Raw genomic sequence first — 165843 nt, 5'->3', positions numbered from 1 at the left:
GCCTTGCCGAATTCGCGGACCGCGTCGGCATCGGCGCCGGGGATAATCGTCGGCAGGAACTCGATGATCCTGACCTTGGACCCCAGGTTGTTGTACACGTGCGCGAACTCGAAGGAGATCACGCCCCCGCCGACACACAGCATCCGGGCGGGAACGGGGTCGGGGACGACCAGGGCGCCCGTGGAGTCCACGATCCCCTGCTGGTCCACCTCCAGGCCGGGCAGGCGGGCGGGCTCCGAGCCGGTGGCGATGATGATGTTCGCCGCCGTGTAGGTCTTGTCGCCCACCTTGACCGTATGGGGGTCCACGAAGCTCGCCTGGCCGATCAGGTGGGTGACCTTGTTCGCCTTGAAGAGGCTCGCCACGCCGCCCGTGAGCTTCTTGACGATGCCGTCCTTCCAGGCGTTGAGCTTGGGGATGTTCAGCGCCTGCTCGCCGAAGGTCAGGCCGAAGTCCGAGGCGTGGCGGGCGGCGGCCAGGGTCTCGCCCGCGTGCAGCAGCGCCTTGGTGGGAATGCAGCCCACGTTGAGGCACACGCCGCCCACCGCTTCCCGCTCGGCGCAGGCCACCTTGAGCCCGAGCTGCGCCGCCCGGATCGCCGCGTGATAGCCGCCCGGACCAGCCCCGATCACGAGGAGGTCGAAATCGAAAGAGTTCGTCATGGGGGCAGTCTACCGGGTGCCCAGCGGCGCGCCAGTAACATCCGTCCATAGTCATAGGCGGCCTACTCACGCCTGAAAGTGGTCAATCCGTCGGGGGTCCTCCGCCTCCAGGAAGTCCGCCACCACCTGATTGAGCCGCCACCAGCCCTGCGGCGTGGCGCACAGTTGGTCGCCTGTCAGCGTCAGCAGGCCCCGGCGGATGTTCGCGGCCATGGGCTCGGCGTAGCGCTCCCGCACCTCCAGCCCGCTGCGGCGCGTCAGGTCGGCGAGGTCCACGCCCTCCCGCAGCCGCAGCCCCATGAACAGCGCGTCGGTCACGTACTCCTCGGCGTCCACCGGCTGCACCTCGCCGGGCTCGCCCGCCAGCCACTCGTGGAGGTGGGGATTGGTGCGGCGGGTGGTCAGGACGGGGCCGCTTCCTCCCGGATAGTGTCCCGCCGCCCCCGGCCCCAGCCCCAGGTACGTGCGGTTATTCCAGTAGGCGAGGTTGTGCCGGGACTCCTGCCCGGGCCGGGCGTAGTTGCTGACCTCATAGCGGGTGAAGCCCAGAGAGGTCAGCATGTCCTCCGTCCGCTCGAAGCCCGCGCGCTCGTCGTCCTCCTCGACAGTCACGCCCCGGCGGGCGAACTCGGTGCCCGGCTCTATGGTGAGGGTGTAGGCGCTGACATGCCCCACGCCGAGGTCCACCAGGCCGCGGATGTCGCTTTCCAAGGGCTGTCGCGGGACGGCAGTGATGAGGTCACCACTGACCCGGAAGCCCTGGCCGACGAGTGTGGTCACCGCCTCGCGGGCCTGCCGCGCGTCGTGCTGGCGGCCCAGGAAGCGCAGCGTGGCGTCGTCGAGGCTCTGCACGCCCACCGAGGCGCGGTCAAAGCCCAGGTCACGCCACAGCCCGGCACGGTCCGGGCTCACCGTGCCGGGGTTGATCTCCAGCGTGTTCTCCAGGCGCCCCCACCCCAGGTGACGGCGGATGCTGCCCGCCAGCGCCGTGACTTCCGCGCCCCGCAGGAAGCTGGGCGTGCCGCCGCCGATATACACCGTGTCGAGGTCCACCGGGTACTCGCCCGCCAGCCGCGCGGCCTCCTCCTCCACCCGCTCCAGATACCGCTCGACCAGCCCGGCCCGGCGCGTCAGCACATGGAAGTCGCAGTACGGGCAGATCGTGGGGCAGAACGGCACGTGGACGTAGAGGTGGCGGACAGCGGTGGGGTCGAGCGCGGGCACGGGGGCAGGGTAGCCGGGAAGCGGGAGGCGGGCGGGGGGACAGGTTGCGATTGCCCCGGAGCCTCAGCGCCCGTGCGGGGTGGCGTCCATCCAGGCTTCCAGGGTGGCGCGCACCCGGTCTGGGGCCGTGACGACCACCGGCACCCCCAGCGACGCGGCGGCACTCGCGGAGGCATTCTCGCCCGGCCCGTCCTCCGTGCCGAGCGCGCCGGTCCACTCCGGGAACGCTCCCCCCTCGCGGTACTCGGCGCCCCCGCCGTCCACCTGACGTTCGGGCACCGTCACGGCGGGACCGCACCCCAGCGCCCGCTCGGCCACGACCACCAAGCCGCGCGGTTCCTGTTCGCGCAGGGCGGCGAGCAGCGGCGTCAGCCCGTCGTGGACGAGCAGCAGGGCGTGGCCCTTGCCGTCCAGCGCGGCGAGTTGGGCGGGGAGCCCCGGCGCGAGTTCGGGGGGCGCGGCGACGAGCCAGCGGTGCCCGCCGGGGCGGCCCTCGAAGCCCGCGCAGGCCGAGCCGTAGATGTCGGTCCAGGTCCGTTTGTGATCCACCCGGGCAGGATAAGGGGCAGGGCGCGAGGTGTCGCCGTGCCGCGGGCCATAAAAAAGCCGCCTCTTCGGGCGGTGATGAAAGGAAGATAGCGTGAAATGCAGGGGAAGTCAAATTATGCAGCCCGGACATTCGGCGGGAATCTAGACATAAAGGGCGCCGGGAAACGGGAAGGGCACCGGGAAACGGGCCAACCCCGCGAGACTGGCCCGTTCCCTTCCCAGGTGAACCGCTCAGTCGGCGGAGCTGGGCGAGGGTTCCTCCTCGGACCTGGGGCCGACCGGTCGTGCCTGGCGCAGGGGGAGCGCCGGGATGAACAGGGTGATGATGAAGCCGATCAGGATGATGAAGATGGAGGTGCCGAACATGCTGGTGACGGCGGCGGTAAAGCCCTGCTTCATGCCACTCGTGACCTGGGCGGCGAGCTTGGTGGCCTGCTGGTCCAGAGTGGCGCGAATCTGCGCGAGGGCCTGGGTTGTCGCCTGCTGGACGGCGGCGGGCTCCTGGGCCAGGATGGCCTGCTGAACGCGCTGGGCCGTGGCGATGGTGGCCTGCTCCGTGGCGAACGCCTGGGCGGGCAGGGCGCGGAGTTGCGTCTTGAGGGCAGCGGGGGTTTCGGCACTCCGAATCAACGCCTGCCTTCCCGACTCCCCCTGGATCAGGATGTCGCCGATGCTTGCGGCTTCCGCCACCACCTTCTGATGCACCTGCGCCCTGAGGCCGCCGTTCGCCACCAGCGCCTTCAGCTCACTCGGCACCTGCGGGCTTTGCGTCAGGGCCTGCGCGGCGGCCTGATCCCCCCGCAGCGCCTTCTCGATCTGCGCGTACTGCTGATCGAGGGCGGCCCGAATCTGCCTGCCCGTGTCGCTGTTGCCGCCGCCCGCCCGCATCTCGCCGAGGTTGATGTTGGCCGCCTGAGCCTGCATGCCGGGCACGTTCGGCAGGTACTTCGGCAGCTCGCTGTGCAGGTTGTTGATGAGCAGCGTGCCGAAGATCGCCGTGCCGATGGTCGAGCCGATCTGGCGGAAGAACTGGCTGCTGCTCACCGCGATGCCCATCTGCCGCATGGGGACGGCGTTCTGCACGGCGATGTTGTAGAGGCTCTGGGAGGGACCCAGGCCCAGGCCCACGATGAACATGCGCCAGCCCAGGTCGAGGCGGGTGGTGTCCACGCCGATCTTCGTGAGCAGGTACACGCCCAGCATCAGCACGGCGGCGCCCCCGATCATGAAGGGCTTGTACTGCCCGGTTTTCGAGACGAGCTGGCCGGACACGATGCTGGCGAGGATCAGCCCCGCCATCAGCGGCAGCATGGAGAGGCCGGAGTTCGTGGCCGACACGCCCTGCACGGACTGCATGTACAGCGGCAGGAACATCACCACGCCCAGGAAGGCCATGCCGATCACGAAGCCCGCCAGGTTCGAGAAGGTGAACACGGGAATTTTGAACAGGCCGAGTGGCAGGATGGCGTCCGGGTTGCGAGCCTCGGCGAGGATGAAGGCGATCAGGCTGACGAGGCTCACGCCGAAGAGGCCCAGGATGCGGGCGCTGTCCCAGGGGTAGGTCACGCCGCCCCAGGTCAGGGCGAGCAGCAGCGGGATGGTCGTCGTGACGATCAGCAGGGCGCCGAGCACGTCCACCCGTCCGGCGGCCCGGTGCGTCAGGCGCGGCATCTTGGCGATGATCATGAAGAGGGAGAGCAGGCCCAGGGGCAGGTTCACGTAGAACACCCAGCGCCAGCCCTCGATGAAGTACCCGAACAGATTCACGCTGCCGTGGTCGGTGAGGAAACCGCCGACGAGCGGCCCCAGGACACTGGCGAGGCCGAAGACGGCGCCGAAGAGCCCGCCGAACTTCGCCCGCTCGGCCGGGGGGAACATATCGCCCAGGATGGCGAAGGCACTCGTGAAGAGCGCGGCGCCGCCCAGCCCCTGAAGGGCGCGGAACACGATGAGCTGCATCATCCCGCCGCCGAAGAGGCCCCCGAACCACGGCTCGCCCGCCATGCCGCACAGCGCCGACCCCAGCAGGAACAGCACGATGCCGGTCACCAGGATGGGCTTGCGCCCGTACAGGTCGCTGAGCTTGCCGTAGATGGGCACCATCACGGTCGAGGCGAGCAGGTACGCCGTGGTGACCCAGGCGTAGAGGTTCAGGCCGTGGAGCTGCTCGATGATGCGCGGCATGGCCGTCGAAACGATGGTCTGGTCGAGCGCCGAGAGCAGGAACACGACCATCAGGCCGGTCAGTGTGATCCGCTTCTCCTGCTCGGTGAAGTGGAAGGCGGGGGCGTCGTGCGCGGTCATTCCGGGCCTCTTTCGTCGGTCAGGGCGTCCAGGGCGGCGAGGAGACCCCCCAGGACCTGAGGATCGAGCCGGGCGAGTTGCCCGCTGACGAGTTCGTGCAGCGTCTCGTCGGTCTCGCGCACGACCTGCTCGCCCCGCTCGGTCAGGGAGAGGCGGGTGCGGCGCGAGTCCTGCCCGTCGATCTGGCGCTCGATCAGGCCCGCCTTGCTCAGCCCGTCGAGGTGGCGGCTCATCAGGGTGGTAGGAATCTTGAGGTGGTCGGCCAGCACCTTGGGGTAGTGGTCGCCGTTCTGAATACTCCGCAGGACGTGGTACATCCGGGGATTGATGCCGTGCCGCTCTTCCAGCAGCGGGGCGAGTTGCCGCCCGAGCATCCGGTTGAAGCGCCACATGCCGCGCAGGAAGCGGTCGACCTCCTGGCGCAACTCGGTGGGGGGTGGGACAGTGTGCGTCACCGCCCCACCCTAGGCGCTTAGTTCACTTTGGTCAAGTATTTACGCGGGGTAGGCAATTAGTCTGAGTTGTTCGGGCCTCAGGAGGCGCCTGCCAGGGAGACGGGGGGCGAGTGGATGGGCAGCGTCGGCGCCAGCCACACCCGGCCCGTGCCCCGGTACACCTGCACGAAGCCCTCGCCGGTGCGCCCGCTGCCCAGCAGGCCCCGGCTGCTCTTCTCGACGCTGAAGGCGAGCCCGCCCGAGTAGGCCACCACCAGATTGCCGTCCACCTTCAGCGTCTCGTTCCTGAGGTCGAGAATCTGGAACTCGTCGGGGTGAACCGGGCTTTGCAGGGCGAAGACGCCCGAACCGCTCAGCTTGGGCTGCACCCGGCCCTCGCCGCTGCCCAGCATCGCCGCGAGGCCCTGGTTGACGTGCCGCCCCACCGTGACCTGGCCCGCGCAGGCGACGAAGGCGCCGTCGTCCACGATCAGGTCCTCGCCGTGCAGCTCGCCAAGCAGGAGGTGCAATCGGGTGGGCTCGGTGTAGATCACGCCCGCGCCGCGGTACACGGTCTTGAAGAGGCTCTCGCCGCTCGCCGCCGCCGAGACCGCGCCGCGCAGGAAGCCGCCCAGGCCGCCCCCACCCGTCCCGCCGCTACTTGAAGCCTGCATCTCGATCTCGCCGCGCAGGTACTGGAGGGCGCCGGGTTCGAGGACCGCCAGCCCGCCCTCCAGGTGCAGCGCGAGTTGACGCCAGCGGGCCGGGCGGGTCAGGGGCTGGTGAAAGCCCTCCAGCGGGCGCTCGGTGGGCCGGGGATCGTACTCGACGACCTCCAGGCGGGCGCCCTGACTGGCGGCGGAGTGGATGACCTCGGGGTGGAGTCGGAATTCCATGCCGGGGGTACGGGCTCAGGACTCCCCCGGTTCCCGCCGGTCGGGCCGACCGTACACGAGCCGGCGGGTGAGGCGTTCCAGCGGTCCGCTCCCGAAGCGGCGCAGGAGCCACGCGCTCACGGGGAGCTGGGCCAGCCCCACGAGCAGCGCGAGCGCCACGGCGGGCGCCGCCCCCCAACGGCCGAACTGCCCGCCCCCGTAGGGATAGAAGAAGGTCGTCATGACCAGGCTCTGGGCGATGTAGTTGCTCATGGCGACCCTCCCGCTGGCGGCGAAGGCCCTCAGCGGCCCCAGGCGGCCCCGGGAAGCGAGCAGCCCCAGCACGCCCACGTACCCCAGCGCCGTCGCCAGGCCACCCCCCATCCGCACGGGGATGGAGAACAGGAAGGCGGGGCGTGTCCCCTGGGTGTTCAGCCACGCGAGCAGCACGCCCAGCGGGAGGCCGACGGCGAGCCCCCACACCGCGAGGCGGCGCAGCAGCGGGCGGTGTTCCCCGGGCCGGGTCAGCAGGCCGGTGCGCTGCGCGGCGGCCCCCAGGCAGAAGAGGGCGATCAGCCAGGGGCCGTTGTAGACCGCGCTGCCGAGCTGATCCTCCACAAAGTTGGCGGCCCGCCACGCCACGAACTCCAGGTACCCCATGCCGGGCACGAGGTTGGGAAAGAACACGGGACGGCCCGCCGGGCTGCCCACCGCCGCGAGCCCCGCCAGCAACCCGCTCAGGAGCCACCACCCGCCCAGCAGCCCGGACAGCAGGACGAGCGTGCGGGCCGTCAGCCGGGCGGTGAAGAGAAGCGCGACGGCGAGCAGCGCGTACATCGAGATGATGTCCCCGTGCCACACGAACACGAAGTGGGCGGTGCCGAGGACGAACAGCACCACCAGCCGCCGCGCCAGAGTCCCCGGCCCGTGCCGCGCGAGCAGCCCGGCGGCCCCCCACCCAAACAGCATGGCGAACAGGCTGATCGAGCGCCCATTCAGAAAGATGTCGGTGAGCACCTGCACCACCCGGTCGATCCCCACCTGCGTCCACTCGCGGAACCCCGCGAAGTCCTGCACGTTGACCACCAGGATGCCCAGCAGCGCCAAACCCCGCAGCACATCGGGCAGGAGGGAACGCTCGCCCGCCCCCACCGGGCGCGGCGGGCCGGTCTCCGGGGCGGGCGCGGGAGGGGGCTCGGCGGGCAACGTCATGCCGCAGGCTAGCGCGTTGGGGAAAGGGGCAATAAAAAAGCCGCCTCTTGGGCGGTGATGGAAGAAGAATAGCGTGGAATGCAGGGGAAGTCAAGGTATGCAGCCGGAAAAAAGTGTTCTCCCCCTCTTACGCACCGCGCCGCACCACCAGCGGCCCCACCGGACCCAGCGTGATCCCGGGCTGGGGGCGGGGATCGCCGGAGACGGCCCCCAGCGGGGGCAGCGCGGCCAGAACCTCCAGGATGAGGAACCGGGCGAGGTGCATCCCCAGGCAGACCCGCTCGCCAGCGCCGAAGGGAAGGTAGGCCCAGGCGGGAGGCGGGGTTTGCCAGCGTTCGGGCCGCAACTCCTGGGGGGCCGCCCACAGCTCCGGGTCCCGTCCGCTGAGGTAGGGGCTGTACAGGGCGAGGGTGCCGCGCGGCAGGCGCACGCCATTCCACGTCACGTCATGGGCGAGGCGGCGGCTGCCCATCCAGCCGGGGGGATAGAGGCGCAGCGTTTCTTTCAGGACGGCGGGGTGGTGTTCGGGCGCGTGCCAGGCGGGATTGGCGGCGACGTGCCAGATCGACCAGGCCAGCGCGTGCGTGGTCGTGTCGTGGGCGGCGGCGAGACTCACCCGCGTCTCCTCCAGCCCGCCGGGGAGGGGCGCGAGGTGGGCGAGGAGGTCGTCGCCGCCCCCCCTCAACCGCCGCTCGGCGAGGCAGCGCAATTCGGCATTCACCCGGCGAAACAGCCGGGGGCGGGGCAGCACCGCGAGGGGAAAGGGCTGGCGCAGCGGCGCGAGGAAGGCGTGCAGCAGCCGGGAGTCGAACTCGCCGCTGAAATACGCCACGTTCAGCAGGCGCAAAACTACCCCATCCGCCCAGGCCAGCGCGTCGAAGTCGCCCGCCGGAATGGGGGGAAGGGCGGCGCGGATACGGACCCGCAGCTCCTCCAGATGGGCCTTGCCGAAGCCGGGGTTCACCGCCCGGCGTCTCGGGGCATGCCCCGGCGCGTCCGTCAGGATCACGCCGCCCGCCAGATGCGGGACCACCCGGGAAAAGCTTCCGGCGCTGCGAAAGGTCCCCAGGTCGCCCAGCAATCGGCGGTTCCAGGCGGGGCTGAAGCCCACCACGGCGGGCAGGCCCAGCCGCAGGTGGAAGAGGTCGCGCCCCGCCAGCCGTGCGCGCCGCGCCCCCTCCTCGACCAGCGGCAGGGGGGCCAGCGCCCAGTCCTGGAGGTGGCCGACGGGGGGCCGGACGGGGGGCCCGGGCAGGCTCTCCAGCCCCCTCACTCCAGGTCCGCCCACGTCTCCCCCTCGCCCGGGACCCGGAAGCCGTCCAGGTCGTCGTAGGGCAGGCCGATCAGCTTTCCCGCGCCGTTCCAGCCGCTGAGCATGGAGAGCGGGACGCCGCCGCCGGGGTGGACCGTGCCGCCGACCTGCACCAGATTCCGCGCGGCGGGGAGGGTCCAGTCCGGGCGCAGGCTGCCCGTCAGGCCGTGGGGGGCGCGGCCATACAGGGCCCCCGCGACCGCCGTGCGCGCGTAGTCGGCGGGCGAGAGGGGCCGCCACTCGGCCACATTGAGCGGAAAGCGGGCTTGGAGCGAGCGCAGCAGGAAGGCGCCGTACTCGTGCCCGTCACCCGCCACCCCGGGCTCGGGCGGCGCGTTCACGAGCAGGAAGGCGCGGTCGCCGTCGAGGTGCAGGTAGAGGGTGGGGTCGGTCGGCAGCCGCCCCGCGCGGATGTCCCGCCACTCGCGGGCGTAGTCGGCGGGCCACAGGACGTGGTGGGCGCGGCCCCGGTCCTCCGCGAGCCGCAGTTGCAGCGCGAACCCGCTGAGGCCGCGCGGGGCGGGGTCGGGGGGCAGCCCCAGCCAGCCGCGCGTCAGGGCGCGGTCGGCGGCGCTCACCCAGGCGTCGGCGGCGAAGGCGCCCCGGTCGGTGTGGGCGCCGAGCACCCGGCTGCCATGGACGCTGAGGTGCTGCACCCGCGTCCCGAACTCGAAGCGCACGCCGAGGTCCTGCGCCCGCTCGTGCAGGAGCGAAGCGAGCGCTCCCAGCCCCCCCGGCAGGTGCCACACCCCGTACCCCAGTTCCACCCACGCGACGTTGTGCAGCACGGCGGGCGCCCGGTAGGGGTCGGCCCCCAGGTAGGTGGCGAAGCGCAGCCAGAAGGGCGTCAGGAAGGGGCCGCTCCGCACGAGGCGCGCCAGGCTCGACCAGGGCGCGGCCCGCACGCCCCGGGTCAGGGCGTAGCGGGCGAGCTGCACCCGGCCCGGCGGTGGCCGGAACAGGAAGGTGGGCGCCGCGTCCAGGTACATCCGGCGCGAGGCGGCGAGTAGCCGGGCGTAGTCGCGGCCCTCCCGGCGGGAGAGTTGCGCGAGGGTGGGCTCCAGGCTCCCGGCGACGTGCAGCGCCTCGGGGGCGAAGGTCCGCCCGTCCTGGCCGTGATACGTCGTCGTGGGCCGCGCGGCCTCCAGCTCGGGCAGGGGCACCTCGACCCGCCGGTGCAGCGCGCGGAAGACCTGGGGCATGGTCACGACGGTCGGCCCGCTGGAGAAATCCTCGTAGCCCAGCGCCGCCTTGCCGCCGGGGCGCTCCAGGTTGTCGAGGACCGTAACCTGCACCCCGGCCCCCGCCAGCCGCAGGGCCGCCGCCAGCCCCGCGAAGCCCGCGCCGATCACGGCGACGTGGCGGGGGGCCCGGTGGGGGGAGAGCGACGGTCGCTGGCGGCGCCCCGTGTCACGCTTCTTCCTCATACGGCTTCCGGTTGAACCGTCGTGAAACGGTTCAACCCGAGCGGAGCGGGTGGGAAAAAACCGGTGGCCGGGAAAGGAGTGGTCGAACCGGTGCTTTCCCGCTTCGAGAACGGCTTGGACGGCAACCGTATCACTGGTCGTACTCCCGACCCTTCCAGCTCACCCGGCGGCGCATGGCGCGAAGATACACGGGCAGCGCGAGCAGCGGCGTGACCGGCCCCAGCAACCCCTCGGCGAGGTCGGCGGGGGCGCGGCGCCCGGTGAGGAGGTTGACGAGCGTGCGCTCCAGCAGCCCCGCCGCGCGCAGGGCGGCCAGCCCCGGCAGGCGGCGGGCGGGGAGCAGCCAGGGCAGGGTATAGGCGGCGAGGTGCCAGCCCAGCGAGGCGGCCATCAGCGCCCGCGAGCCCCGGTGCACCGACCCCGCGCTCTTCCCGAAGCCCTCCACCGACTCGGCGTAACCCCGGTACATCCGCACGCCCAGGCACTCCCCCCCCAGCGCGAGGGCCAGCCGCCCGCCCCACGCCTTCACGCGGCTCCCCAGCGCCACGTCCTCCAGCAACTCGGCCCGGACGAGGGCATGCCCGCCGACGCGCTCGTAACTCCTCCTGGGGAAGGCCATGAGTTGCCCGTTCGCGGCGGCGGCGCTGGGGTGCGGAAAGCGCAGCAGCGGCTCGGGCAGGAAGGTGAGCAGCACGGCGTCCACCAGCGGCGTGAGCAGCCGCTCGCCCGGCGTGACGTTGCGCTGGCGGGGATACACGCTGAGGAGGTCGGCTCCCGAACGTTCCAGCGCGTGCAACACGGCGCCCAGGGCCCCCGGGTGCCACAGCACGTCCGCGTCGGTGAAGATCAGCACGTCGCCCGTGGCCGCCGCCGCGAGCTGCTGGCAGGCCCACGGTTTGCCGTGCCACCCGGGGGGCAGGGACTGGCCCGGGATCACCCGCGCGTCCAGGTCATGCGCGATCCGCGCCGTGTCGTCCTCCGAGTGGTCGTCGAGCACCAGAACCTCATGCGCCCCCTGCGCGACCAGCCCGGGCAGCGTGTGCGGGAGATTGTGCGCCTCGTTGCGAGCCGGCACGAGCAGCGAGACGCGCGGGCCGCCGGGCGGCGTGGGCCGGGGCCGCAGCCGCGGAAAGGTCAGCGCGTTGACGAGGAGGGTCGCCCCCTTGACCGCGAAAAAGGCCCCGACCGCCAGACGGTACGCGCGGAAGGGGCGGCTCACCGGTCCCCCGTGAGCCAGATCAGGGCGCGGCTGGGCAGGTCCACGCGGTCGGAGGCACTTGCACGGCCCGCCGTGACGCGCAGGTAGCCCGCCAGGGGCGCCTCCGGGTCGCTGTCCGCGAGGTCGGTGTCCAGGGCGGCGAGTTCCTGAGCCAGCGCGGCGGGGAGCGCGGCCTCCCCCACCGCCCGCCCGAAGCGCAGGTAGGCCTCCGGGTACTGCCCGCCCCGCAGCACCACGCGCAGCGCCACGGGCACGAGGGGCACTCCCGCCGACCGGGCGATCCAGGCCGCGCCGGGGCGCACCTCACGCAGGGGTCCCGCCGGGTGGAGGGCTCCCTCCGGGAACACGACGACCCACGCCCCCGCCCGCGCCGCGCGCACGGCGGGGCGCACCTCCCCCACCCCCAGCGCCCCCACGCGCCGCAGGAAGGGGAAGCGGGCGAGCTGTTCGCCCAGCATCAGCACCCGGTAGTCCAGGCCCAGCGTCCAGGTGATCTCGCGCAGCACGTAGCCGTCCCACCACGAGTGGTGATTGGGGGCGAGGACGGCGCCCGCACCCGGCAGCGGCCCGCGCACCCAGATGCCCCCCAGCCCCGTTCTCACGCTGCGGCGGATGCTCGCCCGCAGCAGGGCCGCAGCCCAGTCGAAGGGGATCACCGCCGCCCCCGCACGGCCCACACCAGGGCGAGGGCCGCGAGCATCGCCGCGAGGGTGACCGCCGCCTCGACGTACCGGCCCACGAGCACCAGGCCGCCCGGCAGGAAAAAGGTCTCGACTGGGTACGCGGCGGCAAAGGAGAGGCGGGAGAGGTTGGGCTGGGGCGCCCTCTCCACCCGGAGCAGGCGGGAAGTCACCGGAACTTCAACCCTGGTCTCGTGTACTCCCCAGCCCCGACCTGGCCGCCCGAACAACCCCGGCGCCAACCCCACCAACGCCCAGCTCAACCCCGTTCCAACCGCCCACCAGCCCAGGAAGTTCTGAACCGGTGCGCCCGCCCACAGGGGTACGGGATCGCTCCAGCGCCAGTAGCCCTGGGCGGTCATCAGGGGTTCCAGGCCCACGTCCCACCCGACGAGGAGCAGGCCCGCCAGCCAGGCTCGCCCCCCACTCAAGAGCGCGGCGGCCAGCGGCAGGGCGAACCAGCCCAGCGGCACGAGAAGCGGCACGCCGAGCAGCGTCGGCCCGGGTGCCCCGGCGTAGGAATACTGGCCGAAGGGAAAGCCCGTCCGGCTCCCCAGCACCTCCACCCCCAGCCCCACCGCGAAGCCCAGGACGGCCATCACCAGGGCCCGCCGCGCCCCCACCCGTTCCCAGGCGAAGGCGAGGGCCGCCGCGAAGAGGGCGCCTGTACTGAGCAGGGCCAGGGACGGAAAAGCGTCCGGCCAGAGGGGCACGGGGATTTTTAGCGCGGCGTACAAGGCGGTCAGCCACATCCAGGGGCGCATCTGGGCCGACAGAACGGCTGCCCGCGCCCGCAACGTCCCGCTGAAATCGTTCCTCAGCGCATCCCCCGCGAGCGCCAGCAGGAAGGATAACGGCAGGCCCAGCGCAATCAGGAGCCAGCCCGCCGTGAGGTCCCGCAGCACGAGCAGGGCGCCCAGGAAGGAGACGCCCAGCGCGGCGAGGGCGAGGCCGGAGCGCAGGAGGGTGGGGGTCATGGAGTATCCGGGGTGGAAGGCGGGATCATTCCCCCGGTTTCCCGGAGGCCATGCCCGTTCACCCCCTCTCCTGCGGAGCTGTGCCAGTCCTGGCCTCCCCCCTCTGCTTGGCAGCTTTGCAAGTCAAGGGGGAGGGGAAAAGACACAAGCTCGCTCCCCATTCCCCTCACCTCCACCCCCGCCGGGTCAGGTCGCGCAGCAGCACGCGGGCCGCGTTTCGCCCCGACGCCCCCATGATGCCGCCGCCGGGGTGGGTGCTTGCCCCGGTCAGGTACAGGCCCTTCACGCCCGGCCAGCGGTACTGGCTGGCGGAGAGCCACGGGCGGAAGGCGAACATCTGGTCCAGGCTCATCTCCAGGTGCATCACGTTGCCCCGGTGCAGGCCCAGATTCGTCTCTAACCATTTCGGCGTCTGCACGAGTTCCCCGACGATGGTATCGCGCGTGCCCGGCGCGTAGTGCTCGAAGGCGCGCAGGATGTTCTCCCGCGCCTCGGCCCCCCGCGTCTCCCACGTGCCCGAGGCGAGTTCATAGGGGTAATACTGCGCCCAGAGCCACAGCACTTCCCCCCCCGGCGGCGCGAGGCTGTCGTCCACGGCGGAAAAGCTCATGGCGATCAGCGGCGGGTCGGTCGTCGGCTCACCCGCGAGGTATTCACCGTAGCCCTTCAACAGTTGCCGCTCGTTCTTGATGAGGAGGCCCAGGCCCACCCGGCTGTCGGGCTCGGTGTGGTGGCGGTAGCGCACTCGCTCGCTGAGTGCCAGCCGCAGCACCATCCCGAAACCGTTGCCCATCCGCACCTCCCGGGCGGCGGGCGGGACGTGCTCGGGCGGCAGTGCTCCCGCCGTCGTGAGGACGTGGGCGCCGGAGACGACCGCGCGGGCCGTGTAGGTGTCGCCGTTTTCCAGTTCGATGCCCTGCGCCTTGCCCCCCTTGACCAGGATGCGCTTCACGGGGGCATTCAAGTGAACCTCGCCCCCGTCCGCCTCCACCGCGCGGCGCAGGGCGCGGGTCAGGCCACCGCTTCCCCCTTTTGGCCGCGCCACCCCACCCTCGTGGTACAGCGGGTGCCACAGCAGGAAGGGCGCGCTCAGCGGGTCCGAGGGCGGCGGGCCGCTCTGGGCCGCCATCCAGACGAGGGGGGCGCGCACCCGCTCCTCGGAGAAATACTCGCGGGCCACGTCGCCGTAGGGCCGCAGGATGCGGGGGAGTTGACGCTGCCAGTCGCGCCCCCCGCCGCTTCCCATCACCATCTTCCCCATCTCCAGCGGCCCGGGGGCCGAGTTGAAGAGGTCCGCCACCGAGCGGGCGAACGGCGTCCAGTCATCCAGAAACCGCCCATAGGCCTCTCCCTGACCGGGGAAGAGGGCTTCCAGCTCCCGCACGGTGCGGGCCGCGTCCCGGTGGACGAACCAGGGCGTCTCCCCGTCCGAGGCGTGGAACATGGGGTCCACTTCCAGGTAGTGCAGGCCGTGGCGAGTCAGCTCCAGCTCGCGCACCACGGGCGTCATGCGGATCAGGATATGGGCGCTGCCGCCGTAGTCGAAGCGGTAGCCGGGCACGAGTTCTTCGGTGCTCACGGCCCCGCCGACGAGGTGGCGGCGCTCGAAGACGCCCACCTTCAGGCCCGCCTTGGCCGCGTAGGCCGCCGTCACCAGCGCGTTGTGCCCCGCGCCCATCACCAACACGTCGAAATCCGGCATCCAGCGTGAATCCTGGCACAACGGGCGGGGGCAGAACGGTCAGGAATCTGGCAGACGGGGCGGAATAGGCTGCCCCCATGTTCGGTCGCCGCGTGCCCCCCCGCATCGTCTTCCTGCTCAGCCTGGTGCTCGCCGTGCTGTGCGCGGTTCCCGCCGTGCGCTACGGGCTGAGTGGGCGCTGGCTCCCCACCCTGCTGTGGGGGGCCGTCGCCGTGTGGTTCGCGGTCGACGCAGCGCGCGCCTACGGCTGGACGCAGCGGAAGTGAGAGGCAGGGCTCACCCCCTGACCCAGAAGCGCATCCTCTTCGCCGTCTCCCCCACCTCGCCCACGTCCTGCCAGCTCATTGTCGTCTCCAGGTCGGGCCGTTCCACATACCCGCGCGACTGCCAGAAGGCGTCCAGCGGGCGGTAGCTCGCCGGGCGGGCCGGGTGCTCCCCGGGGCGCTGCACCGCGCAGAAGGCGGTGACGGTCAGCCCCAGCCGCGCGGCGTGGGCCTCCCGCTCGTCGAAGAAGCGGTGGCCCAAGCCCAGGCCTCGGTATTCGGGGAGCAGCACGCTCTCCCCCAGGTACAGCACGTCCGCCGGGTCGAACTCGGAGGCGCGGAAGGGGGCCTGGAGCTCCCCGGTCTCCTGGGCCAGCGGGAGTGCGGTGCTCGCCCCGACCACCCGCTCCCCGTCGCGGGCCAGGAGGGCGAGGGCGCCGGGCGCTTCCAGATAGGTCCCGAGGTAGCGCTCCTCGTACTCCGGGCTGCCCTCGTACAGGTAGGGGAAGTCGCGGAACACGGTCATCCGCAGCCGGGCGAGGTCGGGGATGGCGGCGCGCAGGTCGTCGCCGATCGCGGGCGTGACGCGCAGGCTCAACCCTGCACCTGCCGGGACCACTCGGCGAGGTTGTAGTAGTTCGTCACCCGGGCAATCCGGCCCTCCCGCACCTCGAAAAAGGCGCCGACCGGAATGACGTACCGCTGCCCCCGCGCCTCGGGCAGGCCGGGATCGGTCTTCAGGTACTCGCCGTGGATCACGAACTCGGCGGCGGCGCGCGTGCCGTCCCCACTCGCCATCAGGGCGAGGTCCTCGGCCCGCTCGCGGTAGTGGGCGTCCATCCTCTGCAAAAAGGCGCGGAAGGCCTCCACGCCGCGCTGCGTCTCGCCCTCGTTGATGTCGTGGCGCACGTCTTCGGTCAACAGGACGAGCATGCCCCCCGCGTCGCCCTCATTGAAGGCCGCGTAGTACCGCCGCACGAGGTCGAGGGTCCGGGAGGCTGGGGACTGGGTCATGCCCGGGAGTGTAGCGGGCGGCCCACCCGGGCCAGATGTGCGAAGACTCACATGAGTCTGGGGATTTTAAACGTCCAGGTCGCCTCTTGCGGACTTGACGGGCCGGGAAGTCTGGTATGGTTGAGGTGACAATTCACCGTGCCCTGCCGCGTCCCCGAATTCTGACGGGGCCGCTCCCAATGGAGGACCCCCCGCATGAAAGCGATGCGTTACATCATCACCCGGCCCTGCCTGCAAGAGGGCAGCCTGCGCCTGCTGAAGTACCTCGACGCCACCTTCCCCGAAAGCGGCCCCGCGCAGTTCGTGGACGACCGGGGCCGCGAACACGCGGTGCAGGTGGACCGCGCGGCGGGGCGGGTGTGGGGCCTGCGGGACCTGTACCACGGCGGCAACCTCGGGGTGAACGACGTGCTGCTGATCACGCCCCTCGCGCCCGCCCGCTACCAGATCGAGGCCATCGTCAAACCCCACGCGGCGCCCCCCGTGCCCCCCCGCGCGGGCGACAAGACCCCCGAGGCCCGGCGCGTGGTCGTGACCGCCACCCCCCACGTGCGCGAGGTGCGGCTGGAACAGCCCCGCCCCACCCCCGCCCGCGAGACGCCCCAACCCGAGGCGACTCCGGCCGTCCGTGCCCCCCTCACCCCGGCGGCCCCCACCACCGAAAGCCGCGCGCCGCTGACCCCCGCCCCGTCCACCCCCCCTGCGGCGGAGGCCCCAGCGCCCGCCCGGCCTGAGCCCCGCGCTCCTTCCCGCAGCGCGCCCCTGCCCGCCACGCTCGACGGCCAACTGACCGAACTCGCGCGCCTGACCGGCTACCGGCTGAGCTTCCCGAACCCCGGCGTGGCGCGGCTGGTGGCCGAGCTGGGCGAACACGGGTACACGGTGAAGCTCGCGCTGACGGGCGACGGCCTGCGCTCCCCGGCGTGGCGCGAGGAGGCCGACTACGCGCTGCAAGTCACGGGTGAGGCCGAGCGCCCGCAGGGCACCCCCCGCCTGACGCGCGAGGCGCTCGCGGCGCTCCTCGAACACGCCCGGCTCGCGCCGCTCTCGCCCATCGACCTGCGCGGGTACTGGCAGGCGGGGAACCTCGACCTGGAGTCGGCGGCCAGCATTTCGGAACTCGTGGGGGCGCACCTCGCCCAGCGGGGTGCTTTCTCCTTCGTGCTGCTCACGCTGGCGGCCCAGCCCGCCCACAGCATCGTGAACACGCGGCGCCTGGCCGAGCGGCTGGGCAGCGGCGTGAACATCGCCGAACTCCGCAGCATCCTGGAGACGCTGACCCGCGCCCCCTTCCTGGCCCTGACGCCGCTCCCGGGCGGCCAGTACCTGCTGCGCGCCGACGTGCGCGACCTGCTCGCCGACCTCGCCGAGTACGCCGACGGGGTGCGCCGCCGGGTGCGGACCCCCGAGAACGCGGACAAGCCGGGCGTCCTGGCCTGAGCGCCGGGCAACAGGGACAGCCCACCGGACCCTTTGGGGAACGCGGTGGGCCACCGGGAACTTGGGAACTCGGCCCTCAGGCCAGCCGGACCTGCCATTCGGTGAAACTCGCCCAGGGCTGGAAGCCCAGCGCGACGTTGATGCCCAGCATGGCGGCGTTCTCCTCGGCGTTGTTGGTGCGGACCCAGCGGGCTCCGGGGCAGTGCGCCCGGACGTGGCGCAGCATCGCCGCCTTGAGCCACTTGCCCAGGCCCTGACCGCGCGCCGAGGGGCGAACGGCGGTCGCGCCCTGGAACACCAGCGCGGCACGTTCGGGGCTCCAGAAGACCTCGGTATATCCGGCGAGGTCCCCGGTGCGGGTGTCCTCGGCGGCCATCAGGTACCGGACCTCGCCGGAGTCGGCGATCATGCCCTCCCAGGCGCGGATCATCTCGGGCGTGACCGTCCAGTCCTCCACATCGAGGTCGCCGCGCGGGGCGGTATTCATCACCATCATCATGTCGGCGGTGCGGGCCAGGAACTCGTCGGGCACGCGCTCCCAGAGGTGGAGGCGGTAGGGCTCGCCCTGTGGCCGGGCCGTCCAGGCGTCGAGCAGGCTGTCCTGAACTTCCGTCAGGTCGAGCTGGCTCTGGCGCATGGGCAGGGCGGGCTGCGCGTTCAGGGTGCGGGCGAAGGCCTCCCCGGCGGGTGCCCGGCTGCTCGTCCCGAAGGTCACGACCGAGCGGCCCTCCTCGCGGGCCACCCCTTCCACGGCGCGGGCCAGCTCTCGCCCCAGGCCCCGGCGGCGGTGGTCGGGATGCACGACCACCCGGGCGTGGGCGGCGTGCAGGTTCTCGGTGACGCTGTACTCCAGGCTCGCCCACCCGAGCGCCCGCTCGCCGTCCCACACGACGAAATGCCGCAGCACCTCGCCGGGCGTGACGTGGGTGAGGCCGGTCGCCTCCCGCGCGGGGAGGAGGGGCGGGTCCTCGGGGTAGGCGAAGTGGTGGGCAGCGGTGAGCAGGTGGCCGACCGCGAGGCGCGCTTCTGGCGGCGCGGCCACCGGGTCGAAGGGGGTCACGGCGCGGGAAAGAGTGGTCATGGGACCAGTGTGCGCGGGAGTTGTCAGGGGCACATGGGCCAAGTGGCGGAGGGGGAGGGCCGCCTCCCGGCCTAGGGTCCGCCCCGGCGGCGCCAGTACCGCGACCACCGCCGCACGGGGGCCAGCTCGGCCCCCGCGAAGTGAGGCCCCCGGTCCCGCAGCATGAACTCCCCCGCCCAGGCGAGAAAGGGGGGCAATTCGTTCATGAGGCTTGCGGCATATCCGGCCAGGTAGCCCCGCCGGAACGTCCGCAACCTTTGCCGCACCTCCCGCCCCGCGCCCCACACCCCGGGATCGACGCTCAGGATGCTCAGCGTCCGCGCCACATCCGCCCGGGCGTCGCCCAGCCGCACGTTCTCCCAGTCGAGGACGGCACTCACCCGGCCACCCTCGGCCAGCACGTTGAGCGGGTGATAGTCGAGATGCAGCCAGGCGGGCCGTGCCGGGGCGGGCAGCCCGGTCTCCAGCCGCGGGACCTCGCCTTCGACCTCGGGCGGGATGGGGAGGGCGTGGAGCCGCGCGTGGACTTGGCCGAACTGAACACCCCAGTCCCAGGCCCGCTCCGGCCCGCGCCGCAGAGCTTCACCACACGTCACGCCCGGCAGCCATTCCTGAATCAGGGCCACATGGCCCGGCAGGTCATTGACAACAGCGACGACGCCGGGCACAGGAAAGTCCGCCTCCCGCAGAACTGCGGAGAGCCGGGCCATGCCGCGCGCCACCCACTCCAGGGACGCGGGGTAGAGCCTCACGGCGAACGGGCCGTCCCGGGTATCCACCCGCCAGGTGGGCAGGGTCGAGCCACCGGGCATTCGGCGGCAAGCGGTGACCCCAAGCCCCAACGCTTCGACAGCCGCGCGGACGGTCGCCTCCATCGGCCTTACGCCAGTTGCTCCTTCAGGAACGCCATCAGCCCCCGGATATGCTCGCGGTCGAAGCGGAACTCGACCCCCGCCGCGCGGTACAGCTCGGGCACGGACACGGTGCTGCCCAGGCGCAGGCTGGCCTTGTAATTCGCCAGTGCCCCCGCCGGGTCCCGCCGCGCCTCCCGCCAGATGCCGACGGCGGCGAGGTAGCACATCGCGTACTCGATGTAATAGAACGGCGCGCGGAAGATGTGATAGTACTGCCAACTCTTGGCACGAATGGTCTCGTCCAGCCCCTCCCAGTTCACGAAGGGGTGGAAGGTGCGGTCGAGTTCCAGCCACTTCGCGTCGAGGTCGGCGATCGACGGGTTCTCGCCCGCCTCGGTGTACAGCCAGTGCTGGAAGGCGTCCATCTGGGCGGCCCACGGCAGGAAGACGACCACCCCCTGAAGCTGCTTCTCGCGGTAGCGGGCCAGCTCGTCCCCATTCAACACGTGCCCCAGGTGGTCGAGGGTCAGGAACTCCATCGCCATGGAGGGAATCTCGATGAACTCGATGGGGCTCCAGCGGTTCCAGACCAGGGGCTGCGCGGCCCCGCTCAGGAAGCCGTGGAAGGCGTGCCCGACCTCGTGGAACAGCACCCGCACGTCCTCGGCGGTGCCCACCACATTCATCAGGACGAAGGGCTCGTTCTGGACGGGGAAATACTGGCAGTAGGCGTGCGTCATCTTGCCGGGCCGGGATTCGAGGTCGAGCAGGCCGCCGCGCATGGAGCGGAAGCGCCCGGCGAGTTCCGCGTCCAGCCCCTCGAAGGCCGCCTGCGCGAGGTCTTCGAGCTGCGCCCCCGTGCTGAACGGCTTCAGCGACTCGCGCCCCCCCGCGTCCAGGAGGTTGTTGCGGTTGTAGTCCCAGGGGCGGACCGTGTCCAGTCCCAGCCGCGCGGCGATGTCCCCGACGATCTCGCCCGCCAGGGGCACCACCTCATCGCGCACGGCCTCGTGGAAGGCGCGGCAGTCCTCCGGCGTGTAGTCCACCCGGTCGAGGCGCTTCCACATGAAGTCGCGGAAGTTCGGGAGGTCGGCGTTCCGGGCGAGCTGGCGCCGGGTCCCCAGCAACTCCACCATCAACGCGTCGAGGTCGGGGGCAATGCCCAGGTTGCTCTCGGAGAGTGCCCGCCACGCCTGCTCGCGGGCCTGGCGGTCGGGGCTGTCGCCACGCTGCTTGGCCTGCGGGACAGTCAGGTCCTCCCCGCCCAGCCGGACCTTCTGGTTCCCGGTGATGACGCCGTGGCGGTTCATCTGCGCCTCGTGGGTCACGCCCAACTCGACGTTCGCCTCGCGGAAGAGGGCGGCGGCGTCCCGGAAGCGGCGGTAGTTCAGCGCGAAGTCGGGGGCGGGGGTGTAGTCCGGCACCGCGAGCAGCTTCTCGGTGAGGGCCTGCTCGGCCCGCTGGACCTGCGGTGAGACCTCCCCCAGGAAGTGAGCGAACCGGGCCTGAACCGCCTCGTCGCCCGTGTGCAGGTCGGCGTGGGTGGCGAGCTTGGCCCCCGCCTGCATAACCTCGGCGGCCAGGGCACTCCACTGCGCGAGCCAGGCGGGCACGGCGTCCGCCGTCAGGTCGGCCTCCTGCAACGCCCGGTAGCGCGGCGCGAACGTCTCCCAGCGGGTCTGGTCCTCGGGCACGGCGAGTACGCGCTCGGCGGCGTTCAGAGCTGTGGTCATGCGGGGAGTTTACCGCCCGGAGACCCGGTAGCCGAGCCTGACCCGCCGATTTCCGGGATACTTGGACCCTGACATCCTCCCCGGACTTTCGGCCGGGGGTTCCCCTACGCGGGGCTTGAAAGGTTAGGGTCTGAATGCAGCAAGCCACATCCCTTTACCCCATCCAGAGCAGCCAACGAGGACTGCTCCTGACCCTCCGAAGAGGGTCGGGCCGTGTCAGTCGGCCCCTGCTGCAAGGCACACAGGGGCAGCAGCGATGTTGGTGGCCGCGTTCCAGTCGGCATTCGTCCTGAACCCGCAGTTCACACATCGGAACTCAGCCTGAGACGCCCGGTTGCTCCGTGTGGCGTGTCCGCAGCGGTGGCAGGTCTGGGAAGTCTTGCGGGGGTCAACAAAGACCACCTCCACACCAGCCGCTTCCGCCTTGTAACGCACCTTGTCCACGAGGTCGCGGAACGTCCAGCTACTCATCATCCGGTTGAACTTCTTGCTGCCGCGCACCCGGTCACGAATCCCGTCCAGTTGCTCAAAGGCGATGACCGCGTTCGGGTAGAAGCGGGCAAGGTCAACGAGTTCCCGGCTGAGCTTGTGGTTCAGGTCGTGCATCCAGCGGCGCTCACGCCCACCCTGCCTCAACACGCGGTCGGTGCGGCGGTGCTTCTGGAGGCGGCGACGAACAGCGGCGAATCTCTCCCGGCGATGGCGCACAGGCAGGCCATTCCAAATCCTCACGCCGTCCGGTGTCAGCACCGTCATCAGCTTCACGACGCCCAAGTCCACGCCCAGAACCGTAGGTCCACCGTCACGGACGGCTGGCGTGTGGGGGAGGCGAAGCGGAAGCATGACGTACCAATCTGCCCCGCGCTGGAACAGTTTGGCATCGCCATGAACGAACTGGAGTTTGGAGGCCAGATGCACAGGAACCGACAGCGGCAGCCATTTGTACTGCCCGCGCTTCCCCGTGGACGCCCGCAGGAAGAACCGCTCGCCGCGCTTCAGGATGGCGTAGGCGTTGACGCCCAGCCCGATGCCCTGAGACTTCCCCACCTTCGGGAAGCCGGCGCGGCGCTTGCCTTTTCGCAGGCCCCAGTAGGAGCGGGCCAGCGCAACTCCCGCGTTGACCACCATGCGGGCGTAGTCGCTGGGCAGGCCAGTTTTCTCCCGGATGGCGGCGTAACAGGCGTTGTGGAGTTTGGCCCGGCTGCTGGTGTTTTCGGATTCAGCCACGCCCAAGACCATGCCCACCCCGTCTCGGAACGCCTGAGCGGTCTCAACCAGCCACGCCCGTTTGTTCGCAGTGGGGGCGGTCAGTTTGAGAATGACCGTTTCCGCCCTGTGCATGAACAATTGGTAGCACACAGCTTCAGCGAGACAAAGAGCGTCGCCACCTTCGGCGGCGCTCCGGTTCCTCCCCGGTTTGAAAACCGGGGCATCCTCGGAGCAATTCTGTGAGTACGCCTGCCCCTCCCCTCCCCGCCGCCCCCACCGTCCTCGTCATCGTGGGGGGCAGCATGGCCGCCGTGAAGGCCCCCTCGGTGCTGCGGCGACTGCGCGAGCGGGGCGCGCGGGTCGCGGTGATCGCCACGCGGGCCGCGCTCGCCTTCGTCACCGAACTCAGCCTGGCGACGGCGGCCGACGGGGACGTGGCGACTGACGAGACATGGTTCGAGGCCCGCCCCGACGCCCAGCACCTCACCCTGGCGCGGGCGGACGCCGTGGTGATCGTGGGCGCCTCGGCCGACCTCCTCGCACGGGCGGCGGGCGGGCACGCCCCCGACCTCGCCTCGGCGACGCTGCTCAGCGTTCAGGGGCCGGTGCTGTGGGTCCCCGCCATGAACGAGCGGATGTGGCTCCACCCGGCGGTGCAGGCGAACGCCGGGACGCTGCGCGGCTGGGGCCACACCTTCCTGGGGCCGGAGGTCGGCGCCTTCGGCTCACGGGGTGAGGGCCGGGGGCTGGGCCGTATGGCCGAGCCGGAGGACATCGCGGCGGCGGCCCTGGCCCTCCTCACCCCGTCACCGCGCGACCTGGAGGGCGTGAAGGTCGTCGTCTCCGCCGGGCCGACCCGCGAGTACCTCGACCCGGTGCGCTTCATCAGCAACCCCAGCAGCGGCAAGATGGGCTTCGCGGTCGCCGGGGAGGCGCGGGACCGGGGCGCGGACGTGACGCTGGTGACCGGCCCGGTGAACCTCCCCGACCCGCCCGGCGTGGAGGTCGTCCGCATCGAGACGGCGCTCGATCTGCGGGACGCGGTCGTAGGGGCAGCCCGGGACGCGGACGTGGTCGTGATGACGGCGGCAGTCGCCGACTACCGGGCGGCCCAGCGTTCGGACGAGAAGCAGGCGAAGGTGGCGGGCGACGTGACGATCCACCTCACGCCCAACCCGGACATCCTGGCCGAACTGGGGGCGCAGAAGGGCGAGCGGGTCCTCGTCGGCTTCGCCATGGAGACGCACGCGGGCGTGGAACGCGCGGCCCTCAAGGCGCGGCGCAAGAACGCCGACTTCATCCTGCTCAATTACCCCACCCGCGAGGGCACCGCGTTCGGCGGCGACGACAACGAGGTAACGCTGGTACGCCCCGACGGATCGAGCGAGGACTGGCCCCGCCTCAGCAAACGAGAGGTAGCCCGGAGACTGCTGGACGAGGCCGCGCGCCTCTATGCAGAACGCCGGGGAATGCGAACGGGGGGCTGAAGCCCTGGCACGGCCATCAACCGTGCCCCACTCATTGAATTATTCAACGTATATACATAGTATGGCGGCGATGCTCAGCAAGGAACAACGTCAGAAGCGCATTCAGGACATCATCGCCCGCGACTCTATCTCCACCCAGTCCGAACTTGTTGAGCGTTTGCGCGCCGAGGGCGTGCAGGTCACGCAGGCGACCGTCAGCCGCGACATCAACGAACTGCGGCTGGTGCGCCTGCCCATCGGCAAGGGCCGTCACCGCTACGCCCTCGCGCAGGTCGCGGGGCACAGCGACGTGGAGGAGGAGCTGGGCCGCCTCTTCCAGAACTTCGTGCGCGACGTGGACCGCGGCGAGAACATCCTGGTGATCCGCACCGCCGACGGCCACGCGACCGGGGTGGCGCTGCTCCTCGACCGGTTGCGCCGCGACGACATCGTGGGCACCATCGCCGGGGAGGACACCATCTTCCTGGTCGCCCGCACCACCGGGGAAGGCGAGGCGTTGATGGAGGAGCTGAACGCGCTGATGCTGGGGTAGGGCGTCAGGGCGAAAAAGCCTCCTCGGACTCCAGCCCACGGATGAACGCCTCGAAGGTGTCCGCTACAGGGGTGATCACGTAGCCGCCCTCCTGATCCACGTGGACCACGCTGGGCTCGCCCTCAGGCCCGCACGCCCGGTAGTCGAGGCAGAGCATGTCGTGGCCAGCCGAGGGACAGTCGGCGAAGTAGATGCCGATGGGCGGATAGCCCCACTCCTCGATCATGAAGCGGCTTCCCACCTCACCGCACAACGAGGAGGGCTTGGCCTTCCCGATGGACAGAAAGCCCGTCATCGCCACGTGGTCTTCTGCCCAGGAGGTTGCCGAAGCCGTGCGGTGGCAGTTCTTGACGGGCGCGCCGCCGTTGCGATAGCTCATCAACTCCAGGTACGACGGCGGCAGCCTGTACCCCAGCGTCCGCTCTACCCACTCGATTTTTTCCGGGGTGAGCGGATCGTCCGTGTATTCCCGGGCGTAATAGTCGTGGTCGTCCCAGAACGTACTGAGGTCAAGGTCTTCGACAAACCGGCCCATATCTCCTCCACCCTCACCCTTTCAGGGGAGGTGCCGTCAGGCTACGGCACGTCGTCCTCGTCCAGCTCCGGCGGGTTGCCCACCGGCAGTTGCACGTGCGCCGTCGTTCCCTTCCCGACCTCGCTCTCCAGCCAGATGCGCCCGCCGTGCGCGTCCACGATTCCCTTGGCGATGCTCAGGCCCAGGCCCGCGCCGCCCTGGTCGCGGCTGCGGCTGTCCTCAACCCGGTAGAAGCGGTCGAAGAGCCGCCCCAGGTGCTCGGGGGGAATGCCGGGGCCGTCGTCCTGCACGCTCAGGCGGACCTCCTTGCCCCCCTCCTCGGCGCGACTGGTCAGGTGGACGTTCTTCGCCCCGGCCTTGAGGGCATTGCCCACGAGGTTGATGACGACCTGCTTGAGGCGGTCGGGGTCACCCTCAAAGGTCACGTCCTCGCCGTCCGCGCTGAGGTGGGTGCCCTGGGCCTGGGCCAGCGGGGCGAGTTCGCGGGCCACCTCGCCCAGGAAGAGCCGTGACAGGATGGGCTGGCGCGTCAGGGGCAGGGCGCCGCTGTCCGAGCGGGCGAGTTCGAGCAGGCTGGCGATCAGGTTGGTCAGCCGCTCGGACTCGCTGCGGATGATGTTGAGGCTCTCGCGCTGCTGCCCGGACGGGTCGGTGCGGCGCAGCAGGTAGCTCGCGTGCCCGCTGATCGCCGTGACCGGGGTGCGGAGTTCGTGGCTGGCATCACTCGTAAATCTGCGCTGGGCCTCGAAGCTCGCCTCCAGGCGGCCCAGCATCGCGTTGAGCGCGTGCGCGAGGGCCTGCACCTCGTCCCCCGTCTGCGGCTCCGGCACGCGCTCGCCCAGGTTCTGCCCCCCGATGCGCTCCGCCGCCTTGCGGACCTGCCGCAGGGGCCGCAGCGCCTGCCCGGCGAGCAGGTAGGCCCCCACCCCCGCCGTGCCCAGCCCCGCCAGGAACAGCAGCAGGATCACCCGCTGAAGCTGCGCCAGGGTGTAGGAGGGGCCTTCCAGGCTGCGGCCCACGAAGGTGAGGGCGAAGGAGGGGCGGGCCAGGCCGAACACCGGCGGGTCGAGCTGCACCGGACCCAGCTTCACCAGGAAGCGGTAGGGGTTTTTCTCCCCGCTGTACGGGTCCTTCACGTCACGCTGCACGAAGATCTGCCCGCCGGGCGAGGTGATCAGGTTCGTCAGTTCCTCCTCACTCAGCCGCAGGGGAACGTCACTGCTCAGCCCGATGGGCGGGAGGCGGGTGCTGTCCCCCAGGGTGCGGAGGATGGCGAACAGTTGATTTCGGCTCGCCGGGTCCCGCGCCTCCTCCAGCGCGGCGGCGAGGGCCGCGGCGTTCTCGTACACCGAGAGCTTCTCGATCTGGATGGCGTAGTCGGGAAACAGGTAGCGGGCACGCGGCAGCAGGCCCTGCTCGTCGCGCTCCTTGGCGGTGCCCGGGTCGCCCAGCGCGAGCGTCCGGCTCAGGTTGGTGAAGGTGCGGTAGGTGTCCTGAAGGTCGCGGTTGAGGCTGTTGATGAGGCTCGTCCGCATCATCGCCAGCGCGGCGAGCCCCACCACCGTGAGCAGCACCGCCAGCAGCGCCGTGTAAAACAGCGTGAGCCGCCAGCGCAGGGTCACGGGCGGCCCCCGAACGGCGTGGCGGGAGGGCGGGTCACGCCCGGCAGTCTAGCGCCCTGGGCCCGGCTTTATTCCTCGCGCAGGACGTAGCCGACGCCGCGCACGGTGTGGATCAGCCGCCGCTCGCCGCCCTCCTCCAGCTTGCGCCGCAGGTAGCCGATATACACGTCCACGACGTTGCTGCCCCCGGTGTACTCCGGCCAGACCTTCTCCTCGATCTCGAAGCGGGAAAAAACCTTGCCGGGGTTGCGCGCGAGCAGTTCCAGCAGCTCGAACTCCTTGGCGCTGAGTTCGACCCGGCGCCCGCCCCGGAAAATCTCGCGCCCGTCGAGGTTCATCACCAGGTCGGCCACCCGCACCTCGCCCGTCACGGCCGGATTCACCCGGCGCAGGTGGGCCCGGACCCGCGCGAGAAGTTCCTCGATAGAAAAGGGCTTGATCAGGTAGTCGTCGGCCCCCGAGTCCAGCCCCTCCACCTTGTCCTGGATGCCGTCCTTGGCGGTCAGGATGATGATGGGTGTGTTGCTCGTCTTGCGGATGCGCCGGGCGACCTCCAGGCCGTCGAGCACGGGCAGCATCAGGTCGAGGATGACCAGGTCGGGGTTCACCTCGCGGAACTTGCTCAGGCCGGTCACGCCGTCAAAGGCGACCTCGGTGGCGTACCCCTCGGCGGCGAGTTCCAGTTCAATAAAGCGGGCAATGTCTTTTTCATCCTCAATGACGAGAACCAGGGGTTTGCGTTCCATAGGGCCAGTCTATGGACCGTTCTCATGAGAAGGCCGCCCGCCCCCTTAACCGGCTTTTATGCGCTCCGTCACACGGGCGGCCACGGGGGCGACCTGGTAGGCCCGGCAGTGCGCACCGAAACCCCGCAGGGGAGGGAGGGGACGGTCCACCGGGACGCCCGGCGCGCTCCCCTGCGCCACCACCGCGGCGCACACAAGCGTCTCACCGGGCTCGGCGGCGTCGCACAGGCGCCGGGCGTAATTGACCGGCAGGCCGTAGGCGCTGGGCTGGCCCCCCACCGGGCCGGTCACCACGGGTCCGAGCGCCACCCCGGCCCGGACCTGGAGCTGCACCCCCAGCACCTCGGCGAGCCCCAGCCGCGCGGCGCGCTCGTGCGCCTCCAGGGCCGCCGCCACCCCCGCCGGCGTGCGCTCGGCGGGCCAGAGGGCCACCACGGCGTCCCCCTGGTGTTGCAGCACCTGGCCGCCCCGTGCCTCGAAGCTCAGGATGAGGACCTGCACGAACTCGCCCATCAGGGCGGCGTAGTGTTCCAGCGCCAGCTCATGGGCGAGCCGCGTGCTGCCCACCAGGTCCACCATCACCAGGCAGGCCGCCTGATGGCCACTTCGTGGGCTGGGCAGGGGCAGGAGCAGGTCAGGCATGGGGGGAACACCCCCACTATGCCTCAACCTTTTGCTCAGGTAAAGTCCATGACTCTCACATCCTGGGGGTGTAGGGGTGGGGCTGTCTAACACCGGCGGCCCTCCCTCCGCCGGGACGGCGCCCCCGGGCAGCGGGCGTTCGCAGCCCCTCAGACCAGGAAGCCGTGGAGCGGCGGCAGGGTGCGAAAGGCCACCCAGTCGCCGGGCCGGACCGGGGGGAGCGGCTCGAAGGCGGCCAGGACCAGGGGCACGCGCGCCCGGACCACCCATACGCGCCGGGTCACGTCCAGCACCTCGCCGGCGCCCTCCACCCCGGAGACACCGACCACCGTGAGGTTCTCGCGGGTCGTGGCGGTCTCCTCAGGGGAAAGCACGCGGGTTCCCGGCAGGTCGAGCAGCCCGTGGACCACCACCCGGGCGGGTCCCGGGCGGCCCGCGTAGGGACCGCTGCGGTCGAAGAGGTAGAGCACTCGCCCCCCCGTGGAGAACTCCAGCAGGGGGCTGCCCTCGCGCTGCGGGTACAGCAGGCCCTGGGCCGCGAACGCCTCATACCGCGAGGCAAACTCGGTCTCGGAACTCTCCAGCGTCATGAACTCCCCCGTCGCACGGCCCGCATCGGGGAGATTCTAGCGGCCCCCGCCGCCCGGGGGCTCCTCCAGCCAGGTCAGCGTGGGCCGGGGAACACCCGCCGCGTCGAGCACGGGGTCGGCGCGTTCCAGCGCGAAGGTGCCCTCCACCTCGCGCAGCAGGTGGATCAGGACCAGGCCGATCAGCCGTTCCAGCACCGCCCAGCCCACCGAGCCCGGGGCCTCCCCGTCCCGCGCCCGGCGCAGCAGCGTGAGGGCCAGCCACTCGTCCCCCTCGGCGAAAGACTCCGCCGCCGCGCGGGGGACGAGCGCCCTCAGGTCAGCGTCCGCCACGTGACATCCACCACGACCCCGGCGAGCATGGTGAGGGCCAGCCACATGTTCGCGTCGAAAAAGGCCACGTTCACCCGCGCCAGGTCCCGCGGATTCACGATGCGGTGTTCGTAGAGGAGGATGCCGCCCATCGCCAGGGCCGCCAGGTAGTACCACGGGCTCGCCCCGGTCGCCACCCCGACCGCGAGCAGCAACACGAAGGTGAGGGCGTGACTCGCCGCCGCAATCCGCAGCGCGCGGGCGATCCCGAACCGCGCCGGGATGCTCTGGATGCCGTTGGCCCGGTCGAAATCATGGTCGAGGGTCGCGTAGATCACGTCCAGGCCGATCATCCAGAAGATCACCACGGCCCACAGCAGCCAGGCCCCGGGAGCGAAGTGACCCGACACCGCGATCCACCCGCCCGCGGCGGCGGCCCCGTCGGTCACGCCCAGCCAGGCGTGGCACAGCCAGGTGAAGCGTTTGGTGTAGGGGTAGCCGATCAGAAAGGCCACGGCGAGCGGCATCAGCGCCAGGCAAAGGGGATTGAGTTGCGCCGCGGCGACCGCCAGAACCGCCAGGCTGACGATCACCAGCCCCCAGGCCTGCGCGGGACTGACCTTGCCGCTGGGCACCTCGCGCCCCGCCGTGCGCGGGTTGCGGGCGTCAATGAAGCGGTCGATGACCCGGTTGGCCCCCATCGCCGCCGTCCTGGCCGCTGCCATCGCCACCGTGACCCACACCAGGGTCGGCCAGCCGGGCCAGCCGGTGCCGTTCACCTGCAGGCTCGCCAGCAGCATCCCGGCGTAGGCGAAGGGAAGCGCGAACACCGTGTGCTCGAACTTCACCAGGTCCAGATACGTCTTCAGCCGCGCCGCCGCACTCACCCTGGCAGGATACGCCCGCAGGGGAACACACACCGCTCAAGTCTTTGCTATCATTCTCCCTGCGCGGGCCGTGGACGAGGCGTAGCGCAGGCCGGTAGCGCACTTGGTTTGGGACCAAGGGGTCGCTGGTTCGAATCCAGTCGCCTCGACCAAACACAGCTTCGCGCGGAGCATCGCGGGATTGGTGTAGTGGTAGCACAGCAGCCTTCCAAGCTTCTGGCCTCGGTTCGAATCCGTGATCCCGCTCCACACGGCCTCCACCCGGGGGCCCTTTCGTTTTGCACCCTTAGCTCAGTTGGATAGAGCAACCGCCTTCTAAGCGGTCGGTCGTAGGTTCGAGTCCTACAGGGTGCGCCAGAGATTCCCCGTCTGTGACGGGGGTTTTCCTTTGAGGAAGAGAGGCCGAGGGGTTGAAAGCGGGAGTTCTGTAGCCGGGCTGTAGCCAGCCGGTCGGCCCGCGCCCTAGCCCAGGTCGAGTTCCTTCAGGATGTCGTTCATACGGGCGCGTTCCTGCCCGGCGCTCTCGGCGTCGCCCTGCCCGAGGTGCCAGTCCACCAGTTGCGCCCGGGCCTCAATGTTCAGGGGGTCGGCGGTGATGAGGGTCCGCAGGGCGTCGCGCCGCTCCAGGCTGCCCTCGGGCTGGGCGTCAGCGTAAACCTGGAGGGCGTCGTGCAGCAGTCTCTCGGCGAGTTCGCGCTCCTCGTGCAGCTCGCTGGCGAGGTCGGGCAGCGCGTCCGGGGGTCCGGCCTCCTGGCGGATCAGGGTCGCCAGGCGCCCCACGTCCCGGCTCATCAGGGCGTCTTGCAGGTCGGCCAGGTCGCTCTGGACCGGAAAGGCGAGGGTCAGGCGCCCCCGCGCCGAGCTGATCAGGTTCACCCCGAAGGTGCTCCGCAGGTGGTACACCGCCGTCTGCAGGCTGGCGAGAGGGTTCTTGGCGTCCGGCCAGAAGCGTTCGGCGAGCGCCTCGCGCGGTTGCGAGCGGCCCGAGAGGGCGAGCGCCACCAGCAGCGCCGCGCTCTTGCGGGTCGGGAAATCCCCCGCGCGCCAGGTGCGCCCCGCGTGGGTGAGCCGCAGCGGCCCCAGCACCCGCAGCACCAGGGGAAACAGCGCCCGCGAGGCGTCGTCCTGCACGTGGGCGACGAGGCGATGCGCGGCGGAACTGCCCAGCAGCGCGCGGTAGCCGTGGGTGCGGATCAGGTCCAGCGCCTCCCCCAGGTCTTCCGGCTCCCCCCGGTGCAGCAGGGCGGTGGCGAGTTCCAGCCGGGCGTCCTCCCGCCGGGCCTCCTCCACGACCGCGCCCAGGTCGCCGTCCCCCTGGAGGGCCGCCTCCAGGTTGGCGCGCAGGCCCAGGGTGCGGGCCTCCTCCAGGGCGCCCCGGGCCGGGTCGGGCTCGCCGAGTTCGCGGTAGGCGCGGGCGAGGAGCAGCCGGGTCTCCGCGTGCAGGCTGCGGTCGGCGGAGTCCACGGCCTCCAGCAGGTCGCGTGCCCGCCCCGGCACGCCCGAGTGCAGGGCGAGCAGGGCCTGCACCCGCGTCACCCAGCCCGCGACCTCCGGCAGCGAGGACCGCTCGGCGAGGAGCCGCGCCTGCTCCAGGTGGGTCCGGGCCTGCGCCCCGTCGCCCAGCAGCGCGTGGACCTCGGCGAGGTTGACGTGGGTGAGGGCCGTCTCCTCGGGGTGTTCGTCCTCCAGCAGGCGCAGCACCTGGCCGTAGGGGGCCAGCGCCTGCTGGAGGAGGCCGCGCCCGAACTGGAGGCCGCCCAACGTCTCCAGGCTGCGGGCCTCGCGGCGCAGGTCGCCCGCCTCGCGGAAGGCGGCGACGGCCTCGTCCAGGCTGCGCTCGGCCTCGGCGTGGCGGCCAAGCTGCACGAGCAGGGTCGCGCGGTTGTGCGCCGCCTCACCCCCCGTCAGGCCCCCGGCCCGGGCGGCCGCCCCGAAATCCTCCAGGGCGCCCGGCGGGTTGCCGCTCACCGCCCGAACGACCCCCCGCGCGTTGTGCGCCAGGGGCTGGAGGGCGGGGGCCAGGCCCGGCAGCGCCCGGGAGTACAGCTCCTCGGCGCGCGCGAGGTCCCCGGACGCCCGCGCGAGCAGCCCGGCGAGGTAGAGCGCGGTGGGCTGTTCCCGCCAGTACGGCGGCAGCGCCCGCAGGCTGGCGCGCAGCGTCCCCGTTCCCGCCCCCGCCCGCAGGTGCCCCGCGAGCAGGGTGAGGTGCTCCTCCCAGGCGGCGGCCTCGCGCAGCAGGCTCAGGGCGCCCTCCGTGTGACCCGATCGGTGGAGCAGGCCCGCGACCGCCCGCGCCGCCTCCCCCCCCGGCAGCGGGCAGAGGTGACGGCGCAGCGGCCCGGGAATCCTCCAGCCCCCCGGCGCGGCCCACAGCCAGCCACCGTCCGCCAGCGCCTCGACCGTCTCCGGCGCGACGCTCAGAGCCGCCGAGACCTCCGGGGTCACGAGCGGCGTGAGGGCCAGGGTGCGGTAGGCGGGGAGCAGGTCGTCCGGGGGCAGCAGGGGGGCCAGCCCCGCCGCGACCAAGGGGTGCCGGTACCACTCCTCCTCCTCGGGAGCGCCCCCCTCGGCCAGGGCCCGGGCGAGCGGCAGGGCGGCGGGCCAGCCCCCGCTCAGGGCGTAGGTGGCGGCGGCCCAGCGCTCGTGCGGGGCCAGGGTCCGGTGCCACTCCCCCTCGCTGTAGAGCATGTCCGCCCCCGTCAGGATTAGGGGAAAGGCCCCCTCGGGCCGCGACTGGCCCCAGCGCGCCACCTCCCCCCGGGTGCGGGGCCACCACAGCCAGGTCTCCAGGCCCTCGGGTGGGGGCTCGCGCAAGGCGGGCAAGTCCCGCTCCCGCGCCCAAGCCAGCAGCGCCTCCTGGCCCGCCCCCACGTCCACGGGGGCGATCACCCGGCCCGGCGCCGCCTCCAGCCGCGGGCGCAGACGCCCAGGCAGGTTGTTCATGAGCCGAGTATAGAAAAAACCTTCACCCTCCCCGTGAGGGCTCAGAAATTGAGAGGGCTTTGTGTTTTTTTTGAGGACCCTTTGGTGGAATGAACTCACTCAAAGCCCCAACACCGGAGGAGCCCCCGATGAAGAACACGACCCCCGCCATCCTGAGCCTGTCCGTCCTTCTCGCCGCCTGCGGGCAGAGCACGCCCCAGCCCTCCGCCTCGAACAACACCGCCGCCTCCGGCTCCGCGCTCAGCGCCCAGGCCACCACCCTGACCGAGTGCCAGGCGCTCTACGCGACGGCGCCCAGCGGCGTGCAGGTGGACAGCACCATGCGCTACGGCCAGGTCGGCACGCTGATCCTCTCCTTCGCGGACGACACCAGCAAGGGCCGCGCGATCACCTGGATGGACTCCAACCTGCCGGTCGACCCCGGCAAGGGGCTGGGCGCGCTCCAGAACCTGCCGGTGGCCGCCGTGAAGACGCTGGTGACCCAGGACCTGATCGCCAAGCTCAAGGCGAACCTCCCCGGCCTGGTCTCGATCTACCAGGACGCGCCCCTCCAGTACAAGCTCGCCGAGAGCGTGAAGTTCATCGGGGCGGACGTGGCGCGCAGCACCTACGGGGTGACGGGCAAGGGCGTGGGCGTGGCGGTGCTGGACTCGGGCATCGACGGCACGCACCCCGACCTCAAGAACGTCGCCAAGAACGTGAAGCTGGTCGGCCCGGTCACCGACGTGGGCGTGGGCGGCTACCTGTACGTGGACACGCCCAACAGCGACACCTCCTCCGGCCACGGCACCCACGTCGCCAGCACCATCGGCGGCAGCGGGGCGGCCTCCGAGGGCTCGGCACGGGTCCGGCGCGGCGTGGCGCCCGGCGTCACCCTGGTCGGCGTGGGCTCGGGCGAGGCCCTGAGCATCCTGTACGCGCTGGAAGGCTTCGACTACATCCTGAAGCCCGAGGTCCGCGAGACCTACAACATCCGCGTGATCTCCAACTCCTGGGGCTCCAGCGGCGAGTTCGCCCCCTACAACCCCATCAGCCTGGCCGCCAAGCGCGCCTACGACGCGGGGATCATCGTGACCTTCGCGGCGGGCAACGAGGGTCCCGGCGCGAACACCCTCAACCCCTACTCGGCCAGCCCCTGCGTGATCAGCGTGGCGGCGGGCGACAAGAAGGGCTACCTGGCCGACTTCTCCAGCCGTGGCCGCAGCGGGGACAAGCTGGTCCACCCCGACGTAACGGCTCCCGGCGTGGACATCAGCGCCGCCCGCGCCCTGACCGGCCTGGCCGCGACCACCGTGCCCGACGTGGACAACCCCCAGTACTCGACCATCAGCGGCACCAGCATGGCGACCCCCCACATCAGCGGCGTGATCGCCCTGATGCTGGAGGCCAACCCCAAACTGACGCTTGACGGCGTGATGGCGATCTTCCAGAAGACCAGCCGCCCGATGTACTACTCGGTCGCCACCGACAACGGCCTCAACCCCACCCAAACCGTCGTCAAGCGCCGCGAGCTGTGGGAGGTCGGCTACGGCTACGTGGACGCCAACGCCGCCGTGCGCGAGGCCGTGCGCCAGAACCCCACCCGCTACACCGTCACCACGACCAACCTGCCCGGCTGGAACGGCACCGTCGCCACCAGCGTCTGCGGTCCGCAGGTGAACTGCGTGACCACGGCGCAGGACACCCACACCCTCAGCGTGCCCGCGGGCTCCAGCGCCCTGCGCGTCGCCACCGAGTGGGGCAACCCCGCCTACGACCTCGACCTGGACGTGTACGACCCCTCGGGCCGCCTGGTGGGCTCCAGCGCCCAGGGCACCAGCACGGGCGAGGCCGTCAGCATCCCCAACCCCGCCCCCGGCAACTGGAAGGTCGTGCTCAAGGGTTACCTCAACCCCCAGACGACCTACACCGGCACCGCCCAGGTCGACAAGATCGTCCGCAAGTAAGGTTCAGGCCAAGGAAGGGTCCCTCCAGATCGGGGGGACTCTTCGCTGTGGGGGTGGGGCCGCGGGGAAGATCGCCCTCAGCGGGGAGGGGTCTTCCCCCCCAGCCTTTCGCTGGGCTTACGCCTCCGCCTCGGGGCGCTTGCCCTTCCCGCCCGTCTCCGGGGCGCGGGTCAGCTCGGCGGCGGGCACGCCCACCAGCAGCCCCTGCTCGGTGTGAACGTCCACCGTCCCGGCGAGCGGGTGCAGCTTCACGACCTTGCCGCAGGCGCCGCTCCCCTCGTGGCAGACGCGGGCGTTCTTGCGGGGCAGGTCCCTCAGGAGGTCGAGGTACTGGGTGTGTTCGAATTGCAGGCAGCACAGCAGGCGGCCACACGGCCCGGAGAGTTTCTCGGGGTTCAAGGGGAGCTGCTGGTCGCGCGCCATGCGGATGCTGACGGGCGCGAACTCCTGGAGGTGGGTGCTGGAGCAGTTCTCGCGCCCGCAGGCGCCCAGGGTGCCGATCATCTGCGCCTGCTCGCGGGGGCCGACCGCCGCGAAATTCACCCGGGCGCGCGTGTGGGCGCGCAGCTCGCCGATCAGGCTGTTCAGCTCGATCCGGTCCTCGGCGCTGTAACTCACGGTCACCAGGCTCTCGTCGAGGGTGAACTCGACGGCCACGATCTTGACGGGCAGGCCGCGCTCGCGGGCCCGGGCGCGCAGCAGCCACTTCAGGTCCTCGCCCTGGCGGTGCAGCTCCTCCCAGCGCTCCAGGTCCCCGGGTTCCGCGGCGCGCAGCACGGCGCCGTAGCGGCCCTGCGGGTCGGGCGCAGTCGCCTCGCCGCGCACGGTGGCGACCTCCGGCCCGCGTTTGCCCTGCACGACGACGCGGGTGCCCACCGCATGCGGCTCGGGGCTGAGCATCGCGTGCAGGCGGGGGCTGCGTTCGAACCGGACAGGCAGGACAACCACGGGGAGCAGGATGTCACGCCGGATGTGAGCGCGTCGAGAGCCGGGTTACGAACCCGTGAGGGGAGAGCGGAACACTCCCCTGCGGGCGGGCGGGGGGATGTCCTCCCGGCGTGACCCGGGGACGAGGACTGGAGGCCCCGACTGATCCTCCGGCGCGGGGATCGCTCACCCCCTCCAGACACCGGCTGCGCAATAGACGGGACGCCCCGTGGGCTGACTTCTGTTGCTCCCCCGCGGGAGGGGTGACGCGCGCAACTCGTCCTCGCGCCCAGGGACAGCAAGGCCACCTTGCCCACCTTCTCGGTTCACGTCAAGCGTTCGAGGGGGTTCTGCGGCCCCAGACACCAGCTTCTTTGCTCTGGACGGGGAACCCCGCCCAGGAGGGAGACAGGCTCCTCCCCGACCGCGCTCTCCGCCCTCAGTCCCGCTCCGCGATGACCTCGATCTCGACGCGCACGTCGCGCGGCAAGCGGGCGACCTGCACGGTGCTGCGGGCGGGGTAGGGGGCCTGGAAATACTCGGCGTACACGGCGTTCATCACCGAAAACTCGTTCATGTCGGCCAGAAACACCGTGGTCTTGACGACCCGCCCGAGGTCAGTTCCGGCGGCGGTGAGGACCGCGACCAGGTTGTCGAGCACCTGGCGCGTCTGGGCCTCGATGCCCTCCCCGGCGAGGGTGCCGTCGGGGCGCAGGGGGATCTGGCCGCTGGTGATAACCAGATTGCCAAAGGTCACCGCCTGGCTGTAGGGGCCGATGGCGGCGGGCGCGCCTTGGGTCTCCACGATGTCTTTCATGCCCCCACTGTACCCGGGTGGGCGCGGGGGTGGCTCAGCCGGAGGTCTTGCGCGCCTCGCGCTCGGGGGGCACGGCGGCGCGCAGGGGGGCGGGTCGCGGCGGGGGACGCCCCAGGCGGGCGCGCGTCACCCGCTGCGCCACGAGGACCCCACCCAGCAGCACCACGCCGAGCAGCCCGATGACGGTGCGCTGCTCGGGAACCAGGATCATCCCCAGCAGCGTGAAGTAGGCGAGGATCAGCAGGACGTAGGTGAGCGGGCTGCTGCCGCGCTGGGCGCTGAGGAGCATGTCCACGTACAGGGGGCCGTCAACCTGTCGCGGCGGCAGCGCGTAGTGCGGGAGGCGCTGGTCGCGCAGCACATCTACGACGATGGCCGTGATGTTGTCCGGGCCGCCCGCGTCGTTCGCCGCGTTCACCAGGCTGCGGACCACCACCTCGGGGGGCTGGGGGCGTAGCAGCAACTCCAGCAGCGCCGCGTCGGTGACGGCGCCGCTCAGGCCGTCGCTGCACAGCAGCAACCGGTCCCCGGCCCGCAGCGGCAGGCCGAACAGCTCCAGCCGCACCCGCTCCTCGCCGCCCAGCGCGTTGCTCACCACGCTGCGCCACTGGTGGTGCCGGGCCTCCTCCTCGCTGAGGTTGCCCAGCCGCACCTGCTCGGCCACCCAGGAATGGTCGTCGGTGAGGCGGTGCAGCTCGCCCTCCCGCAGCAGGTAGGCGCGCGAGTCGCCCACGTGCGCGATGATCGCCGCGCCCCGGTCCACGAGCAGGGCGAGCAGGGTGGTGCCCATCCCCGCGTACTCGCCCACTGCGTGCCGCAGCACGGCGAGGTTGGCAGCCTGTACCGCCTCGGCCAGCCGCACCGGGGGGGTGCCGCGCCCGCTCAGGTAATGCTGGCTGAGGGTGTCGAGCGCCAGGTTCGCCGCGAGTTCCCCGGCGGCGTGGCCCCCCATCCCGTCGGCCACGGCGTACAGCCCCCCCTGCGGCAGTTCCAGGGCGAGCGCAGCATCCTGATTCACCCCGAGACGACGCTGCCGCCCCACATCCGTCAAAATCCCGGAAGACAGGGGAGGCGTCGCGGGGGCGCGCATGTGAACAATATAAGGGAAGTCTCTGGCCCCGCCGTGTCGCCAAAGGCACATCTGGAGTTCGCGGCGCGGGGCGAGCCCCGGCCTCTATGAGAGACGAATTGGGGAGGGCTGAGGAACGGCCAACGCGCCTGCCCGCGCGCCTGGGGTCCCGCTTACGGCAGTTCGCCCTCAAAGTCCTCCACGTCGGTGAGGTAATCGGTCATCCAGGCGTTCAGGGCCGCGCGGGTGTAGCCGCCCCGCAGGGGCATGGTGCTGTCGAGGTAGTAACGGCCCTCGTACACGTAGGCCTGGGTGTAGTAGTTGCCGTTCCACTCGTTCACGAAGTCGAGGTTCAGGTCGGCCTCGTCCTCCGGGTCCCAGCCGTAACTCGCCGTCACCCGCGCGCAGCTTCCCTCGCGGCAGCCGCTGAACCACACGTCAAGCTCGCGCCCGCCCGCCCGCACGGTCACGCTGGGGTCCTCGTCCTCCCGGATGGGGTTTGCCGTCACCGTGTAGCCGGCCGCCCGCAGCGCCGCCGTGACCGCCTCGGGGGTCGCCGCCTGCACCTGTCCGCCCCCGACCAAGGGCGCGCCCGCCCCGCCCGCGAGTGCGCCACTCAGGCTGACAGACAGGAGGAGGGCCGCGGCAGACGCAGAGGCTTTATTCATGGGCTCACCTTACGCCTTTTCCCCGAAGCCGCGCTCGCCCACCCCCCTTGACTCATCCTTCACATCTTCTGCGGCGCTCAACGTGAAGGCATGACGGCACCGCGCGACCCGGCCCTGTCCTCTCCCCCGCCCGCCCGCGCCCGCAAGCGCACGTTCGGCGTGTATATCGGACGCTTCGAGCCGCCGCACGCCGCGCACCTCCTGGTGATGCTGGAGGCGCTCCAGAGCGTGCAGAAGCTGATCGTGGTGATCGGCAGCGCGCGGGCGGCCCGCAATACGAAAAATCCCTTCACCGCCGAGGAGCGCCAGGAGGTCATCACGGCGATGCTGCGGGAGGCGGGCGTGGCGAGGAGCCGCCTCCTGTTCGTCCACGTGCGCGACTACTTCTACAATGAGGGGTTGTGGCTTTCCGAAGTGCAGGGCGGCGTGGCCGAACACACCCGGGGCAGCAGCGACGTGGCGCTGATCGGGCACATCAAGGACGAGAGCAGCTACTACCTGCGCTCCTTTCCCGCCTGGGAGTTCATCCCCACCCACGTGGTCAGCCCCCTGAGCGCGACCGACGTGCGCAAGGCGTACTTCGAGGACCGGTTGGAGGACGCCCGGGGCATGGTCCCGCCCGCCGTCCACGCCTTCCTGACCCGCTTTCGGGAGACGCCCGAGTACGCCGAGCTGCGCGCCGAGTACGACTACCTGCGCGAGTACCGCGCCGCTTGGGCCGCCGCCCCCTTTCCCCCCGTCTTCGTCACGGCGGACGCGGTGATCACACGCAGCGGGCACGTCCTCGTGGTGCGGCGGGCGGGGTTGCCGGGCCGCGGACGGCTCGCCATGCCCGGCGGCTTCCTCGCCCCGGACGAAACCCTGCTCGCCTGCGCTGCCCGCCGCGCGTACCAGGAAACGGGGCTGGGTGAGGCCGTGAACCTCACCGGGCATCTGCGCGCCCAGGCCGTTTTCGACTACCCCGACCGCAGCCAGCGGGGCCGGACAGTCACCCACGCCTTTCACTTCGACCTCGGGATCGGCCAGCTTCCCGTCCTGAAGGCCGCCGCCGGAGCCGCCGACGCCTCCTGGATGCCCCTCTCCCAGGCCATGAGCCAGCCCGAACTCTTCTTCGAGGACCACCACGCGATCATTGAGCACTTCCTGATGCGGGGGTAACGACGGGGGCACCCCCACCAGGCCCCATTCTGCTCACTGTTCTAATAATCTATAGGAGCAATAGTGAGAGCAGAAGGACGGTCTTTCCCGCCCGCAGGAGGCTCCCCATGACGTTGCCCCACCTCGACGACCTGAACCTCATCCTCGACACCGACAGTTACAAGAGCAGCCACTTCCTCCAGTACCCGGCAGGGACCACGCGGCTGTTCTCCTACCTGGAGTCCCGCGGGGGGCGCTACCCGGCCACGCGCTTTTTCGGGCTCCAGTACCTGCTGGACCGCTACCTGACGCGGCGGGTGACGCGGGGGAACGTGGAGGAGGCCCGCGCGCTGATCGAGGCGCACGGCGAGCCCTTCCCGTACGAGGGCTGGCTGCGGGTGGTGGAACATCACGGGGGCCGCATTCCGCTGGAAATCCGCGCTGTGCCCGAGGGGACCGTGGTGCCCATCCACAACGTCCTGATGAGCGTGACGAATACCGACCCCGAGTTGCCGTGGCTGGTGGGCTGGTTCGAGACGATGCTGATGCGGGTCTGGTATCCCACGACCGTCTGCACCCAGAGCTACCACCTGCGCGAGATCATCCGCGCCGAGCTGGAGCGGACGAGCGACCGCACCACCGAGGAGTTGCCCTTCAAGCTGCACGACTTCGGCTCGCGCGGGGTAAGCAGCCGCGAGAGCGCGGGGATCGGCGGGCTGGCGCACCTCGTCAACTTCCTCGGCTCGGACACGCTCGAAGCCTTACGGGTGGGCCGCAACCACTATGGCGCCGACATCGCGGGCTTCTCCATCCCCGCCGCCGAGCACTCCACGATCACGAGCTGGGGCCAGGAGTGCGAGGCCGAGGCGTACCGCAACATGGTTCGGCAGTTCGGCAAGCCCGGCGGTATCTTCGCCGTCGTCAGCGACAGTTACGACCTCAAGCACGCGATCAACGTCCACTGGGGCGAGACGCTGCGGCGGGAGGTCGAGGAGAGCGGCGCCACCCTCGTCGTCCGGCCCGACTCGGGCGATCCCCCCGCGATGGTGCGCCTCGCCGTCAACGCGCTGGCCGCCAAGTTCGGCACAACCACGAACAGCAAGGGCTTCCGGGTCCTCAACCACGTCCGGGTGATTCAGGGCGACGGCATAGACGAGACGACCATCCGCCAGATTCTCCAGAACCTGAGCGTGGACGGCTTTTCCGCCGAGAACGTCGCCTTCGGCATGGGCGGCGCGCTGCTGCAAAAGGTGGACCGCGACACGCAGAGGTTCGCCTACAAGGCCAGCGCGGGCGTGATTGACGGCGAGTACCGCGGCATTTATAAGGACCCCGTGACCGACCCCGGCAAGCGCAGCAAGGACGGCGTCCTCGATCTGGTGATGGAGAATGGCCGCATGGTGACGCGCCAGTACCGGACCTTCGACACCGACTTCCCGGGCAGCTTGATGCGAACAGTGTTCAGAGATGGGGAAGTGCTGGTGCGGGATACGCTGGAGGATGTGAGGGGGCGGGCGTAGGGATGAACGCGCTGGAGCCGCTTCTGCCCGTTCTGCAAACCTTGGAGCCGCTTGGGCTGCCCGCTGCCGCTCTACAGGGGTGGTACGCCTACGCCAATCAGAAGCAGGCCGCGCGGCTCGCCAAGCACCTTGAATACGAGTTGCGGCTTGTCCATCAAATGCTTTCTACACGGGTAGACCATACTTATTTGCGTTCCGACGCCTTTCAGGCAAACGTCGTTCAGGCTGTCCGTGCCGCCGAAATAGCCGAATCGGAAGACAAGCTCCGCTTTATCGCTTGCGCTCTCGCCGGATGCATTCTGAGTTTCCCACCACCCCAACTCGACAAGTTCCAAACGATGCGGATCATCGAATCCCTCTCCGAGCGGGAGCTTCGGGTGTTCGTCGAGTATTTTCGGATTCTTGATCCGATTGACCCCTATCAGGACTTCATCCCCGTTGACAGCCAGGTGTCGATTGCAGGGCTGTCAAGGCAGGAGTTTGTCGCTGCCCTCTTGGGACTTGAACAACTTGGCCTCCTCACTAAGGAAAATGTCTCTGATCGGGATGGGGAATGGACGGACACTCCTGCTCATTCCGGCCAGGGCTTTGCCTGGAAACTCACGGCCCTGGCACGTCAGGTCGCCACCTTGAGCCGCTTGCGAGGCGACGTTCTCTGAACCCCTTCAGCTTGACTCAGGCCCTCCTCCCCCTTCCGGCGGACGCAACCCCTCCCCTCCTGACCGCGTAATGGGCGGCAGGAGGCGCAAGGCATGACGAAGCCCGAAGACCCGACCCCCGGTCAAGAACCCGACCCCAAACCCAGCGTGCCGTCCTGGGTAGACGAGGTGCTGCGCGCCGAGCCGTCGCCCACGCCTGCCAGTCCGGCCAGCGAGGGAACGGGGGACCTCCGCATTCCCGAGGAGCCCCGTCCCCAGCCCGCCCCCTCGGTCGTGACGGCCACTACCCGCTCCCACGCGGGCGAGGCCGACTGGGTTTCCCGGGCCACAGGTGGCACGGCGAAAAGCCCTTCCATGCCGGTCGGGGAGCCCCAGGCCGCGCCGCCCCTGCCCAGCCGCCCGCCTGCCTGGCCCGAGCCGCCGCGCAGCATGGCCTCTGCGAACGTGCCCGCCGACATTCCCCAGAAGAAGCTGATCGCGGGTCTGCTGGCGATTGTGCTGGGCAGCTTGGGCGTCCACAAGTTCTACCTGGGGATGAACACACCGGGCGTGATCATGCTCGGGGTGAACGTGGGCGTGTGGATTCTGGCGCTGCTGCTGGGGCTGATCACGCTGGGCCTCGGCCTGATCATCACCGTGCCGCTGGCGGCCCTTCTCAGCGGCGCCATCGGCCTTCTGGGGCTGATCGAGGGCGTCCTCTACCTCACCAAATCGGACGAGGACTTCTACACCCAGTACGTGCTGGGCAAGAAGCCCTGGCTCTGACGAGCGAAAGGTTTTGCTCCCTCTCCCCCCGTGGGAGACTTGCAAAGCTGCGAAGCAGAGGGCCGGGGTGAGGGGGCGTGTGACCCGCTCGGGCGACTGCAAGGTGGACTGCCTCGTCTGCCCGCCGCGCCGCGGGGCGTGCCTGCTTACCCCCACCCGGCCTCCCCCCTCAAGGGGGAGGAGCTTTTGAACCCACTTCCGAGAAGGCAGCTTCATCCCCCCGAAACTTTGTAGGCCAAGTCATACACTACCCACGTCTATCGGATAACGATATCGGTAAACAAGACTTCTTTCAAAGGACGTGGGTATGGAACCAAACCTGCTCAAGGGGCACCTCGACCTGATTCTGCTGTCGATTCTGGAGGGCGGCCCGATGTACGGCCTGGAGATCAGCAAACAGGCCCAGGTGGAGACGGACGGCTATTTCGACCTGCGGGTGGGCAGCCTGTACCCGGCGCTGCACCGGCTGGAGCAGTCGGGCGCGGTGGAGGGCGAGTTCCGGCCCGCGCCCCGTGGCGGCGCACCGGTCAAGTACTACTGGCTGACCGAGGACGGCCAGCGGCTCCTGGCCCGCAAACGCGAGGACTTCCGGACGTTCAGCACCCATCTTCAGGCTCTGGGGAGGCGTTATGAGGGACGAGGATGAACGGCGGTACTTGAGACGCGCGACGCAGGGGTTGTGGGGCCGCAAACGGCGCGAGGTGCAGGCCGAGTTGCGCGGGCATCTGGACGCCCGGCGCCGGGAACTGGCCCTGATCGGCCTGAGCCCGGAGGCCGCGACCCGTCAGGCGCTGCACGAACTGGGCGAGCCGGAGCGGGTGAGCGTGGGCCTGGCCCGCGTCTACCTCCTGCCGACTGTGGCGCGAACGACGATGCTGAGCGCCCTGCTGGGCTGCGGGGCTTTCCTCGCCGCGACCGACCTGTCGCGCGGACTGGCGCAGGTGCGGGGCTACCAGCCGAGGTATGCCGCGCCCGGCGGGCCCTTCACGTATCTGGACATCGGGAGCCTCCAGGCCGAGTTGCGGGGGGCGGGGGTGGGGGTGGCGGGCACACCGACCCGGCCCGTCCTGACCTTCCCCAATGCGCCCGGCCCGGTCGTGGTGGAGACGGGCGGGGGGAACCTCGGCCCGTACCTCAGCCGCTCGCTCGTGCGCGACTACGGCAGCGGACAGGTGTACCTCGACGCGAATACGCTGGCGCAGTCGCTGCTGGACGCCGGGCTGGACGTGCGGGTGCGGGGCTGGGTGAATCCCCAGCTTCAGGTGGGGGACGTGACCCTCCGGCTGGGCACGCCCGCGCAGCCCGTCGAGGCCTACAACCTCTACAGCCTGGCACTGACGGGGCTGGCGCGGGAGTTGGGGCTGCGGGCGCCGTACAGTGCGCGCTGGAGCGGCGTGGACCTGGCGAGCCACCACACGTTGCGGGTGCCGGGCGGAGCGGAGGACGTGTACGCCCTCGTCACGGTGCAGTACGTGCCGCCCCGCGACCTGGACCCGCGGGCCAACCCCCTCGTGCTGGCCTTCGACCTCGCCCGGCCTGGCGCGAGCGGGCGCCTGGCCTTCGCCCTCCCGTACGACACGTTCCACCTGCGGCTGACGGGGAACGTGGAGGACCTGAGGCAGGACGCCCGGCGACTCGCGGACCCGGCGCAACGGCTGCGGTATGCGAGCGCCCAACTGCCCGCCCACGCGCTGCTGCTGCGGCTCAGCGGTGAACTGGCGCCCCGGGCCACCCCCTACACGCTGATTCCCCGGAGCGAATCCAGCGTGGGGAACTGAGCCTCACCCCAGCGCCGCCGCCAGGTCGGCCCGCAGGTCCTCCGGGCTTTCCAGCCCGACGCTCATGCGGATGGTCCGGTCGGTGACCCCGGCGGCGCGGCGGGCGGCCTCGGGCAGGCGGCCGTGCGTGGTGGTCCAGGGGTGGACGACGAGGGTGCGGGTGTCGCCCAGGTTGGGCGCGATGCGGATGACCCGCAGGCGGGACAGGAACGCGGCGGGGTCGGGGACCTCGAAGGTGAGGACCGCCCCGAAGCCGCCGCGCAGGTACTGGCGGGCGAGGTCGTGGTGGGCGCTGCCGGGCAAGCCGGGGTAGGAGACGCGCCCCACCCGCGGCTGCTCCCCCAGCCAGGTGGCGAGCGCGAGGGCCGTCTCACTCTCGCGGCCCAGGCGCAGGGCGAGGGTTTCCAATCCCTGCGCGATCAGGAAGGCGTTGTGCGGGGCGAGCGTCATGCCGAGCTGGTGGGCGCCGAACCAGCGCTGCCGCCAGGCCAGGGCCGCCTCCCCCCGCACGTTCAGGAGGCTGTTCTTGCCCCCATCGGTGTAGATGGGGTTGCGGGTGAGGTCGTGCCCGGTGCCCACGGTGACGCTCCCGCCCATCACGCTGCCGTGGCCGCCCGCCCACTTCGTCAGTGAGTGGGTCACGAGGTCGGCGCCGTGCTCCAGCGGGCGGCAGAGGTAGCCCACGCCGCCCCAGGTGTTGTCGATGCCCAGCAGGGCGCCGCGCGCGTGGGCGATCTCTGCCAACGCCGACAGGTCGGGCACGTCCCCCGCCGGGTTGCCGATGGTCTCGGCCCAGACGAGGCGGGTGTTCGGGCGCATGGCCGCCCCGATGGCCTGCGGCGTGTTCTCGACCAGGGTGGCCGAGATGCCCATCAGGGGCAGGATGTTGTTCAACAGGCCCGCGCTGCCCCCGAAGAGGCTGGCGGTGGACACCACATGGTCCCCCGCCCGGCACACGCCCAGGATCGCCGTGAGGGTTGCCGCCTGCCCGCTGGCGAGGGCGACCGTCGCCGCGCCGCCCTCCAGCGCCGTGAGCCGTTCCTCCAGGGCGCGGACGGTGGGATTTTGCAACCGGGCGTAGCTGAGCCCCTGGTTGAGCTGAAACTCGCCCTGCGCCTCCTCCAGCGTGGTGAACTGAAAGGCGGCGGCCTGGTGGATGGGGATGCCGACCGTCTGGCCCAGGCCACGGGGGATGCCGGTCTGGACGGCGGCGGTCTCGTAGCTCCACTCGGTATCGGTGGGCTGGGTTTCGTCGAGCGGGGGGCGGGTGCCAGTCATGCGCCCACGCTACGCGCCGGGAGGGGGTAGGGTGCGGGGCATGTCCGAACTGATGCGGCTGCGTGAGGTGTGGGGCCACCGCCCCCTCCTTGGCGCCGGCGTGAGTGTTCTCCTGCAGGACGAATCTGGTCGGGTTCTCCTCCAACGGCGGGGGGACGACGGGCTGTGGGGCACGCCGGGGGGAGCCCTGGAGCCGGGCGAGGATGTGTTGACGGCGGCCCGGCGTGAACTGCTGGAGGAAACGGGGTTGAGGTGCCCTAACCTCAGGCTGCTGCCGCCCCAGGAAGGGCTGGTCAGCGGTCCAGAGATGTATCACCGCTACCCGAACGGGCACGAGATTTATTACGCGGGAATGCAGTCGCACGGCACGCTCCCCGCCTCGGCCCTCGCGGACGCGCAGCCGGATGACAGCGGCGAAACGCTGGCCCTGGACTGGTTCGCGCTGGATGACCTCCCCACCCTCAGCGGCAACATCAACCGCGCGAATCTGAACGTCCTGCGTACACGCGCGGGTCTGCCGCCCTTGCCGCTGGAACCCACGCCCCCACCACCTCCCCCCGGAAATTACCTGTCCGAGTTGCGGAGGGTGGCGGGACAGCGGCGCCTCCCCCTTTGTGTGCCGGTTGTCGCCATCCTGGTCACGGACAAGCTGGGGCGCCTGCTTCTCCTGCGGCGTGGGGATACTGGCCTCTGGACCCTGCCCGGCGGCGTTCTGGAACCGGGTGAAAGCTTTGAAGCGTGCGCCCGGCGGGAACTCTTCGGGGAAACGGGCCTCTCTGCCGCCCGGCTGGAGCCGCTGCACCTGTACGCCGGGGCCGAGTACCGCTTCACCTATCCCCACGGGGACGTGATCGACAACGTGAGTGTGCTGTACCGGGCGCAGGAAACAGGCGGCGACCTCCACCTCCAGGCAGGGGAGAGTCCAGGGGCCGCCTGGTTTGCCCTGGACTCCCTGCCGGGCGAAACCGAGTTGGGCGGCCCGCTCATCCGGGCGATGGTGGCCCACGTCGCCTCCCCTCGTGCTCAAGTTCGCGCGACAGCTCTCCCACAACGTGATGTACTGCTGAGGTGAATCTAAAGAATGTTAGAAGTGGCGCGCTTCTCGGCCTCTCCGCCCTGCTGCTCGCGGCCTGTGGTCCCCAGAATGGGATCGTCACCCCCAACCCCGACGCGCTGACGCAGCCGCCCGCGCTCACGGTGGGCAAGGCGACCGAGCTTCAGAACGTGCCCGCCGTCCTCGAGCGGGCCTCCGGGACGCTGGCGAGCATGCTGAATCCGGCCAGCCCGGACTTCGACCCGGACCTGAAAGTCCTCTTCCAGTTGATGGGGGTGAGGGGCAGCTCCGTCCCGAACGCCTCCACCAACCCGCTCGGCCTGGGGCACGACCTGACGCGGATGCTGACCCGGCAGGGCACGATCCGGCCCCTGGACTCCTCCGCGACGCCCGTGACCCAGCAAAACCCCCTGCCCACCGGGACCTACACCCTCGACGCGGCGGGGAATGTCAGCTCCAGCAAGGAGCCGACCACCGGGTACGTGATGAGGAATCTGGCCGAGGGCACGACCTTCGCGGTGAACTGGCGGGAGGGCGGCGCGGCGACCGTGTGGGTGGAGTACACCCAGGCTGGCCCGTATATGGTCCGCATCCGGCAGGAACTCCCCACCCGCGCGAGCGCGACCTTTACCAAGGAGGGCAGGAAGCTCGCCGCCGCGGGATTCAGCCTGACGCCGGGCGCGTGCCTGGGGACCGCCGGACCCGAGGCCCTCTCCCTGAACGCCTGGGCGGGCCGCGAGCAGAACCCCCCGGCCTCGCTCGGCCTCCAATATGGCTGGACCGACACCGGCATCAGCCTCAAGGCGAACGCCAGCTACCGCACGCGCACCTACAGCGCCGGGGCGGCGCTCGACCTGGACATTCGCGGCACCACGGCCAACCGCTGCACCCCCGCCAGCCTGAGCTTCACGCCCACCCGCGCCGACTTCGGGGCGAGCGCCAGCGTGCCGGGCGACGCGGTGGAGGCCAGCCTGGGCCTGCGGAAGCTGAACAATCTGGTGATCAGCGGGGCCGAGCTGAAGACCCCCTCGCCCTTCGCGCGGGTCACGGGGGACCTGAGCGCCAGCGTGACGCACAACGCGCAGCCCATGCTGACCGCCTTCGGCCCGCTGGCGGACGGCGCCGACATGGACCTGCTCCCCGGCGACGCGGTGGTCGTACGCTACGTCCAGAACGGCAAGCTGGTCGAGACGAACCTCGCTGGCGCGCTGAAGAAGTTCTTCCGCTAAGGGGGGCGGGCAAGGGGGGAGGCCCGGTGGTGCGGCCTCCCCCTTCTTATTACTTCTCCCGGATGCTCCAGCCCTGCGCCCGCACCGCCCCGATCAGGCGCTCCATGATGGGGTCCACCTCCGCGTCTGTCAGCGTCCGCTGCCCCCGGAACACCAGGCGCACGGCCACGCTGCGTTGCCCCTCCGGGATGGGGGCGCCCACGTACACGTCGAAGGGCTCGACGCTTTCGAGGAGGTCACCCGCCCCCCGCCGCAGCAGGGCGGCGATCTCGCCGTAGCTGACCTCCAGTGGGGCAATCACCGCGAGGTCGCGCCAGGCGGCGGGGGCGCGGCTGGGGTCGCGGAAGGCCCAGGTCCGGCCCGGCAGGGGCAGCGCGGTCTCCAGCAGGAAGGTGTCGCCCCTGAGGCCGAACTCCCCCGCGATCTCGGGGTGGAGGGCGCCCAGCCAGCCCACAGATTGCCCGTTCCACATGGCCTCGCCCGCGATGCCGGGGTGGAGGGCGGGGGGCACGGCGTCCCCGCGCAGTTGCCGCAGCTCGAAGTCGGCACCCAGGCTGGCAGCGAGGGCTTCCACCAGGCCCTTGAAGGCGCCGAAGGACCCGGCGACCCCCGCCACGTACGTCTGCGGCGCGAGCGGCCCACGCATCAGCAGGCCGAGGCGCTCGCGCTCCCCCTCTGCCGGAAAAATCCGCCCGATCTCGAACAGCAACACCCGCTCGCCCTTGGGATGAACCTGCGCGGCTTTGAGGAGGCTGGGGTAGAGGGCCGTCCTCATTCCCGTCCGGTCAGCGGTGAGGGGATTGCGCAGGCGCACGCCGGGGCGCTCGCTGCGGGCCTTCACCGCCTCCTCGTCGTTCGTGAAGGTGTAGGTCACGACCTCCTGAAAGCCCAGGCCGCTCAGGGTGCGGCGCAGGGTGTCGCGCTCCCGGCTCGCTTGCTCGGCGCCCAGGTTGCTCTCGTGAACGCGCAGGGTGGGCAGCGTCTCGGGGAGGTGGGCATAGCCGTGCAGCCGGGCCACCTCCTCGGCCAGGTCCTGCCAGATGTTCATGTCCACGCGCCAGGAGGGGGGCGTGACGGTCAGGCGGTCGCCCTCCCGCTCCACCCGGCACCCCAGGCGAGTGAGGATGCCTTCCATCTCGTCCGTGCCCACCTCCATGCCGAGGAGCGCGCGAATCTGGTCCCCAGTCACTTCAATGGGGCCGGGTACCTCCGGCTGGCCGACGAGGGTGGCCCCGGGGTGGGCCTGCCCTCCGCCGAACTGTGCCAGCAGCCCCGCCACCCGGTTCGCGCCGCGTGGGGCGAGGAGGGGATCGACGCCGCGCTCGTAGCGGTACACGGCGTCGGTCTTCAGGCCGAGTCGCGTACTCGTGCGGCGCAGCAGGACGGGGTCGAAGTGCGCCGACTCGATCACCACGTCCGTCGTATCCGCCCTCACATGCCCGTGGTCGCCGCCCACGATGCCCGCGATGCCGAGGACACCCTGGCCCGGCTTCGGTTCCTTCGCCGTGGCGAACGCCTCCATCACCGTCGGGATGTGGACCTCGCGCCCATCGCGGATGAGGAGGTCCTCGGGGCCGACGGTGTGCTCGCCCCCCAGCAGGTCGCGCACGATCTCGCCCTGCCGCAGCCCGAAGGAGACGATGATCTGGTCATCCGCGACCTCCCGGCGGTCGTACAGCGCGGTGGGCTGGCCGAGTTCCAGCATCACGTAGTTGCTCGTATCCACGATCAGGTCGATGGGGCGCATTCCGGCGAGGGTCAGGCGGCGCTGCATCCACAGGGGCGCGGGGCCGTTCCGCACACCATTCACCGTGCGGGCGGCGAAGTGGTCGCAGCCGAAGCGAATCTTGCGCGAGGGGTCACGTTCGAGGGTGATGCCGCGCGGGGGCAGGGTGACGCGAATCTCGCCCTCGCCGCTGGACGGGAGCCCCGCTTCCGGCTCCACGAGGTCGAGCCCCAGGAACGCCGCGAGGTCGCGGGCCAGCCCCAGGGCGCTCAGCACGTCGGCGCGGTTGGGCGTGACCTCCACGTCCAGGACGGAGTCGGCGGGCCACAGTTCACGCATCGGGGTTCCAGGCGCCGCCGTCCCCGCCGGGAACAGCATCACTCCCGCGCTGGTCTCGCCGATGCCGAGTTCCTTCGCGCTCGCCGCCATGCCCCAGGACTCGACGCCCTGCATCTGGCGGACGCCGTACTCCATGTCGCCGAGCGTCGTGCCCGGCGTGACGAGGGCGACCATCGTTCCGGCGGGGAGGCCGACCGCGTTGGGCGCCCCGGAGGCAATCGTGCGGGTCCCGTGCGGCCCCACGTCGAGCGAAAGTTTGGTGAGCGCCGTTCCCTCGATGGGTTCGGCAGCCGTCACGGCGGCGAGGAAGACGCCCTCGGGGGGAGCAGGTACTTCCTCGATGCCCTCCAGCGGCAGGCCCATGCTGGCGAGGATGGGTTCGAGGTCAGGGGCGGGGGGAAGTTGGGGAATCAGTTCTTGGAGCCAGGAGTAGGGGAGTTTCATGAAAAACCTCAGAGAAGAGAGGAGGCTAGAGGGCGTCGTTTTCAGGGTTGCCAGGCCCGTTCACCCCCTCCCCGGCCCTCCCCCCTCAAGGGGGAGGGAGAAAGGAAGGCACTAGGCTGGGGCGTGGTGAAGTGGGAAGCGAGGACGAGCCCGTCTACCGAAGTCGCCCGTGCGCTGCGGGGCCGGATGACGCCGGAAGAAGCACTGCTGTGGCGGCATTTGCGGGGTAAGAAGCTGGGAGTCAGCTTCCGCCGACAGGAGCCGATGGGCCGGTACGTCGCCGACTTCGTGTGTTACGAGCAAAGCCTCGTCATCGAACTGGACGGCAGCCAACATCTGAACAGCGAGGCGGACAGACAACGGGACGCGGACATGGCCGAACACGGCTTCGAGACGCTGCGCTTCTGGAACCATGAGATCAGAAACAACCTGAGCGGCGTCCTGGAACGAATACAGCAGACCCTGGAAGCTCGCGGGGAGCTTTAACCCCTCCCCCTTGAGGGGGGAGGTTGGGAGGGGGTGAACGGGCCTGGCAACCCCTCCAGCGTTCACTTCAACTCCTTCCCGGACTGCCTAAGCACAGACGCTCCGTTCACGCATAGGTAAGGAGACCTTATACATCAACCGAAGTTCCGATCCACGATGTTCTGAAGAATCGGCAACAACTTAGAGAGCAAGTGAACGTCCAAAGGATTTCCGTCAACGTCCGCTAGCGCATTCCTCAGAAAGTACAAGTCTTCAGACAACTGCCCGACCCCGAGCGTCTTCGGCTCTGCACTCATGTCATAGCGCTCTTGCTCCTCAAGAAGCAGCCAGTAATAGTCGTCAGGGACAGGGAGAGAGCTACCACGTCGCCGTAATCCATCCAGAATCAGGGTGAACGCTTTCTCCAGCTCATCGACCCTAATCGCCTGTTCCACGTTCACCCCAACTCCCCCCTGAACTGCCCCAGCACCCGCGGGTCGTTCGCGTAGAAGTAGCGGATATCGGGAATCCCGTACTTGAGCATGGCGATCCGCTCCGGCCCCAGCCCGAAGGCAAAGCCCGTCTTGCCCTCGTACACGCGGGGCTTGCCTTGAGCTTCCCTTAGATCGTCCACCGCTTTAAACACGTTGGGGTGGATCATGCCGCAGCCGCCGAGTTCCAGCCACTTGCTCTCGCCGCGCGGGTTCTCCCACCACACCGCGAAGTCGGCGCCCGGCTCGACGAAGGGGTAATAGCTCGGCTGGAAGCGGACCTTGGCCGTGGGGCCGTACAGCCCGCGCGCCATCTCGGCAATCGTGCCCTTGAGGTCGGCCATGCTGATGCCGTCGCCGACCACGAGGCCCTCAAGCTGGTGGAACATCGCCTCGTGGGTGGCGTCGGTCGCCTCGTAGCGGTAGACCTTGCCGCGCACGACGACCTTGAGGGGCGGCTCGTGGTCCACCATGTAGCGCACCTGCATGGGGCTGGTGTGGGTGCGGAGCAACCGGCCGTCCTCCAGCCAGAAGGTGTCCTGGAGGTCGCGGGCGGGGTGATACCACGGCACGTTCAGCGCCTCGAAGTTGTGGTGCTCGTCCTCGACCTCCGGCCCCTCGATCACCGCGTAGCCCATGCGCTCGTAGATGCGGATCAGGTCGTCATACACGCGGTTGATCGGGTGCAGGCCACCCGCCGGGAGGGGCAGGCCGGGGAGAGTCACGTCGATGGCCTCGGAGGCGAGCTTGGCGTCGAGGGCGGCGCGTTTGAGGGTGGTCTCGCGCTCGGTGAGGGCAGCGTCGATGGCCTGGCGAAGGGCGTTGATCTCGGCGCCGCGGCGCTTACGCTCCTCGGGGGGGAGTTTGCCGAGCGACCCGAGTTCCTTGGTGACGAGGCCGCTCTTGCCCACATACCGGGTCTTGACGGTTTGAAGGACATCAAGGTCGGGGGCTTGTTGGATGGCTTGCAGGGCTTCTTCTCTCATGGGGACTCCTCGGGCAAAAGAAAAACCCCGCCACGCGAAAGTGGCGGGGACGGACGCTCGACCGTTCTCAGGTCAGCGCAGCCCCGCGGCCCGTAAAGGGCGAACGTGGACCGGGGCGGGGCGTCATGGCTTCAGGGTAACGGCCACGGCAGGGAGGGTCAAGGTGGGGGCCTGACCGCCCGATCACACTTGGCCCGGCAGAGTGGGGCGCGTGAATCCGCGCCTGACCCTGCCCGCCCTGCTCGCCCTCTCGCTCACGCTCGCGGCCTGCGGTGACCGGTCCAGCGCCGAGACTCCGGCCCTCGGGTCGCTCGCCGCGACCGGGGAACCCGTCATCAACGAGCTGTACTACGACTCGGCGGGCACGGACGCGGGCACCTTCATCGAGTTGCGCGGACCGGCGGGCAAGAGCCTGAGCGGGTACACCCTGACCGCCCACGACACGGCGGGGACGGCGTACCGGACGCTGACCCTCTCGGGCACAATCCCGGCGAGCGGGTACTACGTGGTGGCGCAGGACACGACCGTGCCGGGCCGCACGCTGGTGAACTCGGGCGCCGACCTGAACAACGGTAGCGCCAGCCTGCGCCTGCTGAGGTCCGGCACCGTGATCGACGCGGTCGCCTACGGCACGCCGACGACCGGACGCGGCGAGGGCTTACCCGCCCCGACCACGGGCGCCGGGTCCGCCCTCGCCCGCGTGCCCGACGGGCAGGATACGGACGCGAACAGCGCGGACTTCCGGGTGCAGGCGGCCACACCTGGCGCGGCGAACGGCGGCACCTCCACCCCGACCGGGAACACTGTGCTGTTCGACCTGACGAAGAAGGAGGACGCCGGAAACGCCGACTGGCGCATCGACGGCGCCTACAGCGACTACGCGGCGGCGCTGCGCGGGCTGGGGTACACGGTGAAGGCGCTGACGGGGACGGCGATCACCTCCACCGCGCTGAGCGGGGCCAAGGTCCTCGTCATCGCCGAGCCGCAGAACCCGCTCTCGGACAGCGAGCGCTCGGCCATTCAGACCTTCGTGCAGAGCGGCGGGGGGCTCTTCATGGTCAGCGATCACCGCGATTCCGACCGCGACAACGACGGGTGGGACAGCCCGGAGGTCTTTGGCGGCTGGGACGGCAGCACGCCCGCGAGCGTCACGACTTCGCTCCAGCGCAGCCTGGACAGCGACACGCTCTTCGCCCTGCGGCACTCCTTCAACTCCAGCTTCAGTGATCCGGTGTATACGGCGACTCCCACGGCGAGCAGTCACCCCATCGTGGTGGGCGGGGCGGGCAGCGGGGACGACGTGGCGAGCGCGGGAGTGTACGTGGGCACCAGCATCGACGTGCTGGCGGGCACGGGCGTTCTGGGGGCCAATGGGAAGACGTACCTGGGCGTGAACAGCGTTGGGGCGGGCCGGGTGGCCGCCTGGGGCGACACCAGCACCTTCAGTGACGGGACCTTCAGCGACGGCACGACCAGCCAGTACCAGAACTGGGGGAACCTGAGCAACGCGAACCTGGGCAAGAACGTGGTGCGCTGGCTCGCGGGCGACCTGTAGACCGAACCTTCAGGACGCGGGCGGGCCTGTGCGGCTCCCCACGTCCTTATTGTTGGCCTTGGGCTCGGTGGGGCCGTGTGCGAGCATGCCCCTATGATTGAGTGGCGGAGCGCGGAGTCGGGCGGTGGGTGAGGTTCACGCGGAGGCCTTTCTGCTGGCGGCGGGTGTGCTGCTCCTCGCCAGCCTGGTCGTGAGCCGGTTGGGCGGGCGGCTGGGTATCCCGGGGCTGCTGCTGTTCCTGGGCGTGGGAATGTTCGCGGGGTCGGACGGGCTGGGCATCCAGTTCTACGACTACCGGCTGGCACAGGCGCTGGGCACGCTCGCCCTGTGCTTCATCCTCTTTCAGGGCGGGCTGGATACCAACTGGCGGCTCGTGCAGCCGGTGGTGAAACGTGGCCTGAGCCTGGCGACCCTGGGCGTGCTCCTCACGGCGGGGGTGATGGCCACCTTCGCCCACTTCGCCTTCGGCTTTCCGTGGCTGGCCGCGTGGCTCCTGGGGGCCATCGTGAGCAGCACGGACGCCAGCGCCGTCTTCTCCGTCCTCAAGGAGCGCAATCTGGGCCTGAAGGGCGACATCGACCCGCTGCTGGAGTTCGAGTCGGGGGTGAACGACCCGATGGCGGTCTTCCTCACGGTCGGGCTGATCGAGCTCATTGCCTCGCCGGGTGCGGGCGTCCTGGACATCGTGCCCCTCTTCCTGCGGCAGATGGTGCTCGGCGCGGTGCTGGGGGTCGTGCTGGGGCGGGTGGCGCTGTGGGTCCTCAACCGGGTGCAGCTCCAGTTCGAGGGGCTGTATTCGGTCCTCACCCTCGCGCTGGCGCTGACGATCTTCAGCGGGACGGCGGTGCTGGGCGGGAGCGGCTTTCTCGCGGTCTATATCGCGGGCGTGATTCTGGGCAACGCCGACTTCATCCACAAGCGCAGCCTGATCTCCTTCCACGACGGGCTGGCCTGGCTGATGCAGGTGGGGATGTTCCTCACCCTGGGGCTGCTCGTCAACCCGCGCGAGTTGTTGCCGACCGCTGGCCTGGCGCTGGCGTGCGCCCTGGTCCTCGTCTTCGTGGCGCGGCCCGTCAGCGTGTATCTCAGCCTGGCGCGGGCGCGGATGCCGCTGAACGAGAAAACGATGGTCGCGTGGGTGGGGCTGCGGGGCGCCGTGCCCATCGTCCTCGCCACCTTCCCGCCCCTCGCCGGGGTGCCGCAGGCGCAGACGCTCTTCAACGTGGTCTTCTTCATCGTGCTGACGAGCGTGCTGCTCCAGGGCACGACCCTCACCCTGGTCGCCCGCTGGCTGAGGGTGCGCGAGACACTGCCGCCGCGGGCCGCCTACCCGATCACCTACACGCCGACCGGTCACAACAAGAACGAGATGGTGGAGGTCGAGGTGCGGCCCGGCAGCGACGCCGACGGCGCCCGCATCGTGGACCTGCACCTGCCGCCCGAGGCGCTGGTGATCCTGATTCACCGCGCCGGGGAGTTCCTGATCCCCAAGGGGGCGACCGAGCTCGCGGCGGGGGACAGCGTGCTTGTGCTCGCGGGCGGCGAGGAGCTGACCGAGGTGCGGCGCCGCCTGGGCACGGCGGGCTGAACAGGGGGTGGGAGGCGGGCGCCGGGTCCGGTAGGCTGGGCGGCGATTCTGTCCCGATCCGAACGAAGGTCCCCCGGAGGTTCCCTGTGGCTCATGTCCGCGCCCCCTTGAAGATTCTCGTCGCCGCCCTGCTCGCCCTCCCGCTGACGACCGCCGCGGCCCAGGGCTCCGGGCAGTTCGGCGGGCTGAAGTACCAGGTCCCCGCCGGGTGGACCTCCCGCACAGAGGCGGGCGCGCTCGTCCTGAGCCCCTCGGGCCTGGCGGCGGGCGACGTGGTGACGGTGCGGTTCCTGCCGCCCGCGAAGGCCCCCGCCGACTTCGCCGCCTGGTTCGCCACGCACGTGACAAACAACTCACGCGACCTCGCCGGGCAGCGCACGAGCCCCGTGCAGCCGGAGAAGACGGACGAGGGCGACCGGGCACTCACCCAGGTCGTCATCGGCACCGTGAACGGACAGCCGCGCTTCCGGTATTTCCTGGCCGTGCTCCACGGGAATCAGGTGTTCGCGGCGCACTACACCACATCCAGCCTGGCGCTGCTGGAGAAGTACCAGCCGGGGCTGGAAGCGTTTCTGAACTCGGTGGACCCGGCAAGCCCTTCCGGGACCCAGGCCAAGGCGCCGACGCCCCCAGCGCAGGGGACGACCCGGCCCGCGACCCCCACCCCACCCACGGGTGGCACCTGGCCGAGCGTCACCGCGATCAGCACTCCCAAGTTCGTCGCCTCCGGGCGTGACCCCGAAGTGGAGCCCATTCCCGACGAGTTCCGCTGCTACGCCGAGCTGCGGGGCAGCGATTACGCCAAACCCCCGCTGCGCCTGCAAATCCTGGAGGGGCGGCAGTACCGGGTCGGCGACGGCACGAAGGTCTTCGGCTCGGGGGCCTACACGACCGTGAAGGGGACGCTGAACAAGGTGCGCTGGACCTCCGGGCCACTCGCCGGGACGGACGACGCCTACCTGGGCTTCGACGACTACGGCCAGAGCATCAACCTCCAGAACGTCGGCCCGGAGGACAAGCAGATCGACTTCGAGTGCTACCAGCGCGGGCCGCGCGAGGACTACGCCCGGCTGACCTTCGGCCTGCGGACGCCCAAACCCGGTCGCTACGCCTGCGTGCAGATCAACGCGAACGGGAAGGCCGCGCCGCCGCTGGAACTCCTGCCCGGCAACCGCTACCGGGTGAACGGCGCGGAGGGGCAGTACCGCCTGGACCTCCTGAGCGACCAGGACGACGACAACGGCGACGTGGACTTCGTCAGCGGTCCCTGGGCGGAGAAGTCCGGCTATTACGGGGAGGAGAACGGCAGGCGCACCCTGTACGTGTCCCGCACCGCCGAGTGCAGCGTGACCGTGAAACCCACGCCGATTCCCCGCTACGGAAAGACGAAGGCCCCGGCCCCACCCAAGGGCTCCGGCGGGCTCTCGGGGGCCTACGCGAGCTGGCAGGCGGACGTGGGCGGGTACTGCGGCGGGCTGTGCTGGAGCTTCTACATCTTCGACAAGAACGGCTACGTCTACACCGACGAACCCGACGAGGGGCTGGAGGACGCCGACTGCTCCCGCACCCACCCCAACGGCCTGCCGGTGTGCGAGGTGTATTCCTTCCGCAATGGGCAGCTCAGGATCGGAAACGGCAAGCCCGAGCCGCTGAGAAAGAAGCCGGACGGCAGTTACGACTTAGGCGGCACGACCCTGCTCGCCATCCGGCCCGTCTCGGGGCTGAAGCTGAACGGCACGTACCGCAGCTTCTCCGCCTCGGTCGCGGTGGGTGGGCTGAGCAGCAGCTACTCGGAAGCCTTCCTGCGCTTCACCCCGGATGGCCGCTTCTCCCGCGAAGCCTCGGGCGGCGCCAGTTCGACCTTCACCGACACGGGCACCTCGTCCGGCAGCGTGACGGGCGGCGTGACCGCCACGAGCAGCCGCAGCAGCAGCGGCACCTACCGCTTCGTGGGCAACACGCTGGAACTCCAGTACGCCGACGGCCATGTGGTGCGCTCCTTCGCCTTCCTGCCCGACTCCGAGGGCGGCAAGCCGAGCACCGGCCTCGTCCGTATCGGAGGCCGGTCGTACACCTTGCAGGACGGGAAGTAGCCCCGCAGACGGCCTAGACGACCCGGGACCGCCCGTCCAGATTCGCGGACGGCGGCCCTGTTTCCCGCCGGGTGGGGGTGTTACCGTGGGGGCATGACGAGCACCGCGGAGAAGCCCGCCACCTCTGACGTGGCTGCCCAGGACCCGGCGATCTTCGACCTGATCGCGCGCGAGGCCGAGCGCCAGCGCACCGGCCTGGAACTCATCGCCTCCGAGAACTTCACCTCCGCCGCCGTGCGGGCCGCGCAGGGCAGTGTCCTGACGAACAAGTACGCGGAGGGCTACCCCGGCAAGCGCTGGTACGGCGGCTGCGAGGTCGTGGACGAGGTCGAGCGCCTCGCCATCGAGCGGGTCAAGCAGCTCTTCGGCGCCGAGTGGGCGAACGTGCAGCCGCACTCGGGGAGCAGCGCCAACCTCGCCGTGTACAACGCCCTGATCGAGCCGGGGGACACGGTGCTGGGCATGGACCTCTCGCACGGGGGGCACCTGACGCACGGCAACCCGGTCAACTTCTCCGGCCTGCGGTACAGGATCGTGGGCTACAAGGTGAACCCGGAGACGGAACTCATCGACATGCAGGAGGTGCGCCGCCTCGCCCACGAGCACCAGCCCAAGATGATCATCGCCGGGGCGAGCGCCTACAGCCGCATCATCGACTTCGCGGCCTTCCGGCAGGTGGCGGACGAGGTGGGGGCGATCCTCTTCGCGGACATCGCGCACATCGCGGGGCTGATCGCGGCGGGGCTGCACCCGAACGCGCTGCCGCACGCGCACGTGGTCGCCTCGACGACGCACAAGACGCTGCGCGGGCCACGCGGCGGGATTATCCTTTCCAACGACCCCGAACTGGGCGCGAAGATCGACCGGGCCGTCTTCCCCGGCTACCAGGGCGGGCCGCTGGAGCACGTGATCGCCGCCAAGGCCGTGGCGTTCGGCGAGGCGCTGCGGCCCGAGTTCCGGGAGTACGCCGCGCGGGTCATCCGCAACGCGCAGGCGCTGGCGGGGGCCTTCCAGGACCGCGGCTACCGGGTCGTGTCGGGCGGCACCGACAACCACCTCCTCGTGCTCGACCTGCGGCCCCAGGGCCTCAACGGCACCAAGGCGACGAAGCGGCTGGACGCCAACGACATCACCATCTCCAAGTCCACCCTGCCCTACGACACCGAGAAAATTCTGCACGGCGGCGGTATCCGCATCGGCACCCCGGCGGTGACCACGCGCGGCATGGTCGAAAGCGACATGCCCACCATCGCCGACCTGATCGACCGCGCGTTGAAGGGCGAGGACGTGAAGGCCGAGGTGCACGCCTTCGCGGGCGGCTTCCCGCTGCCCTGAGTGCCCCTCGTGCCTAGCCCTCCCCCGCCGGAGGGCCTTTGTCACGCCAGTTTCCTGTGAGATTTCCCCCTCTAGACTGCGGGGCATGTCTGCCCTCCGCGTCCAAGAGGCGTCCCCGACCGCCCATGACCTGTCGCTGCACCTCACCCGGCTGGGCCTGACGGCGAGCGACCTGGGCGGCGCCATGCAGCCGGTGCTGGACGCGCTGGTGAGCCGGACGGCAGCGGTGGGGGCGGGATACTTCCAGCTCCGGGACACCACGCTGACCTACCACGCGCGGGCGGCGAGCGGGGACATGCCGCAGGGGCCGATGATGGAGGCGCTGCTCGCCCACGGCCTGCCCCCCGAGTTGCCGCTGATGGGCGCGCTGCGGTCAGCCGACCACGTGCTGTACTTCGAGGACACGCGCGCGGCGCCCGACGCGGCGGGGTTTCCCGACCTGGGCGTGATGGCGCTGACCGCCGCGCCCGTCCGGGACGCGGGGGGACGGCTGGTGGGGGCGCTGCTCTCGCACGTGTTCGCGCCCCACCCCTGGTCGCCGGAGGAGCGGCGGCTGATCAGCACGGTCACCGGCCTGCTGACGCTGCTCGCCGCGCGGCTGGACGCCGAGGAGCGCGAGCGGGCCGCCCACGAGAGCGCCCTGCGCGCCCTGGGCCTGATGCTGGAGGCCCGGGACGCGGAGACCCAGGGCCACACCGACCGGGTGACGGCGCTCGCGCTGCGCCTCGGGCAGGCCCTGGGGCTGAGTGACGCCGAACTGCGCGACCTGCGCTGGGGCGCGTACCTGCACGACATCGGCAAGGTCGGCATTCCCGACGCGATCCTGCACCACCCCGGCGCCCTGGACGCCCCCGCCCGCGCCCGGATGCAGGAACACGTCGCCGAGGGCGGGCGGCTGGCGGGGCAGCTCTCCTTCCTGCCGCGCGCCGCGCTGGACGTGGTGATGGGGCACCACGAACACTGGAACGGCGGGGGCTACCCCCACGGCCTGGCAGGCGAGGCGATTCCCCTGCACGCCCGCATCTTCGCCGCCTGCGACGTGTACGACGCCCTGACGAGTGAGCGGCCCTACAAGCGCGCCTGGACCCACGCCGAGGCCGCCGCCGAGCTCACGCGGGGCAGCGGCACCCACTTCGACCCGGCGGTGGTATCGGCGCTGCTGCGCCTGCTGGAGGAGGACGGGGCGGCCTGACCGGGGCGGATGGCCCGCCGGTAGAGAGCCCGACTCTGCGGATGGCGTTCGCCCCGTCCCCGAGTGCCGGGCGTTCAGTCCTCGGCCCGCTCCAGCAGCGAGGCCGGGAAGAGCGGCTGCTGTTCTGACGCCGGGCTGTGGGCACGGGAGTGGTTGCTGTAGGTATCCCAGGTGGGCGAGTAAGTCTCGTCGGCCTGGTTGCCCCAGACGGTCCAGCCGGGCCGGGTGCCCCGGGCGAACAGCTCGAGGTAAGGGCCTGGGCTGCACGCCTCGATGAGCCGGTACTGCTCATCGGGCTTGCGGGAATGTTCGCGCTTCTGCGTCTTCAGGATGTTGACCTGGCGGCGGCCCGGGGCCAGCGTGCGGGCATCCTTGCCCCGTACCCCGAAGAGAATGATCTCGGTGGTGTTGCGGAAATAGAAGCCGACGCCGCGCCCATCCGGTTCGCCATCCTTGCGGACCTTGTGCCAGATCAGGTTGGTCTTGTAAGTGAAGCCCCAGGCACTCATCACCTCCAGCCCCTCGGGCAGCAGGGCGTTCGGCACCCAGAGGTAGAGGTGGGCGGTGGGGGCGGCGGCCCCAGCGACCGGGATAGCTTTGATGGCCTCCAGGTCGAGGGTGGGATAACGGCTCAATCGTCGGTGTTCGGGCGCAACCTTTCCGGTGCGGTTGATGAACTGCCAGGGGGGATCGGCCAGGATGGTCGCGTACTTCCCCTGAATGTCCCGGCGGAAATCGTCGGCGGCCGACATCAGCAGTCCTCCGCGTAGGCGCGCTCGCTGATCCCGACCACGAGGATGGGGCAGCCTGCCCCACTGCCGCCCTCGATGCGGGGAAGCAGTTTGCTCATGTGGGTGGTGCTCATGCCGTAGCTGCTCCCCCGCCCCAGACGGTTGAAGATGTCCTGCAGGTGGTCGCAGCGGGTGATGATCACCCCGACGCTGACCGCGCGCAGATCGAACAGGAGCCGAAAGTTGTTCAAGTCGCGGTCGAAGAAGGGGTCTTTGTTGTTCCACTCGACTTCCAGGGCCACGCGGTTCTTGAAGCAGTCCACCTTGTGGGTGGGGCTGTCCTTGCGCACCCCGTCCACCGTCACCGCCGTATCGAACTTCTTCTCCCGCCAGCCGCGCCCCGCGAGAAAGCGGTCGATGGCGTCCGCGACCCGACTTTTGTTCCCCCCACCCGAGGCAATCCAGGACTCGCACAGCCGGAAGTCGTCCAGTAGGACCAGCAGGTCGCTCCACTCCTCGGGGAAGTCAGCCGCCAGGATGGCGCAGGCGTGCCGCCACTCATGCACCTCGTACTTCCGGCGGAGATGGTCGGGGATCAACTCAAGGGCCAAGGCGAATCACGCCTACAGGGTAACCTCCCTCACCCCTCCAGCGTGAGCAGCGTCAGTTCCGGCTCGCAGAGGTTGCGGAAGGGGACGCCGCTCGTGCCCAGGCCCCGGCTGACGTAGGCGGGCGTGCCGTAGGCCCCGCGCACCCAGCCCATCGCGTACCGCTGGCCGTAGCGGCTGGGGACGACTGGGGCGCCGACAAAGGGGAAGCGGACCTGACCACCGTGCGTGTGGCCGCACAGGACCAGCCCCACCGGACCCGGCAGGTCGGGGAGAAGGTCGGGGTTATGGCTCAGGAGCAGGGTGGCCCGCTCCCCCGCCCCGGCGAGGGCCGCCGCCGGGTCGGTCTCGTCCTGCCAGAGGTCGTCCACGCCGCCCACCCACAGGTCGTCCCGGACAGCCCGCCCGGCGTTGAGCAGGATGGGTACGCCCGCACGGGCAAAGGCGTCCGTCAGGCCCGCGCGACGCCGCGCCCAGTCGGGGCGGGCGCGGCCTCCCCGCCGGGTGTCGCCCCGCCCGAAGGAGTCGTAGTCGTGGTTGCCCCAGACCCCGAACACGCCCAGCGGCGCCCGCAGCCGGGCGAGTTCGGCGAGCAGCGGCGCGGGGTCGGCGTCCGAGCGGATGTCGAGCATGTCGCCGCCGAGCAGGATCAGGTCGGGGCGCTCGGCGTTCGCCGCGTCCACCCAGGCGCGCACCTGGGGCGCGAAGACGTACAGGCCATAGTGCAGGTCGGTCAGGAAGGCGACCCGCAGCGGGGCGCGCAGCCCCGGCAAGGTCACCCGCTCCCGCACCACGCCGAAACGGGCCGCCTGCGCCAGCCCCGCGCCGCCCAGCGCACCCACGGCCAAACCGCCGCCCAGCAGGCCGCGCAGCACCCGGCGACGGAGGGGATTCGGGGGGGAGGGGGGCGAGGCGTCCATGCCCGCACGGTACCCGCCGCGCGTGAGAGGGGCCGTCCCCCAAAAGGTGCAGCCCCCCCGGGCAGCGTAGACTGCCCCCATGACGTGGGCGGGAGACCTGCTGGTGGTGGACGTGCTCGACGAGGACGCGGGCCTCGCGGACGTGGAGGACGCGCGCGGGCGCACGTATCAGCTTCCCGCCGAGTGGCTGCCGGACGTGCGGGACGGCGCGGCGTACCGGGTGACGGTCTCGAGCGGGGGCGTGACCTTTACTCCTGACCCCGACGGTGCCCGGTTGCTGCGCGAGCGGAGCAAGCAGACGCTGCTCGACTTCGCGGACGAGCCGGGGGACGCGCGCCCGTGACGCGGCCCGTCGTCATCCTTCCCGACCTGCACGGGCGTTCGGACCTGCTGGCGGAGGCGGTCGCCTATATCAGTGAAACGTACGGCCCGGACGCCCACCTCCTGAGCCTGGGGGACGCCCTCGACCGGGGGCCGCGGAGCCTGGACTGCGCCGAGTTGCTGCTCGACCTGCACCGCCAGGGCCGGGCGACCCTGCTCATGGGCAACCACGAACGCATGGCGCAGGAGGGGCTGCAGTGGTTCCGGCAGTACAGCACCTCGCGCGACCTGGCCGACTACCGCCGCGCGATGGAGGGCTTCGGGTGGTGGATGGGCAACGGCGGCGAGAGCGTGCGCCGCGAGCTGGCCGCGCAGGGCGGCCTGACGCTGGAGCGCTTTCCGCAGGGGCTGGCCGAGTACCTCGACGCGCTCGTGCGGGTGGTGTACGTGACGGCGGACGGGGAGATCCACCGCACCCCGCCGGGGGAACCCAGCGTCCTCGTCGCCCACGCCAGCCCGCCCGTGAAGCATCCCCAGTACCCGAGTCCCGAGTCGGCGGCGCTGTGGCTGCGGCCCTTCGACGGCCCCTTCCCGCTGCCCGAGGGGGTCACGTACAGCGTCCACGGGCACACCCCCGTCCGCGTCCCGGTGCGGCTGGGGCGGCAGGTGTACCTCGACCTGGGGGCGTACGAGACGGGCCGCCTCGCGCTGCTGAGCGTGAACGTGACCGGGCGGCCCGAGGTCACCGTGCTGGAGGGCCGGGGCGATCCGGGCGCGGCGCGGCGCTACGCGGCGTTCGGCGAACCGCTCCCCACCAGCACCGTGGCCCTGACCGGGAGGTCCATGCGATGAGCAAACGCAAACAAAGCCAGGCCGCCAGCCGACTGGAAGGGCTCTGGGACGACCTGCGCGCGGGCGACCCGGGGGCCGTCCACGCCGCGCGCAAACTCACCCGGCGGGCACAGGCCGAACTGCGCGTGGCCGACGCGGGAAAGAAGACCGAGCGGGCCTGGCGCGACCTGCGCCGCGCCGCCGCCCCCCTGCGAGACCACGACGTGGCGGGGGGCCATATCCGCGACGCCCTGGTGGAACTCGGCGTGCCGGAGGGCACCCTCGCGTACTTCGACCGGACCTGGGCCGAGCGGCGGGCGGCCCTCCTGGACGCGACCGTCTGGCCGGATCGCCCCCCGGCCTTCGACCTGCGCAGGGGCTGGAAGGGCCGCGCCCGGCGCCTGATCGGGAAGGACGGGGACCGGCTCCTGCGGGACGGCGAGGCGGCGCTGGCCTCGGAGGACTCGGAGGAGTGGCACGCCTGGCGCAAGCGCCTCAAGCGCTACCGCTACACGCTCGACCTGATCGGGGGGGTGCCGCCCATCGTCACCGTCACGCTGGAGGCCCTGGGCCGCCTCCAGGACGCGGAGGTCGTCCTCGGCATCCTGCACGGCGACCCCGACCTGCTGCGCTACGAGCGCGCCCGCCTGATCGCCCGCGAGGAGGTCGCGCGGCAGGCGGCCCGGGAGCGCGTGCGCGCGCTGTTCCCCACGCTGGCCGAGCATCTGGAGGACCCCCTGGGCACCCCACCCACCGGGGAGGGGGAGCCGGAGGAGGACCACGTCGGAGCGTGAGCCCTCAAGACCCACACATCCCCTCCTCCAGCCGCCTCAACTCCTCCGGCGTGTCCACATCGGCGAGGAGGTCGGCGGGAAAACGCAGGGTGAGGGCCTGACCCGCGTACGCCCGCAGCAGGGCACGCGGGCCGTGGTCGGCGTCGGGCAGCCCGCGCAGGGCCGGGAGCAGGTCGGCGCGGAAGAGGTGGGGCGGGGCGCGAACCGCCTCCCCCGGGTCGCCGTACTCCGCGAGGACGAGAGGTGCCCCCGTCTCCCGAAATGAGGTAAGGAGCCGGGCGTGGACTTCCCCGGTCAGAAGCGGCATGTCCGCGAGGGCGAAGTGGGCGGCGGCCAGTCCTCCGGGCAAGGCGGCGACGGCGGCCCGGAACGACCCCGCCAGCCCGCGCGCCGGATCGGGGTTCACAGTGAACGTGAAGGGAAGGTCTGACAGGGCCGCCCGCACCTCCTCCCCCACCTCGCCGGGGGGAATGACGGCGAGCAGAAGGTCGAAGCCTCCCCGGCTCAGGGCGGTTGCCGCGTGGCGCACGAGGGGCTGGCCCCGCAAGGAAACGAGCTGTTTAGGCCGCCCCATGCGCGTACTCCGCCCGGCGGCGAGGAGCACGCCCGCGACGGCACCGGCGGGAGGGGGGCCGGGGGAGGACATGCCCGGAGTGTACGGCCCACCGCCTCCCGACTGCGGCAGAATGGGGGGCACCGACAACCGCGCTTCTTCCCCGGAGGTTTCCCCATGAAACTGAGTTACAGCGGTCAGGAACAGGTCAAGGCGTCCCCGGCGGTGGTGTGGGCCTTCGTGCAGGACCCCGAGCGGGTGGCCCGCTGCCTCCCCGACGTGCAGGAGGTCGTGGTCCACGACCAGACGCATATGGACGCGACCGTGCAGGTCGGCGTGGGCATGGTGCGCGGCAAGTTCAAGTTCAAGATCGAGGTGCGGCCCGACGAGGCCGCCCAGCGGATCAACGTGAAGGTGCAGGGCGGCGGCCTGGGCAGCGTGGTGGACCTCACGGCGGGCGCGAACGTCGTGGACAACGGCGACGGCACGACCACCCTCGACTGGCAGGGCGACGCGACCATGCGCGGCCCGGTGGCGACAGTGGGCGGGCGGGTCCTCGATGCCCAGGCGCAGAAGCTGATCCAGAAGACCTTCCAGAACATGAGCGCGCAGGTGGGTGCGAGCGCCGGAACCCTGGCGTGAGGCGGGGGTGACCGAGCCCTCCGCTCCCCCGGACCTGGCTGCCGCCTTCCGCGAGCGGGGCTACGTGGCGGGGCCCGCGCTCGTCACCGCCCTGCGGCTCGTGGTCGCGCTGGGCAAGCCGCTGCTGCTGGAGGGCCCGGCGGGTGTGGGCAAGACCGAGGCGGCCAAGACGCTCGCCGCCGCGCTCGGCACCCGCCTGATCCGCCTCCAGTGTTACGAGGGGCTGGACGCGCAGTCGGCCCTGTACGAGTGGAACTACGCCCGGCAACTCCTGCACCTGCGCGCGGCGGAGGTGGGGGGGCGGCCCGTCACGGACGCCGACCTGTACGGCCCCGAGTTCCTGATGCCGCGCCCGCTGCTGGAAGCGATCCGCCAGCCCGCGCCCCCGGTCCTCCTCATCGACGAGGTGGACCGGGCGGACGACGCCTTCGAGGCCTTCCTCCTCGAACTCCTCGCGGAGTGGCAGGTCACGGTGCCGGAGTTGGGGACGCTGACCGCGACCGCCCGCCCCCACGTGCTGCTCACGAGCAACCGCGCCCGCGAACTCAGCGACGCCCTGCGCCGCCGCTGCCTGTACCTGTGGGTGGATTACCCCACCCGGGGGCAGGAACTGGAGATCGTGCGCGCCCGGCTGCCCGGCATTCACGAGACGCTGGCCGCGCAGGTCACGCGGGCCGTCCACGCCCTGCGCGAGTTGCCCCTGGGCAAGCCGCCCGGCGTGGCCGAGACGCTCGACTGGGCCGCCGCTCTCGTGGCGCTGCACCGCGACCACCTCGACGCCGAGGCCCTCGACCTCACGCTGGGGGCAGTCCTCAAGCTGCGGGAGGATCAACTGCTCGCGCGGGCGACCCTGGGCAAGCTCGCCGCGCCGTGACCCCCACCGCCGACCTGCGGGAACGGGTGGTCGCCTTTGTCGCCCACCTGCGCCTGACCCACGGCTTCCGGGTGGGGCCGGGCGAGGCGGCGGCGGCGCTGGAAGCCCTCGGGGCCGTCAATCTGGGCCAGCGGCGCGAGGTCCTCGACGCCCTGCGGGCCGTGCTCACCGCCAGCCGGGAGGAGGGCCGACTGTTCGACCTCGCCTTCGACGCTTTTTTCCGGCTGAGGGAGGGTCCGCCCCCGCCCCAACTCCCCCCCCTGCTGCCGGAGACGAAAGCACCGTTGTCCCCTCCCCCGCCGTCACGGCAGCCGGGAGGGAGGCCGGGCGAGGAGCGGCCCGTTCCCGGCAGCGCGCAGGCGGAGAACCCCGAGGAAGGCACCGGTTCCCCCTCTTCCCGCCCCAACCCCGACCGCGAGGCCGAGGGCGAGCCCGGCACCCCCGCCCGAATCCTCACCGCCCGGCTGAGTCCCCACGCCGGGGCCGGGGGCGAGGTGGACGCGCCCGGTGACGACCTGCCGGACCTTCTCCGGGCGGCGGGGGCGCTCGTGCGGGCGGTGGAGCTGGGGCGGGGGCGGCGGCTCGTCCCCCGGCCCCGGGGCACGCGGCTGGACGCGCGGCGGACCCTGCGGGCGGCGGCACGGACGGCGGGCGATCCGGCCCGGCTACGCTGGCTGGGCCGCCCCCGCCGGGCTCCACGTTTTCTGCTCGTGCTGGACGGGAGCCGCAGCATGGGGAAGAGCGCGACGCTGCTGCTGCGCTTTGCCCAGGCGCTTCACCTGCGCTCCCGGCGGGTGGAGGTCTACGCCTTCAGCACCGGCCTGACGCGCCTGACCCCCTATCTGCGCCGCGCGCCCCCCGGCGGCCCCCTCACCCTGCCCGACCTCGGCGAGGCGTGGGGCGGGGGCACCCGCATCGGCGAGAACCTGCTGCGGCTGGCGCGGGGCGAGCGGGGCCGGGTGAGCCGCGACACGGCCGTCCTGATCCTGAGTGACGGCCTGGACACCGGCGAGCCGGAGGCGCTGAGCCGCGCCCTGCGGGACCTGCGCGCCCGCGCGGGCCTGGTCGTCTGGCTCTCGCCGCTGGCCGCCCTGCCGGGGTATCAGCCGGTCCAGCGGGCGGTACAGGCGGCCCTGCCGCACCTGGACGCCTTTCTCCCCGCCGGGGGGCTGGAGGACCTGCGGGCCCTGGGGCGGCGGCTGCGGCGGTGATGGGGCCAGACGCGGGAGAACGTCCCGAAGCCCTCAAGCCTGGGTGAAGGTTCGCCCCATCTTGCCGGACCCGGGAAGGGCAACGGTAGAGGGTGGAGGCCAACCATGACCCAACCGGTGACGAATGCCCAGATGATGCAGGAGTGCCTGGAAGCCTGCCTCGCCTGTCTGCGGGCCTGCGAGGTCTGCGCCGAGGCCTGCCTGGACGAGCCGGACATCGACATGCTGCGCGAGTGCATCCGCCTGGACCGCGACTGCGCCGACGCCTGCGCCCTGACCGCCCGGCTGCTGATGCGGGCCAGCGCCCTGCACCCCGAGGCCTGCCGGATGTGCGCCGAGGCGTGCGCCGCCTGCGCCGCCGAGTGCGAGCGCCACGCCGGGCACCACGACCACTGCCGCCTGTGCGCCGAGGCCTGCCGCCGCTGCGAGGAGAGCTGCCGACGGATGGCCGCCTGAGCCCCGCCTTGTCTACCCCTCCCGCCGCTCCTCCCCGGTCCCGCGCCTATGCTGCCCCCATGCAGGCGGCGCGAATTCTTCCAGGGTCCGGGGACTGACGGTTCCAGCCCGCGCGCTGCACCTCCACCCCCCGCACGAGAGGCGGGGGCTTTTCTTTCCAGGGAGACCGATGACGCGAACACAGGACTACACGCCGGGGACGCTGGACGCGCAGGACGTGCTGCGGCTGGCGCTGACGAGCAAGGTGTACGGCGCGGCGGTCGAGACGCCCCTGAGCCCCGCGCCCGGCCTGAGTGCCCGCACCGGCAACGCGGTGTGGCTCAAGCGCGAGGACCAGCAGCCCATCTTCTCCTTCAAGCTGCGCGGGGCGTACAACAAGATGAGCCAGCTCACCCCCGCCGAGGCCGCCCGCGGCGTGATCTGCGCCTCGGCGGGGAACCACGCGCAGGGGGTGGCGTTCGCGGCGCAGCAGCTCGGCATACGGGCCGTCATCGTGATGCCCGTGACCACGCCCGACATCAAGGTGCAGGCGTGCCGCAGGCGGGGCGCCGAGGTCGTCCTCCACGGCGACTCCTTCAGCGACGCGGAGACGCACGCCTCCGCCCTGGGGCACGAGCGAAACCTCACCTTTGTCCACCCGTACGACGACCCGCTGGTGCTCGCCGGGCAGGGGACGGTGGCGCTGGAGTTGCTGCGGCAGGTCGAGGACGGCGCGTACACCGTGTTCGTGCCGGTGGGCGGCGGCGGGCTGATCGCGGGCGTGGCGGGTGTCCTCAAGGCCCTGCGTCCCGACGTGCGGATCGTGGGCGTCGAGCCGGACGACTCCGACGCGATGTACCGGAGCCTCCAGGCGGGGGAGCGGGTGCGGCTGGACACCGTGGGCATCTTCGTGGACGGGGTGGCGGTCAAGCAGGTCGGGGCCTACACCTTCGACCTGACCCGGCGCTACGTGGACGACTGGGTGCGGGTGAACACCGACGAGGTGTGCGCCGCGATCAAGGACGTGTTCGACGACACGCGGGCGGTGATGGAACCGGCGGGGGCGCTCGCGGTGGCGGGCCTCAAGCGGTACGCGGCGGAACGCGGCCTGAGGGGCGAAACCCTCGTCGCCCTGACCTGCGGCGCGAACGTGAACTTCGACCGTCTGCGCCACGTCGCCGAGCGCGCGGAGATCGGCGAGCGGCGGGAGGCGATCCTGGCCGTGACGATCCCCGAGCGGCCCGGGGCCTTCCGCGCCTTTATCGAGGTGGTGGGCCCGCGCGCCATCACCGAGTTCAACTACCGCTACGCGCCCCGCGCCGACGCCCGCATCTTCGTGGGGGTGCAGCTCCGGCACCCGGCCGAGCGGGCCGAACTCGTGGACACCCTCACCGCGCAGGGGTACGCGGTGACCGACCTCACCGACGACGAACTCGCCAAGGTCCACGTGCGGCATATGGTGGGCGGGCGGGCACCCGAAGCGACCGACGAGCGGGTGTACTCCTTCACCTTTCCCGAGCGGCCCGGCGCCCTGCTGGAGTTCCTGACGCACCTGCACGCCCGCTGGAACATCAGCCTCTTCCACTACCGCAACCATGGAAGCGCGCACGGCCGGGTGCTGGCGGGCATCCAGGTCCCCGAGGGGCAGGAGGCCGACTTCGCCGCCTTCCTCGACGGATTGGGGTATCCGGCGACGGACATGACGGGGAACGCGGCGTACCGGCTGTTTTTGACGTGAGGGCAGTAGGGTGAAGGCGTGCTCCTCTCACCCGACGTGCCCCCGGGCAAGTTGATCCTCCTCAACGGCGCGTCGAGTGCCGGGAAATCGACGCTGTGCCGGGCCATTCAGGCGCAGATCGACGAACCCTTCCTCCAGTTCTCGCTCGACTTCCTGATGTTCGGGACGGAGGTGCTGCCCCGGCGCCGTGACCCCAGCGGTCCCTTCACCTGGGCGGTGATGCGCCCCCGGCTGTTCGAGGGCTACCACCGCTGTCTGCCCGCCTTCCTGGAAGCCGGGAACAACCTCGTGGTGGACTACATCATCGAGACACCGGAAGGGTGGCGGCGTCTGGTGGAGCTAATCCGGCCCTTCGACGTGTTCCTGGTGGGCGTTCACTGCCCCCTGGACGAACTGGAGCGTCGGGAGGGGGAGCGCGGGGACCGCTGCCCCGGAGACGCGCGGCGCGACCTGCTGACCGTGCATACCTTCACCCGCTACGACTTTGAGGTGGACTCCCGGCGACCACCGGAGGACAACGCGGAGGCCATCATCGCCGCGTGGAAGGCGAGGAAGACGCCCGGCGCCCTCTCCCGCTCCTAATCCCCGTTCTCCGGCAGCTCCACCACCCGCACGTTTCCGTCCCGCGCGCTGAGGTACGCGACCTTCCTGCCGTCCGGGCTGACGGACCAGTCGCCCTGCCGCACCTGATCGCCCAGGTCGCCGAGGGTGCGCCAGGTGTTCGTCCGCACGTCGTACTCGCGCAGGACGTGGGGGCCGCCCCCCGGCGTCAGGGGGATGAGCAGCAGGCGGTTCGCGTCGCGCCAGCGGTACGAGCCGAAGGCGTCCAGCCTGCGCGCCGCGCCCCCCGCCGTGGGCCGCAGCCACAGGCCGTTGCGGGCGGCGGAGTCGAAGGCGACGTAGTACACGACCCGCGCCCCGTCCGGGCTGACGCTGAGCCCCCGGAAGGACAGGGCGGTGGCGAGGGTTCGCCGCGCCCCCGTGCGGGTATTGAGTGTGTAGAGGTCGCGGTCCCGGTCGCCCGGGTTGCGCTTGCCCGTCAGCAGGAGGGTGGAGTCGTTCAGCCACCCCCCCACCCCACCGCCGTACAGGGTGGCGACCTGCCGGGGAGACCCGAACACGTCGGCGACGAAGACGCGCGTGCTGCGGCGGTCGAAGTTCCCCGTCGTGGCGCTGCGGGTGTAGGCCAGCCGCGTCTCGGCAGCGTTCCAGGTCACGTCGCTGCCATAGGTGGGGAGGGTGAATTTGCGCCCGTCGGCCAGCCGCTCCAGAGTCGTGGTCTCGCCTGTCCCGGGCCGCACCGCCCACCGCAACAGGGGCGAGAAGAAGGCCACGCTGGAAAACCGCCGGGTGACCGGGCCGCCGTTCGCCGGGATCTGATAGATGCCCGTGCTCGCCCGCGCGGGGGGACCGTCCAGGAACAGCAGGGCGCGGGAATCCGGCGTCCACACCGCCCCGGGGCAGCACGTCCCACTCAGCACGGCCCTGGAAGGCAGGGTGGCCGCGAGGGCAGAAGCTCCCAGGGCGAGAGCGAGCGCCGCCCCCCTTTTCATCCCGGGCCGCCTCACCGCGCACCCCCGGGAGCAGGAGGCCAGGGCCGGGCGAAGTCGTTGAGGATGCGCCCACCCCGGCGCACCTCGGGCTGGGACTCCGGCGTCTGCCACCGCCGGGGCGCGGCCAGGTCGTACTCGTACCCGCGCCCGAAGCTGCCCGCCAGCGCCAGCGTCTCCCAGTCGGCGGCGATGTACGGCACGGGGTTGAAGAGGCGCTGGTGCGAGCGGTCGCGGATCTCCAGGTGCAGGTGCGGCGCGCTGACACAGGTGAACTGTGAGTCGCCGCTCTCCCCGATGACCTGCCCGCGCGTGACCCTTTGCCCCACCCGCAGGGGCGAGCGCACCCGCAGGTGACCGTACAGGCTGCTGAGGTTGCCCGCGTGATCGATCACCACGTTGTGTGGTGGGCTTCCGTGCGACCCGTCCACCTCGGCCACCACGCCGTCGCCGATGGCCCGAACGGGGGTGCCGCACGGGGCGCTGAAATCCAGCCCCGCGTGCAGGCCCTGGAGGTTCACGTAGGTGCTGCGCCGCTGCCGGTACGCCCCCGTCGTGTTCCCATACCCCTGCCCCAGCAGCCAGGTGTTCGGTCCCGGCTCCCCCGCGAACGGCAGTCCGAACTGCCGCGCCGGTTTCGCTATCGCACTATCCGGCAACGCGGGCGCGTAATGCGCCAACGCCACCGCAGATACGGCGAGCAGGGCGCCCGCCGCCACCTTTCTTCGCAACATGCACGATGGTGACCCACCGGCGCACGGGTGACGGTGCGAGGGGTTACAAGAGGTGACGCGAGTGCTGGGTAATAAAAAATCCGCCTTGTCGGGCGGTGATGAAAGAAGAATAGCGTGGGATGCAGGGGAAGTCAAATTATGCAGGCGGATTTTCGCGGCAGGGGCTGGGAGACGGCCTTAAGGAAGGGCAGGCGCTGCCTGCCACCCCCCTCCCAACCTCCCCCGCAAGGGGGGAGGGGTAACACAGCTAAAGCTTTAGCTCTTTAAAAACCGTCAACTGTGGACGGCCCATTCCTGCCCTCAGCTTGCACTCGCACCGCCTTCACCACGTCGGCTCGCGCAGCGAGACGGTGGGCCCGCGGCTCAGCAAGCAACAAGATCAAACATTCCGCGTGAAGGAGGACGGCCACAGGCCAGATGGGCGAGCCCCTTGCCCAGCGCAGCGCCGCTCCCCCTGCCCCCTCTGGGGGTAGGGGGCTGGGGGGTGGGGGTAACTCGCAGCAAGATCCCCTGCCCCCTCACCCCTCCCGCACAAACTCCGGCGCCCGCCGAGCCTTAAACGCCGCCACCCCCTCCGCATGCTCCCAGTGATCCCCGGCGAGCTGCTGAAGCTCCGCCTCCTTCTCCAACGCCTGATCCAGCGTGCTCGTCAGCGCGGCGTTCAGCGCCTGCTTCGTCAGCCTCAGCGCATTCGCGGGCCGAGCCGCCAGCCGCTCCGCATAGGCCTGCACGTCCTGCCGGAAGGACTCGTCCGGGTAGACGCGCTCGCACAGCCCCAGCCGCAGCCCCTCCTCCGCCCCGACCCGCTCGGCCAGGGCCATCAGCTCGAAGGCGCGGTGATAGCCCACCAGTCGCGGCAGAAACCACGTGCTGCCCGAGTCCGGCACGAGCGCGATATTGGAAAAGACCTCGATCAGGCTGGCCGACCGCGCCCACAGCCGGATGTCACCCGAGAGCGCCAGACTCGCCCCCGCCCCCGCCGCGACCCCATTCACGGCGGTGATGACCGGCTTACTCAGCCCCCGAATCGTGCGGATCAGCGGGTTGTAGGTGTGGTTCAGGTGCTCGGTGAAGGTCATGTCCCGCCCCGACACGTCGCCCAGGTCCTGCCCGGCGCAGAACCCCCGCCCCGATCCGGTGATGACGACCACCCGCACGGCGGGGTCGGCGTCGGCAGCCTTCAATTCCTCCGTCAGCGTGAGGAGCAGGGCGTCGTTGGCGGCGTTGAGCTTGTCCGGGCGGTTGAGGCTGAGGGTGCGGACGCCCGCGCGGGTCTCCACGAGGATCACAGGTTCGGCGGTCATGGGGGCAGCGTAGCGCGTCCGGGCAGGTGGCCCTGGGGGAAGTTCCTCCGCTACACTCGCCCCGATGCCTGGCCCCTCCCCCCTCCCCGTCGTCCTCGCACTCGACGTGAGCAAGTCGCGGATCGGCTTCGCGGTGAACACGGGGCGCCTGGCCTTCGGGCGGGGGAGCGTGGACCGCAAGCGGCTGCCCCTGGACCTTAAAGCCGTGCGCCTCAAGGTCGAGGAGACGGGCGCGGAACTCCTCCTCCTCGGCCTGCCCCTGCGGACGGACGGGGCGCACAGCCCCTCGGCCGACCGGGTGCGCGCCTTTGGCAAAATCCTCCAGGAGAAGGGCTACACCGTCGCCTACCAGGACGAACGGTTCACCACCCGCCGGGCCCGCGAGTTGGGCGCGCAGGACGAGGACGAGGCGGCGGCGGTGCAGATTCTGGAGCTGTACCTGATGGGGCGAGGGGAGCGGACGGAAGGGGAGTGACCCCGCCGGGGCAGGCGAACCCACTCCGCGAGTGGGCCCCGCCAGCTCCGCCTCCCTGGACTCCGTTCAACTTGCCGGTACAATGCCCCCACGCGCAGGTCCAGACTTCTGCGGCACGCCCACGCGGCAGGCCGCGTCCTCTCCCGGCCCTGCTGGAGGTCATATGCAAGGCAACATGATGGACGTTCCCCTCACCATCCCCTTCATCCTGGAGCGGGCGCGGACGATCTTCGCCGGGCGCGAGGTCGTCAGCCTGCTCCCCGCCGGGCGCGACGAGTCGGGAAACCCCATTCCCAAGAAGTCCCGCACGACGTACGGCGAGGTGGCCGACCGCGCGCTGCGGTTGGGGGCGGGGCTGCTCGCCCTCGGCCTCAATCCCGGTGACCGGGTGGCGACGCTCGCGGTGAACTCCTTCCGGCACCTGGAGGCGTACCTGGGTGTCCCGAGTGCCGGGCTGGTGCTGCACACGGTCAACATCCGGCTGCACGCCGACCAGATCGCGTGGATTCTCAATCACGCGGAAGACCGCGTGCTGATCGTGGAGAACCTCTTCGCGGCGATGATCCCGGCCCTGCGCGCGGCCTGCCCGGGGCTGGAGCGAGTCTTCGTCCTCGGCCCCACGCCACAGCCGGTCGAGGGCGCCGAGGACTACGACACATGGGTGATGAGCCACGAGCCCATGCCCTCCTACCCGACCATCGGCGAGAACGACGCGGCGGCGATGTGCTACACGAGCGGCACGACGGGCAATCCCAAGGGCGTGCTGTACTCCCACCGCTCCACGGTGCTGCACTCGCTCGCCAGTGCCCCCAAGGATGCGTTGGGCGTCGGTGAGCATGACGTGGTGCTGCCCGTCGTGCCCATGTTCCACGTGAACGCCTGGGGTCTGCCCTACACCTGCGCGATGTTCGGGGCGAGCCAGGTCTACGCCGGACCCTTCAGCGACGGGAAGACCCTCGCCACACTCATGCAGGACGAGCGGGTGACGATCACGGCGGGCGTGCCGACGATCTGGATGGGCCTGCTCGCCGAACTCGACCGGGCGAAGGCGGAGGGGCAGCCCTACGACCTCTCGCGCCTGGAACGCCTCGTCATCGGCGGCAGCGCGGCGCCCGAGAGCCTGATCCGCGCCTTCGACGAGCGCCATAACCTCCGCCTCGCGCACGCCTGGGGCATGACGGAGACGCACCCGCTGGGCACCGCGAGCACCGTGCCCCCCGGGGTGGACGAGCGCAGCGACGAGGGCTACGCGCTGCGGGCCAAGCAGGGCCGCCCGGTGCCGCTGGTGTTCCTCGACCTCCTCTCGGAGGACGGCGAGCGGCTGCCGCACGACGGCAAGACGATGGGCCGCCTGATCGCGCGGGGTCCCTGGATCGCCAACGCCTACTTCAAGGGTGAGGGACAGGGCAACTTCTTCGAGCTGGACGGCGAGCTGTGGTTCGACACGGGCGACATCGCCACGCTGGACGAACGGGGCTACATGCACATCCAGGACCGGGCCAAGGACCTCATCAAGTCGGGGGGCGAGTGGATCTCCTCGGTGGACCTGGAAAACGCGCTCATGGCCCACCCCGCCGTCGCGCAGGCTGCCGTGATCGCCATGGACGACCCCAAGTGGGACGAGCGGCCCCTGGCGGTCGTGACCCTGAGGCCGGGCGGGCAGGTCACCCACGAGGAGCTGACGGCCTTCCTCGCCCCGAAGTTCGCCAAGTGGTGGCTCCCCGACGCCACGGTGGTCGTCGAGAGCATTCCCATCGGCGCGACCGGCAAATTCCTGAAGCGCGAGTTGCGCGAGCAGTACCGCGGGTACGGCAACGCGGCGCGGGCGGCGGCGAAGGGCGGGGAATAAGGTCGGGAGTTGTCCAGGGGCGTCTCTCCGCGCGGGGCGGCGCCCCCTGCGTCATTCGGCGGAGGCGAGCCGGGTGGGCGGCGGGCGAGACTGCCCCATGCACTACCCAGGAGTTCTGGAGGAGGTCTTGCCCGACCTGAAGGCCGAGGCGGGCGTCCTCGCGGTCTTTCTGACGGGCAGCCACGCGCGAGGTGAGGCGGACGAGTACAGCGACCTGGACCTCTCGGTGCTCGTCGCCTCGGACGAGTTCGTGCGGAATGACGTGACGTACCGGGGGGGCGTGCTCGTCAGCGTGGAGCGGTCCACCGTGCCCCACCGGGAGCGGGCCTTCACCGAGCCGGAGACGACCCTCTGGAACCTGACCTCCCTGCGCTCGGGGGTGCCGCTGCACGACCCGGAAGGGGTGTTCGCGGACCTCCAGCGGCGGGCCAGGGCGTTCACCTGGGCCGAGGTGGAGGAGCAGGCCCACGCGCGGGCGGCCGGGCTCGTCGCGGACGTGGCCGAGGAACTCCACAAGGTGATGGGTGGGCTCCAGACGGGCGAAAGTGGCAAGGTCGCATATGCCATCCTGGGCCTCACCTTCGCGCTGGGAAACGCGGCCCTGCTGAGCACCGGCACCCTGATTCCCACCGAGAACCGGTACCTGACGCTGGCGCGGGACGCCTGGGACGATCCGGTATGGCGGACAACCTACGGGGGCATGGTCGGCCTGACGGCCGAAGACGTGCCCACACGTGGCCGGGCCGCCCTGACCGCCTACGAACGCGCCGTTGCCCTGACCCGCTGGCCGGATGGCCCGGACGGGGCGTTGGCGCACGAGGCCGCCCGCCGAGCCCGCGCCTTCCTTCCCGGCTGACCCCGCCCCGTACAATCCCCCTCATGGCCGTTTCGGTGCAGGGGCAGCAGGTCACTTTCTTTCCGCCAGAGGGCGCGGCGGCGCTCGTGGGCGACATGACCGACTGGAAGAAAAAGCCCGCGATTCCCATTCAGGATGGGGAGCCCCTCACGCTGACCCTGCCGCGTGGCGCGTGGGTGGAGTACGCCTGGCTGGACGCGGCGGGAGAGCCCTTCGCCGATCCCGACAACCCCCAGAGGAGCCTTAACCCCTGGTGGCCCTATCCCCGCGCGGTGGAGGTGGGAAAGTACGCCCGCCATCCCCTCTGGCAGGGAGCCGACGCGACGCGGAAGGGCACGGCGCACCGCCTGACCTGGGAGGGCACGGTCTTTCCCGGCACCCGCCGCGCCATCGTCTACACGCCGCATGAGCATGACCGCGCGCGCCCCACGCCCGTCTATTACGTGCAGGACGGTGTGGCCTTCTACCGCACCGGCAAGCTCGGCGAGGTGATGGACCGGGCGGTGGAGCGGGAGTTGGCGTCGGGCGCGGTCCTCGTCTTCGTCGAGCCGGGGGACCGCAGCGCGGAGTATTACCTCAATGGCCGCTACCTGGACTTCCTGAGGGAAGAGGTCTTTCCCAGAGTCGAGGGTGAACACGTGACCGTCTCCGAGCGGGGGCTGTGGGGCGCCTCGCTGGGGGGGCTGATCTCGCTGTATCTGGGGAGCGCGCACCCCGATCTTTTCAGCCGGGTGGTGAGCCACTCGGGGGCCTTCATCGCCTGGCCGGGCGCGACGGATGCGAGCGGCACCATCGACACGACCACGGCGGGCGAGTGGCTGCGCGAGCGGCTGGAGACCACTCCTCCCCGGCATCTGCGCGTCAGCCTGGACACGGGCACGCTGGAATGGCTCACCGGCCCGAATCGCCGCATGGCTGCCGCGCTCGCCGATGCCCAGGTCCCGCACCAGTACCGCGAGTACCCCAGCGGCCACAACTGGGTGACGTGGCGCGAGGCGCTGCCCGAGGCGTTCCTGTACATGCAGGGCACCTGAACCCGGGAAACCCCACCCAGGCCCTTCTAGAAATGGGAAGCGGACGCCTCACCCCCACCTGCCCCCTTCACCCTCCAGGCAGCCGAGCCGTTCGGGCCGCAGGCCCGAGGCCTTCCAACCGGGCGAAGCTGCCGTCGAGGCCGGACACGTCACCGCCCAACTCACGCCCGCCGCCTCACGGAACCTCTCTTGCCGAGCGCAGCGACCCACTCCCCCTACCCCCTCGGGGGGTAGGGGGTTGGGGGGTGGGGGCCACCGGAGCAAGTTGCCCTGCCCCTCCATCACCACAACGAGCAGCGCGAGAAGTCTCCATCTCACCCGCCCCGCCCCCTCATCACGGCACAATCTCCCCCATGCGTGCCGCTCTGCTCACGGCGCTGCTCCTCGTAAGCGGCGCGGAGGCCCTGACCATGACGTATTCCAACTCCACGACAGTCATTCACGAGCGCGCGGGCGATTGGGCGAGTGCCGAGTTGCGGGGCGTGGAGGTGCGCGGGGACACGCTGGCCCTTGCGCCGGGGGCCACCTCGGGCACGCTGACGGGCAAGGCGCTGAAGGTTCCCGCCTTCGACGAACTCGTGCCGTCGTGGAACGCGGTGACGCCCGGGGCGGGGAGCGTGACGGTGGAGGTCCGCGCACAAACGCCCTCGGGCTGGAGCCGCTGGTTCTCCTTCGGGACGTGGCAGAGCGGCGAGGGGCGCAGCAGCCTGAACGGGCAGCGGGACGGGGCGGGGCAGGTGCTGACCGACACGCTGCGCCTGACCGCGAAGGCGGCGGCTTACCAGTACCGGGTGACGTTGCGGGGCGCGGGGACGAGCATTCGCCTACTTGCCTTCAACACCTCCGACCGCTCGCGGCGCACAGGGGGCCTGGGGCAGCCGGGCGACCGTCAGGCCTGGGGCCGGGTCGTGGATGTGCCGAAACGCTCGCAGATGCTCTACCCGGACGGCGGCGAGGTCTGGTGCAGCCCCACGAGCGTGTCGATGATTCTGGCGCAGTACGGGGTGAACGTGGCCGTGCCGCAGGCCGCCCGTGGCACCTTCGACCGCGCCTACAACGGCACGGGCAACTGGCCCTTCAACGCCGCCTACGCGGGCTCGCTGGGGATGCGGGCCTTCGTCACCCGGCTCCCCAGCCTGGCCGAGGCCGAGCGGTACACGGCGGCGGGGTTGCCCCTCGCCGTCAGCCTGGGGTGGAAGAAGGGCGAGTTGCCGAGTGCCCCCATCAGCTCCAGTGACGGGCACCTGATGGTCCTGGTGGGCTTCGACGCGGCGGGCAATCCGGTGCTGAACGACCCCGCCGCCCCCACGGACGAGGGCGTGCGCCGCACCTACCCCCGCGCGGCCTTCGAGCGGCTGTGGCTCACGCATAGCGGCGGGCTGAGCTACGTGATCGCGCCGCAGGGGGCGAAGTTGCCCGGAGCCTGACCTAGACTCCCCCCATGCCCTTTCCCACCACCTGCCCCACCTGTGGCCGCGAGGTGCCCGTGGAGTTCGCCGACAGCGCGATCCACGAGGTGACCTGTCCGCAGTGCGGCGCGCGGTACGTGGTGTACGTCCGCAAGCACAAGTTCGAGGTGCTGTTCGACCTGGGCACCCGGGCGCTGATGGACGGCTACGCGCGGGAGGCGGTGGCGAGTTTCGCGGCGGCGCTGGAACGCTTTTTCGAGTTCTACGTCCGCTCGTTCGCCCTGGAGCGGGCGGCGGGAATGGACGGGGACTTCGGGGGGGCGCTCGCCGCGCTGGAGGGCACCTGGCGCCACGTGGCGAGCCAGTCCGAGCGGCAGGTCGGCATGTTCGCCCTCGCCTACCTGCTGCGCGAGGGCCGCGAGCCCGAGTTCCTGACCGCTAAAGCGCTGGGAACCGACTTTCGCAACCGGGTGATCCACCGGGGCTACCTGCCGCGCCGGGAGGAGGTGGACGCCTACGCGGCGCGGGTCTTCGCCCTGATCGACCGGCTGCTGGGGGAACTGGGGCCGGGGGCCGCCCACGCCGAACTCGCCCAGGAGCAGGCCTTCGCCGCGCACCTGGCGACCCTGCCGGAGGGGGTGACGGCGGTGTTCGAGGAGCATCCCGGCATGTTCCGTGCGCGGCGGTTCGGGACGATGCCCCCACAGAAAAGCGCCGTCCAGGTCAACCCCACCCCTCCCCTGAACGACGCGCAGGCCTTCGCGCAGGCGCTGGCCGAACGGGGGCCGGGGCTGGACGTGTTCAAGCGGCGGTAGCCCTGGCCGGACGGCCCAGCTAGACTGCGACATGGAAGCGGCAGACGCGGCGGGAGGGCGGCGGGAACGGCAGCGGCTGGTGCGTGTAGCGCGCGGCCTGGAGGACGGGGACCTGCTCGTGCGGGGCGCCCGGGTGGTGCAGCCCGCCACGGGTGAAGTTTTTGAGGCCGACGTGCTCGTGGCGGAGGGCCGGGTGGCCGCGCTGGTCGGAACCGGGACAGGTGCCCGGGCAGCGCGAACGGTGGAGGCGCGGGGGGCCTTCCTCGCGCCCGGCTTCATGGACGCGCACGTGCATATCGAGTCGAGCCTGCTGACGCCCGCGCGGTTTGCAGCGGCGGTGCTGCCAAGGGGCACCACGGCGGTCGTCGCCGAGCCGCACGAGGTCGTGAATGTCCTCGGCGTTCGCGGCCTGACCTGGATGCTGGAGGCGGGGCGGGGATCGGGCCTGCGCGTCTTCGCCTCGGTGCCCTCGTGCGTGCCCGCGAGTGAGTGGGAGCGGGGCGGGGCGGAGATGAATGGGGCGGAGGTCGCGGAAACCCTGCGCCTGCCCGGTGTGCTGGGGCTGGCGGAGATGATGAATTACCCGGGGGTGCTGGGCGGCGATGCCCACGTGTGGAACGTGCTGGAGGCCGGGCGGCATGGCCGAATGGACGGCCACGCCCCTTGCGTCTCGGGCCGCGACCTGCAAGCCTACGCGGCGGCGGGCCTGCACTCCGACCACGAGGCGACCACCCCGGAGGAGGCCCGCGAGCGGCTGCGCGCCGGGCTGTGGCTGATGGTGCGCGAGGGGTCGGCGGCCCGCAACCTGGAGGCCCTGCTCCCCGTGCTGCGGGGGCGCCCCCGCCGCGCCATGCTCGTCAGCGACGACGTGAGCGTGGACGAGTTGCTGGAGTTGGGGCACCTTGACCGGCTGCTGCGCGCGTGTGTGGCGGGCGGCCTGCATCCCGCCGACGCCATCTCACTCGTGACCTGCAACCCCGCCGAATACTGGGGCCTGCACGCCCTGGGGCTGGTCGCGCCAGGCTACCACGCGGACTTCGTCCTTCTGAGCGACCTGAAAGATTTCGAGGTGCTGGAAACCTTTGTGGGCGGCGTGGAGGCGCGGCCCGGCCAGACGACCCCCCCGCTTTCAGGGGGAGGCGTCGATCTGGGTCCGGGGTGGGACACCGCCACCTTCGATGTCCCCCCTCACTGGCCCGTGATGGTCGTCCGGCCCGACCAGATCACGACCGGGGTGGGGGCGCCGGGGACGGGCGACGCGCGGCTGGTCGTGGCGGACCGCTACGGGCGGGGCGAGGTCGCCGCCTGCTGGACCTCGGGTACCGGACTCACGGGAGGCGCGCTGGCGGTCAGCGTCCTGCACGACGCCCACAACGTCGCCGTGCTGGGGGGCAGCGACGCCGACGTGCGGGCGGCGGGGCGGGCGCTGGAGAACCTGGGGGGCGGCGTGGTCGTCGTGGCGGGGGGGAAGGTCCGCGCCAGCCTCCCCCTCCCCTACGCGGGCCTGATGAGCGACCTGCCGCCCCACGAGGCCGCCGCCCGCCTCGCCGAGGTTACAGCGGCGGCGCGGGCGCTGGGCTGCACCCTCCCCTACCCGGTCACCACCCTGAGTTTCCTGGGCCTGAGCGTGATTCCGGCGCTCAAGCTCACGCCTCGCGGCCTGCTCGACGTGAACGCCTGGCGCCTCCTCCCCCGCGAGCCGGAGAACCAGCCCGTGGTCGCCGGGACCGGGCCATGAGGGAGGTCAAGGCCGCTTCGGCCTCTTCCCACCGAAATATCTGACCCACCCGGAAAACTGCCCCCATGCTGACCCACCATCAGGCGGTCGTGAACGGGGTGCGGCTCCACTACGTCGCGGCGGGACCGGAAGACGGGCCACCCGTGGTGCTTCTCCACGGCTTTCCCGAGTTCTGGCGGGCGTGGGAGCGGCAGCTTGGGCCCCTGGCCCGCGCGGGCTTCCGGGTGATCGCCCCTGACCTGCGCGGCTACAACCTCAGCGAGAAGCCGATGGGGGTGGACGCCTACCGGGTGGGCGTGTTGCAGGAGGACGTGGCCGCGCTCATCCGCACACTCGGCTACAAGCGCGCCCGGGTGGTGGGGCATGACTGGGGCGGCGTCATCGCCTGGGCGCTGGCAATCCGGCAGCCGGAGGTGGTGGAGCGGCTGGTGATCCTGAACGCCCCGCATCCGGCCCGGGCCCGGCAGGTCGCGCGCAAGCCCGCCCAGTGGCGGCGCTCGTGGTACATCTTCTTCTTCCAGCTTCCCTGGCTGCCCGAACGGTTCCTCCACCGCTTCGGCCAGTGGGCGCTGCACGGCACGAACCCGCGGGCGTACACCGACGAGGACCAGCGGCTCTACCGCCAGGCCTGGGACCAGCCGGGGGCCGCGACGGGGATGATCAACTACTACCGGGCGCTGCGGCGTTCGGGCGGGGGGCAAGGTGGGGTCCGGGAGGCCACGGTCCGTGCCCCCACCCTGGTCCTCTGGGGCGAGCGTGATGTGGCGCTGCTCCCCGAACTCGCCGACGGGCTGGACCGGTGGGTGCCGGACCTGCGGGTGGTGCGTTTTCCCCGGGCGAGCCACTGGGTCATGCGCGACGAGCCGGTGCGGGTGAACAACCTGCTGATCGACTTCCTTTCGGATTCGCCCGCCTGAGGGCCGCCCCATGTCATCCTCGGCCCATGACGCAGAACACGGTCGGGATCACGGTCGAGGGGTACGGGGTCGTCACGGCGCGGGAGGGCGAGCGGCTGGTGCTGGCGCTGGAACGGGGCGGGGTGGATATCCTCCACCGCTGCGGCGGCCAGGCCCGCTGCACGACCTGCCGGGTGAGCTTTCAGGAAGGCGAGCCCGACCGCATGACGGTCGCCGAATACACCAAGCTGGAGGAAAAGGGCCTGCTGGGCCAGGCGCGGCTCTCCTGCCAGATCGAGTGCGAGGATGGCATGGCCCTGACCCCCCTCCAGACGACGAAACTCACCGGCCTAGAGCCGGGCAAGGCCCCCGCCGACCACATCGAGCCCGAGCCAGAATGGACCACCCGCCCCGGCGCCTCCACGGAGGGGTGAGGAGGGGAGGAGGGGGAATTGAGGTTTTGCTCCTCCCCCTTGAACGCTTGATGCGAAGTGGGGCGGTACAAAGTTTTGCCGTTGTACACGAGGACGAGCTGCGCTCGTCACCCCCCACCCAGCCTCCCCCGCAAGGGGGGAGGGGCGAAAAGACCAGGGCTGACACGGTGTTCTTCCTAATTGCACACCAAGTGTCTGGAGGGGCTCAGTGATGCACGAACGTCCTCGGTGGAAAAGAAAAGCCGCGTGGATCGCCAAAAAAGCCCCTCCCCCTTGAGGGGGGAGGCCGGGTGGGGGTGAACGGGCATGGCACCGGAGCCAAATGGGCTGCCCAGTCACCCACCCCCTCCCCCCGCCCGGCGAACTTCGGTCCGCGCTCCTGGCCTCCCTGGGCCGGGTCTGGCGAACTGCTCCCGCTTCCCAGCGGGTCCGTCGTCGCCGGGGTCCAGGTGTCGCAGGCGCAGATCGGGCAGGGGGGCAAAGGGCCTGCGGCATGCAGCGTATGGGCGCAGTTCAGGCAGGCGACCGCGCCCACATGAGGAGTGCCCGCCGGAATCTTCCGGGGCGGCTCCAGGTCCCAGGGCGGCACGATGGGCAGGCCCACCGGGGCGTCCTCCGTGTGGCGAAAGACGCTCAGGTTGCCGTCCTGCTCGAAGTACGCGCGCTGCACCTCGCCGAGTTGCCGAACACCCCCGGCGCGCAGGCGCTCGAAGAGGTCCTCGCGGCTGAGGCTGGCGCCGCCCAGCGCCCGCAGGGAGATCACGCCGTCCCGGACGAGTTCGACGGGCGCGCCCTCGATAAAGGTCTCGACCCGCTCGCTGCGGATCACCAGCACCGCCATCAGCCGCTGAAAGCCCACGACGAGCGCGAGGGCCAGCATGGCGTGCAGCAGCGGGACCTCCGGGTAGAACAGGGGGTCCCCCGCCGCCGACCCCAGCCCGATCACGATGGCGAGTTCCAGCGGGCTGAGCTGCGCCAGGCCGCGCTTGCCGGTAAAGCGAAGCAGCAGGAGCAGCCACAGGAAGATCACGGCGGTGCGAAAGACGATCTCCAGCAGGAAGAGGGGCGGCACGTCGCCCAGCCACATTCGCGCCCAATCGAAGGGCACGGTGTCCGCGCCGCTCAAGGCTTTTCCCCGGGAGGGGGCGCCTCGGCCCCGGTCAGGCCCAGCCCGGCGAGCACCTGCGCCCGATCCCAGCGGGTCAGCGTGCAGAGTTCGGCCAGCGTCTCCTCGAACTCGGGCGTGCCCGGCGCGAGGGACCGCAGCCGCCGCCACAGGGCGTTGCGGCGTTCCAGGAAGTCACGGGAGGGCATACGGGAAGTCTAGAGGTCGGGGCGCCGGAAGGTCCTGCGAAGTTGCGGTGAGGCGAGGACGAACCCGAGAGGACTGGCAAAGCCGCGGAGCAGAGCGGGCAGCAAAAACACCGGCTGGCCCGCCTCGACGCCCCGACTTCCGGCTCCCTCAGCGGTAGCGGGCCACGTCGCGCAGGTGGGCCGCGTAGTCGTGATTCACGTAGATCTTGCCGTTCAGCCCGTGCAGGAAGTACAGGGCGTCGCGGCCATCGGGCAGCTCACGCTTGGGGCTCAGGACGCTCAGCAGCGCCGCCTGGCCGGGGTTGTTGATGGGACCGGCGGGAAGACCCATGCGCGTGTAGGTGTTATACGGCGTGTCCCGGGTGAAGTCCCCGGCGGGGCGGTCGAGGTCGGGCAGGTCCTTGCCCAACCCGTAGGCCACGGTGGGGTCGCTGCCCAGCGAGATGCCGTCGCGCAGGCGGTTGAGGAACACCCCGGCGATAACGGGCATCTCCGCGTCGTTCGCCGCCTCGGCCTGCACCATGCTGGCGAGGATCACCCAGTCGCGCACGCCGAGCCCCAGGGCCTTCGCCTTCGCCACGTTCTCCGGCGTGAACTCCCGCTCCATGCGCTCCACCATCTCCCGCACGGCGTCTTCCGGCTTCTCCTTCACCCGGAACTCGTAGGTGGCGGGAAACACGAAGCCCTCCAGGTTCTTCTGCTTGCCCCGCGCGTACGGGCTCAGGCTGGCGTCGTTCAGCGCGGCCCGGACCCCCGCCGGGTCAAAGCCCGCCTTCCCGAAGATGGGGGGGATGTCCTTGATCCGCCACCCCTCGGGGACGGTCAGGCTCACGGTGGGGATGCGCGCCGGTCCCGCCAGCTTGTCGGCCACCTGATACAGGTTCATGGTGCCGGTCAGGTCGTACAGCCCCTCCTTGAGGCTGCCCGCCGTGCCGTTGCGGTCCATGACGAAACGCAGGGCGCGGGCGTTTTTGACGATGCCGCGCTGCTCCAGCTCGCGGGCCACGCCCGCCAGCGTGTCGCCCGGCTTGACCTCCAGCGTGTAGGGCTTTCCCCCCGCGGGCAGCGTGAGGCTGCGCAGGTACAGGAAGGCACCCCCGGCGGCCAGCAAGAGCAGCACCAGGAGCGCGAGGAGGAGCCACACCCACCACGGCGGACCCCGCCGCCCCAGCCGGGTCACGCCCCCACCCCGCTGAGGCTGAAGCGGTCCAGCCGGGCGCGCAGTTCCGCGTCGGCGGGGGGCCGCGCCCCGAAGCGCGAGACGACCCAGCCGCCCACCTGCACGGCGAGCCGCGCCGAGCGCACCGCGTCGCCGTGGGTCAGCCACCCGGCGAGGAACGCGCCGCCGAAAGCGTCCCCCGCCCCGGTCGCGTCGGTCAGGGTGTCGGGGGTGGCGGGAACGTGGACGCGGGGCTGCCCGGGACCCTCCAGCAGGGCGCCCTCCTCGTCCATCTTGAGCACGACGAGCGCCTGCGGGTAGCGGTCCCGCAGCCAACTCAGCGCCCGCCCGTGGTCCGTCTCGCCGCTCATGGCGCGGGCCTCGTCGTCGTTGGGAAAGATCACGTCGAAGGGGATGTCGTCCACGACGTGCAGGAAGTTCTCGCGGCCCATCTGCTGGATCATCTGAAAGCTCCCGGGGTCGAGGCTGAGGGTGGCCCCGGCCTCCTTGGCGATCCGCGCCGCCGCCAGCGCCGCCCCCCGCGGCGGGTCGCGGAAGAGGCTCCAGGCCGTCAGGTGCAGGTGCCGCCCGCCCCGCAGCACCTCGCCGGGCAGTTCTCCCGGCAGCAGCTCCCAGTCGGCCCCCTGCCCGGTCAGCATGGCGCGCTGGCCGCGGCGGTCGATCAGGGCGAGGATCACGCCGGTGGGATGCTCGTCACTCAGGGTGAGTTCCGCGCGCACGCCCTCGGCCCGCAGCTCGGCGGTCGCCAGCTCCCCGAAGCGGTCGCGGCCAATTTTGCCGACGAAGGTGGCGGGATACCCGGCGCGGCGCGCCCACACGGCCAGGTTCGCCGCCGAGCCGCCCCCGGAGAGTTCCAGCCGCCCGGTCGTGTCGCCCCCCGGCAGCAGCATGGTGTCGGGTTTGGCGAGCACGTCCCAGGCCAGGTCACCCAGCGACACGAGAGGGTTGCGGTCAGTCATGCGTGCCCAGCAGCATACCCTTCCGGCCGGGGCAGGAGGGTGGGGTTACCCCCCCGGGAAGCGGGCGTGGGTGTCCGCGTCGTGGATACGGCCAGGGTGACCGCTGAGAAAGCCGCCGTCGTACCCCCGCCGCCAGGCCATGAGTTCCGCGAGGATGGACAGGGCGACCTCCTCCGGGGCCTCGGCGCCCAGACGGAGGCCAATGGGGGAGCGCAGCCGGGCGAGCTGCTCCGGGGTGAAGGCGGTCCCCTCGGCCTCCAGCGCGCGCAGCAGGTCCTCGGCACGGGAGCGGGGACCCAGGACGCCCACATACTCGGCCCCCGAGCGCAGGGCGTGGGCCAGACACACCCGGTCGCGGTCGAGGTGGTGGTTCATCACGATCAGGTGGGCGCGTTCGCCCGGCGTGAAGCGGCCCAACTCCTCGGGGGAAAGGGAATGCAGCGTGGCCCCGGGAAAGCGCCCGGGCGTCAGGTAGGCGGGGCGCGGGTCGATCACGTGGAGGTCGTACCCCAGGGCGTGCGCCTGCGCGGCGAGCGGCACGGCATCGTGGCCCGCCCCGTAGATGACGAGCCCCGGCGGGGGCACGTTCACGTCGATGAAGATGGGGGTGCCGTCCGGGGCGGCCAGGGTGACGGCGCGCGGCTCCCGCATACTCAGACGGGTGCGCGCCGCCTCCACCGCGAACGTGTGCAGAGGCTCCTCCGGCAGACCGCCGACGACCTCCCCACCCGGCAGGACGAGGACCCGCCCCTCCCCGGTCAGCGGCACGGCGAGCGCCGCCGCCCGTCCTTCCCCCAGCGCGGCGAGCCACCCCGCCGTCACCGGGTCCCCCGGGTCCACCCGCTCCACCCGCACGTCCACACTGCCCCCGCAGCCGATCCCCAGGCCCCAGGTCGCGTCCTCCGACAGGTCGTAGTGGGCGAGCGCGGGAACGCCGCTGCGGATGACCTCCAGCGCGACCTCCACCACCTCGGCCTCCAGGCAGCCGCCGGAGAGCATGCAGACCTGGGCGCCGTCGTCGAGGACGAGCATCCGGGTCCCCTCGCGGCGGTAGGCGCTGCCCCGCACGCCCACGACGGTGGCGAGGGCCGCCCCCTGCCCCCTCGACAGGGCGGCGGTCAGCGCCGTCAGCAGGGCGCGCGTCTCAGCAGCGTTCACGTTGCCCCGAGTCTGCCGTCTGGGGGGGGAGGAGGACAAGCCCCGGCGCGGCGGGAGGGACTTGACAGCCGAGCTAAAAAGCTCACAATACGGGTGTAACCGGTTACAAAAGGCAGAGGGGTGGTGTGGTCTGGAGACCGCTTCCCGCCGTGGTTCCTGGAACCGGTTACAGAGACAGGTGGGGGCCCGGAGGATGAACACTGAAGCCATGACTCGACCCACCATCGACGACATCGCCCGGGCCTCGGGCGTGAGCAAGGGGACGGTCAGCCGCGTGATCAACGGGCACGCCAACGTCGCCGCGCTCACCCGCGAGCGGGTCCAGGAGGTGATGAGCCGCCTGGGCTACGCGCCCGACCCCGCCGCCCAGCACCTGAGCTGGCGCAAGGGCCACACGCTGGGCCTGTCGCTGGCGTCGGACGACCCCCTGCTCAGCCCGTACCACGTGCTGTTCCGGGAGGCGCTGGAGCGCCACACCGCGCCCATGGGCGTGCAGCCCGTCTTCCTGCGGGGCGACCTGCGCGAGGTCAGGCGGCTGCCCAGCGCCGTCCTCGTGCTGCACGCGGTGGAGGACGACCCCCGGTTGAGCTTCCTGCGCGAGCGGGGCGTCCCCGCCGTCCTGATCGGCCACCAGCCCGGCTTCTGCTGGGTGGCCCCCGACGACGAGGGCGGGGCGCACCTCGCCACGAGCGAGCTGCTGCGCGCGGGACACCGCCGCCTGGCCTACCTGGGGCGCGGTCCCAGCCAGGTGGCGCGCGACCGCGAGCGGGGGTTCCTGCGGGCCGCGCGGGCCGCCGGGGCAGAGGTCACCGTATTGGAGGCCGACTTCACGGTGCTGTCCGGCTACCGGGCGGTGCGGCGGGCCTGGGAGGGGGGCGCGCGCTTCACCGGCCTCTTCGCCCAGAGTGACGAAAGTGCGGCTGGCGCCATCGCCGCCCTGGAGGACCTGCGGCTGCGGGTGCCGGGGGACGTGTCGGTCGTGGGCTTCGACGGCCTGCCCGAGCTGCCCCTGCCGCTGCGCCTCACCACCGTCGCGCAGGACATCCCCCGCATCGTTCGCACCGCGCTCGACCTGATGCAGGAGGCCATGTCGGGGCAGCCGCCCCGTGGCGAATTCGTTCCCGTCCACCTCGTTCCCGGCGCGACCGTCTCCAGCGTGAGCGGCGCGTCCTCCCCCGGAGGGATGCCATGAAGAAAGTTCTGACGCTCAGCCTCGGCCTCGCCCTGCTCGCCGCCAGCGCGTCTGCCCAGACCGCGACCAAGACGGTCAAGATCAACGGGTACGGCGGCACCGACCAGACGCTGGTGAACGACCTGATCAACCGCTTCGTTAAGCCGCAGATGGCCAAAGACGGGGTGACGGTCGTGTACCAACCGCTGCAAGGGGACTACAACAAGGCGCTGACCACCCTGCTCGCCGCGAACACCGCGGGCGACGTGATGTACCTCCCCGGCGAGACGGTCGATGGCTTCGTCGCCACCGGGAAGATCCTGCCGCTGAACGGCCTGGTGAGCACCACCCCCTTCATCAAGAGCCTGAACACCGCCTTTACCCGTAACGGCAAGCTCTACGCCATCGCCAAGGACTTCAACACGCTGACCCTGGTGTACAACAAGGACCTCTTCGACGAGGCGGGCGTGGCGTACCCCAACAACAACGACACGTGGACCAGCCTGGCGACGAAGCTGCGGACCCTGAAGCAGAAGCTGGGCAACGACTACTACGGCACGTGCCTCCAGCCCAACTTCGACCGCTTCGGGGCCTTTGCCTACGCCACCGGCTGGCAGCAGTTCGGCGCGAACGGCAAGACCAACCTGGCCGACCCGCGTTTCGCGGAAGCCTTCAACTGGTACACCGGGCTGGCGAAGGACAAGGTGGGCGTGCAGCCCAGCGAGCTCTCGGCGGGCTGGAACGGCGACTGCCTGAAGAGCGGCAAGGTCGCGGTCGCCATCGAGGGCGGCTGGATCGTGAACTTCCTGCGCGACAACGCCCCCAACCTGAAGTACGGCACCGCCCTGCTGCCGAAGAACGACAAGACCGGCAAGCGCGGCAACTTCCTGTACACGGTGGGCTGGGCGATCAACTCCGGCACCAAGAACCGGGCGGCGGCCGTCAAGGTGCTGAACATCCTGACCAGCCCGCAGGTGCAGGAGTACGTGCTCCAGCAGGGCCTGGCCATCCCCAGCCGCTCCTCGCTGACGAACAGCGCCTACTTCAAGAAGGCAGACCCCGGCGCTCAGAACGCCAAGCTGGTCTTCGATGGGGCGGACGACGGCTACGTGCGCGCCTTTACCTTCGGGCCCAAGGGGCCCGACTGGGCCAAGCCCATCAACGAGGCGCTGGCCGCCGTGCTGAGCGGGCAGAAGAGCGCCGCCGACGCCCTGAAAAAGGCGCAGGCGGACATGACCACCTTCCAGAGCCGTTAAGGGCGCTGCGGGGGCCTGGGCGTGCGGCCCGGGCCCCCGTCTTCACCGGGAGGGCTCCATGTTCCGAAGAGGCCAGTCCACCACGACCGCCTACCTGTTCCTCGCGCCGTTCCTGATCTCCACGGCGATCTTTTTCTTCTACGCCTTCGCGCGGGCGATCTACTACTCGTTCACCGACTTCAACCTGTTCAACAGCCCGCAACTGATCGGGGTGCAACCCTACACCCAGGTGGTCGCCGACCCGTCGTTCCAGCGGGCGCTGACGAACAGCCTGATCTTCGCCGTCGTCACCACCACCCTCCAGACCATCTTCGCCCTGCTGATGGCCGTCGCGCTGAACAACAAGCTGCGCGGGATGGCCTTTTTCCGCTCCGCGTGGTACATGCCCTCGATCACGAGTTCCGTGGTGATCACCCTGATCTTCCTGTGGCTCTTCCAGCGGCGGGGGATCGCCAACTACCTGATCACCCAGTGGCAGACGTACCAGCCCTTGATCCTGACCTTCCTGATAGGGCTGGTGGTCGCGCAGGTCATCCAGGTGCTGCTGGAACGCCGCAGTGGGCTGCCCGCCCGCTGGACGGACCCGGCGCTCGCGGCGGTGAGCGCCCTGGCCTCCCTCGTGGTCACGGCGGGGCTGGTCTGGGCCGGGGTGACCGGACCGCGAGAGGTGGCGCCCTTCGACTACCAGTACTTCGCGGACAAGTGGATCACCGTGGGCGGGGTGCAGATCCTCAGCATCCCCCTCCTCGTCGTCATCATCCAGAACACCTTCACGACCGTGCCCACGCTGATGCTGTTCTTCCTGGCGGGGCTCCAGAACATCCCCGGCGCCCTGTACGAGGCCGCCGACATCGACGGGGCCACGCCCTTTCAGAAGCTGATGAACGTCACGGTGCCGAACCTGCGCCCCGTGACCTTTTACGTCATCACCGTGGGCCTGATCGGCACCATGCAGATGTTCGACCAGGTGGCGGTGATCGGCTCGGCGGCGCCGCAAGACACCCTGATTACCCTGGCGTTCTACGTCTACACCAACACCTTCAAGGCCGGGGCCGCGCCGGTGAACCTCGCGGCGGCGGCGGCGATCATCCTGGCGCTCCTCATCCTGGCGATGGTCTTTGTCCAGCGCCGCTTCTTCCCCTCGGAGGCGCGCTGATGCGCCCGGGACTACCCGAAGACAGGAGGGCCCTATGACCGTCTTGCAGGCCCCCAACGCGCCAACCCCGGTCGTCCGCGCCGACGACCGCTGGCTGGCCCGCCGCCGCTGGGCCCGGGCGGGCTGGCTCTACGCCTTCATGCTCGTGATGAGCCTCTTCTTCCTGGGGCCTTTTTTGATGGGCCTGCTCAGTTCCATGAAGGACGACCCCAACGAGTACCCGCCCCGGCTGGCGATTCCCCAGCTCACCCCCCAGTACCTGGGCCGCGCCTACAACCTGGGCGTGCAAGGGGGCGGCGGCGGCTGGAACGGGGGGCTGTACCCCGGCCACACCGTCACCTTCGACGTGTCGGTGCGCTCGCCGCAGGGAGCCCCGCAGGACCCGCCGTCGGCAGCCCTCTTCCCGTACCAGCCCGTCAGCCTGGTGAGCATCGCCCGCTACGCGCAGGCGAAGGACTTCGCGCAGGTGACGCTGACCCCGACGGGCGGCGTGGGTGACGTGCGCTCCTACCGGGTCACCGTGCGCTACCCGGCGCTCACCCGGCAGACGGGCCGCGTCGTGACCGGGCAGCTCACCGCCCCGACCGACACGCTGAGCGCCAAGCTCGATAACGGCCAGGTTGTGCCGGTGACCCTGGACACGCCCGAGGCGCAGGCGGTGCAGTACACCCTGGTGCAGTACCAGCCCGTCGAACTCGTCGAGAACGGGGGCCGCTACTACCTGCGCGGGCCGATCTTCCAGCGCACGCCCCTTCAGGTCGACGTGCGGCGCGGGCAGAGCCTGGAGTCGAGCACCCTGCCGCCCTCCGACCGCCAGAACTTCGGGCGCTCGCTGGCCTACCGCAACGTCACGCCGGGCATCCTGGGCTACACCTTCAACAACTACCGCCGCGCCTTCAACGAGACGACCAACCCCGCGACCGGGCGCAGCCTCTTTTTCACCTGGGTGCTGAACTCGTTCCTGTACGCCTTCCTGCGCGTGGTGGCCGCCGTGGTGTTCTGCTCGCTCGCGGGGTACGCCCTGGCCCGGCTGGATTTTCCCGGCAAGAACCTGATCTTTTTCGGCGCCGTGCTGTTCGCCCAGATGGTGCCCAGCCAGGTCAACCTCATCAGCAACTACGTGCTGCTCAAGGACCTGAACCTGCTCAACATCTGGGGCCTGTGGTTCAACGGCCTGGTGGCGGCGGGCGGCGTGTTCCTGATGAAGCAGTTCTTCGAGGGGATGCCGCGCGAGCTGGAGGAGTCGGCGTCCATCGACGGCGCGGGGCCCTTCACGACCTTCTGGCGGGTGATGCTGCCGCAGGCGGGACCGGCCCTGATCGCGCTGGCGATCACCCAGTTCCAGGGGGCGTGGAACGACTTCTTCTGGCCGCTGGTGATCCTGCGCGACAACACCAACTTCACCCTGACGGTGGGCCTGTCGAACTTCCGCGAGCTGTACGGCGGGCAGGGCGACTACGGCCTGATCCTGGCGGGCGCGATCCTGAGCGCCATCCCCGTCATCATCGTGTTCGTGATCTTCCAGCGTTACTTCGTGGACACCGGGGCCGACAGTGCCGTCAAGGGGTAAGACCGGCTTGCTCTGATTCCAGAACATCCGGGAAAGCACCGGATGTTCTTCCATCGCCGCAAGCCGGTCTTCTTTGCCACTCGCTTCGCTCGGGTTCGTCTGCGACTCACCGCAACTTCGCATAAGCTCTTTCCTTCCGTCCCCCTCTCCCCCACCCCAGAAAGACCCCCATGCTGAGTACCCGCACTGTCCTCAAGGAAAACGACCTGTACCTCGTCGGCAACCGCCACTACCAGGCGGTGGGCGAGGAGGGCGGCCTGTATCGCCGCGACACCCGCTTTCTCTCCCGCTACGCCTGGCGGGTGGACGGGAAGCCCCCGCAGCACCTGGTCCTGCACGAGCGCTGGCCCTTCTGGCTGCACGAGGAGGCCGCCAACCCCAACGTGGGGTACACCATGCGCCTGGGGGTCAGCCGCGACCTCACGGTGACCGGGACGGAGGTGCGTGACCGCCTGCGGGTCACCCTCTATCAGCCCGGCACCCACCGCCTGACCCTGGAGCTGGGCGCCGACTTCCTCGACATGTTCGAGGTGCGGGGCTGGCCCGGCGGCCTCGGCCCGCGCGAGGTGGAGACGCGCGCCCTGCCCGGCGGGGTGGAGTTCAGCTACGTCGCCCGGGACGGCCTGCGCTGCCGAACGCTCGTGCGGGCGAGCCCCGCGCCCACCTGGGACGGCTCGGCGCTGGCCTGGGAGATCACGGGGAACACCGATATTCAGGTCAGCGTCTTCCCGCTTCAGGGGGACGAGGCACCGACGCCCGGCGACCCGGACGCCCTCGCGCGGGCGTACGCGGGGCTGCACGCGGGGATCACGCTGCCGGACCCCCTCGACCAGCGGGTGCTGGAGCGGGCCGTGCAGGACCTCCGCAGCCTGAGCTTCCACACCGAGTTCGGCCCCTTCCCGGCGGCGGGCCTGCCGTGGTTCGTGGCCCCCTTCGGGCGTGACAGCCTGATCATCGCCCTGCTGGTGCGGGAGCAGCGCCCCGACCTCGCCGTGACGGTCGCCCGCTACCTCGCCGCGCACCAGGGCAAGAAGTACGACCCCGTCACGCTGGAGCAGCCCGGCAAAATCCTGCACGAGGAGCGGGTCGGGGAGCTCACCCGGCTGGGCCAAACCCCCCACCGCCCGTACTACGCGACCGCCGACGCCACCCCCCTCTTCGTGTGGCTGGTGGGCGAGATCAGCCGCGAGAACCCGGACCTGGCCCGCGAGTTGCGCCCGCACTGGGAGGCGGCGCTGGGCTGGCTCCTGACCGACGGTGACCCCGACGGCGACGGCCTGATCGAGTACACGCCCGACCCCGGCGGCATCACGAACGCCGTGTGGAAGGACAGCGGCGACTCCACCTTCACGGAGGATGGGGTGGATGTGAGCGGCCACGTCGCCGTGATCGAGGTGCAGGGCTACGCCTACGCGGCCTACCTCGCCGCCGCGCGGATGTACCGCCAGCTCGGCGAGCCGGGGCGTGCCCCCGAGTGGGAGGAGCGCGCCACGAGGTTGCGGGAGACCTTTCAGCGGGCCTTCTGGTGGCCCGAGCGCGGCTACTACGTCCACGGCCTGAACGGGGACAAGCGGCCCCTGCGCGTCCTGGTGAGCAACCCGGCCCACACGCTGTGGACCGGCATCATCCCGCCCGAGTTCGCGCCCCAGGTCGCGGCGACCGCGCTGGGGAACGAGCTGTGGAGCGGCTGGGGCATCCGCACCCTGGGGGTGAACGAGCCGCGCTACAACCCGGTCTCGTACCACAACGGCAGCGTGTGGCCGCACGACACGGCGGTCGCCGCGCTGGGCATGGCCCGCTACGGCCTGCACGAGGGGGCGGGGCAGGTCGCCCGGGCCCTCTTTGACGTGGCGCGCTGGGCCTCCGACTACCGCCTGAGCGAGCTGCTGGCGGGTTTCCCGCGCGAGGACGGCCCCCCCGTCCCCTACCCCGCCGCCTGCCATCCCCAGGGCTGGGACGCGGCGATCCCGCTGGCCCTCGCACACCTGCTGCCGGGAGGAAGCCCGCCCCTCCCTACAGCAGAAGTCCCCGTCTCTCCCCGGGAGGAGACGCCCGCCTAAGCCCCGCCCAGACCTTAAAGCTTCGCTTCCCGAGCACCCGGCGCCGTGGCCGGGTGTTCTTCCATACCCGGACCCTTTTCGCCCCCTTGTCCTGGCCGGGCGCCCAACCCCATTGACCCCGGCCTCACCCGTCCCACCGATCCGAGCCCGAGAATGGTTCCATGCTCGACAACATCCTGAACAGTGTTCGGCGGGGGGCCGAGCGGGTCCAGCGCCGGGGCGAGGAGGTCGCGCAGGGGGCGCGGCTGCGCCTGGAAGTCTTTGGGCTCACGCGGGAACTCGACAGCCTGTATGCCCGGCTGGGCCGCTCCTACCACGCGGGGGCGGCCCCCGAGGTGCTGTCCGGCATTCAGGACGACATCCGCCGGGTGGACGAGGAGATCAGCGCCCGCGAGCGGCTGCTGCGCGAACTCGACCACGCGGAGGCCGGGCAAGCCGAGGCTGATCCGCCGGGGGCCGAGGGTTTTCCGGTCACCCAGCGGACGCTGACCTTCCGGGCGGCCCCCGAGGTGGCTCCCGAAACCGAGCCCACGGTGCCCGACGCCGTGCCCCGCCCCCATGAGCCGCACGAGCCTGTCCCGGACCCGGGGCGCGGGGACGAGCGGCCCGGCCGCTGACGGGACCCCCGCCCTGTCTAGCCTCCGTTGCTGTTGAGCTTGGGGCAGCGCACATTCGGCTCACCTCACGTCTGGTCTGATGGGCGGACCATGACGAAGCGTGCGAACGGCGGCGAAACCGTGGTCGAGGTGCGGGGGGCGTGGCACGGCGAGGTGGGCGACCCGGGGCGGGTCTTCGAGGGCGGGGTGGTCTCGTCGGACCTGCCGGGAGTGCCGCCGGGCAGCCCGGTGACGGTGTTCTACCGCACGGCGGCGGCCCGGGTCGCCCACCCCCGCGAGCACGGCTCGTACGTCATGCAGGTGGGCGGGCGCGAGCTGGGGCTGATGCGCTTTACCTGCCACGACACCGGCCTGACGGGGCACGAGGGCAACGATGACCGGGCGGAGGCGACCTGGCAGGCCGTCACCCTTCCGGGCTGACCCCGGCTACAGGTCGCGGCGGCTGAAGCGCCACATCGCCAGGACCACCGCGAGCAGGCCCAGGGCGGCGGCCCAGAGCACCAGGCCGGGCGTGATGGGCGCGCTGCCGAAAAAGGGATTGGCCCCGCGGGTCACCTCGCCGAGCTCGCGCAGCACCTGGGGTTGCAGGTGATAGCTCGCGCCCAGCCACAGCGAGTTCGTCGGCATGACCACGTTGGCGAGCCGTCCCAGGGTGGTGAGGGTGGGGCTGTCGGCAAAGGTGCCGATGGAGTTCAGGACTCCGCCCGCGAACCCCACGCTGTACAGCACGAACACGCCGATGCCGTTCGCCAGCGTGGTGAATAAGGTGCTGCCCAGCACCGTCAGGCCGGTGACCAGCGCGATGGCGAGCAGCACCAGCCCCACGGCGGGGAGGGGATTGGGCGGCACGAAGCCGGTGATCAGCCGGATGCCGCCCAGCAGGGCCGCGCTGATCAGCGCCACGTACCCCACGTTCACGGCGGTGAAGCCCAGCCAGCGCCCCAGCACGAGCGCCGGGCGGCTGATGGGCCGCGCGATCACCGACTGCATCACGCCGCTCTCCACGTCGCCGCTGATCGCCCCCACGGTCGAGAGCACGGCCATCAGTGCCCCCAGGAAGTACACCAGGTACATCCCGAAGATCGCCGTGTACATCACGGGGATGTTGGCCGCCCCGTTCACGCTGCGCCCGTCCAGTCCTGCGTCGAGCGCCCGCTGGTCGAGGGTCTGTTCCAGCCGGAACACGCCGTAGAGGTAAAAGCCCAGGAAGGCGGCGGTGAGCAGCAGCAGCACGACCACCAGCCGCTTGCGCACCGCCTCGCGCAGCGAGAGTTCGGCGATGAGGAGGGCGTTATGCACGGGTGGCCTCCGGGGCGCGGGGGGAGCGGGCCGCCTCCGGCGTGTCCTCGATGAGCTCCAGGAACATCGTCTCCAGGTCGGGGCGGCGGGGGGTCAGGGCGTACAGCCGGGCGCCGTGCGTGTGAACCGCGTCGGCCAGGGCGGGCAGCGTCTCCTCGCGTTCCAGCCACAGCTCCACAGTGGCGCGGCCCGGCGTGTTCGTGTCGGTGTGGCGCACCTCCCCCAGCCGCGCGAGGGCGGCGAGGAGGTCGGGCGTGAGGCGGTCGAGGCGCAGGTCCACCGGCAGCACCCCGCCCATCAGCTCGCGCAGAGTCCCCTGCCTGAGCACCCGGCCCGCCTTCACGAACGCCACCCGGTCGCACACCTGCTCGACCTCCGAGAGCAGGTGCGAGTTCAGGAAGACCGTCACCCCCTCGGCCCGCAGCCGCTCGATGATCTCGCGCACCTCGACCCGCCCGATGGGGTCGAGCGCCGAGGTCGGCTCGTCGAGAAAGACCAGCCGGGGCCGGGCCAGGATCGCGCCCGCCAGCCCCGCCCGCTGGAGCATCCCCTTGGAGTACCCGCCCAGCGTCTCGCGGCCACGTCCGCCCAGGCCCACCGTCTCCAGCACCTCGGGGACGCGGGTGCGGAGTTCGTCCGCCCGCATTCCGGCCAGCCTCCCGTGGAAGCGCAGGAACTCCTCGCCCGTCATCCAGGTCTGGAAGCGGAACTGCTCGGGCAGGAAGCCCAGTCCCGAGCGCACCGCCGGGTCGGAGGGGGACCCGCCCAGCACGTGCAGTTCGCCGCCGCTGGGGTGAACGAGGCCCAGCAGCATCTTCACGGTGGTGCTCTTGCCCGCCCCGTTGGGTCCCAGGAAGCCGAAGACCTCGCCCTCCCCCACCGTCAGGCTCAGACCGTCCACGACCGCCCGCCCCCGGTACACCTTGCACAGTTCCCGCGTCTCGATGGCCGCCACGCGCCCCAGCATAGGGGGACGGCGTGAGGCAGGAGTGCGGCAAAAGATGCAGGCGCTCCCCGCGTCCACCCGGATCACGCCGGCCCCAGTCACCCGTCCCGCCGTTTTCCTTTATCCTGAGGGCCAATTTCCCCTCATCACTCTGTCCCTTACAGAACAGCGTCCGGCCCCCACCTGCCCCATTTGGGGGCATTATCCCCCCCAGTACCCGGTCCTGGGGTGATAGTCTGGAAAGAACACCTCCGTGAGAATGCTTCACATGAAAGCTGTTCGCCGCTCGGAGCCGGTGTCCCCACCCTCCGACGCTCCTCCCCACCTCGTGGGCGCGCTCACCGCCGCGCGCACCGAGACGGCGCGGGCGTACCTCGCCCTGGCGCGGCACTACCGCGACCACTCGCTGGCGGTCGCCTTTCCGCTCGCCCTGGAGGCGCTGGAGGCCGCGCTGAGCGCCGAGGCGCCCGACATGACGGTGGAGGTTCTCGCCGGGCTGTCCTTTATCGAGGTGGCGCAGGGGCGGCAGGAACAGGCCTTCGAACACCTCGCGCTCGCGCTGGACCTCGCCCATGAACACGGCCTGCGTCACCTGGAGTCGCAGGTCCGCAACAGCCGCGCCTTCGCCCGCCTGACCGCCGGGGACGCGGTGGGCGCGCGGCGCGACCTGCTGGACGCGCGGACCCTGGCGCTGGCGGCGGGCGACCGGGTGGACGTGGCGCACACCTACGTGAACCTCGCGTACCTGGAGAACGTGACCGGGCAGTACGAGGAGGCCCTGCACCAGCTCAACCTGCTGGAGGAGCAGCTTCCCAGCCTGCCCGAGGACGAGCAGCCCTCCATGCGGCTGTACCTGCTGGAAAACCGGGCGCACATCCACCTGAACCTGGCCCGCCAGGCCCGCGAGCGGGGCCGCCCCGAGGCCGAGGCCGAGGCGCGCGCCCGCGCCCACGCCGCCCTCGAAGCCATTCGCGGGGAACTGCGGGAACACCCCGCCGGGCTGATCGCCCTGCTCACCGAGACGCACGCCGCGCGGCTCGCCCTGCTGGAGGGGAACCTGGACCGGGCGCAGCGGCACGCCGAGGCCGCGCTGGAACACCACGCCCGGCTGGGCCAGCAGGCCTACCTGGACGCCCACCTGGCGATGGCCGAGGTCAGTGTGGCGCGGGGCGAGCTGAGCCGTGCCCACGAGCACTACCGGGCCGCCCTGGACTCTGCCCTGGGCCAGAGCCGCCACCGGGAGACGCAGGAGGTGCTCCAGGCCATCGCCCGGCTGCACGAGCAGCAGGGAAACCTCCCGGCGGCGCTGGAGACCTACCGCGACGCGCTGGAACGTGCCCAGCACGCGCTGGCCCGGCTGGCCCACATCGAGCAGCGCCACGAGGACCTGATCCGCGAGCTGAGGCAGGCCCGCGCCGAGGCCACCGGCTGGCAGGACAGCGTCCGCCGGGCCGAGGCGCAGGCCCGCCAGGACCCGCTGACGGGCCTGCTCAACCGCCGGGGCCTGCAAGACGGCCTGGCGGGGCTGGAGGACACCCCGGGGCCGCTGCTGCTCGCGCTGTTTGACATCGACGACTTCAAGAGCGTGAACGACTCGCACTCGCACCTGACCGGGGACGCGGCCCTTCAGGCGGTGGCGGCGCGCCTGAGGGCCCTGAGCCCGGCGGGCAGCCTGCTCGCCCGCTACGGCGGGGAGGAATTCGTGCTCGCCCTCCCGCTCAAGGACCCGGCCGAGGCCCCGCCCCTCGTGGAAGCCCTGCGCAAGGGCATCGAGACCCACGACTGGACGGGCCTGCTCCCCGGCATGGCCCTGACCGTCAGCGCGGGCTACACCGTGACCGGGGGCCGCGACGAGGAGGCCCTGCGCGCCGCCTTCGAGCAGGCCGACGACCACCTCTACCGCGCCAAGCGGGCCGGGCGCAACCGCATTTATCCCCCGGTCCAGGTGCCGGGCTGAGCCTCCGGGAAAGTCCGAACGGGGCGCGGTGAAGGGAGTGCCCCCCCACCGCGCCCCGTTCAGGTCCAACCCTCAGCGCGTCAGAATCTCCTCGATGCGCCGCTGCACGTCCTCCTCCAGCCGCACGCCCGCCGCCTTCACGGTGTCCTCGATCTGGCCCACCTTCGTCGCCCCGGTGATCACCGAGCTGACGCCCTTCTGGCGCAGAATCCAGGCCAGGGCGAGCTGCGCGCGGGTGATGCCGAGTTCGTCGGCGATGGGCTTCAGGTCGCGGACCTTCTGAATGTTCGCCTCGGTCAGGAAGTTGTTCCCCCAGTTCTCGTTCTCGGTGAGCCGGGCGCCCTCCGGGCGGCCCTCGTCGTACTTGCCGGTGAGCAGGCCCATCGCCAGCGGGCTCCAGACGACCAGGCCCACGCCCGCCTTCTCGGTGTAGGGCAGGATCTCGTTCTCCACCCGCTCGCGGCGCAGCATGGAGTATTCGGGCTGTTCGGTGACGGGCGCGTGCAGGCCGTGGGCCTTGGCGAACTCCACCGCTTCGGCGATGCGGGCGGCGGGCCACATGCTCGTGCCCCAGTACATGGCCTTGCCATCGCGGATGACCTGGTCAAAGGCCATCACGATCTCGTCCATGGGCACGTTCTCGTCGTAGCGGTGGGCGAAGTAGATGTCGAGGTAGTCGGTGCCCAGCCGCTTCAGGCTCCCGTCGATGCTCTCCAGCACGTGCTTGCGCGAGAGCCCGCGGTCGTTCACGTCGTCACTCATCGGCCAGTAGACCTTGGAGGAGATCACGAGCGTGTGGCGGGGCAGCTCGCGCAGCACCTGGCCCATCATCTCCTCGGACTTGCCCCGGGCGTACACGTCGGCCTGGTCGAAGAAGTTCACGCCCTCCTCGTACGCCTTCACCACGATGTCGCGCACCATCTGCTGGTCGTTGACGTTGTGCCCGAAGGTGACCCAGCCGCCCAGGCTGACTTCGGAAACCTTGAGGCCGCTTCTGCCTAGGTTGCGGTATTCCATGCCCGGTACTTTACCCAGTAAAGCATGGGCAAGCCGTCAGATTCAGGCGGGATGAAGGCCGGGCCATCCGGTTTCCGTCCCATCCGTGATCGAATCGGGAGAGCTCCGCGTCGATCACTCCTGTCCCGGGCACCGTTTTGGTCCTGCTCGCTTCGCTCGGGTTGAACCGTTTTTGGAACTGTTCAACCGGACTTTGTATCAGACGGGCGGAGCCCAGCCGGGCGGGGCGAGTTCGAAGCCGCTGAACTGGAAGCCCGGGGCCACCACGCAGCCCACCAGGCTCCACTCGCCCAGGGAGCGGGCGCTCTGCCACGCCCCGGCGGGCACGATGCCCTGGGGCCGCTCGCCGCCCGTCAGGTCCGGCCCCAGGCGCAGACGGCGGGGCTCCCCCTCCTCCCAGACCTCCAACTGCACCGCCGCCCCGGCGTGGTGGCACCAGACTTCGGTGGCGTCCACCCGGTGCCAGTGCGAGACCTCCCCCGCCCGCAGCAGAAAATAGATGGAGGTGCAGACGGGCCGCCCGCCGACCTCCCGCGCGTCGGAGTGAATCTGAACGTAGTGCCCACCCTCCGGATGCGGCGCCAGGCCCAGCAGGCGGATGATGTCCTCGGCGGTCATCCCGCCCCCCGGCGCCACTGGTTCGCCCGCTCCCCCCGCGCGGCGAGGGTGGCCGTCTCGCGCACCCGTTTTTCGCGGGTGGCGGCGGTTTTCGCCTGCGCGATCCACTCCAGGATGCCCCGTTTCGCGCTGCGGGGAAAGGCGTCCCAGTGGGCTTTCGCCCCGGGCTCGGCGGTCAGGGCGGCCTCGAGGTCGGGCGGGACTTCCAGCGCGTCCACCCCGTCGAGGAGGCTCCACGAGCCGTCCCGCATCGCCGCGTCGATCTTCGCCTGCCCGGCTGGCGTCATCAGGCCCGCCGCCCGCATTCGCTCGATCCTGGCCTTATTCACTGCGCTCCACCCGCTGCCCGGCTTACGCGGGGCGATGTACAGCATGGAGCGCGCCTCGTCGAGCCCCCGCGGCCTGGAGTCGATCCAGCCGAAGCACAGGGCTTCTTCCACCGCCTCATCCCCGCTGAGGTTCACGGGACCCGCCGACTTCTTGCGGAGGACGAGCCAGACACCTTTCCCGGTGTCGTGATGGGTCTCCAGCCAGGCCCGCCACTCGGCGCGGGAATCCGGCTCGAAGGCGTCCGGGGGCAGGGTCACCGGGGCACCTCCCGAAGCCGCGAAATGTCCCAGCGTTCGGGCAGGGTCGGAGTGAAGATGTACCCGCCCTCCAGGGTGCCCAGCACCTCGTTTCGCTCCAGCCCCCAGCGGTGGGCGTACAGGGCGATGTAGGCGCAGACGACGGCGTCGGTGCGGTCCTCGTGGTCCTTGAGGGCGCGGCCCCGCAGGGCGAAGGGGTCCACGGCGAGGTGAGTTTCCAGACCCGTCAGAAACGGCTCGGCCCCTCCCAACGCGGCGAGGTGACGGTGCAGCGCCGCCCAAGCCGAGAGCAGCATCTCGCGGTCCTGCCCCTTGTTCTTGTATTTCAGGGTGCGGGTCAGGCCGAAGAGGGCGACCATCGCCGGGTGCGGATAGACCTCGATCACGCGGCGGACGGGCTTCCCGGCGGGAACGCGCGGGTCGTGGATAAAGCCCGGGGCTTCAAGCGCCTGGGTCAGCGCCTCCCCACGAACGACCCCCGCAGCGTCTGCCAGCCGGGTCCGGTTCGTGGGGTGGGCCGCCGCCTGAAAGCGCCCGAACACGGCCCCGACCTCCGCCTCGGCGGGGCGGCGCCCGGTCGTGTTCGGGACGGTCAGCGGCGCGTCGATGGCGACGATGGCGGGACCGTCCCCGGCGTGCTGCTCCACGTACGCGAGCACGCTCGCGTCGTCTGAGAGGAGGGCCGTATCCAGGAGCTGCCCACCCTTCACGTCCCCCTTGATCACCGCGCCACCCGTGGGGTTGCGGACGGACCAGGCGGGGTCGATGCCGATGAAGTGCATAGGCCACGTTACCGGAGCGGCCAGCGCGGGAGGGTCAGACTTGATCCGGTGTGACCATCTCCCCCTTCATCACGTCCCGGAACCAATGGCCCCAGTGGGGTTTGCGCCCGTCCACGTCGCTGAAGCCGTACTCGTCCATCAGCGTCCAGGAGGCGAAGGCACGGCCGTTAAACCGGTGCTTCCCCGGGTCGGCGGCGAGGGCGGCGATGCCCCGGCCCACGAAGCGGGGCGTCTCCGACTCGGCGAAGTTGGGGTCGCGGGCGGTACCGTCCCGCCAGTTGCTCTCCCCTACCCCGAAGTAGGCCAGCATCTCCTCGGAGCGGAGGTAGCCGGGCGTCACCGAGACGCTGGTGATGCCGCGGGGGTCACCCTCCAGCTCGTGCGCCCAGGCCTGCGCCAGCCGCATCACCCCGGTCTTGGCGAGGTCGTAGGCGAGGTTGCCGCGATACGTCCAACTGTCCCCGTCCGTCACCTCGACAATCAGCCCGCCGGGCCGCAGGAGGGGCAGCAGATACCGCCCTGTCACCACATGCGTCCACAACCCGCCCTCGATCAGCGCGCGGGCCTTGCCCAGGTCGAGTTCCCACGCCTTCTTCCCCCACTCGCTGTGCCGCTCGCCGCCCCAGACATCGTTGACGAGAATGTCCAGCCCGCCGAAGTCCGCCCGCATCCGCTCCGCCAGGGCCTTCACATCCTCCTCGTTCAGGTGGTCGCAGCGCACGGGCACCCCTTGCCCGCCCGCCGCCGTCACGAGGTCGGCCGTCTCCTCAATGGTCTCCGGTCGGCCCCGCTCGCGGCCCAGGTCGCTCAGGCCCGCGCGGGTGGAACGCCCGGTGCACACCACGGTGGCGCCGAGTGCCCCGAGTTCGGTGGCGATCCCGCGGCCAGCCCCGCGCGTGGCCCCGGCGACGACGGCCACCCTTCCGGCGAGGGCGTGAGGAAGAGCTTGCGTCATGACAGACCTCCGGGCCTGCTCTGCCGCACGGGGCCAGAGCCGAGACCTGCCCCATCAAACCCCACCGGGGCGGCAAACGGAAGGGCCGGGAAGCCTACACCTCCCGACCCTCCTCCCCACCCCAACGCCTACCGCTCCCGGCGCCCGGTGTTCTCGACCGGCTCGTCCAGGGCAATGGAGGCGGTCAGCACGACCTGGTCGCCGCGCTGCTCGACCTCCACGTTGCTGTTGCCCGCCGGGAAGTAGCGCCTCACGACCTCCAGCAGGTCGTTTCGCAGCGCGTCCACCTTGCCGGGCGGGATCTGCGCGCGGTCGTAGGCGAGGACGAGTTCCAGGCGGTCCTTGAGCGTCTCCTTGGAGCGCCGCTTGTTCAGCCACGAGAACATGTCAGGCCCCCCCGAACAGGCGCCGCAGCGCCGCGAGGAAACCGCGGTTCTCCTCCAGGTTGGGGTACGGCACGTCCTCGCCCTTGAGGCGGCGTGCGGTGTCCATAAAGGCCTGCCCCGCCTTCGTCCGGCCCAGCACGGCGGGCTCGCCCACGTTCGTGCTCACCAGGATGCCGTCGTCCTCGGGGATGATCCCGATGGGCTTGACCCCCAGGATTTCGAGGATGTCCCCCTCCGAGAGCATGTTGCCGCTGGCGACCATCTTGGGCCGCAGCCGGTTGATGACGAGGCGGATCTCCCGAATCTGCTGGGCTTCGAGCAGCCCGATGATGCGGTCGGCGTCGCGCACGCTGGAGACTTCCGGGTTCACCACGACCAGGGCACCCTGGGCCGGGGCCGCCGCCGTCTTGAAGCCCGACTCGATCCCGGCGGGCGAGTCGATCAGCACCCGGTCGAAGCCCTCGTCCTCCAGCAGTTGGCGCACCACGTCCCTGAAGACCTCGGGGTCGAGGGCGTCCTTGTCGCGGGTCTGCGAGGCGGGAAGCAGGTACAGGGTCTCGACGCGCTTGTCGCGGATCACGGCCTGGGAGAGGCGGCACTTGCCCTCCAGCACGTCCACGAGGTCGAAGACGACCCGGCTTTCTAAGCCCATCACCACGTCGAGGTTCCTCAGGCCCACGTCCACGTCGATGACGACGACCTTCTCGCCCAGCTTGGCAAGCGCGGCGCCGATGTTCGCGGTGGTCGTGGTCTTGCCCACGCCCCCCTTGCCCGATGTGACGACGATGACCTTGGCATTCATGCTGCCCAGCAGTGTACCGCGCTCGGGGGCGGCGGGCGGATGAGCCTTACCCTGCTACAATCTGGTTAGCTGACCAGAAAGGGAGCCCTTATGCCCCCAGAACCGAAGGTTTGGAAGCTCGAAGACGCTAAAGCCCAGTTCTCAAACCTCGTTCGCCGGGCTCAGGGGGGCCAGCCTCAACTCGTCACTCGGCGTGGGCAACCTGCCGTAGTCGTGTTGGACGCCTCCAGTTATCAACCCGACGGGGGGGCGGAACGGAGCGGCTGGTCCACCTTCGAGTCGGCACCGCACATCGACGAGTTCGAGCCCGTGCGAATCCCGGGAACTGCGCGCGAAGTGGACCTTTGACCCGGAACGTGGCCGCCTCTTTCCTGCTCGACACCAACGTGGTCAGTCAGGCCACGAAGTCACAGCCCGCGCCCGGAGTTGTTGCCCTGCTGCAAGCCACACCGCTCTCGCGCCTGTACCTCAGCAGCATCACCCTCGGCGAACTGGAACTGGGCACGGAGGCGCTGGACGACCCCGTTAAACGTGCCCGCTTGCGGCGCTGGCTGGATGACAAACTGAGGCCCGACTACCGGGGCCGCGTTCTCGTGCCGAACGACGGGGTGATGACCACCTGGGCACGCATGATCCTCGCCTCGGGTCGCCGTCCCGGTCAGGTGCCCTGCATGGACGCCCTGCTTGCCGCCACCGCCCTGCACCACGATCTCACTCTGGTTACGCGGAACGTGGGCGACTTTCAGGGCTTCGGCGTACGGGTGTTCAATCCTTGGGATCAGTCCGGCGCGATGTGACGCCTATCCTAACCTCCACCCGCCCCCACCCTGTACACTGCTCGGTCGAGTCTCGCACCCGGCGTGTTCCCACGCGGCGGTGCGCCCGCGTGGAGGAATACAGATGACGAGTGTGAACGAACCGCTGCCCACCGTGGCAGCTCCCAAAGTCGGATTCATCAGCCTGGGTTGCCCGAAAGCCCTGGTGGACAGCGAACGCATCCTGACCCAACTCCGCGCCGAGGGCTACGAGGTCGCCCCCAGCTACGAGGACGCGCAGGCCGTGATCGTGAACACCTGCGGCTTCATCACGCCCGCCGTGGAGGAAAGCCTCAGCGCCATCGGCGAGGCGCTGGACGCGACCGGCAAAGTCATCGTGACGGGCTGCCTGGGCGAGCGCCCCGAGAAGATTCTGGAGCGGCACCCCAAGGTCGCGGCGATCACGGGGTCGGAGGCGGTGGACGACGTGATGGGGCACGTGCGCGAGTTGCTGCCCACCCGGACGGACACGTTCACGGGCCTTCTTCCGGTTGCCGCCCCGGGGATGCGCTCGGGGAGCCTGGACGACCTGCTGGCCCCCTCCGTCAAGCTCACGCCCCGGCACTACGCCTACGTGAAGATCGCGGAAGGGTGCAACCACACCTGCGCCTTCTGCATCATCCCCAAGCTGCGTGGGCGGCAGGTCAGCCGGGACGCGGGCTCCGTGCTGTACGAGGCCTACCGCCTGATCGCGGGCGGCACGAAGGAGATCATGATCATCTCGCAGGACACCTCGGCCTACGGGGTGGACGTGCGTTACCGCGAGAGCGAGTTCCAGGGCGGGCAGGTCCGCGCGCACCTCACCGACCTCGCCGAGAAGCTGGGCGAGATGGGCGCCTGGGTGCGGATGCACTACGTCTACCCGTACCCGCACGTGGAGAGGATCGTGGAGCTGATGGCGCAGGGCAGGATTCTCCCCTACCTCGACGTGCCCCTCCAGCACGCCTCGCCCAGAATCCTGAAGCTGATGCGGCGGCCCGGCGGGGGCAGGCAGCTCGACACCATCCGCCGCTGGCGCGACATCTGCCCGGAGCTGGTCATCCGCTCGACCTTCATCGTGGGCTTCCCCGGCGAGACGGAGGAGGACTTCCAGATGCTCCTCGACTTCCTGGAGGAGGCGCGGCTCGACCGGGTGGGCGCCTTCCCCTACTCGGACGTGGAGGAGGCGGACGCGAACGCGCTGCCGAACCCCGTGCCCGAGGAGGTCAAGCAGGAGCGGCTGGCCCGCTTCATGGAGGTCGCCCAGCGCATCAGCACCGAGAAGCTCGCCGAGAAGGTGGGTCGCGTGATGGACGTGATCATCGACGAGTTCAACGACGACGAGGGGGACGAGCCGGGGACGCGGCTCATCGGACGCACCAAGGGCGACGCGCCGGGCATTGACGGGCAGGTGTACCTGTACGCGGGTGACTTCGCCGGACAGGTCAAAATCGGCGACATCGTGCAGGCCCGCATCGAGGACAGTGACGAGTACGACCTGTATGGGGAGGTCGTGGCGCGGCCCGAATGGCGGCCGAATGTGCCGCAGCTCGGGCATTTCGGGCGCCATTAGGCGAATCAAGGTCTGAAAGGGGAGGTCATCCGGGCCTCCCTTTTACGTTTTGGTAGCGCCGGATACCTACCCTGAGCCCATGCCCAGACAGCCTCTCGCGGCCATGCTCGTCATGGCGACGCTCTCCACGTCTGCCGCACAACAGGAGGGGCTGTACGACCCGGCACCCCCCAGCAACAGTGCCTTCGTGCGTGTCGCGGGTGCTCCGGCGGCCACGCTCGGGACCCGCAGCGTGGTGGCGGACAAGGGGGCGGTCAGCACCTATGTGGTGATTCCCCAGGGCGACGTGAGCGTCCGGGCCGGTGCCGCCAGCCAGAAGTTCAGGGTCGAGGCGGGCAAGTTCTACACGGTGGTCCTGCACGGCGGCAAGCTGAGCCTGCTGCCCGACGCCCCCGCCGACAACCGCGCCAAGGCCCTGCTGGTGGTATACAACCTCAGCAGCCTTCCCAGCGTGGACCTGAAAACGGCGGATGGCAAGACCACCGTGATTCAGGGCGTGAAGCCGGGCGAGAGCGGCAACCGGGCCGTGAACGGCATCACCGTGGACCTGGCGACCTTCGCCGGGCCCAGGAGCCTGAACGTGATGAAGGCGGTCCGGCTGGAGCGCGGCAAGGCGTACGCCATCGTGGTGACAGACGGGGGAACCACCCTGACGGCGAGCACGACCACCCGCTAGGGGGCAGACGTGGTTTTCAGCAGCAACGTCTTTCTCTTTCTGTTCCTGCCCGCCTTCCTGGTGGTGTATTACCTGCTGCCCTTCCGCTGGCGCTCGGGGTGGATTCTGGTGGGCAGCTACGCCCTGTACGGGTGGTGGCGGCTGGACTTCCTGTGGCTGCTGGTCGGCGTGACCCTGGCCGCGTACGTCTTCGCGCTCGCCCTGGGGCGGGCCGAGGGAAGGCGGCGCTTCCAGATTCTGGCCGTCGCGGTCGCATTGAACCTGGGGGCGCTCGGGTACTTCAAGTACGCGAACTTCGGCGTCGAGAGCTTCAATGCGGTGGTGACCAGCCTGGGTTTCGCCCCCTTCGCCTGGGCGCCCATCCTGCTCCCCATCGGCTTGTCGTTCTTCATCTTCCACGCCATCAGCTACCTGGTGGACGTGTACCGCCGGGAGGAACCGCCCACTCACAACCTGCTGGACTTCGCCGCCTTTATAGCCCTGTTCCCGCACCTGATCGCCGGGCCGGTGCTGAAGTACAACCTGCTCGCCGACCAGTTCCGGCACCGCACCCACACCCTGGAGGGGTTCAGCTACGGGGCCACCCGCTTCATGACCGGCTTTGCCAAGAAGGTCCTGATCGCCGACTCCATCGCCCCGCTCGTCACCGCCGCCTTCAACCAGCCCAACCCCACGCTGGCCGACAGTTGGCTGGGCGCTCTCGCCTACACCCTCCAGCTCTACTTCGACTTCAGCGGGTACTCGGACATGGCAATTGGCTTGGCGGCCATGATGGGCTTCAAGTTCCCCGAGAACTTCAACCACCCCTACATCTCGCGCTCGATCACCGAGTTCTGGCGGCGCTGGCACATGAGCCTGAGTTCCTGGCTGCGCGAGTACCTGTACATCGGCCTGGGCGGCAACCGCAAGGGACGGGCGCGGACCTACCTCAACCTCTTCCTGACGATGGTGCTGGGGGGGCTGTGGCACGGGGCCAACTGGACCTTCCTGCTGTGGGGCATGTGGCACGGCGGCCTGCTCGCCACCGAGCGCCGGATGAAGGAGGCGGGGCTCTGGCGGCCCTCCCCCGCGTGGCTCACCATTCCCGGGACGATGCTCCTGGTGATCCTGGGATGGGTGATGTTCCGGGCGGACAACGTGGCGGACGCCTTCGGGATGTACCGGGGAATGGTGGGGCTCAACGGCGCGGGGCTCTCCGACACGCTGGCCTGGCAGGTGCGGCCCAGCGAACTCGTCACGATGCTCGTCGCCGCCGTGCTGGTCTACGTGGCCCCGGTCTGGGGTGAGCGGGTGGGCGATGTGGGCAGCCGCCTGCTGCGCCCCCGTCTCGCGGTGGCGGCCACCACCGCCCTGCTGCCCCTCTTCGTGCTGGCGATCCTCAAGCTCAGCGCCCAGTCCTACACGCCCTTTCTCTACTTCCAGTTCTGAGGTCGGCTCGTGACCGAATTCGCGCGGGATCACGTCAAAAACGACGGTCAGAGACACGCCGTTCCCGCGGTGCTCCACTGGCTCCCCGGCCTGTTCCTCCTGGCCGTGCTGGGGGCGGGCGCCCTGCTGGCCCTGACCTCGCCGGGGGCGCGCACCCTGCCCCGGGACCAGAACGTCAGGGCCGGCGAGTGGACCGCCGCCTACGAGAAGGGCCTGGACGCCGGTGTCCCCTGGCGCCGCCCCGCCCTGGACCTGTGGGGCGGCGTGGGATACCGCCTCTTCGGGGAGGCCCAGCCGGGGGCCGTGGTGGGCCGGGACGGCTGGCTGTACACGAGTGAGGAATTCGAGACCGCACCGACCGACGCCCGCGAGGTGCGGGACAAGCTGAGGTACGTGGATCAGGTGCGGCGCGAGTTGGCGCGGGACGGCGCGCGGCTCGTGGTAGCGCTGATTCCGGCCAAGGCCCGGCTGTATTCGTCGCACCTGGGGGGCGCCCGCGTCCCGGCGAGCAAGACCCCGGAGTACGAGACCTTCCGGCGGGGGCTGGAGGCCGAGGGAATCGTCGCCCCCGACCTCTACGCGGCGCTGCGGCGGGCGGCGGCGGGGGGCAGTCCCAACCTGTTCTTCCGCACGGATACCCACTGGACTCCCGATGGGGCGGGCGTGGCGGCCCGGACGGTCGCCTCGCGGGTGCGCTCACTTGGGCTGGAGTTGCCCGCGGGGGAATTCAGGGGGGCGCGGGCGGCCCCGGCACTCTACCCGGGGGACCTGCTGCGCTACCTGCCGGGTGTCGAGCGGGCGCCGTCCACCTCCGACTGGGTCCGGGCACGGTCGACCGAGCGGCTGGACGGCGGCGGCGGCCTACTGGGCGACGAGGGCATCGCCGTCACGCTGGTGGGGACAAGCTACAGCGCGCCGAGTTCGGCCAATGTCTGGGACTTCGCCGGGCAGCTCCAGCAGGCGCTGGGCACCGAGGTCCTCAACGTCGCCGATCAGGGGCGCGGGCCTTTCCTGCCCATGCGCGACTACCTGCGGAGCCCGGAACGCACCTCCACGCCCCCCCGGGTCGTCATCTGGGAGATTCCCGAACGGTACCTGAGGGTCAACTACCCGGAGCTGGACAGTGCCGGAGCCGCCCCACACGCCCGGGAGACTCCCGGCACACCCCCCGCCCAAGGAGCAACATGACTATTCCAGGATTCCTTCTGTCTTCCGGCCTGCTGCTCGCCGGGCTCGGCGCCGCCCAGGAGATGCCCGCCCGGGCCAGCGAGACCCCTCCCCTTCAGGGCTGCGCCAAGTCCAGCGACTACGACGGCAAGGGGAGTTTCGAGCTGTTCGGCAAGAATGGCTTTATCTTCGAGAGCCCCGAGTTTCAGGACACCTATGAGTTCAAGGGCGCGGGCCAGCTCACCCTCCTCGTCAACGCTTTCCGGGCACGGGGTTCTGAACTCATCCTCGTCCCCGTCCCCTCCCGGGCCATCAAGTACGCGGGGGGCCTGGACCTGACCGCTTACCCGCGGCTCGACTTCTCCAGCCAGAAGTTCGTGCAGAGCTGGGAACAGATGATCGCGTCCGCCCGGGGAACGGGCGCCCACGTCGTCGACCTGCTGCCCGACATCCTGGCATTCAAGCCCGGCGCCCGCGGCGAGGATTTCTTCTACCCGCGCGACCACCACTGGACCACCTCGGGCGCGGAGAAGGCGGCCGAGGAGACGGCGGAGCTGATAGCCGGGATCATCAAGGCCCGGCAGTGGACGCTGCCCACCAAGAAGGGAACACTCACCTTTACGGGGGGCAGCTCCTTTACCGGCTCCTACGGCAACCGTTTCGAGAGTGTCTGCGGGCAGAAGCTGCCCAAGATGACGAGCTACCAGGCCCGCTACGAGCAGGAGGACGAGTCCCTGCTGGGCGATGAGGATGCCGTCGTCGGCATCTTCGGGGACAGCTTCGGCCAGGGGTTCCCCGACAGCAACTTCGGTCCCTTGCTGGAATACAAAACCGGGCTGAACACGGTCAACTACTCCTCGGCGGGGGCCGGGCCCTTGCTGTCCCTCTACGGCTACCTGGCCGATCCCGGGGTGAGGGAAAAACTGCCCAAATTCATCGTCGTCCCCTTTATGGGCTGGCTCTCCAACAACGCCTTCGATTACAACCAGGCCACGGCGGCGCTGCTCTCCTGCACCGACAGGACGCGGCTCGCGCGGGTAGACTTTCCCGCCGGGCAGGAGAAGATCAGCTTCGGCACGCTTCCCCAGACGGACGCCAGAAAACTGGTCCACATCCACACGAACGAGACCACCAACTACCTGGAGGTGCGGGGGAAGTACACGGACGGCTCGCCCATGCGCTGGGAGAACTGGCGCGTGTCGGCCGACTACTTCCGGGGCAGCCGCAACGACTTCTACAGCCTGGCCTCGGTCGGGCGGACGCCCCTGGAGGCCTCCATCGCCATCGACGGCCGCAAACCCACGGCGGGCTACGCCGAAGTATGCCTGGTCGATCTGGGGAATCCCCAGGGCGATCTCCCTTCGCCCTAAGAGAACACGCCCGGCCAGGACCGGCACGGCTCTCCCGAGGACGACGGGCCGCCCCTGCCCCCCGGGGAGTTTGCGAGGTCCCTGTCAGGTCAGGCACCCTAGACTCTGCCCGTGAGCCCTGACGTTCTTCTCGTGGTGTTCGCTGGCGTGTTCGGCCTGCTGGTCGGGTCGTTCTCGAACGTGCTGATCTGGCGTCTGCCGCGCGGGGAGAGCGTCGCCTTCCCGCCCAGCCACTGCCCGAAGTGCGACCACCGCCTTTCTCCCCTGGACCTCGTGCCCGTCGTCTCGTGGTTGGGGCTGGGGGGGCGGTGCCGCTACTGCCGGGCGCCCATCAAGGCGCGGTATCCGGTGGTCGAGCTGCTGACGGGCGCGGGCTACGCAGCCATCGCGGCGCTGTTTCCCCTCACGACCTTCGGGGCGGGCACCCTGGGGCTGATGCTGCTGTTCACACTGCTCCTCGTGGCGAGCGCCATCGACCTCGACACGTACACCATCCCCGACGAGTTGACGCTGCCCGGCGTGGCGCTGGGCCTCGCGCTCGCGTGGCTCAACACCCGCTCGGGGGCGGCGGAGGCGGGCGGCCTGCCCACCCTCGCGGGCGCCGTGCAGGGGGCGCTGCTGGGGGCGGGCCTGCTCGTGACCATCGACCTGATCGGGTCGTGGGTGTTGCGGCGCTTCCGGGAGCGCCAGTACCCCGAGCAGCCCACCGGCTACCAGCAGATTGCCCTGGCCCTGCTCGCGGGCGCCTGGCTGGGGCCATGGTGGGGGCTGGCGGCGGCGCTCGCCTCGGCGGCCCTGAACCTCGCCTCTCGGCGGGTGGTCCGCATTCCCGAGCTCGTCACCCTAGGCGGCTTTCTCGTCAGCGTGGCGCTGGGGGGCACGGGCTTCGGTCCCGGCCTGATCCTGATGGTGCAGGGCGCCCTGGCCGCCGCGGGCGCCGCGGCCCTCGTGGCGGGCGTGTACTGGTGGCTGCGCCGCGAGCCGGAGTCGGAAGCGGACGCCCCCTTCGACCCCTCGGCGATGGGCTTCGGGGACGTGAAACTGGCCGCCGTGATCGGCGTGTTCCTGGGGTGGGAGCGGCTGCTCGTCGCGCTCGTCGTGGCGGTGGTGGCCGGCGCGGTGCTGGGCCTGGTGCAACTCGCCCTGAGGAGCGAGAACCGGGTGAAGTTCGGCCCGTACCTCGCCCTGGGCGCGGTCGTCGCGCTGATCTGGGGCGGGGGCCTGGTGGCGGCCTACTGGGGGATGCTCGGGCTTTGACAGGGCAAGAGGGCGGGGCAGCCACACCTTGAAGGCTGCCCCGCTCTCCTCATTTCTGGACCGGCTCCTGCGGCGGCCTGGCCTTCGCCCCACCCCGCCGTGGACGCGGCCCGGTGGGCACCGGAACGCCCACGCCGTCGTCCTCGTCGTTCGGGCGGCGGGGTGATGGGGCCGCGCCCCGCCTCTTCTCCACCCACTTCACCACACGGTTCAGGAAAGAGTCCGCCATGCACCAGCGTACTCGACCGGACCGCCCCTCACGGCAACTCGGGCGCCGCCACGACCGTCACGCGCTGTCCCTGCCGCACCCGGTGCAGGCGAACGTCGGCGGTGGCGGTCACCTCGACTCCGGCGGCGTTCGCGGCGTCCTGGGCGACCGTCTGCACGAACAGCTCCATATCCCGCACGACGGGGTGCGCGACAAAGGCGTCGATGTAGGTGTCCAGGCTGAAGAGTTCCAGCAGCCGCTCGCCCGCCGCATACCTCAGCGTCAGGGTGCTGCCGGGCACCGGGTTATGGCTGGCAGGGCACAGCTCGGGCAGGTGCAGGATGTGCTCGACGACCGTGGGCAGGCCCGGCCTCGCGTTGGCAATCGTCTTCAGCAGCGGGGCGGCGTCACTCACGAGGCGGCAGCCCGCGCGGCGTGGCGCACCCGGAAGGCGAACAGGGCGGCGATGGTGTACTTGGCGAGGATGTCCGCGAAGATGATCTGCGCGATGTCGCGCCCGCTCATGGAGCCGTAAAAGGCCAGCAGCGTGAACAGGACCGAGTCGAGCGGCACGCTCACGGCGTTGCTCGTCAGCACGCGGGTCCACCAGCTCTTCTCGATCAGGCGCTGGTAGACGGCGGTATCGGCCAGCTCGCCCACCAGGATCGCCAGGAACGACGCGCCGATGAAGCGCCACGGCGTGCCCACGAGCAGCGCGGCCAGCGTGTTGACGATGAGGGCGGTGGCGATGGCGATATAGACGGCCTTGAGCCCGCCCGCCCGGTGGATGCGGTCGCGCAGGGTAAAGACCGCCGCGAAGAAGATCGTGCCCACGCTCAGCAGCCCGAACACGGGAAGCTGAATGAACTGGTTGAGCGTCAGGTTGGCGAGCAGGATGCTGCCCGCGTAAAGCGCAATCAGGAGCAGGGGCATACGGCCAGCAACAGGAATGGTCATGGCGTCCTCCGGCCGCAGCGACAGGACAGGTCACGGGCCAGCGCCGAGGGTAGCAGGTCCAGTGGACGGGGAAATGGGGTCAGGCCGATCCTGAGCGGGAAAGCGGCGGGGTGAGGGGCACGGCGCGCAGGGTACGGGCCAGCCCGAAAAAGACGGGATCGTGCGCCGGACTCGTCCACGCGGGCGACTGCACGAGCAGGACGGCGGTGACCCGGGCCGGGTCGGGGAGGCCCGCGCCGGGGTCGTCCATACGCCGGAGGGTCACCCGTTCCAGCACCTCGGGGGGCAACAGGGACGCGACCTCATCCCAGGTTCGCGCCAGGTCAAACCCCTCCGCCACGGGCAACCCCGCGTGCCAGTCGGGATAAAGACACGTGTAGCGCCGGATGAGCCCCGCCCGCAGCCCCAGCCCCGCCCAGTTCCCGGGCCTGACCCTCCCCGCGTCCCCGCTGAGGCTGGCGAGGTCGTAGTGGCTGTCCACGTTGAGCACGTCCTGACCCGGAAAGGCTTCGAGCCAGGTCCAGGCGTCCGCGTGGGTGAGGGTCACGGTGGCCGGAATCCCGGCGTAGCGTTCCAGCCCTTCCCAGCCGGGGTAGAGGGGGAAGTCAGCGTCCAGGGCCGTCCAGCCGGGCGCCCCCGGGTCACGTTTACGCGCCCGTTCCCGCCACGCCTCCAGCCGGTCGGGCTCGCGGTCGCGGGTGCCCCAGATCGGCGCGTCGAACACGAGTTCGCGCGTGCCGCTGAAGGCGTCCCAGTCGAGGCTCAGCAGCATGGGCCGGAAGGGAGGGGGAGAGAGATCACGCCCCGAGTATCGCCCCGGAACTTCAGAACTCCAGCCGGTAGCTCACGCTCGCCGGGTCCCGCACGAAGCCCAGGCGGTCATTGATGGCGAGCATGGGCGCATTGTCGCTCGCGTTGTCGGTGCGGACGGCGGGGACGCCGAGGGTTCGGGCCACGCGCAGGGCGTGGACTTTGAGCAGCGTGGCGACCCCCTGCCCGCGCGCCTCCCGCGTCACGCCCGTCAGGCCGGTGAGCAGGTCGGGGCTCGCCTCGGTGCGGAAGAGGGTGGTCTGGCCGACCCACGCGCCGCCCGCGTCCTCGGCGATCAGGTAGGCCTCCGGGAGCAGGCCGGGGTCGCCGAGAACCGCTTCCTCGAACACCTCACGGCTCAGCGGCGTGGCGGGCTCGGAGCGGGGCACGTCCCGGCGCACGTCGCTCATCAGGGCATGGAGACGGGCGGGGAGGTCGGGCTCTCCGGCCTCCCGCAACTCGCGCAGGCTGCGGACGCGCACGCCCTGCCGGGCCAGCCGCTCTTCCAGAACCCGGTAAGTCCCGTCGTCGAAGGTGGAGAGGTCGAGGGCACTCGTGAAATACCGATTCCCCGCCACAAACCCGCGCCGGGCGAGGAAGCCGGGGGCGAGGGGGTGATCCTCCCGGGCGCTCGTGCGGACGGCCTGCGCCCCGTGCCGGACGAGTTCCGCCCGCGTCGCCTCCCACAGCACTCCGCCCACTCCCCTCCCCTGCCGCCCCGGGTGAACGGCGAGTTCCAGCACGAAGCGGTGCGGGTGGTACATGCCGGGGTTCTGGTACACCGAGGCGAGGCCCACGACCTCCTCCCCCTCCAGCGCCGCGAGGGTGAAGGCCGTGTAGCCCCACCCCTCCTGCTCGGCGGCACGTTTGCAAAAGTCCCCCGCGCTGAAGGGGTCGTGCGGCACGGCGAGGGTCCACAGCCGGGCGGCGGCCTCCCACTCGGGATCGCGGATGGGCCGAATCGTGAGCGTCATACTCCCTCCACACTCCCGCGCCGCATCTCGATGAAGGCGGGCCGGGGGCGAAAGCCCAGCCGCTCGTTCAGCGCGAGCATGGGGAGGTTCGTGGTCGCGTTGTTCGTCCAGACGGTCCGAATTCCGCGCTCCCGGGCCTGGCCCAGGGCGGCGAGCTTGAGCGCGAGGCCCAGCCCTTGGCGTCGCCACGCCCGGCGGGTGCCGGTCAGGCCGGTGTTGATGCGAGTGGCGTCGGTGGGGTCGGCGTACATTTCAGAGAGGGCGACGACCTCACCCGCGTCGGTCACGGCGAGCAGCACGCCCCACGGCAGGAAGGTGGGTCCCGCCCCCCGCTCCCGGAAGGTTTCGAAGGAAAGAGGCGTCGCCGCACCTGTGCGCGGCACGTCCTCGCGCGCCTCTGCAAAGGCCGAGTGGTAGGCCCGCCAGGCGGCATCCTCCCCCTGTTCGGCGATCAGCCCCGCGAGGCTGACCGCGCGCAGGCCCTCCGGCAACCGCGCCTCCTGCACCCAGGCCGCCGGGTCGAAGGCCGTCAGGTCAAGCACATTGTCGAAATAGCGCATCGTCTCGGTAAAACCGCGCCGGGTCAGGAACGCGAGGCCGCGCGGCTCGTCCTCGTAGGCGCCCGCCTGCACCTCCCTCGCGCCCCGCCCCGCCAAACAATTCTCCAGTATGTCCGCGAGGGCGCGGCCCACCCCCCGGCCCGTCGCCTCCGGCAGCACCATCACCTCGGCCCAGTAGCGGCCAGGGTGGAACATGCCGGGGGGCTGCATGAGGAAGCCCGTGCCCACCGCCCGCCCGCCCTCCTCGGCGAGCCAGACCCCCACGTAGGGGTTCAGCGGGTGTTCGCGCAGGCTTCGCAACTCGTGCCCCAGCAGCTCGGCGGTCACGGGATGCCGGGGGTTGACCGCGTTCATGATCCCGGCCAGCACGGGCAGGTCGGCGTCGGTCGTCTCGCGGATATTCATGCCTCCTCCCCCAGCCGCAGCTCGTAGCGCAGGTGGGTGGGGCCGCGCACGAAGCCCAGCGCCTCGTTCATGCCGAGCATCGCCTTGTTGGGCGGGTCGTTCAGGGTGCGGATTTCACCGCCGCCCGCCTCCCTCAAGGCCCGCATCGCTGCCACCTTGAGCGCCCTGGCGACGCCCCGGCCCCGGTCCTCGCGCCGCACGCCCGTCATGCCGATCACGTGGAAGCCCGCCGGGTTCCGCATCAACGTCGTGTAGCCGACGTAGGGGCCGGTGAGGGGGTCGTCCAGTTCAGGCCGGACGGCCACGAAGGACAGTTCCGGCGCGAAGGTGGGGTCCTCCAGTTCCTGTTTCACCCACGCCTCAAAGGGCCGCTTGGTGAGCGTGTTTCCCATCGGCACGTCCTGGAAGAGGAGCCAGTCGAGTTCCCACAGCCGCCGGTCACGCTGGGGGTCGGCGGTGAGGTCAGCGATGCTGTGCAGCTCGACGCCCTGCGCCGCGACGCTCGCCAGCAGCTCCCCGAACCGGCCCAGGTCCGCCGCGCCCGTGTCCAGCCGCGACTCGTACCGCTCCCAGGCGACGCGGAACCCCCGGCGCTCCAGAAAGGCGCGGCCCGGGGCGTGGTGCGGCCCGTCGGTGAGCATGGTGCGGACCTCCCGCGCCCCACGCGCTCGCACCCGCGAGAGCAGTTCCTCGTACAGCGCCCCGCCGATGCCCCGCCCCCGCGCCTCCGGGTCCACACTCAGGCTGCCCCAGTAGCGCCACTCCTCGAAGGCGAAGTCGTCGTGCCCGATCCGGCCCACGCCCACCACGCGGCCATCCTGCTCGGCGACGACCTCGGTGCGGAAGAGGTCAGGGTCGTGCGCCTCGTCCCAGACACGCAGCAGCTCGGGCGTTACGGGCCATTCGGGGTCGGAGGCCGTCAGCACCGCCGCCACGTCCGGGTAGTCGTCCGGCTTGCGGGGCGCGCGCAGGAGAAAGGGGGCATCGTTCACGGGACCATCCTGTACCGGGCCGTTGGGAACGCACATCGGCCACAGCGCCTACCCGCCCTATTCTGGGCCGCATGACCGACCGCCTGAAACTCCTGCTCATCGTGCCCCACCCCGACGACGAGGTGTACGGGGCGTCAGGCACCCTGATGGACCTGCTGGAGGAGGGGCACCGCTGCGGCCTCGTCACCCTCACCCGCGGCGAGGCGGGGCGCACCCTGGGACTGGCCGAGGGCCCCGAGGAACTCGCCCGGATGCGCCAGGCCGAGTTGAAAGCCTGCCTGGACGTGATCGGGCTGACGGTCCACGAGCAGCACACCTTCCCCGACAAGTACCTCAAAGACCAGCCGCTTGAGCCGCTCGTCGAGGTGGCGCGGGAGGCGATGGCCCGGCACCGCCCGGAGGTCGTGCTGACCTTCCCCCCCAACGGCAGCAACGGCCACCCCGACCACGTGACCACCCACCGCGCGGTCAAGGCCGCGTGGGACACCCTGCCAGCGGAAGAGCGGCCCCGCCTGTGGTACTACGCCAGCGCCACGCCCCCCGAGCGCGAGGACCTGCGCTCCGCCTGGATTCTACCCAACCGGCGCCGCGACGTGACCCGCCACATCCGCCGCAAGCTCCAGGCCATCGCCTGCCACCGCACCCAGGCGCTGAGCACGGTGGACTTCATCCGCAAGTTCCCCGAGCGCATCACGGAGGAGACGTTCTACGAGGTCGGGGGGTAGGCCTTGTCGCTGGAGATTGTGCGCCACACAGTTTTTAAAGCCCCTCCCCCTTGAGGGGGGAGGCCGGGTGGGGGTGAACGGGCACGACCCCCAGCGCGGCCAGTAGACCAGGCAGGCCCTCTTGCAGACGCTCAGGCGGGTCACACGCCCCCTCTCCCCAGCCCGCTGCAAGCAGCCCTGCGAGTCTCCTTTAAGGGGAGAGAGGAAAACACAGCCGCTCTCAGCCGAGTTCCAAAACAAAAAGAGCCCGGGACGCGCCCAGGCTCCTCGCTTACGCGCCTCAGCCCCCCGGCAGCGCCTTGGCCTCTTCGAGGTGGCGGGCCACGACGGGCTGCATCTTGGCAGCGAGGGCGAGGCCCTGCGGGTCATTGCCAACGGAGCGGTAGGTCTGGATCAGCGCGAGGGTCATCGCGTGGCCGTTGACCTGCACGTTCTTGTAGGCGGCGTCGAAGGCGGCCCCCGAGAGCGTGGTCAGCCGGTTGTAGAGCAGGCGCTGGTCGGCGCCCGGCTTGTCGGTGATGCGGATGCCCTTCTGGGCGGCGAGGCTACTCAGCTCGGCCTGCGCCTTGGTGTGCTCGGTAATCATCTGCTGGGCGAAGGCCCGGATCGCCGGGTTGCTGCTCTTTTGCAGCGCGAGCTGCGAGGTCGTGATCTCGGTGAGGTTGCTCATGGACATGACTTCCATGGCGAGCACGTCCGAGTCGTTGGACACCTGGGCGGTGGTGACGGGACCGAGGGGGGCCTGGGCCGAACCCCCGGCAAAGGCCGTCGAGAGGGCAAACGAGAGGGTCAGCGCGGAAACGGCAAGACGTTTATTCATGGTGAAACCTCCGGGGCGAGCAATGAACGCCCGTAGCTTGGCAGGTCCCACGATGAGGTGAAATCAGGCCACCTTCATTCCACCGTAAGTCCATATGGAGGAAGCGTTAGGCATTTTGTGACGTGGAAATTGAACGGTAGCAGGTTCTACTGTTCCTCTCCCGAGCTTTGCTAGGAGAAGCACGAAATGGATCAATCGGAGCAATTCAAACAACCGAAAGCTCAACAGTAACTCTTCAATCCTCCCACTCGCGGACTGGAATAAACTCCACGCCCTCGCCCTCCGTCGCGGTCACGTTGTAACGTGAGTCGAAGCGCACGAGCAGTTCGCCCCGGTCAAAGTGCGCCGGGCTGACGACAGCCTTGCGGAACAGGTAGCCGCCCTCGTCGTCCGCGCCGATGTGGGCGGCCTTGGTGAAGCGGAACTCGACGACCTCGCCGTGGAGTCGGGTGCGGACGCGCACGCGGAAGGTCTGCGGGTCGTCCTGCTTGACGTAGGGGTTGGCGGACGATTTTTTCCTGCCGAAGAGGTTGAACATGGCGTCTCCCAGAATGGACGAGGGCGGCCTACACTTCCCGCAGCAGGCGCGTGAGCAGCCGCACGTGGTCGGGCCAGCGGTCGAGACGGACGTGTTCGTGCGCGGCGTGCGCCCCGTCGCCGGGCGCGCCCAATCCATCGAGGGTGGGGGCGAGCGGTGCCGTGAAGTTGCCGTCGCTGCCGCCCCCCACGACCTCACCCCCCACCTCGAAGCCGAGGTCCCGGGCGATGGCCTGGGCCTGCTTGAAGAGCGCCTCCGTCCCCGGGCCGCGCTCGAAGGGCGGACGGTTCAGGCCGCCCGTGACCTCCAGGCGCACGCGCGGATCGGCGGGCCGCAGGGCGGCGACCCCGGCCTCAACGCGGTCTGCCTCCGCCAGGGTGGAGACCCGCACGTCCACATCGAACACGCACTCGGCGGGAATGACGTTCGCCGCGCTGCCGCCCCGGATCAGGCCGACGCTGACGGTGGTGCCGACTTCCGGCCGGGCGAGGGCCTGCACCTCCAGCACCGCGCGGGCCGCCTCGGTGATCGCGCTCGCCCCCTCCTCCGGCTTGTTGCCCGCGTGCGAGGCGACGCCGTGAAAGGTGAGCCGGAAATACCCCGTCCCCTTGCGGCCCACCTTCAGCGCGTGCGTGTCCGCGACGGGTGGCTCGACGACGAGCACGGCGCGGGCGCCCCGGGCGGCGGCCTCGATGGCCTCCCGGCTGCTGTGGCTGCCGACTTCCTCGTCGGGGGTCAGCAGGACCTGCACGCCGCCGCGCGGCCACTCGCCCCCCAGGGCGCGCAGGGCGTGCAGCAGGCCCACGATGCCCGCCTTCATGTCGTAGGTGCCGGGGCCATACACCCGGTCCCCCTCCACCCGGAAGGGCATGGTGCCCAGCGTGCCAGTGGGCCACACCGTATCGGCATGGGTCAGGACGAGGATGGGCTGCCCCGCGCCGTCCACCCCGAAGTCGAAGCGCCGGGTGCCGCCCGGGAGCGCGTGGGTGACGGCGCCGAGGCCCTTCGCCCGGCCCTCCACCGCGTCCATGACACGGCTCACGGCGACCGGATCGGTCGAGGGCGACTCGATCTCCACCAGGGCGCGCAGGTCGGCGAGCATGGCCTGAAGGTCAGGTTGCATGAGGCCATGCTATCCGGCCCCGGGGCGTTTCTGGGCGTGACGGAACGCCGCCCCGCGGGTCAGGTGCGGGGCGGCGACAGGAACCGCCTCAGGCGAGCAGGGCGACCTGTTGCGGGTTGGCCTTCAGGACCGTGCGGCCCTTGAGATACAGCTCGTCCAGCGCCCGCGACCCGAAGATGCGGGCCAGCCGGGTGCTCGTCAGCTCGATGGTGCGGCCCGAGACTTTCAGCCGAACGATGTCGATGGTTCCAGGCACCCAGGTGCAGAGAAGTTCATCCATGCAGGTCCTCCGGGCGAAGTGGGGATGTTGGAGCGCCACGCACGTGCTCTTTGGCAAGGGGTCCGAAAGCTTCCGGTACGTCCAGCGTAGGTTTTCTCCCTCTGGAAAGGGCAAGAGCCGGTGCCTTTTCCCTTGAGCGAAGGCTCATGAGGGGCGCAAATCGGGCTGTACGGGAAGGAGCCGTATGCTTGACTGCGGTATGTCCCAGCCCAGCTCGGCCCAGCCCGGCCCGGAGAGCCTGCTCGCCCTCGCCTTTCCCTCCGACCCGCAGGTGAGCCCGGACGGCAAGCGTGCGGTCTTCGTCCTGTCCCGGGTAGCGGAGGAGGACCCGCAGAAGCCCGACCCGGACTTCCCCCGGCCCCGTTACCGCTCGCACCTCCACCTCTCGGACGGGGGGGCGGCCCGGCCACTCACTCAGGGGGAGGGCCGCGACACCTCGCCGCGCTGGTCGCCGGACGGGGAGACGCTGGCCTTCGTGCGCGAGGCGGGCGGGGAGAAGGGGCAACTCTTCCTGCTGCCCTTGACTGGCGGCGAGGCGAGGCGGGTCACCCGGTTCAAGGGCGGCGTGCAGGACGTGCAGTGGAGCCCGGACGGGCGTTTCCTCTCCTTCCTGAGCACCGGCGACGACGAGGACAAGCGCGACGAGCGCGGTGAGGCGCGGGTCATCACCCGACCGCGCTACCGCTTCAACGGGCGCGACTGGCTGCCCGAACGCCCCGCCCGGCTGTGGCGCTACGAGGTAGCGACCGAGGAGTTACACGAATGGCTCGCTCCCGAGGTGGAGGTCGCCGCCTACGCCTGGTGGCCGGACAGCCGCGGCGTCCTCCTCGTCTCCAGCCCGACCGAGGAAGATGCGGCCCAGTGGCGGCAGGAGGCCGAGACGCTGCTCCTGAGCGGCGAGCGCACCCGCGTCTCCCGCTGGAACTCGGCCATCAATGCCGTCATCCCCCACCCGGACGGCGAGCGGTTCGCCCTCGTCGGTCGCCCCGAGGGCAAGGGCAGCCCCGAGGACTCGCACCTCTTCCTGGTCGAGGCGGACGGCTCGTGGCGGCGGCTCGACGAGGCCTGGGACCGCCCCATCGGCAACCTCGTCGGCGGGGACTGCCATGTGGGCGCCTTTCCCGAGCGCCCCGTCTGGCTGGACGGGGAGACGCTGCTGGTGTCCAGCACGGTCGGCGGCGCCTGCGGCCTCTTCCGAGTGGGGCTGGACGGCACCATGACCCCCCAGGACCATGACCCGGAGGCAGTCATCCCGGCCTTCACCGCCCGGGGAGGGGGCGTCGCCCTGATCCGCGAGCGGGCCGACCGCTTCCCCGAGGTGGAGTTGAACGGCGCCCAGGTGACCGACCTGCACGGCCGCCTCCCCTTCCCCGCGCGGAGGCCGGAGCGCGTGACCTTCGGGAACGAACTCGGCGAGGGGGAGGGCTGGGTCCTGCTGCCGGACGGCGGGGAGCGCGCCCCCGCCCTGCTGACCATCCACGGGGGGCCGCACACCGCCTACGGGCACGCCTTCGTCCACGAGTTCCAACTTTTTGCAGCGCGGGGCTACGGCGTGTGCTACGGCAACCCGCGTGGCAGCGTGGGCTACGGGCAGGCTTGGTCCTCGGACATATTTGGTCGCTGGGGCACGGTGGACATGGCGGACCTTCTCGCCTTCTTCGACGCCTGCCTGGCCGCGTACCCGCAGCTCGACGGCGCCCGCTCGGGCGTGATGGGCGGTTCCTACGGCGGCTACATGACGAACTGGATCACCGGACACACGGACCGTTTTCAGGCCGCGATCACCGACCGCTCGATCTGCAACCTGCTCTCGTTCGGCGGCACCTCCGACATCGGGATGCGCTTCTGGGACGACGAACTGGGGCTGAACTTCCACCGCAGCGCCGATGCACTGAAGCTCTGGGACATGAGCCCGCTGAAGTACGTGGAGAACGTCCGCACGCCCACCCTGATCGTCCACTCGGTCCTCGACCACCGCTGCCCCATCGAGCAGGCCGAGCAGTGGTACGCGGCGCTGCGGCTGCACGGCGTGCCCGTCCGCTTCGTGCGCTTCCCCGGCGAGGACCACGAGCTGTCGCGCTCGGGCCGCCCGGACCGGCGGCTGGGGCGGCTGGAGGAATACCTCGGCTGGCTCGACCGCTGGCTGCTGGGGACGGAGACGGGCGAGCAGCGAGTGGCGGAGGCGAGCGCGTAGGACACCAAAGGAGAAGGCCGGGAATTACCTCCCGGCCCTTTCTCTAGGTTGACTTATTCGTCGTCGCGGCGCTTGTTGCCCCAGCCGCGGTCGGCGCGGGCGCGGGGACGGAAGCCCTCGCCGCCCGTATCGCCACCCTCGCGGGGACGGAACTCGCGGTCGCCGAAGTTGCGGTCGCCCCGGTCCTCGCGCGGACGGAAACCGCCACCCTGACCACCACGGTCGTCACGGGGACGGAAGCCCCCGCGGTCACCGCCGCCCTGGAAGCCGCCACGATCCTCGCGGGGACGGAAGCCGCCGCCCTGACCGCCGCGGTCGTCGCGGGGGCGGAAGCCCCCACGGTCACCGCCACCCTGGAAACCGCCGCCCTGACGGTCTTCGCGCGGACGGAACCCGCCACGGTCACCGCCGCCCTGGAAGCCGCCACGATCCTCGCGGGGGCGGAAGCCGCCCTCCTGACGGTCGCCGCGGAACCCGCCGCGGTCGCCGCCACCCTGGTAACCCCCACGGTCTTCACGGGGACGGAAGCCGCCACGGTCACCGCCACCCTGGAAACCGCCACCCTGACGGTCCTCGCGCGGACGGAAGCCGCCGCCCTGACTGCCCTGGCTCTCGCGCAGTTCGCGCATCTCGCGGCGCAGGCCGCGGATTTCCTTGCCCTGGGCCTCGAGCATCTCCTTCATCTCGCCCAGCACGGCGAGCAGGTCATCGGCGTCGATGTACTCGTCCTCGCCCTCTTCACCCTCGCCGCTCTCGTCCTCGTCACTCACGTTGCCGCTGTCCATCGCGGCCACCATCACGCCCTCTTCCTCGGCCTCCTGTGCGTCCAGCACGGGGTCCTCGTCGGGCTCGCCCTGAAGCTCGGGCAAAATGTCGCGCAGTTCCTCCGGGGTCTCGTCCGGGGTGTGCTGCCTGCTGTCGTCGGTCATGATCTTCCTTTCGCTGCGCCCCGCTCACGAGGTGGCCCAACTGGCCCCCGCCTATGCAGGCGCACCCCGGAGTCTACCACCCGGGGGCAGGGGGGCCGGGCACCGATAGATCGTCACAAGGATGAGTGAGGGCCGGGAAGGCAGGAGCTTCACCCGGACCGCGAGGCGGGTCATGGTCACGTCACCGAGCGCCCCTATACTCGCCCCCATGAAGCGTGCCCTCTCCCTCCTCGTCCTGCTCGCCGCCGCCACGGCAGGGGCACAGGCGACGCCCCGCACCGTGAACATCGGGCTGGGCTACCTCCCCAACGTGCAGTTCACCCCCTTCTACGTGGCCGACAAGCTGGGCTACTTCCGCGCCGAGGGCCTGAACGTGCGGTTCCAGCACGGCTACGTTTCCGAACTGATGCCGCTGCTCCTTCAGGGCAAGCTCGACTTCATCGTGGGTGATCCCGAGGACGCGATCTTCGCGCGCAACCAGGGCGCCCCCGTCCGCTACGTGATGGCGATGTACCAGAAGTCGCCCGTGACGGTGTTCAGCACCAAGCCCCTCAACCGGGCTGCCGACCTGAAGGGCAAGACCGTCGGGATTCCCGGCACCTTCGGCAGCTCCTACGCCGCCCTACGCGCCCTGCTCGACAGCGCCGAGTTGCAGGAGGGCCGCGACGTGCGCCTCGCCTCCATCGGCTTCACCCAGCTCGACGCGGTGCGCGCCGGGCGGGTGGACGCGGCGGTGGGCTTCCTCAACAACGAGGTCGTGCAGCTCCGCAATGCCGGGCAGAAGGTTTACACCCTGGACATCTCGGGCGCCTACCCGATGGTGGGCTCCGGCCTGATCACGCTCGACAAGACGCTGACGGGGGACCTCGCCCGCAAGGTCGTGCGCGCCTCGCAGCGGGGACTGAAGTTCACGGTGACCGACCCCGCCCGCGCCTTCAAGCTCGCGCAGCCCGTCTTCGGCACGGGGGGCGGGACCCTGGACGTGCTGAAGGCGAGCACCCCGCTCATGCAAAGCGCCTACACCCGGGCAAGCGGTCTGGGGGCCAGCGACCCCGCCGCCTGGGCCAAGGCCGTCGCCGCGCTGGTGAGGCAGGGGAGCCTCCCCGCCGGGACGAAGGCCGACACCTTTTACACGAACAGCCTGATCAGCAAAACGGTCCGCTGAGGAACAAGGGAGAGGGGAGGGGTCAGCCCGGTCGGCGACCCCTCCCCCCTAAACTTTCCCCAACTCTCTACTCGTCGCCGCTGTCCATGCCTCCGAGCGCCTTATTCACGGCGGCGGGCGTCTCGTACTCCTCGTCGGGGAGTTCGTCGAGCATCGAGCGCACGTCGTCGTCCGCGCCGTTCTCCTCGGCGGCGTCCATCAGGTCCTGCTTGCTCGCCGGGTAGTTCACGCCCTTGAGGTGCTTCTGGAGCTGGATGGGGTTGATCTTCGCCATAGGGGCCTCCTGGGCTCGATTATCTGGCGCCGGATGGGCGGCAGCCTCGAAGGATCTTCACCCCGGCTTATGACGACGCGGCCATTTCTTTAACGGAGAAAGGCCGATCATGCCCCCACCGGCTCCAGCAGCCCGTTTTCCAGCACCACGGGCAGCGCCAGCGTCTGGTAGCCCTGCTGGTCGAAGAGCACCGTCACCTTCCCGCCCTCGTAGCGCATGACCAGCCCCTCGCCGAAGGTGGGGTGGGCGACCCGGCTGCCGATGGCGAAGGGCACGCCGTCGGGGTTGGGGTGGGCCTGCACCCGCCCGGCCTCGCAGTTGTCGCAGTGGCCGCAGGGGGGGTGGTACTCCTCGCCGAAGTAGCTCAGCAGGAACTCGCGGCGGCAGCCCCCCGTCTCGGCGTAGCCGCGCATCATCTCCAGGCGGGAGCGTTCGTAGGCGCGGCGGTGCTCCTGGGCGAGCGCGGCCTGCGCCACCACCTCGGGCGTCTCCATCCCCTCCACGGCGACCACCTCGCCATCCGGCAGGACCTCCAGCGCGCCGACCTCCTCCAGGCGGTTCACCGCGCTCAGCAGCCGGGTCTGGGAGAGCCCGGTCTCCTCCCCGAGCCCGGCCGGATCGACCGGCCCGCCATGTTCACGCACCGCCCGCAGCACCGCCCCCACCTGATCGGCGTCCACCAGCGTGCCCCCCGCGAAGAAGCGCCGGAGCCGGAGGTCGCCGGGCGTGTAGAAGAGGGTCGCCTCGGCGGGCTCGCCGTCCCGCCCCGCCCGCCCGATCTCCTGGTAGTAGGCGTCCACCGAGCCCGAGAGGTCGAGGTGGTGCACGAAGCGCACGCCCTGCTTGTCAATCCCCATGCCGAAGGCCGTGGTCGCCACGATCACCTCCAGCTCGTCCGCCATGAAGGCCGCCTGCACGGCCTCGCGGGACGGGGCGTTCATCCCGGCGTGGTAGGCCGCCGCCCGCACGCCCCGCTCCGTCAGGTCACGCGCGAACTCCTCGGCACCCCGGCGGGTCGCGGCGTAGACGATGCCGGGCTTGGGGGCGGCCTGGACAGCCTCCAGCAGCGCCGTCCGTTTGGTCCCCGCGTCCTCGAACGGCTGCACCCCGAGCCGGATGTTGGGGCGGTCGAAGCCGCGCACGAGGATCTGCGCGCCCCGCATCCCCAGCCGCTCGACGATCTCCTCACGCACCGGGGGCGCGGCGGTCGCGGTCAGGGCGAGGACGGTGGGGTGCCCCAGCGCCTCCACCGCCGCCCCCAGCCGCAGGTACTCGGGCCGGAAGTCGTGGCCCCACTCGGAGACGCAGTGCGCCTCGTCCACCACGAAGAGCGAGGGCCCAGCGGCCCGCAGGCGCTCCAACGTCTCCGCATGGGCGAGCTGCTCGGGCGCCAGGAACAGGAACTCGACCTCGCCCTCCGTAAAGGCCTCCAGGGTTTCCTCGCGCTCGGCGGGGCGCAGGGTGGAGTTGACCAGGGCGGCCTGGCCGGGCGCGTTCTCCTCCAGCGCCACGACCTGATCCCGTTGCAGGGCGATCAGGGGCGAGACGACCACCGTGGGGCCGCCCAGCGACATCGCCGCGACCTGATAGATCGCCGACTTGCCGCTGCCGGTGGGCATGATGGCGAGGGTGTCCCTGCCCCCCAGGACGGACGCGATGGCCTCCTTCTGGGCCTCGTGGAGCCGGTCGTAGCCGAACACCTCCCGGGCGATCTGCTGGGCACGCCGGATGCCCCGGGCCGGTTTGGCTGGAGGTTCCGTGGGCTTGACTGCTTTGAACCTTGGTTGGGGAACTTTCGTCCCGGCGCGTTCGTCGCCCGAAACCGTCGCGGAGAGAGCGGAAGCTGGCGCCGCTCTGGTTGTGACGGAGACCGGTTCAGCGGTCCTGGACCTGTTCTTTGCACCCGGGCCGGTGCCCGGCGGAGTGGGGTGGGGTTCGGAAAGGGCGGGTTCGGGCTCGGGAACGTGGACTCGGATTCGTCTGGGCATGGGTCCTTTCCTGCACGCGCGGCTCACCCGGACCCGGGCAGCCGACGCGGGAAGGTTCGATCTGGTTGGCCTCCCGGTCACCCCGTGAAGGCGGACCCGGGAGGAACGGCAGCGTCCCAGTCTCGGGGCGGGCGGCGGGTGGTGACTGCGGGATAAGGCAAGAAGGGTTTATCTAACCCCCACCGTTCCCCAGCCCCGGCTCAAGGAATCGTCAACCGGGCGCCTCACCACCAGCGCCGCCGCCGTGCCGCCCACATCACGAGGGCGGAGAGCAGCAGCAGGGCGGCCAGCATCGCCAGGAACCCCCGCACGCCCGTCTTCTCCAGGGGCAACTGAAAATTCGTGCCGAAAAGGCTGGCGACGAGCGCCCACAGCCCCAGCAACACGGTGGCGACCGTCAGGACCCGCATGGTGTCGTTCGTGCGCTGGCCCAGGCTGGTCATGTACAGGTCGAACGATCCCAGCACCGCCTCGCGCAGCCCCTCGGTGGAGGCCAGCGCCCGTTCGAACCGCTCCTCCAGGGCGTCGTAATAGTCTGCCGCCGCGCTGTCCTCGATGGCCTTGAAGTCGGGCCGGGAGAGCGTGGCGTACACGTCGCGGTGGTCGGTGAGGAGCCGCCGCAACTCGCTCACCCGGCGGCGGTGGCGGGCCAGGTCTCCCAGAAAGTCACCGCGCTCGGGCCGCCCCAGAATGGCCTCGTCCACCTCGTCCAGGTGGCGCTCCAGGGCCTCGACCTCGCGCAGGTAGCTCGTGAGGTGCCAGTTGAGCAGCGCGGCCAGAAAAGCCTCGGGCGTGAGCTGCCCCAGCCTGTCGTTATTCCGCTCCTGGGCGGTGAACTCGTCCAGGAAGGGGATGTCCTCCGCGTGAACCGTCATCAGCGCGCCCGGCCCCACCACGATGTTGAGTTCGGTGCCGACCAGCCGTCCCCCCCGCTCGCCCACCGCCTGCACGTCCACCCGGAAGGTGTCCCCGTAGTTCCTCACCTGCGGGTGCGGGCTGGGGTCGGCGAGGTGCTGCGTGGCGCCCGGGTGAAAGCCCAGCAGCTCCCCCAGCCGCCCCGTCTCCGCCGCGTCCCGGCCCAGCACATCCACCCACAGGAGCTGACGTTCGGAGAGCCCGCGCACCAGCGCCCCGTCCAGGTGGACCTCCCGGTCCTCACCGTCGGCGTCGAAGAGGTAGGGGCGCACCCGCACGCCCCCCGTGTCGCGCGCGGGGGTTTCCGCTGCTGGCCCCCCGTCCACCCGCCTCCCCCGCCCCGTGCCGCTCACTGCCATACCTGCCGTTATTAGAAGAGCCGCCTTCCAGGGTCCTCCCACCAGTCAGCCCAAGGCGCCTTGAGGCTTCCCCGGGTAGGCAGGATGGCCTACCCACCGCCTCCCCGCTGCCTCACCCCTCCCTCACCTGCTACGGTGGGGGCAACACCGGAAGGAGGTGCTGTGCATGACCGACATCAACCCCATTGTCAGCCTGACCGCGACCGAACGAGGAAGCTTCGCCCCCGCATCCAGGAGTCACCTTGCCGCACCCACTTCCGCAGCCGCCCTCCCCACGACAATCCGGGCCTGACGCGCCCACGGGGCGACCTTGAGCGCCCGCTGGCTCGATGACGAGCTGGAGGACGCGGACACCCTTCCCGAACGTCCCCACAAGCACAAGGCCAAGAAGCCGCTGGGCAAGCGCCGCCTCGCCACCCTGACCGCCGACCCGGAAGGCGGGGACGAGACGGACGACCTGATTCGCCGCCTGACCGACCTGGGGCACATCACCGAGGTCGTCGCCGAACTCAAGAGCGGCAAGGAGGCCACGGCGTATGTGGCGCGCGGGCCGCGCGGCAGCGTTCTGCTCAAGCTCTACCGCGAACTCGAAGCCCGCTCCTTCAAGCGTGACGGGGTCTACCGTGAGGGGCAGGTCATCCTCGACAAGCGCGCCGCCAAGGCGATGCAGGGCCGCTCGCGCAGGGGGCTGGAGATGCTTCAGGCCGGGTGGGTGACCGCCGAGTACGCGCACCTGTGGCACCTGTGGCGGGCGGGCCTGAATGTCCCCGAACCCCTCGTCGGCCCCGACCCCTACGACTACGCGCAGACCACCCCCGCCGTGCTCATGCGCCTGATCGGCGCCGAGGACACCCCCGCCCCCCGCCTCAGCGACGCCGCCCTCTCGCCGGAGGAAGCCCGGGACGCCTGGAATCAGGCCGTGGGGGGCATGGCCGACCTGCTGCGGCTGGGGTACGCGCACGGCGACTACAGCACCTACAACCTCCTGTGGTGGGAGAACACCGTGACGATCATCGACTTTCCCCAACTCACAACCCGTCAGAACCCCAATTTCAAGGACCTGCTGCGCCGCGACGCCGAGAGCCTCGCCACCAGCTTCCGCAAGCACGGCATCCAGGCCGACGCCGAGGCCACCCTGCGCGAGGTCCAGCGCCGCGCCGGGGGGCAGGGGCCCAAGCCGCGCGTGCTGCTGCCGTGACCCCCCACATCCGCCCCGAACAGCCCGCCGACGCCCCCGCTATTGCCGAGGTCACCCGCCTGGCCTTCACCGATGGCGGTGGCGTCCGGGAAAACGAGATGATCGGGGAGATTCGCGCCTCGGGCTGGTTCCTCCCCGACCTCTCGCTGGTGGCCGAGGTCCAAGGTCAAGTGGTCGGCCACGTGATCGTCGCGCCCGCCGAGTTGCGGGGTGACCCGGAGCATCCCGAGCGGCCCCGGCGCGTGCTGCTGCTGGGCCCCCTCAGCGTTCTGCCCGAGTTCCAGCGCCGGGGCATCGGCAGCGCGCTGATGAGGAGCGTGCTGGCCCGGCTGTGTGGCCGCCCCGAGCCGATGGTGGTGCTGTGGGGCCATGAGGAGTACTACCCGCGCTTCGGCTTCCGCCGGGCCGCCGAATTTGGCCTGCGCCCGGACACTCCGGCGGCAATGGTCTACCCGCTGCGGGATGACCTCAGCCCCTACGCGGGGCTCGAAATGCCCGCCTGAATGTGCCGCAAGCCTATGCTCTCCCCATGCGCGCCCTCGAAACTTGCCTGTACGTGGACGATCTGGAGGCCGCCGAGGCGTTCTACTCGGGCGTTCTGGGCCTCAGCCTTTTCGGGAAGGTGGCGGGGCGGCACCTCTTCTACCGGCTGGAGGGCTCCATGCTGTTGATCTTTGACCCGGCGGCGAGCCTTCAACCTGGCGACGTGCCGCCGCACGCGGGAAAGCCGGGCGGACACGCCTGCCTGGGAATCGCGCGGGAGGAGACGGACGCCTGGCAGGCGCGGCTGGAGGGGCACGGCCTGAAGGTGACCCGCTACGCCTGGGGCAACCGGGGCGAGAGTCTGTACTTCGAGGACCCGGCGGGGAACGTGCTGGAACTGGCACCGCCGAGCATCTGGGGGTTGGGGTGAGCCTGGAGTTCGTCGTGGCGAGCGACATCGAACGAGACTCGATGAACCTGGAGGTCTACCAGAATGCCTTGAACCTGCTCAATATCGAGGAGACGGCAGAGGGCGACTACCTCGTTCAAGTTTGGTCCGGGCATGAGAGGACGACATTCACCGTTCAGGAGACGGCGTTGATCGTCGCCCATGCGCTCAAGTTTGCAGGCCTCCGTGTCCGTGAGCCGGGCGAGTAACCTGACCCCATGAAGCGCCCCCTCAAGTTCCTCCTCGTCCTCCTGCCCTTCCTGCTCGTGTCGAGTGCGGCCAAACCCCGGTGTCAGGGCGCCGAGCGTGAGCGTTAAGCCGCTGCGGAGCGTTCTCTACGTGCCCGGCGACAAGCCGCGCGCCATCGAGAAGGCCCGCACCCTGCACGCGGACGCGGTGATCCTCGACCTGGAGGACGCCGTGGCGCCGGAACACAAGGAGGCGGCGCGGGAGAACGTCAGGGCGGCCCTCGCATGGCGCTGGCCCGGCCCGCTGTTCGTGCGGGTGAACGGCCTGGGCACCCCCTGGGAACACGACGACCGCGAGATGGCCCTGCTGGGCGGCGTGGACGGGATCGTGCTCCCCAAAGCCGAGGACCCCGCCGTGCTCGCGGGCCTGCACCTGCGCGTGCCGCTGTGGCCGATGATCGAAACCCCCCTGGGTGTGCTGCGCGCCCCGGAGATCGCGGCGGTGCCCGGTGTGGCGGGCATGATCGTGGGCGCCAACGACCTCACGCGGGCGCTGAGAACCCGCCCCGCCCCCGGCCGCCTGCCCCTGCTCCACGCCCTGTCGGCAGTGGTCCTGGCCGCCCGCGCCCACGGCAAAATCCCGCTCGATGCCGTATATAACGACGTGCGCGACCCAGAGGGCTTCTCCCACGAATGCGAGCAGGGCCGCACCCTCGGCTTCGCCGGAAAGACCGTCATCCACCCGGATCAAATCGGGATTGCCAACACCACCTTCGGCGTGACAGACCAGGAAGCCGAGGAGGCCCGAACCCTCCTCAGCGTCTGGGAACAGGCTCGAGCCGAGGGCCAGAGCATCGCCACCCACCGCGGCGCCCTCATCGAGCAGATGCACGCGGACGAGGCCCAGGAAATGCTCGACCTCTGGAAAGCGACAAAGACCAACCCAAGCTGAAGCTTCTCAAAACCGTCTATGGTGGACGGGCCATTCCTGCCAGCAACTTGCTCTCGCACCGCCTTCACCACGTCGGCTCGCGCAGCGAGACGGTGGGGACGCAGCTTGGAATGCAGCAAGATCAAACCTTGCGCGTGGCGAAGGACGGCCACCGGCGAGGTGAGCGAGCCCTTTGCCGAGCGCAGCGGAAAGCTCCCCTGCCCCCTCTGGGGGTAGGGGCTGGGGGTGGGGGCAAACCGCATCAAGATACTCTGCCCCTTGTTTAACTCTACTAAGTCCCTTTATCTTGCTTAAGCCATGTCCCTGACCGACCGCGAGCGAGACCTCCTGCGCCTGATCCGCGAGTCCCCGCTCAGCACCCCGGAAGACCTGGCCCGTCGCCTGGGAACCTCCCGCGCGGCAGTGAACGTCCACGTCAGCAACCTGACCCGCAAGGGCTTCCTGCTGGGCCGCGGCTACGTGGTCGCACCGGAGAACGACCCCCACGTGGTTGTCATCGGCGGCGCAAATGTGGACGTGAAGGCCCGCACCCTCGCCCCCGCCGTGCCCGGCACCAGCAACCCCGGCGTGACGACCCAGGCCCCGGGCGGCGTGGCCCGCAACATCGCGGAAAATCTGGCGCGGCTGGGCGTTCCCACCCACCTGATCGCGGCGGTGGGCCGGGACCCGAACGGTGACCTGCTGCTGCGCGAGACCGAGGCGGCGGGCGTGGACGTGCGGAACGTGCTGCGTTCGGACAGGCCTACCGGCACCTACACCGCCGTTCTCGACGAGCGCGGGGAACTGGTGATCGCGGTGGCGGCAATGGGGGCGACGGACGCCCTGACTCCCGCCGCGTTGAATGATCGGCGGGGAGTGCTGCGCGGCGCCTCCTGGGTGATCGCGGACGGCAATCTGAGCACCGAAACCCTGACGCACCTGCTGACCCTCTGCGCCCAGGGGAGCACGCCGGTCGTCTTCGAGCCCGTCAGCGTGCCCAAGGCGGGGCGGCTCCTCCCGGCCCTGGCGTCGGGACTCGTCCCCCACACCGTCACGCCGAACGTCGCCGAACTCGCGGCCCTGGTCGGGCAGGACATCCCCAACACATCTGACGCTCTCGCCGGGGCGGCAGGTCAGCTCCACGCGCGGGGCGTGCAGACGGTCTGGGTCCGGCGGGGCGAGCGGGGCAGCCTGCTCTCCACCCCGGACGGCGTGACCGAGGTTCCCGCCCTTTCCGCACAGGTTGCCGACGTGACGGGCGCCGGGGACGCCATGCTCGCCGCGTACCTGGCCGCCCTCCTGGCCGGGCACCCCCCCGCCGAGGCCGCCCGCCACGGGCACGCCGCCGCCGCGCTCACGGTCGAGAGCCTGCACGCCGTGTCCCCCATCCTGACCCCCGGCACAATCAGGGCGCGGCTGGAATCGGCCCACCCCTGAAGTCCCCCCACACGAAGGAGCCCCCATGCCCACCCCCGCCCCCATCCGACCCGAAGTCCTCGCCCTCATGGACCTTCACCCCGAGGTCGGCGCGGCGCTCGAACGCGGCGCCCCCGTCGTGGCGCTGGAAAGCACCATCATCAGCCACGGGATGCCGTACCCGCAGAATGTGGAGATGGCGCGCGGCGTGGAGGCCGTCGTGCGCGAGAACGGGGTGACCCCCGCCACCATCGCCGTCCTCGGCGGGCGGCTGAAGGTCGGCCTGACGCCGAACGAGCTGGAGTTGCTGGCGACCGACAAGAACGTGCAGAAGATCAGCACCCGCGACCTGCCCGTGACCGTCGCGCTCGGCGGACATGGGGCGACCACCGTGGCTTCCACCATGCGGATCGCCTCTCTTGCGGGCATCCGGGTCTTTGCCACGGGCGGGACGGGCGGCGTTCACCGGGGCGCGAATGAGACGATGGACATCAGCGCGGACCTGACCGAACTCGCCCGGACGGACGTGTGCGTGGTGAGCGCGGGGGTCAAGAGCATCCTCGACATCGGCCTGACGCTGGAGGTGCTGGAGACGCAGGGTGTGCCCGCCATCACGCTGGGGAGCACCGAGTTCCCGGCCTTCTACTCGCGCCAGAGCGGATTTACCTCCCCCCTCACCGTGGCGACGCCCGCCGAGGCCGCCCGCGTGCTCCATGCCAAATGGACGCTCGGCCTGACAGGCGGCGTCCTCCTCGCCAACCCCATTCCGGTCGAGGCCGAGATTCCCGCCGCCGAGATCACCCCGCACATCGAGCAGGCGCTGGCCGATATGGCGGCATTGGGCCTCACGGGCAAGGAGACGACCCCTTACCTGCTGGGCCGCATCGTGGAGATCACGGGGGGCCGCAGCCTGACGGCGAACATAGCCCTTGTGCGGCACAACGCGGCGGTGGCGGCGCGGGTCGCGGCGGAGTACGCCGCGCTTCAGGGCTGGGCCTGACCTGTCCCTCCACCGGGAACGCACCGCAATCCGCATGAGAAGGGGGTGGTAGGCTCGGGAACGGTTATGGACTCCTACGACGTAGTGGTGATTGGGGGCGGCCCGGCGGGGTACGTGGCCGCCATTCGCGCCGCGCAACTCGGCTTCAAGACCGCCTGCGTGGACGCCTTCGAGCGGAACGGCAAGGCCTCGCTGGGCGGCACCTGCCTCAACGTGGGCTGCATTCCCAGCAAGGCGCTGCTCGACTCCAGCGAGCGCTTCGAGATGATTAGCCACGAGGCGCAGGAACACGGCATCCAGGTGGACGGCGCCCGCGTGGACCTGACGAAGATGCTGGGCCGCAAGGAAAGCGTGGTGGACAAGCTCACGGGCGGCGTCGCCTTCCTCTTCCGCAAGAACAAGGTGACGAGCATTCACGGCCTGGGGCGCCTCGTCCGGCAGGAGGAGGGCGGCTGGATCGTGGACGCCGCCGGGACCGAAATTCACGCGGGGAACGTGATCGTGGCGACCGGCAGCAACCCGCGCGAGCTGGCCGGCGCCCCCTTCGGCGAGCACATCGTCGAGAACAGCGGTGCCCTCGCCTTCGAGCAGGTGCCCGGTCGGCTCGGCATCATCGGCGCGGGCGTGATCGGCGTGGAGCTGGGCAGCGTGTGGCGCCGCCTGGGCGCGCAGGTCACCATCCTGGAGGCCCTCCCCGGCTTCCTGATGGCCGCCGACGAGGCCGTGAGCAAGGAGGCCCTCAAGCAGTTCCAGAAGCAGGGCCTGGAGTTCCACTTCGGCGTGAAGATCACGGAAGTGCAGCAGACTGACTCCGGCGTCACCGTCACCTACGAGGAGAAGGGCAATCAGGTCACCGCGCAGTTCGACAAGCTGATCGTCTCCATCGGGCGCGTGCCGAACACGAAGGGGCTGGGGGCCGAGGCGGTCGGCCTGGAACTCGACGAGCGCGGCTTCGTGAAGGTGGACGGGCACTACCGCACCAACCTCCCCGGCGTCTACGCCATCGGTGACGTGGTCGGCGGTGCCATGCTCGCCCACAAGGCCGAGGAGGAGGGCGTGGCGGTCGCCGAGCTGATCGCCGGGCAGGCCGGGCACGTCAACTACGACGTGATCCCCTGGGTGATCTACACCTCCCCCGAGATCGCCTGGGCGGGCCTGACGGAAAAGCAGGCGCGGGAGAAGGGCCTCAAGGTCAAGGCCGGGCAGTTCCCCTTCAGCGCCAACGGGCGCGCGCTGGGCCACGGCGACCCGCGCGGTTTCGTCAAAGTCGTCGCGGATGCCGACAGCGACAAGATCATCGGCGTCCACATGGTCGGCCCCAACGTCTCTGAACTCATCGGCGAGGCGGTCACCCTGATGGAGTTCGGCGGCAGCGCGGAGGACCTCGCCCGCACCGTCCACGCCCACCCCACCCTGAGCGAAGTGGTGAAGGAAGCGGCGCTGGCAGCGGACAAGCGGGCGCTGCATATGTAGGAAGCGGTCAGCGTTCAGCCATCAGGAAGAGAGGGGCGGGAGGCCGAAGCTGTCCCGCCCCTCCCCTCTTGCCCCTTAGACCGGCTGCCCCACATCGAGCGCGAGGACCCGCCGCGTCGCCTCGTCGAGGATGGCCCGCACGGCCTCCGGCGTCTGCGCCTCGACGTAGACCCGCACGACCGGCTCCGTTCCCGAGGCGCGGAACATAGCGGAGGCGCCGCCCGAGAGCAGCAGCTTGACACCGTCGATGGTCTTCACGCCCTCCACCACATGGCCCGCAATCTCCCGGTAGCCCTGCGCCTCCCTCAGCAGCGCGTTCTTGTCGAACCCCGCGCCCAGGTGCAGGTCGCCCCGGTCATAGTGGTGCCGGAAGTCCACCTCCGCCTCGATGGCGGCGAACAGCTCGTCCAGGCTCTTCCCGCTCGCCGCCATCGCCTCAACCATCAGCAGGCTGTTCAAGAGGCCGTCCCGCTCAGGAATGTGCCCGCGCGAGGCCAGCCCGCCCGACTCCTCACCCGCCATCAGGACGGCCAGAGCCTCGTCCGCCTGCCCTTCTAAAAAAGCGTCGGTGATGTACTTAAAGCCCACCGGCGTCTCCAGCAGGCTGAGCCCCAGCCGCTCCGCGAGCAGCTCGATCACCCGGCTGCCCGACACGGTTTTGACCACCCGCCCGCGCACCCCGCGCCCGTGGAGATGCCGCAGCAGCACCGCGAAAATCTGGTGGCTGTTGAAGAACCGACCGCCCGCCGTGACTGCCCCCACCCGGTCGGCGTCCCCGTCGGTCACCACACCCAGAGCCGTTCCCGTCTCGTTCGCCAGCAGGCCCATCAGTTCGCCCAGGCTCTGCGGAATCGGCTCGGGGTTGACCCCGTGGAAGAGGGGATCGGGCCGCCCGTGCAGCTCGCGCAGGTCGAGGTTCAGCCCCGCGTGCCGCGCGTAGCCCGTCAGCCAGCCGCACCCCGCCCCGCCCATCGCGTCGTGGATGACCGTTCCCCGGTAGCCCCGCAGCGTCTCCAGGTCGAGTTGCCGGTCCAGTTGCGCGTAGTACGCCCCCCGGATGTCCAGCGGCCCGATGCTCCCGGCGGGACCGCGATACACCTCCGGGTGTTGGAGCGCCCGTTCAATCTCGGCGACGATGGCCGGGGTCGCGCTGCCCCCGTACGCCCCCTTGATCTTGTACCCGCTGTACTGGGGCGGGTTGTGCGAGGCGGTGATCATCACGCCGCCCGCCGCCGCGTGGTGCACCACCGCGAAGGACAGGGCCGGGGTGGGCAGGTACTCCCGGGCGAGCAGGACCCGCAGGCCCTCCCCCGCCATGACCTCCGCGACCACCCGCGCGAAGCCCGCCCCCTGGAAGCGGGTATCGTAGCCCACGACCACGGACTGCCCCCCGCCCGCCCGCAACGCCTGCGCGTGGGCCCGCGCGACCTCCCGGACGTTCGCGTAGGTGAAGTCCTCGGCGATGATGTCCCGCCAGCCGTCCGTTCCGAATTTGATGGGCATAGGTCAACTCACTCCGTTCCCGGACTGTAGCAGGGCGGGTCTGACGTTCTGTTGACGCGCCGGGGGACTGCCGCAAGAGGAGCGGCCGGACCCGCGCCTTCCGTCCGGCCACCCGTCCAGCCCCGTCAGCTCCTGAGTTCCGCGGACGCTTCCCGGCGCGCCTGCAGGTACCAGGCCAGCGTCTTCTCGATGCCCTCGCGCAGGCCCGTTCGAGCGGTCCAGCCCAGCGCGGCGAGCCGGGACACGTCAAGCAGCTTGCGCGGCGTGCCGTCGGGCTTGCTGGGGTCGAAGACGAGTTCGCCCTCGTACCCCACCACGTCGCGGATGAGTTCGGCCAGTTCCCGGATGCTGAGGTCCTGGCCCGTGCCCACATTGATGGGACCGGGCACCGACACATGCCGCAGCAGGAAGAGGCAGGCGTCGGCGAGGTCGTCCGCGTACAGGAACTCACGCATGGGCCTGCCGCTGCCCCAGACCTCCACCTGCGGGGCCCGCCTCTCCTTGGCCTCGACCATCTTCCGCATCAGGGCGGGCAGGACATGCGAGCCCTGAAGGTCGAAGTTGTCCCCCGGCCCGTAGAGGTTGGTCGGCATCGCGCTGATGAAGTCGTCCCCGTACTGGGTGCGGTAGTGGTCGCACAGCTCGATGGCCGCGATCTTGGCGACCGCGTAGGCCCGGTTCGTCTCCTCCAACGGTCCGGTCAGCAGCGCGGTTTCTTGCAGCGGCTGCGGCGCCATCCGCGGGTAGATGCAGCTCGACCCCAGGTTGAGGAGCTTGGTCACGCCGTTCTCGTGCGCCGCGTGAATCACGTTCGCCGCGATGATCAGGTTGTCGTACAGGAACTGCGCCGGGTAGGTGCTGTTGGCGAGAATCCCGCCCACCTTGGCTGCGGCGAGGACCACGATCTCGGGCCGCTCCTCGGCGAAGAAGTCGTTCACCGCCGCCTGGTTCCGCAGGTCGAGTTCCCGGCTCGTCCGGGTGACGATATTGCGGTACCCCTCGGTCTGGAGGCGGCGCACCACCGCGCTCCCCACCATGCCCCGGTGCCCGGCAACGTAGATTTTCGAGTGCTTGTCCACGCTTCCCCTACTGGTTCCCGATGCCGCGCAGCGCGATCTGGTGGCCCGCGTTGATCAGGGTCTTCTCCTGCCGGGCCAGCTCCAGGTCATGCTCGACCATCTCCTCGACCAGCTGGTCGAAGCTGGTACGCGGCGTCCAGCCCAGCACGCGGCGGGTCTCCTCGGCGTCGCCCAGCAGGTAGTCGACCTCGGCGGGGCGGAAGTAGCGGGGGTCGATCTCCACGTAGTCGCGGTAGTCCAGCCCCACCCGCCCGAAGGCCCGCTCGGCGAACTCGCGCACGCTGTACGCCTCCCCGGTAGCGATGCAGTAGTCCCGGGGCGTGTCCTGCTGGAGCATCAGCCACATCGCCTCGACGTAGTCGCGGGCGTGGCCCCAGTCGCGCCTCGCCTCCAGGTTGCCCAGGTACAGCTTCTTCTGGAGCCCGACCTTGATGCGCCCCACCGCCCGGGTGATCTTGCGGGTCACAAAAGTTTCCCCGCGCCTGGGGCTCTCGTGGTTGAAGAGAATCCCGTTGCAGGCGTACAGGTCGTAGGCCTCGCGGTGGTTCACCGTCTGCCAGAAGGCGTACACCTTCGCCACGGCGTAGGGGCTGCGCGGGTGGAAGGGCGTGTGCAGGCCCTGGGGCGGCTTGGCGGCGCCGAACATTTCACTGCTGCTCGCCTGGTAGTAGCGGACCTCGTGCCCGGTGCGCTCGCGGTAGTCGCGGATCGCCTCCAGCAGCCGGAGCGTCCCGAGGCCCGTCACGTCGGCGGTGTACTCGGCCTGGTCGTAGCTCACCTTGACGTGGGACTGCGCCCCCAGGTTGTAGACCTCGTCGGGCCGGATGCGCTCGATCAGGACGCGCAGGTTGGAGCTGTCCGCCAGGTCCCCGTAGTGCAGGAACATCCGGGCGTCTTCCTCGTGGCTGTCCTTGTACAGGTGGTCGATCCGCTCGGTGTTGAAGGAACTCGCGCGGCGGATGATGCCGTGGACCTCGTAGCCCTTGGCGAGCAGCAGCTCCGTGAGGTATGAACCGTCCTGGCCGGTGATTCCGGTCAGCAGCGCCTTGCGTGGGGAGGTGTGGGTCATCGTGTCTGGGCTCCTTGTGGGAAAAGGCGAGGGGCTGGCGCGGGGGGCGGCGGCGGGATGGACTCCACCCGCGCGGCGGTGCCCCCCACCCGTCCCATTATCGTAGGGGCAGGGACGCTACAGGTTCGTCAAACCCCATTCGGGGGCACGCCGTCCCCCGCCCGCAGACCCCGCTTCCCCGCCCAGCGCGTGCAGTTGACGGTTCCCCGACCCTGGGCTATTCTTCCGTGCGTGCCCGAACAGGGCGCCCCTTGAAAGGCAGCGAGCGAAAGCACGGCTGAAGTGGTGTGGCCCCATCGTCTAACGGTTAGGACACTACCCTTTCAAGGTAGCGATACGGGTTCGAATCCCGTTGGGGTCACCACAGGAAGCCTCCGCCTCGGCGGGGGTTTTTGCTTGGGGTGCCGCCCGGGTGGGGCCGCTATAGTGGCGCCCGTGTCACGGGCCCAGGCTGACCCGCCCACCTTCACGCCCCCGGGGTGGGTCAGGGGGCTCCTCGCGCTCGTCCCGGTCTTTCCCCCCCTGTACCTGGCCGCCCTGGCCTGCCTAACCCGGGTGCGGACCCTGCCGCCCGCCGCCCGCCGCGTGCTGCTCTTCTTCGCGGCCACCCAGCTGGTCGCGGCCCTCTTCACGCCGCAGCCGCTGCTCTCGCTGGGGTTGGCGGCGGCCCGAACCCTGCTCATCCTCGCCATGGTCGGGGCCGGCGTCTACCTGCGGGACAGCCGGAACCTGCGGCCGCTGCTCTGGGGCCAACTGGTCATCTTCGCCACCGCCTGGGGGTACACCCTCCTCACCCAGGGCCCCCAGGGGGTGCAGGAGCGGCTGGGACACCCGTACTACTACGTCGTGTCGCTGGGGCTGGTGGCGGTCGTCGCCCTCTGGATCATCCTGTTCTGGCATGGCGGGCGCCCGGGGTGGCGCCTTCCCGCAGGCGGCCTGGCCCTCGCCACCTTTCTCGCGGCGGGGAGCCGGGGGCCGCTGCTGGCGCTGGTGGTGGGGACGCTGGCGGCCCTCGCCCTCGGGGGCCAGCAGCGGCGCGGGTGGGTCCTGCTGCCGGGCGGCCTGGTCCTGGCGCTGGCGAGCCTCACCACGACGCTCAACCTCCCCCTGCGGCCCGTCGAGCGCCTGCTGAACGAGCAGACGAGTGGGCGCGAGCAGGTCTGGCGCGAGGCCGTGGCCGGGTGGCGGACCAGCCCGCTCGGCGGCGTCGGCCCCTACCAGGGGGGGCCCTACCTCCCCTCCCTCCTGAAGGAGGGCTGCCAGCTCACGCCCACCCTCAGCCGCAACGCCATCGCCTGCCCCGAGGCGCTCAGCCGCTGGTCGAGCGTGTGGCTCATCGCCCACAACGTCTGGCTCCACTGGCTGCTGGAAAGTGGCGTCCTCGGCCTGCTGGGCCTGACCGCCGTGATGGGCTGCGCGCTGTGGCGGGCGGCGCTCGCGCGCGACCCCTTGATCATCAGCCTGCTGTTCGGCTTCACCGCCATGAATGTGGTGGACGTGGTGACGGCGCCCCCCAGCCCACACTTTGCGGAGCTGTGGTGGGCAGCGGTGGGTCTGGCCCTCGTCGCCCCCCGGCGGTGACGGCCCAGGGGCAGGCTCACTCTCCCCCGGACACGTCGGGGCTGGGAACCCCCGCGTCCCCCGTCAGACGGTGGGCGTACTGCCGCCGGTAATAGCTGCGGAACTCGCCGCCGCGAATCGGCTCCCACCACCAGCGGTTGGCCGCGTACCAGCGGGCCGCCCGGGCCACCGCCTCCCGGGGGCCGCACCCCGGTTCCCAGCCCAGCGCCCGCAGCTTGTCCACGTTCATGGCGTACCGGCGGTCGTGTCCGGGGCGGTCGGCCACATGCCTCACGAGGCCCTGATTCCCGCCCAGCGTCTCCAGCACGATGCGGGCCATCTCCCTGTTGGTGATCTCCTCGCCGGTGCCGACGTTGTACACCTGCCCGCTCTCTCCGCGCAGCAGCACCGTTTCGATGCCCCGGCAGTGGTCCCCCACATGGGTATAGTCGCGCCTCTGGAGGCCATCCCCGTACAGGGGCAGCGGCTCGCCGAGAAGCGCGTTGGTGGAGAAGAGGGGCAGGGCCTTCTCGGGGTGCTGGTACGGCCCCACGGTGTTGGCGCCGCGCGTGATGGTGACGGGCAGGCCGTAGGTGACGTGGTACGCCCCCACGAGGTGATCCGCCGCCGCCTTGCTCGCCGCGTAGGGGCTGCGGGGGGAGAGCGGGCTCGTCTCCTCACTCCGGCGGCCCTCCGGGATGTCGCCGTAGACCTCGTCCGTGCTGACGTGGTGCAGCCGCAGCCCCAGCTCGCGGGCGACCTCCAGCAGCACCTGCGTGCCCCGCACGTTCGTGTCGGTGAAGGCGAGGGGTCCCAGGATGCTCCGGTCCACATGGGACTCGGCGGCGAAATTCACGATCAGGTCGGTGCCGTTCTCCTGACAGGCGCCGCGCACGGCGGCCTGGTCCGCGATGTCCCCCACGACCAGGCTCAGCCCCGGGTGGCCCCACAGCCCCGTCAGGTTCTCCCTCCGGCCCGCGTAGGTCAGCCGGTCGTACACCACGACGCGGCTCTCGGGATGCCGGTGGAGCCAGAAGCGCACGAAGTTGCTGCCGATAAAGCCGCAGCCCCCGGTCACGAGGAGGCGGCGGGGGGAGGGGAGCGCGGGCACCCTTCAGGGTAACCCGGCCCGGCGCGCGGCCTCACCCGCGCTGGGCCGCAGAGAACCTGCCGTTCCCCCAGGGCAACAGCCGCGTGAGCAGCAGCAGGAGCAGCAGGCAGAGCGCCGCCGCGGCGGCCTCGGCGGGGGGAGCGGGCGGCCGGGATGGGTCCACGTTCACGCTGAGTTCGGGAACCAGGAGGCAGGGACGGCCAGCGTCCGGGCACTGCGCCCCGATCTCCAGCCGGTTGAAGGTCCAGGGCAGGCCCGGCAGGTCACTCCCCCTCAGGTAGCGGGTCTCCCCCGCCGCCAGCCGGTGGGTGAAGAGGAGCTTCCCGTCCACCGCCAGCCGCACCGTGGTGGGCTGGAGGGCGAACTCCCGGAGGTAGAGGTCGTAGACCCGCGAGCTGGGCGCCCACGTCACGCGCAGGGGGGGCTCTGCCCGGACGACGTAGGCGTGGATATTGCCGTCAAAGGTGTACGGCAGATTCGCCTTTCCCCCGCTGCCCCCCCCCTCCCGCGTCAGGTCCCACCGCTCGACGCGCAGGCCGAGGGCCTGAACGGCCTTGCTACCCACGGGTGCCGGGCGCGGGGCGGCTGGGGCGGCTGGCGAGATGGCGGGTCAGCGACCACAGGAAGCCGAACGCCCACCCCAGGTAGTTGGCGGCGAGCACGGCGATGACCGTGGGCAGCGCGAGCGAGCGGTCTCCTCGCCAGACCAACAGGCCCAGCAGCGACAGCACCAGGGCGTTCACCACCAGCAGCGGGGGAAAGACCAGCCCCACGACACAGGCGGCCCCGAAGACCACCGGCACGAGCTGCCGCAGGTGCAGCGAGCGCGGATGTTTCTCGACGACCCGGTACTTCCAGTAGCCGTACCGGAACCGCTGCTGCCAGAAGGCCCCCAGGGTGGGTCTGGCCTTCGCCCAATACACCGGTGCGGGCAGCGAGACGACCCGAAACCCACGTTCGCTGGCCCGGTAGTCGAAGTCGAAGTCCTCGTTCGACAGCAGCCGCTCGTCGTACCCGCCCAGCGCCTCCCACACCTCCCGGCGGTAACAGGACATGACTGTGTGCTTGACCTGCACGGCCCGCTTCAGGCTATTGCGCGAGGCGGTTCCCCCGTTGCCCAGGGGATGATGCAGCACCGCCACGATGTGCCGGGCCAGCTCCGTCGTGCCGAAATACCGCACGGTCGGACCCACCACGTCGGCGCCCCCGGCCAGGTACCCCCGCACGAGTTCGTCCACATAGGTGGGGCCGAGTTTGCAGTGGGCGTCGATTCGGATGATGAAGTCCCCCGCCGCCGCCCCGACGGCCCTGTTCAGCCCGGAGGGCGTGGAACGGCCGGGGTTGTCCACGACCCTCAGCCGTATGTTCCGGTGGGCGAAGGCCACCCGGAACGCTTCTATGCGCTCCAGCGTGGCATCCGCCGACTGCCCATCGGCGATCACGACTTCCTGAAAGACTCCAGGCGGGGTCTGTTCCAGCAGGGACTGGAGCACCAGCCCGATGTTGTCCTGTTCGTTGCGGCAGGGAATAACGACCGACACCCTCATTTGATGAACCGCTCTTTGATCTCGTAGGCGAGCCTGTATCTCTTGATCTTCCCCAGCCTTGAAACGGCCCGCTTGCGCGCGGTCATCCACAGGCGGGCCCGGGCGCCGAGCAACCCGTTCTCACGCAGCGACCTCAACTCTTCCTCGAAGCCGGAATAGCTGCTGGAGGTGCCGCCCAGGTAGAACCGGGAGGCGATCAGGCTGGACTGCTGGGGCAGGAACCCACGGCTGATCAGCCTCACCCAGAGGTCGAAATCCATCGCGCTGCGGTAGCTCACGTCGTAGCCGCCAAAGCTGCGAATCAGGGCCGAATCGATCAGGACACTGGAGTGAACGACCCGGCAGCCCCGGTCCACCAGCCTTAACGGGGACAGGCCGCCCACATCACGGACGTACATCTCCTGTCCCGCCTCGGTCATGAACCGGGCGCTGCCCGCGAACCAGCCGTGCCGGTCCCTGTTCCACAGGCGCACCAGAGTCGAGAGAGAGTCGTGACTTTCGAATGAATCCCCCGCATTTATAAAGATCATGGCCTCACCACTGGCGGCGGCGATGCCCTTGTTGAAGGCGTCGGCAATGCCGTCATCCTTCTCCCGAATCAGCCGGTGGATGGCTGGGGAGTTGGTCTCGATATCGAGCGCGCTCTGGTCTCCCGAGAGCCCATCCACCACCACCCACTCCAAGTGGGGGTAATCCTGGGACAGCACGGAATCACAGGTTCTCTTGAACCCACCGCCCGTATTATAGTTGATTGTAACGACGCTTACGCGCATAACTCACCTCGGAGAATAGAACGAGCGCCAGCGGACACGTGATCAGGGCCAGCGAATCCAGTGAGAAGAAATCGACCAGCAACCCCGGCAGCATGAACAGGGCGAGGGTCCAGTTCCTTCCCTGGATCAGGGCAACCATAAAGGTAGCGGCGAAGAGAATGGCCCCCACCAGGCCCGATTCACTGAGGAGCTTGAGCAGGAGGTTCTTGGGATTCCCGCGGTCAGGAACGGCCGGATTTAACCACGCCTGCACCTCGGGAAGACTCACGGCCCACCTGGGGGGCGAGGCGGCGAAGTAGCGATGTTGCAGGCCGAGCCCCACGCCGAAGTAGGGATGCTGGCTAAAGGTGTCGGCCGCCGCCTCCCACGCCGCGAAGCGGGGGCCCGCATTGGCGGTGGCGAAGGCCGTCTGCACGTCGCCCGCCTGCTGGAGTCCTCCCAGGGCGCTCGCCACATACGCATTGTTGGACACCCCGTAGGCGGTCACGACGACCGCCATGGCGATCAGGGTCGCCCGGACGATATTCCTGACCCGGTTGACGTTCTTCGTGAGGTAGAGCAGGACCATCATCGCCGTTCCGAGCAGGGCGGCCAGCCCTCCGCGCGAGAAGGTCATCGCCAGCGCCAGCACACCGATCCCAGCGAGAACGGCCCCCACCCCTACCCGGCGCCCACCGAGAGCAAAGACGGTCACCGGCTTCATCACCACGAGGTAGCGGTAGGCCAGGAGCGGAATAAGGAAGACCGTGATCTGGCTGGCCAGCCAGGAGGGTTCAAAGGCCAGCCCGCGCACACGGTCCCGCCAGACGATAGCGGACACCGAGAAGACCGAGGTGACGCGGTGCGACAGTTCCGCCAGACCAGCCTGATTCAGTATCCATTGCAGAACGCCCACGAGGGCGGAGACGGCGACCCCGTAGATCACCCACGCCGTCGCCCGCGCGGCCCCCAGGTAGACGAAAGCAGCCCTGAAGGCGAAATAGTGCAGCAGGAAAACAACGACCGTCAGCAGGGCCGAGAAGATGTCCTGAAAGTAGGACTGCCCCTTGAAGATAAAGTTGATCTGGGGATTCGGGTTGACGAGGACGAAGAGCTGGAGAAAGACCAGGTAGAAAGCCAGCAACCCCACGAACACGTTGAGGGCCCCGCGGCCGAACCCCCGACGGTTGAGGATGTGGAGCAACAGGACCGGCAGGGCCAGGAGCAAGGTCAGGGGACGCGCGCTGCTGCTGATGGGGATGAGGGGCGTGGAGGTCACGCCCACGGTCAGGAGCAGCAGGACGTACGGCAGGCGGCTCGCCCTACTCATTCTCGACAGCCCGCGTGAACTGCTGCGTGTACCGCTGGAAATCCCGGTCGGCCGACTGCCGCACGAGCCGTTCCAGTTCCGGGAAGGGCAGGTTCCACCAACCCTCCGGGCCGACTGCCGATTCCCTGTCGCGAATGAGGCGGGCGGGGACGCCCCCCACGATGCAGTTGGACGGCACATCCTTCGTGACGACTGATCCGGCCGCGACAATCACGTTGTCCCCCACCGTCACGCCGTCCAGGATCACGACCCCGTACCCGAGCCAGCAGTTGTTCCCCAGCACGGTGGGCACATACTCGTCGTACAGATCGTCCTGGACGAAGGAGAACCCCGCCTGGCCCGCCGTGGAGTAGAACGCCGGATGCGCGGTGAAGAGGTCCGTGGGATGCCGGCCCAGTCCGCCGACCCGGCAATGCTGCCCTATGCTGCAAAAACGCCCGACCCTGCTCTCGTTGATGTGGGTGCCGAAGGCGACATAGGTTCCCCTGCCTAGGGTGGAGTTCCTGATCAAGGCATTGCCGTAGATCTTGTTATGGCCCTCCAGCTCCGAGTCGATGACCCTGCTCCTGAAGTCCACGGAGATATGTTTTGACCTTGCGGAGACAAAACGGCCTGTTGAGAGGATGAGCTTAAAGGCTTTTCTCACGGCTCCGCCCCACTTCGGCCCCGCGCACAAAGAACCACGCCAGGAGTCCCAGGTTGACCAGGTGGCCCGCCAGGACGGCAGAGGGGTAACCGTAGTCGTCACCCGGGAAACGCAATTTCAGGAACCCTACACCCCAGGTCAGGCCCGTGCACAGGAGGGCGTAGCAGAGATAGACCCTGTACCCGTAGCCCACCGCCAGAAGGCTTGCGATGCCGAGCGAGGGTATGGAGATAAGGTTCGCGCACGCGAAGTAGGCCAGAAACTGCCGGGAACCGTCGAAGTTCCCGTTCAGGACCAGCGTGTTGAATACCGGAAAGAGGACGACCAACATTGCTGTGCTTATCAAGGCGTAGGCAGCCATGAGGAGAACGAGGTTCTTCATCCCCTCGTCTTCGAGGTTCCCCCGCCCCTGGGAGAGCCTGGGGAGCAGAAATCGGCTGAGCGGGTTGACCACCATCAGGGGCAGCATCATATAGGTCTGGGCCATGAACCCCAGGCCCTTCAGGTCGCCCGACTTGTCCCAGAAAATGACGTAGGCAAGGATCAGATCCTTGATGGAAAACAGGATGAGGGACGCCTGATAGAAGAAGCCGTTGTAGAAGAGGCCCAGCACCCTGTTCAGGCCCCCGAGACTCAGCCCTGCGATCCGAGGCCTGTTCCTACTGAAAATAGAGTAGGAGAGCGGAATACTGAGGCACCTGAACATGACCGCGGCGAACAGCGAATCGGCGGCCGAGCCGCGAAGGAGATACGCCGCGAAGAAGACGGTGGCGTAGACCACGACCTGCATGATCTCGGCCTTCCCGATGGCGGCAAAATCCGACTTCGACTCGCTGGCAAAGAACCACCTGAACGCGGAGCTCGCCGCCACGAAGAACAGGAGCGTGAGCCACGCCTCCACCGTGTAGTTCTGTGCCGCCAGGGTCAGGCAGGCGAGCACCCCGAAGAACAGGCCGAACACCAGGTTGACCCCCCCGGCCAGGTCGGGGGCGGGGGGGTTGCCGACGAGCTTTTCCCGAATCACGGCTTTGCCGTAACCGAAGTCGGCGATGATGTAAGTCAGCCCGAAGAAAAAATTGAACAGGGTGAAGGTGGCGTAGACCCCGGGGCCAGCCACTCGTCCGATAAAGAGGCTCAGGACCAGGATGATGGCGTAGACGACGAGTTGCCGGATGGCAAAGGCCAGCATCAATAGGCGCCCTTCCCACGCACGACCACCCGCACGGTTTGAAGCAGGATGACGATGTCCAACCAGGGGCTCCAGTTGGTGACATAGAAGTGATCCATGCCCACCCGCTCCTCGTAGCTCGTGTCGCTGCGGCCGTTGGCCTGCCAATAGCCGGTCATGCCGGGACGCACCTGCTTGTACACCGCGTAGATATCGCCGTAGCGCGGGACCTCTGCATGCACAATGGGTCGGGGACCAACCAGGCTCATGCTGCCCAGCAGCACGTTGGCGAGCTGGGGCAGCTCGTCCAGGCTGGTCTTACGCAGGAAAGCCCCCACCGGGGTCACGCGGGGGTCGTCCTTGAGCTTGTGCGTCGCCTCGAACTCCGCGCGCAGGGCGGGATTGGCGTCGAGCATCTCCTTGAGCTTGCCCTCGGCGTTGCGCTGCATGCTGCGGAATTTGAAGCAGTCGAAGGGCCGGCCGTCCCGCCCCAGCCGCCGGGCCCGGTAGATGACGGGGCCGGGGCTGTCCAGCCGGATGGCGAGCGCGATCAGCAGCAGGACAGGCAAGAGCAGCACGCCCACGGCGGCGGCCCCGGCCAGATCGAGCGTGCGCTTGATTACCCGCGCCCGGATGCTGCGCAGGTTGTTGCGGATCTCCACGCCCGCCAGGCTGCCAATGTTGTGCGGGTGGAGGGCCTGATTGGGCACGCCGAACAGGTCCGGAATGACCCAGGTGATGGGAAAGACACCGTACACACTGTTGACGATCCGCTTCTGGGTTTCGGCACGGGCGCCGGGGATGGAGATGATCGCCTGTTCCGTCCGGGGTTCAGCCAGCGCGAGGTCGATGGAACCCATCACCGGGACGCCATGAATGCGCCGGCCGTGCAGCGCCGGGTTATCGTCGTAGGCCGCGACGGGCTTCAGGCCGTAGGACGGATGCGCCTGAAGGTGGGCGATCGTGATCGAGGCGGTGCGCCCCGCCCCGATCACGCTCACGGCGCGGCCGTAGTGGCCCGCCCTGACCAGGGCCGCGCGCACCGCGTACCGAACAAAGAGCGCGAGCGGCAGCACGAGCGCCCACTCGGCGGCCACCCCCATGGCGCTGGGCGCGAAGCGGGGCAGGGCAAAGGCGGCGGCAATCTGCACGACCGCGATCTGCAGGGTGCCGATGGTGTGCAGCCGCAGCTCGGTCTGGGGCGAGCGCCCGTACCCGGGGTACAGACCCTGATAGGCCCGCCACAACACCCACACCCCCAGCCAGACCAGCGTGGCCTTTAGCCCCACGTGGGCGTAGGCGGTGGAGGTGAACACCCCCGTCGTCAGCAGGTGGGCCAGCAGCACGCTTCCGGCGTCGCCCAGCATCAGGGCACAGGCCTGGGGGAAGCTCCCCGACCATGCCGGGGCCGTCCGGGAGCTGGACCGGGCGAGCGGTGGGGAGGCGGAACGCTGAATACTCATCGTCCACGGACTTCCTGGAGGGGGCGCGTGGACCCGGCGGGGCGAAGCCCCCGGGCCGCAGCGGCGGGGACGGCCGCCTTGTTCAGCACGAAGCCCAGAACGGGGAGCCCAGCGGCCTGGGCGTGGCGCAACACCTGCCGCACGGCCTGAAGCCGGGTCCGGTCCGCCTCGGTGACGATGAGCACTGCGTCAACCTGCTGACCCACCACCATGCCGTCGGCGAGGGTGAGCAGGGGTGGGCTGTCCACCAGCACCAGGTCGTAGCGCCCACCCCAGCGGCGCAGCGCCCGGCCCAGCTCGGGCCGGCTGAGCAGCCCCAGGCCGTCCTGCTCCCCGGGGCCAGCGGGCAACAGGTGCAGGTGGGGGGCCACCTCCATCACCTGCACGTTGTCCGGCTCGCCGAGCGCGTCCTCGAGGGTCCGCGCCCCCCCCTTGCCGCAGAGCTGCTGCCAGACCGGGCCCCCGTTGGAGGGGTCCCAGAGGCGTTGCTGAGTGCCCCGGCGCAGGTCCGCGTCGATGAGCAGCACCCGTTTTCCGCTGCTCGCCAGCGTGCTCGCCAGGACGGCGGCGAGCGTGCTGGTCCCCTCGCCCCCAGTGACGCCCGCGAGCATCAGGATAGGGGGGGTCCGCCCGTGCAGGGCCGTCTGGAGACCGACGCGCAGGAATCCCAGCGCCCCGCGCAGCCCCTGCTCGCGCGCCGCAAGCCCGCCCTCACCCGGACCCAACGTCGGGGGGCCCAGCCTCGACGGGCGCAGGCGGGGCAGGGTGGCGAGCGTGGGCAGGCCGAACGTCAGCAGGTCGTCCTCGCGGCGAACGGTCCGGTCCAGCGCCACCCGCAGGGCCGCCGCGCCCAGTCCCAGCAACAGGGTCAGCAGGCCCGCCAGAACCGCGTTGAGCAGCGGTGAGCCCGACACGGGCCGCAGCGGCTCCACCGCCCCGACCAGGGGCCTGAGCACGCCCACCCGCGCGCTTTCCAGCAGGCTGAGCTGGGACAAGTTGTCCTGCATGTTCGCCCGGCGGTAGATCAGGGTCAGGCGTTCCTGCGGCGTCAGGCCAGGCAGGGCCAGCCGCCGGTCTATCTGCGCCAGTTGCGCCTGGAAGTTCTGCTGGGCTCGGCGAACGTCCCGCAGGGCGCGCTCCACGTCCCAGGCCAGGAGCTGCTCGCTGGCCAGGTTGGCAAGCACCTGGGCGGCACGCGGCGTTCGCGCGCGGGCTTTCAGGGTGTAAACGCCGTTCTCACCGCCGGCGCCGGGCCCCGTCACGACGCTGACCGTGCTGTTTTGCGACCTTTTCAGCGTGTCCTCGTCCAGCAGCTCCCGGTTCAGGACCCGCGCCAGCCGCCCGCGCTCGGCGGGCTCGATGGCGCTACTTGCGCGCACCGCCTCGATCAGGGGACGCAGGATCAGCGGACTCTGCACCACCTGAGTCACGGTTCCCTCCGGCAGGGGCGACACGACCGGGCCGCCCACCACACCGATCTGGCTCTGGCTGCTGGAGGTGATGATGCTCGCGCCGGCCTCGTACACCGGGGGCCGGGTCCTCAACACCAGGTAGACCGCCAGCGCCACCAGGAGGGACACCAGGAGGATGAGGGGTAACCGCCGCCGCACCCCCTGCCAGAGGGTGCCCAGGTCGATCTCGTTGTCCAAGTCCTGACGCGTCAGCTCCGGGTCGGGCGAACGGGAGAGGGTCACGCGAAGCGCTCCAATTCCGGGTGCGCCTTGAGTTGCTGCACCACCTTCTTGATGTCCTGGGTGCGGTCCTTGCGCACCACCAGCGTCACCTCGTCAGTGCGGACGACCACCACGTCCTCCAGGCCGATGGTGGCGATTAGGTCATCGCCCCGGGTGGTATACAGGATGGCTCCCCCGGTGTCCAGGCTGACATGCCGCCCCACCGAGACGTTCTGGCCCTCCCCCTTGAGCAGGCGCTCCAGGGCGTTCCAGTCGCCCAGGTCGTCCCAGCCGAACTCCGCCGGGATCACCGCGACCTGGTCGGACTTCTCCAGGATGGCGTAGTCGATGCTGATCTTCTGCACCTGGGGAAAGACCGCCCGGATGCCCCCGGGGGACCGCCCCCGCGCCAGCGCCTCCGAGAGCTGGGCGTACATCTCGGGCTGATACTGCCGGAAGGCGTCCAGAATCGCCCCCACCCGCCAGAGGAACATCCCGCTGTTCCAGGTGTAGCGTCCGTCGGCGACCAGGGTGCGGGCGGTCTCCGCGTCGGGCTTCTCGGTGAAGCGCGACACCCGGTAGGCGGGCAGCTCGCCGTCCTGCAGCAGCTCTCCCCGCTGGATGTAGCCGTACCCGGTGGCGGGAAAGGTGGGCGTGATGCCCAGCGTGACGAGCTGCCCGGTCGAGTCCGCAACCTCGATGGCCCGCCGCACCGCGCGGCCAAACGCCCCGGGGTTCGTAATCCGGTGGTCGGCGGGAAAGACGCCCATCACGGCCTCCGGGGCCTCCTGGGCCACCCGCAGGGCGGCGTACAGCACAGCGGGGGCGGTGTCCCGGGCGACCGGCTCGACGATCAGGTTCTCGACGGGCATGTCGGGGAGCTGCTCCAGCACCTGGGTGCGGTACTCGCCCCCCGTGACGACCATGACCTGCTCGGGGCTGCCGCTCAGGACGCTCAGGCGGTCACTCGTGGCCTGGAGCAGGCTGCGCCCGGTCTCGTCCAGGGTGAGGAACTGTTTGGGCCGGTGCCGGCGGGACAGGGGCCAGAAGCGTTCGCCGCTGCCCCCGGCGAGAATGACGGGAAGAAAGACCGGTTCGCTCATGCCCAGGCCCCCGGCCGACTCCATTCGTTCAGGCGTCGCCGAGCCCCGTGCGGCTGCCAGCCCCTCTCCTGCCTTGCCAGTTGTTGACTCATGGGAACTCCAATGGTGGGCGGGAAAAACTTTCCCTGCGCCGTTCAGTCTACCCTCTCGCCGCACCCGCCGGGCGGGCACCCGGGCCGGGGAGAGGGCCAGCAAACAGCCCGCAGTAAAGCGCAGAGAATACGTTCTGTCGCCATGTTTTGCCTGGGCTCATCCTGACCGGGCACTCGATGAAGAGGGCGTCAGCTTTATGAGGGGCGGGAGTTCCTAGAATGCGGCGGATGAAAGCGATTATTCCCGCCGCCGGACTCGGCACCCGCCTGCGTCCGCTGACCTTCACGCGCCCCAAGCCGGTCCTGCCGGTGGCGGGCGCGCCCATCATCGTGCATGCGCTGCGGACCCTGCTGAGCGCCGGAATCGAGGAGGTGGCGATCATCGTGTCGGACGCCACCCGCTCGGAGATCGGGGACACCCTCAAGCAGGCGCCCGAGGCGCGGGTCACCCTGATCGACCAGCACGAGCAGCTCGGCCTGGGGCACGCGGTCCTGATGGCGCGCGAGTGGGTGGGGCAGGACCACTTCTGCGTGTACCTGGGGGACAACCTCTTCGAACACGGGGTGAGGCCCTTCATCGAGCGCTTCGAGCGGGAGCGCCCGGCGGCGGTGATCGCGCTGGTGGAGGTGCCCGACCCCACCGCCTTCGGGGTGGCGCAGCTCGACGGCGACCGGATCACCCGGCTCGTCGAGAAGCCCAAGGTGCCGCCCAGCAACCTGGCCGTGGCCGGGCTGTACTGCTTTACCCCGGAAGTCTTTGGGGTCCTTGACGGGATGCCGCCCTCGGCGCGCGGCGAGTACGAGATCACCGACGCGATCCAGGGCCTGATCGACCGCGGGCGCACCGTGCTGGGCCAGCGGGTCGAGGGTTGGTGGAAGGACACCGGGCGCCCGGCCGACCTGCTCGACGCCAACCGCCTGCTGCTCGAACGGGTCACCGAGGACGTGCGGGGGGAGGTCAGCGAGTCGCGGCTCACCGGCCGGGTGGTCATCCCGGCCTCCGCGCAGGTCCGGCGGAGCAAGATCGTCGGCCCGGTGCTGCTGGGCGAGGGCGTGATCGTCGAGGATGCCTACATCGGCCCCTTCACCTCCATCGGCCGCGACAGCGTGATCCGGCAGGCCGAGGTCGAACACAGCGTGGTGGACGCCGAGGCGCGCATCGAGTGCCTGGACACCCGCCTCCAGGACTGCCTGATCGGGGTGCGTGCCCAGGTGCGGGGTGGGCGCAAGGTGCCCAGCACCCACAAGCTCACCCTCTCGGACGCCAGCGTGGTGGAACTGGCGTGACGGACCTCTCGGCCCTCCCGGCAGAGCTGCCTGCTCCGGTGGACGACAGGGCGTGTGACCACCTGCTGGGGCTGAGGCTTCCCCCGGTGCCGCTGCCCGCGACGGATGGGAGCGTGGTTGAGGTCTCCGCCCTTCCCGAACGGACGGTGCTCTACGTCTACCCGCTCACCGGGCGCACGGGGCTGCACGCCGCAATCCCGCGCCTTCCGGGATCATCACGCCGAACTGGGGGCGGCGGGCGCGCGGGTGTTCGGGCCGAGCACCCAGGACACGGCCTATCAGCAGGAAGCGGCGCGGCGCCTGCATCTCCCCTTTCCGCTGCTGCCGGATGAGGGGCTGGCGCTCGCTCGGGCGCTGGGCTTGCCGACCTTTGAAGCGGACGGCCAGACGCTCCTGCGGCGAGTCACGCTGATCCTGCGGGACGGCGTCATCGAGCACGTGTTCTACCCGGTCTTTCCCCCCGACCGGAACGCGGCGGAAGTCCTCGCCTGGCTGCGGGCGCATCCGGCCTGACCCCTCCCGACCGTGCCTCATACCCGGTGTCCTGGACACGGGGGGCCTATCATGACGGGATGAGCGAGACGCCCCGCATTCACCTGGGTTCGCTGCTCCGCACGTCCTCGGACGCCCATGCGGAGGGCAACCTCGACCACCTCACCTACCCGCAGGGGGGCGCCGAGCAGACGCTGCGCTTCGCGCGCCCCGCCCCCTTCCGCGTCGATGTCAACTCCCTGGGCGGCAGCGAGATGTACCTCCAGGGCCGCTTCCAGCCCGCCCTGATCCTGGAGTGTGCCCGCTGCCTGCGCGACGTGGAGGTGCCCCTGGACCTGCGGCTCGGCACCCTGCTGCGCTACGACCCGTCCGTGGGCGCCCCCTACCTGGACGAGGCGGAGTCCGGCGAGGAGGTCCTCGTCTTCGGCGACCCGGACCTCGACCTCAGCGCGTACCTGGCGGAAACGGCCCTGCTCGCCGCGCCCCTGACCGTGCTGCACGCCCCCGACTGCAAGGGGCTGTGCCAGGTGTGCGGCCACGACCTGAACGAGGGACCCTGCGAACATATGGCGCAGGTGCCCGTTGAGGAGATCGACGACCTGCTGGGTGTCCCCGAGGGCTCGGCCCACTCCCGGCAAAATCCCTTCGCCGGGCTGCGTGACCTGAAGCTCCCGGAGGAGTGAGGGTGCCGCCGGAGAACGTCCCCGAACTGACCCATTTTCAGGACGGCCTGCCCCGGATGGTGGACGTGACGGACAAGGTCCCGACCACCCGGACAGCGACCGCCGAGGGCTGGGTGCGGCTTCCCCCGGAGGCGCGGGCGGCGCTGGAGGCGGGCACGAATCCCAAGGGGGACCCCCTGACGGTCGCGAGGCTGGCGGGCCTCGCCGGAAGCAAGCGCACGGCGGACCTCGTGCTGCTGTGCCACCCGGTTCCCGTGACGGGCGCCGACGTGCGCGTCAGCCTGGAGGAGGCGGGGGTGCGGATCGAGGCCACCGTGCGGACGACCGCCCCGACCGGCGTGGAGATGGAGGCCCTGACTGCCGTGACGATCGCCGCCCTGAACGTGTACGACATGCTCAAGGCCGCGAGCAAGGCCATCGAGATCACCGGGGTGCGGCTGCTCGCCAAGACGGGCGGGAAGAGCGGGGAGTACCGGGCGAAGGTCTAGCCTCCGGGCGGGAACCTTCCCTACCCGCCTAGCGTAGAAAGAGCGTATGGGCGTGACGGAGCGTGAGGCCGGGCTGGACCTGCTGCACCGCGAGGCAGACGGGGACCTCACCCCTGCCGAGCGGGCGCGGCTGGCGGCACTCGCCCACGATCCCGAGTTCGCGGAGCTGCGGCGGCGGCTCACCCGCGCCACCACCTCCCTGACAGCACTCTCCCCGCCCGCCTTGCCCCGCAGCCTCGCCGCCGAGGTCGCCTCGGAGGTCGTGTGGCAATCCGCCCTGGGGAGGACGCCCTCGCCCCCCGCCTCGGTCGCGGGGCAGGTCGCCGCGGAGGTGGGGCTGGACCGCCGCCTGGCTCTGGCGTCCGCGCCCGTCCTGCCGCGCAGCGTGGCGGCGAACGTGGCCGGGGAGGTGCGGGCCTCGGCGGGGCTGAGGCACGCCACTCCCCCCCTGCCGACCTCGCTCGCCCCGCCGGTCGCCGCCCGCATCGCGCGGGAAGGGACGGGGAGCGAACCGCGGCCTGTCCCGGCTCCCCCGGCGCACAACCCGGCGCCCCTGCTGCTCGTCTCGGGGCTGCTTGTCGGCCTGACGCTGCTGGGCGTCACGAGCGCGTGGCCCAACCTGACGGCGGGCGCGACGGTGCTGCAAACGCTGATCGCGCAGGTGTCGCCGCTCGCGGGGGTCGGGCTGCTGCTGCTGCTCGCCGTGAGCGCCCTGGTGCTGTGGCGCCCCACCCCCGCCGTGCAGCGCTTCGGGGCGGGGGCCTTCGTCCTGGCCGCCGTACTGACCCTGCCGCCCCTCTACCAGGCGTTCGGGCGCAGCGGCGTGACGGTGGGCCATGACGTGACCGTCCACGGCACTGTGCCCGGCAACGTGATCGCTGTCGGGGGCAACGTCGTCCTCGCCTCCGACGCGCGGGTGGGGGGCGAGGTCATCACGCTGTTCGGGGACGTGCGGCGCGAGGCGGGCGCCAGCGTGGAGGGCCGGGTCAACGCCCTGCTGGGCCGCGCGCCCGGGGACGCGACCGCCCTCCAGACCGCGCCCCCCCCGGGCCTGAGCGTCGCCACCGCCACTGCCTTCCGGCCCCTGCTGGGATGGCTGGGGGGAGCGGCCTGGAGCCCGGTGTTCCTGGTCCTCACGGGCGGGATGCTGCTGCTGCTGTTCGTGACGGGCGCGGCGCCGCTCCTGGCGCGGCGGCAGCGCCACGCGCCGGTGCGGACGCTGGCCCTGGGCGTGCTGGCCCTGGCGGTCCTGATCGGCCCGGCCCTGGGGCTGGCGCTCACCGGGCTGCTGGTGCCCGCCCTCCTCGCCACCGCCTTCGCCCTGCTGCTGGTGGCGACCGGCCTGAGCGTGAGCGCCTACGACGCGGGCCGCGCCCTCGCCTTCCGCCTGCGCCTGCCCTTTCCGGACGTGCTGGGCGCGCTGCTCGGCCTGGGGGCCGTCGCGGCCAGCCTCGCGCTGCCGCCCCTGGCCCTCACGTTCGCGCTCGTGGGCGGCGCCTGGGGAGCCGGCACCCTGCTCCTGACCCGCCCCGAGTGGGAGGGTCGGGGAACGGCCAGGTAATACCCTCTCACGGTGAGGAGCAAAGTCTGTCGACGATGAGCAAGTCCGCCTTTCTTGCGGAGCGCGGGGAAGTCGGGGGGGTGACCCCGGGCCGCTAGCGACTGGAGAACATCCGGCGCCTTCACAGAACAAGTTGATATAAGTCACCCAAAAGGCCACGGGCCGGAGGATCAACTCTCCGGCCCGTGGTCATTGGGAAGCGCTCAGCCCAGGATGCGCTTGAGATGCAGGTAGATCTCGTACCAGTCCTGCTTGTCGCGCGGGCGCTTGCCGCGCAGCTCGATGCGGGACAGGGTGCGGACCCAGTCGGGCGTGAGCTGGCCGCCCAGCGCCGGGTCGGCAACGAGGTCGGCGAGGCCCTTGGGGAGAGCCCCCTCGGTGGAGTCGCCGTAGAACTCGACGCCCTCCAGCAGGTCGTGAACGGTGATCGTGTAGGCCCCCGCCAGCGTCTGGAGGGTTTCCAGGCTGGGGTTGGTGCGCCCGCGCTCCAGGTCGCTGAGGTACGGAACGCTGATTCCGGCGGTCTCCGCCACGTCCTTGAGCCGCAGCCCGCGTTCGCTGCGCAGTTCGCGGAGTCTTTCGTGCAGTTTCATATTCACCTCCTCGGCTGCGGCGTCGCCTCACACGGTCCCGCTTTGGGCGCGGGGCGTGCGTGCCGCCTGGGGCTGGGCTTCTCCCTCCGGGGTTTGCCTGGAGACAGAATTCGCCACCCTTGATCGGAGTGTAACACCCCCCCTCGGTACGGTCAATACAGAATAAAGCTTCGCTCTTCTTGCTCCCCATAATGGACTCTGCTACTATTGCCATCAAAGCAGAGCCCGCCCTCGCCACGCCTTTTTGCAGCGTTTCATCCCTATCGCCCCGCAGGAGGGCCGTTTATGCGTGCACTGGATACCATCGCCGAAAGCATCCGCATCGGCTACGTTCACCCCACCACGGTCCTCAACACCCTGATCGAGGCCGAGAACGAGGGCGGTCTGGGGGCCGTTCGGCGCATCGAGCGCCACCTCAGCACCGGCCTCCACGCGCTGCGCGACCGCCAGCATCCCCACAGCGCCCTGGCCCAGACCTGGCTGGGAGCGGCCCGCGCCTACCTCGTGACCCAGGCGGAGCGCAGGCAGGCGGTGTAAGCCAAAGCCAAGAGGAAGCGAGGGCGGAGGCCATATTCGGCTCTCCGCCCTCGCTCCTTGTTCCTACACCCCCGCCTTCAGCCCGTAGATACCCTCGTACTTCTCGTGCAGGTACGCCACATAGGGGTCGGCGGTGAGGGGCCGCCCGGTCGCCCGCTCAATGAGCTCGGCGGGGGGCAGGCTGCGGCCATGCTGGTGGACGTTCTCGACCAGCCAGGCGAGTAGCGGGCCGTACTCGGCACGTTCGACCCCGGCGGCGATGGCGGGATCCTTCTTCGCCGCCTCCAGCAGTTGCACGCTGAGCAGGTTCCCCAACGTGTAGGTCGGGAAGTACCCGATCAGGCCCGCCGACCAGTGGATGTCCTGGAGCACGCCCCGCGCGTCGTCGGGTGGGGTCAGGCCGAGGTACTCCCCCATCTTCGCGTTCCACGCCTCCGGCAGTTCGTTCACCCCCAACCGCCCCTCCAGCAGGGCGAGTTCCAGCTCGAAGCGCAGCATGACGTGGAAGTTGTAGGTCACCTCGTCGGCTTCCACCCGGATCAGGCTGGGGTTCACCCGGTTCACGGCGCGGTAGAGGGTCTGCGGGTCCAGGCCCGCGGTGACCTCCGGCGCGGCCTCGGCGAGGAGCGGGAAGTACCGCTCCCAGAAGGGCAGCGAGCGGGCGAGCAGGTTCTCGAACATCCGCGACTGGCTCTCGTGGACACCCAGGCTGGCTCCCGCTGAAACTGGCGTGCGCTCCCAGCGTTCCGAGACGCCGCGCTCGTACATCGCGTGCCCCGTCTCGTGCCAGGTGCCGAAGAGGCAGGCGGGCCAGTAGGCCTCCACCCGGGTGGTGATCCGCAGGTCGTCCCGGCTGAAGTTGGTCTGGAAGGGGTGCGCGCTCTCGTCCTGTCGGGCGAACTCCGGCTTCAGCCCGAAGGCCTCGCCCGCCACCCGCCACGCGAAGGCCTTCTGCGCCTCGGGGGCGAAGGGCCGGGTCAGCACGCCGTAATCCGCCGCGTTCCCCGCCGCCACGATGCGGCGCAGCAGCGGCAGCGTGCGGCCCCGCAGGTCGGCGAACACGGGCTCCACCTGCGAGGCGCGCATGCCCGGCTCGTACTCGTCGAGGAGCGCGTCGTAGGGATGCTCCTCGTAGCCCAGCAGGTCGGCCTGCCGCCGCGCCAGGTCCAGCATCTTCTCCAGGTGGGGCGCGAAGGTGGCGAAATGGTCGTTCTGCCGCGCGTCCAACCAAGCGTGGTGCGCCTCGTTCCGCGCGCGGGCGGCCTCCTCCACGAACTCGGTCGGGAGCCGGGTGGCCTTGGCGTGGTCGCGCCGCGTCACGCGCAGGATCGCGGCCTCGGTCTCGTCCGAGGGATCGCCCGCCCGCTCCAGCAGCTCGGCGGTGCGCGCGTCCGTGAACAGCTCGTGCGCCAGCCCCTCCAGCGTCGCCATCTGGAGGCCCCGCACCCGGGCGCCCTCCTCCGGCATGTGGGTCTCCTGGTCCCAGGACAGCAGCCCGGCGGCGGCCCCCAGGTCGCTCACCTGCGCGAGGCGGCGTCTCAGTTCTTCCATGCTCATGCCCGCAGCCTAGAGTACGGCGCCCCCGGATACGTCATTCGGCGGAGATCGGGGCTCACTGCCAGCGCTCCCGGCCCTCCGCGGCCTCGCCCCGCAGCAGCGGGCGGACCTCGCCGATCAGGTACAGGCTGCCGCACACGACGGACAGGCCGCCCGCGGGCAGCAGGTCGAGCGCGGCGGCGGGGCTCCCGGCCATCCGCACCGGCAGGCCCCCGAAGTGTGGGGCGAGCGAGGCGGGATCGGCGGCCCGCGGGCTGAGCGCCGCGCGGGTGAGGATGACCTCCGACGCCACCGCCCGCAGCGCCCCCGCCACGCCCGCCGCGTCCTTGTCCGCCGCCGCGCCGAACACGACCGGGAGCCGGGTCACCCCCAGCCCCCGCAGCGCGTCCGCGAGGGCACGGGCACCGTCCGGGTTGTGCGCCCCGTCCAGCAGCACCCGGCCTCCCCGCCAGGGCAGGACCTCCAGGCGGCCCGGCCAGCGCACCCTCGCCGCCCCCGCCCGGATCGCCTCCTCCCCCACGCCCAGACGGTGAGCGGCGGCGGCGGCCAGCGCCGCATTCCCCGCCCCGTGCGCGCCCAGCAGCGGGGTGCGGAGGGTCAGGTCCGCCCCGGGCACCCGCACCCGCACGTCCCACCCGTCCCAGCCCAGGGGCGCCGCCTCCACCCGCACCTCGCGTCCAAGCGCCCACAGGTCGGCCCCCCGCGTCTCCAGGATGGGGAGGAGGTCCGCCGCCACGCCCGTCACCGCGGGCCGCCCCGCCCGCAGGATGCCCGCCTTCTCCCCCGCGATGGCCTCCCGGGTGCCGCCCAGGAGCTCGGTGTGATCCAGCCCAATATTCGTGATCACGCTCAGCACCGGGTCGAGGGCGTTCGTGGCGTCCAGCCGCCCGCCCAGCCCGACCTCCAGCACGGCGGCCCCGACCCCCTGCTCCGCGAACAGCAGGCCGCCCAGGGTCGTCACGATCTCGAAGAAGGAGGCCTCCACCGCCTCCGCATGCGGGCGCACCCGGCGCAGCGCGGCCAGCACCTCCTCCCCGCCGAGTTCCCGCCCACCCACCACGAACCGTTCGGAGAAGCGCGTGAGGTGCGGGCTGGTGAAAAGACCGGTCCGCTCTCCCCCGGCCTCCAGCATGGCCGCCAGGGTTGCCGCCGTGCTGCCCTTGCCGTTTGTGCCCCCGACGAGGACCGCCCGGAAGGCCGTTTGCGGGTCCCCCAGGCGCGCCAGGAGCGCCCGCACCCGCGAGAGGCCCGGATGCACCCCGAAGCGTTGGCGGGCGAACAGCCAGTCCAGATCGTTCAGAGCCGTCATGGGGGCAGGATAGGGGCGCGGACCCCGCCACGGGACAGGGCAGGGGGCCGGGAACGTGGCCCAGCCCCCCGTCTCCCCCGCCGCGCTCAGGCTTCCGGCGCGAAGTACGCCTCCAGCGCGGGCACGATCTGCTTCTTGCGGCTGATGCGGTTGCCCAGGTCGGCGCGCCCGCCCGCGACCTCCACGCCGAAGGCCTCGCGCAGCACCTTCTCCTCGGTCGCCGACAGCACCAGGGTCAAGTTCGTCTCGTTCAGGATGTCCACGACCGAGAGCAGAACGCCGCTCAGCCCCTCCTCGGCCCGTGCCCGGTCCATTGCGGCGAGGAGTTCGGCCTGACGGCCCAGCACATAGGCGGGGTTGGTCGTCTCGATCACCCCGAGGCCCCAGCGCTGAGGGGGATCACCGAAGGGGAACACCTTGTAATCCATTCTCAGCAGCGTCTCGGCGGGCGTGTCGCCCAGGTCGCTCTTGGCCGCGAACATGGCGAGGGCGTACGCCCCCACGTCCTCCACCCCCGCGATGGGGGCCAGGAACGCCACCGCCTCACGGTCCTGGGGGGTGGTCGTCGGGCTGCGGAAGTGCAGGGTATCGCTCAGGATCGCGCTCAGCATCAGCCGGGCGTCCAGCCGCTCGACGGGCATTCTGGCCTCGCGGTGCAGCCCCAGCAGGATCGTTGCCGTGCAGCCCACCGGCTCGAAGCGCAGGTACGCGGGCTGGGCCGTCGTCAGGTCCCCCAGCTTGTGGTGATCCACCACGCGGGTCACCGTCAGCTCGGGAAGGTTGGGCACCGACTGGGCGCTCTCGTTGTGGTCCACCAGCGCCACGGGCGTCCCGGCGGGGAGTTTCGGGAGGAGTTCCGGCACCTCCACCCCCGCCTCCCGAAGCACGAAGGGCGTCTCGAAATTCAGCTCGCCCAGACGGTAGGCCTGAGCAGGTACGCCCTGCCGGGTCAGCAGCCGCGCGTACACGAGGGCGGAGGTGATCGCGTCGGTGTCGGGGTTGGTATGTCCGAAAACAGGCAGCATGGGGGAATTCTAACGGGGACAACAAAAAAGAGGCCCCGAAGGGCCCCTTAAGGAGAGAGGGGTTAGAAGTTGAAGGTGTAGTTGACGCGGAAACCCTGGCCGACGCTGCTGGCGCCGGTGTTCAGGTTGGTGTAGCGGAAGATGCCGTAGTTCGCCGCCAGACCGTTGAAGCCGACCTGAGCGTAGAGGCCGTTCACCAGGCCGGACTGCGCCCCGGTGGTGGCGCGGCTGCTGTAGACGCGGTCGTCGCTGGCGCTGAACGCCACGTCGTCCTCGCCCACCGTCGCGCCCGCGCTGGCGATGTTGAAGCCCTGGTAGTACGAGTAGCCGACCTTGGCCGTCGCGCCGGGCGTCAGGAACTGGTTGAGGCTCACGCCGACCTGACCCAGCAGCTCGGTGGTGGTGCCGCCCGCCACCGTCAGGCCCCTGCCCGTGTTGGTGATGCGGTTCACGACGTTCGCGTACAGGCTGGGCTGGAGCGGAACGGCCGTGAGCGGGGCGGTGCTGAGCTTCACGCCGTACTTCAGGGTGTTGTAGGCGCTGGCCGCAGTCGGGCTGGTGAAGAGGCGGTAACGGACCAGGGGAGCGATGGTCACGCCCGCCAGCGTGCCCGAGTAGTTGGCGTAGGCCTGGAAGTCGTTGTTGCGGCTGCCGTAGTAGAAGGCGTCCTGCACCGTGAAGTTGAGGTTCGGGACCAGGGCGTTGGTCGCCGTGCCGTCGTGGCGCAGACGGGCACCCACCGTGCTGGTGTACGAGTAGGGAACGCCCGCGATGCCCATGCCGGGATCGGCGTAGTCGTTGTTGCGCTTGTCGTCGGCAGAGTCGACAAGAGCGTTGCGCGTCGTCACGACAGCAGTTCCGGCGGTGTTGGCCGCGAAGGTGTCCGCCGTGGTGCGGTTGAAGAAGCCGACCAGTTCCAGCGCGCCGAGCTTGGCCCCCGCCTTCACACCGAAGGCGACGGTGCGGCCGGTGTTGGTGACAGTCACATCGTCAGCGGTGGGGTTCGTGCCCGTCGTGGTGCCCTGGTTCAGGGTCGTCGTCACCTGCTGCGTGTAGGTATCGCCGTAAGCGCCGAACGCGATGGGGCCGAGGGTCGTGCCCACTGCCGCACCGAAGCCCGTCTGGTTGGGATCGTAGGGCCGGGTGTTGTTGACCGACAGGGCCGCAGCGCCCCCGTAGTTCACGCCGATGGTGCGGAAGTTGGCCCCGAACTGGGCCACGCCGAGGTTGGCGCGCGCCTCCGTGTAGAACGCCTTGTCACCATTGTTAAAGGCATTCTGGATCGTCCCGCCACCCAGGATGAAGTTGTTCGGGCTGTTGGGGATGCTGATGGCACCCTCACCCTTGAGGTTCACGATGCCGAGCGTGACGTTGTAGTCCACGCCGAAGCCCACGCGGCTCGTCTCAACCTGAGCGTAGGAGACCCCCACCGTGCTGTTGGTGTTGGGCTTGACCACCACGCGGGCGCCGTAGTAGTTGCTGTTGGCCGCCCCACCCGTGATGGTGGTGTTCGTGGTGTTGCCACCCACGAGGGTCACCGTGGGGTTCAGGGGATGCGGGGGGCTGAACGTGGCGACGAAGCCAGGACCCGCGAGGCCATCGCTGTTGCTGAACAGGTAGTCGCTGAATTTGAAGGCGTTGCTGGCCTCGGTGTACTTGACGCTGAAGGGCCCACCCGCGAAGGTGCCGTTGATGGAGGCGTCGCTCAGCGTGATGGCGCGGCGCACCGTGCCACCGGTGTCGGTAACGGGAGCCGTGCTGAAGTTGATGGCCGCGTTGCTCACGACAAACGAACCATTGGTCGTCGTCAGGTTGCTGGCGCGCACCCCGAAGGTCAGGCCGAGTCCACGGTTGAAGTTCTGGGTCGTGTCGACCACAGTGACGTCAGCGCCCGCGCTCAGGTCGCTGAACACGCCCGCCGCGAAGGTCCCGTTGGTCAGGCGGTCCACGTCGAAGTTGGTGGTGCCGCTCGTCAGCGCAATGCGGCCGATGCGGGGAGCCAGGCCGCCGGTCACGCTGAACTTGGGCGCGTTCTCCAGCGCGGTCACGCGGGTCTCGACGGTGCCCACGCGGCCCGCCAGGTTGTCGAAGTCCGAGCGCTGCACGAAGTCCGCCTGGGCGCTCTCGACGGCGCTCACGCGGTCCTGAAGGTTCAGGATGTCCTGGTTCAGCAGAACGGTGAGGTCGTTCAGGGCGGCGATCTGGCTGGCATTGTCGTCGACGTCGGCGCGCAGGGCGTCGTAGTCGTCGGCGCGGGCCGTCAGCTCGGCGATCTGGGTCTGGAGACCGGCGATGGCGGCGGCGTCACCGTTGGCGGCGGCAAGTTCCTCGACGCGCGCTTCCAGGCGGGAGAAGTCGTCGCGGCTGACCGCGTTCTCCTCCAGGTCGCTGACGCGCACGCCCAGGGCGGTCAGGTCGGCGGCGAGCTCCTGAATGGCGTTCTGGAGCGCCGTCAGGTCCTCGGCGGGGATGCTGCTGGCGGGCACGTCGCCCGTGCGAATCTGGTCGAGGAGGCGCGCGATGATCACGGCGGCCTCGTAACGGGTCAGGTTCTGCGTGCCGCGGTAGGTGCCGTCCGGGTAGCCGAGGATGATGCCGCGGCTGACCAGGCGGTCGATGGCGTCCTTGGCCCAGTGGCCGGCGGGAACGTCGGTCAGCGTGGGCACCTGGGGCGCCGCCGCCGCGGACGTCGTGGCCGGGGTCGCCGGGGTGGCCGGAGTCGCCGTTTGGGCGGCAGCGGCGCCGAACGCCAGCGCGGCAGTGAGAACGAACAGACTCTTCTTCATAAAACCCCCAAAACGTCGCGCGCAAGGAACACTTCCGGTCCTGAAGTAGACGGTGGGGCGAGTTGCCGAGTTTCCTCTCCCGGAGCAGTTCACCTTCCGCGTTCTTCCGCGCAACCTGACCCCCGCCGCCTATGGCCTTGGAAAGTCAGGTCAGGGGGATGATACAAGTGTGAAGAACGATGGGTCAACCCTGAGACGGAGATAAGAGCGCGTTTTCGGGCCACTCGGCCTAATGTGTGAGCAAAAAGTGAAGGGGGCCTCCCACAAGTCTCCTCGTTCATGCAAGCCTCTCCCCATCACCACTTCAGGGGAGAGGTGCGTCAAGTCGACTGGGTATTTTTCTGCCACCAGACATCTCCGCTCCGGGGCAGTTCTCATCCCTGGATGGCCCCACCTTGAAGAGGTCTACAGCCAAGCCTGTGGGCCGATAGGTCCTCTTAAGATCGCCGCACAAAGGGGCGCTCACTGCGAGTCAAACAGGCGCGTCCGTCTAAAGAACTGAGGATTGAACCCGGCTGCCCACTTCCAGAGCCTCAACAAACCACCCAGGAACTGCACCCCGGAAGTACCGCTGAGCCCAGGTCTGAGCCCAAGTTTGGAAGGCCCCCTGCTCAATGGCCGTGCGGGCACGCTCGACCAGGCGGTGCAGGTAGCGGAGGTTATGCAGCGAGAGCATACGCGGGGCCAGCATCTCCTCCGCCCGGATCAGGTGCGCCAGGTAGGCCCGCGTGTAGTGTCGGCAGGCGTAGCAGTCACACTCCCGGTCGATGGGCTCCAACTGCGTGCGCGGCGCGCTGGAATTCATGTTCAGCCGGCCGTCGTCCGTCAGCGCATAGCCGAAACGGCCCGTCCGGGTGGGATAGACGCAGTCGAACATATCGACTCCCAGGGCGATCCCCGCAATCAGGTCCTCGGGATGGCCCACACCCATCAGGTACCTGGGCTTTTCCTCGGGCAGTTGCGAGGCCGTGAACGCGACGGCCGGATACATCTCCTCCTTCGGCTCGCCGACGGCCAGGCCGCCGATGGCGAAGCCGGGCGTTCCGAAAAGCAGCGTCAGGTCGAGGCTTTTCCGCCGCAGGTCCTGATGCACGCCCCCCTGCACAATGGCAAAGAGAGCCTGATCCTCCCGCGTCTTGGCGGCGTGGCACCGTTCCAACCAGCGAGCGGTTCGTTCCAGGCTATTCTCGATGTAGCCGCGTTCAGCCGGATAGGGCGGGCACTCGTCGAAAGCCATGATCACATCGGCGCCCAGCGCCTCCTGGACCTGAATACTCCGCTCTGGGGTCAGAGAGACATTCGCGCCGTCGATATGGCTTTTGAATGTCACGCCCTCTTCGGTGATCTTACGCATATGGCCCAGGCTCATAACTTGAAAGCCCCCGGAGTCGGTCAAGAACGGGCCGGGGTAGGCCGTAAATCCAGGTAGGCCACCATGAGCCGCCACCAGTTGCTCCCCCGGGCGCAGCATCAGGTGGTAGGTATTCGCCAGAATCATCTGCGAGCCGATGTCGAGCAGCTCCTGAGGACTGATCCCCTTGACGCTTCCCTGAGTTCCCACGGGCATAAACAGTGGAGTCAGTATCTGACCCCGAGGCGTTTGGAAGGTCGCCGTTCGCGCCCGTCCATCACGGAATTGAATGTCGAATTCAAACACCCCGGCATTCTGACCGATCTTCCGCAGACCGCTCGCAACCTCACTCGCAAATCTGAACAGGCGGACAACGTGCCTGACCCAACAACC

Annotated in this window: 161 protein-coding genes and 4 tRNA genes; 75 read left to right on the top strand and 90 right to left on the bottom strand. The window is 70.4% G+C overall.

Features of this window, described 5'->3' with window-relative positions:
• From DAERI_RS16330 to DAERI_RS16270, 13 genes are all read right to left on the bottom strand, one after another.
• The coding region (locus tag DAERI_RS16330; RefSeq protein ID WP_114149461.1) for an FAD-dependent oxidoreductase at positions 1–662 on the bottom strand (662 nt) is incomplete at its 3' end.
• Positions 663–728: 66 nt separating this feature from the next.
• Positions 729–1886: a radical SAM family heme chaperone HemW gene (gene hemW, locus DAERI_RS16325; protein WP_103130496.1), complete on the bottom strand. Its 1158-nt coding sequence runs from the start codon at positions 1884–1886 to the stop codon at positions 729–731.
• 63 nt (positions 1887–1949) lie between these two features.
• Positions 1950–2435, bottom strand: a complete 486-nt coding sequence (locus tag DAERI_RS16320; protein ID WP_103130495.1) for a hypothetical protein — start codon at positions 2433–2435, stop codon at positions 1950–1952.
• Between the two features lie 231 nt (positions 2436–2666).
• Positions 2667–4739, bottom strand: a complete 2073-nt coding sequence (locus DAERI_RS16315) for a DHA2 family efflux MFS transporter permease subunit (RefSeq protein WP_103130494.1) — start codon at positions 4737–4739, stop codon at positions 2667–2669.
• Positions 4736–5194, bottom strand: coding sequence for a MarR family winged helix-turn-helix transcriptional regulator (locus DAERI_RS16310; RefSeq protein WP_235610430.1), 459 nt, complete (start codon positions 5192–5194; stop codon positions 4736–4738). The genes DAERI_RS16315 and DAERI_RS16310 overlap by 4 nt, the downstream gene beginning before the upstream one ends.
• 77 nt (positions 5195–5271) lie before the next feature.
• Positions 5272–6069: an AIM24 family protein gene (locus DAERI_RS16305; RefSeq protein ID WP_103130493.1), complete on the bottom strand. Its 798-nt coding sequence runs from the start codon at positions 6067–6069 to the stop codon at positions 5272–5274.
• A gap of 15 nt (positions 6070–6084) precedes the next feature.
• On the bottom strand, positions 6085–7260 hold the full coding sequence (locus DAERI_RS16300; RefSeq protein ID WP_165794249.1) for a DUF418 domain-containing protein: 1176 nt from the start codon (positions 7258–7260) through the stop codon (positions 6085–6087).
• 127 nt (positions 7261–7387) lie between these two features.
• Positions 7388–8548: a cytochrome P450 gene (locus DAERI_RS16295; RefSeq protein WP_305791385.1), complete on the bottom strand. Its 1161-nt coding sequence runs from the start codon at positions 8546–8548 to the stop codon at positions 7388–7390.
• A complete protein-coding gene (locus tag DAERI_RS16290) occupies positions 8530–9999 on the bottom strand; it encodes a phytoene desaturase family protein (RefSeq protein ID WP_103130490.1) in 1470 nt (489 codons plus the stop codon). Before DAERI_RS16290 ends, DAERI_RS16295 begins: the two co-directional genes overlap by 19 nt.
• Positions 10000–10129: 130 nt before the next feature.
• The gene (locus DAERI_RS16285) at positions 10130–11218 is read right to left on the bottom strand and encodes a glycosyltransferase family 2 protein (RefSeq protein WP_103130489.1); all 1089 of its coding nucleotides are present in this window, start codon (positions 11216–11218) and stop codon (positions 10130–10132) included.
• Positions 11215–11874: a lysophospholipid acyltransferase family protein gene (locus tag DAERI_RS16280; RefSeq protein ID WP_103130507.1), complete on the bottom strand. Its 660-nt coding sequence runs from the start codon at positions 11872–11874 to the stop codon at positions 11215–11217. Before DAERI_RS16280 ends, DAERI_RS16285 begins: the two co-directional genes overlap by 4 nt.
• On the bottom strand, positions 11871–12875 hold the full coding sequence (locus DAERI_RS16275; RefSeq protein ID WP_103130488.1) for a carotenoid biosynthesis protein: 1005 nt from the start codon (positions 12873–12875) through the stop codon (positions 11871–11873). The genes DAERI_RS16280 and DAERI_RS16275 overlap by 4 nt, the downstream gene beginning before the upstream one ends.
• Positions 12876–13041: 166 nt before the next feature.
• The gene (locus tag DAERI_RS16270; RefSeq protein ID WP_103130487.1) at positions 13042–14577 is read right to left on the bottom strand and encodes a phytoene desaturase family protein; all 1536 of its coding nucleotides are present in this window, start codon (positions 14575–14577) and stop codon (positions 13042–13044) included.
• 77 nt (positions 14578–14654) lie between these two features.
• On the opposite strand from DAERI_RS16270, the gene DAERI_RS16265 reads away from it, so the two are divergent.
• The gene (locus tag DAERI_RS16265) at positions 14655–14843 is read left to right on the top strand and encodes a hypothetical protein (protein ID WP_103130486.1); all 189 of its coding nucleotides are present in this window, start codon (positions 14655–14657) and stop codon (positions 14841–14843) included.
• 10 nt (positions 14844–14853) lie between these two features.
• Here the strand turns inward: DAERI_RS16265 and DAERI_RS16260 are convergent, their stop codons facing one another.
• Both DAERI_RS16260 and DAERI_RS16255 read right to left on the bottom strand, forming a co-directional pair.
• Positions 14854–15438: a GNAT family N-acetyltransferase gene (locus tag DAERI_RS16260; protein ID WP_103130485.1), complete on the bottom strand. Its 585-nt coding sequence runs from the start codon at positions 15436–15438 to the stop codon at positions 14854–14856.
• The gene (locus DAERI_RS16255) at positions 15435–15854 is read right to left on the bottom strand and encodes a ketosteroid isomerase-related protein (protein ID WP_103130484.1); all 420 of its coding nucleotides are present in this window, start codon (positions 15852–15854) and stop codon (positions 15435–15437) included. The genes DAERI_RS16260 and DAERI_RS16255 overlap by 4 nt, the downstream gene beginning before the upstream one ends.
• A 204-nt stretch (positions 15855–16058) precedes the next feature.
• Here DAERI_RS16255 and DAERI_RS16250 point away from each other — a divergent pair, with 204 nt between their 5' ends.
• Positions 16059–17294: a hypothetical protein gene (locus tag DAERI_RS16250; protein ID WP_103130483.1), complete on the top strand. Its 1236-nt coding sequence runs from the start codon at positions 16059–16061 to the stop codon at positions 17292–17294.
• A 76-nt stretch (positions 17295–17370) separates the two neighbouring features.
• Here the strand turns inward: DAERI_RS16250 and DAERI_RS16245 are convergent, their stop codons facing one another.
• The 4 genes from DAERI_RS16245 to DAERI_RS16230 form a co-directional block, all read right to left on the bottom strand.
• Entirely contained in the window at positions 17371–18375 is a 1005-nt protein-coding gene (locus DAERI_RS16245) for a GNAT family N-acetyltransferase (protein WP_103130482.1), read from the bottom strand.
• A gap of 71 nt (positions 18376–18446) precedes the next feature.
• On the bottom strand, positions 18447–19250 hold the full coding sequence (locus DAERI_RS16240) for a phosphotransferase family protein (protein WP_103130481.1): 804 nt from the start codon (positions 19248–19250) through the stop codon (positions 18447–18449).
• Between the two features lie 5 nt (positions 19251–19255).
• Complete coding sequence (locus DAERI_RS16235) at positions 19256–20962, bottom strand: M3 family oligoendopeptidase (RefSeq protein WP_103130480.1); 1707 nt, start codon at positions 20960–20962, stop codon at positions 19256–19258.
• Between the two features lie 216 nt (positions 20963–21178).
• Positions 21179–22189 (bottom strand): RNA-guided endonuclease InsQ/TnpB family protein, encoded by a 1011-nt coding sequence (locus DAERI_RS16230; protein WP_201262778.1) that lies wholly within the window; start codon positions 22187–22189, stop codon positions 21179–21181.
• Positions 22190–22410: 221 nt separating this feature from the next.
• On the opposite strand from DAERI_RS16230, the gene coaBC reads away from it, so the two are divergent.
• The gene (gene coaBC / locus DAERI_RS16225) at positions 22411–23658 is read left to right on the top strand and encodes a bifunctional phosphopantothenoylcysteine decarboxylase/phosphopantothenate--cysteine ligase CoaBC (RefSeq protein ID WP_103130479.1); all 1248 of its coding nucleotides are present in this window, start codon (positions 22411–22413) and stop codon (positions 23656–23658) included.
• A 70-nt stretch (positions 23659–23728) separates the two neighbouring features.
• Positions 23729–24190 (top strand): arginine repressor, encoded by a 462-nt coding sequence (gene argR / locus DAERI_RS16220; RefSeq protein ID WP_103130506.1) that lies wholly within the window; start codon positions 23729–23731, stop codon positions 24188–24190.
• A gap of 4 nt (positions 24191–24194) precedes the next feature.
• Here the strand turns inward: argR and DAERI_RS16215 are convergent, their stop codons facing one another.
• The 7 genes from DAERI_RS16215 to mqnP form a co-directional block, all read right to left on the bottom strand.
• Positions 24195–24725, bottom strand: a complete 531-nt coding sequence (locus tag DAERI_RS16215; protein WP_103130478.1) for an SMI1/KNR4 family protein — start codon at positions 24723–24725, stop codon at positions 24195–24197.
• Positions 24726–24766: 41 nt separating this feature from the next.
• Positions 24767–26347, bottom strand: a complete 1581-nt coding sequence (locus DAERI_RS16210) for a sensor histidine kinase (RefSeq protein ID WP_103130477.1) — start codon at positions 26345–26347, stop codon at positions 24767–24769.
• A gap of 68 nt (positions 26348–26415) precedes the next feature.
• Entirely contained in the window at positions 26416–27093 is a 678-nt protein-coding gene (locus tag DAERI_RS16205; protein WP_010887388.1) for a response regulator transcription factor, read from the bottom strand.
• Between the two features lie 45 nt (positions 27094–27138).
• Positions 27139–27735 (bottom strand): adenylate/guanylate cyclase domain-containing protein, encoded by a 597-nt coding sequence (locus DAERI_RS16200; RefSeq protein ID WP_165794248.1) that lies wholly within the window; start codon positions 27733–27735, stop codon positions 27139–27141.
• Between the two features lie 149 nt (positions 27736–27884).
• Positions 27885–28325, bottom strand: coding sequence for a hypothetical protein (locus DAERI_RS16195; RefSeq protein ID WP_103130476.1), 441 nt, complete (start codon positions 28323–28325; stop codon positions 27885–27887).
• Between the two features lie 36 nt (positions 28326–28361).
• On the bottom strand, positions 28362–28655 hold the full coding sequence (locus DAERI_RS16190; RefSeq protein ID WP_103130475.1) for a hypothetical protein: 294 nt from the start codon (positions 28653–28655) through the stop codon (positions 28362–28364).
• Positions 28637–29521 (bottom strand): menaquinone biosynthesis prenyltransferase MqnP, encoded by an 885-nt coding sequence (mqnP, locus tag DAERI_RS16185; protein WP_165794247.1) that lies wholly within the window; start codon positions 29519–29521, stop codon positions 28637–28639. The genes DAERI_RS16190 and mqnP overlap by 19 nt, the downstream gene beginning before the upstream one ends.
• A gap of 75 nt (positions 29522–29596) precedes the next feature.
• On the opposite strand from mqnP, the gene DAERI_RS16180 reads away from it, so the two are divergent.
• From DAERI_RS16180 to DAERI_RS16170, 3 genes are all read left to right on the top strand, one after another.
• Positions 29597–29673 (top strand) — tRNA-Pro (locus DAERI_RS16180).
• A gap of 23 nt (positions 29674–29696) precedes the next feature.
• Positions 29697–29770: transfer RNA gene (locus DAERI_RS16175), tRNA-Gly, on the top strand.
• A gap of 31 nt (positions 29771–29801) precedes the next feature.
• Positions 29802–29878: transfer RNA gene (locus tag DAERI_RS16170), tRNA-Arg, on the top strand.
• Between the two features lie 105 nt (positions 29879–29983).
• Here DAERI_RS16170 and DAERI_RS23150 read toward each other — a convergent pair.
• On the bottom strand, positions 29984–32464 hold the full coding sequence (locus DAERI_RS23150; protein ID WP_103130473.1) for a tetratricopeptide repeat protein: 2481 nt from the start codon (positions 32462–32464) through the stop codon (positions 29984–29986).
• A gap of 128 nt (positions 32465–32592) precedes the next feature.
• Between DAERI_RS23150 and DAERI_RS16160 the strand changes: the two genes are divergently transcribed.
• Entirely contained in the window at positions 32593–34410 is a 1818-nt protein-coding gene (locus tag DAERI_RS16160; protein ID WP_103130472.1) for a S8 family serine peptidase, read from the top strand.
• A gap of 117 nt (positions 34411–34527) precedes the next feature.
• Here DAERI_RS16160 and DAERI_RS16155 read toward each other — a convergent pair whose 3' ends face one another.
• From DAERI_RS16155 to DAERI_RS16140, 4 genes are all read right to left on the bottom strand, one after another.
• Positions 34528–35310 carry a PSP1 domain-containing protein gene (locus DAERI_RS16155; RefSeq protein WP_165794250.1) on the bottom strand — a complete coding sequence of 261 codons (783 nt, stop codon included), beginning with the start codon at positions 35308–35310 and terminating at the stop codon, positions 34528–34530.
• Between the two features lie 466 nt (positions 35311–35776).
• Positions 35777–36154 (bottom strand): RidA family protein, encoded by a 378-nt coding sequence (locus tag DAERI_RS16150; RefSeq protein WP_103130470.1) that lies wholly within the window; start codon positions 36152–36154, stop codon positions 35777–35779.
• 34 nt (positions 36155–36188) lie between these two features.
• Positions 36189–37244, bottom strand: a complete 1056-nt coding sequence (locus DAERI_RS16145; RefSeq protein WP_103130469.1) for a PP2C family protein-serine/threonine phosphatase — start codon at positions 37242–37244, stop codon at positions 36189–36191.
• Positions 37245–37396: 152 nt separating this feature from the next.
• Entirely contained in the window at positions 37397–37891 is a 495-nt protein-coding gene (locus DAERI_RS16140; protein WP_103130468.1) for a YbjN domain-containing protein, read from the bottom strand.
• A 90-nt stretch (positions 37892–37981) separates the two neighbouring features.
• On the opposite strand from DAERI_RS16140, the gene DAERI_RS16135 reads away from it, so the two are divergent.
• From DAERI_RS16135 to DAERI_RS16110, 6 genes are all read left to right on the top strand, one after another.
• Positions 37982–39049: a bifunctional nicotinamide-nucleotide adenylyltransferase/Nudix hydroxylase gene (locus DAERI_RS16135; RefSeq protein ID WP_103130467.1), complete on the top strand. Its 1068-nt coding sequence runs from the start codon at positions 37982–37984 to the stop codon at positions 39047–39049.
• Between the two features lie 107 nt (positions 39050–39156).
• Positions 39157–40548: a nicotinate phosphoribosyltransferase gene (locus DAERI_RS16130; RefSeq protein ID WP_103130466.1), complete on the top strand. Its 1392-nt coding sequence runs from the start codon at positions 39157–39159 to the stop codon at positions 40546–40548.
• Positions 40549–40550: 2 nt separating this feature from the next.
• On the top strand, positions 40551–41207 hold the full coding sequence (locus tag DAERI_RS16125; protein WP_103130465.1) for a hypothetical protein: 657 nt from the start codon (positions 40551–40553) through the stop codon (positions 41205–41207).
• Between the two features lie 93 nt (positions 41208–41300).
• Entirely contained in the window at positions 41301–41972 is a 672-nt protein-coding gene (locus DAERI_RS16120; protein ID WP_103130464.1) for a TM2 domain-containing protein, read from the top strand.
• Positions 41973–42279: 307 nt separating this feature from the next.
• Positions 42280–42618: a PadR family transcriptional regulator gene (locus DAERI_RS16115; RefSeq protein WP_103130463.1), complete on the top strand. Its 339-nt coding sequence runs from the start codon at positions 42280–42282 to the stop codon at positions 42616–42618.
• Positions 42602–43750 (top strand): permease prefix domain 1-containing protein, encoded by a 1149-nt coding sequence (locus DAERI_RS16110; protein WP_133162051.1) that lies wholly within the window; start codon positions 42602–42604, stop codon positions 43748–43750. Before DAERI_RS16115 ends, DAERI_RS16110 begins: the two co-directional genes overlap by 17 nt.
• A gap of 3 nt (positions 43751–43753) precedes the next feature.
• Here DAERI_RS16110 and DAERI_RS16105 read toward each other — a convergent pair whose 3' ends face one another.
• On the bottom strand, positions 43754–45028 hold the full coding sequence (locus tag DAERI_RS16105; RefSeq protein WP_103130461.1) for an aminotransferase class I/II-fold pyridoxal phosphate-dependent enzyme: 1275 nt from the start codon (positions 45026–45028) through the stop codon (positions 43754–43756).
• Positions 45029–45068: 40 nt separating this feature from the next.
• Between DAERI_RS16105 and DAERI_RS16100 the strand changes: the two genes are divergently transcribed.
• Positions 45069–46100 (top strand): NUDIX domain-containing protein, encoded by a 1032-nt coding sequence (locus DAERI_RS16100; protein WP_103130460.1) that lies wholly within the window; start codon positions 45069–45071, stop codon positions 46098–46100.
• Positions 46097–47311 (top strand): hypothetical protein, encoded by a 1215-nt coding sequence (locus DAERI_RS16095; RefSeq protein ID WP_103130459.1) that lies wholly within the window; start codon positions 46097–46099, stop codon positions 47309–47311. Before DAERI_RS16100 ends, DAERI_RS16095 begins: the two co-directional genes overlap by 4 nt.
• A gap of 49 nt (positions 47312–47360) precedes the next feature.
• Here the strand turns inward: DAERI_RS16095 and DAERI_RS16090 are convergent, their stop codons facing one another.
• Positions 47361–49820: a phenylalanine--tRNA ligase subunit beta gene (locus DAERI_RS16090; RefSeq protein ID WP_103130458.1), complete on the bottom strand. Its 2460-nt coding sequence runs from the start codon at positions 49818–49820 to the stop codon at positions 47361–47363.
• Positions 49821–49943: 123 nt separating this feature from the next.
• Here DAERI_RS16090 and DAERI_RS16085 point away from each other — a divergent pair, with 123 nt between their 5' ends.
• The gene (locus tag DAERI_RS16085) at positions 49944–50306 is read left to right on the top strand and encodes an endonuclease domain-containing protein (RefSeq protein WP_235610429.1); all 363 of its coding nucleotides are present in this window, start codon (positions 49944–49946) and stop codon (positions 50304–50306) included.
• 134 nt (positions 50307–50440) lie between these two features.
• On the opposite strand, the gene DAERI_RS16080 is transcribed toward DAERI_RS16085, so the two are convergent.
• The gene (locus DAERI_RS16080) at positions 50441–50746 is read right to left on the bottom strand and encodes a hypothetical protein (RefSeq protein WP_103130456.1); all 306 of its coding nucleotides are present in this window, start codon (positions 50744–50746) and stop codon (positions 50441–50443) included.
• Positions 50743–51762, bottom strand: a complete 1020-nt coding sequence (locus DAERI_RS16075; protein WP_103130455.1) for a phenylalanine--tRNA ligase subunit alpha — start codon at positions 51760–51762, stop codon at positions 50743–50745. The genes DAERI_RS16080 and DAERI_RS16075 overlap by 4 nt, the downstream gene beginning before the upstream one ends.
• Positions 51763–51973: 211 nt before the next feature.
• Here DAERI_RS16075 and DAERI_RS16070 point away from each other — a divergent pair, with 211 nt between their 5' ends.
• The 5 genes from DAERI_RS16070 (at position 51974) to DAERI_RS16050 (ending at position 59525) form a co-directional block, all read left to right on the top strand.
• Complete coding sequence (locus tag DAERI_RS16070) at positions 51974–53317, top strand: lamin tail domain-containing protein (protein ID WP_103130504.1); 1344 nt, start codon at positions 51974–51976, stop codon at positions 53315–53317.
• A 124-nt stretch (positions 53318–53441) separates the two neighbouring features.
• Positions 53442–54905, top strand: a complete 1464-nt coding sequence (locus DAERI_RS16065) for a potassium/proton antiporter (RefSeq protein ID WP_103130454.1) — start codon at positions 53442–53444, stop codon at positions 54903–54905.
• 86 nt (positions 54906–54991) lie between these two features.
• Positions 54992–56998: a hypothetical protein gene (locus DAERI_RS16060; RefSeq protein ID WP_133162050.1), complete on the top strand. Its 2007-nt coding sequence runs from the start codon at positions 54992–54994 to the stop codon at positions 56996–56998.
• Between the two features lie 93 nt (positions 56999–57091).
• The gene (gene glyA / locus DAERI_RS16055) at positions 57092–58333 is read left to right on the top strand and encodes a serine hydroxymethyltransferase (RefSeq protein ID WP_103130452.1); all 1242 of its coding nucleotides are present in this window, start codon (positions 57092–57094) and stop codon (positions 58331–58333) included.
• A gap of 85 nt (positions 58334–58418) precedes the next feature.
• The gene (locus tag DAERI_RS16050) at positions 58419–59525 is read left to right on the top strand and encodes an HD-GYP domain-containing protein (RefSeq protein ID WP_103130451.1); all 1107 of its coding nucleotides are present in this window, start codon (positions 58419–58421) and stop codon (positions 59523–59525) included.
• A 74-nt stretch (positions 59526–59599) separates the two neighbouring features.
• On the opposite strand, the gene DAERI_RS16045 is transcribed toward DAERI_RS16050, so the two are convergent.
• From DAERI_RS16045 to DAERI_RS16035, 3 genes are read right to left on the bottom strand one after another with little or no spacing between them, the layout of a single operon-like run.
• Positions 59600–60277, bottom strand: coding sequence for an MT-A70 family methyltransferase (locus DAERI_RS16045; RefSeq protein WP_103130450.1), 678 nt, complete (start codon positions 60275–60277; stop codon positions 59600–59602).
• Entirely contained in the window at positions 60277–60867 is a 591-nt protein-coding gene (locus DAERI_RS16040) for a BglII/BstYI family type II restriction endonuclease (RefSeq protein WP_103130449.1), read from the bottom strand. Before DAERI_RS16040 ends, DAERI_RS16045 begins: the two co-directional genes overlap by 1 nt.
• Before the next feature lie 29 nt (positions 60868–60896).
• Complete coding sequence (locus tag DAERI_RS16035) at positions 60897–61784, bottom strand: metallophosphoesterase (RefSeq protein WP_103130448.1); 888 nt, start codon at positions 61782–61784, stop codon at positions 60897–60899.
• Positions 61785–61863: 79 nt separating this feature from the next.
• Here DAERI_RS16035 and DAERI_RS16030 point away from each other — a divergent pair, with 79 nt between their 5' ends.
• From DAERI_RS16030 to DAERI_RS16020, 3 genes are read left to right on the top strand one after another with little or no spacing between them, the layout of a single operon-like run.
• Complete coding sequence (locus tag DAERI_RS16030) at positions 61864–62127, top strand: hypothetical protein (protein WP_103130447.1); 264 nt, start codon at positions 61864–61866, stop codon at positions 62125–62127.
• On the top strand, positions 62124–62957 hold the full coding sequence (locus tag DAERI_RS16025) for a metallophosphoesterase (protein ID WP_103130446.1): 834 nt from the start codon (positions 62124–62126) through the stop codon (positions 62955–62957). The genes DAERI_RS16030 and DAERI_RS16025 overlap by 4 nt, the downstream gene beginning before the upstream one ends.
• Positions 62954–63730 carry a CHAD domain-containing protein gene (locus DAERI_RS16020; RefSeq protein ID WP_103130445.1) on the top strand — a complete coding sequence of 259 codons (777 nt, stop codon included), beginning with the start codon at positions 62954–62956 and terminating at the stop codon, positions 63728–63730. The genes DAERI_RS16025 and DAERI_RS16020 overlap by 4 nt, the downstream gene beginning before the upstream one ends.
• 4 nt (positions 63731–63734) lie before the next feature.
• Here the strand turns inward: DAERI_RS16020 and DAERI_RS16015 are convergent, their stop codons facing one another.
• Complete coding sequence (locus DAERI_RS16015; protein WP_103130444.1) at positions 63735–64376, bottom strand: nucleotidyltransferase family protein; 642 nt, start codon at positions 64374–64376, stop codon at positions 63735–63737.
• 84 nt (positions 64377–64460) lie between these two features.
• Here DAERI_RS16015 and DAERI_RS16010 point away from each other — a divergent pair, with 84 nt between their 5' ends.
• From DAERI_RS16010 to DAERI_RS15985, 6 genes are all read left to right on the top strand, one after another.
• Positions 64461–64925: an SRPBCC family protein gene (locus tag DAERI_RS16010; protein ID WP_103130443.1), complete on the top strand. Its 465-nt coding sequence runs from the start codon at positions 64461–64463 to the stop codon at positions 64923–64925.
• A 7-nt stretch (positions 64926–64932) separates the two neighbouring features.
• The gene (locus DAERI_RS16005; RefSeq protein ID WP_103130442.1) at positions 64933–65799 is read left to right on the top strand and encodes an AAA family ATPase; all 867 of its coding nucleotides are present in this window, start codon (positions 64933–64935) and stop codon (positions 65797–65799) included.
• Complete coding sequence (locus tag DAERI_RS16000) at positions 65796–67010, top strand: VWA domain-containing protein (protein ID WP_103130441.1); 1215 nt, start codon at positions 65796–65798, stop codon at positions 67008–67010. The genes DAERI_RS16005 and DAERI_RS16000 overlap by 4 nt, the downstream gene beginning before the upstream one ends.
• A 105-nt stretch (positions 67011–67115) precedes the next feature.
• Positions 67116–67466 carry a four-helix bundle copper-binding protein gene (locus DAERI_RS15995; RefSeq protein WP_103130440.1) on the top strand — a complete coding sequence of 117 codons (351 nt, stop codon included), beginning with the start codon at positions 67116–67118 and terminating at the stop codon, positions 67464–67466.
• A gap of 169 nt (positions 67467–67635) precedes the next feature.
• Complete coding sequence (gene ilvA, locus DAERI_RS15990) at positions 67636–69183, top strand: threonine ammonia-lyase, biosynthetic (protein WP_103130439.1); 1548 nt, start codon at positions 67636–67638, stop codon at positions 69181–69183.
• 18 nt (positions 69184–69201) lie between these two features.
• Positions 69202–69765 carry a chloramphenicol phosphotransferase CPT family protein gene (locus DAERI_RS15985; RefSeq protein WP_201262777.1) on the top strand — a complete coding sequence of 188 codons (564 nt, stop codon included), beginning with the start codon at positions 69202–69204 and terminating at the stop codon, positions 69763–69765.
• Here the strand turns inward: DAERI_RS15985 and DAERI_RS15980 are convergent.
• From DAERI_RS15980 to DAERI_RS15970, 3 genes are all read right to left on the bottom strand, one after another.
• Positions 69762–70736, bottom strand: a complete 975-nt coding sequence (locus DAERI_RS15980; RefSeq protein ID WP_103130438.1) for a TolB family protein — start codon at positions 70734–70736, stop codon at positions 69762–69764. The genes DAERI_RS15985 and DAERI_RS15980 overlap by 4 nt on opposite strands.
• 11 nt (positions 70737–70747) lie before the next feature.
• Positions 70748–71467, bottom strand: a complete 720-nt coding sequence (locus DAERI_RS15975; protein ID WP_103130437.1) for a M23 family metallopeptidase — start codon at positions 71465–71467, stop codon at positions 70748–70750.
• A gap of 518 nt (positions 71468–71985) precedes the next feature.
• The gene (locus DAERI_RS15970) at positions 71986–72771 is read right to left on the bottom strand and encodes an enoyl-CoA hydratase-related protein (RefSeq protein ID WP_103130436.1); all 786 of its coding nucleotides are present in this window, start codon (positions 72769–72771) and stop codon (positions 71986–71988) included.
• Between the two features lie 64 nt (positions 72772–72835).
• On the opposite strand from DAERI_RS15970, the gene ruvX reads away from it, so the two are divergent.
• From ruvX to DAERI_RS15925, 9 genes are all read left to right on the top strand, one after another.
• Positions 72836–73246 (top strand): Holliday junction resolvase RuvX, encoded by a 411-nt coding sequence (gene ruvX / locus DAERI_RS15965; RefSeq protein ID WP_103130435.1) that lies wholly within the window; start codon positions 72836–72838, stop codon positions 73244–73246.
• A 163-nt stretch (positions 73247–73409) separates the two neighbouring features.
• Positions 73410–75095: a long-chain fatty acid--CoA ligase gene (locus tag DAERI_RS15960; RefSeq protein WP_103130434.1), complete on the top strand. Its 1686-nt coding sequence runs from the start codon at positions 73410–73412 to the stop codon at positions 75093–75095.
• 97 nt (positions 75096–75192) lie between these two features.
• The gene (locus tag DAERI_RS15955) at positions 75193–75951 is read left to right on the top strand and encodes a nucleotidyltransferase family protein (protein ID WP_103130433.1); all 759 of its coding nucleotides are present in this window, start codon (positions 75193–75195) and stop codon (positions 75949–75951) included.
• 23 nt (positions 75952–75974) lie between these two features.
• Positions 75975–76985: an alpha/beta hydrolase gene (locus DAERI_RS15950; protein WP_103130432.1), complete on the top strand. Its 1011-nt coding sequence runs from the start codon at positions 75975–75977 to the stop codon at positions 76983–76985.
• 353 nt (positions 76986–77338) lie between these two features.
• The gene (locus DAERI_RS15945; RefSeq protein ID WP_103130431.1) at positions 77339–78412 is read left to right on the top strand and encodes a C39 family peptidase; all 1074 of its coding nucleotides are present in this window, start codon (positions 77339–77341) and stop codon (positions 78410–78412) included.
• Between the two features lie 14 nt (positions 78413–78426).
• The gene (locus DAERI_RS15940; RefSeq protein ID WP_103130430.1) at positions 78427–79209 is read left to right on the top strand and encodes a hypothetical protein; all 783 of its coding nucleotides are present in this window, start codon (positions 78427–78429) and stop codon (positions 79207–79209) included.
• Positions 79210–79240: 31 nt separating this feature from the next.
• Entirely contained in the window at positions 79241–80947 is a 1707-nt protein-coding gene (locus DAERI_RS15935; RefSeq protein WP_103130429.1) for an adenine deaminase, read from the top strand.
• A gap of 65 nt (positions 80948–81012) precedes the next feature.
• Entirely contained in the window at positions 81013–81864 is an 852-nt protein-coding gene (locus DAERI_RS15930) for an alpha/beta fold hydrolase (RefSeq protein WP_103130428.1), read from the top strand.
• Between the two features lie 26 nt (positions 81865–81890).
• The gene (locus DAERI_RS15925) at positions 81891–82277 is read left to right on the top strand and encodes a 2Fe-2S iron-sulfur cluster-binding protein (RefSeq protein WP_103130427.1); all 387 of its coding nucleotides are present in this window, start codon (positions 81891–81893) and stop codon (positions 82275–82277) included.
• Positions 82278–82482: 205 nt separating this feature from the next.
• On the opposite strand, the gene DAERI_RS15920 is transcribed toward DAERI_RS15925, so the two are convergent.
• The 5 genes from DAERI_RS15920 to DAERI_RS23145 form a co-directional block, all read right to left on the bottom strand.
• Positions 82483–83403, bottom strand: a complete 921-nt coding sequence (locus tag DAERI_RS15920; RefSeq protein WP_235610428.1) for a YetF domain-containing protein — start codon at positions 83401–83403, stop codon at positions 82483–82485.
• Complete coding sequence (locus tag DAERI_RS15915; RefSeq protein WP_103130426.1) at positions 83400–83591, bottom strand: hypothetical protein; 192 nt, start codon at positions 83589–83591, stop codon at positions 83400–83402. Before DAERI_RS15915 ends, DAERI_RS15920 begins: the two co-directional genes overlap by 4 nt.
• Before the next feature lie 148 nt (positions 83592–83739).
• Positions 83740–84771 (bottom strand): endolytic transglycosylase MltG, encoded by a 1032-nt coding sequence (gene mltG, locus DAERI_RS15910; protein ID WP_103130425.1) that lies wholly within the window; start codon positions 84769–84771, stop codon positions 83740–83742.
• Positions 84768–85730: a carbohydrate kinase family protein gene (locus DAERI_RS15905; RefSeq protein WP_103130424.1), complete on the bottom strand. Its 963-nt coding sequence runs from the start codon at positions 85728–85730 to the stop codon at positions 84768–84770. The genes mltG and DAERI_RS15905 overlap by 4 nt, the downstream gene beginning before the upstream one ends.
• A gap of 45 nt (positions 85731–85775) precedes the next feature.
• Positions 85776–86888 carry an XdhC family protein gene (locus DAERI_RS23145; protein WP_103130423.1) on the bottom strand — a complete coding sequence of 371 codons (1113 nt, stop codon included), beginning with the start codon at positions 86886–86888 and terminating at the stop codon, positions 85776–85778.
• 208 nt (positions 86889–87096) lie between these two features.
• Between DAERI_RS23145 and DAERI_RS15895 the strand changes: the two genes are divergently transcribed.
• The 7 genes from DAERI_RS15895 to DAERI_RS15865 all read left to right on the top strand — a co-directional run bounded on the left by DAERI_RS15895 (position 87097) and on the right by DAERI_RS15865 (position 95138).
• Positions 87097–88080 (top strand): LacI family DNA-binding transcriptional regulator, encoded by a 984-nt coding sequence (locus DAERI_RS15895; RefSeq protein WP_165794246.1) that lies wholly within the window; start codon positions 87097–87099, stop codon positions 88078–88080.
• Positions 88077–89315, top strand: coding sequence for an ABC transporter substrate-binding protein (locus DAERI_RS15890; protein WP_103130421.1), 1239 nt, complete (start codon positions 88077–88079; stop codon positions 89313–89315). Before DAERI_RS15895 ends, DAERI_RS15890 begins: the two co-directional genes overlap by 4 nt.
• A 58-nt stretch (positions 89316–89373) precedes the next feature.
• Positions 89374–90471, top strand: a complete 1098-nt coding sequence (locus DAERI_RS15885) for a carbohydrate ABC transporter permease (protein ID WP_103130420.1) — start codon at positions 89374–89376, stop codon at positions 90469–90471.
• Positions 90472–90505: 34 nt separating this feature from the next.
• The gene (locus DAERI_RS15880; protein ID WP_103130419.1) at positions 90506–92041 is read left to right on the top strand and encodes a carbohydrate ABC transporter permease; all 1536 of its coding nucleotides are present in this window, start codon (positions 90506–90508) and stop codon (positions 92039–92041) included.
• 170 nt (positions 92042–92211) lie between these two features.
• Positions 92212–94101, top strand: a complete 1890-nt coding sequence (locus DAERI_RS15875) for an amylo-alpha-1,6-glucosidase (RefSeq protein WP_103130418.1) — start codon at positions 92212–92214, stop codon at positions 94099–94101.
• Between the two features lie 161 nt (positions 94102–94262).
• A complete protein-coding gene (locus DAERI_RS15870) occupies positions 94263–94718 on the top strand; it encodes a hypothetical protein (RefSeq protein ID WP_103130417.1) in 456 nt (151 codons plus the stop codon).
• A gap of 90 nt (positions 94719–94808) precedes the next feature.
• Positions 94809–95138: a hypothetical protein gene (locus tag DAERI_RS15865; protein WP_103130416.1), complete on the top strand. Its 330-nt coding sequence runs from the start codon at positions 94809–94811 to the stop codon at positions 95136–95138.
• 6 nt (positions 95139–95144) lie between these two features.
• On the opposite strand, the gene DAERI_RS15860 is transcribed toward DAERI_RS15865, so the two are convergent.
• Positions 95145–96017: an ABC transporter permease gene (locus DAERI_RS15860; protein WP_103130415.1), complete on the bottom strand. Its 873-nt coding sequence runs from the start codon at positions 96015–96017 to the stop codon at positions 95145–95147.
• Positions 96010–96984 (bottom strand): ABC transporter ATP-binding protein, encoded by a 975-nt coding sequence (locus DAERI_RS15855; protein WP_103130414.1) that lies wholly within the window; start codon positions 96982–96984, stop codon positions 96010–96012. The genes DAERI_RS15860 and DAERI_RS15855 overlap by 8 nt, the downstream gene beginning before the upstream one ends.
• 247 nt (positions 96985–97231) lie before the next feature.
• On the opposite strand from DAERI_RS15855, the gene DAERI_RS15850 reads away from it, so the two are divergent.
• Positions 97232–98920, top strand: coding sequence for a GGDEF domain-containing protein (locus DAERI_RS15850; RefSeq protein WP_103130413.1), 1689 nt, complete (start codon positions 97232–97234; stop codon positions 98918–98920).
• A 72-nt stretch (positions 98921–98992) separates the two neighbouring features.
• Here the strand turns inward: DAERI_RS15850 and DAERI_RS15845 are convergent, their stop codons facing one another.
• From DAERI_RS15845 to minD, 7 genes are all read right to left on the bottom strand, one after another.
• Positions 98993–99937: an aldo/keto reductase family protein gene (locus DAERI_RS15845; protein WP_103130412.1), complete on the bottom strand. Its 945-nt coding sequence runs from the start codon at positions 99935–99937 to the stop codon at positions 98993–98995.
• A 198-nt stretch (positions 99938–100135) separates the two neighbouring features.
• Positions 100136–100555 (bottom strand): cupin domain-containing protein, encoded by a 420-nt coding sequence (locus DAERI_RS15840; protein WP_103130502.1) that lies wholly within the window; start codon positions 100553–100555, stop codon positions 100136–100138.
• A complete protein-coding gene (locus DAERI_RS15835; RefSeq protein ID WP_103130411.1) occupies positions 100552–101142 on the bottom strand; it encodes a YdeI/OmpD-associated family protein in 591 nt (196 codons plus the stop codon). Before DAERI_RS15835 ends, DAERI_RS15840 begins: the two co-directional genes overlap by 4 nt.
• The gene (locus DAERI_RS15830) at positions 101139–101924 is read right to left on the bottom strand and encodes a DUF429 domain-containing protein (protein WP_103130410.1); all 786 of its coding nucleotides are present in this window, start codon (positions 101922–101924) and stop codon (positions 101139–101141) included. Before DAERI_RS15830 ends, DAERI_RS15835 begins: the two co-directional genes overlap by 4 nt.
• Before the next feature lie 34 nt (positions 101925–101958).
• Entirely contained in the window at positions 101959–102879 is a 921-nt protein-coding gene (locus DAERI_RS15825) for an SDR family oxidoreductase (protein ID WP_103130409.1), read from the bottom strand.
• 128 nt (positions 102880–103007) lie between these two features.
• Positions 103008–103265, bottom strand: a complete 258-nt coding sequence (minE, locus tag DAERI_RS15820) for a cell division topological specificity factor MinE (RefSeq protein ID WP_103130408.1) — start codon at positions 103263–103265, stop codon at positions 103008–103010.
• 1 nt (position 103266) lies between these two features.
• Complete coding sequence (gene minD, locus DAERI_RS15815) at positions 103267–104067, bottom strand: septum site-determining protein MinD (protein ID WP_103130407.1); 801 nt, start codon at positions 104065–104067, stop codon at positions 103267–103269.
• Between the two features lie 90 nt (positions 104068–104157).
• On the opposite strand from minD, the gene DAERI_RS23345 reads away from it, so the two are divergent.
• The 8 genes from DAERI_RS23345 to DAERI_RS15775 all read left to right on the top strand — a co-directional run bounded on the left by DAERI_RS23345 (position 104158) and on the right by DAERI_RS15775 (position 112332).
• Positions 104158–104415, top strand: a complete 258-nt coding sequence (locus DAERI_RS23345) for a type II toxin-antitoxin system Phd/YefM family antitoxin (RefSeq protein ID WP_103130406.1) — start codon at positions 104158–104160, stop codon at positions 104413–104415.
• Positions 104412–104864 (top strand): type II toxin-antitoxin system VapC family toxin, encoded by a 453-nt coding sequence (locus DAERI_RS15805; protein WP_165794245.1) that lies wholly within the window; start codon positions 104412–104414, stop codon positions 104862–104864. The genes DAERI_RS23345 and DAERI_RS15805 overlap by 4 nt, the downstream gene beginning before the upstream one ends.
• Before the next feature lie 103 nt (positions 104865–104967).
• Complete coding sequence (rimO, locus tag DAERI_RS15800) at positions 104968–106434, top strand: 30S ribosomal protein S12 methylthiotransferase RimO (protein WP_103130404.1); 1467 nt, start codon at positions 104968–104970, stop codon at positions 106432–106434.
• Between the two features lie 79 nt (positions 106435–106513).
• Entirely contained in the window at positions 106514–107110 is a 597-nt protein-coding gene (locus DAERI_RS15795; RefSeq protein WP_235610427.1) for an alginate O-acetyltransferase AlgF, read from the top strand.
• Between the two features lie 9 nt (positions 107111–107119).
• Complete coding sequence (locus tag DAERI_RS15790) at positions 107120–108538, top strand: MBOAT family O-acyltransferase (protein WP_103130402.1); 1419 nt, start codon at positions 107120–107122, stop codon at positions 108536–108538.
• Between the two features lie 9 nt (positions 108539–108547).
• Positions 108548–109726 (top strand): alginate O-acetyltransferase AlgX-related protein, encoded by a 1179-nt coding sequence (locus DAERI_RS15785; RefSeq protein ID WP_103130401.1) that lies wholly within the window; start codon positions 108548–108550, stop codon positions 109724–109726.
• Positions 109723–111075, top strand: coding sequence for an alginate O-acetyltransferase AlgX-related protein (locus DAERI_RS15780; RefSeq protein ID WP_103130400.1), 1353 nt, complete (start codon positions 109723–109725; stop codon positions 111073–111075). Before DAERI_RS15785 ends, DAERI_RS15780 begins: the two co-directional genes overlap by 4 nt.
• A gap of 111 nt (positions 111076–111186) precedes the next feature.
• Positions 111187–112332, top strand: coding sequence for a prepilin peptidase (locus tag DAERI_RS15775; RefSeq protein ID WP_103130399.1), 1146 nt, complete (start codon positions 111187–111189; stop codon positions 112330–112332).
• A gap of 49 nt (positions 112333–112381) precedes the next feature.
• On the opposite strand, the gene DAERI_RS22080 is transcribed toward DAERI_RS15775, so the two are convergent.
• The 7 genes from DAERI_RS22080 to DAERI_RS15745 all read right to left on the bottom strand — a co-directional run bounded on the left by DAERI_RS22080 (position 112382) and on the right by DAERI_RS15745 (position 117238).
• Positions 112382–112561, bottom strand: coding sequence for a hypothetical protein (locus DAERI_RS22080; RefSeq protein ID WP_133162049.1), 180 nt, complete (start codon positions 112559–112561; stop codon positions 112382–112384).
• 28 nt (positions 112562–112589) lie between these two features.
• On the bottom strand, positions 112590–112955 hold the full coding sequence (locus tag DAERI_RS15770; RefSeq protein ID WP_103130398.1) for a hypothetical protein: 366 nt from the start codon (positions 112953–112955) through the stop codon (positions 112590–112592).
• Positions 112952–113497: a VUT family protein gene (locus DAERI_RS15765; RefSeq protein ID WP_165794244.1), complete on the bottom strand. Its 546-nt coding sequence runs from the start codon at positions 113495–113497 to the stop codon at positions 112952–112954. Before DAERI_RS15765 ends, DAERI_RS15770 begins: the two co-directional genes overlap by 4 nt.
• A gap of 79 nt (positions 113498–113576) precedes the next feature.
• A complete protein-coding gene (locus DAERI_RS15760; RefSeq protein ID WP_103130397.1) occupies positions 113577–114269 on the bottom strand; it encodes an arginase in 693 nt (230 codons plus the stop codon).
• A gap of 52 nt (positions 114270–114321) precedes the next feature.
• Positions 114322–115281: a GNAT family N-acetyltransferase gene (locus DAERI_RS15755; RefSeq protein ID WP_103130396.1), complete on the bottom strand. Its 960-nt coding sequence runs from the start codon at positions 115279–115281 to the stop codon at positions 114322–114324.
• Positions 115278–116246, bottom strand: coding sequence for a GNAT family N-acetyltransferase (locus tag DAERI_RS15750; protein ID WP_103130395.1), 969 nt, complete (start codon positions 116244–116246; stop codon positions 115278–115280). The genes DAERI_RS15755 and DAERI_RS15750 overlap by 4 nt, the downstream gene beginning before the upstream one ends.
• Complete coding sequence (locus DAERI_RS15745; RefSeq protein WP_103130394.1) at positions 116243–117238, bottom strand: GNAT family N-acetyltransferase; 996 nt, start codon at positions 117236–117238, stop codon at positions 116243–116245. Before DAERI_RS15745 ends, DAERI_RS15750 begins: the two co-directional genes overlap by 4 nt.
• Positions 117239–117309: 71 nt before the next feature.
• On the opposite strand from DAERI_RS15745, the gene DAERI_RS15740 reads away from it, so the two are divergent.
• A complete protein-coding gene (locus tag DAERI_RS15740) occupies positions 117310–117963 on the top strand; it encodes a PIG-L deacetylase family protein (protein ID WP_103130393.1) in 654 nt (217 codons plus the stop codon).
• Positions 117964–118243: 280 nt separating this feature from the next.
• Here DAERI_RS15740 and DAERI_RS15735 read toward each other — a convergent pair whose 3' ends face one another.
• The 4 genes from DAERI_RS15735 to DAERI_RS15720 form a co-directional block, all read right to left on the bottom strand.
• Positions 118244–118783: a DUF4142 domain-containing protein gene (locus tag DAERI_RS15735; protein ID WP_235610426.1), complete on the bottom strand. Its 540-nt coding sequence runs from the start codon at positions 118781–118783 to the stop codon at positions 118244–118246.
• A gap of 235 nt (positions 118784–119018) precedes the next feature.
• A complete protein-coding gene (locus DAERI_RS15730; protein WP_103130392.1) occupies positions 119019–119321 on the bottom strand; it encodes a hypothetical protein in 303 nt (100 codons plus the stop codon).
• 28 nt (positions 119322–119349) lie between these two features.
• The gene (locus DAERI_RS15725) at positions 119350–120444 is read right to left on the bottom strand and encodes a M20 family metallopeptidase (RefSeq protein ID WP_103130391.1); all 1095 of its coding nucleotides are present in this window, start codon (positions 120442–120444) and stop codon (positions 119350–119352) included.
• Positions 120445–120532: 88 nt separating this feature from the next.
• Positions 120533–120724, bottom strand: a complete 192-nt coding sequence (locus DAERI_RS15720) for a hypothetical protein (protein ID WP_103130390.1) — start codon at positions 120722–120724, stop codon at positions 120533–120535.
• Positions 120725–120923: 199 nt separating this feature from the next.
• On the opposite strand from DAERI_RS15720, the gene DAERI_RS15715 reads away from it, so the two are divergent.
• A complete protein-coding gene (locus DAERI_RS15715; protein WP_103130389.1) occupies positions 120924–122918 on the top strand; it encodes a S9 family peptidase in 1995 nt (664 codons plus the stop codon).
• Between the two features lie 53 nt (positions 122919–122971).
• Here the strand turns inward: DAERI_RS15715 and DAERI_RS15710 are convergent, their stop codons facing one another.
• Positions 122972–123847 (bottom strand): hypothetical protein, encoded by an 876-nt coding sequence (locus tag DAERI_RS15710; protein ID WP_103130388.1) that lies wholly within the window; start codon positions 123845–123847, stop codon positions 122972–122974.
• Between the two features lie 208 nt (positions 123848–124055).
• Between DAERI_RS15710 and DAERI_RS15705 the strand changes: the two genes are divergently transcribed.
• Complete coding sequence (locus DAERI_RS15705) at positions 124056–125012, top strand: ABC transporter substrate-binding protein (RefSeq protein ID WP_103130387.1); 957 nt, start codon at positions 124056–124058, stop codon at positions 125010–125012.
• Positions 125013–125079: 67 nt separating this feature from the next.
• On the opposite strand, the gene DAERI_RS15700 is transcribed toward DAERI_RS15705, so the two are convergent.
• From DAERI_RS15700 to DAERI_RS15690, 3 genes are all read right to left on the bottom strand, one after another.
• Positions 125080–125286 carry a DUF2795 domain-containing protein gene (locus tag DAERI_RS15700; protein ID WP_103130386.1) on the bottom strand — a complete coding sequence of 69 codons (207 nt, stop codon included), beginning with the start codon at positions 125284–125286 and terminating at the stop codon, positions 125080–125082.
• Positions 125287–125393: 107 nt separating this feature from the next.
• On the bottom strand, positions 125394–126986 hold the full coding sequence (locus tag DAERI_RS15695; RefSeq protein WP_103130385.1) for a RecQ family ATP-dependent DNA helicase: 1593 nt from the start codon (positions 126984–126986) through the stop codon (positions 125394–125396).
• Positions 126987–127498: 512 nt separating this feature from the next.
• Positions 127499–128548 carry a magnesium transporter CorA family protein gene (locus DAERI_RS15690; RefSeq protein ID WP_235610425.1) on the bottom strand — a complete coding sequence of 350 codons (1050 nt, stop codon included), beginning with the start codon at positions 128546–128548 and terminating at the stop codon, positions 127499–127501.
• Positions 128549–128858: 310 nt separating this feature from the next.
• Here DAERI_RS15690 and DAERI_RS15685 point away from each other — a divergent pair, with 310 nt between their 5' ends.
• The 8 genes from DAERI_RS15685 to lpdA all read left to right on the top strand — a co-directional run bounded on the left by DAERI_RS15685 (position 128859) and on the right by lpdA (position 135685).
• The gene (locus tag DAERI_RS15685; protein WP_103130384.1) at positions 128859–129746 is read left to right on the top strand and encodes an RIO1 family regulatory kinase/ATPase domain-containing protein; all 888 of its coding nucleotides are present in this window, start codon (positions 128859–128861) and stop codon (positions 129744–129746) included.
• Positions 129743–130249 carry a GNAT family N-acetyltransferase gene (locus DAERI_RS15680; protein WP_103130383.1) on the top strand — a complete coding sequence of 169 codons (507 nt, stop codon included), beginning with the start codon at positions 129743–129745 and terminating at the stop codon, positions 130247–130249. The genes DAERI_RS15685 and DAERI_RS15680 overlap by 4 nt, the downstream gene beginning before the upstream one ends.
• Before the next feature lie 26 nt (positions 130250–130275).
• Positions 130276–130659, top strand: a complete 384-nt coding sequence (locus tag DAERI_RS15675; protein WP_103130382.1) for a VOC family protein — start codon at positions 130276–130278, stop codon at positions 130657–130659.
• Positions 130656–130886, top strand: coding sequence for a hypothetical protein (locus DAERI_RS15670; protein ID WP_103130381.1), 231 nt, complete (start codon positions 130656–130658; stop codon positions 130884–130886). Before DAERI_RS15675 ends, DAERI_RS15670 begins: the two co-directional genes overlap by 4 nt.
• Positions 130887–130983: 97 nt before the next feature.
• Entirely contained in the window at positions 130984–131817 is an 834-nt protein-coding gene (locus DAERI_RS15665; RefSeq protein ID WP_103130380.1) for an HpcH/HpaI aldolase/citrate lyase family protein, read from the top strand.
• A 297-nt stretch (positions 131818–132114) separates the two neighbouring features.
• Entirely contained in the window at positions 132115–133233 is a 1119-nt protein-coding gene (locus DAERI_RS15660) for a carbohydrate kinase (protein ID WP_103130379.1), read from the top strand.
• Positions 133234–133258: 25 nt separating this feature from the next.
• Positions 133259–134212, top strand: coding sequence for a pseudouridine-5'-phosphate glycosidase (locus tag DAERI_RS15655; RefSeq protein WP_103130378.1), 954 nt, complete (start codon positions 133259–133261; stop codon positions 134210–134212).
• Positions 134213–134278: 66 nt separating this feature from the next.
• A complete protein-coding gene (gene lpdA / locus DAERI_RS15650; RefSeq protein ID WP_103130377.1) occupies positions 134279–135685 on the top strand; it encodes a dihydrolipoyl dehydrogenase in 1407 nt (468 codons plus the stop codon).
• Between the two features lie 75 nt (positions 135686–135760).
• Here lpdA and DAERI_RS15645 read toward each other — a convergent pair whose 3' ends face one another.
• The 3 genes from DAERI_RS15645 to gmd form a co-directional block, all read right to left on the bottom strand.
• The gene (locus DAERI_RS15645; RefSeq protein WP_103130376.1) at positions 135761–137188 is read right to left on the bottom strand and encodes a phosphoglucomutase/phosphomannomutase family protein; all 1428 of its coding nucleotides are present in this window, start codon (positions 137186–137188) and stop codon (positions 135761–135763) included.
• A 125-nt stretch (positions 137189–137313) separates the two neighbouring features.
• Positions 137314–138267, bottom strand: coding sequence for a GDP-L-fucose synthase family protein (locus DAERI_RS15640; RefSeq protein WP_103130375.1), 954 nt, complete (start codon positions 138265–138267; stop codon positions 137314–137316).
• Between the two features lie 7 nt (positions 138268–138274).
• Positions 138275–139336 carry a GDP-mannose 4,6-dehydratase gene (gene gmd / locus DAERI_RS15635; protein ID WP_103130374.1) on the bottom strand — a complete coding sequence of 354 codons (1062 nt, stop codon included), beginning with the start codon at positions 139334–139336 and terminating at the stop codon, positions 138275–138277.
• A 289-nt stretch (positions 139337–139625) separates the two neighbouring features.
• Between gmd and DAERI_RS15630 the strand changes: the two genes are divergently transcribed.
• Positions 139626–139700 (top strand) — tRNA-Glu (locus tag DAERI_RS15630).
• A 71-nt stretch (positions 139701–139771) separates the two neighbouring features.
• Positions 139772–140917, top strand: a complete 1146-nt coding sequence (locus DAERI_RS15625; RefSeq protein WP_103130498.1) for an O-antigen ligase family protein — start codon at positions 139772–139774, stop codon at positions 140915–140917.
• 16 nt (positions 140918–140933) lie between these two features.
• On the opposite strand, the gene rfbB is transcribed toward DAERI_RS15625, so the two are convergent.
• Genes rfbB through DAERI_RS15575 form a run of 10 tightly spaced genes read right to left on the bottom strand, consistent with a single transcriptional unit; the run spans position 140934 to position 151689 of the window.
• A complete protein-coding gene (rfbB, locus tag DAERI_RS15620) occupies positions 140934–142007 on the bottom strand; it encodes a dTDP-glucose 4,6-dehydratase (RefSeq protein WP_103130373.1) in 1074 nt (357 codons plus the stop codon).
• A 31-nt stretch (positions 142008–142038) separates the two neighbouring features.
• Positions 142039–142572: a hypothetical protein gene (locus DAERI_RS15615; protein ID WP_103130372.1), complete on the bottom strand. Its 534-nt coding sequence runs from the start codon at positions 142570–142572 to the stop codon at positions 142039–142041.
• A complete protein-coding gene (locus tag DAERI_RS15610) occupies positions 142565–143548 on the bottom strand; it encodes a glycosyltransferase family 2 protein (protein ID WP_165794243.1) in 984 nt (327 codons plus the stop codon). The genes DAERI_RS15615 and DAERI_RS15610 overlap by 8 nt, the downstream gene beginning before the upstream one ends.
• Before the next feature lie 2 nt (positions 143549–143550).
• Positions 143551–144261 (bottom strand): glycosyltransferase, encoded by a 711-nt coding sequence (locus DAERI_RS15605; protein ID WP_235610424.1) that lies wholly within the window; start codon positions 144259–144261, stop codon positions 143551–143553.
• 34 nt (positions 144262–144295) lie between these two features.
• Complete coding sequence (locus DAERI_RS15600) at positions 144296–145636, bottom strand: O-antigen ligase family protein (protein WP_165794242.1); 1341 nt, start codon at positions 145634–145636, stop codon at positions 144296–144298.
• Positions 145629–146213 (bottom strand): CatB-related O-acetyltransferase, encoded by a 585-nt coding sequence (locus tag DAERI_RS15595; RefSeq protein WP_235610423.1) that lies wholly within the window; start codon positions 146211–146213, stop codon positions 145629–145631. The genes DAERI_RS15600 and DAERI_RS15595 overlap by 8 nt, the downstream gene beginning before the upstream one ends.
• Positions 146214–146265: 52 nt before the next feature.
• Positions 146266–147471 carry a hypothetical protein gene (locus DAERI_RS15590; RefSeq protein ID WP_103130368.1) on the bottom strand — a complete coding sequence of 402 codons (1206 nt, stop codon included), beginning with the start codon at positions 147469–147471 and terminating at the stop codon, positions 146266–146268.
• Complete coding sequence (gene wbaP, locus DAERI_RS15585; protein ID WP_103130367.1) at positions 147471–148913, bottom strand: undecaprenyl-phosphate galactose phosphotransferase WbaP; 1443 nt, start codon at positions 148911–148913, stop codon at positions 147471–147473. The genes DAERI_RS15590 and wbaP overlap by 1 nt, the downstream gene beginning before the upstream one ends.
• On the bottom strand, positions 148910–150607 hold the full coding sequence (locus tag DAERI_RS15580) for a tyrosine-protein kinase domain-containing protein (protein WP_103130366.1): 1698 nt from the start codon (positions 150605–150607) through the stop codon (positions 148910–148912). The genes wbaP and DAERI_RS15580 overlap by 4 nt, the downstream gene beginning before the upstream one ends.
• Positions 150604–151689 (bottom strand): mannose-1-phosphate guanylyltransferase, encoded by a 1086-nt coding sequence (locus DAERI_RS15575; protein ID WP_165794241.1) that lies wholly within the window; start codon positions 151687–151689, stop codon positions 150604–150606. The genes DAERI_RS15580 and DAERI_RS15575 overlap by 4 nt, the downstream gene beginning before the upstream one ends.
• Before the next feature lie 320 nt (positions 151690–152009).
• Between DAERI_RS15575 and DAERI_RS15570 the strand changes: the two genes are divergently transcribed.
• From DAERI_RS15570 to DAERI_RS15550, 5 genes are all read left to right on the top strand, one after another.
• Entirely contained in the window at positions 152010–153068 is a 1059-nt protein-coding gene (locus DAERI_RS15570) for a glucose-1-phosphate thymidylyltransferase (RefSeq protein ID WP_165794240.1), read from the top strand.
• Between the two features lie 105 nt (positions 153069–153173).
• Positions 153174–153581 carry a peroxiredoxin gene (locus tag DAERI_RS15565; RefSeq protein ID WP_201262774.1) on the top strand — a complete coding sequence of 136 codons (408 nt, stop codon included), beginning with the start codon at positions 153174–153176 and terminating at the stop codon, positions 153579–153581.
• A gap of 59 nt (positions 153582–153640) precedes the next feature.
• Positions 153641–154243 (top strand): DUF177 domain-containing protein, encoded by a 603-nt coding sequence (locus DAERI_RS15560; protein WP_103130363.1) that lies wholly within the window; start codon positions 153641–153643, stop codon positions 154241–154243.
• On the top strand, positions 154240–154731 hold the full coding sequence (gene moaC, locus DAERI_RS15555; RefSeq protein ID WP_103130362.1) for a cyclic pyranopterin monophosphate synthase MoaC: 492 nt from the start codon (positions 154240–154242) through the stop codon (positions 154729–154731). Before DAERI_RS15560 ends, moaC begins: the two co-directional genes overlap by 4 nt.
• Before the next feature lie 46 nt (positions 154732–154777).
• The gene (locus tag DAERI_RS15550; protein WP_103130361.1) at positions 154778–156292 is read left to right on the top strand and encodes a bactofilin family protein; all 1515 of its coding nucleotides are present in this window, start codon (positions 154778–154780) and stop codon (positions 156290–156292) included.
• A 203-nt stretch (positions 156293–156495) separates the two neighbouring features.
• On the opposite strand, the gene DAERI_RS15545 is transcribed toward DAERI_RS15550, so the two are convergent.
• Complete coding sequence (locus DAERI_RS15545; protein WP_103130360.1) at positions 156496–156885, bottom strand: helix-turn-helix domain-containing protein; 390 nt, start codon at positions 156883–156885, stop codon at positions 156496–156498.
• Positions 156886–157170: 285 nt separating this feature from the next.
• On the opposite strand from DAERI_RS15545, the gene DAERI_RS15540 reads away from it, so the two are divergent.
• The gene (locus tag DAERI_RS15540) at positions 157171–157422 is read left to right on the top strand and encodes a hypothetical protein (protein WP_103130359.1); all 252 of its coding nucleotides are present in this window, start codon (positions 157171–157173) and stop codon (positions 157420–157422) included.
• Positions 157423–157485: 63 nt separating this feature from the next.
• On the opposite strand, the gene DAERI_RS15535 is transcribed toward DAERI_RS15540, so the two are convergent.
• The 5 genes from DAERI_RS15535 to tgt form a co-directional block, all read right to left on the bottom strand.
• Positions 157486–158979, bottom strand: a complete 1494-nt coding sequence (locus DAERI_RS15535; protein WP_103130358.1) for a carboxypeptidase M32 — start codon at positions 158977–158979, stop codon at positions 157486–157488.
• Positions 158980–159034: 55 nt separating this feature from the next.
• Positions 159035–160288, bottom strand: a complete 1254-nt coding sequence (locus DAERI_RS15530; RefSeq protein ID WP_103130357.1) for a bifunctional folylpolyglutamate synthase/dihydrofolate synthase — start codon at positions 160286–160288, stop codon at positions 159035–159037.
• Positions 160289–160374: 86 nt separating this feature from the next.
• Positions 160375–161313, bottom strand: a complete 939-nt coding sequence (locus tag DAERI_RS15525) for a manganese-dependent inorganic pyrophosphatase (protein WP_103130356.1) — start codon at positions 161311–161313, stop codon at positions 160375–160377.
• Positions 161314–161375: 62 nt separating this feature from the next.
• On the bottom strand, positions 161376–164099 hold the full coding sequence (locus DAERI_RS15520; protein WP_103130355.1) for an S-layer homology domain-containing protein: 2724 nt from the start codon (positions 164097–164099) through the stop codon (positions 161376–161378).
• A gap of 490 nt (positions 164100–164589) precedes the next feature.
• Positions 164590–165756, bottom strand: a complete 1167-nt coding sequence (gene tgt, locus DAERI_RS15515) for a tRNA guanosine(34) transglycosylase Tgt (RefSeq protein WP_165794239.1) — start codon at positions 165754–165756, stop codon at positions 164590–164592.
• Positions 165757–165843: the final 87 nt, after the last annotated feature.

Origin of the sequence: Deinococcus aerius, assembly GCF_002897375.1 — a bacterium.
GTDB classification, from domain to species: domain Bacteria; phylum Deinococcota; class Deinococci; order Deinococcales; family Deinococcaceae; genus Deinococcus; species Deinococcus aerius.
The sequence above is the reverse complement of the archived record's forward strand: the minus strand, read 5'-3'. Positions and strand labels throughout refer to the sequence as shown.

Excerpts from the sequence above, each read along its gene's own strand:
- DAERI_RS16315 (WP_103130494.1), bottom strand. The coding sequence starts at position 4,739 with ATGACCGCGCACGACGCCCCCGCCTTCCACTTCACCGAGCAGGAGAAG.
- DAERI_RS16305 (WP_103130493.1), bottom strand. The coding sequence starts at position 6,069 with ATGGAATTCCGACTCCACCCCGAGGTCATCCACTCCGCCGCCAGTCAG.
- DAERI_RS16300 (WP_165794249.1), bottom strand. The coding sequence starts at position 7,260 with ATGACGTTGCCCGCCGAGCCCCCTCCCGCGCCCGCCCCGGAGACCGGC.
- DAERI_RS16290 (WP_103130490.1), bottom strand. The coding sequence starts at position 9,999 with ATGAGGAAGAAGCGTGACACGGGGCGCCGCCAGCGACCGTCGCTCTCC.
- DAERI_RS16275 (WP_103130488.1), bottom strand. The coding sequence starts at position 12,875 with ATGACCCCCACCCTCCTGCGCTCCGGCCTCGCCCTCGCCGCGCTGGGC.
- DAERI_RS16270 (WP_103130487.1), bottom strand. The coding sequence starts at position 14,577 with ATGCCGGATTTCGACGTGTTGGTGATGGGCGCGGGGCACAACGCGCTG.
- DAERI_RS16265 (WP_103130486.1), top strand. The coding sequence starts at position 14,655 with ATGTTCGGTCGCCGCGTGCCCCCCCGCATCGTCTTCCTGCTCAGCCTG.
- DAERI_RS16255 (WP_103130484.1), bottom strand. The coding sequence starts at position 15,854 with ATGACCCAGTCCCCAGCCTCCCGGACCCTCGACCTCGTGCGGCGGTAC.
- DAERI_RS16250 (WP_103130483.1), top strand. The coding sequence starts at position 16,059 with ATGCGTTACATCATCACCCGGCCCTGCCTGCAAGAGGGCAGCCTGCGC.
- DAERI_RS16245 (WP_103130482.1), bottom strand. The coding sequence starts at position 18,375 with ATGACCACTCTTTCCCGCGCCGTGACCCCCTTCGACCCGGTGGCCGCG.
- DAERI_RS16240 (WP_103130481.1), bottom strand. The coding sequence starts at position 19,250 with ATGGAGGCGACCGTCCGCGCGGCTGTCGAAGCGTTGGGGCTTGGGGTC.
- DAERI_RS16235 (WP_103130480.1), bottom strand. The coding sequence starts at position 20,962 with ATGACCACAGCTCTGAACGCCGCCGAGCGCGTACTCGCCGTGCCCGAG.
- argR (WP_103130506.1), top strand. The coding sequence starts at position 23,729 with ATGCTCAGCAAGGAACAACGTCAGAAGCGCATTCAGGACATCATCGCC.
- DAERI_RS16215 (WP_103130478.1), bottom strand. The coding sequence starts at position 24,725 with ATGGGCCGGTTTGTCGAAGACCTTGACCTCAGTACGTTCTGGGACGAC.
- DAERI_RS16205 (WP_010887388.1), bottom strand. The coding sequence starts at position 27,093 with ATGGAACGCAAACCCCTGGTTCTCGTCATTGAGGATGAAAAAGACATT.
- DAERI_RS16200 (WP_165794248.1), bottom strand. The coding sequence starts at position 27,735 with ATGCCTGACCTGCTCCTGCCCCTGCCCAGCCCACGAAGTGGCCATCAG.
- DAERI_RS16195 (WP_103130476.1), bottom strand. The coding sequence starts at position 28,325 with ATGACGCTGGAGAGTTCCGAGACCGAGTTTGCCTCGCGGTATGAGGCG.
- DAERI_RS23150 (WP_103130473.1), bottom strand. The coding sequence starts at position 32,464 with ATGAACAACCTGCCTGGGCGTCTGCGCCCGCGGCTGGAGGCGGCGCCG.
- DAERI_RS16160 (WP_103130472.1), top strand. The coding sequence starts at position 32,593 with ATGAAGAACACGACCCCCGCCATCCTGAGCCTGTCCGTCCTTCTCGCC.
- DAERI_RS16155 (WP_165794250.1), bottom strand. The coding sequence starts at position 35,310 with ATGCTCAGCCCCGAGCCGCATGCGGTGGGCACCCGCGTCGTCGTGCAG.
- DAERI_RS16150 (WP_103130470.1), bottom strand. The coding sequence starts at position 36,154 with ATGAAAGACATCGTGGAGACCCAAGGCGCGCCCGCCGCCATCGGCCCC.
- DAERI_RS16145 (WP_103130469.1), bottom strand. The coding sequence starts at position 37,244 with ATGCGCGCCCCCGCGACGCCTCCCCTGTCTTCCGGGATTTTGACGGAT.
- DAERI_RS16140 (WP_103130468.1), bottom strand. The coding sequence starts at position 37,891 with ATGAATAAAGCCTCTGCGTCTGCCGCGGCCCTCCTCCTGTCTGTCAGC.
- DAERI_RS16135 (WP_103130467.1), top strand. The coding sequence starts at position 37,982 with ATGACGGCACCGCGCGACCCGGCCCTGTCCTCTCCCCCGCCCGCCCGC.
- DAERI_RS16130 (WP_103130466.1), top strand. The coding sequence starts at position 39,157 with ATGACGTTGCCCCACCTCGACGACCTGAACCTCATCCTCGACACCGAC.
- DAERI_RS16125 (WP_103130465.1), top strand. The coding sequence starts at position 40,551 with ATGAACGCGCTGGAGCCGCTTCTGCCCGTTCTGCAAACCTTGGAGCCG.
- DAERI_RS16120 (WP_103130464.1), top strand. The coding sequence starts at position 41,301 with ATGACGAAGCCCGAAGACCCGACCCCCGGTCAAGAACCCGACCCCAAA.
- DAERI_RS16115 (WP_103130463.1), top strand. The coding sequence starts at position 42,280 with ATGGAACCAAACCTGCTCAAGGGGCACCTCGACCTGATTCTGCTGTCG.
- DAERI_RS16110 (WP_133162051.1), top strand. The coding sequence starts at position 42,602 with ATGAGGGACGAGGATGAACGGCGGTACTTGAGACGCGCGACGCAGGGG.
- DAERI_RS16105 (WP_103130461.1), bottom strand. The coding sequence starts at position 45,028 with ATGACTGGCACCCGCCCCCCGCTCGACGAAACCCAGCCCACCGATACC.
- DAERI_RS16100 (WP_103130460.1), top strand. The coding sequence starts at position 45,069 with ATGTCCGAACTGATGCGGCTGCGTGAGGTGTGGGGCCACCGCCCCCTC.
- DAERI_RS16090 (WP_103130458.1), bottom strand. The coding sequence starts at position 49,820 with ATGAAACTCCCCTACTCCTGGCTCCAAGAACTGATTCCCCAACTTCCC.
- DAERI_RS16075 (WP_103130455.1), bottom strand. The coding sequence starts at position 51,762 with ATGAGAGAAGAAGCCCTGCAAGCCATCCAACAAGCCCCCGACCTTGAT.
- glyA (WP_103130452.1), top strand. The coding sequence starts at position 57,092 with ATGACGAGCACCGCGGAGAAGCCCGCCACCTCTGACGTGGCTGCCCAG.
- DAERI_RS16050 (WP_103130451.1), top strand. The coding sequence starts at position 58,419 with ATGTCTGCCCTCCGCGTCCAAGAGGCGTCCCCGACCGCCCATGACCTG.
- DAERI_RS16045 (WP_103130450.1), bottom strand. The coding sequence starts at position 60,277 with ATGTCGGCCGCCGACGATTTCCGCCGGGACATTCAGGGGAAGTACGCG.
- DAERI_RS16035 (WP_103130448.1), bottom strand. The coding sequence starts at position 61,784 with ATGGACGCCTCGCCCCCCTCCCCCCCGAATCCCCTCCGTCGCCGGGTG.
- DAERI_RS16030 (WP_103130447.1), top strand. The coding sequence starts at position 61,864 with ATGACGTGGGCGGGAGACCTGCTGGTGGTGGACGTGCTCGACGAGGAC.
- DAERI_RS16020 (WP_103130445.1), top strand. The coding sequence starts at position 62,954 with ATGAGCAAACGCAAACAAAGCCAGGCCGCCAGCCGACTGGAAGGGCTC.
- DAERI_RS16015 (WP_103130444.1), bottom strand. The coding sequence starts at position 64,376 with ATGTCCTCCCCCGGCCCCCCTCCCGCCGGTGCCGTCGCGGGCGTGCTC.
- DAERI_RS16010 (WP_103130443.1), top strand. The coding sequence starts at position 64,461 with ATGAAACTGAGTTACAGCGGTCAGGAACAGGTCAAGGCGTCCCCGGCG.
- DAERI_RS15995 (WP_103130440.1), top strand. The coding sequence starts at position 67,116 with ATGACCCAACCGGTGACGAATGCCCAGATGATGCAGGAGTGCCTGGAA.
- ilvA (WP_103130439.1), top strand. The coding sequence starts at position 67,636 with ATGACGCGAACACAGGACTACACGCCGGGGACGCTGGACGCGCAGGAC.
- DAERI_RS15980 (WP_103130438.1), bottom strand. The coding sequence starts at position 70,736 with ATGAAAAGGGGGGCGGCGCTCGCTCTCGCCCTGGGAGCTTCTGCCCTC.
- DAERI_RS15975 (WP_103130437.1), bottom strand. The coding sequence starts at position 71,467 with ATGTTGCGAAGAAAGGTGGCGGCGGGCGCCCTGCTCGCCGTATCTGCG.
- DAERI_RS15970 (WP_103130436.1), bottom strand. The coding sequence starts at position 72,771 with ATGACCGCCGAACCTGTGATCCTCGTGGAGACCCGCGCGGGCGTCCGC.
- ruvX (WP_103130435.1), top strand. The coding sequence starts at position 72,836 with ATGCCTGGCCCCTCCCCCCTCCCCGTCGTCCTCGCACTCGACGTGAGC.
- DAERI_RS15960 (WP_103130434.1), top strand. The coding sequence starts at position 73,410 with ATGCAAGGCAACATGATGGACGTTCCCCTCACCATCCCCTTCATCCTG.
- DAERI_RS15955 (WP_103130433.1), top strand. The coding sequence starts at position 75,193 with ATGCACTACCCAGGAGTTCTGGAGGAGGTCTTGCCCGACCTGAAGGCC.
- DAERI_RS15950 (WP_103130432.1), top strand. The coding sequence starts at position 75,975 with ATGGCCGTTTCGGTGCAGGGGCAGCAGGTCACTTTCTTTCCGCCAGAG.
- DAERI_RS15945 (WP_103130431.1), top strand. The coding sequence starts at position 77,339 with ATGCGTGCCGCTCTGCTCACGGCGCTGCTCCTCGTAAGCGGCGCGGAG.
- DAERI_RS15940 (WP_103130430.1), top strand. The coding sequence starts at position 78,427 with ATGCCCTTTCCCACCACCTGCCCCACCTGTGGCCGCGAGGTGCCCGTG.
- DAERI_RS15935 (WP_103130429.1), top strand. The coding sequence starts at position 79,241 with ATGGAAGCGGCAGACGCGGCGGGAGGGCGGCGGGAACGGCAGCGGCTG.
- DAERI_RS15930 (WP_103130428.1), top strand. The coding sequence starts at position 81,013 with ATGCTGACCCACCATCAGGCGGTCGTGAACGGGGTGCGGCTCCACTAC.
- DAERI_RS15925 (WP_103130427.1), top strand. The coding sequence starts at position 81,891 with ATGACGCAGAACACGGTCGGGATCACGGTCGAGGGGTACGGGGTCGTC.
- DAERI_RS15915 (WP_103130426.1), bottom strand. The coding sequence starts at position 83,591 with ATGCCCTCCCGTGACTTCCTGGAACGCCGCAACGCCCTGTGGCGGCGG.
- DAERI_RS15905 (WP_103130424.1), bottom strand. The coding sequence starts at position 85,730 with ATGACTGACCGCAACCCTCTCGTGTCGCTGGGTGACCTGGCCTGGGAC.
- DAERI_RS15895 (WP_165794246.1), top strand. The coding sequence starts at position 87,097 with ATGACTCGACCCACCATCGACGACATCGCCCGGGCCTCGGGCGTGAGC.
- DAERI_RS15890 (WP_103130421.1), top strand. The coding sequence starts at position 88,077 with ATGAAGAAAGTTCTGACGCTCAGCCTCGGCCTCGCCCTGCTCGCCGCC.
- DAERI_RS15885 (WP_103130420.1), top strand. The coding sequence starts at position 89,374 with ATGTTCCGAAGAGGCCAGTCCACCACGACCGCCTACCTGTTCCTCGCG.
- DAERI_RS15880 (WP_103130419.1), top strand. The coding sequence starts at position 90,506 with ATGACCGTCTTGCAGGCCCCCAACGCGCCAACCCCGGTCGTCCGCGCC.
- DAERI_RS15875 (WP_103130418.1), top strand. The coding sequence starts at position 92,212 with ATGCTGAGTACCCGCACTGTCCTCAAGGAAAACGACCTGTACCTCGTC.
- DAERI_RS15870 (WP_103130417.1), top strand. The coding sequence starts at position 94,263 with ATGCTCGACAACATCCTGAACAGTGTTCGGCGGGGGGCCGAGCGGGTC.
- DAERI_RS15865 (WP_103130416.1), top strand. The coding sequence starts at position 94,809 with ATGACGAAGCGTGCGAACGGCGGCGAAACCGTGGTCGAGGTGCGGGGG.
- DAERI_RS15855 (WP_103130414.1), bottom strand. The coding sequence starts at position 96,984 with ATGCTGGGGCGCGTGGCGGCCATCGAGACGCGGGAACTGTGCAAGGTG.
- DAERI_RS15850 (WP_103130413.1), top strand. The coding sequence starts at position 97,232 with ATGAAAGCTGTTCGCCGCTCGGAGCCGGTGTCCCCACCCTCCGACGCT.
- DAERI_RS15845 (WP_103130412.1), bottom strand. The coding sequence starts at position 99,937 with ATGGAATACCGCAACCTAGGCAGAAGCGGCCTCAAGGTTTCCGAAGTC.
- DAERI_RS15840 (WP_103130502.1), bottom strand. The coding sequence starts at position 100,555 with ATGACCGCCGAGGACATCATCCGCCTGCTGGGCCTGGCGCCGCATCCG.
- DAERI_RS15830 (WP_103130410.1), bottom strand. The coding sequence starts at position 101,924 with ATGCACTTCATCGGCATCGACCCCGCCTGGTCCGTCCGCAACCCCACG.
- DAERI_RS15825 (WP_103130409.1), bottom strand. The coding sequence starts at position 102,879 with ATGACGCAAGCTCTTCCTCACGCCCTCGCCGGAAGGGTGGCCGTCGTC.
- minE (WP_103130408.1), bottom strand. The coding sequence starts at position 103,265 with ATGTTCTCGTGGCTGAACAAGCGGCGCTCCAAGGAGACGCTCAAGGAC.
- minD (WP_103130407.1), bottom strand. The coding sequence starts at position 104,067 with ATGAATGCCAAGGTCATCGTCGTCACATCGGGCAAGGGGGGCGTGGGC.
- DAERI_RS23345 (WP_103130406.1), top strand. The coding sequence starts at position 104,158 with ATGCCCCCAGAACCGAAGGTTTGGAAGCTCGAAGACGCTAAAGCCCAG.
- rimO (WP_103130404.1), top strand. The coding sequence starts at position 104,968 with ATGACGAGTGTGAACGAACCGCTGCCCACCGTGGCAGCTCCCAAAGTC.
- DAERI_RS15795 (WP_235610427.1), top strand. The coding sequence starts at position 106,514 with ATGCCCAGACAGCCTCTCGCGGCCATGCTCGTCATGGCGACGCTCTCC.
- DAERI_RS15780 (WP_103130400.1), top strand. The coding sequence starts at position 109,723 with ATGACTATTCCAGGATTCCTTCTGTCTTCCGGCCTGCTGCTCGCCGGG.
- DAERI_RS22080 (WP_133162049.1), bottom strand. The coding sequence starts at position 112,561 with ATGGCGGACTCTTTCCTGAACCGTGTGGTGAAGTGGGTGGAGAAGAGG.
- DAERI_RS15765 (WP_165794244.1), bottom strand. The coding sequence starts at position 113,497 with ATGACCATTCCTGTTGCTGGCCGTATGCCCCTGCTCCTGATTGCGCTT.
- DAERI_RS15760 (WP_103130397.1), bottom strand. The coding sequence starts at position 114,269 with ATGCTGCTGAGCCTCGACTGGGACGCCTTCAGCGGCACGCGCGAACTC.
- DAERI_RS15755 (WP_103130396.1), bottom strand. The coding sequence starts at position 115,281 with ATGACGCTCACGATTCGGCCCATCCGCGATCCCGAGTGGGAGGCCGCC.
- DAERI_RS15750 (WP_103130395.1), bottom strand. The coding sequence starts at position 116,246 with ATGAATATCCGCGAGACGACCGACGCCGACCTGCCCGTGCTGGCCGGG.
- DAERI_RS15740 (WP_103130393.1), top strand. The coding sequence starts at position 117,310 with ATGACCGACCGCCTGAAACTCCTGCTCATCGTGCCCCACCCCGACGAC.
- DAERI_RS15735 (WP_235610426.1), bottom strand. The coding sequence starts at position 118,783 with ATGAATAAACGTCTTGCCGTTTCCGCGCTGACCCTCTCGTTTGCCCTC.
- DAERI_RS15730 (WP_103130392.1), bottom strand. The coding sequence starts at position 119,321 with ATGTTCAACCTCTTCGGCAGGAAAAAATCGTCCGCCAACCCCTACGTC.
- DAERI_RS15725 (WP_103130391.1), bottom strand. The coding sequence starts at position 120,444 with ATGCAACCTGACCTTCAGGCCATGCTCGCCGACCTGCGCGCCCTGGTG.
- DAERI_RS15720 (WP_103130390.1), bottom strand. The coding sequence starts at position 120,724 with ATGGATGAACTTCTCTGCACCTGGGTGCCTGGAACCATCGACATCGTT.
- DAERI_RS15715 (WP_103130389.1), top strand. The coding sequence starts at position 120,924 with ATGTCCCAGCCCAGCTCGGCCCAGCCCGGCCCGGAGAGCCTGCTCGCC.
- DAERI_RS15710 (WP_103130388.1), bottom strand. The coding sequence starts at position 123,847 with ATGACCGACGACAGCAGGCAGCACACCCCGGACGAGACCCCGGAGGAA.
- DAERI_RS15705 (WP_103130387.1), top strand. The coding sequence starts at position 124,056 with ATGAAGCGTGCCCTCTCCCTCCTCGTCCTGCTCGCCGCCGCCACGGCA.
- DAERI_RS15700 (WP_103130386.1), bottom strand. The coding sequence starts at position 125,286 with ATGGCGAAGATCAACCCCATCCAGCTCCAGAAGCACCTCAAGGGCGTG.
- DAERI_RS15690 (WP_235610425.1), bottom strand. The coding sequence starts at position 128,548 with ATGGCAGTGAGCGGCACGGGGCGGGGGAGGCGGGTGGACGGGGGGCCA.
- DAERI_RS15675 (WP_103130382.1), top strand. The coding sequence starts at position 130,276 with ATGCGCGCCCTCGAAACTTGCCTGTACGTGGACGATCTGGAGGCCGCC.
- DAERI_RS15660 (WP_103130379.1), top strand. The coding sequence starts at position 132,115 with ATGTCCCTGACCGACCGCGAGCGAGACCTCCTGCGCCTGATCCGCGAG.
- DAERI_RS15655 (WP_103130378.1), top strand. The coding sequence starts at position 133,259 with ATGCCCACCCCCGCCCCCATCCGACCCGAAGTCCTCGCCCTCATGGAC.
- lpdA (WP_103130377.1), top strand. The coding sequence starts at position 134,279 with ATGGACTCCTACGACGTAGTGGTGATTGGGGGCGGCCCGGCGGGGTAC.
- DAERI_RS15645 (WP_103130376.1), bottom strand. The coding sequence starts at position 137,188 with ATGCCCATCAAATTCGGAACGGACGGCTGGCGGGACATCATCGCCGAG.
- gmd (WP_103130374.1), bottom strand. The coding sequence starts at position 139,336 with ATGACCCACACCTCCCCACGCAAGGCGCTGCTGACCGGAATCACCGGC.
- DAERI_RS15600 (WP_165794242.1), bottom strand. The coding sequence starts at position 145,636 with ATGAGTAGGGCGAGCCGCCTGCCGTACGTCCTGCTGCTCCTGACCGTG.
- DAERI_RS15590 (WP_103130368.1), bottom strand. The coding sequence starts at position 147,471 with ATGCTGGCCTTTGCCATCCGGCAACTCGTCGTCTACGCCATCATCCTG.
- wbaP (WP_103130367.1), bottom strand. The coding sequence starts at position 148,913 with ATGAGTATTCAGCGTTCCGCCTCCCCACCGCTCGCCCGGTCCAGCTCC.
- DAERI_RS15575 (WP_165794241.1), bottom strand. The coding sequence starts at position 151,689 with ATGAGCGAACCGGTCTTTCTTCCCGTCATTCTCGCCGGGGGCAGCGGC.
- DAERI_RS15570 (WP_165794240.1), top strand. The coding sequence starts at position 152,010 with ATGAAAGCGATTATTCCCGCCGCCGGACTCGGCACCCGCCTGCGTCCG.
- DAERI_RS15565 (WP_201262774.1), top strand. The coding sequence starts at position 153,174 with ATGGGAGCGTGGTTGAGGTCTCCGCCCTTCCCGAACGGACGGTGCTCT.
- DAERI_RS15560 (WP_103130363.1), top strand. The coding sequence starts at position 153,641 with ATGAGCGAGACGCCCCGCATTCACCTGGGTTCGCTGCTCCGCACGTCC.
- DAERI_RS15550 (WP_103130361.1), top strand. The coding sequence starts at position 154,778 with ATGGGCGTGACGGAGCGTGAGGCCGGGCTGGACCTGCTGCACCGCGAG.
- DAERI_RS15545 (WP_103130360.1), bottom strand. The coding sequence starts at position 156,885 with ATGAAACTGCACGAAAGACTCCGCGAACTGCGCAGCGAACGCGGGCTG.
- DAERI_RS15540 (WP_103130359.1), top strand. The coding sequence starts at position 157,171 with ATGCGTGCACTGGATACCATCGCCGAAAGCATCCGCATCGGCTACGTT.
- DAERI_RS15535 (WP_103130358.1), bottom strand. The coding sequence starts at position 158,979 with ATGAGCATGGAAGAACTGAGACGCCGCCTCGCGCAGGTGAGCGACCTG.
- DAERI_RS15530 (WP_103130357.1), bottom strand. The coding sequence starts at position 160,288 with ATGACGGCTCTGAACGATCTGGACTGGCTGTTCGCCCGCCAACGCTTC.
- DAERI_RS15525 (WP_103130356.1), bottom strand. The coding sequence starts at position 161,313 with ATGCTGCCTGTTTTCGGACATACCAACCCCGACACCGACGCGATCACC.
- DAERI_RS15520 (WP_103130355.1), bottom strand. The coding sequence starts at position 164,099 with ATGAAGAAGAGTCTGTTCGTTCTCACTGCCGCGCTGGCGTTCGGCGCC.